This is a genomic window from Achromobacter sp. FW305-C-28 (genome assembly GCF_058783235.1).
This window is the reverse complement of sequence record NZ_JBYSYL010000004.1, coordinates 54978-233564: the sequence shown is the minus strand read 5'-3', so window position 1 is coordinate 233564 and position 178587 is coordinate 54978. Positions and strand designations below refer to the sequence as shown.

At 67.6% G+C, this 178587-nt stretch carries 159 protein-coding genes and 2 pseudogenes; 80 read left to right on the top strand and 81 right to left on the bottom strand.

Translation table 11 applies throughout. The annotated features are described in order from the left end of the window. Both AC3WMR_RS13140 and purN read right to left on the bottom strand, forming a co-directional pair. Window positions 1-532 (bottom strand): annotated as a pseudogene (locus AC3WMR_RS13140) (hypothetical protein); the annotation flags it as partial. An 86-nt stretch (window positions 533-618) separates the two neighbouring features. Further along, window positions 619-1284 (bottom strand): phosphoribosylglycinamide formyltransferase, encoded by a 666-nt coding sequence (gene purN, locus AC3WMR_RS13135; RefSeq protein ID WP_025135877.1) that lies wholly within the window; start codon window positions 1282-1284, stop codon window positions 619-621. Between the two features lie 63 nt (window positions 1285-1347). Here purN and AC3WMR_RS13130 point away from each other — a divergent pair, with 63 nt between their 5' ends. From AC3WMR_RS13130 to coaBC, 4 genes are all read left to right on the top strand, one after another. Then, window positions 1348-2313, top strand: coding sequence for a bifunctional riboflavin kinase/FAD synthetase (locus AC3WMR_RS13130; protein WP_492265368.1), 966 nt, complete (start codon window positions 1348-1350; stop codon window positions 2311-2313). Then, on the top strand, window positions 2303-5164 hold the full coding sequence (gene ileS, locus AC3WMR_RS13125) for an isoleucine--tRNA ligase (RefSeq protein WP_492265367.1): 2862 nt from the start codon (window positions 2303-2305) through the stop codon (window positions 5162-5164). Before AC3WMR_RS13130 ends, ileS begins: the two co-directional genes overlap by 11 nt. 2 nt (window positions 5165-5166) lie before the next feature. Further along, entirely contained in the window at window positions 5167-5697 is a 531-nt protein-coding gene (lspA, locus tag AC3WMR_RS13120) for a signal peptidase II (protein ID WP_492265366.1), read from the top strand. 183 nt (window positions 5698-5880) lie between these two features. Next, complete coding sequence (gene coaBC, locus AC3WMR_RS13115) at window positions 5881-7077, top strand: bifunctional phosphopantothenoylcysteine decarboxylase/phosphopantothenate--cysteine ligase CoaBC (RefSeq protein ID WP_492265365.1); 1197 nt, start codon at window positions 5881-5883, stop codon at window positions 7075-7077. Window positions 7078-7192: 115 nt separating this feature from the next. On the opposite strand, the gene AC3WMR_RS13110 is transcribed toward coaBC, so the two are convergent. From AC3WMR_RS13110 to AC3WMR_RS13095, 4 genes are all read right to left on the bottom strand, one after another. After that, entirely contained in the window at window positions 7193-8122 is a 930-nt protein-coding gene (locus AC3WMR_RS13110; RefSeq protein ID WP_492265364.1) for a DUF1177 domain-containing protein, read from the bottom strand. Then, a complete protein-coding gene (gene pepE, locus AC3WMR_RS13105) occupies window positions 8119-8823 on the bottom strand; it encodes a dipeptidase PepE (protein ID WP_492265363.1) in 705 nt (234 codons plus the stop codon). The genes AC3WMR_RS13110 and pepE overlap by 4 nt, the downstream gene beginning before the upstream one ends. Before the next feature lie 88 nt (window positions 8824-8911). Beyond that, entirely contained in the window at window positions 8912-9679 is a 768-nt protein-coding gene (locus tag AC3WMR_RS13100) for an IclR family transcriptional regulator (protein ID WP_492265362.1), read from the bottom strand. A gap of 127 nt (window positions 9680-9806) precedes the next feature. Continuing rightward, the gene (locus AC3WMR_RS13095; RefSeq protein WP_492265361.1) at window positions 9807-10847 is read right to left on the bottom strand and encodes a metal-dependent hydrolase; all 1041 of its coding nucleotides are present in this window, start codon (window positions 10845-10847) and stop codon (window positions 9807-9809) included. Between the two features lie 106 nt (window positions 10848-10953). Between AC3WMR_RS13095 and AC3WMR_RS13090 the strand changes: the two genes are divergently transcribed. From AC3WMR_RS13090 to AC3WMR_RS13080, 3 genes are all read left to right on the top strand, one after another. Beyond that, entirely contained in the window at window positions 10954-11592 is a 639-nt protein-coding gene (locus AC3WMR_RS13090) for a DedA family protein (RefSeq protein WP_025135868.1), read from the top strand. A gap of 39 nt (window positions 11593-11631) precedes the next feature. Next, window positions 11632-12177, top strand: a complete 546-nt coding sequence (locus AC3WMR_RS13085) for a hypothetical protein (RefSeq protein ID WP_492265360.1) — start codon at window positions 11632-11634, stop codon at window positions 12175-12177. 64 nt (window positions 12178-12241) lie between these two features. Further along, window positions 12242-12928, top strand: a complete 687-nt coding sequence (locus AC3WMR_RS13080; protein ID WP_492265359.1) for a dUTP diphosphatase — start codon at window positions 12242-12244, stop codon at window positions 12926-12928. Between the two features lie 118 nt (window positions 12929-13046). Here the strand turns inward: AC3WMR_RS13080 and AC3WMR_RS13075 are convergent, their stop codons facing one another. From AC3WMR_RS13075 to lhpI, 7 genes are all read right to left on the bottom strand, one after another. Further along, the gene (locus AC3WMR_RS13075; RefSeq protein ID WP_492265358.1) at window positions 13047-14159 is read right to left on the bottom strand and encodes an NADH:flavin oxidoreductase/NADH oxidase; all 1113 of its coding nucleotides are present in this window, start codon (window positions 14157-14159) and stop codon (window positions 13047-13049) included. A gap of 195 nt (window positions 14160-14354) precedes the next feature. Next, window positions 14355-15125, bottom strand: a complete 771-nt coding sequence (gene ehuA, locus AC3WMR_RS13070; protein WP_492265357.1) for an ectoine/hydroxyectoine ABC transporter ATP-binding protein EhuA — start codon at window positions 15123-15125, stop codon at window positions 14355-14357. Beyond that, a complete protein-coding gene (gene ehuD / locus AC3WMR_RS13065) occupies window positions 15122-15793 on the bottom strand; it encodes an ectoine/hydroxyectoine ABC transporter permease subunit EhuD (RefSeq protein WP_492265356.1) in 672 nt (223 codons plus the stop codon). Before ehuD ends, ehuA begins: the two co-directional genes overlap by 4 nt. Further along, window positions 15790-16443 (bottom strand): ectoine/hydroxyectoine ABC transporter permease subunit EhuC, encoded by a 654-nt coding sequence (gene ehuC, locus AC3WMR_RS13060; RefSeq protein ID WP_492265355.1) that lies wholly within the window; start codon window positions 16441-16443, stop codon window positions 15790-15792. The genes ehuD and ehuC overlap by 4 nt, the downstream gene beginning before the upstream one ends. 9 nt (window positions 16444-16452) lie before the next feature. After that, window positions 16453-17358, bottom strand: a complete 906-nt coding sequence (ehuB, locus tag AC3WMR_RS13055) for an ectoine/hydroxyectoine ABC transporter substrate-binding protein EhuB (RefSeq protein ID WP_492265354.1) — start codon at window positions 17356-17358, stop codon at window positions 16453-16455. 203 nt (window positions 17359-17561) lie between these two features. Then, window positions 17562-18716 carry an ABC transporter substrate-binding protein gene (locus tag AC3WMR_RS13050; protein ID WP_492265353.1) on the bottom strand — a complete coding sequence of 385 codons (1155 nt, stop codon included), beginning with the start codon at window positions 18714-18716 and terminating at the stop codon, window positions 17562-17564. 37 nt (window positions 18717-18753) lie between these two features. Beyond that, window positions 18754-19698: a bifunctional Delta(1)-pyrroline-2-carboxylate/Delta(1)-piperideine-2-carboxylate reductase gene (gene lhpI, locus AC3WMR_RS13045; RefSeq protein ID WP_492265352.1), complete on the bottom strand. Its 945-nt coding sequence runs from the start codon at window positions 19696-19698 to the stop codon at window positions 18754-18756. A gap of 249 nt (window positions 19699-19947) precedes the next feature. On the opposite strand from lhpI, the gene AC3WMR_RS13040 reads away from it, so the two are divergent. Continuing rightward, a complete protein-coding gene (locus AC3WMR_RS13040) occupies window positions 19948-20373 on the top strand; it encodes an OsmC family protein (protein WP_025135858.1) in 426 nt (141 codons plus the stop codon). 119 nt (window positions 20374-20492) lie between these two features. After that, window positions 20493-21782: an Nramp family divalent metal transporter gene (locus AC3WMR_RS13035; RefSeq protein ID WP_025135857.1), complete on the top strand. Its 1290-nt coding sequence runs from the start codon at window positions 20493-20495 to the stop codon at window positions 21780-21782. 76 nt (window positions 21783-21858) lie between these two features. Here AC3WMR_RS13035 and AC3WMR_RS13030 read toward each other — a convergent pair whose 3' ends face one another. Both AC3WMR_RS13030 and AC3WMR_RS13025 read right to left on the bottom strand, forming a co-directional pair. Further along, on the bottom strand, window positions 21859-22080 hold the full coding sequence (locus AC3WMR_RS13030; protein ID WP_175191927.1) for an XRE family transcriptional regulator: 222 nt from the start codon (window positions 22078-22080) through the stop codon (window positions 21859-21861). 183 nt (window positions 22081-22263) lie between these two features. Beyond that, entirely contained in the window at window positions 22264-22893 is a 630-nt protein-coding gene (locus AC3WMR_RS13025; protein ID WP_492265351.1) for a TetR/AcrR family transcriptional regulator, read from the bottom strand. A gap of 103 nt (window positions 22894-22996) precedes the next feature. Here AC3WMR_RS13025 and AC3WMR_RS13020 point away from each other — a divergent pair, with 103 nt between their 5' ends. Further along, on the top strand, window positions 22997-24280 hold the full coding sequence (locus tag AC3WMR_RS13020) for an MFS transporter (RefSeq protein ID WP_492265350.1): 1284 nt from the start codon (window positions 22997-22999) through the stop codon (window positions 24278-24280). A gap of 31 nt (window positions 24281-24311) precedes the next feature. Here the strand turns inward: AC3WMR_RS13020 and AC3WMR_RS13015 are convergent, their stop codons facing one another. The 13 genes from AC3WMR_RS13015 to clpS form a co-directional block, all read right to left on the bottom strand. Further along, window positions 24312-25049 carry an ABC transporter ATP-binding protein gene (locus AC3WMR_RS13015; RefSeq protein WP_492265349.1) on the bottom strand — a complete coding sequence of 246 codons (738 nt, stop codon included), beginning with the start codon at window positions 25047-25049 and terminating at the stop codon, window positions 24312-24314. Beyond that, window positions 25046-25846, bottom strand: coding sequence for an ABC transporter ATP-binding protein (locus AC3WMR_RS13010; RefSeq protein ID WP_175191923.1), 801 nt, complete (start codon window positions 25844-25846; stop codon window positions 25046-25048). The genes AC3WMR_RS13015 and AC3WMR_RS13010 overlap by 4 nt, the downstream gene beginning before the upstream one ends. Then, on the bottom strand, window positions 25843-26931 hold the full coding sequence (locus tag AC3WMR_RS13005; protein WP_025135851.1) for an ABC transporter permease subunit: 1089 nt from the start codon (window positions 26929-26931) through the stop codon (window positions 25843-25845). The genes AC3WMR_RS13010 and AC3WMR_RS13005 overlap by 4 nt, the downstream gene beginning before the upstream one ends. Further along, window positions 26928-27779 (bottom strand): branched-chain amino acid ABC transporter permease, encoded by an 852-nt coding sequence (locus AC3WMR_RS13000; protein WP_369797635.1) that lies wholly within the window; start codon window positions 27777-27779, stop codon window positions 26928-26930. Before AC3WMR_RS13000 ends, AC3WMR_RS13005 begins: the two co-directional genes overlap by 4 nt. A gap of 234 nt (window positions 27780-28013) precedes the next feature. Then, a complete protein-coding gene (locus AC3WMR_RS12995; protein ID WP_492265348.1) occupies window positions 28014-29159 on the bottom strand; it encodes a branched-chain amino acid ABC transporter substrate-binding protein in 1146 nt (381 codons plus the stop codon). A 188-nt stretch (window positions 29160-29347) separates the two neighbouring features. After that, window positions 29348-33169, bottom strand: a complete 3822-nt coding sequence (gene putA / locus AC3WMR_RS12990) for a trifunctional transcriptional regulator/proline dehydrogenase/L-glutamate gamma-semialdehyde dehydrogenase (protein ID WP_492265347.1) — start codon at window positions 33167-33169, stop codon at window positions 29348-29350. 184 nt (window positions 33170-33353) lie between these two features. Next, entirely contained in the window at window positions 33354-34094 is a 741-nt protein-coding gene (locus AC3WMR_RS12985) for a PqiC family protein (RefSeq protein WP_492265346.1), read from the bottom strand. A gap of 4 nt (window positions 34095-34098) precedes the next feature. After that, on the bottom strand, window positions 34099-35763 hold the full coding sequence (locus AC3WMR_RS12980; protein ID WP_492265345.1) for a PqiB family protein: 1665 nt from the start codon (window positions 35761-35763) through the stop codon (window positions 34099-34101). A 71-nt stretch (window positions 35764-35834) separates the two neighbouring features. Then, a complete protein-coding gene (locus tag AC3WMR_RS12975; RefSeq protein WP_492265344.1) occupies window positions 35835-37163 on the bottom strand; it encodes a paraquat-inducible protein A in 1329 nt (442 codons plus the stop codon). Window positions 37164-37167: 4 nt separating this feature from the next. Beyond that, the gene (gene clpA, locus AC3WMR_RS12970) at window positions 37168-39477 is read right to left on the bottom strand and encodes an ATP-dependent Clp protease ATP-binding subunit ClpA (protein WP_492265343.1); all 2310 of its coding nucleotides are present in this window, start codon (window positions 39475-39477) and stop codon (window positions 37168-37170) included. A gap of 55 nt (window positions 39478-39532) precedes the next feature. After that, window positions 39533-41755, bottom strand: coding sequence for a penicillin-binding protein 1C (gene pbpC, locus AC3WMR_RS12965; protein ID WP_492265342.1), 2223 nt, complete (start codon window positions 41753-41755; stop codon window positions 39533-39535). Next, window positions 41752-46908: an alpha-2-macroglobulin family protein gene (locus AC3WMR_RS12960; RefSeq protein ID WP_492265377.1), complete on the bottom strand. Its 5157-nt coding sequence runs from the start codon at window positions 46906-46908 to the stop codon at window positions 41752-41754. The genes pbpC and AC3WMR_RS12960 overlap by 4 nt, the downstream gene beginning before the upstream one ends. A 226-nt stretch (window positions 46909-47134) precedes the next feature. Further along, on the bottom strand, window positions 47135-47449 hold the full coding sequence (clpS, locus tag AC3WMR_RS12955; RefSeq protein ID WP_025135841.1) for an ATP-dependent Clp protease adapter ClpS: 315 nt from the start codon (window positions 47447-47449) through the stop codon (window positions 47135-47137). Between the two features lie 226 nt (window positions 47450-47675). Between clpS and AC3WMR_RS12950 the strand changes: the two genes are divergently transcribed. Both AC3WMR_RS12950 and AC3WMR_RS12945 read left to right on the top strand, forming a co-directional pair. Next, a complete protein-coding gene (locus tag AC3WMR_RS12950; RefSeq protein ID WP_006220277.1) occupies window positions 47676-47921 on the top strand; it encodes a cold-shock protein in 246 nt (81 codons plus the stop codon). Between the two features lie 102 nt (window positions 47922-48023). Then, on the top strand, window positions 48024-48542 hold the full coding sequence (locus AC3WMR_RS12945; protein ID WP_492265341.1) for a DUF192 domain-containing protein: 519 nt from the start codon (window positions 48024-48026) through the stop codon (window positions 48540-48542). A 136-nt stretch (window positions 48543-48678) separates the two neighbouring features. On the opposite strand, the gene pcaF is transcribed toward AC3WMR_RS12945, so the two are convergent. The 6 genes from pcaF to xseA all read right to left on the bottom strand — a co-directional run bounded on the left by pcaF (window position 48679) and on the right by xseA (window position 58905). Continuing rightward, window positions 48679-49884, bottom strand: coding sequence for a 3-oxoadipyl-CoA thiolase (pcaF, locus tag AC3WMR_RS12940; RefSeq protein ID WP_492265340.1), 1206 nt, complete (start codon window positions 49882-49884; stop codon window positions 48679-48681). Window positions 49885-50038: 154 nt separating this feature from the next. Continuing rightward, entirely contained in the window at window positions 50039-51445 is a 1407-nt protein-coding gene (locus AC3WMR_RS12935; protein WP_492265339.1) for a chloride channel protein, read from the bottom strand. A 78-nt stretch (window positions 51446-51523) separates the two neighbouring features. Further along, window positions 51524-53230 (bottom strand): methyl-accepting chemotaxis protein, encoded by a 1707-nt coding sequence (locus AC3WMR_RS12930; RefSeq protein WP_492265338.1) that lies wholly within the window; start codon window positions 53228-53230, stop codon window positions 51524-51526. Window positions 53231-53558: 328 nt separating this feature from the next. Then, a complete protein-coding gene (gene sodB / locus AC3WMR_RS12925; RefSeq protein WP_025135836.1) occupies window positions 53559-54137 on the bottom strand; it encodes a superoxide dismutase [Fe] in 579 nt (192 codons plus the stop codon). A gap of 130 nt (window positions 54138-54267) precedes the next feature. Beyond that, window positions 54268-57510: an ankyrin repeat domain-containing protein gene (locus tag AC3WMR_RS12920; RefSeq protein ID WP_492265337.1), complete on the bottom strand. Its 3243-nt coding sequence runs from the start codon at window positions 57508-57510 to the stop codon at window positions 54268-54270. Window positions 57511-57537: 27 nt separating this feature from the next. Beyond that, complete coding sequence (gene xseA / locus AC3WMR_RS12915; protein WP_492265336.1) at window positions 57538-58905, bottom strand: exodeoxyribonuclease VII large subunit; 1368 nt, start codon at window positions 58903-58905, stop codon at window positions 57538-57540. Between the two features lie 352 nt (window positions 58906-59257). Here xseA and AC3WMR_RS12910 point away from each other — a divergent pair, with 352 nt between their 5' ends. The 3 genes from AC3WMR_RS12910 to lpxK are packed head-to-tail and all read left to right on the top strand — an operon-like array spanning window position 59258 to window position 61328. Beyond that, the gene (locus AC3WMR_RS12910; protein ID WP_492265335.1) at window positions 59258-59881 is read left to right on the top strand and encodes a MotA/TolQ/ExbB proton channel family protein; all 624 of its coding nucleotides are present in this window, start codon (window positions 59258-59260) and stop codon (window positions 59879-59881) included. Continuing rightward, a complete protein-coding gene (locus tag AC3WMR_RS12905) occupies window positions 59878-60291 on the top strand; it encodes an ExbD/TolR family protein (RefSeq protein ID WP_492265334.1) in 414 nt (137 codons plus the stop codon). Before AC3WMR_RS12910 ends, AC3WMR_RS12905 begins: the two co-directional genes overlap by 4 nt. Next, a complete protein-coding gene (gene lpxK / locus AC3WMR_RS12900; protein ID WP_492265333.1) occupies window positions 60288-61328 on the top strand; it encodes a tetraacyldisaccharide 4'-kinase in 1041 nt (346 codons plus the stop codon). The genes AC3WMR_RS12905 and lpxK overlap by 4 nt, the downstream gene beginning before the upstream one ends. A 31-nt stretch (window positions 61329-61359) precedes the next feature. Here lpxK and AC3WMR_RS12895 read toward each other — a convergent pair whose 3' ends face one another. Further along, window positions 61360-63585 (bottom strand): IgaA/UmoB family intracellular growth attenuator, encoded by a 2226-nt coding sequence (locus tag AC3WMR_RS12895; protein ID WP_492265332.1) that lies wholly within the window; start codon window positions 63583-63585, stop codon window positions 61360-61362. A gap of 178 nt (window positions 63586-63763) precedes the next feature. On the opposite strand from AC3WMR_RS12895, the gene AC3WMR_RS12890 reads away from it, so the two are divergent. From AC3WMR_RS12890 to rpsT, 7 genes are all read left to right on the top strand, one after another. Next, window positions 63764-63946 (top strand): Trm112 family protein, encoded by a 183-nt coding sequence (locus tag AC3WMR_RS12890; protein WP_492265331.1) that lies wholly within the window; start codon window positions 63764-63766, stop codon window positions 63944-63946. Between the two features lie 11 nt (window positions 63947-63957). Next, window positions 63958-64722: a 3-deoxy-manno-octulosonate cytidylyltransferase gene (gene kdsB, locus AC3WMR_RS12885; RefSeq protein WP_492265330.1), complete on the top strand. Its 765-nt coding sequence runs from the start codon at window positions 63958-63960 to the stop codon at window positions 64720-64722. A 92-nt stretch (window positions 64723-64814) separates the two neighbouring features. Continuing rightward, entirely contained in the window at window positions 64815-65471 is a 657-nt protein-coding gene (gene adk / locus AC3WMR_RS12880; protein ID WP_025135828.1) for an adenylate kinase, read from the top strand. Between the two features lie 146 nt (window positions 65472-65617). Continuing rightward, window positions 65618-66376: a 3-hydroxyacyl-CoA dehydrogenase gene (locus tag AC3WMR_RS12875; protein ID WP_175191903.1), complete on the top strand. Its 759-nt coding sequence runs from the start codon at window positions 65618-65620 to the stop codon at window positions 66374-66376. 119 nt (window positions 66377-66495) lie between these two features. After that, window positions 66496-68055, top strand: coding sequence for a murein biosynthesis integral membrane protein MurJ (gene murJ, locus AC3WMR_RS12870; protein WP_492265329.1), 1560 nt, complete (start codon window positions 66496-66498; stop codon window positions 68053-68055). 194 nt (window positions 68056-68249) lie between these two features. Further along, window positions 68250-69236: a FecR domain-containing protein gene (locus AC3WMR_RS12865; RefSeq protein ID WP_492265328.1), complete on the top strand. Its 987-nt coding sequence runs from the start codon at window positions 68250-68252 to the stop codon at window positions 69234-69236. A gap of 335 nt (window positions 69237-69571) precedes the next feature. After that, window positions 69572-69835, top strand: a complete 264-nt coding sequence (rpsT, locus tag AC3WMR_RS12860; RefSeq protein ID WP_025135824.1) for a 30S ribosomal protein S20 — start codon at window positions 69572-69574, stop codon at window positions 69833-69835. Window positions 69836-69966: 131 nt separating this feature from the next. Here the strand turns inward: rpsT and AC3WMR_RS12855 are convergent, their stop codons facing one another. Then, on the bottom strand, window positions 69967-70881 hold the full coding sequence (locus tag AC3WMR_RS12855; RefSeq protein ID WP_492265327.1) for a LysR family transcriptional regulator: 915 nt from the start codon (window positions 70879-70881) through the stop codon (window positions 69967-69969). A gap of 115 nt (window positions 70882-70996) precedes the next feature. Here AC3WMR_RS12855 and lysA point away from each other — a divergent pair, with 115 nt between their 5' ends. Beyond that, a complete protein-coding gene (lysA, locus tag AC3WMR_RS12850; protein ID WP_492265326.1) occupies window positions 70997-72229 on the top strand; it encodes a diaminopimelate decarboxylase in 1233 nt (410 codons plus the stop codon). Window positions 72230-72305: 76 nt separating this feature from the next. Here the strand turns inward: lysA and garL are convergent, their stop codons facing one another. The 5 genes from garL to AC3WMR_RS12825 all read right to left on the bottom strand — a co-directional run bounded on the left by garL (window position 72306) and on the right by AC3WMR_RS12825 (window position 77279). Beyond that, window positions 72306-73082: a 2-dehydro-3-deoxyglucarate aldolase gene (gene garL / locus AC3WMR_RS12845; protein ID WP_492265376.1), complete on the bottom strand. Its 777-nt coding sequence runs from the start codon at window positions 73080-73082 to the stop codon at window positions 72306-72308. 97 nt (window positions 73083-73179) lie between these two features. Beyond that, entirely contained in the window at window positions 73180-74181 is a 1002-nt protein-coding gene (locus tag AC3WMR_RS12840; RefSeq protein WP_492265325.1) for a Bug family tripartite tricarboxylate transporter substrate binding protein, read from the bottom strand. Between the two features lie 124 nt (window positions 74182-74305). Further along, window positions 74306-75412, bottom strand: a complete 1107-nt coding sequence (locus AC3WMR_RS12835) for an Ldh family oxidoreductase (protein ID WP_492265324.1) — start codon at window positions 75410-75412, stop codon at window positions 74306-74308. A 48-nt stretch (window positions 75413-75460) separates the two neighbouring features. Continuing rightward, window positions 75461-76174 carry a FadR/GntR family transcriptional regulator gene (locus tag AC3WMR_RS12830; protein ID WP_175192221.1) on the bottom strand — a complete coding sequence of 238 codons (714 nt, stop codon included), beginning with the start codon at window positions 76172-76174 and terminating at the stop codon, window positions 75461-75463. A gap of 139 nt (window positions 76175-76313) precedes the next feature. After that, the gene (locus AC3WMR_RS12825; RefSeq protein WP_492265323.1) at window positions 76314-77279 is read right to left on the bottom strand and encodes a dihydrodipicolinate synthase family protein; all 966 of its coding nucleotides are present in this window, start codon (window positions 77277-77279) and stop codon (window positions 76314-76316) included. 152 nt (window positions 77280-77431) lie between these two features. Here AC3WMR_RS12825 and AC3WMR_RS12820 point away from each other — a divergent pair, with 152 nt between their 5' ends. The 3 genes from AC3WMR_RS12820 to AC3WMR_RS12810 all read left to right on the top strand — a co-directional run bounded on the left by AC3WMR_RS12820 (window position 77432) and on the right by AC3WMR_RS12810 (window position 80590). Beyond that, complete coding sequence (locus tag AC3WMR_RS12820; RefSeq protein ID WP_492265322.1) at window positions 77432-78433, top strand: tripartite tricarboxylate transporter substrate binding protein; 1002 nt, start codon at window positions 77432-77434, stop codon at window positions 78431-78433. Window positions 78434-78506: 73 nt separating this feature from the next. Continuing rightward, window positions 78507-79478, top strand: a complete 972-nt coding sequence (locus AC3WMR_RS12815) for a Bug family tripartite tricarboxylate transporter substrate binding protein (RefSeq protein WP_492265321.1) — start codon at window positions 78507-78509, stop codon at window positions 79476-79478. 155 nt (window positions 79479-79633) lie between these two features. Then, window positions 79634-80590: a 2-hydroxyacid dehydrogenase gene (locus tag AC3WMR_RS12810; RefSeq protein WP_492265320.1), complete on the top strand. Its 957-nt coding sequence runs from the start codon at window positions 79634-79636 to the stop codon at window positions 80588-80590. 287 nt (window positions 80591-80877) lie between these two features. Here AC3WMR_RS12810 and AC3WMR_RS12805 read toward each other — a convergent pair whose 3' ends face one another. The 3 genes from AC3WMR_RS12805 to radA all read right to left on the bottom strand — a co-directional run bounded on the left by AC3WMR_RS12805 (window position 80878) and on the right by radA (window position 83448). Next, entirely contained in the window at window positions 80878-81114 is a 237-nt protein-coding gene (locus AC3WMR_RS12805) for a hypothetical protein (RefSeq protein WP_492265319.1), read from the bottom strand. A gap of 180 nt (window positions 81115-81294) precedes the next feature. After that, entirely contained in the window at window positions 81295-82074 is a 780-nt protein-coding gene (locus AC3WMR_RS12800; RefSeq protein ID WP_492265318.1) for a sulfite exporter TauE/SafE family protein, read from the bottom strand. A gap of 12 nt (window positions 82075-82086) precedes the next feature. Continuing rightward, window positions 82087-83448, bottom strand: a complete 1362-nt coding sequence (gene radA / locus AC3WMR_RS12795) for a DNA repair protein RadA (RefSeq protein WP_175191892.1) — start codon at window positions 83446-83448, stop codon at window positions 82087-82089. A 301-nt stretch (window positions 83449-83749) separates the two neighbouring features. Here radA and AC3WMR_RS12790 point away from each other — a divergent pair, with 301 nt between their 5' ends. Next, window positions 83750-84412, top strand: coding sequence for a hypothetical protein (locus AC3WMR_RS12790; RefSeq protein ID WP_492265317.1), 663 nt, complete (start codon window positions 83750-83752; stop codon window positions 84410-84412). 102 nt (window positions 84413-84514) lie between these two features. Beyond that, window positions 84515-84964: a homoprotocatechuate degradation operon regulator HpaR gene (hpaR, locus tag AC3WMR_RS12785; protein WP_492265316.1), complete on the top strand. Its 450-nt coding sequence runs from the start codon at window positions 84515-84517 to the stop codon at window positions 84962-84964. A gap of 75 nt (window positions 84965-85039) precedes the next feature. Here hpaR and hpaD read toward each other — a convergent pair whose 3' ends face one another. Continuing rightward, window positions 85040-85891, bottom strand: a complete 852-nt coding sequence (gene hpaD, locus AC3WMR_RS12780) for a 3,4-dihydroxyphenylacetate 2,3-dioxygenase (protein WP_492265315.1) — start codon at window positions 85889-85891, stop codon at window positions 85040-85042. 32 nt (window positions 85892-85923) lie between these two features. Continuing rightward, entirely contained in the window at window positions 85924-87390 is a 1467-nt protein-coding gene (gene hpaE / locus AC3WMR_RS12775; RefSeq protein WP_492265314.1) for a 5-carboxymethyl-2-hydroxymuconate semialdehyde dehydrogenase, read from the bottom strand. A gap of 201 nt (window positions 87391-87591) precedes the next feature. Here hpaE and AC3WMR_RS12770 point away from each other — a divergent pair, with 201 nt between their 5' ends. Genes AC3WMR_RS12770 through hpaI form a run of 4 tightly spaced genes read left to right on the top strand, consistent with a single transcriptional unit; the run spans window position 87592 to window position 91035 of the window. Next, complete coding sequence (locus AC3WMR_RS12770; RefSeq protein WP_492265313.1) at window positions 87592-88623, top strand: fumarylacetoacetate hydrolase family protein; 1032 nt, start codon at window positions 87592-87594, stop codon at window positions 88621-88623. 18 nt (window positions 88624-88641) lie between these two features. Beyond that, complete coding sequence (locus tag AC3WMR_RS12765; RefSeq protein WP_492265312.1) at window positions 88642-89391, top strand: fumarylacetoacetate hydrolase family protein; 750 nt, start codon at window positions 88642-88644, stop codon at window positions 89389-89391. 25 nt (window positions 89392-89416) lie between these two features. Beyond that, on the top strand, window positions 89417-90220 hold the full coding sequence (gene hpaH, locus AC3WMR_RS12760; RefSeq protein WP_175191886.1) for a 2-oxo-hept-4-ene-1,7-dioate hydratase: 804 nt from the start codon (window positions 89417-89419) through the stop codon (window positions 90218-90220). A 14-nt stretch (window positions 90221-90234) separates the two neighbouring features. Next, window positions 90235-91035 (top strand): 4-hydroxy-2-oxoheptanedioate aldolase, encoded by an 801-nt coding sequence (gene hpaI, locus AC3WMR_RS12755; protein WP_492265311.1) that lies wholly within the window; start codon window positions 90235-90237, stop codon window positions 91033-91035. A 119-nt stretch (window positions 91036-91154) separates the two neighbouring features. On the opposite strand, the gene AC3WMR_RS12750 is transcribed toward hpaI, so the two are convergent. Continuing rightward, window positions 91155-91874 (bottom strand): SDR family oxidoreductase, encoded by a 720-nt coding sequence (locus tag AC3WMR_RS12750; protein WP_006396065.1) that lies wholly within the window; start codon window positions 91872-91874, stop codon window positions 91155-91157. Window positions 91875-92054: 180 nt separating this feature from the next. Then, complete coding sequence (alr, locus tag AC3WMR_RS12745) at window positions 92055-93182, bottom strand: alanine racemase (protein WP_492265310.1); 1128 nt, start codon at window positions 93180-93182, stop codon at window positions 92055-92057. 125 nt (window positions 93183-93307) lie between these two features. Between alr and hpnC the strand changes: the two genes are divergently transcribed. The 3 genes from hpnC to hpnE are packed head-to-tail and all read left to right on the top strand — an operon-like array spanning window position 93308 to window position 96343. Beyond that, window positions 93308-94138 (top strand): squalene synthase HpnC, encoded by an 831-nt coding sequence (gene hpnC / locus AC3WMR_RS12740; RefSeq protein WP_492265309.1) that lies wholly within the window; start codon window positions 93308-93310, stop codon window positions 94136-94138. A gap of 19 nt (window positions 94139-94157) precedes the next feature. Continuing rightward, on the top strand, window positions 94158-95021 hold the full coding sequence (gene hpnD / locus AC3WMR_RS12735; RefSeq protein ID WP_492265308.1) for a presqualene diphosphate synthase HpnD: 864 nt from the start codon (window positions 94158-94160) through the stop codon (window positions 95019-95021). Continuing rightward, window positions 95018-96343: a hydroxysqualene dehydroxylase HpnE gene (gene hpnE, locus AC3WMR_RS12730; protein ID WP_175191881.1), complete on the top strand. Its 1326-nt coding sequence runs from the start codon at window positions 95018-95020 to the stop codon at window positions 96341-96343. The genes hpnD and hpnE overlap by 4 nt, the downstream gene beginning before the upstream one ends. A 48-nt stretch (window positions 96344-96391) precedes the next feature. Here the strand turns inward: hpnE and crcB are convergent, their stop codons facing one another. Next, window positions 96392-96784, bottom strand: a complete 393-nt coding sequence (gene crcB / locus AC3WMR_RS12725; protein ID WP_492265307.1) for a fluoride efflux transporter CrcB — start codon at window positions 96782-96784, stop codon at window positions 96392-96394. A 158-nt stretch (window positions 96785-96942) separates the two neighbouring features. On the opposite strand from crcB, the gene AC3WMR_RS12720 reads away from it, so the two are divergent. Genes AC3WMR_RS12720 through AC3WMR_RS12700 form a run of 5 tightly spaced genes read left to right on the top strand, consistent with a single transcriptional unit; the run spans window position 96943 to window position 101413 of the window. Then, complete coding sequence (locus AC3WMR_RS12720; RefSeq protein ID WP_492265306.1) at window positions 96943-97569, top strand: PepSY-associated TM helix domain-containing protein; 627 nt, start codon at window positions 96943-96945, stop codon at window positions 97567-97569. Window positions 97570-97596: 27 nt separating this feature from the next. Continuing rightward, complete coding sequence (locus tag AC3WMR_RS12715; protein ID WP_492265305.1) at window positions 97597-98112, top strand: DUF2271 domain-containing protein; 516 nt, start codon at window positions 97597-97599, stop codon at window positions 98110-98112. 32 nt (window positions 98113-98144) lie between these two features. Beyond that, window positions 98145-98945 (top strand): DUF4198 domain-containing protein, encoded by an 801-nt coding sequence (locus tag AC3WMR_RS12710; protein ID WP_492265304.1) that lies wholly within the window; start codon window positions 98145-98147, stop codon window positions 98943-98945. 14 nt (window positions 98946-98959) lie between these two features. After that, window positions 98960-99982, top strand: coding sequence for an FAD:protein FMN transferase (locus tag AC3WMR_RS12705; RefSeq protein WP_492265303.1), 1023 nt, complete (start codon window positions 98960-98962; stop codon window positions 99980-99982). Between the two features lie 3 nt (window positions 99983-99985). After that, the gene (locus AC3WMR_RS12700) at window positions 99986-101413 is read left to right on the top strand and encodes a sulfite reductase subunit alpha (RefSeq protein WP_492265302.1); all 1428 of its coding nucleotides are present in this window, start codon (window positions 99986-99988) and stop codon (window positions 101411-101413) included. A gap of 85 nt (window positions 101414-101498) precedes the next feature. Here the strand turns inward: AC3WMR_RS12700 and AC3WMR_RS12695 are convergent, their stop codons facing one another. Then, window positions 101499-102458 (bottom strand): tripartite tricarboxylate transporter substrate binding protein BugE, encoded by a 960-nt coding sequence (locus tag AC3WMR_RS12695; RefSeq protein WP_492265301.1) that lies wholly within the window; start codon window positions 102456-102458, stop codon window positions 101499-101501. A 34-nt stretch (window positions 102459-102492) separates the two neighbouring features. Next, a complete protein-coding gene (locus tag AC3WMR_RS12690; RefSeq protein WP_492265300.1) occupies window positions 102493-103956 on the bottom strand; it encodes an N-acyl-D-glutamate deacylase in 1464 nt (487 codons plus the stop codon). 161 nt (window positions 103957-104117) lie between these two features. On the opposite strand from AC3WMR_RS12690, the gene AC3WMR_RS12685 reads away from it, so the two are divergent. After that, window positions 104118-105086, top strand: coding sequence for a LysR family transcriptional regulator (locus AC3WMR_RS12685; protein ID WP_492265299.1), 969 nt, complete (start codon window positions 104118-104120; stop codon window positions 105084-105086). A gap of 48 nt (window positions 105087-105134) precedes the next feature. Here AC3WMR_RS12685 and AC3WMR_RS12680 read toward each other — a convergent pair whose 3' ends face one another. The 3 genes from AC3WMR_RS12680 to AC3WMR_RS12670 all read right to left on the bottom strand — a co-directional run bounded on the left by AC3WMR_RS12680 (window position 105135) and on the right by AC3WMR_RS12670 (window position 107699). Next, window positions 105135-105578: an SRPBCC family protein gene (locus AC3WMR_RS12680; RefSeq protein ID WP_175191872.1), complete on the bottom strand. Its 444-nt coding sequence runs from the start codon at window positions 105576-105578 to the stop codon at window positions 105135-105137. Window positions 105579-105645: 67 nt separating this feature from the next. After that, on the bottom strand, window positions 105646-106476 hold the full coding sequence (locus AC3WMR_RS12675) for a phosphoenolpyruvate hydrolase family protein (RefSeq protein WP_492265298.1): 831 nt from the start codon (window positions 106474-106476) through the stop codon (window positions 105646-105648). 11 nt (window positions 106477-106487) lie between these two features. Beyond that, on the bottom strand, window positions 106488-107699 hold the full coding sequence (locus AC3WMR_RS12670; protein ID WP_492265297.1) for a Tm-1-like ATP-binding domain-containing protein: 1212 nt from the start codon (window positions 107697-107699) through the stop codon (window positions 106488-106490). A gap of 153 nt (window positions 107700-107852) precedes the next feature. Here AC3WMR_RS12670 and AC3WMR_RS12665 point away from each other — a divergent pair, with 153 nt between their 5' ends. Then, window positions 107853-108530 (top strand): TetR/AcrR family transcriptional regulator, encoded by a 678-nt coding sequence (locus AC3WMR_RS12665; RefSeq protein ID WP_492265375.1) that lies wholly within the window; start codon window positions 107853-107855, stop codon window positions 108528-108530. Between the two features lie 166 nt (window positions 108531-108696). Beyond that, complete coding sequence (locus AC3WMR_RS12660) at window positions 108697-110349, top strand: S-layer protein (protein ID WP_492265296.1); 1653 nt, start codon at window positions 108697-108699, stop codon at window positions 110347-110349. Between the two features lie 88 nt (window positions 110350-110437). On the opposite strand, the gene AC3WMR_RS12655 is transcribed toward AC3WMR_RS12660, so the two are convergent. Genes AC3WMR_RS12655 through AC3WMR_RS12640 form a run of 4 tightly spaced genes read right to left on the bottom strand, consistent with a single transcriptional unit; the run spans window position 110438 to window position 114615 of the window. Next, a complete protein-coding gene (locus tag AC3WMR_RS12655; protein WP_492265295.1) occupies window positions 110438-111772 on the bottom strand; it encodes an aspartate aminotransferase family protein in 1335 nt (444 codons plus the stop codon). A 13-nt stretch (window positions 111773-111785) separates the two neighbouring features. Continuing rightward, window positions 111786-112853 carry a phosphotransferase gene (locus AC3WMR_RS12650; protein WP_492265294.1) on the bottom strand — a complete coding sequence of 356 codons (1068 nt, stop codon included), beginning with the start codon at window positions 112851-112853 and terminating at the stop codon, window positions 111786-111788. 11 nt (window positions 112854-112864) lie between these two features. After that, a complete protein-coding gene (locus tag AC3WMR_RS12645; protein WP_492265293.1) occupies window positions 112865-113893 on the bottom strand; it encodes a histone deacetylase family protein in 1029 nt (342 codons plus the stop codon). Further along, window positions 113890-114615 carry a GntR family transcriptional regulator gene (locus tag AC3WMR_RS12640; protein ID WP_492265292.1) on the bottom strand — a complete coding sequence of 242 codons (726 nt, stop codon included), beginning with the start codon at window positions 114613-114615 and terminating at the stop codon, window positions 113890-113892. Before AC3WMR_RS12640 ends, AC3WMR_RS12645 begins: the two co-directional genes overlap by 4 nt. A 163-nt stretch (window positions 114616-114778) precedes the next feature. On the opposite strand from AC3WMR_RS12640, the gene AC3WMR_RS12635 reads away from it, so the two are divergent. The 8 genes from AC3WMR_RS12635 (at window position 114779) to AC3WMR_RS12600 (ending at window position 123459) form a co-directional block, all read left to right on the top strand. After that, the gene (locus AC3WMR_RS12635; protein WP_492265291.1) at window positions 114779-115546 is read left to right on the top strand and encodes a class II aldolase/adducin family protein; all 768 of its coding nucleotides are present in this window, start codon (window positions 114779-114781) and stop codon (window positions 115544-115546) included. A 48-nt stretch (window positions 115547-115594) separates the two neighbouring features. Then, the gene (locus AC3WMR_RS12630) at window positions 115595-117160 is read left to right on the top strand and encodes an ABC transporter substrate-binding protein (RefSeq protein ID WP_175218899.1); all 1566 of its coding nucleotides are present in this window, start codon (window positions 115595-115597) and stop codon (window positions 117158-117160) included. Window positions 117161-117195: 35 nt separating this feature from the next. After that, on the top strand, window positions 117196-118170 hold the full coding sequence (locus tag AC3WMR_RS12625; protein WP_175218898.1) for an ABC transporter permease: 975 nt from the start codon (window positions 117196-117198) through the stop codon (window positions 118168-118170). Beyond that, window positions 118167-119012 carry an ABC transporter permease gene (locus AC3WMR_RS12620; protein ID WP_175191861.1) on the top strand — a complete coding sequence of 282 codons (846 nt, stop codon included), beginning with the start codon at window positions 118167-118169 and terminating at the stop codon, window positions 119010-119012. The genes AC3WMR_RS12625 and AC3WMR_RS12620 overlap by 4 nt, the downstream gene beginning before the upstream one ends. Beyond that, window positions 119009-120706: an ABC transporter ATP-binding protein gene (locus AC3WMR_RS12615; RefSeq protein ID WP_492265290.1), complete on the top strand. Its 1698-nt coding sequence runs from the start codon at window positions 119009-119011 to the stop codon at window positions 120704-120706. Before AC3WMR_RS12620 ends, AC3WMR_RS12615 begins: the two co-directional genes overlap by 4 nt. Continuing rightward, window positions 120703-121692, top strand: a complete 990-nt coding sequence (locus tag AC3WMR_RS12610) for a 2-hydroxyacid dehydrogenase (RefSeq protein WP_492265289.1) — start codon at window positions 120703-120705, stop codon at window positions 121690-121692. Before AC3WMR_RS12615 ends, AC3WMR_RS12610 begins: the two co-directional genes overlap by 4 nt. 136 nt (window positions 121693-121828) lie before the next feature. Then, window positions 121829-123019 (top strand): NAD(P)/FAD-dependent oxidoreductase, encoded by a 1191-nt coding sequence (locus tag AC3WMR_RS12605; RefSeq protein WP_492265288.1) that lies wholly within the window; start codon window positions 121829-121831, stop codon window positions 123017-123019. Further along, window positions 123016-123459 (top strand): DUF1641 domain-containing protein, encoded by a 444-nt coding sequence (locus AC3WMR_RS12600; RefSeq protein WP_492265287.1) that lies wholly within the window; start codon window positions 123016-123018, stop codon window positions 123457-123459. Before AC3WMR_RS12605 ends, AC3WMR_RS12600 begins: the two co-directional genes overlap by 4 nt. 100 nt (window positions 123460-123559) lie before the next feature. Here AC3WMR_RS12600 and clpB read toward each other — a convergent pair whose 3' ends face one another. Then, window positions 123560-126166, bottom strand: coding sequence for an ATP-dependent chaperone ClpB (gene clpB / locus AC3WMR_RS12595; protein ID WP_492265286.1), 2607 nt, complete (start codon window positions 126164-126166; stop codon window positions 123560-123562). 140 nt (window positions 126167-126306) lie between these two features. Here clpB and AC3WMR_RS12590 point away from each other — a divergent pair, with 140 nt between their 5' ends. From AC3WMR_RS12590 to AC3WMR_RS12555, 8 genes are all read left to right on the top strand, one after another. After that, the gene (locus AC3WMR_RS12590) at window positions 126307-126741 is read left to right on the top strand and encodes a gamma-glutamylcyclotransferase family protein (protein ID WP_492265285.1); all 435 of its coding nucleotides are present in this window, start codon (window positions 126307-126309) and stop codon (window positions 126739-126741) included. A 165-nt stretch (window positions 126742-126906) separates the two neighbouring features. After that, window positions 126907-127635, top strand: a complete 729-nt coding sequence (locus tag AC3WMR_RS12585) for a helix-turn-helix domain-containing protein (protein ID WP_025135762.1) — start codon at window positions 126907-126909, stop codon at window positions 127633-127635. Between the two features lie 17 nt (window positions 127636-127652). Further along, entirely contained in the window at window positions 127653-128843 is a 1191-nt protein-coding gene (locus tag AC3WMR_RS12580; RefSeq protein WP_492265284.1) for a hypothetical protein, read from the top strand. Between the two features lie 161 nt (window positions 128844-129004). Beyond that, complete coding sequence (locus AC3WMR_RS12575) at window positions 129005-130306, top strand: MFS transporter (protein ID WP_492265283.1); 1302 nt, start codon at window positions 129005-129007, stop codon at window positions 130304-130306. A 187-nt stretch (window positions 130307-130493) separates the two neighbouring features. Further along, on the top strand, window positions 130494-131024 hold the full coding sequence (locus tag AC3WMR_RS12570; RefSeq protein ID WP_492265282.1) for a sigma-70 family RNA polymerase sigma factor: 531 nt from the start codon (window positions 130494-130496) through the stop codon (window positions 131022-131024). Further along, window positions 131021-132019 (top strand): FecR domain-containing protein, encoded by a 999-nt coding sequence (locus AC3WMR_RS12565; RefSeq protein ID WP_492265281.1) that lies wholly within the window; start codon window positions 131021-131023, stop codon window positions 132017-132019. Before AC3WMR_RS12570 ends, AC3WMR_RS12565 begins: the two co-directional genes overlap by 4 nt. Before the next feature lie 151 nt (window positions 132020-132170). Further along, window positions 132171-134684 carry a TonB-dependent siderophore receptor gene (locus tag AC3WMR_RS12560; protein ID WP_492265280.1) on the top strand — a complete coding sequence of 838 codons (2514 nt, stop codon included), beginning with the start codon at window positions 132171-132173 and terminating at the stop codon, window positions 134682-134684. A gap of 6 nt (window positions 134685-134690) precedes the next feature. Continuing rightward, window positions 134691-135926, top strand: coding sequence for a PepSY-associated TM helix domain-containing protein (locus tag AC3WMR_RS12555; protein ID WP_492265279.1), 1236 nt, complete (start codon window positions 134691-134693; stop codon window positions 135924-135926). Here the strand turns inward: AC3WMR_RS12555 and AC3WMR_RS12550 are convergent. From AC3WMR_RS12550 to AC3WMR_RS12540, 3 genes are all read right to left on the bottom strand, one after another. After that, entirely contained in the window at window positions 135923-136258 is a 336-nt protein-coding gene (locus tag AC3WMR_RS12550; RefSeq protein WP_492265278.1) for a 2Fe-2S iron-sulfur cluster-binding protein, read from the bottom strand. The genes AC3WMR_RS12555 and AC3WMR_RS12550 overlap by 4 nt on opposite strands. Window positions 136259-136293: 35 nt before the next feature. Beyond that, window positions 136294-136881, bottom strand: a complete 588-nt coding sequence (locus tag AC3WMR_RS12545) for an NUDIX domain-containing protein (protein WP_492265374.1) — start codon at window positions 136879-136881, stop codon at window positions 136294-136296. 135 nt (window positions 136882-137016) lie between these two features. Beyond that, complete coding sequence (locus tag AC3WMR_RS12540; RefSeq protein WP_492265277.1) at window positions 137017-138036, bottom strand: zinc-dependent alcohol dehydrogenase family protein; 1020 nt, start codon at window positions 138034-138036, stop codon at window positions 137017-137019. Window positions 138037-138173: 137 nt separating this feature from the next. Here AC3WMR_RS12540 and AC3WMR_RS12535 point away from each other — a divergent pair, with 137 nt between their 5' ends. Beyond that, a complete protein-coding gene (locus tag AC3WMR_RS12535) occupies window positions 138174-139094 on the top strand; it encodes a LysR substrate-binding domain-containing protein (protein WP_492265276.1) in 921 nt (306 codons plus the stop codon). Between the two features lie 7 nt (window positions 139095-139101). Here the strand turns inward: AC3WMR_RS12535 and AC3WMR_RS12530 are convergent, their stop codons facing one another. Together AC3WMR_RS12530 and AC3WMR_RS12525 are read right to left on the bottom strand one after the other, a co-directional pair. Beyond that, the gene (locus AC3WMR_RS12530; RefSeq protein ID WP_492265275.1) at window positions 139102-140355 is read right to left on the bottom strand and encodes an Hsp70 family protein; all 1254 of its coding nucleotides are present in this window, start codon (window positions 140353-140355) and stop codon (window positions 139102-139104) included. Between the two features lie 154 nt (window positions 140356-140509). Continuing rightward, the gene (locus AC3WMR_RS12525) at window positions 140510-141478 is read right to left on the bottom strand and encodes a GlxA family transcriptional regulator (RefSeq protein WP_492265274.1); all 969 of its coding nucleotides are present in this window, start codon (window positions 141476-141478) and stop codon (window positions 140510-140512) included. A 235-nt stretch (window positions 141479-141713) separates the two neighbouring features. On the opposite strand from AC3WMR_RS12525, the gene AC3WMR_RS12520 reads away from it, so the two are divergent. Further along, window positions 141714-142940: an MFS transporter gene (locus tag AC3WMR_RS12520; protein WP_492265273.1), complete on the top strand. Its 1227-nt coding sequence runs from the start codon at window positions 141714-141716 to the stop codon at window positions 142938-142940. Between the two features lie 138 nt (window positions 142941-143078). Here AC3WMR_RS12520 and AC3WMR_RS12515 read toward each other — a convergent pair whose 3' ends face one another. The 7 genes and pseudogenes from AC3WMR_RS12515 to AC3WMR_RS12485 form a co-directional block, all read right to left on the bottom strand. Further along, window positions 143079-143411, bottom strand: a complete 333-nt coding sequence (locus AC3WMR_RS12515; protein WP_492265272.1) for a hypothetical protein — start codon at window positions 143409-143411, stop codon at window positions 143079-143081. A 268-nt stretch (window positions 143412-143679) separates the two neighbouring features. Next, window positions 143680-143895: pseudogene (locus AC3WMR_RS12510) on the bottom strand (DUF3820 family protein); the annotation flags it as partial. 6 nt (window positions 143896-143901) lie between these two features. Beyond that, window positions 143902-144453 carry a cysteine hydrolase family protein gene (locus tag AC3WMR_RS12505; protein WP_492265271.1) on the bottom strand — a complete coding sequence of 184 codons (552 nt, stop codon included), beginning with the start codon at window positions 144451-144453 and terminating at the stop codon, window positions 143902-143904. 31 nt (window positions 144454-144484) lie between these two features. After that, window positions 144485-145060 carry a GNAT family N-acetyltransferase gene (locus AC3WMR_RS12500; protein WP_492265270.1) on the bottom strand — a complete coding sequence of 192 codons (576 nt, stop codon included), beginning with the start codon at window positions 145058-145060 and terminating at the stop codon, window positions 144485-144487. 14 nt (window positions 145061-145074) lie between these two features. Next, window positions 145075-145722: a glutathione S-transferase family protein gene (locus tag AC3WMR_RS12495; RefSeq protein ID WP_492265269.1), complete on the bottom strand. Its 648-nt coding sequence runs from the start codon at window positions 145720-145722 to the stop codon at window positions 145075-145077. A gap of 102 nt (window positions 145723-145824) precedes the next feature. Next, entirely contained in the window at window positions 145825-146295 is a 471-nt protein-coding gene (locus AC3WMR_RS12490; protein WP_492265268.1) for an OsmC family protein, read from the bottom strand. 121 nt (window positions 146296-146416) lie between these two features. Then, window positions 146417-146812 carry a GFA family protein gene (locus AC3WMR_RS12485; RefSeq protein ID WP_492265267.1) on the bottom strand — a complete coding sequence of 132 codons (396 nt, stop codon included), beginning with the start codon at window positions 146810-146812 and terminating at the stop codon, window positions 146417-146419. A 293-nt stretch (window positions 146813-147105) separates the two neighbouring features. On the opposite strand from AC3WMR_RS12485, the gene AC3WMR_RS12480 reads away from it, so the two are divergent. Together AC3WMR_RS12480 and AC3WMR_RS12475 are read left to right on the top strand one after the other, a co-directional pair. After that, window positions 147106-147531 (top strand): copper resistance protein NlpE, encoded by a 426-nt coding sequence (locus tag AC3WMR_RS12480; protein WP_029953490.1) that lies wholly within the window; start codon window positions 147106-147108, stop codon window positions 147529-147531. Between the two features lie 130 nt (window positions 147532-147661). Beyond that, on the top strand, window positions 147662-148405 hold the full coding sequence (locus AC3WMR_RS12475; protein WP_025135740.1) for an ABC transporter substrate-binding protein: 744 nt from the start codon (window positions 147662-147664) through the stop codon (window positions 148403-148405). Window positions 148406-148434: 29 nt separating this feature from the next. Here the strand turns inward: AC3WMR_RS12475 and AC3WMR_RS12470 are convergent, their stop codons facing one another. The 4 genes from AC3WMR_RS12470 to AC3WMR_RS12455 all read right to left on the bottom strand — a co-directional run bounded on the left by AC3WMR_RS12470 (window position 148435) and on the right by AC3WMR_RS12455 (window position 152784). Continuing rightward, complete coding sequence (locus tag AC3WMR_RS12470; RefSeq protein WP_492265266.1) at window positions 148435-148767, bottom strand: FmdB family zinc ribbon protein; 333 nt, start codon at window positions 148765-148767, stop codon at window positions 148435-148437. A 23-nt stretch (window positions 148768-148790) separates the two neighbouring features. Next, window positions 148791-150020, bottom strand: coding sequence for a formamidase (gene fmdA / locus AC3WMR_RS12465; RefSeq protein ID WP_492265265.1), 1230 nt, complete (start codon window positions 150018-150020; stop codon window positions 148791-148793). A 262-nt stretch (window positions 150021-150282) separates the two neighbouring features. Beyond that, complete coding sequence (locus AC3WMR_RS12460) at window positions 150283-151590, bottom strand: MFS transporter (RefSeq protein WP_492265264.1); 1308 nt, start codon at window positions 151588-151590, stop codon at window positions 150283-150285. Window positions 151591-151818: 228 nt separating this feature from the next. Further along, entirely contained in the window at window positions 151819-152784 is a 966-nt protein-coding gene (locus AC3WMR_RS12455; RefSeq protein ID WP_492265263.1) for a nitrilase-related carbon-nitrogen hydrolase, read from the bottom strand. A 250-nt stretch (window positions 152785-153034) separates the two neighbouring features. On the opposite strand from AC3WMR_RS12455, the gene AC3WMR_RS12450 reads away from it, so the two are divergent. Beyond that, entirely contained in the window at window positions 153035-153436 is a 402-nt protein-coding gene (locus AC3WMR_RS12450; RefSeq protein WP_492265262.1) for a hypothetical protein, read from the top strand. 113 nt (window positions 153437-153549) lie between these two features. Here AC3WMR_RS12450 and AC3WMR_RS12445 read toward each other — a convergent pair whose 3' ends face one another. Next, window positions 153550-155031, bottom strand: a complete 1482-nt coding sequence (locus AC3WMR_RS12445) for an aminotransferase class V-fold PLP-dependent enzyme (RefSeq protein ID WP_492265261.1) — start codon at window positions 155029-155031, stop codon at window positions 153550-153552. Window positions 155032-155145: 114 nt separating this feature from the next. On the opposite strand from AC3WMR_RS12445, the gene AC3WMR_RS12440 reads away from it, so the two are divergent. The 8 genes from AC3WMR_RS12440 to AC3WMR_RS12405 all read left to right on the top strand — a co-directional run bounded on the left by AC3WMR_RS12440 (window position 155146) and on the right by AC3WMR_RS12405 (window position 163907). Further along, the gene (locus AC3WMR_RS12440) at window positions 155146-155643 is read left to right on the top strand and encodes an Lrp/AsnC family transcriptional regulator (protein WP_492265260.1); all 498 of its coding nucleotides are present in this window, start codon (window positions 155146-155148) and stop codon (window positions 155641-155643) included. Window positions 155644-155776: 133 nt separating this feature from the next. Continuing rightward, entirely contained in the window at window positions 155777-156289 is a 513-nt protein-coding gene (locus AC3WMR_RS12435) for a winged helix DNA-binding protein (RefSeq protein WP_025135732.1), read from the top strand. A 9-nt stretch (window positions 156290-156298) separates the two neighbouring features. After that, complete coding sequence (locus AC3WMR_RS12430; protein ID WP_492265259.1) at window positions 156299-158152, top strand: ABC transporter ATP-binding protein; 1854 nt, start codon at window positions 156299-156301, stop codon at window positions 158150-158152. A 52-nt stretch (window positions 158153-158204) separates the two neighbouring features. Beyond that, a complete protein-coding gene (locus tag AC3WMR_RS12425; protein WP_492265258.1) occupies window positions 158205-159737 on the top strand; it encodes an ABC transporter substrate-binding protein in 1533 nt (510 codons plus the stop codon). 73 nt (window positions 159738-159810) lie between these two features. Continuing rightward, window positions 159811-160734, top strand: coding sequence for an ABC transporter permease (locus AC3WMR_RS12420; RefSeq protein WP_025135729.1), 924 nt, complete (start codon window positions 159811-159813; stop codon window positions 160732-160734). Window positions 160735-160739: 5 nt separating this feature from the next. After that, window positions 160740-161606 (top strand): ABC transporter permease, encoded by an 867-nt coding sequence (locus tag AC3WMR_RS12415; RefSeq protein WP_492265257.1) that lies wholly within the window; start codon window positions 160740-160742, stop codon window positions 161604-161606. A gap of 115 nt (window positions 161607-161721) precedes the next feature. Then, entirely contained in the window at window positions 161722-163461 is a 1740-nt protein-coding gene (locus AC3WMR_RS12410) for a M14 family metallopeptidase (RefSeq protein WP_492265256.1), read from the top strand. 8 nt (window positions 163462-163469) lie between these two features. Further along, window positions 163470-163907 (top strand): acetyltransferase, encoded by a 438-nt coding sequence (locus AC3WMR_RS12405; protein ID WP_025135726.1) that lies wholly within the window; start codon window positions 163470-163472, stop codon window positions 163905-163907. 67 nt (window positions 163908-163974) lie between these two features. Here AC3WMR_RS12405 and AC3WMR_RS12400 read toward each other — a convergent pair whose 3' ends face one another. The 5 genes from AC3WMR_RS12400 to AC3WMR_RS12380 form a co-directional block, all read right to left on the bottom strand. Beyond that, window positions 163975-164160, bottom strand: a complete 186-nt coding sequence (locus tag AC3WMR_RS12400) for an oxidoreductase-like domain-containing protein (RefSeq protein WP_492265255.1) — start codon at window positions 164158-164160, stop codon at window positions 163975-163977. Between the two features lie 20 nt (window positions 164161-164180). Continuing rightward, a complete protein-coding gene (locus AC3WMR_RS12395; protein WP_492265254.1) occupies window positions 164181-164780 on the bottom strand; it encodes a GNAT family N-acetyltransferase in 600 nt (199 codons plus the stop codon). A gap of 116 nt (window positions 164781-164896) precedes the next feature. Beyond that, window positions 164897-166507, bottom strand: a complete 1611-nt coding sequence (locus AC3WMR_RS12390; RefSeq protein ID WP_492265253.1) for a lytic murein transglycosylase — start codon at window positions 166505-166507, stop codon at window positions 164897-164899. A 118-nt stretch (window positions 166508-166625) separates the two neighbouring features. Continuing rightward, window positions 166626-167939 carry an MATE family efflux transporter gene (locus AC3WMR_RS12385; protein WP_492265252.1) on the bottom strand — a complete coding sequence of 438 codons (1314 nt, stop codon included), beginning with the start codon at window positions 167937-167939 and terminating at the stop codon, window positions 166626-166628. Between the two features lie 97 nt (window positions 167940-168036). Beyond that, the gene (locus AC3WMR_RS12380) at window positions 168037-168732 is read right to left on the bottom strand and encodes a hypothetical protein (protein WP_492265251.1); all 696 of its coding nucleotides are present in this window, start codon (window positions 168730-168732) and stop codon (window positions 168037-168039) included. An 85-nt stretch (window positions 168733-168817) separates the two neighbouring features. On the opposite strand from AC3WMR_RS12380, the gene AC3WMR_RS12375 reads away from it, so the two are divergent. From AC3WMR_RS12375 to AC3WMR_RS12340, 8 genes are all read left to right on the top strand, one after another. Next, window positions 168818-169765, top strand: coding sequence for a LysR family transcriptional regulator (locus AC3WMR_RS12375; RefSeq protein WP_492265250.1), 948 nt, complete (start codon window positions 168818-168820; stop codon window positions 169763-169765). Window positions 169766-169777: 12 nt separating this feature from the next. Then, entirely contained in the window at window positions 169778-170728 is a 951-nt protein-coding gene (locus tag AC3WMR_RS12370; RefSeq protein WP_025135719.1) for an adenosine deaminase, read from the top strand. A gap of 172 nt (window positions 170729-170900) precedes the next feature. Further along, the gene (locus AC3WMR_RS12365; RefSeq protein WP_492265249.1) at window positions 170901-172172 is read left to right on the top strand and encodes a carboxylesterase family protein; all 1272 of its coding nucleotides are present in this window, start codon (window positions 170901-170903) and stop codon (window positions 172170-172172) included. Between the two features lie 66 nt (window positions 172173-172238). Further along, window positions 172239-173189 (top strand): Bug family tripartite tricarboxylate transporter substrate binding protein, encoded by a 951-nt coding sequence (locus AC3WMR_RS12360; protein WP_492265248.1) that lies wholly within the window; start codon window positions 172239-172241, stop codon window positions 173187-173189. A gap of 125 nt (window positions 173190-173314) precedes the next feature. Continuing rightward, window positions 173315-174808 carry an MFS transporter gene (locus tag AC3WMR_RS12355; RefSeq protein WP_492265247.1) on the top strand — a complete coding sequence of 498 codons (1494 nt, stop codon included), beginning with the start codon at window positions 173315-173317 and terminating at the stop codon, window positions 174806-174808. A gap of 177 nt (window positions 174809-174985) precedes the next feature. Continuing rightward, on the top strand, window positions 174986-176374 hold the full coding sequence (locus AC3WMR_RS12350) for an amidohydrolase (protein WP_492265246.1): 1389 nt from the start codon (window positions 174986-174988) through the stop codon (window positions 176372-176374). 179 nt (window positions 176375-176553) lie between these two features. Next, window positions 176554-177531: a Bug family tripartite tricarboxylate transporter substrate binding protein gene (locus tag AC3WMR_RS12345; RefSeq protein ID WP_492265245.1), complete on the top strand. Its 978-nt coding sequence runs from the start codon at window positions 176554-176556 to the stop codon at window positions 177529-177531. After that, window positions 177528-178445, top strand: coding sequence for a BMP family ABC transporter substrate-binding protein (locus AC3WMR_RS12340; protein WP_492265244.1), 918 nt, complete (start codon window positions 177528-177530; stop codon window positions 178443-178445). The genes AC3WMR_RS12345 and AC3WMR_RS12340 overlap by 4 nt, the downstream gene beginning before the upstream one ends. Window positions 178446-178587 lie beyond the last annotated feature (142 nt).

The window sequence follows — 178587 nt, the reverse complement described above, 5'->3', positions numbered from 1 at the left end:
CCGGACGGCCCTGGCCTTCGCGGCGGTCCGAACCGAAGGAACCGCGTTCACCGCCACGGCTGTCGCCACGCGGGCCGCCGTAGGACGGGCGGGAATCCGGACGACCCTGGCCTTCGCGGCGGTCCGAACCGAAGGAACCACGTTCGCCGCCACGGCTGTCGCCACGCGGGGCGTCATAAGATGGGCGCGGCGTCGGACGCCCCTGCCCTTCCCGGCGTTCGGAACCGAAGGAACCCCGTTGGCCGCCCCGGTTGTCGCCACGCGGGGCGTCATAGGAGGGACGAGGGGCCGGACGACTTTGGCCTTCGCGACGCTCGGCGCCGGAACTGCCGCGTTCTTCGCGGCGCTCGGAACCGAACGAGCCGCGATCTTCGCGCCCGCCGGCGCGTTCGTCACGCGGCGCGCGTTCGCGCGGGGCGGCGTCGCGGGACTCGCCCTTGGGACGCGAGAAGAAAGACCGACCGTCGCGGCCTTCGGCGGCTGCCCTCGGGGCGCCGGCCGGACGGGAACGCGGAGATTGGGGTTTGCTCATGGTGTATTCCAGTGGGGCGCAGGGATTGCGCCCGATAAATGCGATTCAGGGCCGCCGGGCGGCCCGCGGTGCGTAAGGGTCGCGGCTCAGGCCGCCGCAGACCAGGTGAACAGGCGGTCGGGATCGCCCTGCACGTCCACCCGGTGGTCGGTTGTCAGGGTAACCCGGCCTTCGGCCAGCCAGCGCACGGCGGCGGGAAAAGCCTGATGTTCTACCTCGAGCACGCGGTTGGCCAGCAATTCCGGGGTGTCGCCGGCCAGGACCGGCACACAGCCCTGGGCGATGATCGGGCCGTGATCCAGCACGGGGGTGACGAAATGCACGGTACAGCCGTGCACCCGCACGCCGGTAGCCAGGGCCTGGGCGTGGGTATGCAACCCGGGGAATGCCGGCAGCAGCGACGGGTGGATGTTGACGAGCCGGCCGGCAAAGCGATTGACGAAACCGGGCGTCAGGACCCGCATGAAGCCGGCCAGGATGACGAAATCGGGTTCGTGCAGGTCGATTTCAGCGGCCAGGGCGGCGTCGAACGCTTCGCGGCTGGCGTAGTCCTTGTGATACAGGGCGGCCGTGGCAATGCCCTGCTCGGCGGCCCATTCCAGGCCGCCGGCATCCGGCCGGCTGGCGATGACGGCCGCGATGCGGGCGGGCCAGCCCTGCTCGCGGCAGGCCTGGACCAGCGCCTGCATATTGCTGCCGCGCCCTGAGATCAGGATGACGATGCGGCGCTGTGTAGTAGATGTTTCCGGCAAGATGACCAATCCAAATTGGGGATGTCGAACAATCCCGTAATCCAAAATTGTAAACTCTCGTTCGTGAAACCACCGCTGCGTATCTACCGATCCCTTCCTCCGCCCGCTCAGCGCGCCCCTTGCGCGCTGACCATCGGCAATTTCGACGGCGTCCACCGTGGCCATCAGGCCATGCTGGCGCGCGTCTGCCAGGTGGCCCGCGAGCGTGCGCTGACCCCGGCCGTCATGACGTTCGAGCCGCATCCCCGCGAGTACTTCGCCACGCTGAACCACCGCCCGGAACTGGCGCCCACGCGCATTTCCGGCCTGCGTGACAAGCTGGCGGCGCTGGCGCGCTACGGCGTTTCCCAGGTCGTGGTCGAACGCTTCAATGCCCGCCTCGCCGAAATGTCGGCCAATGCGTTCATCGAGAACCTGCTGGTGGGGGGGCTGAATGCCAAGTGGCTGCTGGTGGGCGAAGACTTCCGTTTCGGCCACAAGCGCAGCGGCGACATCGACCTGCTGCGCGAAGCCGGCCTGCGCCATGGCTTCGAGGTCCAGACCCTGGCCGACGTGACCGACCGCCATGGTCACCGCATTTCCAGTTCGGAAGTGCGCACCGCGCTGGCCGTCGGCGACCTGGACCGGGCCCGCCACCTGCTGGGCCATCCTTACCATATCAGCGGCCACGTGATCCACGGCCAGAAGCTGGGCCGCACCCTGGGCTTTCCGACCATGAACCTGAGGGTGGCCGAGCGCTGCGCGGCCCGTTCCGGCATCTACGTGGTGCAGGTATACGGCCTGGGCGACCGCGCCCTGCCGGCCGTGGCCAGCCTGGGCGTGCGCCCCACGGTCGAAGACCGCGGCCGCGTGCTGCTTGAGTCACACCTGCTCGACGAGACCGTCAACGCATACGGTAAACTCGTGCGTATCGAATTCCTGCACAAGTTGCGGGACGAAGAAAAATTTCCTGACCTCCCTTCCCTGACTGCCGCCATCGCCGAAGACGCGCGAAACGCGCGCGCCTATTTTGCCGTTCATGGACTATAAAAAGACCCTCAACCTGCCCGATACCCCCTTCCCCATGCGGGGCGACCTCGCCAAACGCGAGCCCGCCTGGATTGCGCAGTGGGAGGAAAACCACGTCTACCAGGCGATCCGCGCCGCCAGCAAGGGGCGTCCGCGCTTCGTGCTGCACGACGGCCCGCCCTATGCGAACGGCGACATCCACATCGGCCATGCGGTCAACAAGATCCTGAAGGACATCATCGTCAAGAGCCGCAACATGGCCGGCTACGACGCGCACTACGTGCCGGGCTGGGATTGCCACGGCATGCCGATCGAAATCCAGATCGAGAAGAAATACGGCAAGCACCTGCCGGTGGCCGAAGTGCAGTCCAAGGCCCGCGCCTACGCGCTCGAGCAGATCGACCGCCAGCGCAAGGACTTCAAGCGCCTGGGCGTGCTGGGCGGCTGGGATCGTCCCTACATGACGATGAACTTCAGCAATGAAGCCGACGAAATCCGCGCGCTGGGCAGCATCCTGGACAAGGGTTACGTGTTCCGCGGCCTGAAGCCCGTGAACTGGTGTTTCGACTGTGGCTCGGCGCTGGCCGAAGCCGAAGTCGAATACGCCGACCGCGTCGACCCGGCGGTGGACGTGGCCTTCCCGTTCGCCGAACCGGCCAAGCTGGCCCAGGCTTTCGGCCTGGACGCTGTGGACGACGGCGCCATCGTCATCTGGACCACCACGCCCTGGACCATCCCGTCCAACCAGGCCCTGAACGTGCACCCGGAAATCGAATACGCGCTGGTGCGCGTGTCGCCCGTGCCCAAGTTCGGTCCGCTGCTGCTGGTGGCGCGCGAACGCGTCGAAGCCTGCCTGAAGTCGTGGGGCCTGGAAGGCGAAGTCATCGCCACCGCCCCGGGCGCTGCGCTGTCGGGCATCGAATTCCGCCATCCGCTGGCCCGATTCGAAGCCGCCTACGACCGCAAGTCGCCCGTCTACCTGGGCGACTACGTCACGGCCGACTCGGGCACCGGCGTGGTGCACTCGGCCCCCGCCTACGGTATCGAAGACTTCATCTCGTGCAAGGCGCACGGCATGAAAGACACCGACTTCATCAGCCCGGTCATGGGCGACGGCAAGTACGCCGAGAGCCTGGCGCTGTTCGGCGGCCTGTCCATCTGGGATGCCAACCCCAAGATCGTCGAGGCCCTGACCGAAGCCGGCGCGCTGATGCACGTGGAAAAGCACAAGCACAGCTACATGCACTGCTGGCGCCACAAGACGCCCATCATCTACCGCGCCACCAGCCAATGGTTCGCCGGCATGGACGTAGCCCCGAAAGACGGCGGCCCGACCCTGCGCGAATCGGCGCTGGCCGGTATCGACGCCACGGCCTTCTACCCGGCCTGGGGCCGCGCCCGCCTGCACGCCATGATCGCCAACCGTCCGGACTGGACCCTGTCGCGCCAGCGCCAGTGGGGCGTGCCGATGGCGTTCTTCGTGCACAAGGAAACCGGCGAGTTGCATCCGCGCACATCCGAGCTGCTTGAGCAGGTCGCGCAGCGCGTCGAGCAAGGCGGCATCGAGGCCTGGCAGGCGCTGGATCCGCGCGAACTGCTCGGCGACGAAGCCGACCAATACGAAAAGAACCGCGACACGCTGGACGTCTGGTTCGATTCCGGCAGCACCCACGCCACCGTGCTGGGCGGCAAGGACCACGCCTTCGCCGGCTCGCACGGCGCTGAACTCGCCTGGCCCGCCGACCTGTACCTGGAAGGCTCGGACCAGCATCGCGGCTGGTTCCATTCGTCCTTGCTGACCGGCTGCATGCTGTATGGCCAACCGCCCTACAAGGCCCTGCTCACGCACGGCTTCGTGGTGGACGGCCAGGGCCGCAAGATGAGCAAGTCGGTCGGCAACGTGATCGCCCCGCAAAAGGTGTCCGACTCGCTGGGCGCGGAAATCCTGCGCCTGTGGGTGGCTTCCACCGATTATTCGGGCGAACTGTCGATTTCCGACGAGATCCTCAAGCGCGTGGTCGAAGGCTACCGCCGCATCCGCAACACGCTGCGCTTCCTGCTGGCCAACCTGGCCGACTTCGACGCCGTGTCGCAAGCCGTGCCTTATGGCGACCTGTTCGAGATCGACCGCTACGCGCTGGCCATGACCGCGCAGATGCAGGCCGAAGTCCAGGCCAACTACGAACGCTACGACTTCCACCCGGCGGTGTCGCGCCTGCAGACGTTCTGCTCGGAAGACCTGGGCGCGTTCTACCTGGACATCCTGAAAGACCGCCTGTATACCTCGGCTGTTGGCAGCGTGGCCCGCCGTTCGGCCCAGACCGCCCTGCTGGACATCACCCAGACGCTGCTCAAGCTGATGGCCCCGATCCTGTCGTTCACGGCCGAAGAAGCCTGGAAGGAACTGGTGACCTCGGCTCTGAAGCACCAGGCCGACGCGGCCCGCGTGACCATCTTCACCGAGGTCTACCACGCGCTGCCGCCGTTCGCCGATGCCGATGCCCTGACCGCCAAGTGGACGCGCCTGCGCGCCATTCGCGCCGAGGTCCAGCGCAAGCTGGAAGAAGTGCGCACGGCCGGTGACATCGGTTCGTCGCTGCAGGCCGAAGTGGACCTGTACGCCAACGGCGAAGACCAGCAACTGCTGGCCAGCCTGGGCGACGACCTGCGCTTCGTGCTGATCGTCTCGCGCGCCACCGTGCACGCCGGCGAAGGCGAAACCCGCATCCAGGTCACGCCGTCGACGCACAAGAAGTGCGAACGCTGCTGGCACTGGCGCCTGGACGTGGGCCAGGATCCGGACCATCCCGAGATCTGCGGCCGCTGCGTGTCCAACCTGTTCGGCTCGGGCGAAGCCCGCGACAAGGCCTGAGCATGGCCGGCCCCGCCCCGCAAGGCGCCAACGCGTCCGCGGTCGCCAGCGCGCCCCCCGCCAAGGTGGGCCGCTGGCTGGCCATCGCCCTGGCGATCATCGTGCTGGACCAGCTGACCAAGGTGTACTTCAACACCTCGTACCAGTACGGCGAACGCCTGAACCTGCTGCCGTTCTTCGACTTCACGCTGCTGTACAACCGCGGCGCGGCGTTCAGCTTCCTGGCGTCCGAAGAGGGCTGGCAGCGCTGGTTGTTCACTGCGCTGGGCATCGTGGCCGCCGTGGTCATCACCGTGATCCTGCGCCGCACCCGCGGCCAGCCGCGGTTCTGCCTGGCCCTGACGCTGATCCTGGGTGGCGCCATCGGCAACGTGATCGACCGCGTGGTCTATGGCCACGTGGTGGACTTCCTGCTGTTTTATTGGCGCGACTGGTACTTCCCTGCCTTCAACCTGGCGGACGTGGGCATCAGCTGCGGTGCAGTACTGCTGGTGCTGGACGAACTGCTGCGGGCGCGCAAGCCGCGGGCCTGATTTTTCATCCTCGACCTGCCCGAAAAACCCGGCCCCTGGCCGGGTTTTTTTCTTTGGTCTTGTCTTGGGTTTTGTCCTGTTTGACGCCCCCTATCGGCATGGCGAACGGCGCAATACCGCAATGCAGAATAAAATCATTGTCCGTTCCTTGATTTGACGGCGCTTGCCCGCCGTCCGACCCTCATGCTCGACCTCGCCCGCAAACGCATCGTCCTCGGCCTGACCGGGGGCATCGCCTGCTACAAAATCGCCGAGCTGGTGCGGCGCATGACCGAACAAGGCGCCACCGTCGATGTGGTAATGACCGAAGCGGCCACGCACTTCATCACCCCCGTCACCATGCAGGCCCTGTCCGGCCGCCCGGTGTTCGTGGATGCATGGGACCCGCGCGTGCCCAACAACATGGCGCACATTGACCTGACGCGCGGCGCCGACGCCGTGCTGATCGCCCCCGCCAGCACCGACTTCATGGCCAAGCTGGCGCACGGCATGGCCGACGACCTGCTGTCCACCCTGTGCGTGGCGCGCGCCTGCCCCCTGCTGGTGGCCCCCGCCATGAACCGCGAAATGTGGGCCAACCCGGCCACCCAGCGCAACGTGGCGCAGCTGCGCGCCGACGGCATCAGCGTGCTGGGACCGTCCGCGGGCGAACAGGCCTGTGGCGAAACGGGCGACGGGCGCATGCTGGAAGCGCATGAAATCCTGACTGACCTGATCGCCTTCTTCCAGCCCAAGCTGCTGGCCGGCCGCCACGTGCTGCTGACCGCCGGCCCCACGTCCGAGCCCGTGGACCCGGTGCGCGTGCTGAGCAACCGCTCGTCGGGCAAGACCGGCTACGCGCTGGCCCGCGCCGCGCGCGAAGCTGGCGCCCGCGTCACCCTCATCACCGGCGCCACCGCCCTCGCCGTGCCGCGCGGCGTTACCGCGCTGTCGGTCACCACCGCTCGCCAGATGCACGATGCCGTGATGGCCAGCGCCACCGACGCCGACATCTTCATCGCGGTCGCCGCGGTGGCCGACTGGCGCGTGAAAAACGTCAGCGCGCAAAAGCTCAAGAAAACCAGCGAAGGCGGCGGCGCGCCGCTGATGGAATTCGAGCCCAACCCCGACATTCTGGCCGAAGTGGCCAAGCTGAAAGATGGCCCCTGGTGCGTCGGCTTTGCCGCCGAAACCGAAAAGCTGGCCGAACACGCCGAGGCCAAGCGCGCACGCAAGGGCATTCCGCTCTTGGTCGGCAACCTGGCGCACAAAGTCATGGACGCCGACACCACCGAGCTGGTGCTGTTCGACGCTCAGGGCGCACATCCGCTGCCGGCCGCCGACAAGCTCGATGCCGCCCGCCGCCTGATTGCCGAGATTGCCGCGCGACTGCCGACCTGAACGCTTGCCACCGCACGGCGGGCCGCATCAGTCCCGCCAAAAAAAACGCCAGACGGACGTCTGGCGTTTTTGCTGGGCGCGGCAGAGGTGCCATGCCTGTTGTGCGCCCCTGGGCTTATTGTGCAGCCTTGGGGTCGACGCCGGTGGTCTGCAACCGCGCCAGCGAGCCGTAGCGACTTTGCAGCGCGCTCCATTCGGCCGCGTCGACGAACGTCATGGCGCCCTGACCGAACAGCTTGGCGATTTCGATACAGAAGCGCATGGCGACATCGGCATCCACGGCGTTCGTCACGCCCGTGGCGCAGCCAGGCACGGCGGTCTGCGCCGTCAGCGCCACGCCAACGACGGGCGCGTCGGTGGCGATGGTGGGCTGCATCAGCGAATTGACGTGCGAGAGGCCGTTTTCATAGGGCGTGATGTCCTGTGTGGTGAGCGGCAGCGTCAGCGGCAGTTCACCGCTGACCCAGCCCATGACGTCCAGCATGGTTTCCGGAATGCGCAGCAGATAGCCCTGCTTGGCCACCGGCGTCAGCGCCACGCCACGTTGGTTCACCAGGCGGTTGCCGCGCGTGGTGTCGACCGAAAGAATGGCGTCCATGCGCGGGTCCACTTCATGGGACATCATTTCGCGCATGGGGAACGGCGACTTCATCATCGGCACCGGATGGTGCGGCCGGGTGCCGGCGCGCGGGCAGATGTGGGTACGGATGCGAACGGTGCCAGGCAGCACGTCGCCCTGGCGCGCCATGGCCATCAGCTTGAGCGCGGCGGCAATCGCGACCACGGCGCCGTCGCTGTCCGACACCAGGCCGGTGACGGCCGGGCGTGCGCCGATGCCGCCCAGGCGACCGATGATGCCCAACTGCGGGGCAGCGTCATCCGCGCCCGGGATGATGATGGACAGGAACTCGGTGGCCGCGCCGTCACGTTCAAGCCGGGTCACGTCGACCTGGCAATTGCCGGCCGCGCGCAGGTGCTGCGCCACCGCTTCGCCCGTGATGTGGGCCGAGGACAGCAGCTCGATGGTGTCGATGACTTGTTTCATGCGGGAATCTCCAGCGGACCGGGGCGGAACACGCGCGGTTCGGCCTGACCCAGGAACAGCGGCGCATCGTGCGGACCGATCAGCGCCACGGCCTGGCCACGCACGCGCAGCGCCGCGCCTTCCGGCAAGCCCAGCACCGGCATGGTGGGATTCAGCGTGCAGAATTCAGCCAGACGCTGCGCACGCGTTTCGCCGCGATGTCCAGGAGGGTGGGCGTTGGTGTAGTGCGGATTGATCTGGAACGACAGCAGGCCCAGCGCGTCGAAGCCTTCGGGGTCGGTGATGGGCATGTCGTTGGTGGTGCAGATGCTGGGGCACGCCATGTTCGAGCCTGCGCTCCAGCCCAGGTAGGCGGCGCCTTCGCGCACGCGGCGCGCCACCACGTCGAGCAGGCCCTGGCGGCGCAACTGGCCCAGCAGGTTGAAGGTGTTGCCGCCGCCCACGATGATGACCGCGGCCTCTTCCAGCGCGGCCAGGGGGTCGGCGGCGCGATGCAGTCCCTGGATGTCCAGGCCCGTATCGGCCAGCGCCGAGACCACCAGCGAGGTGTAGTCGTCCCAGTTGCGGGTCACGCCCGCGAACGGCACGAATACGGCCTTGGCGCCGGCCGGCAGCGCTTCGATCAGTTCACGGATGTCGGGCAATGCATGCACCAGATAGCCGGCGTCGCTGCTGGAATTGCTGAGAAGCAGAAGGTTCATGAGACGGGTTCCTTGGAATCGGTAAGTCGGATGCCACGCGGGCGCGGCCAGGATGCGGGAATGTCGGTCAAGGGAATCAGGCCAGGCATCAGCCCAGCCAATAGGGATCGTTCAATTCGCGGCCCAACGCCGCGACCTGCTGCGTCAGGGATTCGCGCAGGGCAGTCACCCGGGCGGCGTCGGCCTGGAACGACACGAACGACAGGCACAGGCCGCGCAGTTCGCCGGAGGCCGGATCACGCACGGCCGCGGCCACGGCCCCGATGCCCGGCATGGCCTGGTCGATGGCGACGCCGTAATGGTCGGCACGGACTTGCGCGACGCGTCGGGCCAGCTCGCCCACGGTAACCGGGCAATCCTTGCCCTCGACCGGCAGGGGCGAAGACGGGTCGGTGCCATACAGGGCATCGAACTCGGCCTGGGTCAGCCGCGACAGCAGCGCGCGGCCCATCGCCGTGCCGGACGCGGCGCGCCGCGACCCCGGCGGCGCCAGCACTTGCACCGGCTGCGAGCCGTTCAAGCGCTGCAGCACCACGGTTTCGCGCTGGTTCAAGGTGGACAGATAGGCGGTGAGGCCGCTGTCGTTGGATAGTCGGGCCAGCACTTTGCGACAGGCCTCGTCCAGCGGCGTGGCATGTTGGCCGGCGCGCACCGCTTGCGTCAGCATGACGCCCGGGCGATAGCGGCGCGTGGCGGCGTCCTGATCCAGCAGGCCGTAGTGCTGCATCTGGTTCAACAACCGGGAGGCAGAGCTTTTCGGCATGGACAAGCGCTGGGCCACGTCGGTAAAGCTCAATGGCGCCGCGCCTTCGGCATAGAGCGACAGGACGCGTTGGACGCCGTCTAGAATACTCATCAGTGTTCCACAAAACGGAACTACAGTTCCTTAATAGGGAACAAGCATAATCCAGCGCAACGCAAAACAAAAGCCCCTCGCCGGCGCGCCGGGGCTTTCGACGGGGGACCCGCGGGTACAGCAGACGCTAAGGCGCCGCCTTTTCCGCCCACTGTGCCAGCGGCAGCGGCGGCTGGGCGTGCAGGATGCGGGCCAGCACGAGTTTCAATTCGGCCCAACCGCCCCGCTCGCCCGGCCAACTGGACGGGGTGACCGCGCGCCAGGCGCCATCGGGGCCGCGCTCGGCCATCTTGAAGCGGAAGTTGTAGTGGCCCGCCATGCCCATGCGCAGGTCCGTCACCACCAGCGCATCGTCCATCACGTCGTAGCGCAGCCAGTCGTCGGTGAACCAGCGCAGCCGCTCGTGCAGCGGCACGCCGGCCAGCGCCTGGCCCACGTCCAGATTGAGCGGCTGGCGCAGGGATTCCGGCGGATCCCGATCAAACCAGCTGCTGACGGCCTCGTAGTAGTGGCCATCGGGCGTCTTGGCGATGACGCGCCACAGCAGCGTGTTCAGTGGCATGGGCATCGCCCGCAACTCGGTCACGGCGATGCCCTGCGCCTGCATCGCATCGCGCACCCGGTGTTCGGCGGCAATGCGGCCTGCCAAGCCGACACCCAGGTAGGCCGTGCTGAACACCAGCGCACCGGCCAGGAAGCGGCGCGCGTTGCGCGTCATGCCGACCGCTGCGGCGTATACCGCAGCCAGCAACAAGGGCACGGTGTAGACGGGGTCGATGATGAAGATCGCCGACCAGCTTTCGGGTATGGACGGTATCGGCCAGAACAACTGCGTGCCATAGACGGTGAAGGCGTCCAGAAGCGGATGCGTCACCAGCACCAGCCATAAAGTCAGGAACAGGCGCCCGCCGCTGTACTGCGCCTGGGGCCAATACTTGCGTATCAACCAAGTCAGCAGCGCCGCCAGCCCCGTCAGGACGAAGATCGAATGCGAGAAGCCGCGGTGGTAGGTCATCAGCGACACGGGGTCGGGATAGCGCATCAGCACATCCAGATCCGGCACGGTCGCCAGCGCGGCGCCATAGAACAGCGCCCGGCGCCCCTGCACGCGCCCCAGCAGCGCCCCCTGTATGCCCGCGCCCAGCACGGCCTGTGTAACCGAATCCATAGAACTCCGACGATAGCCTTCCGGTGGACCGCCATTTTCACCCGCCGTCCACAACGCAGGCGTTAAGATACCCGATTGCATTCAGCTAATTTTCAACTTCGACCCCATGGACCACTATATCGACAAGATCGGCCTGCTGATCGAAACCAACCAGGCCTGGGCCGGCCCGATCACCTTCCTGCTGACGCTGGGCGAATCGATGGTGCTGCTGGGCCTGTTCATCCCCGCCACCGCCCTGATGCTGCTGACCGGCGGCCTGATCGGCGCGGGCACGCTGGACCTCTGGAGCATCCTGGCCTGGGGCATCGCTGGCGCCATCGTGGGCGACGCCCTGTCGTACGCGCTGGGCCGCTGGGCCGGCCCGACCGTGCTGCGCCGCTGGCCGCTCAAGCAGCAGCGCACCGCCGTGGCCCGCGCCCGGCTGTTCTTCTACCGCTACGGTTTTGCCTCGGTGCTGATCGGCCGTTTCCTGGGTCCTATCCGCTCGACCATCCCGACGGTGGCCGGCGTGATGGGCATGGCCCACGGCCGCTTCCAGCTGGCCAACGTGGCATCGGCCGTGCTGTGGATGCCATTGATGCTGGCACCGGGCTACATCACGGCGCGCAGCCTGGGCGCGGCCGAAAATGCACAACAGATCGCCATGATGATCGGCGCGGGCTTCTCGGTACTGCTAGGATTCGGGCTTCTGGTCGCGATGATGCGCAAACGCCGGCAGCCGGCGCGCGCGCGCCGCGGCAACTAGGGCCCTGGCAATCGTCATCAGGCCCGCCCGGAGAAGAACATGGCAATAGATATGGAGCCGAAAAACGGCGACTTCGCGCGCTACGTCGAAAACCTGTCGCGCGCCGGCGGCGCCTCGCCTGGCCGCGTGCCCGACAAGGCTGAAACCCGCCGCCAGGCCAGCGCGCCAGTCGCCGTGCCTACGCCCCCGCCGGCCGGTTCCACCAAGGATTCGCTGTACGACCTGACTTGGGGCAAATCCGCGCCCCCGCCGCTGCAATCGCGCCGCGCCGAACCCGCGCCGCTGGTGGGCGTGCCCGGCCAGGAAGACGCCGCCGCAGTGTCCATGGCCAAGCGCGCGCGCCAGCGCAAGCTGGGCATCTTCCTGACCATCGCCGGGGCCATCGCCGGCTGGGCCGCGGTCAACATCGCGTTCAAGGCGCTGCGCTCGCCGCACTTCGACCTGGACGAGCTGATGCCGGCCGTGTTCCTGGCGTTCTTCGCGTTCATGCTTTTCAAGGCCGCCAGCGGCGCCCGCGATCCGCGCAAGCAGCCGCTGGGCAAGCTGCCGCCGCTCAAGACCACGTCGTACCGCAAGGACGGCTGAACGCTGGCGGCGCCTGGCATCCCACGCAATGGTGCTAACATTTCCGCCGCCGTCGAAAGACCCCATGAATACCGGAGTGAAAGTGAATAACGTTGTCGGATTGAACCAGGCCCAGGCGGCCACGATGCTGAAGCTGCAAGGCGACTTGAACAGCATGATCAATCCGGACTGGGTCAATGGCGGTGCCCGGTTCCTGCGCGCCGCCTTCGTCGAATCGGCCGAGGCGCTCGAGCACTACGGCTGGAAGTGGTGGAAGAAGCAGACCATCGACCTGCCCCAGGTGCAGATGGAACTGGTCGACATCCTGCATTTCTACCTGTCGCACACCATCGTGCAGTCCAAGGGCGACGTCAGCGCGGCCGCCGCCGCGCTGGTGGCCGACCTGGCCGGCCCGGCCTCGGTGACGCTGGATGGCAAGAGCTACGCGCTGGCCAGCCTGACGGTGCCGGAACTGCTGGAACTGATCGGCGGCCTGGCCGTCTGCGGCCGCGCCAGCTTCAAGCTGCTGGAACAGAGCATGACCGTCTGCGAAATGACCTGGAACGATGCCTACACCCAGTATGTGTCCAAGAACGTGCTGAACATCTTCCGCCAGCAACACGGCTACAAGGAAGGCACCTACATCAAGATCTGGAACGGCGAAGAAGACAACGTCGTGCTGGCCCGCCTGCTGTCGCAACACGATGCCTCGCAAGCCGGCTTTGCCGACCTGCTGCACCGCGATCTGGAAGCCGCCTACGCCAAGCTGTAAGGCTCGCGCGTCACCGCAAGGCCACAAGAAAAACGCCGCTTTGAAAAGCGGCGTTTTTCATGGCGCATCGGTCTGGGCGGGTGGCGGACTCGCGTACGTCGCCCGGCTGCTGCGGCGGCTAGCGCTGGCCGAAGCGCGTTTCGCCGAACAATTCCTTCTGCTCGCGCGGCTGCGACCGCCAGTACTGGCGCGGCGCGCTGACCTGGCCGCCCAGTTGCGCGGCCGCGTGCCACGGCCAGCGCGGGTCGTACAGCATGCCGCGGGCCAGGGCCACCATGTCGGCCTGGCCATTGGCCAGGATGTCCTCGGCTTGCTGCGCCTCGGTGATCAGGCCCACGGTGATGGTGGGCAGGCCGACCGCGCGCTTGATCGCGTCGGCGAACGGCACCTGGTAATTCGGACCCACCGGAATCTTCTGCTGCGACGACACGCCGCCGCTGGAGACGTCGATGAACTCGCCGCCCAGTTCCTTGATGCGCAGTGCAAAGGCCTGGGTCTGTTCCAGGTCCCAGCCGCCGTCGACCCAGTCGGTCGCCGACACGCGCACGCCCAGTGCCACCGACGCCGGGGTCACCTCACGCACCGCGCGGAAGACTTCCAGCGGAAAGCGCATGCGATTTTCCAGCGAGCCGCCGTATTCGTCGTCGCGCTGGTTGGCCAGGGGCGACAGGAACTGGTGCAGCAGGTAGCCGTGAGCGGCATGCAGCTCGATCGCATCGAAACCCAGGCGAATGGCGCGGCGGGCGCTGTCCACGAAGGCATCGCGCACCCGCGCCAGGCCGGCCGCGTCCAGCGCGCGCGGCGGCGGCTCGGACGCATTGTGGGCAATCGCCGATGGCGCCCAGCCCTGCCAGCCGCCCTGCTCGGGCGGCACCAGCTGGCCGCCTTCCCAGGGCGCATGGCTGGACGCCTTGCGGCCCGCATGGCCCAATTGAATGCCCAGCTTGATCGGCGAATAGCGCCGCACCGCCTGCACCACCCGGCCCAGCGCGGCCTCGGTCTCATCCGACCACAGCCCCAGGTCCCCCGGGGAAATACGGCCGTCGGCCTCGACCGCGGTCGCTTCGGTGAACAGCAGCGCCGCCCCCGACAGGGCCAGGTGGCCCAGGTGGATCATGTGCCAATCGGTGGCCCGGCCCTCGTCGGCCGAGTACTCGCACATGGGTGCGATGACGATGCGATTGACCAGGTCGACATTGCCGACTGACGTGGGACTGAACAGGTGACTCATGCAAGGAACTCCGGGCGAAGGACGCGGATGCACAGCATAGCGCCGCCCGGCGCGCGCGCCCGCAAATCCCAACGGCCGCAGCAGGGTTAAACGGCTGGGGGTGCTGACTGCGGGACACAGACGCATCAACGCCCTGGCTGCCCCGCGCGCTGGCGGACGAGGCAGGCGGCGCACGCCGCCTGCGGCCCGGCCGCGCTACTGGCCTTCGATGACGCTGTCCAGGAACTGGCGGGTGCGCGCCTCTTTGGGCGAGCTGAACAGTGTCTGCGACTCGGCGTCCTCGACGATGTTGCCCTCGTCGAAAAACAGGGTCCGGTCGGAGCTGCGCTCGGCGAATTTCATCTGGTGGGTGACGATGATCATCGTCATGCTGCGCCGGGCCGCCAGGTCGCGCAGGATCTGCAGGATGCCGCCCACCAGCTCCGGGTCCAGCGCCGACGTCACTTCGTCGAACAGCATGATCTCGGGGCACATGGCCAAGGCGCGGGCGATGCCGACACGCTGCTTCTGCCCACCCGACAACTGCGCCGGATAGACATCCAGCTTGTCGCCCAGCCCCACCATGTCCAGGTATTCCACGGCGCGCTCGCGGGCCTGGTCGCGCGACATGCCCAGCACGTGCACCGGCGCTTCCATGGTGTTGCCCAGCGCGGTCATGTGCGGGAACAGGTTGAAGTGCTGGAACACCATGCCGATCTTGCCGCGCACGCGCCGCAGATGTTCGGAATTGGGTCCGGCCGGACGGCCCTGCTCGTCGGTCCACATCGCCTGGCCATCGATCTCGATATCGCCGCTGCTGGGCCGATCCAGCGTCATCAGGACGCGCAGCAGGGTCGACTTGCCCGAACCGGACGGGCCGATCACCGCGACGGTCTGGCCGGCCGGGATCTCCAGGTTGATGCCGCGCAGCACCTCGAGTTCGCCGTAGCGCTTGTGCAGGTTCTTGATGGTGACGCTTGCGCTCATCGCTTTCCTCCGTATCGTTGCAGTCGGGCCTCCAGGCCACGCACGCCCCAGGCCGCGACCAGGCTGAGCACCAGGAACAGCACGCCGACCAGGGTCAGGGGCTCGGTGTAGCGGAAGGTGCTGGACCCGATCATCTTGCTTTGCTGCAGCAGTTCCACCACGGTGATGGCGGATAGCAGCGGCGTGTCCTTGAACATGGCCACCAGGTAATTGCCCAGCGCCGGCACCACCGGCGGAATCGCCTGCGGCAGCACCACGCCGACGGCGGTGCGCCAGGGCGACATGTTCAGGGCGCGGGCGGCTTCCAGCTGACCGCGCGGCACCGCCTCGATGCCGGCGCGGTAGACCTCGGCGCAATAGGTCGCGTAGTGCAGCCCCAGCGCCACGATCCCGGTCGCCAGCGGCGACATCTGCACCCCGGTCAACGGCATCACATAGAACAGGAAATACATCTGCACCAACAGCGGCGTGCTGCGCACGAACTCGATCACGAATGCCGTGGGCAGCGACACGATCGCCAGGCGCGAACGCCGCAGCAGGGCCAATGCCAGGCCCAGCGTCACGGCCACCAGCATGCCCAGCACGGTGGCCTGGATGGTGATGATCAACGCCGAGCCCAGGGTGGGCAGGATTTCCAGGGCGAAGGACCAGTCGAATATCGGTTTCATCGGACGCGGACCCTCCGTTCAAGCAGGCGCACGCCCGCGGTGATCAAGAGCGCCACCGCGAAGTACATCAGCAGCATCAGCGCAAAGATCTCGGTCGTGCGCAGGGTTTCGCTGCGCAGCAGCTGGCCGCGGAAGGTCAGGTCGGTGATGGTGATCAGCGACACCAGCGCGGTGTTCTTGAGCAGTTCGATCAGCAGGTTGCCGGCCGGCGGCAGCATGGCCGGAATGGCCTGCGGCACGACGATGCGGCGCATGATCTGGCCGCGCGTCAGGTTCAGCGCCACGCCCGCTTCGCGCTGGCCTGGCGGCACCGCGCGAATCGCACCGCGCACCACTTCCGCGCCGTAGGCGCCGGCGTTCAGGGCCAGCACCACGATGCCCACCAGCATGGCCGGCAGTTGCACGCCGAACAGCGGCAGCACGAAATAGAACCAGAACAGCTGCACCAGGGCCGACGTGCCGCGAAAGACCTCTACATAGATCGACGCCAGCCAGCGCACCGGCCGCAGGGTGGACAGGCGCCCGATGCCCGCGGCCAGCGCCAGGGGCACGGCCAGCACCACGGCGCCCGCCATGATTTCCAGCGTCACCGCCAGCCCTTCCAGCAACGGCGGCACCAGCTCGGCGATATGTTCGGATATGAGCTGCATCGGCGCCTCCTATTGGCCGGCGCAGAGCTTGGCGGCCGTGACGCCGTTGGGCAATTCCTGCGGCGTAAAGCCAAACGGCGCCACCAGTTGCTTGTGCTCTTCGGTGCCGATGAACTTGGCCAGCTCGGCGTTGAAGGCATCGGCAAAAGCCTTGTCGTCGGGGCGGAAGGCATAGGCGCCATAACCGCGCACGCCCTTGCCATCGATCACCGGGTCGGTGAACGGATCGGCCTTTTCCAGGCCGCTGCCGGCATCGGTCTTGCCCATCAGGTCGTTGATGGTCAGGGCGGTTGCCGCATAGGCATCCGCGCGGCCCGCCTGCACGCCGGACAGCGCGCTGACCGCATCGGGAAACACCACCATCTGGCCCGGCGGCACCTTGACCTTGGACGCATACTCGGACTCGATGGCGCCCACCACTACGCCCAGCTTGGCGTCGGGGTTCTTCACCACGTCTTCGTAGCTATGCAGGTTCTTGGGGTTGCCCTGCTTGACCAGGAAAGCCTGGCCCACGCCATAGGTCGGGTCGGAAAACGCCACCTGGCCGCAGCGTTCGGGCGTCACGTACATGCCCGCCGCGATGATGTCGAAACGCTTGGCCTGCAGGCCCGGGATCAGCGAACCAAACTCGGTCAGTACCCCCTCGACCTCGTTGATGCCCATGCGCTTGAGCACCACCCGCGCGATTTCCACGGATTCACCGGTGACCTTGGCCTCTTTGCTATCCATGAAGGCGAACGGCGCCTCGTTGGCATAGCCGATGCGGATCTTGCCGGCCGCCTTGGCAGCCTCCAGCGTGTTGGCCGCAGCAGGCGCGTTGCCGGCCGCGGCCTTGTCGCCGCCGGAATCGGAGCACGCGGCCAACAGGCCCAGGCTCAGGGCCAACAGCAGGCGGCGGGGGGTTCGCAGGGTCATGGTCTTTTTCTCCCGAATTTATTTCTAGGTACATGGCTTCGCTAAAAATGATACGACATTAAATCATTTCACCTCTAATGATATGGATGAAAAAAAGCAGGCCTAAGCCTGCTTTTCCCGTGTGCTGCCCTATGACAGGTTAGAACACGTTACGAAGGGTAGACGACTATGTCGTCCCTTATTTTTTTTGAGCCTTGCGGCCCCTATTGCGCGTACGAGAACTTGCCGTCGCGCACGACGCCCATGACGCGGGCACGCTCGTCAAAGCCCTGGTGGTTGTCTTTCGAGATATTGAGCACGCCATTGGGCACGACCAGATCACGGGTGTTTTCCAGGGCGTCGCGCAAGGCGGCGCGGAATTCCGGGGTGCCGGGCTTGGCGCCGGTCTTGAGGGCGCGCGCCACGGCGGAATCCAGCAGCATCCAGGCGCCATAGGCATCGCCGGCGAACTGGGTCAGCGTGTTGGCGCCGTACTGGCGTTCGTATTGGTCGGCAAAGGCCACGGCCACCTTCTTGACCGGGTTGGAATCCGGCAGCTCGCGCGCCACCACGCCCGGGCCAGTGGGGAACAGCGTGCCTTCGACGTCCTTGCCGCCGACCTGCAGGAATTCCAGCGTGCCGATGCCGTGGGTCTGGTAGATGGTGCCGGTGTAGCCGCGTTCAAGCAGCGTCTTCTGCGGCAGGGCCGACGGCGTGCCGGCGCCCGCGATCAGCACGGCATCGGGCTTGGCGGCGATGACCTTGAGCACCTGCCCCACCACCGACGCGTCGGTGCGCTGGAAGCGTTCTTGCGCCACGATCTTCAGGTCGGCGCCGGCGGCGGCCGAGAATTCCTTCCACCAGCTGTCGCCGTAGGAATCGGCAAAGCCGATGAAGGCCACGTTCTTTACGCCTTTCTTTTTCATGTCTTCGACCAGCACCGTCGCCATCAGCGAATCGTTCTGGGGCATCTTGAAGGCCCAGGCGCGCTTGGGGTCGGACATCGGCTCGACAATGACGCTGGATGCGGCCAGTGCGATCATCGGCGTGCGCGTTTCGGCCAGCACGTCCAGCGCGGCCAGGGCCGCGGCGGTGGTGTTGGGCCCGACGATGGCGTCGACCTTGTCTTCGGATGTGAGCTTGCGCAGGTTCTTGACGGCCCGGCTGACGTCGGTGCCGTCGTCCAGCACCACGTAGCGCGCCGGCTGGCCGCCCAACGTGGCCGGCCACAGGCGGATCGCGTTGTTGGTCTGGATGCCGATCGCCGCGGCCGGGCCGGTGGTGGACACGTCCACGCCGATCACGATGTCGGCGCGGGCGGACAGGGCGGGGACGACCAGCGCGACAGCGCAGGCGTAACGGAGAAAAGTGCGGGACATGACGGCAACTCGCGGAAAGGAAGAAATGCGGATGCCGCTATTTTGCCTGACCGGCGCGGGCCTCGTAGACCAGCGCGGCCAGCGTCAGGTCTTCAAGGGCGCTGCCCACGGCCTTGAACACGGTGATTTCGCGCGCATCGGTGCGGCCCGGGGCGCGGCCCTGCACCAGGTCGGTGAGCGTGCCGCGGATACCTTCACGCGCCAGCACGCCGGCCTGGAACGCAGCCAGCAGATCGCCGGCCTTGGTGGGGGCTTCGTCGGTATCCACGTAGACCGTCGTGCCGTCAAAGCAGGCGGTGTCGGTTTCGATCATGTCGGGCTTGAAGCTGCCGATCAGGTCAAGGTGGGTCCCCGGGCGCAGCCAGGCGCCGCGCACCAGCGGTTCGGTGGACAGCGTGGCGCAGCTGACGATATCGGATTGGCGCACGGCCTGTTCGAGGTCTGGCGTGCTGGTGGCATCGAAGCCCTGTTCGCGCAGCGCGGCCGCCAGCGCGTCGGCGCCGGCCGGGCGCAGGTTCCAGACCAGCACTTTGTCGATCGGGCGCACGGTGCGCATGGCTTGGGCCACCAGCCCGGCGATGCGGCCGGAGCCGACGATGGTGAGCACCCGCGCATCGGGGCGGGCCAGGTACGAGGCGCCCAGCGCGGCGGCGCCGGCGGTGCGGAACACCGTGACTTGGTCGCCGTCGACCTGCGCCAGCGGCACGCCGGTGCGCGCGCTGTACAGGTTGTAGGTAGCGTGCAGCCCAGGCAACGACTGGCGCGTGTTTTCGGGAAAGATGTTGATGACCTTGACGCCGAAATAGCCCTGTTCGTTCCAGGCCGGCATGATCAGCGTGGTGCCGTGCGCACCGCCCGATTCAATGGCATGCACATGGCGCGGCGGCACGTGGGCGCCTTGGCGAAAGGCCTCGCGCAAAGCCGGAATCGCCGCGTCGAACGACAATGCGCGGCGGGTTTGTTCGGTGTCGATCACTACCATCTGTATCCAAAGCCTGTTCGGGTTGAGCCAGGGCGAAGTGTGACGGCGCCATGCCTCGCTGGCAAGGCGTGGCGGCCGCAATCGTTACATCGGCTTGCCGTTGCGTGGGGCTGTTTTGGGCACCCGCGCCGCGCCGCCGCCGTATCATGACCCATGCCCTTTCGGCATTGTGCGGCGCCGCCCTACCGGCCCGCCTCCCCCACCGGACGCGTCCGCGACGGGCGCGTTCCCCTCTACAGGAGTCAACGCATGAAGAAAACCGCAACCGCCGCCTGGTCGGGCGATCTGAAGACGGGCAAGGGCACGATTTCCACGCAGAGCGGCGCGCTCAAGAGCCAGCCGTATGGCTTCAATACCCGCTTTGGCGACACCCCGGGCACCAATCCCGAAGAACTGCTGGGCGCCGCCCACGCCGGCTGCTTCACCATGGCACTGTCCAACATCCTGGGCGAAGCCGGCCTGGTCGCGCAAAGCCTGGACACCAAGGCCGAGGTCACGCTCGACAAGGCCGATGACGGCTTTGCCATCACCGCCGTGCACCTGACCGTCGAAGCCGTCATTCCCGGCGCGTCGGCCCAGGCGTTTGAAGACGCTGCCCGCAAGGCTGAAAAAGGCTGCCCCGTTTCCAAGGTGCTGAACGCCAAGATCACCATGGACGCCAAGCTCAAGTCCTGACCGGCCCGCCAGCCGGGATGGGGCGGCGCCATTGGGCTGCCCTATCCCGGGCTTGTTGAAAATCAATTTGACGGTCATGCCCGAGTTATGGAAAATGAGAACCATTCTCAGGAAACATCATGACCCGATTTATTTATGCGATCTCTGGCGGCAAGGCGGCGTACGCACAAGACGCCCAGGTGACGGCCAACCTGCGCCGGGTGGTCGGGTCGGGCATCCTGGTGGCCGTGGGCTACATCGACCCGGGCAACTGGGCCACCGACATCGCCGGCGGCAGCGGCTTCGGCTATGGCTTGCTGCTGGTCGTGATCGCGTCGGCCATCCTGGCGCTGGGGTTCCAGGTGCTGGTGTCGCGCCTGGCGCTGGCCACCGGCGAAGACCTGGCCACCCTCACCGCCCGCCATCTTTCGCCGCGCATGTCCAAGGCCGCCTGGCTGGCCGGCGAAGCCGCCATCCTGGCTACCGCGCTGGCCGAACTGATCGGCGGCGCCATCGCGCTGCGCCTGCTGTTCAACCTGCCGCTGATCGGCGGCGTGGCCGTCACGGGCGTGGGCACGTTTGCCGTGCTGGCCCTGACCCGCGGCAACGCCGACCGCCACGAACGCGTCATCGCCGTGCTGCTGTCGATCGTGGCGGCCTCGTTCGTGTTCCTGCTGTTCAAGGCCAATCCGGCCTGGACGGAAGTGGCGCACGGCATCACCCAGACAGGCCAGGCGCTGCGCAACCCGCAAGGCTTTCTGATCGCGCTGGGCATCCTGGGCGCGACCCTGATGCCGCACAACCTGTACCTCCATTCCGGCTCGCTGGCGCAACGCGCCCGGGCGCTGCCGGCCGACGCCCGCGACATGGCCATGCGGGTGGCGCGCAACGACACCGTGGTGTCGCTGGGCGTGGCCATGCTGATCAACTCGGCCATCATGATCGTCGCCGCCGCGTCCCTGTCGGGCTCGGGCATGATCGTTTCCAGCCTGGATGATGCCCACGCCGTCATCGGCCACACGCTGGGCATCGGCGCCGCCATCGTGTTCGCCGTGGCGCTGTACGCCGCCGGGCAAAGTTCGACCATCACCGGCGTGCTGGCCGGCCGCATCCTCTCGCAAGGCTTCCAGGTGCGCAGCAACTGGTCCGACCGCCGCCGCGCGCTGGCCACGCGGCTGATCGCCGGCGCCGCGGCCGTGGGCCTGCTGATCTTCACGGGCGGCCAGGACCCGGACGAACTGCTGGTGCTGAGCCAGGTCATCCTGAGCCTGGCCCTGCCCTTCGCCCTGGGCCCGCTGGTGCTGCTGGCCTGCCGCAAGAGCCTGATGGGCCGCCATGCGCTACGCGGCGCCTGGGCCTGGGCCGCCGTCATCGCCACCGTCGGCATCGTGCTGCTGGACGGCTACCTGCTGGTGGACATGGTCGTGTGATCGCACGCCGCCTTCGGCCCAGCCATAAAAAAACGCCAGCTTGCGCTGGCGTTTTTTTATGGGCCCTGCCGGAACCTTAGCGACGGGCGGAAACGACCGGGTGCTGGCGACGGCCGGCGTCCATGTCGTGCAGCACTTCGCCTACAGCGCCGCCCAGCCTGGCCAGGCGCAGCTTCAGCCGGCGCCAACCCATGCGGGAAAACGGGCCGGACAGGGTTTCCGCCTTGATGGCCTCGCGGATCAGGGACCGCTCCAGCGCATCCGACATGCGGGCATTTTTCAACGCGGTATCGCTCATGATTCTCTCCTTGAGAAAGCGCGATGGGGAACAACACGACTTCATGTTAGATCCGCGTTTGCTGCGTCGCAATATAATTTGCTTGACACTATTTCTGTCGTTGCGCAATGGGTACAAACACCACCATGATGGTGCACAGGCACCATATCTGGCACTATTTTTGTGCAGCGCAACAGATGCCCATCAGTCCTGACGGCAGCCCACATGGGCGGCGATCAGCTTGTCGGCCATGTCCGCGACGCGCCCGGCCGGGCCGCCCTCGCCAAACAACTGACTGGAAACAAAGGCGCCTTCGATCAGCAGCAGCAGCCCGTCGCCCAGCGCCTCGGGATCGGGCGCACCCATTTCCGCCGCCATCGCGGTCAAGCGGCGCCGCAGTTCCACCTTGTGCTCGACGGCGACCACGCGCGCCGGATGGCCGGCTTCGGGGTACTCGACCGCGGCGTTGGTCAGGCCGCAGCCGCGGTAGCCGTTCTGCACCGCCCGCACGCCCAGCCCCGACAGATACGCGCGCAATTGGGCCTGCGGATCCCCGGGATGCGCATCGCAAGCGGCGTTGAAACGCCCCCAGAACTCGGCGTCGTAGTCGCGCAAGTAAGCCGCGGCGAGCTCGTCCTTGGACGAGAAGCTGCGGTACAGGCTGGGCTTGGTGACACCGGCCTGGTTGACGATGGCATCCACGCCCACCGCCCGGATGCCGTCGCGATAGAACATCTCGCGTGCGGTCTTGCGGATGCGGTCGGCCGCAAGCAGCGGCTTTGCGGGGGAGGACGCGGCGGACGCCTTGCCCGTCGGCCCGGATTTGCTGGCCATGCGAATACTCCTTTCCTGTAAACAGGGGCCGCCAAAAAACACTTGACGATGTTACTGACCGGTACGTACTATTCGCAAACCTCAATACGTACCGGTCAGTAACATGAGTATAGCCCAACCCCCCATCCCCTTCCGCCGCGCCGGCCAAAAGTACGCTTTTGTCGTGGTCGCGGTAGTGTTCCTGGCCCTGCTCGTGTCGGCCGGCCTGCGGTCCTCACCCAGCGTCCTGCTGGTGCCGCTGGAAGAGCGCTTTGGCTGGAGCCGCAGCTCGACCTCGTTCGCGGCCGCCGTCGGCATTTTCCTGTATGGCCTGGTGGGCCCGTTCGCCGCGGCGGCGATGGAACGCTTCGGCCTGCGGCGCGTGCTGATCTTCTCGCTATCGCTGATGGCGGCGTCCAGCGCGGTCAGCGCCTACATGACGCAACCCTGGCACCTGCTGATGACCTGGGGCGTGTTCTCGGGCATCGGTTCGGGCGCAGTGGCCGTGGTCATGGGCGCCACCGTGGTCAATCGCTGGTTCACCAGGCATCGCGGCCTGATGATGGGCCTGCTCACCGCCAGCACCGCCACCGGCACGCTGATCTTCCTGCCCGTTCTGGCGGCGCTGGCCTCGTCCGGCGACTGGACCCGGGTGGTCTGGACGGTTGCCGCGGCGGCCGCCGCACTGGTGCCGCTGGCCTGGTGGCTGGTGCCCGACCGCCCTGCCAGCGTCGGCCTGGTGCCGTTCGGCAGCGACCCGCATGCTCCGCCTGCCCCCGCCGCGCCGCGCACCGGCATGGTGGCCGCCACGTTCGGCGCCCTGGCCCGGGCGTCCAAGACCCGCACGTTCTGGTTTTTGTTTGCCACGTTTTTCATCTGCGGCTTCACCACCAACGGCCTGGTCGGCACGCACCTGATCGCGCTTTGCGGTGACCATGGCATGCCCGAAGTGCAAGCCGCCGGCCTGCTGGCGATCATGGGCATCTTCGATCTCTTCGGCACCACCGCGTCGGGCTGGCTGACGGACCGCTACGATCCGCGCAAGCTGCTGTTCGTGTATTACGCGCTGCGCGGCCTGGCGCTGATCTACCTGCCGTATTCCGACTTCTCGTTCTACAGCCTGGCGATCTTCGCGGTGTTCTTCGGCCTGGACTGGATCGCCACCGTGCCGCCCACGCTGCGCCTGGCCACCGAAGCCTTCGGCGACCGCGAAGCCCCCATCGTGTTCGGCTGGATCGTCGCCGGCCACCAACTGGGCGCGGCCAGCGCGGCCTGGATGGCGGGGTTGGTGCGCGAATCGCAAGGCAGCTACCTGATGGCCTTCATTGCCGCCGGCGCAACCGGCCTGATCGCCGCCGTCATCGCCCTGCTGATCGGGCGTGAGCGGGTCGTGGCGCAACCGGCCTAAGGCATAAAAAAACCGGCTTGCGCCGGTTTTTTTACACCTCTTCGACTTCACCCAGATAGGCTGCACGCACCTTCGGGTCATGCAGCATTTCACGCGCCGGACCCGACAGCGTGATCTCGCCGGATTCCATCACGTAGCCGCGATGGCTGTTTTCCAGCGCCAGGCGGGCGTTCTGCTCGATCAAGAGGATCGTCACGCCTTCGCTGGCGATGGTGCGCACCACCTCGAAGACCTTCTCGACCATCAGCGGCGCCAGGCCCATGGACGGCTCGTCCAGCAGCAACAGCTTGGGGCGCGCGATCATCGCGCGGCCCATGGCTACCATCTGCTGCTCGCCGCCCGACAGCGTGCCGGCCGCCTGCTTGCGGCGTTCGGCCAGGCGCGGAAACAGCGTGAACACGCGGTCCGTATCCTGCCGCACCTGCGCCGCATCGCGGCGGATGTACGCGCCCATCGCCAGGTTTTCCTCGATGGTCAGCTGGCCGAAGATGCCGCGGCCTTCCGGCACCATCACCAGGCCCTGGCGCACCAGTTCGTGCGACTTCTGCCCGCCGATGGACTTGCCGCCGTAGAGCACTTCGCCGCCGGCCAGCGGCACCAGGCCGCAGATGGCGCGCAGGGTCGTGCTCTTGCCGGCGCCGTTGGCGCCGATCAGGCAGACCAGCTCGCCTTCGTCCACGCGCAGGTCGATGCCGCGCACCGCGCGGATGCCGCCATACGCGACCTGCAGGCCGCGCAGTTCCAGTAGGGGTTTGCTTGCCGTCGTCATGCCGGGCGCTCCTGATGAATCAGCGGATCCTGGGCGGCGCCCGCGCCCAGATACGCTTCGATGACCTTGGGGTCGCGCTGCACCTGGGCGGGTTTGCCCATGGCCAGCACCTTGCCGTATTCCAGCACCAGCACGCGATCGCACAGGCCCATGACCAATTTCATGTCGTGTTCGATCAGCAGCACCGTCACGCCGTCACCGCGGATCTTTTCGATCAGCTTGCGCAGCACCACGGTTTCCGATGCGTTCATGCCGGCGGCCGGCTCATCCAGCGCCAGCAGCTTCGGATCGGTCGCCAGCGCACGGGCGATTTCCAGGCGGCGCTGGTCGCCGTAAGGCAGCGAGCGCGCCACGTCGTTGGCGCGGTGGCCGATGCCCACGTAGTCCAGCAATTCCTGGGCGCGGGCCTCGATGGCGGCCTCTTCGGCGCGCGTGCCGCGAGTGCGGAATACGGCGCCCAGCACACCGGCGCGGGTACGCATGTGGCGGCCGATCATCACGTTCTCGATCGCGCTCAGGTTGGCGAACAGGCGGATGTTCTGGAAGGTGCGCGCCAAGCCTGCGTGTGCCACTTCGTGCGGCTTCTTACCCGACATCGACTGGCCGTTGAACGTGCACGAACCGTCTTCGGGGATGTACAGGCCGGTCAGCACGTTGAACAGCGTGGTCTTGCCCGCGCCGTTCGGGCCGATCAGGCCGTAGATCTCGCCCTGCTCGATATCGAAGCTGACGTCCGACAAGGCCTGCAGGCCGCCGAAACGCTTGCCCAGGCCCTGGGCTTGCAGCAGTTTGCTCATGCCGCACCTCCCTGGGTCTTGGTGGCCAGCTCGCGCTTGCGCACGGCCGACGGCCACAGGCCGGCGGGGCGGAACAGCATGACGCACACCATGGCCAGGCCGAACAGCAGCATGCGGATGCCTTCGGGGTCCAGCACCACGGCGCCGAACAGCATGTGCTGCACCGGCTCGACCACGGCCCGCAGAAACTCGGGCAACGCGGCCAGGATCAGGGCGCCCAGGATCACGCCGGGGATATGCCCCATGCCGCCCAGCACCACCATGCACAGGATGGAAATGGATTCCATCAGCGAGAAGCTCTCGGGGCTGACAAAGCCCTGCATCGACGCGAACAGCGCGCCCGCCACGCCGCCGAACGAAGCGCCCATGGCAAAGGCCAGCAGCTTGATGTTGCGGGTATTGATGCCCATGGCCTTGGCCGCGATCTCGTCTTCACGAATCGCTTCCCAGGCGCGGCCGATGCGCGAATTCTGCAGGCGCACACACACCAGGATGATGATGAGCGTCAGCGCCAGCAGCAGGTAGTAGTACTTCTCCGGCCCGGTCACACGAATCCCCAGCAGGCTTTCCGTGCGGCCGAACGCGAATTCGCCCACCTTGAACGTATCGATGCGGTTGATGCCCTGCGGCCCGTTGGTGATGTTGACCGGTGCGTTCAGGTTGTTCAGAAAGATACGGATGATCTCGCCAAACCCCAACGTCACGATGGCCAGGTAGTCGCCTCGCAATTTCAGCGTTGGCGCCCCCAGCAGCACCCCGAACAGGCATGCCACCGCCAGCGCGATCGGCAGGATCGCCCAGAACGGCAGGTGCAGCCCGAAGTGCGGCGAGGCCAGCAGCGCCCAGGTGTAGGCGCCCACCGCGTAGAACGCGATATAGCCCAGGTCGAGCAGGCCGGCAAAGCCCACCACGATGTTCAGGCCCAGCGACAGCATCACGTACAGCAACGCGAAGTTCAGGATGCGGACCCAGCTCTGGCCGGCCATGCCGATCACGAACGGCAGCACCGCCAGCACGATGCCGATCAGCGCGATGCCAATCAGGTTGCGGGTGGACAGCCCGCTGTGTTTCATGGCGCCGCTCATGCCCGGTCTCCCACGCGCTCGCCCAGCAGGCCGGACGGACGGAAGATCAGCACCAGCACCAGCACGAAGAACGCGAACACGTCCTGGTAGTGGCTGCCCAGGAAACCGCCGGTCAGGTCGCCGATGTAGCCTGCGCCCAGCGATTCGATGATGCCCAGCAACAGGCCCCCGGCCATCGCGCCGACCAGGTTACCGATGCCGCCCAGCACCGCGGCCGTGAAGGCCTTCAGGCCCAGCATGAAGCCCATGGTGTATTGCGACACGCCGTAGTAGGTGGCGACCATCATGCCGGCCACGGCGGCCAGCGCCGAACCGATCAGGAACGCCGCCGAAATGACGGTGTTGATGTTCACGCCCATCAGGCCGGCCACTTCGCGGTTCTGCGCGGTGGCGCGCATCGCGGTACCCAGGCGGGTCTTGTGCACCACCGCCAGCAGCCCGCCCATGATCAGCGCGGCGATCGCGACAATGGCGATCTGCAGCGTGCTCATGCGGGCGCCGAAGATCTCGAACACCTGCGGGGTCAACACCTGCGGAAAGTTCAGATAGTTGCGGCCCCAGCTCATCATCGCCACGTTCTGCAGGATGATCGACACGCCGATGGCGGTGATCAGTGCAGCCAGGCGAGGGGCGCGGCGCAGCGGCCGGTAGGCCACGCGCTCGGCCGTCCAGCCCACCGCCATGCACAGCGGCACGGACACGAGCAGGCCCAGGCCCAGCACCACGAACGCGGACGTGGACGGGTCGCCGCCCACCAGCGAGATGGCGATCGTCGTCGCGGCCATCGCGCCGATCATGACGACATCGCCATGCGCGAAATTGATCAGCCCGATGATGCCGTACACCATGGTGTAGCCAAGGGCGACCAGGGCGTACACGCTGCCGAGCGTGACGCCATTAATCAGTTGTTGAATGAAGATATCCATAGGGGCCGCAGAATAAGCCTGGAAAAATCGCGCGCATCTCGCGCGCGGCGCACCCGCGGGGCCGCCACCCTTGTGGCGCACCCCCGCGCCGGGCGGCGCGGGCGGGTGTCAATGGCCAGGGGCGGCGCAGCCGCGACCTGGCCGGATGCAGCAGCCTCAGTTGGCTTGGCTGACCATCGTCTCGACCATCTCCCACTTGCCGTTCTTGACTTCGTAGATGGTGACCGAGATTTCTTTCAGATCGCCGTTCTTGTCGTAGGCGATGTGTTCGCTGGTGGCGCCCTTGCGGTTCAGCTTGGCCAGTTCCGGCAGGTACTTCTCGGGCTTGGCCGTGCCAGCGGCTTCGATGGCGCTGATCATGTTCCAGGCGCCGTCATAAGCGTAGGGCGCGTACACGCCGGGGGCCTTCTTGAAGCGCTCTTGATAGCGCTTTTCGAAGTCCTTGCCGGCAGCCATCTTGTCCAGCGGCACGCCGGCCAGCGAGGCAAAGGTGCCATCGGCGGCGTCGCCGGCCAGCTTGATGAAGGTGTCGCTACGGGTCATTTCACCCGAAACCAGCGGCGACTTCAGGCCCAGCGTGGCCAGTTGGCGCTTCATGGGGCCGGACTGCGCATCCAGGCCGCCGTAGAAGATGGCGTCGGGCGCCGAGCCCTTGATGTTGGTCAGGATAGCCGTGAAGTCGTTGGCCTTGTCGGTCGTGTATTCGCGGCGAACCACCTGGCCGCCGGCGGCCTTGACGGCCTTCTCGACTTCGTCCGCCAGGCCTTGGCCGTAGGCGGTGCGGTCGTCGATGATCGCGACCTTCTTGGCCTTCAGGCTTTGCACCATGAACTTGCCGACCGCGGCGCCCTGCTGGGTGTCGCTGGTCATCATGCGGAACGTGGTTTCGTAGCCCTGCTTGGTGTATTCGGGCGAGGTGGCCATGGCGATCTGCGGCAGGCCGGCTTCATGGTAGACGCGCGACGCGGGGATCGTGGTGCCCGAATTGAAGTGACCCAGGATGCCGACGACGTTCTCGTCGACCAGTTGCTGCGCGACCTGTACGCCCACGCGGGGGTCGGCCTGGTCATCACGCGACACCAGGACGAACTTGGCCGGCTGGCCATCGACCTTGATGCCCTTCTTGTTGGCTTCTTCCAGCGCCAGATTCAGACCGTTCTGCATGTCTTCGCCGTAGTGCGACTGGGGACCGGTCAGCGGCGCGGCAAAGCCGAACTTGACGTCGGCGGCCTGGGCAGCGGCGGCCATGCTGGCGGCGGCGATGCCGGCGGCGACAAGCTTCAAAGTGGTGCGAAACTTCATGGGAATCCTCCGGTATGTCGGATGAGGCTTTGTTATTCCTGGGCTTTTGGGCCAGGCTTTTCTGTTTGAATCCAATTGCCGGGTTGCCGCAATCGAACTTCAGGTGCGACCGGATTTTGCTTCCAGTGCAACCTCGCTAGATATTGGAGATAACCCTTGGTTACCCAAGGGTTACCCCTCGGTCACGCTCAGCCGATGGTCATGAGGCTGGCGTTGCCGCCGGCCGCGGCCGTATTGACGCTGATGGATCGCTCGGTCAGGAGGCGTTCCGGCACATAAGCCGCGCCCGCCGCCAGCGCGTCAGACGTCAGTCCATGCACCGCCAGGATAGCGCCAGGACGCTGTGCAATGCGCTGATTCAGCGTGCGCAGTGCGTCGCCATCGCCCTCGAACAGCACCGCCTGGTAATCGGCCTGGTCGACTTCGGCATCGGCCAGAATGCCGGCCTGGCCCTGCTGCTCGGCATCCAGCCCGGCCAGCAGCGCCTGGGCTGCGGGCGTGTCCGCGAACCAGGCGTGGTTGCCGGTCAGGCGCGCCGCCGACCACTGCGCCCGCGCGCCAGCCTCGGTGGCCGCCACGCAGTACACGGCGCCACGCGGCTCGACCATATAGGTATTGGTCTCGCCTGTGGGGCCCGGCAGCGCAATGCGCTGCGGCAGCGGCGCGGCGGGGTCCAGCGCCGGCGGCAGGCCGTCGGGGCGCGTACCCAGCAGGCGGTACATATACAGCGGGCCGCCGGCCTTGGGGCCCGTGCCCGACAGGCATTCGCCGCCGAACGGCTGCACGCCCACCACGGCGCCCACGATGTTGCGGTTGACATAGACGTTGCCCGCATGGACCTGGCCGGTCACGTGGGCGATGGTTTCGTCGATGCGGGTGTGCACGCCGAAAGTCAGGCCGTAGCCGGTGCCATTGATGGCATCCAGCAAGGCGTCCAGTTCCTCGCGCTTGTAGCGCACCACGTGCAGCACCGGGCCGAACACTTCACGCGTCAATTCGCTGACCGCGTCGATTTCGATGATGGTGGGCGCCACGAAAGTACCCTGGCGGCATTCGCCGTTCAGCTCGCCCTGGTCGACCCGGTGGCCTGCCGTGCGCATCGCGTCGATGTGGCGCTGGATGCCGTTGCGGGCTTCGGTGTCGATCACAGGGCCCACGTCGACCGACAGGCGATCGGGGTTACCCACGCTCAGCTCGCGCATCGCGCCGCGCAGCATGGTCAGCACGTGATCGGCGTTGTCTTCCTGCACGCACAGCACGCGCAGCGCCGAGCAGCGCTGGCCGGCCGAATCAAAGGCCGAGCTCAGCACGTCGAAGACCACCTGCTCGGACAGCGCCGACGAGTCCACCACCATCGCGTTCTGGCCACCGGTTTCGGCGATCAGCGGAATGGTGTGGCCGTCGTCGTCCAGGCGGTCCGCCAGCGTGCGCGCGATGATGCGGGCCACGTCGGTGGACCCGGTGAACATCACGCCGCGGATGCCGGGGCTGGCCACCAGTTGCGCACCCACGGTTTCGCCGCGGCCAGGCAACAGCTGCACCGCGCCGGCCGGCACGCCGGCGGCGCGCAGGATCGCCACCGCCTGCGCCGCGATCAGCGGCGTCTGTTCGGCGGGCTTGGCCAGCACGGTATTGCCCGCCGCCAGGGCAGCGGCCACCTGGCCGGTGAAGATGGCCAGCGGGAAGTTCCACGGGCTGATGCACAGCACGGTGCCCAGCGGGCGGTGCGTGTCGTTGCCGAACTCGCGCTCGGCCTGGTCCGCGTAGTAACGCAGGAAGTCCACGGCTTCGCGCACTTCGGCGATGGCATTGGGCAGCGACTTGCCGGCTTCGCGCACGATCAGGCCCAGCAGGGTCTGCATCTGCTCTTCCAGCAGCTGGGCGGCGCGGCGCAGGCATTGCGCGCGCTCGGCCACAGGCGTCGATTGCCAGATGGGCGCCGTATTGGCGGCAGCGCGCAAGGCGGCCTCGGCCTCGTCGCCGTTGGCTTCGATCACGTGGCCCACGATGTCGCGCAGGTTGGCGGGGTTGCGCACTTCGATCGCGCGGGCCGCATCCCAGGCATCGGCGCCCTCGCCCAGCATCGGCGCGGCGCGCCAGGGCGTGGCGGCGCTGGTCAACAGCGCGGCCGACAGCGACCCCAGGCGATGTTCATTGCTCAGGTCCAGACCGGCCGAATTGGCGCGCGCCCCTTGCTGCGGATTGCCGTAAAGCTCGCGCGGCAGCGGAATTTTCTCGTGCGGCGCGCCCAGCGGCACGATGCGCGAGGCCGCGTCCACCGGATCAGCCACCAGCGTTTCGACGGGAATGGTGTCGTCGCCGATCAGGTTCACGAACGAGGTGTTGGCGCCGTTCTCGAGCAGGCGGCGCACCAGGTAGGCCAGCAGCGTTTCGTGCGTGCCGACCGGCGCGTAGATGCGGCACGGGCGGTTCAGTTTGCCTTGCGCCAACGGGCCCACCACTTCGTCGTACAGCGGCTCGCCCATGCCGTGCAGGCACTGGAATTCGTACTGGCCCGGGTAGTAGTTCTGGCCGGCCAGCTGGTAGATCGCCGCCAGCGTGTAGGCGTTGTGCGTGGCGAACTGCGGGTAAACGGCTTCCGGCGCGCCCAGCAATTTGCGAGCGCAGGCCAGGTAGGCCACGTCGGTGTAGACCTTGCGGGTGTAGACCGGATAGCCTTCCAGGCCATCGACCTGGGCGCGCTTGATCTCGCTGTCCCAGTAGGCGCCCTTGACCAGCCGCACCATCACGCGATGGCGGCTGCGGCGAGCCAGGTCGATGACGTAGTCGATCACGAACGGGGCGCGCTTCTGGTAGGCCTGGATGACGAAACCGATGCCGCTCCAGCCTTCCAGCTCAGGGGTGAAACACAGCGCTTCCAGCAGATCCAGCGAGATTTCCAGGCGGTCGGCTTCTTCGGCATCGATGTTCAGGCCGATGTCGTAGCTGCGCGCCAGGATCGTCAGCGCCTTCACGCGCGGCAGCAATTCGGCCATGACGCGTTCGCGCTGGGCACGTGAATAACGCGGGTGCAGCGCCGACAGCTTGATCGAGATGCCCGGGCCTTCATAGATGCCACGGCCGGCCGCCGCCTTGCCGATGGCATGGATGGCCTGCTCGTACGACGCGTAATAGCGATCCGCGTCTTCGGCCGTGGTAGCCGCTTCGCCCAGCATGTCGTACGAATAGCGGAAACCGCGGCTTTCCATCTTGCGGTTGTTGGCCAGCGCTTCGGAAATGGTCTGCCCCGACACGAACTGCTCGCCCATCATGCGCATGGCCATGTTCACGCCCTTGCGCACCAGCGGCTCGCCGCCCTTGCCGATCAGGCGCGTCAGCGCCTTGGACAACGACTGCTCGCTGCTCACGGCCACCAGCTTGCCGGTGATCATCAGGCCCCAGGTCGCGGCGTTGACGAACAGCGATTGCGAGCCGCCCATGTGCGACTTCCAGTCACCGCGGGCGACCTTGTCGCGAATCAGCGCATCGCGCGTGGCACGGTCGGGAATGCGCAGCAGCGCCTCGGCCAGGCACATCAGCGCCACGCCTTCCTGGCTGGACAGCGAGAATTCCTGGATCAGCCCCTCGACCCCGCCGCCGGTGCGCTTGCCGCGCAGCTTCTTGACCAGGTCGGTGGCCATCGCATGCACCTTTTCCAGGTTCGGCATGCGGGCCTGGCCCAGCAGCAGCGGCACGCATTCCGGCTCGGGACGGCGATAGGCCGCCGTGATGGCCGCGCGCAGCACCGATTGCGGCTGCACATCCTGGCCGAATTCGTAGAACGGCGGCGTGGCGGCGGCGGGGTGATCGCTACCCTCGTCATCGGCGCCCTCTTCCCCGCCCAGGTGGGACATTTCGGCGGGCAGATGGCCGCGCTCGATCTTGTCCAGGTAGGAGAGGATTGCCTGCTTGTGCAGCCAGTGCGGCGTGCAGTTGAGCTTTTGCGCGGCGGCCTTCAGGCGGTCGCGTAGCGCGTCATCGACTTTGACGCCGAGGGTGGTGCTGGCCATAAGAGATTGCTTCCTGTCGCATGGCAAAGGTCACACCGGGCCCACAGCGAGGCCCGGCATCGGTAGGACCGTATGCTAATCAGGTTGCAACCGGGTTTGTACTAAGGTTAACCCTAGGGTTAACCGATTGAGATCATGGCGGGTTTTTGACAGCGGCCCTGACCTTTTTTACAGATGAACTGGTTCAGTCCGGCAACGGCGAACAACCCAGCATCTGCACGACCCCGCCGCTGTCGGGCGTCTGGCCCCGAATGGCGGACGCCATGGCGCCTGCCAGCGCCACCACGGCACGCTGCTGCGCCGCGACCAACCCGGGCACGCCCGACGTCGGCGCCAGCTTCGACCCCGACCCGCCAGCGGCGGAATCGCCCGCCGCATCGGACACGTTCACCGTGACCACGCTGCGGCACAGCAGGCCGTTGCCCTTCAGGTTCACCGGTCGTACCCGCCAGGTGGCATCCAGTTGCGCCATGCGGTCCGCGACCAGGTCGAAACGTTGCACGTCGGTCTGTATGCGCCAGACCGGCGCGGTGGGACCGGGTTTGACCACCTGCACGTCCAGCGCGCCCAGGTCATGCTTGAGCGCATCCGACAGCGCGCCACGGATTTCATCGCCCAGGGGCGAACTCCAGCGTTCGGAATACAGGGCCGACACGCTGCCGTCGCCCGTGCGCACCATCAGTTGCGGCTGGTCGGCCTGGGCCGCCACGTTGACGCCCTGCACATCGATCAGGAAAGGCGCCGCCGCGCGCGGTACGGCGGGTGCGGGCGCCGATGGCCCCTGCAGCGTGTAGTAGTGCACCGGCGGCGACGAGGCGCAGCCGGCCAACCATGCAGCCAGCGCCAGCGCGGGAGCGGCGCGGGACAGTCGCCGGGCGGAATGGCCCAGGGCCGGGCGCAAGGATCGGGAGCGAAGGATAGGCATGGGTTCAGTTCCTGACCGGGCCAGCGCCGGGGATCGGGTCGTCGCCGCGACCGCGCAGCAACGATTCGGGGTTCGATTGCAGGAAGTCGGCCAACGCGCGCAGCGACCGGGCAGCGCGGCTCAGTTCCTGCATGGCCTTTTCGGCGTTGACCGGCAACGAGGCGTCCGACGCCAGCAGCGCGTTCAGGTTGGCCATCGATTCCTGGGCCTGTTTGAGCACGCCTTGCGCTTGCGGCGCCACCTGCTTGTCCAGGCGCGTCATCAGCTTGGACGTGCTGGCCAGCGTGGTGCGCAGGTCTTCGCCGATCTTGTCGAACGGAATCTTGTCGATCCGGGCGACGATGTTGCTGACCTGCTGCTGCAGTTGATCCAGGTTGCCCGGCACGGTCGGGATCAAGGCCGGGCTGGACATCTTGAAGTCCACCGGCTTGGCATTGGGGAAGTCGTCCAGCACCACATACAGCTGGCCGGTCAGTAGATTGGCGGTGCGCAGCTGGGCGCGCAGGCCATGCTTGATCATGATGCCCAAGAGGCGGCCGCCCGCCTCGTCACCGTCTTCGACGGCGCGGGCGCGCACTTCCTCGTAGACCCGGCCCAGGCGTTCCGGATACAGAGTGGCGTCCACCAGCGAATAGAAGCGCTTGCTGACGGGGTCGAAGTCCAGGTTGATCTGGGTGACATTGCCCAGCGTGATGCCCGAGAAATCGATCGATGCGCCCACGGACAAGCCGCGGATCGACTGGTCAAAGCGCATGCGGATCGGGAAGGCCTCGCCGTCCGGATTGGCCTTGGCGGCCGTTTCCGTGGCGTACAGCTCAAAACGCGCATCGGCCGGCGCCGGCGTCGCGGCATCACGCGCACTGTAGACCGGTTCGAACGCCACGCCACCCACTGCCATCGACACCAGCGACTGCGTGCGCACCTTCAGGCCGTCGGCATTGACGCTGAAGTCCACGCCACTGGCGTTCCAGAAACGCGTGCCATTGGTGACGAACTTGTCGTTGGGCGCATCCACGAAGACTTCGACGTTCACGGCGTCGCCCGTCTTGTCCAGCGCGTAGCCGATCACGCGGCCCACGTTGATACGGCGGAAATACACCGGCGAGCCGATATCCAGCGACCCCAGGTCCGACGCCTTGAGCTTGAAGCGCTTGCCGGCGCGGTCGTGCGTCACGGCCGGTGGGGTTTCCAGGCCCACGAAGTGCAGCTTGGTGGCCTTCTTGGCCGCGCCCTTGCTTTCCACGGCATCCACGCCGATGTAGGCGCCCGACAGCAACGTGCCCAGCCCCGACACGCCGCTGACATCCAGCCGCGGCCGCACCACCCAGAAATTGGTGCCCTCGCGCGCCAGGTCGGCCACATCCTTGGACAATTCGGCTTGCACCACCACCTTGCTGCGATCGCTATTGAAGCCGATGGACTTCACCGTGCCGACGTTCACGTCCTTGTAGCGCAGCTGCGTCTTGCCGACTTCCAGCCCTTCGGCGGTGTTGAATTCGATGGCAAGATCCGGCCCGGCCTGCATCCAGGTGCGCACCACCAGCGACAGGCCCATCAGCGCGGCAACCACGGGCACCAGCCAGATCCATGAGATCCGGCTCTTGCGCTTGCGCGAAATGGTCGGTGACGCAAACTTCTCTTCACCAGATCCAGGGGCTTGGTCGGACATCTGTTTTTTCCTTTTCTTCTTAATCGGTAAACGCGTTTCGGCCCCGCCCCGCAGGCGAGCCGTCCGACGCGTCAGCCCATTTCCGTGCCCGCGGCGGACGCCGGCTCTCGCCGCTTGCCTGTCACGGGCCGTTCCATGTCGAGCTCGCTTGCGTCTTCCAGATCCCAGCTGCGGCGCAGGTCAAAGCTCATGGCAGACAGCATGGTCAGGATCACGACCACGCCGAATGCCGCGGCGCCCGCGCCGGCACTGATTTCCATCAGCCCCTGGAAGTCGGCCAGGGCCGCCAGCAATATCACCACGAACACGTCCAGCATCGACCATTGACCAATGAACTCGACCATCTCATACAACCGCGTGCGCGGCCGCAGATTCGTCGTGCTGCGCCATTGTTCGGTCAACAATAGCAGGATCAGCGCCAGCAGTTTGGTCAGCGGCACCGCCACGCTCGCAATGAAGACGATCAGCGCGATGTCCCATGACCCCATATTCCACAATTCGACCACGCCGCCCAGGATGGTATGGGCGCTGTCGCCCAGTACCGAACTGACCTTCATGACGGGCAACACGTTGGCGGGAATATAGAACACCACGGCGGCCAGCAACAGCGCCCAGGTACGAGCCAGGTGGTCGGGCTTGCGGTAATGCACCACGGCGTGGCAGCGCACGCAGTGGTGTTCTTCTTCGGGGTCGCCGTTGCGCGGCAGCGCCTGCACCTGGCCACAGACGTGGCAACCGGTCAGCACCACGTCGGGCCCTGCTTCGGGCACATGCACCGGCACGACCCCGGCGGATTCCGCGTAGCGCCACAACACGTGCGGCGTCAGCCGGCCCAGCATGGTCAGCAGGATGGTCAGGATGCCGAAGGCCGCCAGGCCAATGCCCGGTGACACCGCCGCCATGCCGGCCAGCTTCACCACGGCCACCAGCACCCCCAGCAGAAACACCGGCACCATGCACCATGGCCGCAGCAAGCCCAACAGGCGCATCGCGCCTTGGAATCCCGCGGGTTCCGCACCACGCGACAACGGGCCCAGCACCCAAAGCAAGACGGTCAGCTGCAACAGCGGCAAGGCAAAGCCTGCCAGGCCGGTCATGATGGCTACGACATAGTGGCCCTGGCGCCAGGTGATGGAAATGGCATCGAGCAGGGATGCCTGCTGCACCATGCCCTGCACCGACATCGATGCGACCGGGTAGGCGTTGGCCACGCCGAAGATGATCAGGGCGGAAATGGCGAGCGCCAGCCAATTGGACAAAGTAAGCCCGCTGTAGCGCCACAAGGTGGCACCGCAGCGGGCGCAATTGGCGGTCTCGCCAGGTTCAAGCTGATGTCGGCGATAGATGCTTGCGCAGTGTTCGCACTCGATCAGCGGCTGGCGGTCCGCGTCGGGGATCATAGGCCTAATCGACGAGCTCGACTTCCTGCTTGTCAGGCGCGGCCGACGGCGGCTTGCCGTGGTCGTCGAAGTCCAGCGTGACCTTGTTGTCGTCGTCCAGGTCGACCGTGACCGTGCCGCCGTCGACCAGCTTGCCGAACAGCAGCTCGTCGGCCAGCGCGCGCCGGATGGTGTCCTGGATCAGGCGTTGCATCGGACGGGCGCCCATGAGCGGGTCGAAGCCTTCCTTGGCCAGGTGGTCGCGCAGGCGCGTGGTGAATACCGCTTCCACGCGGCGTTCATGCAACTGGTCTTCGAGCTGCATCAGGAACTTGTCGACCACGCGCAGGATGATCTCGCGATCCAGCGGCGCGAACGGGATGATCGCGTCCAGGCGGTTGCGGAATTCAGGCGTGAACATGCGGCGGATTTCCGCCATTTCGTCGCCCACCACCCGCGAGTTGGCAAAGCCGATGGATGGACGGTTCAAGGTTTCGGCGCCCGCGTTCGTCGTCATGATGACGATGACGTTGCGGAAATCCGCCTTGCGGCCGTTGTTGTCCGTCAGCGTGCCGTGGTCCATGACCTGCAGCAGGATATTGAAGACGTCCGGGTGGGCCTTTTCGATTTCATCGAGCAGCAGCACGCAGTGCGGCTGCTTGGTGATGGCTTCGGTGAGCAGGCCGCCCTGGTCGAACCCCACGTATCCGGGAGGCGCGCCGATCAGGCGCGACACCGCATGGCGTTCCATGTATTCGGACATGTCGAAGCGCAGCAGTTCGACGCCCAGCGTGAACGCCAGCTGGCGTGCGACTTCGGTCTTGCCCACCCCGGTCGGGCCGGAGAACAGGAAGGCGCCGATCGGCTTTTCCGGCTTGCCCAGGCCCGAGCGCGCCATCTTGATGGCGGCCGCCAACGCGTCGATGGCGTTGTCTTGCCCGAAGACCACGGTTTTGAGGTCGCGGTCCAGCGTGGCGAGCTTGCTGCGGTCGTCGTTGGAGACGGACTGCGGCGGAATGCGCGCGATCTTGGAAACGATGTTTTCGATGTCGACCTTGCCGATCACCTTCTTCTGGCGCGAACGCGGCAACAGGCGCTGCGCGGCACCGGCCTCATCGATCACGTCGATGGCCTTGTCGGGCAGGTGGCGGTCGTTGATGAAGCGCGCCGACAATTCCGCGGCGGCCGACAGCGCGGCGGCGGAATAGCGGACATTGTGGTGCTCTTCGAAGCGGCTCTTCAGGCCGCGCAGGATCTGCACGGTCTGTTCGACGCTGGGTTCCGGCACGTCGATCTTCTGGAAGCGGCGCGACAGTGCGTGGTCTTTTTCAAAGACGCCGCGGTATTCGGTGTAGGTGGTGGCGCCAATGCACTTGAGCTGGCCCGAGGACAGGGCCGGCTTGAGCAGGTTGGACGCGTCCAGCGTGCCGCCCGAGGCCGAACCGGCGCCGATCAGCGTGTGGATTTCGTCGATGAACAGGATCGCATCGGGGTTGCCGCGAATCTGCTTGAGCACGCCCTTCAGACGCTGTTCGAAATCGCCGCGGTACTTGGTGCCCGCCAGCAGCGCGCCCATGTCCAGCGCGAACACTTGTGCAGCTTGCAGGATCTCGGGAACTTCACCGCGCGTGATACGCCAGGCCAGGCCTTCGGCGATGGCGGTCTTGCCCACGCCGGCCTCGCCGACCAGCAGCGGGTTGTTCTTGCGGCGGCGGCACAGCACCTGGATCACGCGCTCGACTTCGTGCTCGCGTCCGATCAGGGGGTCGATGCGGCCAGCCAGCGCCGCAGCGTTCAGATCGGTCGCGTACTGGTCCAGCGGCGACTGGCGCGATTCGCCCTGCTCTTCACCATTGGTCTGCTGCTCTTTCTGCACGGCGGCGGACTCCACCTGTGGCTGTTTGGTAATGCCATGCGACAGAAAATTGACGACGTCCAGCCGCGTGACGCCCTGCTGTTGCAGGTAGTACACGGCGTGCGAATCCTTTTCGCCGAAAATGGCCACGAGCACATTCGCGCCGGTCACCGGCTTCTTGCCGGTGCCGCCCGCGGACACATGCATGATCGCGCGCTGGATCACGCGCTGGAAACCCAGCGTCGGTTGCGTGTCGACTTCTGCGCCGCTGGGAATCACCGGGGTGTTTTCCGAAACGAACTGGCGCAGGTTGCGGCGCAGGTCGTCAAGGTTGGCGGCGCAGGCGCGCAACACTTCGACTGCCGAAGCGTTGTCGAGCAACGCCAAGAGCAGATGCTCGACGGTAATAAATTCGTGCCGGGCCGAACGGGCCTCGACGAAAGCCATATGCAGGCTGACTTCAAGCTCTTGGGAAATCACGCTTCCTCCGTAACGCATCGAAGCGGTCAAATACACGATTCATATTCTATGCCGATCATGGCGTAACGCCAGCGATTTCAAAAACCACACTATCGTGGCGGCCTTGCGAGTCCATGACGGTAAGCGTATACCGGCCGTCTTGCGCCAGCACTAGATTAAACGAACGACCCGACACGCCATGGCCAACCACGCGACCGTCGAGCATCCACCATACTTCGCCTTCGGCGCCCTGCACATCCACATCCAGCGCCACCTGCTTGCTGCCCGGCACGGGCCGCAACACCGAGCCCGTCGCCACGCCTCCCAGGCGCAACGGCCCCTGCGAAGCGTCGGCGTAGCCGGCAAACGACGGCGGCACCGTTTCGTTCAGAGCCCAGGCGGCGCGCTGTTCCGGGCATGCGCCCGACGGCACGCTGCCCAGCTTGTAGCCCAGCGGCCAGCACGTCACGACGGGCTGCACCGTGTCGGGCCGGACGCGGACATGCTGCGCGCCTTCCGGTAGCGCCGCCACGATGTCCTGCAGTAGCGGCGCCGCCACATTCGCCCCAAAAAATCCGGGGTTCGGGGTGCCGTCCGGGCGGCCTACCCATACTCCGATTGTCCAGCTGTCGGTCACTCCGATCGCCCAGGCGTCCCGGAAACCGAAACTTGTCCCGGTTTTCCAGGCCAGTTGGCGAGCCGGGCTTCCCGACTGGTAGAACGGCCTGTCCGGGTGGCCGCCGCCTTCGAGAATGTCCCGGACAATCCAGGCGGCGCCAGCACTAATCATACGGGACTCGACCCGTGGCTGCTCCGGACGCAGCCGGGGCCGGCCGGAGATGCCGCCGCGGGCCAGGGCCCGGTAAGCACCCACCAGTTCTTCCAATGTGGTGCCACCCCCGCCCAAAATCAAGCTCAGATTGGGCTCCGCGCCGGCAGGCATTCGTAACCAGACGCCGCCTTTGAGCATAACCGACGCAAAACGGCTGGGTCCGACGCGATCCAGGAGGTCCACGGCGGGCACGTTCAGCGAGCGTTGCAGGGCCTGCGACACACTGATCGGGCCCGAGAACGCCGCCTGGAAATTGCCCGGGGCGTAGCCGCCAAACGACATCGGCGCATCGATCAGCAGGCTTTCCGAGTGGATCAGCCCGTCATCCAGCGCCTGGGCGTACAGGAAAGGCTTCAGAGTAGAACCCGGCGAGCGCACGCCACGCACCATATCCACGTGGGCGTATCGGGAATCATCGGAGAAATCGGCCGAACCGGCGTAGGCCTTGATTTCCAGGGAGTCGTTGTCCATCACCAACACGGCCATGGACACCTTGGGCGGCAGGTTGTCGACCCGGTCCAGCAGCATGCGCTCGACCGAGGCCTGCATGTCGGCGTCCAGGGTGGAAGTCAGCAGCGGCGGTCGGGTGCCGGGGCGGCGCGGCCCGCCGGTCTTGCGGCCCGCTTCCTGCAGCAGGCGCTGCGCGGCCAACGGTGCCAGCCAGCGGGCCCGCAGCGGCGGCGCCACGACGCGCTCGATCTTGGCGTCGGCCACTTCCGCAGACGTCCAGCGGCCCAGTTCCACCATGCGGTCCAGCACCTTGTCGCGCGCGGCCTGCGAGGCCTCGGGATGGCGGTCCGGCCGCAACCGCGACGGGGCCTGCGGCAAGGCGGTCAGCATGGCGGCCTCGGCCGGGCTGAGATCGCGCGCCGGCTTGCCCAGCCACAGGCGCGAGCCCATCTCCACCCCTTCCACGATGCCGCCCATGGGCGCGTGGGTCAGGTACAGCGACAGGATCTCCTCCTTGCTGTAGTGCATTTCCAGCTGCACGGCGCGCCAGGCCTGGCGCAGCTTGGCGGCCATCGACCGCGACGGCTTGCCGGCCAGTTGGGGGTCGATCAGCCGCGCCACTTGCATGGTCAGGGTCGAGCCGCCCGAGACGATACGGCGGTTGGTCGCCCATTGCCAGCCGGCGCGCGCCAGCGCCACGGGATTGACCCCGGGGTGCCAGTAGAACCAGCGGTCTTCGTACGTGAGTAGCGTATCCAGGTAGTAGGGAGACACCTGGTCCGGCTTGACCGGGTAACGCCAGATGCCGTCGCGGCTGGGATAGTTGCGCAGGGGCGTGCCGTCGGCGGCGACCACCACGGCCGCGCCGCCGGAATCGATGGGGGGCAAGGGATACAGGCGGTCGAACGCGAATAACAACGCGGCCAGCGCAAACAACACGCTGGCCGCGTAGATGCCGCGCCGCCGCCAGCGGCGGGCGCGCGAAGCGCCCGCCGACGGGGTGGCGGCGGCGGTCAAGGACGCTGCTTGGCGCCGCGATCGCGGATCTCGACCGTGCTCCATTGCTCGCCTACGCCACGGATCTCGGGCCGGTACATGTCTTCGGCCACCGTCGAGGGCACCGCATAGCGGCCCGGCGTGACGACCCGCACGAGGTAGAACACATCGACCTTGCCACGGCCCAGCGATACCGCCGCAACATAACGATCATCGCGGAATTCGCGGTGCTTGATGTTGGGGTCGGCCATCGCGTCGGCCACGCGGCGTCCGCCGATGCTCCAGTCCTGCATCTCGGGGCTTTGCGACAGGTTCAGGTTCTCGACTTCGAAGCCGGCGGGCACGCGGTCCACCAGCAGGCCGTCCGGAATGTTCTGGTTGGCGCTGGCCTGGACCCACACCACCAGCATGTCGCCGGTCTGCAACGTGCCGCCATCCCATGGCTTGCCGTCAGGACGGTACCAGCCACGCTTGAGCTGGATGACGTCGTTGCGCGGCGCGGGCACGGACATGGGGCTGCCCTGGATGTCGTACTCGATGAACAGCGACTGGCTGCCGGTGTTGACCAGCTGCGTGCCCGCCAGCTCGGCCGCGGTCAGCGACACGGTCTGGTCGGACTTGCCGCCGGTCAGCGGCTTGCGTGCGCCATTGACGGTCAGCGTGGCTTCCCAAGGCGTGCCCTTGTCGCCGCCCGCGGCGCGCGCGGCCAGCAGCAAGGCCATCTGCTCTTGCGTCGACAGGTACGAGCGGTTGCCCAGGCGCGCAGCCAGCTGCGACATCAGGTTCTCGACCCGATCGTGGCGCAATTGGTACTGGTTGGCCAGGGCATAGGACAGGGCGTAATCACGCACGGCGCTGCCGTAGTCGCCCATCCACTCGTCGTAGTAGGCGCTCTGGCTGCGGCGGGTGATGCCGTATTCGCGCGCCATGGCCTGATCCAGCGCGGTCTTCATGCGCCCTTCGTCGCCCATCAGCTTGAAGGCGGCAGCCAGCTGGATCAGGGGCAGCGGCGAACGCGCGCGTTCCTGGTAGTTGTCGAACAGCTGGCGCACCGTGGACAGCGGCGCCTTGTTGTCGCGCGCCAGCACCAGCACGGCGGTGGCCAGGCCGGCAAAGCGGCGATGGTCTTCGCGCAGCGTGTTGATGTCGCCACTATCCAGGCGGCCCGATTCGACGTTGCGCTTCAGGTTGGCCGACCAGGTGCCGAACGAACCGCTGCTCTGCTGCACTTGCTCGAGCAACCACTGGCGGGAACGGTCGAGCGAGGCCTCGGGCACCGCAAAGCCCTTGTCGCGGGCGTCCTGCAGGAAGCCCACGGCATAGGCCGTCAGCCACACATCGCGCGAGGACGAGCTGCTCCAGAGGTTGTACGAACCCACGGCGTTGCGCATGCCCGACAGGCGGCCGATGGCGCCGGCGACCTTGGCTTCACGCTCGGCCTGAGTGCGCGGCTTCAGGCCGAACTGCTTGGCCGTGTCTTCGTCCAGCATGACCCAAGGCAGTGTCGCGCTGATGGTCTGCTCGGTGCAACCGTAGGGGTAGTTGAGCAGGCCTTCGACCAGGCGATTGACGTTGAACGGCGGACGGTTCGATACCGTCAGGCTGACCGTGGTGGAGTCCGGATAGTAGGACGCGATCCACGAAGCCTGCGGCGCATTGGATTCGCCCGGGTTCAGGCGCAGGCGACGCACCTGCCGCTCGGCCGCGTAGGCCGGCTGCACCTGCAGCACCGACTCGCGCACGATGTGCACGGGCTTGCCGCCACCCTGCCCGTCCACGGTCAGGCGGATCAGGCCCAGCCCGTACGAGCCGGTGGTGGTGGCGTTAAAGCGCAGCGTGGTGCGTTGCTTGTCCTTGAGCGTCACGGTACGCGTGCCGTCGACGATGCCCAGCGGGTCCAGCGCTTCCAGCTTGACCGTCACCTTTTGATCGGCGCCGCTCAGGTTGGTAACGTCCAGCGCGATGGCGGCCTGGTCGCCCGGGGTGATGAAGCGCGGCGTGTTCAGTTCGGCCACGATCGGCGCCGCCACCACCATTTCGGTGTCGGTGCTGCCGAAATTGTCCGGCGTGAACGCGACGGCCATCAGGCGCAGCGTGCCGTTGAAGTCGGGCAGGTCCAGCGGGATGTCGGCTTCGCCCTTGTCGTTGAGCTTGACCGGACCCGAGAACAGGTCAACCAGCTTGACCTTCTTGGGCAGGCTCTTGCTGTCGCCGCGCATGGCGGCGTCACCGCCCCACTTCAGCTTGCCCTTGGTGCCGTCCATCTTCTCGATGAGCTTGCCGTACATGTCCAGCAATTCAGGCGCGTAGCGGTGCTTGCCGAAGAAGAAGTCCAGCGGATCGGGCGTGCGGTACTGGTTGATGTTGAGAATACCGACGTCGACGGCCGACAGCGTCACCATGGCCTGCTTGCCCTGGGCGCCGTCCACCTTCACACGGACCGTGGTTTTGGTTTCGGGTTCGGTCTTGGCAGCCGCCGTCAGCTTGACGTCCAGCTTGCGATCGGCGCTGGCGATCGGCAGGAACGCCAGGCCCAGCGCGCGCGCCGGGGTCACGCGGTCGCCTTCGCTGCCAGGACGGAACACCGCCGCGGCCACGTACAGGTCGTGACGCTTCCAGGTCTTGTCGATGGGGATTTCAACCTGCGTACCCGTCGCCTTCACGGCCACCCAGGTGGACCACAGCATGCGGTCGCCTTCAACGGTGACCAGCGCCTGGCCGTCATGCGGCGGCGTCAGCGTGACCTTGACGGTGTCGCCCGGCTTGGCCGGCACGCCTTCAAGTTTCATCTGGACGCGGTCGGGGCGGTTGCCCATGGCGTCGGCATCCTGCGCGTTCCAGCCCGCATAGAAGCGGTAGCGCAAGGTTTCGCCCGTTTCGGGGTCGGTGATTTCCAGACGATAACGGCCCCACTTGACCGGCACGGTCAGCTGGGTGCGGTCTTTCAGCGCGATCTCGCGCGAATCGACCAGTTCTTCGGTTTCGGTGTAGCCGCTGTTCCAGCCGCGCTGGTCATCGAAGCGCCAGTAGTACTGGCGTTCTTCGCGATACAGGCGCATCTGGGCCTGGGCCAGCGGCATGATCTTGCCTTGCGCATCCACGCGCAGCACTTCGAAGCCGGCGGGCGCGCCTTCGCGGGCCACGTCGCTGTCGAACTGCGGACGCACGGCGATCAGCTTGTCGGCGGGCCAGACGCTGCGTTCGATGGAACGCACCACCGGGCGGCCGCCCGATTCCAGCAGGCTGGCCGACACCCGCACCTTCATGGGCGAATGCGTGCCATCGGTGCGCGGCTCGACCTCGAGCTGGGCGGCGCCGGTGGAATCCAGCGCGGCTTCGGGCAGTTCCTCGAAGTGGCGGCGGGTATCGTCAGCCACGTCGCCGAAGATGAAGCCTGGCCATTGCTGCGGCAGGGCAAAGCGGTCGCGCTTGACCTGGAAGCTGGACAGCAGGCGGTTGCCGGCGGCGGGTGCGCCATACAGGTAGTCGCCCTGCACATCGACGGTCAGGGTGTCGTCGGGCGACAACACGTCCTGGTCGGACGTCAGCGCCATCTTCATGCGTTCGGGCAGGAATTCCTCGACCTGGAACTTCCACGAGGCATCGGCCACGCGCGAGGCGGGGTCGACGCGCAATTCCAGCATCCAGGCGCCGGTCTGGGCGTCGGGCGGCAGGTCAATGGCGCGCTCGACGTAGCCTTGCAGGTCCTTCGCGGGCTGCCAGAGCGTGGTCGACACCACGCGGCCGTCGGGGCGCTTGATCGTGGCGGTCAGGGGCGCGGCCGGCATGACGCGGCCGTCCAGGTCGCGCGGCAGCACCGACACGTGGAAGGTTTCGCCGGGCCGGTACAGATTGCGGCCGGCATAGACGAACAGGTTGTTAGGGCGGGAAATATGGCCGCCCGTGTCGAATTCAGACAGGTCCAGCGCCGGTTCGGCCAGGGCCAACACCGTCATTTCCTTGTCGCGCGAGGCACGGATGACGCGCGCATTGGTGAAGCTGCCTTCGAAACGCACGTGGCCCTGGGCGTCGGCCTGGGCCTTGGCCAGCGACTTGCCGGCGCCATCGACCAGTTCGAAGACTGCGCCAGAAATGGCCTGGCCGGTCTTCAGGGAAACCGAATAGGCCTCGATGCGGTCGGTATAGCGGCGGGCGTGCAGGCCGATGTCGCTGACGTAGAAATAGGTGACCTGGTATTCATAGCGGAAGCGGCCGGGCTGGCTCATCACCGCAATATAGATACCGGGTTCCTGCAATTCCTTGACGCCTTCGACGGGCAGGAAGGTAACGTGGCGGCGGTTGGGCTTGTCGTCCGTCAGGAAGCGTCCCTGGTAGACGCTGGTGGTCAGCGAATTCAGGCGATCCAGGTCCCAGTTGCTGACCGAGCCCTTCAGGCTGCGGTTGTCGGAATAGCGCCAGCCATCTTCTTCGTCGTAGCCGCCCACGCTGTCGTCGTCATCCGACGAGGCGTTGCTCGTGTTGCGGCCGATGCCCAGCACCGATTCGAACAGTTCCGGCACGCGCTCGGGCGCGACACGCAGGAACTGCACGTCGACCTCGGGCACGTTGACGGTGGCCACAGGCAGGCCGCCGTTCTGGCCGGCCGGCAGCACCACGCCGCGGCTGGCAAAATAAAACGAGGGCGGCATGGCTTCGGTGGTCACTTCGCAGTGCGAGGCCGTGGCCAGGGTGACCTTGTCGCCGGCGCCCGGCAGGCCCGCACGCACCGAGATGGCGTACGAGCGTTGCGGCTGGACGTAGGGGAAATAGACCATGCGGGGGTTGTCGCCCACCACCCAGTTACCCTGCACGACCTTGCCCTTGGGGGCCGAGTCGCCGGGCTTGACGGACGCGGGCTGGTCGCCGGGGCGAGAGGCCTGTTCGCTGTCCTGGTCGGGTTTGCCCGAGGCGGAGCCCGTGTCGATGACCTGCAGGAAGCTCTCGAGCTTGGCCTTGGAGTCGACCGGCTGGGTAAAGGTGATCGCCAGCGCCAACGAATCGTTGTATTGGCGCGGCTGGCAGTTCAGCGCGGCGAAGGGATCGGCGGCGCCGACCGTCGCGGACGCCGGCAAGGCGGCGGGCTTGGATTCGGTGGGAGCCGCGGTCGTTGCCGCAGGTGCGGACGTTGTCGCCGCAGGCGCCGTGGGCGCGGCGGACTGACCGCCCTTGCCCATCCACCAGCCCACGCCCAAGGCGCCGGCCAACACGATGACGCCGGCTACCGCCAGCCAGGTCTTGCTGTTCTTTCCACTCACGGCAAACCTCCCCGCCTACTCGAATGCGTCGCTCCTTTGCGGCGGAGCTGCCGACCTGCCCCGCGCGCTTCTCGGTGCGCGGGCCCTGCGGTACTACCCTGTGCAGCACAACGCCGCCTGTTGCGGCGGCGTTTTTTTCTATGTTCTAAACAGGTTCCATCACGCATTGCAGCGGATGCTGGCGCGCCCGCGCATACTGCGCCACCTGGGCGATGCGGGTCGCGGCAAGGTCGCGCGGATAGACTCCGCAGACCCCTCGGCCTTCGTGATGCACCTGCAACATGATCCGGGTGGCCTCTTCGTGGTTCTTGTTGAAGAACTTTTGCAGCACCTTGACGACAAATTCCATCGGCGTGTAGTCGTCATTCAGCAACAGGACCTGGTACATCGGAGGCGGCGCAACGCGTGCCGGCGCCTTCTCGACGGCCAAATCATGCTGGGTATCCAAGGTAGAACTCATAGGGCGGCTATTCTATTTAATCAGGGGACGGCTTGCATGTAACTTACGCAAAATTACACGTAGAAATGCGTAGTTTCCATACTTGACTCCGCAAAGAAAAGCGGCGCATTATCCACGCATTCTGGGGTTTTCAGTTCACCGAAAACCTGCCAGGAGGCCGGAGGGGGGACAGGGGTCTAGGCCGCGATGCCCTTCTGTCAACATACGATTCAATGAGGCAGTCCGCATGTCTGATACGACCGCAACCGCCGTCCAAGGGGACAATCCCAAATCGACGGGCACCGTCAAATGGTTCAACGATGCAAAGGGGTTTGGCTTCATTACGCCCGACGACGGCGGTGAAGATCTGTTCGCCCACTTTTCGTCCATCCAGATGAATGGTTTTAAAACCCTGAAAGAAGGCCAGAAAGTGGCATTCGAGATAATCCAGGGGCCCAAAGGCAAACAGGCGCTCAATATCACTGCTGCCTGAGTTAACCTTTTAAAGTGCAACGGTAAGGTTGCGCCATTATCAGGCGGGGCTTTCGGGCCCCGCCTTGTTATTTTCTAATTACTGCGATTACCGCATCTGGTCATGCTGAAGAATGCTGCTTTGTTTCACATCAGTCGTACGTTGTTCAAGACAGCGTTCATTAAAGCGGCATCGCGCAGCGCGTTTTGCGCGCTGCTGAGCGTTACCGCGCTGGCCCTGCCCGCGGCGGCTGGCGCCCAGGCCCCGGGCGGACCGCAAGCGCCCTTGCCCACCACGCAACTGGCTGCCGGCATCCATATTATCCGCGCAGAAGTCGCCAACACGGAAGCCACCCGCCGCGACGGCCTCATGTTCCGCAAGGAACTGCCCGGCAACGACGGCATGCTGTTCGTCTTCGAGCAGCCCGACGTGCAGTGCTTCTGGATGCGCAACACCATCCTGCCCTTGTCGATCGCTTTTATCGCCGACGACGGCACGATCGTCAACATTGAAGACATGGCGCCGCAGACCGACGACGCCCACTGCTCGAAGAAACCGGTGCGCTACGCGCTGGAAATGGCCCAAGGCTGGTTCGATGGGCACGGCATCAAGGCTGGCCGCAAGATCGACGGATTGCCCTGAGCGTCCGCGCGCATCGCGTGCCGAATCATAAAGCAAGGGAGCCCGAGGGCTCCCTTGTTGTTTGGCCGCCCGGCGGGCAAGCGGACCGGGCCGGCCTGGAACACGGTTGACTTTCGCGCCCCCGGCCGCCCTCGCGTCAGACGCGTTCGATGATGAGGGCGATGCCCTGGCCCACGCCGATGCACATGGTGCACAGCGCGTAGCGGCCGCCCGTGCGGTGCAGCTGGTTGATGGCGGTGGTGGCCAGGCGGGCGCCGCTGGCGCCCAGCGGGTGGCCCAGCGCGATGGCGCCGCCGTTGGGGTTGACGCGCGGATCGTTGTCGGCGATGCCCAGTTGGCGCAGCACGGCCAGGCCCTGGGCGGCAAACGCTTCGTTCAGCTCGATGACGTCCATTTGGTCCAGCGTGAGGCCGGTCTGGGCCAGCACCTTGCGGGTGGCGGGCGCCGGGCCGATGCCCATGATGCGCGGCGCGACGCCGGCGGTGGCCATGCCGACCACGCGGGCGCGCGGCGTCAGGCCGTGGCGGGCAGCGCCCTTTTCGTCGGCCAGCAGCAGCGCGGCGGCGCCATCGTTGACGCCCGAGGCGTTGCCGGCGGTGACGGTGCCGCCTTCGCGGACCACGCCCTTGAGCTTGGCCAGCGCTTCCAGGCTGGTTTCGCGCGGGTGCTCGTCCTTGGAGACGACGATCGGATCGCCCTTTTTCTGGGCAATGGAGACCGGCACGATTTCGGTGTCGAAGAAGCCTTCTTTCTGGGCGCGGGCCGTCTTTTGCTGGCTGGCCAGCGCGAACAGGTCCTGGTCTTCGCGGTTGATGTTGAAGTCGTCGGCGACGTTTTCAGCCGTTTCGGGCATGGAATCGACGCCGTACTGGGCCTTCATGAGCTTGTTGATGAAGCGCCAGCCGATGGTGGTGTCGTAGATGGCGGCGCTGCGCGAGTAGGCGCTGTCGGCCTTGCCCATGACGAAGGGCGCACGGCTCATGCTTTCGACGCCGCCGGCCAGCATCAGGCCGGCTTCGCCGGCGCGGATGGCGCGGGCAGCGCTACCGATGGCATCCAGGCCGGAACCGCACAGGCGGTTGACGGTGGCGCCGGGCACTTCGACCGGCAGGCCGGCCAGCAGCGTGGCCATGCGAGCGACGTTGCGGTTGTCTTCGCCGGCCTGGTTGGCGCAGCCGAGGATGGCGTCGTCGATTTCTTCCCAGCGCACGTTGGGATTGCGCGCCACGAGGGCCTTGATGGCTACGGCTGCGAGGTCGTCGGGACGCACCGAAGCCAGCGCGCCACCATAGCGGCCGAAGGGGGTGCGGATCGCGTCACAAATATAGGCATGCACGGTCATGGGAAGCTCGAAATGAAGTGAAGAAATCGAATGTCGTCGATCTTAACGCAGCGGTTTCGCGCCAAGTTGGTGCACCGTTGGGATGTCCGCAGCACGGACAGTGTCCAGCAGCTGTTCACTCTTGCACCATGATGAGGCCGACCTGGCGGCGGTGCTACGAGGACGCCGTGCCCGACTTGGCCGCGCGTGCGGCATCGACGATGGCTTGCCGCCGGAAGCGGCCCGCGGCCAGGTGGTAGAACGGTTGTGGGCAGAATTGGCGCGACACGCCCGAGGCCAGCAGCGATCCGACAAGCAGCCAGAACAGCATGGGCTGGCTGCCCGTCATTTCCATGACGACGACGCTGGCCGTGAGCGGCGCCTGCGTGGCCGCGGCCAGGAAGGCGGCCATGGAGATCAGCACCAGCACGCGCTGGTCCACGCCCTCGCCCGCCAGTTGCCAGATGTGGTGGCCGATGCCGGCGCCGGTGGTCAGCGCCGGGGTGAAGATGCCGCCCGGAATGCCGGCCCAGTAGGACGCCACGGTGGCCGCGAGCTTGGCCAGGCCGAACCCCGCGGGCAAGGCGTCGTGCGCCTGGCCCGACAGCAGATCGGCCGCCGCGCCGTAGCCCGTGCCGTAGACGCTGCCGGCGGTGGCCAGGCCGATCAATGCCAGCACCAGGCCCATGGCGAAGGCCGTCCAGATAGGATGCGCGCGGATCCAGCCGCGCCATTTGGCCGGGGCCATGCCGGCCGCGCCCTTGCCCAGCAGCCGCGCGAAGATGCCGCCAAGCGCGCCGTTGAGCAGCGCGCAGCCGATTACCCAGCCCAGCATGCCTTGCGTCAGCGGCGCGCCGCCGAACATGCCGAAATACGGGTTGTTGCCGGCCACCGCCACCACCAGGAAACCGGCTGCCAGCACGCCGATCAGCACCAGGCGTTGCCAGCGCAACACGGTGCCGCGCCCCAGTTCTTCGATGGCGAAGATGACGCCGGCCAGCGGCGCGTTGAAGGCCGCGGCCAGGCCGCCGGCCGCACCGGCCGCGATCAGCTCATTGGTGTGAAAACCCCGCAACTGCATACCGCGGCGTTTCCAGAAATTGCCCCAGGCCAGCATAACGGCGGCGCCCACCTGCACCGACGGGCCTTCGCGGCCAATCGACGCACCAGCCAGCATGCCGAAGAAGGCCAGGGGGATTTTCCACAGCGCCTGCGCCAGCGAGACCAGGCTGTGCTGGCTGGGGCCGGGCGGCAATGACAAGGCGCCAATGACTTGGGGAATGCCGCTGCCGACGGCATTGGGTGCGAACCGCAAGGTGGCCCACCGCAGGCCGGCCAAAGCGCACGGCAGCACCAGCAAGGCCAGCCAACCATGCGCCGCGGTCCATTCGCGATTCCATTCCAGCGCGCGGTCGGCCAGGTAGGCAAAACCCAGCGAAACCAGCGCCACCAGCGCCGCGCCCCCCAGCAGCAGGGCCATCTGCACGCTCTTGCGCGACAGGCGGTTGGCCTGGCGCACCTTGCGGCGCAGGAAGTGGCGGGAGCCGGTGGCGATACGGCGCAGGGGGGTGGGCAGGTTCATGGGCGCGGGGTGGCGGACGCTAGCAAAACGTGCCTAACCTTACCACCGCCGCCTGACTGGCAGCCCACAACACGCAGGCTAGAACGTGGACCAGTCGTCGTCCGAAGCGCGGGCCAGCGCCGGGCGCGCCGTGGCGGCCTGCGCCGCGGCAGGCTTGCGCGGCGCGACCGGAATCGCCCGCACCAGGCGTGCCTGGGCCGTGCCAGCCGAGCCGGCGTCGCCGCCGGCATCGACCTTGAAGCGGCGCACTTCCTGCGCCAGGCGACCGGCCTGCTCCTGCATGCTGGCCGCGGCCGCGGCGGCCTCTTCGACCAGCGCGGCGTTCTGCTGCGTGACGGTGTCCATCTGCGCCACGGCCTGGTTGACCTGGCCGATGCCGGAAGACTGCTCGGCCGACGCGCTGGATATCTCGCGCACCAGGATCGCCACCTGACGCACGCTGTCGACCACTTCGCGCATGGTGCGGCCGGCCTCGTCGACCTGGCGGGTACCGCCTTCGACGCGATTGACGGACTCGTCGATCAAGGCCTTGATTTCCTTGGCCGCCACGGCCGAGCGTTGCGCCAAGGTGCGCACTTCCCCGGCCACCACGGCAAAGCCGCGGCCCTGCTCGCCCGCACGCGCCGCTTCCACGGCGGCGTTGAGCGCCAGGATGTTGGTCTGGAACGCGATGCCATCGATCACGCCGGTGATGTCGGCGATGCGGCGCGAGCTGTCGGAAATGGCGCTCATGGTCTGCACCACGCCTTCGACCACTTCGCCGCCACGCACGGCCACGGTCGAGGCCTGCGTGACCAGGCGTTCGGCCTCGCTGGCGTTGTTGGCGTTCTGCTGCACGGTGCTGGTGAGCTCTTCCATGGACGCCGCGGTTTCTTCCAGCGACGAGGCCTGCTCTTCCGTGCGTTGCGACAGGTCGGAGTTGCCCTGCGCGATCTGCGAGGATGCGGACGCAATGCTTTCACAGCCGTCGCGTACGTCGCGCACGATGCGCGCCAGGCTTTCGTTCATGGCCTTGAGCGCGCCCATCAGGTCGCCGGTTTCGTCACGCGTGGCCACCTGGATGGCGGTGGTCAGGTCACCCGCGGCCACCTGACGCGCGGCCGTCACGGCCTGCTGCAAGGGGCGCACGATGCCGCGCGTCACCAGCCAGCCCAGCAGCATGCCGACCGCCACGCCGACCACGGCCAGCACGATCATGATGAAGCGCATGCTTTCGTACAGATCGGTGCCGGCCTGCACGGATTGCGCAGCGACCTTTTCCTTGCCCACGGCCAGGTCGGTCATCAGATCGTCCAGCTTCTGCGACGAGGCGATGACGCGCTTTTCGATGGCGTCGACCTTGGCGTCGGCCTGCGTCAATGAATGCGCTTGCGCGGCGGCGAAGAATTCGGCCGCCTCACGCTTCCAGACCTGCTCGGTTTCGGCGAACTGCGCCAACAGGCGCTTGCCCTCTTCCGCGTGGAAATTGGCAGCGGCCTTGTCGCGCAGCATGTCCATGGTCTTGACGGCATCGTCGAACTGCTTGCGCAGGGCCTGGCGTTCTTCCTGCGTCGACGCGGCCAGGTAGCCGTTGCGGGCACGGCCCGCGTAGATGAGGTTGATATTGGCTTCTTTGATGTCCGAGATGCCGCGCAGCTCGGTGTCATAGAGCCGGTCGTTCATTTCGTTGATGCGGGCCAGTCCCCACACGCCAAAGGCGCCGATGGCGCCGCCGATCACCGCGACCAGCAGGAACGCACCCGACAGGCGCGCGCCGATACGTAAACCCGAAAAATACCGCAACATGCTTCCCATCCCGTTCAATTGCCACGGTTTATGGCGGGCATGCCGCAGTCATTGGCCCCGTGGCTCAGTCGCAGACCGGGGGCAACGATAGCGTTTGCGATTTCCTGGGAGAACCCTGAAGAAACGGCTGTTTATTCTTCATTTCGCCGCAATGAACTCGACAATCGACACCCTGTGCAGCCCCTCCGCCCCGGGACGAGGCGTTGCTGAATTCTGGCTGAACAAAATGAAAGGCCTCTCGTGCAACGAGAGGCCTTTTTCAGTGCGATCCGATCGTCGCGCGACCGGCCCGGAGGGCGATCACGCAAGGATCGCGACGCGGCGCCGATCAGGCGAAGTTCTTGGCCGCGAATTCCCAGTTCACCAAGGCCCAGAAGTTTTCCAGGTACTTGGGACGGGCGTTGCGGTAGTCGATGTAGTAGGCGTGTTCCCAGACATCACAGGTGAGCAGCGGCTTGTCGGCCGTGGTCAGCGGGGTGGCGGCGTTGCTGGTGTTGACGATGTCGACGGAGCCGTCGGCCTTCTTGACCAGCCAGGTCCAGCCCGAACCGAAGTTGCCGGCAGCCGACTTGTTGAAGGCTTCCTTGAAGGCATCGAAGCTGCCCCACTTGGCATTGATGGCATCAGCCAGCTTGCCGGTGGGAGCGCCGCCAGCCTTGGGGGCCAGGCTGTTCCAGTAGAACGTGTGGTTCCAGATCTGTGCGGCGTTGTTGAAGATGCCACCCGAGGACTTCTTGACGATGTCTTCCAGCGACAGGTTCTCGAACTCGGTGCCCGGGATCAGGTTGTTCAGGTTCGTGACGTAGGTCTGGTGATGCTTGCCGTAGTGGAACTCCAGCGTCTCTTTCGAGATGTGCGGAGCCAGTGCGTCCAGTTCGTAAGGCAGGGGGGGAAGAGTATGTGCCATGTGTGGGTTCCTTCTGTTGAGTGCACGATCAAGCCGTTCAATTGTATCGGCAACTCTGCGAGGATACCGTGTTAACCCCGCGGTGGCGCGGGGTTAAGAGGTATGTGTTTATGACCGCGGCACGTAAACGCTACTCTTTCTCATATCGCAGTTCGCGACCGCCTTGCGAGGCCGTCAATGCGCCATCTTCACGTAATGCCAATGTCATGTGCAAGGGCGTGAGACTGGCGGCTTCGGGCACGTCCAGATCGACGCGCACAGACCGCGCCCGGGCATCCAACTTGCTGACGTCGACATCGTGCCAACGCGCGCCGGCAGGCAGCGGCACGTAGACCGCCAGGGCCTTGAGCTGGCCCGGGCCGATGGGTGCGCTGACGCCGTCAGCGCCTTCGGACTGCCTGGGTGTGCCGGCGAAATCACCGGTGGCCGACGACATGGCCACGTCGACCTTGACCGGCCGGCCCTGGTAGTAGACGCGCACGGTCATGCCATCGCCCTCGGCCGGCAGCGTGTCGGCGCGCACGCCGGCAATGGCGGAGAAAGGCTGGATCGGCGGCGTGTCCAGATGAATGGTCTTGCCGTCGCTGCGCCATTGGCCGCTGGCTTCGATATCGACCGCGCCGTAGCTCATCAGGTATTGGAAGCGGCCGTCTTCGGTCAGCAGCAATTCGCTGCCCACTTCGCGCATGCCGCGCAGATAGTAGTGGCCGGCGAGACGCGCCGCTGCCTTGGCGGCCGTCTTGTTCGCGGCCGACGCGGGCGGGCAGTCTTGCTTGACGACCACCCCGGCGTTTTGCAGCGCCACTGCGAAGGCCGGCGCGGATTGGCAGGCCAGCGTCTGCGAGAACGACTGCCCCTGCGGCGCGGCGGCGCCCTCGAAGCGCGCCTTGTAGCGCGCCAGCAGCGCCAGCAGCGCGGGCTGCCCGGTTTCCAGGGCGACCCACGCGGGGCTGCGGCCACGCATATCCGCTGCGTCCGCATTGGCACCCGCGGCGAGCAAGGCGTCGGCGAGGTCGGCGCGGCCGATCTGAATGGCCTCGACCAGCGGCGTCTCGCCGCGGTCCGTGGGCGCATCGAGCGACACGCCCGCGGCCTTCAGGCGCGACAGCACATCGACGACGGTATCGCGGCGCGCCACCGCCAGTTGCCGATCACGCAGCAAGGCAGACAGCAGCCGCTGCGGCAACGCCCCACCCTCTTGCACGCATTCGCCGTGCGCGCCGGTGAAGCCCGCCGCCTGCAATTGCGCGAAGTAGCCCGGCCGATCGAGCAGCGCGTATTCACCGCCGTCGGGCAGACAAGCGGCCGCAAGCGTTTGCCCGCTGCCCTCTGCCACCCGATTCACCAACTTGATATCGCCGGCCGCCAGCGCCGCGTTCAACAGCGCATAACGCGCCGGCGAGCGGGGCAGGCGCGGATCGTCGAGCTTGGCGCCCGCTTGCAGCAGGCGTTCAAGCACGACGCCATTGCGGCTGGCGATTGCCCAATACAAGGCGCTGCGCCCTTCCGGTGCCAAGCCCAGCGGGTCGGCGCCCTTGGCCAGCAGCGCATCGACCATGGCGGGCTGGTCCGAGGTGACGGCGACCATCAACGGCGGCACGCCCTGGCGGTCGAAAGCGTCGTCCTTGGCGGTGGCAGCAACGGCCGGCGGATTGACGGGCACGCCCGCGTCGATCAGATACGTCGCCATCGCGGTATCGCCAATTTCCAGCGCCTGGCGGATCGCTCCGGCGTCCAGCGATTTCGGGTCCAGGCCTGCATCGACCAACTGTCGCAACAGCGCAGCGCCCTGCTTGCCGGGCTGGCGCAAGGCCTGCGCGACGGGCGAGTGCGCAGGATCGGCGAGCAGCGCCTGCAAGGCTACGCGCGGCGTTGCGACCAGCAGGTCGCGCAGCAGCGCGGGATCGTCGGCTTCGATGGCGCGTTCGAGCGCGGTCTTGCGGTCGTAGCCCTGGCGCAGCAGCGCGGGGTTGGCCCCCGCCGCCAGCAGCGCCCGCGCGGCATCGGCCTGGCGCGCCTGCACGGCATCGGCCAGCGGCGTGTCGCCGTATTGTTCGGCAGGGTCGCCTTCCACCGGCGCGCCCAACGCCAGCAGACGCTTGAGGGTCGCCACATCGCCCTTGCGTGCGGCCAGGTTGAGAATCGGCCGAGTATCCGCCTCCATGCGAACGAACACCGCGGTGTCGTTGCCGATCTGCGGGCCACGCTGCCCAAACGGCATGCCGGTGCGCAGCAGCGGCGCGGCGATGTCGCCGTGCCCGGTGACCACCGCGGCCTGCGCCGCGTCCAGCCAGAGATCGATATCGCCCGTTTCGCCGTAGCCCGTGGCCGGCGTGGTGCGCGGCCCCAGTTCCATCAACGCGGACACGGCGCCCGCGTTGCCGGTATAGGCGGCCAGCGCCAGCGGGCTGATGCCATCGCCATAAGCCGGCGTCGTGCCAGTGGCGGCCAGGGCACGCACCACGTCGGCCCCTTCGGTCAGCTCCACCAACGCCGGCCAGGCCAGGTAATCGGCGGCAAAGCGCGGCTGGCCCTGCGCGTCCTTGAGCGCGCTGCGCGTGACGTCATCGGAGTGGTCATCGACATAGGCAAAGGGACGCGGGGCCCCGGCCTTGAGCAGCGCCAGCACCATGCGCGTGGTGTCCTGGCGATCGACCAGACGCGGCAGGTAGGTCATGCGCACCGCGAATTCGAAATCGCGGTTGAGCAGGAAGTCCAGCGGCGTGCGGTTGTCATCGCCGCGCTGATCCGCGCGGGCGCCGGCTGCCAGCAGCCTGTCCAGGATGTCGGGCGATCCGTACAGCAACGCCAGTTGCACCGGCGAGCGGCGTGATTCGTAGGTGATGTCGTTCAGGGGCGGCTGGGTGGCCAGCAAGGCCGCCAGCATGCGGGTGCGCACCGGCAAGGCGTCGCGATGGGCCTGGCGCAGTCGCGCCGCATCATCGGCTGGCATGTCCCAATACACGTGCTTGCTGCGCGGCCACGGCGGCGTGAGCAGCGCATGCAGCAGCGGCACACCTTCGCGAGCATAGTCGCCGGGCCGGGCCACTTTGGCCAGGGCCGCGGTGAAAGCGGCCTCGTCGCCCGCATCGACCGCGGCGAACATGGCGCGGGTGTCAGCGGTATCGGCCGCCTTGTACTCGCGGTAAGGCGAGTTGCAATCGCAGGCGTCCTTGCCGCCTTGCGCGGGGTTGGCAGCGGGCGCGCGGGCGTGGGTTTCGGTCTTGCTTGCCGCCTTGGTCTTGTCCGCCCCCCGGGCTTGCGCTGGCGGCGCGAACCCGGCAGCGCCCAGGGAAAGCGCAACGGCCAGGGCCGTCAGCGTGACCGCCTGGCGCGCGCCGCGCCGGCTCTTGCGTGGTGTCTCTTGCAGCATTGTTCCACCCCAGGACCTGCAGGAACTTCAGGAGGCCTCGCGCGTCTTGCGTACCTGCGTGACGTCGACCGTGGCCCCCCCCTGAGCGAAGCTGAGGTCCAGGCCCTGCCCCGGCGCCAGGTCGGCGGCATCGCGCACGATGCGGCCGTCGGCATCGCGGGCAATAGCATAACCGCGGGCCAGCGTGTTGCCGGGGTCCAGGGCGCGCAGTTGGGCGTTGGCTGACGCCAGACGGTTGCGTCGTTGCACCAGCAGGCGCGCATGCGCCTGGCCGAGTTGCCGCGTGACGGCCGCCAGGCGGTCGGCGGCGCGGCCGGTGTCGGGCACGCGGTGCGCCAGGCGCTGCGCCAGCAGATTGACGCGCGCATTGCGGCGCGCCTGCGGCCCCGCCCAGGCAGAGGCCAGGCGGAAGCCCAGGCTGTTCAAGCGTTCGCGCTGATGTTCCAGGCGCTGGGCCGGCGACACCAGTTGCGCGCTGGCGCGATCCAGGCGCTGGGCGGCGCGTTCCAGGCGGCGTTGCTGGCCGCGAGCCATGGCCTGGGCGCAAGCCATGACGCGGCCCAGTAGCTCCGAACGCGGCACGCAGGCCAGTTCAGCCGCCGCCGTGGGCGTGGGCGCACGCACGTCGGCCACGAAGTCGGCAATGGTGAAGTCGGTTTCGTGGCCCACGCCGCTGATGACCGTGATGGCGCTGGCTGCGATGTCGCGGGCCAGGCCCTCGTCGTTGAAGCTCCAGAGGTCTTCGATGCTGCCGCCGCCACGCACCAGCAGCAGCGTGTCGACTTCGGCCCGTTCGTTGGCCAGCCGCACCTGGGCGGCCAGCCGGCCGGCCGCGTCCGCGCCCTGCACTGGCGCCGGGTAAATGATGACGGGCACCTGCGGCGCGCGGCGGGCCAGCGCCGACAGCACGTCGCGCAAGGCGGCGGCGTGCAGCGAGGTCACCACGCCGATGGCGCGAGGCAGCGGCACCGGGTCGCGCTTCATGGCCGGGTCGAACAGCCCTTCGGAAGCCAGTTGTTCCTTCAGGCGCAGGAAGGCCTCGTACAGGTTGCCGATGCCTGCCCGGCGCATGGCATCGACCTGCAATTGATAGTCGCCCCGCGGCTCGTACAGCGACACCCTGGCCCTGATTTCGACCTGGTCGCCGGCCCGCGGCACGAAGCCGACCGCACTGGCGCGGCCGCGGAACATGACTGCCCGCACCGAGGCGCGGCTGTCCTTGAGCGTGAAGTACCAATGCCCGGAAGCCGCCTGCGTGAAGTTGGAAATCTCCCCGCGAACCCACAGCGCCGGGATGCTGCGCTCCAACAACTGCCCCACCGCTTGGTTCAGCTGGGCAACTGTCAGGATATCCCGCGCGAATACGTTGTTTGTGACTGTAAGTTCAATTGTCATAAGGCTTTCCGATGCGTACCTGTCCACAGGGCATACGTAGCGGGCCGCAATGATACCGCGTCCTGGCATTTTTGCCGCCGCTGGCCTGAAAGCCAGCAAATTCGGTGTAAATAGCTGTTTTTTATGGGTTTTTTATAAAACCAGCACTGCTCGAATTTGAAGCAAACAAGCGCAACCCCTGTGCCCACAAGCGTTCCGGCGAAGTTTTGCACAGAATTATCCACAATTTCTGTGGATAGATTTGGGGGTCACCCGCCCTTGCCACATCCCCGCCGCGCCGTTACAGTTTCGGCTTGATCAGATGCTGGATGAGGGCTTGCGCCCCACCCCGGCGCTCCTGGAGTTGACCGCTTTGCTTTCCATCTTGCGCGAGGCCGGCTGGCCGATCTGGCCCCTGCTGGCGACGTCCGTGCTGGGTCTTGCGCTGATATTCGAGCGCTTCCTGTCGCTGCGCCGCAGCCAGGTCCTGCCGCGCGGCCTGAATGAACAAGTGGCCGACATGCTGCGCAACCACCAGGATTCCCCGGAAGCGCTGAACCGGCTGGAACGCAATTCGCCGCTGGGCCGGGTGCTGGCCGAGGTCATGCGCCACCGCCACCTGCCGCGCGAGGAACTGCGCAGCGTGGTCGAAGACACCGGCCGCGCGGTCGCCCACGACCTCAGCCGCTACATCCCCGCCATCGGCACCATCGCCGTGGTGGCGCCGCTGATGGGCCTGTTCGGCACCGTGGTCGGCATGATCGAAATTTTCGGCTCGTACACGCCCGGCGGCGGCGACCCCGCCCAGCTGGCGCGCGGCATCTCCATCGCCCTGTACAACACCGGCTTCGGCATTCTCATCGCCATCCCCGCCATGATCGCCCACCGCTACCTGCGCAGCCGGGTCGACGGCTACCTGAATGCCATGGAACTGTCCGCCTCGCGGCTGGCGCGCGCCGTGGCGCCCGCGCCTGCCCCGCGCGAGGGGCGTTCATGAATTTCCGGGGCTCCCGGGGCGACCGCGACGAGCTGGACATCAACCTGATTCCGCTCATCGATGTCCTGCTGGTCATTCTCATCTTCCTGGCGGCGACCACCTCGTTCGCCCGCTTCACGCAGCTGAAAGTCACGCTGCCGCAGGCCTCGGCCGACCAGGAAACGCCGCCCGCGCTGGAAGTCGCCGTCAGCCAGGACGGCCGCTACGCGCTGAACGGCACGCTGATCGACGTCTCGACGCCGCCTGAAATCGCCGAGGTGCTGCGCCAGGCTGCTGCTGGCAAACCGGAAGCCTTGGTGGTCATCAACGCCGACGCGCAGGCCACCCACCAGTCCGTGATCAACGTCATGGAAGCCGCCCGGCTGGCCGGCATCGCCCGCGTCAACTTCGCCGCCCAGACTACCCGGTGAGCGCGCGCCCTTCCAAGGCCTCGCTGCTCGCCCGCCAATGGCAGCACGGCGGCTGGCTTTCCACCCTGCTCCTGCCGCTGTCCGCGCTGACCGCCCGCGTGGTGGCCAACAAGCGCGCGCGCTATCGCGACGGCCGTAAACAGGCCTACCGCGCGCCGGTGCCCGTGGTCGTGATCGGCAACATCTACGTAGGTGGCACCGGCAAGACGCCGATGGTCATTGCCACGGTGCAAGGCCTGCGCGCCCGCGGCTACACGCCGGGCGTGGTCAGCCGCGGCTATGGCGTCAAGGTCGGGCCGGATGCGCGCGTCGGGCAAGGCGAACTGGCCGCAGCCCAATTCGGCGACGAGCCGGCGCTGATCGCGCGCGCCACCGGCGCGCCGGTGGCCGTGCATCCGCGCCGTGCGCTGGCCGCCCAGGCGCTGCTGCGGGCCCATCCCGACATCGACGTCATCGTGTCCGACGATGGCCTGCAACACCTGGCCCTGGCGCGCGACATCGAAATCGTGGTGCAGGATGCACGCGGCGTGGGCAACGGCCGGCTGCTGCCCGCGGGACCGCTGCGCGAGCCGGCCAGCCGGCTGCGCGAGGTGGACGCGGTCATCACCAATATCGGGCTGCCCGATGGCCGCCCCGCGGCCTCGTCCGGCGAACGCCCCCGCCAGGTCGCCATGTGGCTGGAACCCGGCGACGCCCGCCAGATCGAAAGCGGCGCGACCCGCCCGCTGGCGGCGTTCGCCAGCCAGCCGAACGTCGCCGCCTCGGCAGGTATCGGCAATCCGGAACGTTTCTTTTCGACCTTGCGGGCGCAAGGCATCACGCTTGATGCCACCTTGCCGCTACCCGACCACCATGATTACGCGGAATCGCCGTTCAAGACCCTGACCGCGCAGACCGTGCTGGTGACCTCGAAAGACGCGATCAAGTGCGCCGCCTTGCACGACGCGCGCCTGTGGGAAGTGCCGGTGCAGGCCGGCTTTTCCGACCCGCAGTTGTTCGATTGGCTGGCGCAAGCGTTGCGCCAGCCTGCCCGCTAGCGCCTCGTCCACGCGGACCAGGCGCCCCCTTTCAGAAAAACGCCGGCTTGGCCGCGCTGCGGCGGCGGGCGTATTCATCCAGGTTGCGGCGACGCACGCCGGCGGCACGCCAGCGCGTCAGCGCCAGCGGCAGGTGCACGGCCACCAGCAAGACCGCCAGGACCAGCCACAGCAAGCGCGCCGCTGCCGGCCAGGGGTCGGCCAATGAACGCCAGGCATCGATGCCGATGACGGGCGCGCCCGAGCCCTCGCGGTCCACCGCCGTGACCAGACCGGAGATCTCGAACGGCATGGCGCCGTCGGCCGACAGCATGGCCACCTGGCGCTGCCATGCCTGCAGCACGTTCGGCGTCTGTCCGCCTTCCAGCGGCTGCGGCAATTGCGCGTAGGGGCCTGACCTGACCTGGAGCACGACGCCGCCGCGCTGGCGTTCCATCAGGCTGCGCGCCGACTGATCCACCGCGGCCTGCACGACGGGTTCCATGCTCGACTGGGCCAGATTGCGCATCCGCTCGGCATGGCGCATCAGGAACACGCCTTCATCGGTATTACCTTGGCGCTTGAAGGCGCCATCGCGCGCCAGCTTGAACAGTTCCAGCCAGTTGGCAGGTTCGTCGCGGGTCAGCATCAGCGTGTCGGCCATCTCGGCCTTCATGCGGTCGCAGTCGGCGATCGCCTGGCCGGTGGCGGCCTCGCAGGCCTGCTCGACGGTGAGCACCGTGTTGGTCAGCCGTGTGACCGTCAACGCCGACACGTTGCGCGCGTTGTAGGCGGCCAGCGGATTGCCCGCCATGCTGTTGTAGATCTGGCTGCGCACCAGCATGTCCATCATGGGATTGGGCCGCGTCTTGAGAAAGGCGCCTGAATAGAGTTGCAGCACTGCCGGGTCCAGGCGCAATTCGTCGGCCGACGCGGCATCGCCCTGCCAGCGCAGGCGTTCACAATCGAACTGCATGGCCTCGGACCGGTAATCGTCCGGCCGGAATTGGCATCGGCCTTGCCCGCGCAACGACACCATGTCACCGACGGCCGGCGGGTCCTGCGCCAACGCGGCGGCCGACGCGTAGGCGCGCGGCTCGGCACCGCGCAGCCACGCGGCGGTCTGGGCGATATCACCTTGCAGGCTGCCGCCTGGCGTGGACAGCAATAGGGCCAGCGCCGCGCCGCCCAGCAGGCCGACCAGCGCCAGCGTCACATGCCGGCCCCAGAACACCCGCGGATAAAGGCGCTGCTCTTCATCCACCGAATAATTGCTGCCCAGGCGCAGCACCGCGTAATCCTCGACCCGCAGATCCAGGTCCACCCGCCCGTCCTCGGGCAGTTCCAGATTGGCGCGCCAATGGTCCGGCAGCGTGACGGGCAGCTTGTCGCCCAGGAACAATTGGGTGGACACCGCCTGGGCGTTGGCCGGATTGGTCAGCACGATGGCATTGAGTTCGCCGCGCGCGCGGTTGACCTTCCGCGGCGTCCCAAGCGACGGGCGGCGCCAGGTCAGCCACAGCGCCAGCAACGCCGGCGCGGCCGCGGCAGCCAGCCACGGCACGCCGCCGCCCACGCCGGCAATACCGATGCAGACGAACGTGACGACCCACAACAGCGCCGGCCAGAAACCGATGCCGCGCGAGCGCCGCTGGGCGATCTCGGCCGGCGTCTCGTCGCGCTGGCTCAGGATCTCGACCCGCATCGCGTCCGCGAATTCGCGTTCGGCCTCGGCGTCCGGCCCCGCCGTCTCGGCATCGACCACGTCCTGCAAAGCGCCCAGTTTGCCGCCGGCCCATTGCTGGTTCTGCTTCTGCCGGCGCGCATCGCGTTCACGACCGCCGGCCAGATCGAATTCGCCGTTCAGGGCGACCACGATGGCGAATTTGTCCGTCATGGCGACTTCGGCCTGGTTGTCTTCGCGCAGAAAATCGCGTGCATCGTAGGGCAGCACCACGTCCACGCCCCCCAGCGTGTCGTGCAGGGTCGTCGCGCCGTGCGACGTGCCCAGGCCATGGCGCACGAAGGCGCCACGCAGGGGAAACACCCCATCGCCGAGCAGCTGGGCGGTTTTCTTGGGATTCGCCGGGTAAACCAGGAACGGCTGCAGCAGCGCCTGTTCCTCGGCGCCGAGACGGCGCAGGGGCTGCCCTTCTTGCTTGAGTTCGCGCAGTGCGCTCTTGTTGTCGCTACGGCGAACCATGTAGGTAATGCCGCTGATGACCGACCAGATCAGGATGATGAGGAACAATCCGATCCGAATGGTGTTGGAATCCATCGCTATCCTCTTTCTAGGAATCGCGGCGGATGATAGCCATGATCTGTCCCGAAATATGTAGCGCCCGCGTCAAAACATGACAATAATTAACAAGCTACGCAATCGCGCGCCTTTTTTGCTGCGCGCTCGACGCCTGATCCCGGCCGGGCGGCGCCCAAACTGTTTTAGAATCCCGGTCATGGAATCCCGCCTTCTCGACATCCTCGTCTGCCCCCTGTGCAAGGGCCGCCTCGAACACGACCGGACCCAGGCCGAACTGGTCTGCCGCGCCGATCGCCTGGCATTCCCGCTGCGCGACGGCATTCCCGTCATGCTTGAATCCGAAGCGCGCTCGCTGGACGACGCCGCCGCGTCTTCCTGACCCGCCCTGCCGTGAGCTTCATCGCCCTGATCCCGGCGCGGACCGCCTCGACCCGCCTGCCCGACAAACCGCTTGCCGACATCGCCGGCAAGCCGATGGTCGTACGCACGGCCGAGCGCGCGGCCCAGTCCGGCGCTTCGCGTGTCTACATCGCCACCGATGATGCACGCGTGCAGGCCGCGGCGCAGGCCCATGGCCTGCAAGCGCTGATGACCCGCGCCGACCACCCCACCGGCACCGACCGGCTGGCGGAAGCCGCCCTGCAGCTCGGCCTGCCTGACGATGCCGTGGTGGTCAACGTGCAGGGCGACGAACCGCTCATCGAACCCGAACTCATCGACGCCGTCGCGGCCCGCCTGATCGCCAGCCCCGAGGCCGACATCGCCACCTGCGCCTGCCCGCTGGCCGATGCCCAGGCGCTGTTCAACCCCAATGTCGTGAAACTGGTGTGCGCCGCCGATGGCCGCGCCCTGTATTTTTCGCGCGCGCCGATTCCCTGGGCCCGCGACGCGCTGGCCGGCGGCGAACGCGTGCTGGCCGACGGCCTGCCCGCCTGGCACCACATCGGCCTGTACGCCTACCGCGTGTCGTTCCTGCGCCGCTACCCGACCCTGCCGCAAGGCGCGCTGGAACGGTTCGAGTCGCTGGAGCAACTGCGCGCCATGGAACATGGCCACGTCATCGTCGTCCATCAGGCGTCGCACCCTCCGGCCGCAGGGGTAGATACCCCGGCCGATCTGGAACGCGTCCGATTGATCTATAGCAAACGGATATAAGGGTTATTTCGCATGGCGCAGCCCCGCAGAGGCTGCTGCGTTGCGGCATAATCGCTCGGACCACAAAAATTAAACCCCATTCAGGAGCACTCATGCGTCTCATCTTGCTCGGACCTCCCGGCGCCGGCAAAGGCACTCAGGCCGCTTTTCTCACCCAGCACTTCGGCATTCCCCAGATTTCCACCGGCGACATGCTGCGCGCAGCGGTCAAGGCCGGCACGCCCCTGGGCATTGAAGCCAAAAAGGTCATGGATGCCGGCGGCCTGGTCTCGGATGAGATCATCATCGGCCTCGTGCAAGACCGCCTGAAGCAGCCCGACTGCGCCAATGGCTATCTGTTCGACGGCTTCCCCCGCACCATCCCGCAAGCCGACGCGCTGAAAAGCGCCGGCGTCAAGCTGGACTACGTGGTGGAAATCGAAGTCCCCGAAGAAGACATCATCGAACGCATGAGCGGACGCCGCGTGCACCAGCCCAGCGGCCGCAGCTACCACGTGCGCTTCAATCCGCCCAAGGTCGAAGGCCGCGACGACGTCACCGGCGAAGACCTGATCCAGCGCGACGATGACCGCGAGGACACCGTGCGCAATCGCCTGAACGTCTACCGCCAGCAGACCCGTCCGCTGGTCGACTATTACTCGTCGTGGGCTGAGCAACAGCCCGCCGATGCCCCGAAGTATCGCAAGATCTCGGGCGTGGGCGCCGTCGACGAAATCAAGTCGCGCCTGTTCGAAGCCGTCAAGAGCTGAGCGGCGCTTTGATGGCACAGGGCCTTCGACGCCGGCCGGACGCAATGCGTCCCGGCGCGGTTCCGAAGGCCCTGTCGCATCCGGCGCCCGTCGCGCCTTTTCGCTCCCCCGTTTTCATCCCTTGAATTTGATCTGGTGGTAGAGACATGGAAATCGCAAACAAGGTATTCATCGTGACCGGCGGCGCATCCGGCCTGGGCGCCGGCACGGTGCGCATGCTGGTGGCCAACGGCGCCAAGGTCGTCATCGCCGACCTGCAGGACGGTCCGGGCGAAGAACTCGCCAAGGAACTGGGCCAGCGCTACGTGCATTGCGACGTCACGCAAGAGGCCGACGGCCAGCGCGCCGTCGCCGCGGCGAAAGAACTGGGCACCCTGTTCGGCCTGATCAACTGCGCCGGCGTGGCGCCCGCCGCCAAGATCGTCGGCAAGAACGGCGCGCACCCGCTGGACCTGTTCCAGAAGGTCGTGTCGATCAACCTGATCGGCAGCTTCAACATGATGCGCCTGGCCGCCGAGGCCATGAGCGCCAACACGCCCGAGCCCACCGGCGAGCGCGGCGTGATGATCAACACGGCGTCGGTCGCCGCTTTCGACGGCCAGATCGGCCAGGCAGCCTATGCCGCGTCCAAGGCTGGCGTGGCCGGCATGACCCTGCCGATCGCCCGCGACCTGGCCAAGACCGGCATCCGCTGCATGACCATCGCCCCGGGCATCTTCGGCACGCCGATGATCTTCGGCATGCCCCAGGAAGTGCAGGATTCCCTGGCCGCCAGCATCCCCTTCCCCGCCCGTTTGGGCCGCCCGGAAGACTATGCCAAACTGGTTCAGAGCATCATCACCAACGATATGTTGAATGGCGAAACCATTCGTCTAGACGGCGCCATCCGGATGCCGCCGAAATAGTGCCCCCACGCTTCGCCCTCTCCGAGGGCTCTCTGCCCCCCAAGGGGGCTTTTTTCCCTTGGGACGGCCCGGCGGGAAAAAGCCTTCTTATCGGGACGGCTTTTTTTGTAGTTGACGCCATGAGCCTGTTCCGTTCGGCGGCCACCGTCAGCAGCTTTACGCTGCTGTCGCGCATTTCCGGCCTGATCCGCGACATCCTGGTGGCCCGCGCCTTTGGCGCCGGGCCCATCACGGATGCCTTCTGGGTCGCTTTCCGCATACCCAACCTCTTGCGCCGGCTGTTCGCCGAAGGCGCGTTCGCCCAGGCGTTCGTGCCGATCCTGGGCCATGCCCGCAACAACCGATCCGAGGCCGAGGTCCGCACCCTGCTCGACCGGGTGGCGTTGCTGCTGACGGCCGCCCTGATGGCGATCACGCTGATCGGCATCGTCGCCGCGCCCTGGGTGGTATCCGCCATGGCCAGCGGCCTGCGCGGGGCCGCCCGCGATACGGAATTCGGCGCCGCCGTCTGGATGACGCGGATGATGTTTCCCTACATCTTCTGCATGTCGCTCATCGCCTTCGCCTCGGGCGTGCTGAACACCTGGCGCCGCTTTGCCGTGCCGGCCTTCACGCCCGTACTGCTGAACCTGTCCATGATCGCCGCTTGCATCTGGCTGGCGCCGCGCATGGACGTGCCGGTCTACGCGCTGGCCATCGGCGTGATGATCGGCGGCGTGGCGCAACTGGCCGTGCAATGGGTGGCGCTGGCGCGGCTGGGCATGACGCCGCGTTTTTCGCTGCGTTTTCGCCAGGCCTGGGCCGACCCCACCGTGCAACGCATCCTCAAGCAGATGGCGCCCGCCACGCTGGGGGTGTCCGTGGCGCAGATCTCACTGCTCATCAACACCAACATTGCCACCTGGCTGACGCCGGGCAGCGTGACCTGGCTGTCGTTCGCCGACCGCCTGATGGAATTCCCGACCGCGCTGCTGGGCGTCGCGCTGGGCACCGTGCTGCTGCCCAGCCTGTCGGCAGCCCACGCCCGCGACGACCACGGCGGCTACAGCGCGCTGCTGGACTGGGGCCTGCGGCTGGTGCTGCTGTTCGGCCTGCCCGCCGCGGTGGGCATGGCGCTGCTGTCCGACGGCCTGGTGGCCACCCTGTTCCACTACGGCGCCTTCTCCGCGCAGGACGTGCTGCAGACCCGCCTGGCCGTGATTTCCTATTCCGCCGGCCTGATCGGCCTGTTGGCGGTCAAGATCCTGGCGCCCGGCTTCTATGCCAAGCAGGACATCCGCACCCCCGTGAAGATCGCGATCGGCGTCTTGATCCTGACCCAGTTGATGAACGTGGCGCTGGTTCCGCTGATGGCCCATGCCGGCCTGGCGCTGGCCATCGGCCTGGGCGCCTGCCTGAACGCCCTGGCGCTCTTGATCGGCCTGCGCCGCCGCGGCGTGTACCAGCCTACCCCGGGCTGGGGCCGTTTCGCGTTGCGCCTGATTCCGGCCCTGGCAGCCCTGGCCGCCTTGCTCATCTACGCTGATGGCCGTATTGACTGGATCGGCCTGCAGGCCCATTCCGGCCAGCGCGCGCTGTGGCTGGGCGGCGTACTGATCGCCTGCAGCGTGGTCTACTTCGGCATGTTGTTACTGTTTGGGTTCCGTCCCCGAGACTTCGGACGGCGTCCGGCGAAGTGATTTCGGGCCGAACGGCCACATCATCCGCAAAAAGCCGGCTTCGCCGGCTTTTTTTACGGTCAGGCCGTCAAGAATTGACAAGGACCCGGTAATCTTTGGTAAAAAACCTTTATTATTTACAAATTGCCATCGAAAGGATTCCCGCCCGGCAACAAGGGCGAGGAGATGAAGTGAAGTACGCCCAAGGACACCCCATGGCGGACCAAGTGATCAATTGGTTGCTGCTGCTGCGCTCAGGAAAGGCGACAGCACAGGACTACAACGATTTCCTGGCGTGGCGAGCAGCCGACCCTCTCCATGAGAATGCCTGGCAACAATTGACGGGCACTCTGGCAGGGTCGACCTTTGGCCGGTTGGGCGATGCCTACCCGGCCGGCTATGCCACGACGGCGCCCCAGCCGCCGATTCCGTTTTCGCCCCCGCCCGCCGCCGCGGCTCCCGCCGACGTCGTCGTACCGCCACGCCGCCGATTTCTGGCCGGCTCGCTGGCGCTCGCCAGTGCGGGCGCCTGTGCCGCGTACGTGGGCAACGCCTTTTACCCGCTGAACAACGTCGCGGCCGACGCCGCCACAGCCACCGGCGAACGCCGCCGTTACATCCTGTCCGACGGCAGCCAGTTGCTGCTGGACGCGCGCAGCCGCGTCAACCTGGATTTCACGCCCGCCTATCGCCAGGTGCGTCTGCTGGACGGCGCGGTGACCGTTTCCGTGGCGCCCGATGCCCGCCGCCCCTTCCTGGTCCAGACCGCCGAAGGCACGGTGCGCGCGCTGGGCACCCGCTACATGGTGCGCCAGCAGGCCCAGCGCACGGTCGTGGTGGTGCATGAACACGAGGTGGTGGTGGAAACCATGGCCGGCGCCCACGGCATCGTGCGCGCCGGAACAGGCGCGCGCTTCGATGCGTCCCGCATTGATACCCCGCGCGCCGAACTGATGGCCGAGGCCGCCTGGGAAGCCGGTTGGGTCGACGCCCGCGGCCGCCCCCTGGCCGAGGTGATCGCCGCCCTGCGCCCCTACCGCAGCGGCACCCTGCGCGTGTCCATGGCTGCCGGCGGCCTGCCGGTGTCGGGCCACTTTCCGCTGGACGACACCGACGCCGCGCTGAGCGCATTGCAGGACATGATGCCCATCCATGTCCGCCGCTACACCCCCTGGTTCGTCTCGATCAACGTCGCAGCCTGACCACGCCCGCTGACGCGGCGCTGTAACGAAAGGCCGCTTCGTTGTATACTGAGCACCGTATTTTTATCCAGTAGGCGCAACAAGGCTTAACTCGGAAACTCGGGGCATAACTGCGGCACGGATTTTTCCCATTTGCATGGGTATCCAGCCAGCGGACCAGCCAGGGGTTTTCAACCCGGGTTCTTCAACCCGGGTTTCAGCCTCAGGGGTTCTCCCCGCAGCGCCCCCCGCCCGGTTGACGGGCGCTCCATCGGCAGACGTGACATTTAAAGCTTGCAATCCCTCGGGGACTTGCTAAAATGTTCGACTTTGCCGAATTCAACTTATATAGCAACATGGCCAATACCGCCCAAGCCCGCAAGCGCGCTCGCCAATCCGTTGAGCGCAACAAGCACAATTCCAGCCTGCGCTCGATGCTGCGCACCGCCATCAAGCGCGTTCGCCAATCCATCGCCGCCGGCGACAAGGCTGCGGCTGGCGACGTGTTCCAGAAGGCGTCGAGCGTGATCGATCGCGTGGCTGACAAGAACATCATCCACAAGAACAAGGCTGCTCGCCACAAGAGCCGCCTGGCTGCCGCCATCAAGGCGCTGGCCTAAGCCATTCTGCCGCCCTGCTTTGCGGGGCGTCATGAATACGGCAAATGAAGAAGGATGCCCCCGGGCATCCTTTTTTGTTGTCTGGACTGAACAAGACCCGATCGAACGGGCGCCCGTCTGCCGTGACCCGTTCAATCGCCTCGCGTCGCCAACCGGCCACGGATCTGCGCGGCCTCGTCGCGCAATGACGCAGTAAAGGCGTCCACCAGCGGATTCTTGGGGCGGTGTTCCGGAAACACCAGGTTCACCCGGAACGGAAACGAACGCTGCAACGGCCGGATATGCAGGCCGCGGCCGATGAAATCCAGCGCGGTCAGCGGATTGACGATGGCCAGGCCCAGGCCCTGGCGCACGAAGGTGCACACCGACACCGCCGTGGGCGTTTCGATGATGGCGCGGCGCAGGATGCCTTGCGCGGCGAAGGCCTCGTCGATCTGGATACGGTAAGGGTCGCTGGACGACAGGCTGATGAACGGTTCACCCGCGAAATCGGCCAGTTCCAGCGCCTGCCGCGCCAGCAGCGGATGGCCGTCGGGCAGCACGCAGACTTCGTCCACTTCGATCAGCAACTCCAGCCGTGTGCCGGCGGGCTCGAGTTCGTGCTCGGTCAGCCCCAGGTCGTAGCGCTGGGCGGTCAGCCATTCTTCTAGAAACGGGGATTCCTGCGCTTCCAGCGACAGGCTCACGCCCGGATGGCTGTCGCGAAAGCGCCGGAAGGCCCCGGGCAAGAGGGAATGCGAGAACGCCGGCAAGGCGATCACGGCCAGTTGGCCATCCTGGAAGGACCGCAGGCGCGCGGCCGCGGACGCCACGCGTTCCAGGCCGGCGTAGGACTGGCGGACTTCGTCGTAGAGCGCCAGCGCGGGCATCGTGGGGCGCAGCCGCCCCCGAATGCGTTCGAACAGCGCGAAGCCGATGCTTTGTTCCATGCGCGCCAGTTCGCGGCTGACGGTCGGCTGCGAGGTGAACAGCAGGTCGGCAGCCTTGGTGACGCTGCCGGCGATCATCAGGGCGCGGAAGACTTCGATATGGCGGTGGGTGAGCATGGCGAACCCATATCAGGAATGAATCGATCTTGAATATCTAAGCATTTTACTGGATGACCTGAATGGGGCATGATGCCCGCCTGATTCTCCCCCCGAATACAAGGTCTGCCCCAGAATGGCTTTCGATCCGCGCCAACTCACCGAACTTGCCGCCCAGTACAGCACCCCGCTGTGGGTCTACGATGCCGCCGTCATCCGCGAACGCATCGCCCAGCTGCGCCGCTTCGACGTCATCCGCTACGCCCAGAAGGCCTGCTCCAACCTGCACATCCTGCGCCTGATGCGCGCCGAGGGCGTGATGGTGGACGCGGTGTCGCTGGGCGAGATCGAACGCAGCCTGGCCGCCGGCTATCAGCCCGAAGGCGAGCCTGCCGGCGTGGTGTTCACGGCCGACCTGATCGACCACGCCACCCTGGCCACGGTCATCAAGCACGGCGTCACCGTCAATGCCGGTTCGCTCGACATGCTCGAGCGCGTGGGCCAGGCCGCGCCGGGCCATCGGGTCTGGCTGCGCATCAACCCGGGCTTCGGCCACGGTCACAGCAACAAGACCAATACCGGCGGCCCGCAAAGCAAGCACGGCATCTGGATCGACGACGTCGCACAAGCCGTCGCCATCGTGCGCCGCCATGGCCTGAAGCTGGTGGGCATCCACATGCACATCGGCTCGGGCGTGGACTACGGCCATCTGTCCAGCGTGTGCGATGCGATGGTGGACGTGGTGGCCTCGCTGGACCACGACATCGAAGCCATCTCGGCCGGCGGCGGCCTGTCGATTCCCTACCGCGATGGCGAGCCGCGCATCGACTGCGATCACTACTTCGATCAGTGGGATGCGGCGCGCAAGCGTATCGAGCAGCGCCTGGGCCATGAGGTTCGCCTGGAGATCGAGCCGGGCCGCTTCCTGGTGGCCGAAGCCGGCGTGCTGGTAGCCGAGGTGCACGCGATCAACCGCCGTCCCGGGCGCGACTTCGCACTGGTGGACGCCGGCTTCAACGACCTGATGCGCCCCGCCATGTACGGCAGCTACCACCGCATCTCGGTACATGCGCCGGACGGCAGCGCCCCACAGGGCGCGGCCGAGACGCGCATCGCCGTGGCCGGCCCGCTGTGCGAGTCGGGCGACGTGTTCACGCAGGATGCGGGCGGTGTTGTGTCGGACCAGGCCCTGCCGCAGCCGCGCATCGGCGACTTCATGGTGTTCCATAACGCCGGGGCCTACGGCTCGTCGATGTCTTCGAACTACAACAGCCGCCCGCTGGCAGCCGAAGTGCTGCTGGACAAGAACGAAGCACGCCTGATCCGCCGCCGCCAGACGGTGGCCGATCTGCTGGCCCTGGAAGACTGAAACCCGCGTCCGGGCCTTGCGCGCAAAGCCCGGCACTCGGAGCCATGCGGGGCGCCCAGGCGCCCCGCAGGCATTTTCAGGTGGGAAACGCTTCGCGCAACGCGAAGGTGGCCTGCTTGAAGACGCCCAGGTCGGTACCCACCGCGACGAAGTGCATGCCCATGTCCAGGTAGCGGCGCGCGTCGGCCTGCACCGGCGCCAGGATGCCCACGGCCTTGCCCTGCGCGCTGACGCGCTGGTACAGGTGGCGGATGGCGTCCTGCACTTCCGGGTGGCCGGGGTTGCCCAGATGGCCCAGCGCGGCGGCCAGGTCCGACGGGCCGATGAAGACGCCATCCACGCCTTCGACCGCGGCGATCTCGTCGACCGCCTCGATGCCCGCGCGGCTTTCAATCTGCAGCAGCACGCAGAGGTTGTCGTTGATGGTCTTGAGGTAGTCGGGCACGGTGCCATAGCGGTTGCTGCGCTGCATGCCCGCCACGCCGCGAATACCTTGCGGCGGATAGCGCGTGGCGGCCACGGCGCGGCGCGCGTCGTCTTCGGACTCGATGAAGGGAATCAGCAGGTTATAGAAGCCAATATCGAGCAAGCGCTTGATCTCGACCGGATCGTTCCAGGTGGGCCGGCCGATGGCGGCGCTGGCGCTGCCCTGCAATGCCTGCAGCTGCTGCAGGAACATCGGCACGGTGTTGGGCGAATGCTCGCCATCCAGCAACAGCCAATCGAAGTCGGCCAGGCCCGCCAGTTCAGCGGTGATGTGGCTGGACATGCACATCCAGAAGCCGATCAGGCGTTCGCGGGCCAGGATGCGTTGGCGGAAGCGGTTGGGCAAGGGTGACGTCATGATGCTCAGGGTTCCCATCGGATGAAACCCCGGCGCCTGCCGGCGCGCGGGGCGGGTTGCACGAGGCTGTGCAGTCTTGGTGCAGGCACGAAGACCGCATGCAGGCCTAGTCCATGCGGGCGCCGGAGGCCTTGGCCGCCGCGCCCCATTTGGTGATTTCGGATGCGACGAAGGCCGAGAAGGCCTTCGGGTCGTCGCCTACCACCACGAAGCCTACGCTTTCCAGCTTTTGCCGGATATCCGGTGAAGCCAGGGCCTTGACGGTGGCCTGGTTCAGGCGCTGGATCACGGCAGGCGGCGTCTTGGCCGGCGCCGACAGGCCGAACCACGATTCGGCCGCAAACCCCGGATAGCCCGATTCCGCCACGGTAGGCGTATCCGGATAGGCGGGGTTGCGCTGCGCGCTGGCCACCGCCAGGGCCCGCAGCTTGCCGGCCTTGACCTGCGGCAACAGGGAATCCTGGTTCAGGAACATCACCGACACGCGGCCGCCGATCATGTCGGTGATGGCCGCGGCGCCGCCTTTGTAGGGCACGTGCACGAGATCGATGTTGGCGGCCTGCTTGAGCATTTCCATGGCCAGGTGGCCCGACGAACCGCTGCCCGAACTGGCGTGGGTGTACTTGCCGGGGTTGGCGCGCACCAGCTTGATGAAGTCGGCGAAGGTGGTGGCGGGAAAATCCATGTTGGCTACCAGCACATTGGGGCCGGTGGCCAGCAGCGAGATGTGCGCGAAGTCGCTGTTGCGGTAAGGCATGCTCTGGTAGAGCGCGTAACTGATGGCGTTGGACCCCACGCCGGACAGCAACAGCGTATAGCCGTCGGGCTCGGCCTTGGCGACCACGTCGGAACCGATATTGCCGTTGGCGCCGCCCTTGTTTTCGACGATGACGCTCTGGCCCAGTTCCTTGGACAGCTCGGCGGCGAGCAGACGCCCGACGGCGTCGGTGCTGCCGCCTGCCGGGAACGGCACGATCAGCTTGACCGGCCGGGTCGGCCAATTGCCGGACTGCGCCCACGAGGCGGCCGGGCACAGCGCGACGATGGCGCTCGCCGCCAGCGCGGCCAGCCCCAGGCGCCGGCGACCCGGCGAGGTGTTCTCTTGCATGGTTTGTCTCCTTGTCGTTTTTTTTAATACATGCCGCCCGGTGTCCGGGTCGGTGGGGGGCTTCGCGCGCGGCGGCTGGCGCAACGTGCGAAGAAAAAACATCGCGGACCAGGCCGTGTCCGGCTCAGTCCAGCAAATAGGGTGCGCCCGCGCGCTGGCAGATATCGCGCAGGCGCATGGCCAGCGCGGCTGGAATGGGAATGCCGTGGACGCGGCGGCGTTCGCGCTCGGCGGTTTCGGGTTCGCCGGCCACCAGCACCGGCTCGTCGGGCTGCGCGGGCGGCGTGTCATGCAGGGTGTCGATCAGGTCGTCCATGTCGGACTCGAACGAACCGGCGGCACGGAAGGCGTCGGGGTTGAGCGCCAGGAAGAAATGGCCCACGTCGTCGGGTTCGCCCGGACGCCGCGTGACATTGCGGCGCGCGGCCAGGGCGCTGCCGCTCAGCGTGCCGCCCAGGATCTGCGCCATCATGGCCAGGCCGTAGCCCTTGTGGCTGCTCATGGCCGCCGTGCCGCCCAGCGGCGTCAAGCCGCCCTCGGGCCGCTTGAAGATGAACTGCATGGCGCTGTCGGCCGCGGTGACCGCCGCGCCCTGCCCGTCGACCGCCCAGCCCGGAGGCAGCGGCTTGCCCAGGAAGTCGTAGACCTTGACCTTGTTGGCCGCGACCGTGGTGGTGGCCATGTCGAGCACAAAGGGTTCGTTGCTGGCGGCGGGTGCGCCGAACGCAATGGGATTGGTGCCCAGCATGGGCATGGCGCCGCGCGTGGGCACCATGATGACGCCGTTGGCGCTGCTGGTCACCAGCCCCACCACGCCGCGTTCGACCGCGATGCGCGCGTATACCCCGGCCGCGCCGAAGTGGTGCGAGTTGCAGACCGACACGGCGCCCACACCGTGTTCCAGCGCCTTGTCCACGGCCAGGTTCATGGCCTGCGCCGACACCGGATAGCCCAGCCCGCCCATGCCGTCGAGCAGCGCGCTGGCGCCGCCGTCGCGCACCAGCCGTGGCCGCGCATCCAGCTTGAGCGAGCCGGCGCGCCATTTTTCTTCGTAGGCCGGCAGCATCGAAATGCCGTGCGAATCGATGCCGAGCAGGTCGGTCTCGGCCATCAGGCCGGCGGTGACAGCCGCCAGGTCGGGCGCCATGCCCCAGGCCTGCAAGACCACCAGAATCTGTTCCCGCACCTGCCCCGCCGATGCTGCCGTGATTGCCGAACCCTTGCCTTGCACGCGATGTCTCCTGTGATCAGTGGGTGAGCCGGTCCGGTGTGAAGCGGGTCAATCGCGTTCGCGGTCGACCAGCCGGTGACGGGCCTGGCCCAGATGGAATTGCATGGCGACCCGGGCACGCTCGCCGTCCTGGGCGCGGATGGCCTCGAGGATGGTGGCGTGTTCGTCCAGCACGCGCTGGGCGCGCTGGCGCGAGCCGGTGCGGGTCAGGTTGAGCGTGAGGCGCATGAAACCGTTGATGGATTCATGGATGCTTTCCAGCACGCCCAGATAGAAATCGTTGCCGGTGGCCTCGGTAATGCTGGCGTGAAACGCCAGGTCCATTTCGGCGGACACCTCGCCGCGCGCCAGGCTGTCGGCGAATGCGATGTGGGCGGCTTCGATCTTTTGCAGTTGTTCGTCGGTGCGGCGCAGCGCGGCCAGGCGGGCGGCGTCGCCTTCCAGGGCCACGCGCAATTCCTGGGCGCGCAGGTAGGCGCCCACGTTCTGCACGTCGCTGAAAGCGGTCAGGCGCGGCGCCGGCTGGTGGCTGACGAAGGTGCCCAGCCCCTGGTGCGCGGTGATGAGGCCGTCGGCGCGCAGGCGCAGCAGCGCTTCGCGCACCACCGGCCGCGACACGCCGAAGCGCTCGGTGATTTCGTTTTCGGAAGGCAGCTTGTCGCCCACATTGAGCTTGCCCGAGACGATCTGCTCGAAGATCTGCCCGTAGAGCTGATCGGCCAGGCGCACGCGGTGGCCGCGTTCGAGCACCAGCGCGCCCATGGCGTCCGGCTCGGCGGACGCCTGCGGCGCGGCGGCGGGTGATGCTTTCGGTCGGGCCACGAAACCTCCTGGGGGACTGGGCGCAATGACAAGAGCGCTCATCGTAACTTCAATGCCGCGCGCCCCGCCAATCACGCGCTTAGGCCGTGGCGGTTTTCCGGTCCGAGATTGCGCCGGCATCATCGGCCGATGCGCGGTCCCAGGCCGCCAAGGCCTGCGCCACCGGCGCCACGCGTTCGCGCTCGGCGCGGGAAATGCCGGTCAAGAGCGGCAGCATCGGACCCATGTCGGCCACGCCGGACAGCGTGACCGCATCGTGCAGCACGCGGATCGGGCTGATGCCGTCGCGGCAGTCTTCCAGGCCCAGGTAATGCTGGCGCACCGACTCGGCCTCGTCGTAGCGGCCGGCGGCAAGCAAGTGCAAGAGGCGCATCGAGCCGCGCGGCGCCACGCAGACCGAGCCCGACGTAAAGCTCTTCAAGCCGAAGTCGCGGTAATGGACGATGGCCGGACGCTCGCCGATGCCGCTGACCACGCGGTTCGAATCCACCGCCTGCAAGAGCGCGCTGAGGTAGGCGTCGCGCGCCGGGTCCTCGCGCACCACGGCATATTTGAAGGCCACGATGCGCCCTTCCTCGACCAGCCGCGCGGCGGTGGCCGGCGCCAGGTAGTCGGCCGACTTGATGTAGACCACGGCCGGCTTGGCCAGCGCATCCGTGAAGCGGCGCACGCCGTCGGCCAGCCCCGCGTCGGTATAGGGAAACGACATTGGCAGCAGCATGGCCGTGGGAAAGGCGCGACTGCGCAGGATCGCGGCCTGGTCCATCATCTTGCCGAAGTCGGGGCCGACGGACGGCAGGATCCAGGTGTCCGGGCCGGCCAGGGCGGCCAGCATGTCCACGATGCGCGCGTATTCGCCCACGCCCACGTTGTAGAAATTGGCGTTGCCGCCGTACATCACGTTGCGCACGCCGCCGGCCTCCAGGTGCCGCAGCAAGGCCTGGTTGGCGACCTCGTTCAAGGACAGGTCGGCATGGCGCGCCAGGGGCGGCACGGCAATGACGGAGCGCTGCAGATCCTGGACGGTGACCGGGGACGTTTTCATGGCGGGAAAGCTCCTGGTGGGTCCCGTCACCGGGCCCAGTTGTCAAATAAGTAAGGTGAAAAAAGTATACTTGGTTGACAAGTAAATGCTCAATACCTATATTCGTTTTACAAACGATGCGCGGCCACGCGCACACCAAGGAGACGAATTCCATGCATGCAGTCCCTGAGCGAGGCCGCCTGGCCCTTGCCGCCTGTCTGGCCGCGGCCGCCTTCCTGATGCCCGCCGCGTCGGCCCACGCGGAATACCCCGAACGCGACGTCAGAATCATCGTGCCCTTCCCCGCCGGCGGCACCGCCGACATCGCCGCACGCGTGGTGGCGGCGGAATTGGGCAAGTCCTGGGGCCGCGCGGTGGTGGTGGACAACAAGGCGGGCGCGGGCGGCAACGTCGGTTCCGGCGAGGCCGCCCGCGCCGCGCCCGACGGCTACACGCTGCTGATGGGCACCGTCAGCACGCACGCCATCAACCAGTCCGTCTACGCCAAGCTGCCCTACGACCCGGTCAAGGACTTCCAGCCCGTGACGCTGGTGATCCCCGTGCCGAACGTGCTGGAACTGAACCCCGGCTTCGCCGACAAGCACGGCATCCGCAGCGTGGCCGACCTGATCAAGTATCTGAAGGCCAACCCCGCCAGCGTCAACATGGCGTCCACCGGCAACGGGACGTCCACGCACCTGTCCGGCGAGCTGTTCCAGACCATGACGGGCACGCGCATGACGCACGTGCCGTACAAGGGCAGCAGCCCGGCGCTGACCGACGTGATGTCGGGTTCGGCCGACCTGATCTTCGACAACCTGCCGTCGTCCATGGGCTTCATCAAGGGCGGCAAGCTGCGCCCGCTGGCGGTCACCACTGCCACACGCTCGCCCGCGCTGCCCGATGTGCCGACGCTGGCCGAGGCCGGCGTGCCCGGTTATGAAGCGTCCAGCTGGTTCGGCCTGCTGGCCCCGGCGGGCACGCCGCCGCAGATCGTGGACAAGATCCAGCGCGATGTCGCCGCGGCCCTGCAGCTGGAGCCGGTGCGCGCCCAGTTGCAGGCCCAGGGCGCCACGCCGTCGGGCAACACACCCGCCCAATTCACCCAGTTCATGGCGCAAGAGACCGTCAAGTGGGCCGAGGTGGTGAAGAAATCAGGCGCCAAGGTCGACTGACCCGCGCCGGTCCGGACCCGGCCGCCACGCGTGGGCGCCGGGTTCTTCATCATCACGCGAACCAGGAGACAACATGAACAAACCCCTACGCGCGGTTGCGCTGGCCGCGGCCACGCTGCTTGCCGGACCGGCGGCGCTGGCTGCCGGCTACCCCACCAAGCCCGTCACGATGATCGTGCCTTTCGTGCCCGGCGGCTCGTCCGACATCACGGCGCGCAGCGTCACGCCCGGCCTGTCCAAGGCGCTGGGCCAGACCTTCGTGGTCGAGAACAAGCCGGGCGCCAACAGCGCCATCGGCGCGCAGGCGCTGGCCCGCGCCACGGCCGACGGCTACACCATGATGGTCGGCTCGATCGGCACCTTCGCCATCAACGAGGCGCTGTACAAGAACCTTTCCTACAACCCCAGCAAAGACTTCGACTACCTGACCCAGGCGGTGCGCAACCCCAACGTGCTGGTGGCGTCGGCCGACTTCCCGGCCAGCACGGTGGCCGAGCTGGTGGCCTACGCCAACAAGAATCCCGGCAAGCTGTCGTATGCCTCGTCGGGCACGGGTTCGTCGGACCACCTGTCGGCGGTGCTGTTTCGCCAGCGCACGCAGACCACTGGCGTGGACGTGCCCTACCGCGGCGGCGGCGCCGCCATCGCCGACCTGATCGGCGGCCAGGTGAATGTGTCGTTCCAGAACCTGGGTGCGGTGCAGAACCACATCAAGGCCGGCAAGCTCAAGGCGTTGGCCATCACCGGTGATGCGCGCACGCCGGACCTGCCCGATGTGCCGACGCTGGCCGAGGCCGGCATCAAGGACATGGTGGTGTATTCGTGGCAGGGCTTTGCCGTGCCCAAGGGCACGCCGCCGGCCGTGGTGCAGCAGCTGACCCAGGCGCTGCAGACGGCGCTGCGCGATCCGCAGACCGAGAAGACGCTGCAGGGCCTGGGCTTCGAGGTCGTGGCCAACACGCCGCAGCAGTTCACCGCCTTCCAGGAAGCCGAGGTCAAGCGCTGGAAGGACGTGATCCAGAAGGCCAATATCCAGCTGGAATGACGCGAAGCGCGGCCGACATGCGCCGTGCCGCAGGTCCGTCGGCGGGTCGGCGCAAGCCGCCGACCCCACTGCCCCGCCCGACCCGACCGCCTGTCAGCCGGATTCCAGGCCAGATCAAGTAGCATGAACGTTTTGCCACCCACCCGTACGACAACATGACCACCAAGCATCGCATCATCCAGGTCGGCTCCCTGGCCGGCTCGCCTTCCGCGAACCAGCGCCTTGCGCAGCGCTACGACGTCATCGAACTGTGGAAGCAGCCCGACCGCAAGGCCGTGCTGGCCGAGCTGGGCAAGGGCGTGACCGCCGTCGTCACGTCGGCCAACTTCGGCGCCAACGCCGAACTCATCAACGCGCTGCCCGACCTGAAGGCCATCTGCAGCTGGGGCGTGGGCTACGAAACCATCGACGTGGCCGCGGCGCACCAGCGCGGCGTGCAGGTCAGCAACACGCCGGACGTATTGACCGATTGCGTGGCGGACCTGGCCTGGGGCCTCTTGATCGCCGGTGCGCGCCGCATGGGCCAGGGCGAACGCTTCGTGCGCGCCGGCCAATGGGGCCAGGTGCACGGCAGCATTCCGCTGGGCCAGCGCGTCAGCGGCAAGAAGCTGGGCATTGTCGGCCTGGGCCGCATCGGCGAGGCCATTGCCCGCCGCGGCATCGGCTTCGATATGCAGGTGCGCTATCACAACCGCAGAAAGCGCGACGACATCGACTACGGCTACGAAGCCTCGCTGACCGACCTGGCGGCCTGGGCCGACTTCCTGATCGTGGCCACCGTGGGCGGCCCCAGCACGCGCCACCTGGTCAACCGCGAAGTGCTCGAAGCCCTGGGCCCCAAGGGCATCATCGTCAACATCGCGCGCGGCCCGGTCATCGACGAAGCGGCCCTGGTGGCCGCACTGGAAGCCGGCAAGCTCGGCTGCGCGGCGCTGGACGTGTTCGAGCACGAACCCAAGGTGCCCGACGCGCTGATCAAGAGCGACCAGGCCGTGCTGCTGCCGCACATCGGCAGCGCCACGCTGGAAACGCGCCAGTCGATGGAAGACCTGATGCTGGAAAACCTGCAGGCCTACTTCGATACCGGCCGCGTGATCACGCCGGTGGAATGATGCGGGTGGCGGGCGTCATCGCCTGCCCCCCATACCCGACAGGGCCCGCGCGCTGCGCGGCGCCCAAACGAAAAAGCCTCTCGGTGCCCATACCGAGAGGCTTTCGGCTTTCAGGCCCGGGGGCCATCCGCCGTTTGCAAAGGAACTTGGACCTTGCGGCCCGGTACTGCGGTACTGCGATTGAAGATTTACTGCGGTTAGAGATTTACTGCGGTTAGAGATTTACTGCGGTTGAAGATTTACTGCGAACTACGGTTACTGCGGTACTGCCTTACTGCGGTACTGCCTTACTTCGCAGGCGCCATGGCGCCCGATGCATCCGTTTTGGCAGCGCCCGATTTCGGGGCGGCCTGCTTGGCGGATGTTTTATCGGACTTGTGATGCTTGTGCTGCGCCTGGGTCTTGGTGTCGCCCGCCTTGGCCGTGGCATCGGCGCCCGCCGCGAACGCCGAAGGCGCGGCAGCGAGACCGAGGCACAAGGCCGAGGTGGACAAGAACGCAGCGATACGGGAGTGAGTCGTCATTACATGAACTCCTGATGGTATCGGCCCGAAGGCCTTTCCTACTCGGGGCGGCAACATCGCCGCATGACCCGTACTCCGTTGGAACCCGCACCGGGCCGAAGGTTCAGCGCGGAACAGGAAATTTTCCGGCGCTAACGCTTCGTCATGAGATGGTGACAAACGCGCAGTGCGCGCCCGACCTCAGCTTTCAAATGCCAGCAGCGCCACGGTGGCAAACAGCATGGCGGCAAAGCAGGCTCTCAGCTTGCGTTCAGGCAGCTTGTACGCCAGCCGCACCCCCACCGGCACGAACAAGAGGCTGCCGGCCGCCAGCGGCAGGCCCACCAGCCAGGCGGCCTGCCCGGCCCACGAATAGGTGACCAGCGCCACGGCCGACCCCGGGATCACCATGCACAGGGCCAGCGCCTGCGCGGTGGTCTGCGGCAGGCGGAAGACCGAGGTGATGATGGGCACGGCCAGCACCGCGCCGCCCACGCCGAAAAAGCCGCCCAGCGTGCCGCACAGCACGCCCAGCACGCTGGCGCGGCGCGGCGTGAACACGGGTGCGGCACGGCCCGCGGCGGGCTTGGGCGAACGCGCGGCCACGCCGGCCCGCCAGGTCTGCCAGGCGTAGAACAGCGCGATGAAAAAGAGAAACACCGCGAAGCTCAGGCGCAGCGTGCTGGAATCGATGCCCAGCGCCAGCCGGGCGCCGACCCAGGTGAACACCACCGCGCCCCCGGCCCCCGCCAGCGCCACGCGCCGGTCGATGCGGGTCTGCTGGTTGTATTTGCGCACCGCCATCATGATGGTGGGCAGCACCATGATCAGGGCGGTGCCCTGCGCCAGCTGTTGTGACATGCCCATCAACAGCACCAGCGCGGGAATGGCGATCATGCCCCCGCCAATGCCCAGCACGCCGCCCATGAAGCCGATAAGACACCCCGCGCCCAGGCACAGGGCGATAAGCCAGAAACTCACGTCACGCTCCTGTCAGCGCAGTTTTTCCAGCGCGGCATCCAGGCGGTCGACCGCCCAGATCTCAAGCCCTTCGATAGGCTGGCGCGGCGCATTGGCCTTGGGGATGAGGGCGATGGAAAAGCCCAGCTTGGCGGCTTCGCGCAGGCGTTCCTGGCCGCGCGGCGCGGGGCGAATCTCGCCGGCCAGGCCGACCTCGCCAAAGGCGATCAGGCCGCGCGGCAGGGGCCGGTCGCGCAGCGACGACATGATGGCCAGCAGCACCGGCAGGTCGGCGGCGGGTTCGGTGATGCGCACCCCGCCCACGGCATTGACGAAGACGTCCTGATCAAACGTCGAGACGCCCGCGTGGCGGTGCAGCACGGCCAGCAGCATCGCCAGGCGGTTGCCTTCCAGGCCGACGGTCAGGCGGCGCGGATTGGGCGCATGGGAACTGTCGACCAACGCCTGGATTTCGACCAGCAGCGGGCGCGTGCCCTCTTGCGTGGCCATGACGCAGGAACCCGGCACCTGCTGCTCGTGCTGCGACAGGAACAACGCCGAGGGGTTCGCCACCCCGCGCAGGCCGCGGTCGGTCATGGCGAAGACGCCCAATTCGTTGACCGCGCCGAAGCGGTTCTTGAAGGCGCGCACCAGGCGGAACGACGAATGCGTGTCGCCTTCGAAGTACAGCACGGTGTCGACGATGTGCTCGAGCACGCGCGGCCCGGCCAGGGCGCCGTCTTTGGTGACGTGGCCGATCATGACGATGGCGATGCCGGTCTGCTTGGCCAGCCGCGTGAGCTGGGCGGCGCATTCGCGCACCTGCGACACGGACCCGGGCGCGGCCGTGAGTTCGCCGCTGTAGAGCGTCTGGATCGAGTCGATCACGGCCACGGTGGGCTTTTGTTCGGACACGGCCGCCTGGATGGCTTCCAGGCGGATTTCCGCCAGCAGGTTGACATTGCCCGTCTGCAAGTCCAGCCGGCGCGCGCGCAGCGCCACCTGCTCGGCGGATTCTTCGCCGGTGACATACAGCACGTTGGTGGTTTCCGACAGCGAGGCCAGCGCCTGCAACAGCAGGGTGGACTTGCCGATGCCAGGGTCGCCGCCGATCAGCACCACGGCGCCGGCCACCAGGCCGCCGCCCAGCACGCGGTCGAATTCGTCCAGCCCGGTAGGCTGGCGGGGCGTTTCACGGGCCTCGATTTCGGACAGGCTGCGCACCGGGCTGCTGGAGGCCAGCGGCGCGTAGCGGTGCGCGGCGGCGGCGGGCGCCGACGATTCCACGGTTTCTTCGAGGGTGTTCCAGGCATTGCAGTGCGGACACTTGCCTTGCCACTTGGGGGTCGTGCCGCCGCAGTCGGCGCACACATAGACGGTTCGGGATTTGGCCATGGGCGAAAGTGTACCGGCAAGCCCCCGCCCCCGGCGCGCCGCGCGCACGCGTTTTTGCCCCGCTTTGCCCCGTACTGGTGCACCTGGCTGTCAGTTGGCTTGCACAATCGGGGACATCGTCACGTTACACCCTGCAAATACACGAAATTCACTGGCAGATTTCTTCAAATCGCGCATAATCAACATCTAAACCGGAACACGACCCACGCCTGGACGAGATCGCCGGACCACCGGTGCGGCACAAGCAAGGGTCAACCGCGGATATGCCCTGCCACCAGGCATATGCGCGAGGAGTACGCGCATGAGCATTACCTATCGCCCCCCCTTCGACGAAGACGACGAACTGGATTTGCGCGCCCTGTATCGCAAGCCCAGGGCAGGCGGCAGCCCCGAATTGGAAGCGGCCGTGCGCCGCACCTGGCACCCCGGCCATAGCTGGCATCCGGGCTGGGCTGCGGCCGCCTGCCTGGCCATCGTGGCCGGCGTGTTCGTCTGGACCGACATGCGCGAAAGCGCAGAAATGGCCGACATGAACGCCCAGTTGGCCGTGCCCCATGAAGTGGGCACCACCGCCGAGCGCGCCCCGGCCCCGCGCCCCGTCATGGCGTCGGAAACACCGGCACCGCAAGCCGCGCCCGCTGCGGTCCAGCGCGCCGCGCAAACGCCCGCCGCGCCGGTTGCCGCCGTGCCTGCCAGCAGCGTCCAGGCCAGCGCGCCCACACCCGCCGCCCCGGAAGCCACGGCGCAAACTGCCGCCGAGCAGCCCGCCGAGGCCGCCACGGCCGAGGTCGTCGCCTTCAGTGAAGAAGATATCGAAGCCCGCGTAGCGCACATCCGCAGCCTGATGCAGGACGACCAGCAGGACGAGGCCGTAGCCGCGCTGCGCGAACTGCAGCAAGGCGCCCCCGACCTGACGCTGCCCGACGACCTGCACGAATTGGCGCAGCAGAACCCCGCTTCCTGACCCCTTTTTTCCTCGTTCCGTTTCCCCCAGGCCCGCATTCCTTGCGGGCCTGGACGTTGATACCCTCAAGAAATCGAACGGCTTCTTGCTAACATGGCCGCCATGAGTCCGAGCTTCCACCACCGCAACCTTCCCCACCTGCTGCTTTACGCGCGCGAAACCCTGATGGCGCATTTCCGGCCGATATTGCACGCCGCGGGCGTGACGGAACAGCAATGGCGGGTGTTGCGCACGCTGAGCGAAGTCGGCTCGATGGAACCCAACCAGATTGCCCGCAGTTGCCAGATCCTGAGCCCCAGCCTGACCCGCATGCTGGCCGGCATGCAAGAGCAAGGCCTGATCAAGCGCGTGCGCTCCAACGCCGATCAGCGGCGCCAGGAAATCTCGCTGACGCCCAAGAGCAACAAGCTGATCGACCGCATGCGGCCGCAAGTGGATGCGAAGTACCAGGAAATCGAAGCGCGCATCGGCAAAGCGCTGCTGGACCGCCTGTACACCGACGTCGACGCGATGGTCGAGCTGATCAAGCGCGAGCCCGCCACGACGGAGTGACCCCCGCACGGCCCCGCGCCTGCCCGGCTATCCGTGCGGGCGCGCGGGACGACCCGGCGCCCGCCTGGCCCGGGTTCAGTCCGGCACGGGCAGGATCGCGTTGATCTGCCCGGTGCCCGAACTGGTGAAGTAGTCCGTCACGATCTCGGCGGGCCGGTCGTAGGCATCCCAACCCAGCAAGCCCAGCAGCATGGCGGTGTCGTGCATGCCGCCCTCGCCCACGCACAGCTCGGCGTATTCAGGCAGCATGGCGCAGAAGGTCTTCCAGTCGCCCTGGCGCCACAGGTCCACCACCCGCAGGTCGACTTGGCGGTAGAACTCGCGGCTGATCTGGTGCATGGCGGCTTCAGGGCTGTTGTTGTCGTTGAAACGGTGCGACAGCGACCCGCTGGCCAGCACCGCCACGCGGCCGTCGCCCTGCTCGATGGCCTGGCGCAGCGCCGCGCCGAAGCGGCGGCTGTCGTCCAGCGAGTGCCAGGCGCACCAGGCCGCCACCGAGACGACCTTGAAGCGGTCGTCGCCATTCATGTAGCGCATCGGCACCAGCGTGCCATATTCCAGTTCCAGGCTGGCTATCTCGTGGGCGCGCGTGGCTACGCCGGCCGCGCTGGCGCATTCGGCGATGCGCCGCCCCAGGGCCGGATCGCCGCGGTAGGCGTAGTCCATGTCCTTGATGAAATGCGGCAGCTCGTTGCTGGTGTAGCAACCGGCGAAACGCGCGTTGCAGTTGACGTGATAGCCGGCGTTGACCAGCCAGTGCACGTCCAGCACCACCAGCGTGTCCACGTCCAGGTCGCGGCAACGCTGGCCGATGACGCGGTGGCCCTGGATGGCGGCCTCGCGGCAGCCGTGATGCCGGCCGGGCATTTCGGAAAGGTACATGGACGGCACATGCGTTACCTTGGCCGCCAGCGCGAGCTTGCCCATGATGGTTGTCTCCGGATTTCTTATGGCGGGGCTCAGACGCCCCATTTGGGAATGTGGTGGCTGCCCATCGAGACGCAGACGTTCTTGATCTCGGCGAACACCTCGTAGCTGTATTCGCCGCCCTCGCGGCCGGTGCCCGACTCCTTGGTGCCGCCGAACGGCTGGCGCAGGTCGCGCACGTTCTGGCTGTTGATGAACACCATGCCGGCCTCGATGCCGCGCGCCAGGCGGTGGGCGCGGCCGATGTCGCTCGTCCAGATGTAGGACGCCAGGCCGTACTTGACGTCGTTGGCCAGCGCCAGGCCATGGGCCTCGTCCTTGAACGGGATCAGGCAGGCGACGGGGCCGAAGATCTCTTCCTGGGCGCAGCGCATGCGGTTGTCGACGTCGGCCAGCACCGTGGGGCGCACGAAATTGCCGCCTGCCAGGCGCGCGGGCAGGCCCGCCGGGGCGTCGGGGCCGCCAGCCAGGATGCGGGCGCCCTCTTGTTCGGCCAGGCGGATGTAGCCGGTGACTTTCTCCCAGTGCTGGCGCGTGATCATCGCCCCCACGTGGGTGGCTTCGTCAGTGGGGTCGCCCACGGCCAGGCGCTGGGCGCGCTCGGCGAAGCGGCGCACGAAGTCGGCGTAGATGGATTCCTGCACGAAGATGCGCGAACCCGCGGTGCAACGTTCACCGTTGAGCGAGAAGATGGTGAACAGGGCCGCGTCCAGCGCGCGCTCGACGTCGGCGTCGTCGAACACCAGCACGGGCGACTTGCCGCCCAGTTCCATCGAGAATTTCTTGATGCCGCCGGCACTGGACAGGATCTTCTTGCCGGTGACGGTGCCGCCAGTGAACGAAATGGCCCGCACGCCGGGGTGGCGCACCAGCGCGTCGCCGGCGGTCGCGCCATAGCCCTGCACCACGTTCAGCACGCCAGGCGGAATGCCGGCTTCCAGCGCCAACAGGCCCAGTTGGTCGGCGGTCAGGGGGGACAATTCCGACATCTTCAGCACCGCGGTATTGCCCAGCGCCAGGCAGGGCGCGGTCTTCCAGGTGGCGGTCATGAAGGGCACGTTCCAGGGCGACACCAACGCGCACACGCCCACCGGCTGGTAGAGCGTGTAGTTCAGCATCTGGTCGTCCACCGGATAGGTGTGGCCATTCATGCGGGTGCAGACTTCGGCAAAGAAAGTGAAGTTCTCGGACGCCCGCGGAATCAGCTGCTTGCGGGTCTGCGAGATGGGCAGGCCGGTGTCGCGGGTTTCCAGTTCGGCCAGGTGCGGCACGTTGCGGTCGATCAGTTCGCCCAGCCGGCGCATCAGCCGGGCGCGTTCCTTGGCGGGCGTGCCGGCCCATTTGGGAAAGGCCTCGGCGGCGGCCGCGACGGCGGCGTCGATTTCCGGCTGGCCGCCCGCGGCGACTTCGTCGATGGCCTCGCCCGTGGCCGGGTCATAGGTGATGAAGCGGTCGGCGCTGTCGACCTGCTTGCCGTTGATCCAGTGCTTGATGCTCACGCGTGTCTCCTTGTCGGCCTTTAAGGGTCGGATCTTCGGCCCGCCGAATATTTAGTTAACTCGTTAACTTTATGCCCGGGAAATTACCGCTGTCAACGGCGGGAAACCCGTGGCGGCCCGCATTGCCGCCCGCATGCTTTTTCACTATGATAATTAACATGCTAACAATACCTGCCGGAGGGGGCCTGCCCCACGCCTGCCATGCCACACATCTGGATTGAGTATTCCGCCAATCTCGACCTGGACACCCGCGCCTTGATGCGCGTGGTGCAGGACGCGGCCGTGGGCGACGGCAGCCTGTATCCGCTGGCGGGGGCCCGCAGCCGCGCGCTGCGGGTGGATGACTACCTGATCGTGGACGGCCACCCCGACAATGCCTTCGTGCACGTGCTGCTGCGCATCGGCCACGGCCGCAGCGCCGAACAGCAGGCGGCGCTGGGCGAACGCGTGTTCCAGGCGCTGGACCGCGCCCTGGCCGCGGAAATGGCGCGCCGGCCGCTGGGCATTTCGCTGCAGGTCGAAGAAGCCGACCCGGTGCTGAACTACAAGCGCAACAACTATCGCGAGTACCTGGCCGACCGCGCGGCGGCCAAACGCGCCGCCCTGCCGCGCACGGTGGTCGGTGTGGCGCTGAACAGCCGCCAGGCCCTGGCCGCGCTGGGCGAGGCCGTCAACGCGCCACCCTACAAGGCGCCGCCGCAGGCGCCGGTGCTGTACATCAAGCCCGCCAATACCTATGCCACCGACGGCGACGTGATCACGCTGCCGGCGGACGTGCCCGAAGTGTCGATCGGCGCGTGCCTGGGCATCGTCTTTGGCCGCCGCGCCGCCCGCGTGAGCCAGGCCCAGGCCCTGGATTACGTGGCCGGGTACCGGGTGGTGGCCGACCTGTCCGCGCCGCACGCCAGCTACTTCCGGCCCGCGCTCAAGCAGCAGTGCCGCGACGGCTTCTGCCCCATCGGCAGCGACCTGGCGCCGGCCGCCGCGGTGACGGACCCGGACGCGCTGCGGATCGAAGTGCACGTCGATGGCGAACTGGTGCAGCGCACGACCACGGCCGATCGGGTGCGACCGGTCGCCCGGCTGATTGCCGACGTGACCGCGTTCATGAGTTTCGAACCCGGCGACATCCTGCTCACCGGCATCGCCGCCGATGCGCCGCGCGCCCGCGCCGGGCAGCGCTACGACATCCGCATCGCCCAGGTGGGCACGCTGGGCAACGTCCTGGCCTGACGCATCACGGAACCCGCCATGAAACACGCACGCATCGCCTATGAAGGCGCCATCCATGCGGCCACCGAAGCCGGCCCCGGCCAGGTGCGCCTGGCCGACGGCCGCTGCCTGGCCGAGGACGCCGTCACCTGGTTGCCGCCCATCGACCCGCGCACCACCTTCACGCTGGCCATCAACTATGCCGACCACGCCAAGGAACTGGCGTTCAAGGCGCCAGACGAACCGCTGGGTTTTCTGAAGGCGGCCAACACGTTCGTCGGCCACCGCGCGCAAACGTTGCGCCCGGCCGACGTGGCCTTCATGCATTACGAGTGCGAACTGGCGGTGGTGATAGGCAAGACTGCCCGCAACGTCGCCCGCGAGCACGCGTACGACTACGTGGCGGGGTACACCGTGGCCAACGACTACGCGCTGCGCGACTACCTGGAAAATTGGTATCGCCCCAACCTGCGCGTGAAAAGTCGCGACACGTGCACGCCGCTGGGGCCCTGGCTGGTGGACCGCGACGACGTGCCCGACCCGATGAACCTGGACCTGCGCACCACCGTCAACGGCGTCGAAACCCAGCGCGGCAACACCCGCGACATGGTGTTCGACATCCCGGCCCTGATCGAATACTTCAGCAGCTTCATGACGCTATCGCCCGGCGACCTGATCCTGACGGGCACGCCCGACGGCATCGTCAACGTCAATCCCGGCGACGAGGTCGTGACCGAGATCGACGGCATCGGCCGGCTCGTGAACACGCTGGTTCCCTACTCCGCCTGACATTCCCCCACCCTGGACCTTCGCCATGCTCGACTCCGCCACCGTACACGCCATCGCCGCGCGCCTGCACGACGCCGAACGCACCCGCCAGCAGATCCGCCAGATCTCGCTGGAACACCCCGACATCACCATCGCCGACGCCTACGCCATCCAGCGGGCCTGGATGGACATCAAGCTGGGCGAAGGCCGCATCAAGCGCGGCCACAAGATCGGCCTGACCTCGCGCGCCATGCAGCAGGCCTCGCAGATCGACGAACCCGATTTCGGCATGCTGCTGGACGACATGTTCTTTGCCGACGGCAGCGACATTCCCGCCGGCCGCTTCATCCTGCCGCGCCTGGAAGTAGAACTGGCCTTCGTGCTGGGCAAGCCGCTGCGCGGCCCCGACGTCACCTTGTTCCAGGTGTACGACGCGGTGGACTACGTGATTCCGGCGCTGGAGATCATCGATGCGCGCTCGCACAGCATCGACCCCGACAGCAAGCGCCCGCGCAAGGTGTTTGACACTATCGCCGACAACGCCGCCAATGCCGGCGTGGTGATGGGCGGACGGCCCGTGAAGATGAACGAACTGGATCTACGCTGGGTCGGCGCGATCCTGTCGCGCAACGCGGTGATCGAGGAAACCGGCGTGGCGGCGGGCGTCTTGAATCACCCCGCCAATGGCGTAGTATGGCTGGCTAACAAGCTGGCCGCCCACGACGTGGCGCTGGAAGCAGGCGAGATCATCCTGTCGGGGTCGTTCACCCGCCCGGTGCTGGCCCGCCCCGGCGATACCTTCAATGTCGATTACGGCGTGCTGGGTTCCGTCAACTGCCACTTCATCTGATCCCTTTGCCGCCCATGGATATCCTGACCAACCACTTCAAGCGCGCCCTGCGCGCCGGCAAACCCCAGATCGGCCTGTGGGCCGGACTGGCCAGCGCCTACACGTCTGAAATCTGTGCCGGCGCCGGCTTTGACTGGCTGCTGATCGATGGCGAACACGCGCCCAACACGCTGCAGACCACGCTGGCACAGCTGCAATCGGTGGCGGCCTACCCGGTGGCGCCGGTGGTGCGCCCGGCCTGGAACGACCCGGTACAAATCAAGCAGATCCTGGACACCGGCGCACAGACGCTGCTGGTGCCCATGGTGCAGTCGGCCGAAGAAGCCGCGGCCGCCGTGGCCGCGGTGCGCTATCCGCCCGCCGGCATTCGCGGCGTGGGCAGCGCGCTGGCCCGGTCGTCGCGCTGGAACCGCATTCCCGACTACCTCGAACGCGCCAACGACGAGATGTGCGTGATCGTGCAGATCGAAACGCCGCGTGCCATCGACGCGCTGGACGAGATCCTGGCCATCGACGGCGTGGACGGCGCCTTCATCGGCCCGGCCGACCTGTCGGCCAGCATGGGCTACCTGGGCAAGCCCGAGCACCCCGAGGTCACCCAGGTCATCGAGGCGGCCATCGCCCGCATCGTCAAGTCGGGCAAGGCCGCCGGCATCCTGCATAGCGGCGTGCCGCAGGCACGCCACTACCTGTCGCTGGGCGCGACCTTCGTGGCGGTGGGCGTGGATGCCGTGCTGCTGGCCCGCGCCGCCGAAAAGCTGGCGGGCGAATTCAAGAATGTGAAGACGGTGGATGCGGCCAACGGGCCGTATTGAAGCGCCGGGGCCGGTGACGCCCCGGTCACGAAGACCCAATGAAAACCGGCCCGCTAGCAGCGGGCCGGTTTGTCTTGGTGGGCGCGGAGTCGATGCGATTCGCGCCCGCGGATGTCAGGTCAGGAACGGCCGCCCAGGCTGCCGCCGCCGTCCACGCCCAGCACCTGGCCGGTGATGAAGCCGGCGTCGTCCGACAGCAGGAAGGCGATGGCGGCGGCCACTTCGGCCGGCGTGCCCAGGCGCTTCATGGGCACCGAGGCCAAGGCGCGCTTTTCGCCTTCGCTGCCCGCGGGGCGGGTGGCGCGGAACATTTCGGTTTCGATCGGGCCCGGGGCCACCGCGTTGGCGGTGACGCCGTATTCGGCCAGTTCCAGCGCCCAGGTGCGGGTGCAGCCTACCAGCGCGCTCTTGGCGGCCGAGTAGGCAGTGCGTTCGAGGCCGCCATGGATGGCGCGGCTGCAGACGTTGACGATGCGGCCGGCGCGGCGCACTTTCATCGATTCGATGAAGGCCTGCGTGACCTGCACGGCCACGCGCACATTCAGGTCCAGCACGTTGTACAGGGTGGCCAGGTCGATTTCGCCCAGCGGCTGGGGCGAAGCGATGCCGACGTTGTTGACCACGGCGTCGACGGGGAATTTCTCGCGGATTTCGCGCAGCACTTCTTCGGTGCGGCCAGCGTCGGCCAGGTCACAGGCATAGAGATAGCCGGGGAAATCCACATCGCCGGTATTGCGCGCGATGCCGACCACATGACAACCCATGTCGGACAGCCGCTGAGTAAGCGCCCAGCCTATGCCTTTGGTGGCGCCCGTAATGAGCACGCATTTGTCCTTCATGGATCGAAACCTCGTTGATTGTTTACTGGGTCGAAAACGGGCGCCTGGGCGCCCGGTCTTTCAAGTAGACACCATCCGGCGTTGGCTGTCTTGTAAATTGCGTAGCAATTCTTGCACGCTGGACACCCCTGCGGGCGGGGCGCCAGGGCGGGCATCCCCCAAAAGGATCAGACGTCGGGATCAGACGTCGCGGGTGACCGGCACGCGGGGGGCCAGGGCGCAGAGCAGCTCGTAGCCGATGGTGCCGGCCGCCAGGGCGACTTCGTCCACCGAGGGGCCGTCTTCGCCCCACAGCGACACCGGGGTGCCGACGCCGGCGGCAGGAATCGGGTCCAGGTCGACAATGAGCATGTCCATCGAGACCCGGCCCACCAGGCGGGTACGGATGCCGGCCACGGCCACCGGGGTGCCAGTGGCCGCGTGGCGGGGGTAGCCGTCGGCGTAGCCGCAGGCCACGATGCCGACGCGCATGGGGCGGTCGGCCCGGAACAGCGCGCCGTAGCCGACCGAGTCGCCGGCCTTCAGCTCCTGCACGGCAATGATTTCCGAGTGCAGCGACATGGCGGGCTTCAGGCCGAACGAGGCCGCGTCGGCATCGGCGAACGGCGACGCGCCATACAGGCAGATGCCGGGACGGACCCAGTGGGCCTGGTTTTCCGAGGCCACGGCGATCTCGGCGAAACGCAGGGTGGCCGCCGAATTGCAGACGCTGACCGGCCCGGGCAGCTTATGCGTCACCGAATTGAAGACGGCCATTTGCTCGTTGACGCCCTGGGGGCCGTCGGCGCAGGCGAAGTGGGTCATCTTGCCGATCGAGCCGACCGTGCCCTGCTGCTGCAGCAACTGGGCGCGCTCGTGGGCGGCCAGGTAGGCGGCGGGCGAAAAGCCCAGCCGGTTCATGCCGCTGTTGAGCTTGAGCATGATGTCGACCCGGCGCGTCAGGCGCGCCCGCGCCAGCATGTCGAGCTGTTCGCGCTGGTGCACCGTGGTGCTCAGGTGGTAGCGGTCGACGATGTCGAGGTCGGACGGGTTGAAAAAGCCTTCGAGCAGCAGGATCGGGCCGCCCCAGCCGGATTCGCGGCAGCGCACGGCTTCGTCCAGGTCCAGCATGGCCAGGCCCTGCGCCTTGGAGAAGCCGGCGACGGCCTGCTCGATGCCGTGGCCGTAGGCGTTGGCCTTGATGACCGCCCAGATCGAGGGCGGCAGGCCGGATGCGGCGGCGGCGGTCTGGTCAAGGTGGCGGCGCACGGCGGCCAGGTTGTGCGCCAGGGCAGAGACGGAAACGGTGGCAGAGACTGGGCGGGGCATGGTATGAGATCCTGTGGCGCTTAAGTCTAACTGATCGGCGTGGCGGCGGCAGCAGGATCGCCTCGCCGCGCGTACTCTAAAATGATCTGGTTCCGGCCCGTCCCGGCCAGACCGCAGGACCCCATATGCCCATCGATCACTACGAGAATTTCCCCGTTGCCTCGCTGCTGCTGCCGCGCAGGCTGCGCGGCGCCGTGACCGATCTGTACCGATTTGCCCGCGCCGCCGACGACATTGCCGACGAAGGCAGCGCCGACGACGCCGAACGCCTGGCCCAGCTGGCCGCATTTCGCGCCGAACTGCACCGCATCGGCGCCGAGCCCGGCACGGTGCCCGCCCCCGGCGCGCCCGAACTGGCCAGCATCTTCGTGCCGCTGGCCGCCACGATCGCCCGGCACCAGTTGCCCATCACCCCTTTCTACGACCTGTTGTCCGCCTTCGAGCAGGACATCAGCGTCAAGCGCTACGACGACTACGCCACCCTGGCCGACTACTGCACCCGCTCGGCCAACCCGGTGGGCCGCCTGATGCTGCACCTGTTCGGCGCGGCCGATCCGCAGAACGTCGAACAGTCGGACGCCATCTGCACCGGCTTGCAGCAGGTGAACTTCTGGCAGGATGTGCGGGTCGATTGGCATAAGCACCGCGTCTACATTCCGCAGGAAGACCTGCGCCGCTTCGGCGTATCCGAAGAAGACCTGGCCGCGGCCCGCCTGACGCCCGCCTGGCGCGAGCTGATGGCGTTCGAGGTCGAACGCACACGCGCGCTGCTACACTTCGGCGCTCCGCTGGCGCGCCGCCTGCCGGGCCGCATCGGCCTGGAACTGCGCCTGGTGGTGCAAGGCGGCCTGCGCGTACTGGAGCGTATCGAGGCGGGCGGCTACGATGTATTCATGAATCGCCCCGAATTGGGCGCCAAAGACTGGGCCATCATGTTGTGGCGCTCTATCAAGTAAGTAACCGGCCCTGCCAACTATGACCCCTGACGAGTACTGCCAGGAGAAAGCCGCCAAAAGCGGTTCCAGCTTCTACTATTCCTTCCTGTTCCTGCCGCCCGAGCGGCGCCGCGCCATCACGGCGCTGTATGCGTACTGCCGCGAAGTCGACGACGTGGTGGACGAATGCACCGACCCGTCGCTGGCGCGCATCAAGCTGGCCTGGTGGCGCACGCAGGTCGACCAGATGTTCGACGGCAAGCCAGACCACCCCGTGACGCGCGCGCTGCAGCCGCACCTGCAAAGCTGTTCGATCACCCGCGAACGCCTGCTGGCCATCGTGGACGGCATGGAAATGGACCTCGACCAGACCCGCTACCTGGACTGGCCCGGCCTGCGCAAATACTGCTGGCACGCGGCCGGCGTGGTCGGCGAGCTGTCGGCCGGCGTGTTTGGCTATACCGATCCGGCCACGCTGGTCTACGCCGAAAAGCTGGGCCTGGCGTTCCAGATGACCAACATCATTCGTGACGTAGGCGACGACGCCCGCCGCGGCCGCATCTACATTCCGGTCAACGACATGCAGCAGTTCGAGGTCAAGGCCTCGGACATCCTGAATGGCGAGTATTCCGAGCGCTTCTCGGCCCTGATGAAGTTCCAGGCCGACCGCGCCCGCGAGCTGTACCGCGAAGCCATGCGCAGCCTGCCCGACACCGACCGGCGCGCGCAGCGCCCCGGCCTGATGATGGCGGCGATCTACCACGCGCTGCTCGACGAGATCGAGCGCGACAACTGGCAGGTGCTGCATCAGCGCATTTCGCTGACGCCCCTGCGCAAGCTCTGGCTGGCCTGGAAGACCTGGGTGGGCGGCGGACGTGGACTGGTCCGCCGGTTGGCGCGATGAAGGCCGCGGTCATCGGCGCCGGCTGGGCCGGGCTGGCCGCCAGCGTCGCCCTGCGCGAAGCCGGCGCCAAAGTCACGGTCTTTGAAGCCGGCCATACGCCCGGCGGACGCGCCCGGCGCGTCTTTCACGACGGTTTCGAATCCCCGCTGGACAACGGCCAGCACCTGCTGTCGGGCGCCTACAAGCACACACTGGCGCTGATGCGCCGGGTGGGCCGCAACCCCGACGCGCTGCTGATGCGCCGCCCCCTGCGGCTGGCCAGCCTGGATGGCCGCTTCCGCCTGTCGGCCCCGCGCCTGCCGGCGCCGCTGCACATGGCGGTGGCGATCCTGCGTGCCCGCGGCCTGTCATGGGGCGACCGCCTGGCCACGCTGCGCCTGATGCGCGGCCTGCGCACCATGTCCTGGACGCCGCCGCGCGACTGGACCGTGCAGCAGCTGCTGCACTATCACGCGCAGTCCGACACGCTGATCCGCCAGGTCTGGGAACCACTCTGCCTGGCCGCCCTGAATACCCCGGTCACCACGGCCAGCGCCGTGCTGTTCGCGCGCGTGCTGCGCGACAGCCTGGCCGGCCGCCGCGAAGACAGCGACCTGCTGCTGCCGTGCACCGACCTGTCGGCGCTGTGGCCCGATGCCGCCGCGCGCCAGGTCACCATGCGCTACGGCAGCACGGTGCGCCAATTGCAGCCGTCCGACAACGGTATCGACATCAACCAGGAACGCTTTGACGCGGCCGTGCTGGCCGTGCCACCGACCTTTGCCGCGCGCCTGCTCGACGGCCCGCTGCGGGCGGCGGGGGCAACCGGTTTGCTGGACGCGTTGCGGGCCTTCGATTACCTGCCGATCGCCACGCTCAACCTGCGTTTGGCAGAGCCCTGGCGCCTGCCCGAACCCATGATGATGCTGCGCGAGGATCGCGCCCGCGGCCACGTCGGCCAATGGCTGTTCGACCGCGCCCAGTTGGCGGGCGACGCGCAGGCCGGCGAGCTGGCGGTGGTGGCCAGCGCCGCCACCACGCTGACCGACCGCAACCGCCAGCAGGCCATCGAGGCGCTGATCGACCAGGTGGCCGAGCAGGCTGCCGGCTATCCGCAGCGGCTGCCGCCGATGCCGGAAGTGTCGTCCGCGGAACTGTTCATTGAAAAGCGCGCCACCTTTGCCGCGGTGCCCGGCCTGCATCGGCCGTTGAACACCACGCCGTGGCCCACGCTGGCGCTGGCCGGCGATTGGACCGACACGGGTTACCCCGGCGTGCTGGAAGGCGCGGTACGCAGCGGACTGGAAGCGGCGCGGGTGCTCAATCCGCGCGCCGGCGACTGAACCGGTTCGCACGCAGGCGGCGCGGCCACGCCGCCCGCCCCGCTTGCGTCAGCGCAACAGGTTGACCGTGGCCAGCCCCAACCCCGTCAACAGCAACGACCCGAGCAGGCTGAAACCGGCATAGCCCAGCGCGCCGGCATAGGCGCCGCGTTCGAGCATCGCGACCGTTTCGGCCGAGAAGGTCGAAAACGTGGTCAGGCCGCCCATGAAGCCGGTGATGGCGCCCAGCCGCACCCAGGCCGGCCATTCCGGATGGCCGGCCACCAGCGCCAGCACCAGCCCCACCAGGTACCCCCCGACCAGATTGACCGCCAGCGTGCCCCAGGGCCAGGACTCGGTGTTGAGCCACAGGCTGGCCAGCCAGCGGGCCCATGCGCCCAGCACGGCGCCCACGGCCACGGCCAGGAAGTTCAGGGGAATCAAGGTCTGGTAGACGGACATGGGTACAAGGGCACTGGGCGGACAGGGATGCCTATCTTATCGCCGCCACGGGAATGGGTCCGAAATCGATTGAAATCTATTCGCACGTTAATAATCTGTTCTATAAGAGTAATTCTCATTTGAATGATAGAATCCGGCCCTTGAATTTTGCCCACCCCATGGACAGTCACGCATCCCCCCGGCGCCGGGCCTACTGGCTCAAGACGCTGCACCAATGGCATTGGATCAGCTCGGCGCTGTGCCTGCTGGGCATGCTGCTGTTCGCCATCACCGGCCTGACGCTGAACAACGCCTCGCACATCGAATCGAAGGCGGTCGTGACCAGCCGCGAAGCCCGCCTGCCCGACGCCGTGCTGGCGCAACTGGCCGCCCCGGCCGGTCAAAAGAAAGCGCCCCTGCCCGCCCCGGTCGCCCAATGGCTGGACACGGCACTGGACGCGGGCGCCGCGGGCAAACCCGCCGAATGGTCGGCCGGCGAAGTCTACGTGTCGCTGCCGCGCGCCGGCGGCGATGCCTGGCTGTCGATCGACCGGGCCAGCGGCGACGTCGAATACGAACGCACCGACCGCGGCTGGATCGCCTACCTGAACGACCTGCACAAGGGCCGCAACACGGGGCTGGCCTGGAGCTGGTTCCTGGACATTTTCGCCATCGCCTGTCTGGTCTTTTCGCTGACCGGGCTGGTGCTGCTCAAGATGCACGCGGGCAATCGCGGCGCGACCTGGCCCATGGTCGGGCTGGGCGTCGTGATTCCGCTGGTGCTGGCGCTGCTCTTCATTCACTGATTCATCCGATCCGCCCTGGAGATTTCCATGCGCAAGTTGTTGCTGTCGGCCCTGTTGGCCGGCCTGATCGCCCGAACGGCCTACGCCGCCGACATCGGCCTGTCCATCGAAGTGCCACGCCTGGACGTGGCCGAATACCACCGCCCCTACGTCGCCATCTGGATCGAAAACGCCGACCAGAGCGTGGCGTCCGACCTGGCCGTCTGGTACGACGTGGCCAAGAAGAACAACGAAGGCACCGAATGGCTCAAGGACATGCGCCAGTGGTGGCGCCGCAGCGGCCGCAACCAGACCTTCCCCGTGGACGGCGTGAGCGGCGCGACCAAACCCGCCGGCAAGCACGCGCTGAGCTTTGATGCGGCCTCCAAGCCGTTGGCTGGACTGAAGCCGGGCCAATACGCCGTGGTGGTCGAGGCCGCCCGCGAAGTCGGCGGCCGCGAGTTGCTGCGCATTCCCTTCCAGTGGCCGCCGCAAAAAGCCGAGCAACTGACGGCCCGTGGCGAACATGAGCTGGGCGCCATCGCCCTGGACCTGAAACCTTGATCTGCCCCCCTCCCTGCACAAGGAACGCAACCATGAAATCCGTCGCCAAACTGGCCGCCGCCCTGGCGCTGTGCCTGCCCTTCGCCGCCCATGCCCATGACGTCTGGATGGTGCCGTCCTCGACCGTGCTGTCGGGCACCGACAGCTGGATCACCGTGGATGCCGCGGTGGGCAACGACAAGTTCTACTTCAACCACGCGCCGTTGCGCCTGGACGGCCTGGCCGTGGTGGCGCCGGACGGCTCGGCCGCCGAAGCCGAGAACCTGAACCGCGGCAAGCTGCGCAGCACGTTCGACCTGCAGCTCAAACAGGCCGGCACCTACCGCATCGCGGTGGTCAACGACGGCGTATTCGCCCGCTGGAAAGAAGACGGCAAGCCCAAGCGCTACTTCGGCAAGCCGGAAGGCCTGGCCCAGGCCGTGCCGGCCAACGCCGCCGACCTGGAAGTGACGCAAAGCCTGGGCCGCGTCGAAACCTTCGTCACCGCCGGCAAGCCGTCGGCGATCAAGCCGGTGGGCCGCGGCCTGGAACTGGCGCCCGCCACCCACCCCAACGACCTGTTCACCGGCGAATCGGCCAACTTCCAGCTGCTGCTGGACGGCAAACCCGCCGCCGACCTGGACGTGACCATCGTGCCCGGCGGCAGCCGCTACCGCGACAAGGTTGGCGAGATCGCCGTGAAGACCGACAAGGACGGCAAGTTCTCGGTCAAGTGGCCGCAGCCGGGCCTGTACTGGATCGAAGCGGGCACCGAAGACGCCAAGGTCAGCGTGCCGCAGGCCAAGAAGCGCCGCCTGTCGTACGCCGGCACGGTCGAAGTGCTGCAGCCCTGATCCCGGGCGCGGCAATGGCCTCTGTTCCGTCCTACGCGCCGCGCGGCGCGGCGCCGGCTGCCCTGCAGGTCCGCGTGAACCTGGGCGCCCTGCCCCGGCGCGCGGCCGCGTTGGCGGGCGCGACCATGGGCACCACCTGGTCGGCGCGGCTGGCGCTGCCCGCCGGCACCGCCGAGGCGATGGCACGGCAGGCCATCCAGGCCGCGCTGGACGAGGTGGTGGCGCAGATGAGCACCTGGGAAGCCGACGCCGACATCAGCCTGTACAACCGCGCCGGCCCGGGCTGGCGCGCGCTGCCCGCCGAGTTCTTCCATGTGCTGCACCATGCGCTGACGCTGGCCGAGGACTGCGACGGCGCCTATGACCCGACGGTAGGGCCGCTGGTCAACGCCTGGGGCTTCGGGCCATGGCAGCGCGCTTTCGAACCGCCCTCGCCCGCCGCCATCGACGCGGCCCGCCAGCGTTGCGGCTGGCAACGCGTGCGGCTGGATGCGTCCCGCCAGGCCGCCTGGCAGCCGGGCGGCGTGTATCTGGACCTGTCGTCGATTGCCAAGGGATATGGCGTGGATCGCGCCGCCCAGGCGCTGGATGCGCTGGGCGTCACCCGCTACCTGGTTGAAGTGGGCGGCGAACTGCGGGCGCGCGGCCAACGCCCCGACGGCGCGCCGTGGCGCGTGGCGGTGGAAGTGCCGGACGGCAGCGATAACCACGCATTGGCCTTGCCGCTGCAAGACCTGAGCATCGCCACGTCGGGCGACTACCGCCGCCATGCCGGCGACGGCGATGCCCGCTATGCCCACACGATCGATCCGCGCAGCGGCCAGCCGGTGCGCAATGGCGTGGCGTCCGTCACCGTGCTGCATGCCGGCTGCATGCAGGCCGACGCGCTGGCCACGGCGCTGACGGTGCTGGGCGAACACGAGGGCCTGGCCTATGCCGAACGCCACGGCCTGGCCGCCCTGTTCATCCTGCGCGAGGCCGCCGGCTATCGCGTCAGCGCCACCGCCGCCTTCCAGGCGCTGGCCGCACAACCCTGATCCATGACGCTACGCTGGATAACCGCCGCGTGCGTGGTGCTGGCCTGGCTGCTGCTGTGTGGCTGGGCCTGGCGCCGCGGCCAACGGCGGCAGGCCCAGGCCGCGGCCACGCTGCACGGACTGGATGCGCCGGCCCACCAGGACACCCTGCTGGTCGCCTACGCCAGCCAGACCGGCTATGCCGAGGCGCTGGCGGGCCAGACCGCCGACGCCTTGCGCAGCGGCGGCCTGGCCGTGCAGGCCGTGCCGCTGGGACAGTTGGATCTTGCCCGGTTGGCAAGCTACCGCCGCATCCTGTTCATTGCCAGCACCTACGGCGAAGGCGATCCACCGGACGCGGCGGCCGGGTTCGCGGAACACGCGATGCATGGCGCGCACGGCCACCATACGCGCCCTGACGCGGCGGCAATCCCTGAGTCTGCGCCGCCGCCCGCCGCCCCGCTGGCTGGCGTGCAATACGCCGTGCTGGCGCTGGGCGACAGCGACTACGCGCACTTCTGCGGCTTCGGCCATCGGCTGGATGATTGGCTGCACGACCAGGGCGCCACGCCGCTGTTCGATCTGGTCGAGGTCGACGATGGCGACCCGGCCGCGCTGCGCCATTGGCAGCATCACCTGGGCCTGTTGGCCGGCCGCAGCGACCTGCCCGATTGGCAGGCCCCGGCCTATCAATCGTGGCGCCTGGCGCACCGCGAGTGTCTCAACCCCGGCAGCCAGGGCGGCCCCTGCTATCTGCTGACGCTGACGCCGCCAGACGGCGAAGCGCCCGTCTGGCAGGCCGGCGATATCGCGGAAATCGGCCCGCGCCAGGAACGGGGCGGGCCGCTGCTGCCGCACCGTGAATACTCGATTGCGTCCTTGCCTGCCGATGGCGCGCTGCAATTGCTGGTGCGCCAGATGCGCGCCGCGGACGGCGGGCTGGGCCTGGGCAGCGGCTGGCTGACCCATATCGCGCAGCCGGGTGACGAGATTGCCCTGCGGGTGCGCAGCAATCGCAATTTCCATGCGCCGGATGATGATCGGCCGATGATCCTGATCGGCAACGGCACGGGCCTGGCGGGCCTGCGGGCGCTGATCAAGGCGCGCCGTGTCATCGGCCACACGCGCAATTGGCTGGTGTTCGGCGAACGCAGTGCGGCGCACGATGCCTTCTGCGGCGCCGAGATCGGCGCCTGGCGCCAGGACGGCACGCTGGCCCGCGTGGACGCGGTGTATTCGCGCGACCAGGCCGAACGCCGCTATGTGCAGCACTGCCTGCTGGAACAGGCCGTGCGCGTGGCGGCGTGGGTGGACGATGGCGCCGCGGTCTATGTCTGCGGCAGCCTGCAAGGCATGGCTGGCGGCGTCGATGCCGCCCTGCGCCAGATACTGGGCGACGACCGGGTGCAGGCCATGTTGCACGAGGGCCACTACCGGCGCGACGTGTACTAGATCGCCGGCATCAAGCGTCTTGCATCAAGCGCCAGCCGGCAAGCATCGCCCTGGCCGGCCTCGCCAGGGCAACACCCCAGCCCCGTTATTGCAGCTTGATCTGCGCCTTGTCGATCACCGCTTTCCAGCGGTCGCGCTCGGTGCGGATCTGCTCGGCGAATTCCGCGGGCGTGTTGCCCAGCGGGAATGCGCCCGTCTCTTCCATCTTGGCCGCCGTGGCGGGGTCGCGCACGGCCTGGGCAAAGGCCCGCGCCAGCTTGTCGCGCACCGCGTCGGGCAGGCCCGCCGGGGCCACCACGCCGTACCAGGCCGTGACGTCGTAGTCCTTGTAGCCCTGCTCGGCAAAGGTCGGCACGTCCGGCAGGCGCGGATTGCGGGCCGGGCCCGTGATGGCCAGCGCGCGCAGGTGCTGGCTCTTGATGTACGGCAGCGACGACGGGAAGTTGTCGAAGATGACCGGCACCACGCCGCCCACCGTGTCGGTCAGCGCGGGCGCGGAACCGCGGTACGAGATGCTGTTCATCTTGCCGCCGGTGATCTGCAGGAACCAGATCATGCCCAGGTCGTTGATGCCGCCCGCGCCGGCATTGGCGTAGCCGTCCTTGGACGGGTTGGCGCGCACGTGCGTGACGAACTCGGCCAGCGTCTTGGCCGGGTACTTCGGATTGACGCTGAGGATGTTGGGGCTGGTGACCAGGTTGCTGACCGGCGTGAAATCCTTCACCGGGTCATACGACAGGTTGGGAAACAGGTGCGGCGCGGTGCCGTGGGTGCTGACGGTGGCCAGGCCCACGGTGTAGCCGTCCGGCTTGGCGCGTGCGGTGGCGGCCATGCCGATGGTGCCGGACGCGCCGGTGCGGTTTTCCACCACGATCTGCTGGCCCAGGATTTCGCCAGCCTTGGCCGCGGCCAGGCGGCCGACGATATCGGTGGGGCCGCCGGCCGGGAACGGCACGATCAGCGTGATGGGACGATCGGGAAATTCAGCGTGGGCGGCCGGCAATACGGCGGCCAGCGCCAGGGCGACGCAGGTCTTGCGGATCATGAGGCTTGTCTCCTGTGAGGATGGGTTCTGCTTGTTATTGGGAAAAATCGGAGTCGGTCGCTACGGCTTCGCGGCGCAGTATCCGGCCGGGGCGCTGGGCGCCGGCCAGGGCCGGGAACACCGGGCAGCCATTGACCAGCACGTGCTCGATGCCGGTGGACGCCAGCGTGGGCGCGTCCCAAGTGGCGCGGTCCTCGACCGTATCGGCATCGAACACCACCACGTCGGCCCAGGCGCCCACCGCCAGGCGGCCACGGTTGGCAAGGCCGAACACGCGGGCCGGCAGCGCGGTCATCTTGGCCACGGCGGCCTCCAGCGTCAGCAGTTCGGCTTCGCGCACGTAGCGCCCCAGCACCCGCGTGAAGCTGCCCCACAGCCGCGGATGCGGATGGGCGTCGTTGGGCAGACCGTCGGACCCGACCATGCAGCGCTCGTGCTGGAAGATGCGGTGCACTTCGGCTTCGTCCATGGCGAAATAGATGGCGCCGGCCGGACACAGGCGGCGCGCGGCCTCGGCGCGGTCGCAGCCCCATTGCGCGGCAATGTCGGCCAGCATCCGGCCGCCGCATTCGGGATGCGGGGTCGACCAGGTGATGCGGATATCGTCGATGAGTTCGGCGCGTTCTGGAATCAGGATGGTCGAACTGCCGGGGTACGGGTAGATGTCCAGCGCCACGTCCACCCCGTCGGCGCGGGCGCGGTCGATGTTGGCCAGCGTGGCGCGGCTTTTGCCCCAGTTGTGCGGCATCATGCATTTGTGGTGCGACAGCACCGTGGCGCAGCCCGTGCGCCGGCCGATCGACAGCACCTCGTCGACCGCTTCCTCGACCGCATCGCCTTCGTTGCGGATATGGCTGGTGTGCAGCGCACCGCGCGCCGCCGCCACCTGCGCCAGGCCGTCCAGCTCGGCTTGCCCAGCAACCCCGCCCGGCTGATAGGCCAGGCCCGTGCTGAAGCCGACGGCGCCGGCGTCCAGCGCCTGGGCCAGCATCTGCTGCATGGCCTGCTGTTCGGCATCGGTGGGCTGCGCCGCCGGGTCGCGCATGACCGCCAGGCGCAGGTTGGCGTGGCCCACCAGCGCCGCGACGTTGATCATCGGCTGCTGCACCTGCAACGCGGCCAGGTACTCGGCCATATCGCCGAACAGCGGCGTTTCGCCCAGCAGCGCCAGCGCTGCCGCGGTGTTGCCGGGCAGCGGCGCGGGGGCGCCGCTGATGCCGCAGTTGCCCACCACCACCGACGTGATGCCCTGGCTGGTCTTCCATTCCAGGCCCGGCTTTTCGACGAACATCAGGTCGTCGTGGCCGTGGGTGTCGATGAAGCCTGGCGCCACGATCTTGCCGGCCGCATCGATGCGCCGCGCGGCGGGCGCGGCCGACAGGTCGCCGATGGCGGCGATGCGCTGCGCGTGGATGCCGATGTCGGCGCGCCTGCGCGGCCCGCCCAGCCCGTCGATCACCCAGCCGCCTTCGATCACCAGATCCAACGTGTCCTGCATGCCGCTCCGCCTTGATGCGGGCCGGGCTTGTTCGCCGGCCTCTCGTTACGCAGATCGCGGCACCTCGTCAATCAGGCCCCGACCTTGCTGAAGCCCCTAGTATCGTCGGCGCGATCAATCTGGAAAAATTGTTTTTATTGATCCATCTATCGCAATTTGAAATGCATCGCCTGCCCAAGCACGTCACCCTGAAACACCTGACCGCCTTCGTCGCGGTGGCGCAGGAATCCAGTTTCACGCATGCAGCCAAGCGGCTGTTCCAGACGCAGTCATCCGTCACCAGCCTGGTGCGGCAGCTGGAAGACGCGCTGGGCACGCAGCTGTTCGCCCGTACCAGCCGGCGCGTGCTGCTGACGGCGGCGGGCGAGGAATTCCTGCCGCGCGTCATGCGGCTGCTGGCCGACTTCGACGGCGCCATCGGCGACGTGGTGCGCTTTGGCGCCCTGGAACGCGGCCGCGTGGGCGTGGCGGCGGCGCCGTCGGCCATCACCCAGATCATCGCGCCGGCAGCGGCCACATTCTCGGCGCAATACCCCGCCATCCGGCTGTACCTCAGCGACGACAACTCGGGCCGCATCCAGCGCAAGGTGGCCACGCGCGAGGTCGATTTCGGCCTGACCAGCCGCTGGGCCGATGCACCGGGGCTGCATTTTGACGCCCTGCTCGAGGACCGTTTCGGCGTGCTGTACCGGCGCGACGACGCCGGCCTGCCCCCAGGGCGCGACGGCACGATGCGCTGGGCCGACCTGGCCGGCCGCAAGCTGGTGGGGGTGGTGGACGAGACCGGCATCATGGCGCTGCTGCGGGCCCGCGCGGACCTGCCGATCGAGGCCGCGGCGCCGTTCTACGAAGCGTCCAGCACGACGTCGCAGGCAGCGCTGGTGAAGGCGGGCATGGGGGTGGCGGTGCTGCCCGCGCTGGCGGCGCAGCGCGTGATGGAACCGGAACTGGCCTACGCACTGCTGGCGCGGCCGACGGTGGTGCGCACCCTGTGCATCATCCGCCACAAGGAATATCCGCTGAGCCCGGCGGCCCAGGCGTTGATCCTGGGTATCCGCACGTACCTGCGGACCGCGGCGCTGCCCGCAGGGTGCAAGCTGGCCGCGGGCGCGAGGCGCAAGCACGGCTAGCGCGGCCGCGGCGGTCAGCGGCCTGGCGATCGCCGCGCCCTGTGCCTGTCAGCCGCGCAGTTTCTCGTTCAGCGCCGCCAGCCCTGCCGCGAATACGCCCTGGCCAACAGCGGTCGCCACCGCCTGCAGGTCCGCGCCATCTTCCACGCGAAAATCCGCCCACCATTCCACCAGCGTCGCACCGCCTTCGGTCACCGGGCGCAACGTCACGCCGGCAATGTAATCGCGCATCGGCAGGTCGGTCTCGATAATGGAATAGCGCAGCGCGGTGCCGGGATCGTCCAGCATCAGCAGTTGCTCGCGCACGAAGCCGGACGGCTTGAGCGTCAGGTAGCGCACCGAGCCGATGGCATCGTGGCGCCCGTCCGCTTCCAGGCGGCTTTGGGCGATGCCCGGGTGCCAGCCGGCCAGGCCGTTGAAATCGCGAAACAGCGGCCAGACGGTGGCCAGCGGCGCCTGGATGATGGCGCTGGTGTAGACGGTATGCGGCATACGGACTCCTGGGCAATGACCGGACCGCGGCGAGGGGTGCGCGGGCCGGTGCGGATGAACGGAAACCTTAGAACGTCAGTTGCTTGAATGCTTGCGTGGCGGCGGTCAGGGCCTGCTCGGTAGGCAGGCGTTCCATCGAGCTCGCGCCATAGAAGCCATGGCAATGCTTGCAATGCTTCAGGATGTGGGCCGCGTCGGCCGGCGTGGCGATGGGGCCGCCGTGGCACAGCACGATCACGTCGGGGCGCACGGCCAGGGCCGCGGCCGCGATACGGTCAATGGCGGCCACGCAGTCGTCCAGCGTCAGCGCGGTTTCGGCGCCGATCGAGCCGCCGGTGGTCAGGCCCATGTGCGCCACGAGGATGTCGGCGCCGGCCTGCGTCATGGCCACCGCGTCATCTTCGTTGAACACGTACGGCGTGGTCAGCATGCCTTTTTCGTGGGCCAGGCGGATCATGTCCACTTCCAGCGCGTAGCCCATGCCGGTTTCTTCGAGGTTGGCGCGGAAGTTGCCGTCGATCAGGCCGACCGTGGGAAAGTTCTGAACGCCGGCAAAGCCCTGGCGCTGCAGGTCGTCCAGGAAGACCTCGAAATCGCAGAACGGGTCGGTGCCGTTGACGCCGGCAAGCACCGGCGTGCGCTTGACCACGGGCAGCACTTCGCGGCCCATGTCCACCACGATCTCATTGGCGTTGCCGTAGGCCAGCAGGCCGGCCAGCGAGCCGCGCCCGGCCATGCGGTAGCGGCCCGAGTTGTAGATCACGATCAGGTCGATGCCGCCGGCTTCCTCGCACTTGGCGGACAGGCCCGTGCCGGCGCCGCCGCCCACGATGGGGGTGCGGTCGCGCACCATGGCGCGGAACTTGTCCAGCAGGTCGTTACGGTTGAAACGCGGCATGGCGGGGGTCCTCAGTGTGTGGCAATTTCAAGGTAGTGATCGACCGCGGCCTGGGCGAACTGCGGGTCATTGATGTGGCAGGGCACGCGGATCAGGCGGCGGTTGGCGGTCTGCACCAGCCGGGCTTGCAGGGCCGCGAACAGCGCGGCATCGGCCTCGGGGTCCCAGAAGGCCTGGCCCGGCGCGTCCAGCGCCGACACGCCGCCTTCCGGAATCAGGAAGCGCACGGGGCCCTCGCACTGGTTCAGCTTGTCGGCGATCCATTCGCCCTGCCGCTGGTTTTCTTGCACGGTGGTGCGCATCAGCGTCACCTGCGGATTGTGGGGATAGAACGTGCGGCCCTGGTAATGCTGCGGCACGGTATCCATGGCGCCGAAATTGACCATGTCCAGCGCGCCGCAGGAACCGACATAGGGCGCTCTTGTGCGCGCCACCGCGCCGAAGCGGTCTTCGGTGCAGGCCAGCACGCCGCCGAACAGGAAGTCGCAGACCTCGGTGGTGGTCAGGTCCAGCACGCCGGCCAGAAGGTGGCTGTCGAGCAGCTTTTCCATCGACTGGCCGCCGGTGCCGGTGGCGTGGAACACCAGGCAGTCAAAGCGCGATTCGAGCAGCGGGGTCACCTGCTGCACGCAGGTCGTGGTGACGCCGAACATGGTGATGCCCACGGCGGGGCGGCTGTCGTCGTCGGCCGCGCTGGCGGCCTGGCGAAACGCGCCGCCGATGGCGCCTGCGGCATTGGCCAGCACGCGCCGGGAAATACGGTTCAGGCCCGCCACGTCGGTCACGGAATACATCATGGCGATGTCCGAAGGACCCACGTACGGCGCGACGTTGCCGGACGCCATGGTGGACACCATCAGCTTGGGCACGCCGATCGGCAGCGCACGCATGGCGGGGGTGATGAGCGCCGTGCCGCCCGACCCGCCCAGGCCCAGCATCGCGCCGATGTCGGGGCTGGCGGCGGCGTAGCGTTCGAACGCCAGCGCCATGGCGGCGATGGCCGTGCCGCGGTCGCCGGTGAAGACGGCCTGCTCGCCCTGCGGATGGCTGCGGGCGACCTCGCGCGCCTGCACGCGGGCGCCGCTGGCAGCCCCGGTGGTGGACACGTCCACGGTGACGACGTCCAGCCCTTCCCGCTTGAGCAGGTCGGCGACGTAGTCGGCCTCGTGACCCTTGGTGTCGTAGGTGGCGGCCACGAAGACCCGCCGATTCGCTTGTGTCATGACTCCTCCGCGGGCGGCTACACTCGGTGCGCGCCTCGATATGTCTGGGGCCGCCTGGGCCTGTAGAATCTAGAAATGAGACGAAAGAATCATACTGAGACACCTGTCTCACGTCAAACCATCGACCGCAAGACGCCCCCCGCCGTCGCCCGCCTGATCGGCCCTGCCAGCCGGCAGGCCGCCGCCAGCGGCGAACCGCCGCACGGGCCGCGCGCGCGCATGCGCAAGACCTTGCTGGATGCCGCCCAGCGGCTGATGGCGCAAGGCATCACGCCGTCGGTGGCCGAGCTGGCCGAACACGCGCAGGTGTCGCGCGCCACCGCCTACCGCTACTTTCCCAGCCAGAGCGCGCTGATCGCCGCCGTGGTGGACGAAAGCCTGGGGCCGATCCTGGCATGGGACTCGAAGGCACCGGATGCCGCCGCCCGGGTCGACGAGCTGCTGCGCTTTGCGTATCCGCGGCTGGAAGCACACGAGGCGCCGCTGCGCGCGGCCATCCTGGTGTCGCTGCAGCAGCATGCCGAAGCCAGCGCCGGCCGCGCCGGCAACGAACCACGGCTGGTGCGCGGGCACCGGGTCGACATCCTCAAGCGCGCCATCGCGCCGCTGGCCGGCACGCTGACACCCGCGCAGCAGGACCGCGTGGCGCAGGCGCTGTCGCTGGTCTACGGCACCGAGGTATTCCTGGTGCTCAAAGACATCTGGCGGCTGGACCTGCCCGACGTCACCGAGGTGGCGCGCTGGACCGCCAACGCCATCATCCAGCAGGCGCTGGCCGAGGCCGGCGAGACGCCGCAAGAGACGGCCGGCAAGGCGGCGCGCAAGCGCTAGCCACGGACGTGGCCGCGGCCGCGGCCAGACCCCGCGCCACGCGTCAAGCCAGGGCCACGACGGCCCTGCGCACCGCCCTCCTGTCATGTCCACGTCACCCGCAGACCGCATAGTGCGGGCCTTCGCGGCGCTGCGCCTTGCAGGCCGCCTGACGCTGGAGTTTGAAATGCGGTTCGAAGTATCCCGCCTGCGGCGGGCCATCATGCCCTTGTCGCTGGCTTGCGTAACCCTGCTGAGCGCCTGCGGCGGCAGCGATGACGATGACGAGAGCCCGGCGGCACCGCCGCCCGTGGTGACCAACCCCACGCCGCCGGCCCCGCCCCCCGTGCAGACGGGCGCCTGGAGCGCGGGCGACCTGCACGTGCACACGATCCAGTCCAACGACGCCCAGGTCACCCTGGAAAGCGTGCTGGACCAGGCGTTCGACCGCTACAAGCTGGACTGGGCCGCGCTGTCGAACCACCTGCGCATGTCCGATCGCGACAACACCGGCGCCGCCATTCCCGGCGGCCCCGTGCCGTTTTCCACCGGCATGGCGCAATACGAAGTGCCGTTCATCAAGCAGGCGCAGGCTGCCGGCCGCTACGCCGGCAAGATCATTTTCTCGTCGTTCGAATGGGACATGCCCACGCATGACCACGTTAACATCGGCATCGGCGTGAACGATCCGATGTCGGCCAAGTCGCTGCGCGCGGTGGCCGAGTACGAATACCTGTACACCAACAAGGCGGCCAACCTGTTTGACGCGCAACTGGTGGCCGACCTGGCCGGCCAGCCACGCGCCTTCACGACCCACGCCGATTCGCTGACCGCACTGCAATGGCTGCGCGACAGGCATCCGGACAGCTACCTGCTGCTGAACCACCCGTCGCGCTATGCCGGTAAATACACCATCGGCCAGCTGCGTGAAATGCATGACCTGGCGCCGACGATCTTCTTCGGCATCGAAGGCATGGTCGGCAACCAGATGGAACCGGACCGCGGCGGCTACGCCGAGGCCTACACGCCCGTGAACCTGCCCAACCGCACCTACGGCGGCGTGGACTACCTGGTGGCCAAGGTCGGCGGCACCTGGGACGCCCTGCTCGGCGAAGGCCGGCGCATCTGGAACGTGGCCGATTCCGACTTCCATTTCCGCACCGCGTCGGGCCAGTACAGCAGCGGCTACGCCCCCGGCGAATATGCCAAGACCTACGTCTGGAAGGACGGGAAAGACATGGCGGCCGTGGTGGCCGGCTTGAAGAGCGGCCGCATGTTCGGCGTGTTCGGCGACCTGATCGACGCGCTGGAGTTCCAGGCGCAGGGCGCGGCCGGCACGGCCCAGATGGGCGGCGAACTGCAGGCGGCCAAGGGCGAACAAGTGGACGTGACCATCCGCTTTCGCAGCCCGGACAGCAACCACTACGAGTACCCGATCGAAAGCGGCAACCCCACCTACGTCAAACCCACCGTGCACCACGTGGACCTGATCGTGGGCGACGTGGGCCCGCGCGCGGCGGCCGGCACGCCGGCGTATGACAACGCCACCAACCCCAGCACCCGCGTGCTGGCGCGCTACACCCGCGCCGACTGGACGGTGGACAAGGACGGCTACAACGTCATCAAGGTCAAGCTGACCGCCGACAAGAGCCAGTACCTGCGCCTGCGCGGCACCAACCTGGCGCCGGACGTGGCGGGCGAAACCGCCAATGGCGAACCGCTGCCCGACCTGAAGGTGGACCTGGCCGACAACGCCGCGCGCTTCAACGCGATCAACGCGCGCAGCTACAACGACCTGTGGTTCTATTCGAACCCGGTGTTTGTGACCGTGAAGCAGTAAGGCCAGGACGCGAGATACGACCCGCGTTTCGTCCATGAAAAAGGCCGCGAGCATGCAGATGCCCGCGGCCTTTTCCATGGCAACGGTGCTACAGCGCCGTCAACGTCTCGTCCAGCGCCGCCACCAGCCGGTCCGCATTCGCCGTGCTGAACGGCAGCGGCGGGCGGATCTTCAGCGTGTTGGCGTGTTCGCCCGCGCTGCCGGTCAACACCTGCCGTTCGCGCAGGCCGTTGACCACGCGCGCGGCCTCCTGCGTGGCGGGTTCGCGCGTGCGGCGGTCGCGCACCAGCTCGACGCCGATGAACAGGCCTGCACCGCGCACGTCGCCGATCAGGTCATGACGCGCGGCCAGCGCTTGCAGCCGCTCACGCAGGTATTGGCCGACGCGCTCGGCGTTCTGCATCAGCGCTTCGTCCTGCACCGTGCGCAGCACGGCCAGGCCAGCCGCCGCAGATACCGGATTGCCGCCAAAGGTATTGAAGTAGCGCCCGTTGCGGCCGAATGCCTCCAGCACCTGCGGGCGCGCGGCCACGCCGGCCACCGGATGGCCATTGCCCAGCGGCTTGCCCATGGTGACCAGGTCCGGTTCGACGCCGTGACGCATGAAGCCCCACATCGCCTGCCCGGTGCGGCCCATGCCGGCCTGCACTTCGTCGGCGATGAACAGGCCGCCGGCGTCGTGAATGGCATGCACGGCCTCGCGCAGAAACCCCTGCGGCGCGGCCTGCACGCCGTCGCTGGAGAAAATGGTGTCGACCAGCAGCGCGGCCGGGCGCAGGCCCTGGGCCGCCAGGTCCGCCACCGCCTCGCGCACGGCTTGCGCCAGCGCCGGGCCGACGGCATCCCGGCCCTGTCGGTAGGTATCCGGCGCCGCCACGGTCCGCACCGCAGGCCCTAGCGTGACATAGCGACCCAGCGACGGCGAGGCCTGTGCGATCGACAGGGTCACGCCGTGGTAAGCGAAGCGCGTGACGATCAGGCCGGTCGCACCGGTGTGCGCCTGCGCGATGCGCAGCGCCAGGTCGTTGGCTTCGCTGCCGGTGCAGGTGAACATCACCTGGCCCAGGCCAGGCGGAAACGTCGCCAGCAGTTGCTCGGCGTAATCCAGCACCGTCTCGTGCACGTACCGGGTGTGGGTGTTCAGCTCCGACGCCTGCCGCGCAATGGCCTGGACCACGGCCGGATGGCAGTGGCCCAGCGGCACGACGTTGTTGTAGGCGTCCAGGTACGGCTTGCCCTGGGCGTCGTACAGCCATACGCCTTCGCCACGCACCAGGTGCACGGGCGATTCATAGAACAGGCGGTAGGCCGGCCCCAGCAGTTGGTGACGCCGGGCGATCAGCGCCGCGGTATGCGCGGCGCCGTCGTTCGCGGGAATGTTGGACAAGGCGGCCGCGGGCGCGCCGGGTTGCGTCACAGTCATGGTCACCGCCCGCTTATTGAAGACCGCATGGTTGAAAACCGCATGCCGCGCGCAGCCGCTGGCGGGCGGCGTCGCGGGCGATGCCATCGCAGGCCTGCAAGCGCGCCCACGACACCGCGTTGTTGCGCAGGATGTAGTCGCTGTTCTCGGGATAGCGCGCGGCGCGCCAGCCGCCGATCGCCACCACCATTACCAGCCGCGCCACCATCAGGTCGAACAGCACGTCCAGCTCGGCCGGCGTCAGCGGGCTGACCGCGTGATAGGCCGCGGTGAAGGCCACGGCGGGCGCCAGGGCGTCCTCGCCCGGCTCCAGCTGGTAGGACGCCGCCACGGCCAGGTCGTTGACCAGCGGCGCCTGCACCATGTCGCCGAAATCCAGGATGCCGGCAATGCGGTCCGGGTTGGCGGGATCGACCAGCACGTTGTACAGATTCAGATCGTTGTGGATGGCCTGGGCGCGCAGCCCCGGCAGCGCCGGCTTGGCATGATTCACGAAGCGCGCCAGGCCGCGTTCGGCCAGCGCCCGGCGCGCGGGGTCGGTCACGTGCGCCAGCAGGGGCGCCACTTCATCCGTGCGCTGGATGTCCCACGGTAAATCCAGCTGCCCCGCGGGGTGCGTGAAGCCGCGCAGCGCCAGCCCCAGCCGCGCCAGCGTGCGCGCCAGGTTGTCGCGCTGCGCCGCCGAGCGCGGCGCGTCCGGCAGCGGCAGGCCCGGCAGGTAGGTGAACAGCCGCAGCACGCGCGGCGGCGCGTCGGGCGTTTGCAGCCAGACGCAAGGCTCGCCGTCATTGGCCAGCAGCACGCGCTGCACCGGCAGGCTGGGGTCGGCCTGTTCGATATGGCGCAAGGCGCGCGCCTGGAAGTCCGCCACGCGCGCATCTTCGGCCGGGTGCGAGAACTTCAGCACGTATTCCCGGCCATCGTCGGCACGCAGATGGAAATTGCGGTCGCGCTCGCCGGCCAGCCGGCGCACCTGGGCATCGATGCCGAAGTGACGCCGCGCCAGCTGCGCGGCCTGCGCCTCGCCGATGTCCGGCGAGGCCGCGGCCAGCACGTCCTGGGCGCAGTCCTGATCGATCATGGCGTTCTCCCTCAGGCGGCGGAATCGAAGCCGCGCAGCGCGCTGGCCAGATTGGGGCCGAGGTCGTCCGACAGGTAGCCGCCTTCCTGCACCAGCACGGTGGGCAGGCCCAGCCTGGCCACTTCAGCCAGGATGCGGCCGAAGCCCGCGGTGGTGACCGCCAGCCCCTTGTAGGGGTCGCGTTCGTGGGCGTCCAGCCCCAGCGCCACCACCAGCGCGCCGGGCGCAAACGCCTGGATATCCAGGAACACGCGGCGCAGCGCGGCCAGGTAGCCGTCATCGCCCGTGCCCACCGGCAGCGGCCGGTTGATGTTGTAGCCCAGCCCGTCGCCTTCGCCGGTTTCATGGGCGTGGCCGACGAAGAACGGGGTGGTGTTGTGCGCGTCGGCATGCATCGACACCGTCAGCACGTCGGCGCGGCGATAGAAGATGCCCTGGGTGCCGTTGCCGTGGTGCACGTCCAGGTCCAGGATGGCGACGCGGCGGTGCGAGGTACGCAGGTGCTGGGCCGCGATGGCGGCGTTGTTCAGGTAGCAAAAGCCGTTGGCGCGGTCGACATAGGCGTGGTGGCCGGGCGGGCGGCACAGCGCGTAGGCCGCGCGTTCACCGTCCAGCACCAGTTGGGCGGCGTGGGTGGCACAGTGCGCCGACCAGGTGGCCGCTTCCCAGGTGCCCGCGCCGATCGGGCACGCGGTGTCGCCCATGTGGTAGCCGGCCAGGCCGACGATGTGATCGGGATAGGTGCAGGGCTGGCCCGGAAACGGGTGCACGTTGGCCACCACTTCTTCCGAGGCGTCGGGCAATTCGCGCCAGCGCGCGTAGGCGGTTTCAAGAAAGCGCAGATACTGCGGCGTATGCACGGCGGCGCGGGGCGCCGCGCCGTGATCGTCCGGCGTGATGATGCGGTGGCCGTCGCGCTGCACCGCCGCCAGCAGGCGCGCACCGCGCTCGGGCTGTTCGTTGCTGCGCTTGACCTTGCCGCGCACGATGAAAAACTGCGGATCGTGAAGCTGGTGCTTATCGCTGTAGACGACTTTCATGGCTTGACGCTGCCCCTTGGTTTTTCGCCCGCCGCGCCATGCTGCGAGACGAACAGGTTGCGGACGTGCTCCCAGGCATCGTCCAGGTGAACCTTCATGCAGGCCTGGGCGGCCTGCACGTCTCGCCGCGCCAACGCGTCCAGGATCGGCTGGTGCGTGGAGGCAACCAGTTCCGGGTCTTGGTAGACGTTGTCGATCAGCGAAATGATCATGCGCATTTCGGTCTGGGTGCTGGAGAACAGGCGCAGCAGATACGCATTGCCCGACAGCTCGCAGATCAGGGTGTGAAAGCTCAGGTCCAGCTCGATGCGGCGATGCTGCGGCGCGTCGGCGGCCTCGGCAATCATCAGTTGCAGCAGTTGGGTCAGGCGCGCCAGGCCCGCGGCATCGGCGTGTTCGCAGGCGGCGGCCACCGCCGTCATTTCCAGGCTGAGGCGCACCTGGAACAGGTCGTCGATTTCGCGCACCGACATCTCGCGCACGAAGAAACCGCGGCGCGGCTTGGACACCAGGATGCCCTGGCGTTCCAGCCGGCGCGAAGCCTCGCGCACCGGTGCGCGGCTGATCGCCATCTGGCGGGCAATCTCGGCTTCGACCACGCGGCTGCCGGGCGGCAGGCGGCCTTGCACGATGGCCTGGGTGAGCCGGTCTTCGACCACGCCGACCAGGTCGGGAACATTGACGGATTCGAAAGCGGTAAGGGCGGCCGGGGTTTCAGGCATGGAGGGTCTCGTCTGGGATGTGAATGCGCTTGGCGCGTCAGCTATATAGCACCCCGATTTTGCGCAGCATATCAGTGTTACTGCTAACTGTCGACAGTTGACGATCGACGCATAATGCCCAGCATCCGGCGCGCCGTCGCCCCACCCCTCCAAGGACGCATCAATGGCCCACCCCCAGGATTCCGCCCCGCCCACCGGCGCAGCGGAACAACAGACCCGCCGCGACCTGGCGGCCTGCTATCGGCTCATCGCCCACTTCGGCATGGACGACAGCATCTACACGCACATCTCGGCGCGCGTGCCGGGCGAGGAAGGCGCCTTCCTGATCAACCCGTACGGCCATCTGTTTCGCGACATCACGCCCGAATCGCTGGTCAAGGTCGGTTTTGACGGCCGCCCGGTGGCACCCACGCCGTATGACGTCAATCCGGCCGGCTTCACCATCCACAGCGCCGTGCACATGGGCCGCCCGGACGCGGGCTGCGTGCTGCACACCCACACGGTGGCCGGCGTGGCCGTGTCGTCGCTGGCCTGCGGCCTGCAGCCGGTGAACCAATGGGCGCTGCAGTTCTACAACCGCGTGGCCTATCACGACTACGAAGGCATCGCGCTGGATCTGGACGAGCGCGAACGCCTGGTCGCCGACTTGGGTCCGCACAACGCGATGATCCTGCGCAACCACGGCCTGTTGACCACCGGCGCCACCGTGGCCCAGGCCTTCATCCTGATGCTCAACCTGGACCGCGCCTGCCGCGTGCAATTGGCGATCCAGTCCACCGGCCAGGCGACCTACCCGGTCAGCCCGCAGGTCAGCGAAAAGACCGCGCGCCAGTACGCCAGCGGCGACACCAACCGCCTGCCCGGCGCCCCCGATCCCAGCGAACGCGAATGGCGCGCGCTGTTGAAGCTTGTCGAACCCGCCGGCGCCTGACCGCGCCGCGCAGCCCGCCACCTTCGGCCCCGTCACCAGGAGAACCTCATGAACCGACGCGACTTTCTGATTTCAAGCGCTGCCGCGGCCGGCTGGTGGAGCGGCGCCGCCGCCCTGCCCGCCTGGGCCGCGGCCGCGCGCAACGGCGTGCTGAACATCGCCGTGCAGCCCGAGCCGCCCGGCCTGATGCTGGGCATCATCCAGAACGGCCCCACCCAGATGATCGGCGGGCAGATGTACGAAGGCCTGCTGCGCTACGACGACAAGCTGGAGCCGATGCCCGGCCTGGCCACGTCCTGGACGGTGAACGACACCGCCACCGTCTATACCTTCAAGCTCAAGGAAGGCGTGTTGTGGCACGACGGCAAGCCGTTCAATGCGCACGACGTCGTGTTCAGCGTCGACCAGTTCCTGCGCAAGACGCACGCGCGGCTGCGCGCCGGCCTGGCGTTCGTGGACAGCATCAAGGCGCTGGACGACCACACCGTGGAATTCCGCCTGCCGCGCCCGTTCGGCCCGTTCCTGGGCCTGTTCGAAGTGGGCACCATGCCGATGGTGCCGCGCCACATCTACGAAGGCACCGACTTCCTGAACAACCCGGCCAACAACACGCCCATCGGCACCGGCCCGTACAAGTTCAAGGAATGGCGTCGCGGCTCGTACATCCAGCTGGTGCGCAACGACCAGTACCACGAGGCCGGCCTGCCCAGCGTGGACACGCTGTATTTCCACGTGATTCCCGACGCGGCCTCGCGCTCGGCGGCCTTTGAATCCGGCAAGCTGGACGTCTTGCCCGGCGGCACCGTCGAATACTTCGACATCGCGCGCCTGAAGGCCCTGCCCAACGTCGAGATCACCACCAAGGGCTGGGAATTCTTCGGCCCGCATTCGTTCATGTGGCTGAACAACCGCCATCCGGTGCTGGCCGACGTGCGCGTGCGCCGCGCCATCATGTATGCGCTGGACCGCGAGGCCATGCGCAACGTCGCCTGGTATGGCTTTGGCAAGGTGGCCACCGGCCCGTTCAACAGCACCGTGCGCTATCACACCGACGAGGTCACCCGCTATCCGCGCGACGTGGCCCGCGCCAAGCAGCTGCTCAAGGAAGCCGGCTACAAGGGCCAGACGCTGCGCCTGTTGCCGCTGCCCTATGGCGAGACCTGGCAGCGCTTTGCCGAGATCGCGCGGCAGAACCTGGCCGAAGCCGGCATCAAGCTGGAAATGACCGCCACCGACGTCGCCGGCTGGAGCGAAAAGACCGCCAACTGGGACTACGACATCGCTTTCTGCTACCTCTACCAGTACGGCGACGCCGCGCTGGGCGTGGCCCGCAACTACCTCACGTCGACCATCGCCAAGGGCTCGCCCTGGAACAACGTCGAGGGCTACAGCAACCCCAAGGTCGACGACCTGTTCGAGCGCGGCTCGCGCGAAGCCGACCCCGAGGCGCGCAAGCGGCTCTACGAGGAGGCGCAACGCATCCTGGTGGACGACGTGCCGGTGGCCTGGCTGCTGGAACTGCAGTTCCCCACGCTGTACCGCAACAACATCAAGAACCTGATCAATTCTGGCATCGGCTTGAACGATAGCCTGGCGCGCGCCACGCTGGCCTGAACGGCGCGCAACCAAGCAGCAACAGGGGGAATGCCATGAAGAAACTCACGTACCTGATGCGCCGCATCGTGCAGGGCCTGCTGGTGCTGGCCCTGATCGCGGTCATCAATTTTCTGCTGATCCGCGCCGCGCCCGGCGACCCGGCGGCCGTCATGGCCGGCGAGGCCGGCGCGACCGACGAGGTCTTCATGGCCCAGCTGCGCGAACGCTTCGGGCTGGACAAGCCCTTGCCGCAGCAACTGGCCACCTACCTGGGCCACGCCGCCCGGCTGGATCTGGGCGACTCGTACCGGCAGCAGCGCCCGGTCATGAGCCTGATCGGCGAGCGGTTGCCGGCCACGCTGCTGCTGACGATGACCGCCTTCGTCGTGTCGTTGACACTGGGGGTGGCGCTGGGCGCCTGGACCAGTGCGCGCGCCGGGACCTGGCTCGACAGCCTGGTCAGCACCTTGTCGATGCTGTTCTATGCCACGCCGCTGTTCTGGCTGGCATTGATGGGGGTGCTGCTCTTTTCGGTCAAGCTGGAATGGCTGCCCGGCTTCGGCTTCGAGACCGTGGGCGCGGGGCATGCGGGGCTGGCTCGGGTGGCCGACATCGCCAGCCACCTGGTGCTGCCGGCGGCCACGCTGGCGCTCTTCTACATGGCCGTGTATGCCCGCATGACGCGCACGGCCATGCTGGAAGTGGCGCAGATGGACTTCGTCAAGACCGCCCGCGCCAAGGGGCTGTCGCCGCGCCGCATCCAGCGTCGCCACATCCTGCGCAACGCGCTGCTGCCCGTCATTACGCTGGCCGGCATCCAGGCCGGTTCCATGGTGGGCGGCACGGTGCTGATCGAAACCGTGTTCGCCTGGCCCGGCATCGGCCGGCTGATGTTCGATGCCCTGGTGCAGCGCGACTACAACCTGCTGCTGGGCACGTTCCTGGTCACCGCGGCGCTTGCCGTGGCGTTCAACATCATCACCGACCTGCTCTACACGCTGGCCGATCCGAGGATAGAACTGCAATGAACAACGGATTCTGGCGGCGCTTTCGCCGCAATAAAGGCGCCCTGGCCGGCCTGGCCGTGATGGCCGCGGTGCTGCTGCTGGCCCTGGCCGCGCCGCTGGTGGCCGCGCATGACCCCTGGGCCATGGTGCAGCGCCCCTTCCTGCCGCCGCTGGACATGGCCGGCCTGCCCTTCGGCACCGACACCATGGGCCGCGACATCGGTTCGGGCCTGGCCTACGGCGCGCGCATCTCGCTGCTGATCGGCCTGATCTCCACGCTGGCGGGCTTGCTCATCGGCGTGTCGGTGGGCGCGCTGGCCGGCTACTACGGCGGCTGGATCGACACTGGCCTGATGCGCTTCACCGAGCTGTTCCAGGCGATTCCCAGCTTTGCGCTGGCGATCGTGCTGGTGGCCATCTTCCAGCCGTCGGTCGGGTCCATCGTGACCGCCATCGCGCTGGTGTCCTGGCCGCCGGTGGCCCGGCTGGTGCGCGGTGAATTCCTCACGCTGCGCCACCGCGACTTCGTCCATGCCGCCCACCTGGCCGGCGAATCGAACCTGCGCATCATCATCACGCAGATCCTGCCCAACGCGGCCGCGCCCATCGTCGTGATGGGGTCGCTGATGGTGGCCACCGCCATCCTGCTGGAATCGAGCCTGAGCTTCATGGGCCTGGGCGATCCCAACGTGATGAGCTGGGGCTACATGATCGGCGCGGCCCGCACGGCGCTGCGCCAGGCCTGGTGGATCAGCCTGTTTCCCGGCGTGGCCATCCTGCTGACGGTGCTGGCGCTGAACCTGATCGGCGAAGGCCTGAGCGATGGCCTGAACACCCGGCTGGACCCAAGGAGCCGCGCATGAATCCCGTCGACATCCTGGCCGCGGACGAGCTGGCCGGCAGCGCCCTGGCGCCCGACCCGCTCGCCGCGGCCACCGATACCCTGCTCGACATCCGCGGCCTGTCCATCCGCCTGCCGGCCGGCGCCGACCGCCCGCTGGCGGTCAAGGAGGCCAGCCTGCGCATCGACCGCGGCGAAACGCTGTGCATCGTGGGCGAAAGCGGCTCGGGCAAGTCCATGATCGCCAACGCCGTCATGGGCCTGTTGCCCCAGCCGATGGTGGCCCCGGTGGCCGGCAGCATCGCCTTCCAGGGCCACGACCTGCTGACGCTGGCAGAACCGCAATGGCGCACGCTGCGCGGCAACCGCATCGGCATGATCTTCCAGGACCCGATGTCGGCGCTGAACCCGGTGATGCGCATCGGCGACCAGCTGGAAGAAGCGCTGGACGCCCACGTCAAGCTGTCGGCCGCCGACAAGCGCGCCCGCATCATCGGCGCCCTGCGCGACGTGCGCCTGCCGGACCCCGAGGGTATCGCCGCCAGCTACCCCGGCCGCCTGTCGGGCGGGCAGCGCCAGCGCGTGATGATCGCCTGCGCCCTGATGCTGGAACCGGCGCTGCTGATCGCCGACGAGCCCACCACCGCGCTGGACGTCACCACCCAGGCGCAGATCCTGGATCTGATCCGCGACCTGCAGGCGCGCCACGGCACCGCCGTGCTGTTCATCACGCACGACTTCGGCGTGGTGTCGCAGATCGCCGACCGGGTGGCCGTCATGCAGCTGGGCGAGATCGTCGAGGCCGGCACGGCCGCCGAGGTACTGGGCCACCCCCGCCACGACTACACCCGCAAACTGATCGCCGCCATCCCGCACGGCATGCCGGCAAGCGTGCGCAGCGCCGAGCCGCAGCCCGTGCTGCTGGACGTGCGCGACCTGACCAAGACCTACGTGTCCGGCGGCGGGCTGTTCCGCCGTGGGCGCGAGACCGCCGCCATGCGCGGCATCAGCTTCACGCTGCGGCGCGGCGAGGTGCTGGGCCTGGTGGGCGAATCCGGTTCCGGCAAGTCCACGCTGGGCCGCTGCATTGCCGGCCTGCTGGCGCAGGACAGCGGCCAGGTGCGCCTGAACGGCCAGCCACCCAACGCGCGTCCGGCCACCGGGCGGGTGCAGATGGTGTTCCAGGACCCGCAGGCTTCACTCAACCCGCGCCACACGGTCGGCCGCTCGATCATGGCCGGGCCGATCGCCCAGGGCATGGCGCCCGACAAGGCCCGCGTCCGCGCGGCCGAACTGCTGCAACTGGTGGGCCTGAACCCGGACGCCGCCGGCCGCTATCCGCACGAATTCTCGGGCGGCCAGCGCCAGCGCATCGGCATCGCCCGGGCGCTCGCGTCCGAACCTGACCTGATCGTGGCGGACGAGCCCGTGTCGGCGCTGGACGTCTCGGTACAGGCCCAGGTGCTGGACCTGTTCGCCAGCGTGCGCGAACGCTTCCACCTGAGCATGCTGTTCGTCACCCACGACTTGCGCGTTGCCGCGCAGATGTGTGACCGCATCGCCGTCATGCAGCAGGGCCGCATCATCGAATGCGGTCCGGCCGCCCAGGTCATCCGCGAGCCGCAAGAGGCCTATACCCGTGAACTGGTGCAGGCGGTGCCCGACTTCGCCAGCATCGTCTCCGGACGCGCACGGCGCGCGGCGGTGGCAGCATGAGCGCCGCCGCCCTCGCCCCCGCCGCCCCGGCCGTCGCCACGGACCGCCCGCCCTGCGTCGCCCTGTTGAGCCGCGTGCTGGACATGCGCTACCTGGTGCCCGCCTTCCAGGCCCTGCGGCCGGACATCGCCTGGCGCACCGCCGACGACCTGGGCGACCCGGCCGAGATCGACGCCGCGGTCTGTTGGCAGCCGCCGGCCGGTCTGCTGGGCACACTGCCCAACCTGCGCCTGATCCAATCGATCGGCGCGGGCGTGGACCACATCTACGCCGATCCCGCCCTGCCGCGCCACGTGCCGGTATGCCGCGTAGCCGAAGCCGGCATGACCGCCGGCATGAGCACCTATGTGGCGTGGGCAGTGATCAACCACCACCGCCACTTCCGCGACTACGTGCGCAATCGCGCGCAAGGCCTGTGGCGCGAAAGCCCCATCGTGCCGCCGTCGGAGCACCGCGTCGCCATCGCCGGGCTGGGCCGGCTGGGCCTGGCCGCAGCGCAGGCGCTGGCCACGCTGGGCTACCGCGTGTCCGGCTGGAGCCGTACCCCCAAGCCGGACCTGCCGACCGGCATCATCGGCCACCACGGCGCAGACGGCCTGCCCGCGTTGCTGGCCGAGGCCGACACGCTGGTGTGCCTGCTGCCGCTGACGGACGACACCCGCGGCTTCCTGGGCGCCGCCACCTTCGCGCAGTTGCCGCGCGGCGCCCACGTCATCAATGCGGGCCGCGGCGAACACCTGGACACCGCCGCCCTGTTGGCCGCGCTGGACAGCGGCCAACTGTCGTACGCCACGCTGGATGCCACCCCACAGGAACCGCTACCGCCCGACCACGCGCTGTGGCGCCATCCGGACGTGCTGGTCACGCCCCACATCGCCACCCGCACACCGGCCGCGGCAATCGCCCGGCAGACGCTCCAGAACCTGCAAACAGTGCTGGAAGGCCGCCGGCCAGATACGTGCGCGGACGCGGCGCTGGGATATTGAAACGACCCCGTGGCAACGCGACACGCGAGCCCCCTTTTATACGATATGGTTATTTGGTTGACCGACGACCCCACGCTTGCTACATATAGACGCGCAACTGCACTTGGTTCCTGATTATTCTCACCGGAGGATTTTTATGAGCAAGCGAATTGTTGTCGCAGGTGGCGGGGTCGGCGGCACCATGCTGGCCAACCAACTGGTTCACAAGCTGCATCCCGAAGTGTCGCGCGGCGAGGTCAGCATCACGCTCTTGTCCGACTCGCCGGACCACTACTACAAGCCCGCCTTTATGTATGTGGCGTTCAACCTGTTTTTCCAGGAAGAACTCAAGCGCCCCGAACGGTCCCTGCTGCGACCCGAAATTGAATTTCACGTGGACAAGGTCACGCGTTTCGATTTCAACGCGCAGCACCTGGTGACGCGCAGCGGCAAGCGCTATGGCTATGACTACCTGGTGATCGCCACCGGCTGCGTGCCCGCCCCCGAGCGCATCGAAGGCCTGCGCGAAGCCGGCGACCATTTCTATCAGTACGAACCGGCCCGGCAATTGGCCGACCGGCTGTCCCGCATCGAACGAGGGCGGGTATTCGTCAGCGTCACCTTTCCCAAGACGCCCAACGTGCCGCACCAATGCGGCATCGCCCCCATCGAAACCACGTTGATGCTGGATGACTATCTGCGCCGCCGCGGGGTGCGCGACCGGGTGGAGATCGTCTACACCTACCCCACCACCTCGCAGCTGCTGCGCAACTGCCTGTTCCTGCAGCAACCCACCTGCGAAGTGCTGCCGGCCATCTTCGAGCAGCGCGGCATCCAATTCCAGCGCGGCTTCACGCTGGCCAAGGTGGACCCCGAGCGGCGCATCGCCTATTCGGAGGAAGGCGCCGAGCAACCGTTCGACATCCTGATGGCCACGCCGCCGATCCGCGCGGTGGACGTGGTGCTGGAATCGGGCGCCTCGCAAGCGCCGGACAACGAAGGCTGGCTGCCCACCGATCACGAGACCTTGCAGGTGTACGGGCTGCAAAACGTGTACGTGATCGGCGACACGGTGGACCTGCCTGTCAGCAAGGCGGGCGGCTCGTGCCACAACCAGGCGCCGGTCATTGCCAACAATATCGCCGGCGAGATCCGACTGGGCCAGCCCGGCAGCGTCTACGAAGGCCGCGTGCAGGCGGTGGCACAGATGGGGCTGAATGCTGGCATGCCGCTCTGGTACGACTACACCCACGACGTGCGGCCCACGCCACCCACCAAGCTGGGCGGCCTGCTGCGGCATGGTTTCAACCGGGGCCTTTACTGGTCCGTCGCCAGGGGAATGCTATGAACCCGCGTGATGACAACACCCTGCCGGCGGCCGAACAGTGCGCCAGCGTGCTGGGGACCTCCGCAACGGCGGGTGGGGCGGCCGATGGCCTGACACTGCTGGCGGACAAGCTGCGGCCGCTGGTGGACAGCGGGCGGCTGGACAACCTGGTGGACCTGATGGCGCTGGCCTCCGATCTGGTGGACCTGCTCGATCCCCCCATGGTGGAAAAGCTGGGCACGCTGTCGGAACAGGCATCGGGCGCGGCCTGGACGCTGGCCAACACCTGGCGCGCGGCGCATGCCCAAGGGCTGCAAGAAGCGCACCCGCCGGGCTTGGCGGGCCTGTTCCAACTATCGCGCGACGAGGACACCCGGCGCGGGCTGGCCCTGATGCTGCGCTCGCTGCAGGGGCTGGGCCGTCAAATGCGCAACCAACGGGAGGATTACGCCGCCCCCTGAGCCCCCGATTCAGGCTGCGCGCACGGCGAGCGGTAACGGCCACGCGCAAAAAAAGGCCCGGCTTGCGCCGGGCCTTTTGCTTGCTGCTTGGGGAACCCGCTTACTGCAACGTGCGGGTGAACACGAACTTGCCGTCGGCCCAATCCACCGGCACCACATCGCGCGGGCCGAACTTGCCTTCCAGGATCAGCCGGGCGACCGGGTTCTCGATCTGCTGCTGGATGGCGCGCTTGAGCGGCCGCGCCCCGAACACCGGGTCGAACCCGCCGCGCGCCAGTTCCGCCAGCGCCGGTTCGGTCACTTCCAGGCGCATCTCCTGCTTTTCCAGGCGCTCGGCCAGGCGGCGCAGCTGGATGCGGGCGATGGACTCGATGTGCTGCGCTTCCAGGCCGTGGAACACCACGACTTCGTCGATGCGGTTCAGGAACTCGGGCCGCAGCGTCTGCTTGAGCTCGTCCCAGACCACTTCCTTGACCACGTCGTACGGCTTGCCGGCCAGGCTCTGGATGTGATGCGAGCCCAAATTGGACGTCATCACGATGACCGTGTTGCGGAAGTCCACCGTGCGGCCCTGGCCGTCGGTCAGGCGACCGTCATCCAGCACTTGCAAGAGCACGTTGAAGACGTCCGGGTGGGCCTTTTCGACTTCATCGAGCAGCACCACGCTGTACGGCTTGCGACGCACGGCTTCGGTCAGGTAGCCGCCTTCTTCGTAGCCCACGTATCCGGGCGGCGCGCCGATCAGCCGCGCCACCGAGTGCTTTTCCATGAATTCGCTCATGTCGATGCGGATCATGTGCTCTTCGGAATCGAACAGGAACTCGGCCAGCGCCCGCGTCAGTTCGGTCTTGCCCACGCCGGTGGGGCCCAGGAACAGGAACGAACCATAAGGCCGCGACGGGTCCGCCAGGCCGGCGCGCGAACGCCGGATGGCGTCGGACACCAGGCGCACGGCCTCGTCCTGGCCGACCACGCGCTTGTGCAGGTAGTCTTCCATGTGCAGCAGCTTTTCGCGTTCGCCCTGCATCATCTTGGACACCGGGATGCCGGTGGCGCGTGACACGACCTCGGCGATTTCCTCGGCCCCGACACGGGTGCGCAAGAGCCGCGGCCGGCCTTCGCCGCCTTCGGCTTCTTCGGCGGCCTGGGCCGCGCCCACTTCAGCGGCCTTCAGGCGCGCTTCCAGGTCGGGCAGCTTGCCGTATTGCAGTTCGGCCAGCTTGTCGAACTGGCCCTTGCGCTGCAGTTCGGCCATTTCGGCGCGCACGCTGTCGATTTCTTCCTTGATGGCCTGGGTGCCTTGCACGGCGGCCTTTTCGGCCTTCCAGATTTCCTCGAAGTCGTTGTATTCGCGTTGCAGCTTTTCCAGTTCTTCTTCGATGACGCCCAGGCGGCGCTTGGACGCGTCGTCGGTTTCCTTCTTGACGGCTTCGCGCTCGATCTTGAGCTGGATGATGCGGCGATCGAGCTTGTCCATCACTTCCGGCTTGGAATCGATTTCCATGCGGATGCGCGCGCCGGCTTCATCGATCAGGTCGATGGCCTTGTCGGGCAGGAAGCGGTCGGTGATGTAGCGGTGCGAGAGTTCGGCCGCGGCCACGATGGCCGGGTCGGTGATCTCGACGCCGTGGTGGATCTCGTAGCGCTCTTGCAGGCCGCGCAGGATGGCGATGGTGGACTCGACATCGGGCTCGTCGACCAGCACCTTCTGGAAGCGGCGTTCCAGCGCGGCATCCTTTTCGATGTACTTGCGGTATTCGTCCAGCGTGGTGGCGCCGATGCAGTGCAGTTCGCCGCGCGCCAGCGCCGGCTTGAGCATGTTGCCCGCGTCCATCGCGCCTTCGGCCTTGCCGGCGCCGACCATGGTGTGCAGTTCGTCGATGAAGACGATGTTGCTGCCGTCGTCCAGCGACAGCTCTTTGAGCACGGCCTTCAGGCGTTCTTCGAATTCGCCGCGGAACTTGGCGCCGGCCAGCAGCGCGGCCAGGTCGAGCGACAGCACGCGCTTGCCGCGCAGGGTCTCGGGCACTTCGTCGTTGACGATGCGCTGCGCCAGGCCTTCGACGATGGCGGTCTTGCCTACGCCAGGTTCGCCGATCAGGACCGGGTTGTTCTTGGTGCGGCGTTGCAGGATCTGGATGGTGCGGCGGATTTCATCGTCGCGGCCGATGACCGGGTCGAGCTTGCCCTGGCGGGCGCGCTCGGTCAGGTCCATCGTGTACTTGGACAGGGCCTCGCGATTGGATTCGCCTTCGGCGCCGGACACGTTCTCGCCGCCGCGCACGGCGTCGATGGCGGCTTCCAGGGCCTTTTTCTGCAGGCCGGCTTCACGCAGGATGCGGCCCGCTTCGCCCTTGTCGTCGGCCAGTGCCAGCAGGAACAGTTCGCTGGCGATGTAGGTGTCGCCGCGGCGCGCGGCTTCCTTGTCGGTGCGGGTCAGCACGCCTTGCAGGTCGCGGCCCACCTGGACGTTGTCTTCGCCCTGCACTTGCGGCAGCGACTTGAACGCGCTGTCCAGCGCCGGTTGCAGGCGGTTGACGGCCACGCCGGCGCGCGCCAGCAGGCTGCCCGCGCCGCTGTCGGGGTCGGACAGCAGCGCCGACAGCACGTGGACGGGCTCGATATAGGGGTGGTCGTTGCGGGCGGCCAGACTCTGGGCGTCGGCCAAGGCTTGCTGAAACTTGGTAGTCAGTTTGTCGAATCGCATAATGGTCGTAGTGGCTTGTTGAGGAGCCTGACCGATACATGCCGGCGGGCTCGATGACCTGAATATGCGGCCGGATGCGAAAATTTCAACACCTGGCCGGGCCTCGTGGACGGTATCCGCGTACAGCAACAATCTGAACTATGAGCATATACGTTTTTGTCTACGGCACGCTACGCGCGGGCGAAATCAATGATCTGGCGCAAGCGGCCGCCACGCGCGGCCTGGCGCCCGCCCGGCACGTGGGCGCGGCCACCGTGCCGGGCGCGCTGGTGGACTTCGGCGACTGGCCCGGGCTGGTCCCCGTGGCCGACGGGCGCCGGGTGCTGGGCGACATCTACGAGGTCACGCCCGCGCTCGTCGCCCTGATGGACGAGATCGAGGAATACGTGCCCGGCCAGCCCTGCTGCTTCGTGCGCCGCACGGTGCTGGCCCAGCCCCTGGCCCCGGCCGGGGCCGCCCCCGTGGCCTGCGAGTACTACCCCATCGACCCGGCGCTGCGCGGCGCGGCAACGGACGTGGCGGGCGACGACTGGGTGGCCTACCGGCTTGCCCGGCGTCGTGGCTCGGCGACGTAGGACACGGCACAAACAGCACAAACGGCGCCAAAAAAACGGCACGCGGACGGCTTTCGTCCATCCCGTAAGACACCCGTAGTAACAACGGACTACAATAGATACCTGTCTCACGCTTTACGCCCGCCCCGGCTACCCGCCAGGCCCGGGCACTATAGAGGTCATCGTATGCAAAAACGGGTTCCCGTTGCCCCTGATGCCGCCCACTGTTCCACGTGTATGCTGGGCCACGTGTGTGTCCCGGTCGGCATGGCCGCCGCCGAAGTAGAAAAGCTGGACGAACTGGTGAAAGAGCGCGTGCGCCTTGAAAAGGGCAAGACGCTGTATTCGCTGGACAATCCTCTTGACGCCGTCTACGGCGTACGCTTTGGCAGCCTGAAAACGCAGCTTGAAGACGCCACCGGCCAGATCCAGATCACCGGTTTCCACCTGCCGGGCGAAATCGTCGGCATGGACGGAATGCTGGAAGGCAAGCACGTGTCGGCCGCCGTCGCGCTGGAAGACTCCGAAGTCTGCGTGATCCGCCTGAACGAAGTCGACCGCGTGGCCACGCACCTCCCGTCGCTGCAGCAGCAGTTCCGCCGCCTCATGAGCCGCGAGATCACCCGTTCGCACCAGATGCTGGCCTCGCTGGGCTCGATGCGTTCGGAACAGCGCCTGGCCGCCTTCCTGCTGAACCTGTCGCAGCGCTACGCCTCGCTGGGCTATTCGTCCACCGAGTTCGTGCTGCGCATGAGTCGCGAGGAAATCGGCAATTTCCTGGGCCTGACGCTGGAAACCGTCAGCCGGCTGTTCTCGCGCTTTGCCCGCGACGGCCTGATCCGCATCAACCAGCGCGAAGTCCGCATCCTGGACCTGCCCGCGCTCAAGCAGCTGCTGGGTCACGAAGGCTGCTGACCCTGCCTGCCCGCGCCATGCGCCGCGCGCCTGCCGCCCTGCCCTCGCCGCCGTATGCACGGCGCGCGTCTGGCGCCTGGGCCGTGGCGGCGCTGGCCCTGGCGCTGCTGGCGCCTGCGGCCATACGCGCCCAGACGCCGCTGCCCGACCCCTACGATTACGACGAACCCACGCCCGCGCCCAAGCGGGTGGTGGTGCCGCGCTGGCAGACGCTTGAGCTGGGCAAGCCCGGGCGCCGCTACAAGATACCGGTTTATGCTAACCGCAACCTGGCGCGCGACGACCTGCGCGATATCAAGCAAATCGTCATCGTCTTCCATGACATCAAGCGCGACGCCGACCGCTATTACGAAACCGCCGCCACGCTGCTGACCGCCAACCCGGCCCGCGCCAACGACACCCTGATCCTGGCGCCGCGCTTTGTCGGCGTGATCGATTCGGGCTTTGCCGGCATGGCGGCCTGGCGCAAGTCCGGCTGGGAAGACGGCGACGACAGCGTGCAGGCCGCGGGCCGGCCGGCGCCCGTCAGTTCGTTCCAGGTGATTGACGACCTGCTGCGCAGCCTGGACGATCGCAAGCGCCTGCCCACGCTGGCCGGCATCGTGCTGGCCGGGCATTCCGGCGGCGCCCAGCTGGTGCAGCGCTACGCCGTGCTGAACCAGATCGACGGCCCGCTGCGCCGGGACGGCGTGGCGCTGCGCTACGTGGTGGCCAACCCGTCGTCCTACCTGTACCTGACCAACGAGCGCCCGCGCCCGGACGGCAAGGGCTACGCGCCCTACGAACGCGGCATCTGCCCGACCTACAACCAATACAAGTACGGCACGGACAAGCTGCCCGCTTACGCCCACGATGCCGCCGACGACAAGCTGTTCGTGCGCTATGCCTCGCGCGACGTGACCTATCTGCTGGGCGGCGCCGACAACAACCCTGAACACCGACTGCTGGACAAGACCTGCGGCGCCGAGGCCCAGGGCGCCACCCGGCTGGCGCGCGGCACGGCCTATCTGCAATACGAGCGCATCGTGGCCAACCGCGGCGCCAAGCCCGTGACGCTGCATCGCGCCGGTTTCGAAGTGGCCGGCGTGGGGCACGAGAACAGGGGCATGTTCAGCTCGGTCTGCGGCGTGCGCGCGCTGCTGGGCGAAAACGCCATCGCGCCGCCCGGCGCGGCGGCCTGCTCGGTGATTGCGCCGCCGGGCAAGTGATGCTCCGGCGTCTGCTTTCGCCCCCCTGGGGCGCCGGGCGGAACTCACCTTCCCGCGCCCAAATTCTGACAAAAACCTGAACAAATTCAATGAGATACGGGGTGCATTTTTGCGCCCGCTGGCGCAAGATAAGGGGGTACGGACTTCCCTGGAAGACAGCGATGACCCAATCGTATCTGGACATGCCCGACGCCAAACGCCGTATCAAGGCCATCTTCGTCGGCTCCATGGGCAACCTGGTGGAGTGGTATGACTTCTACGCCTATACCGCCTTCGCCCTGTACTTCGCCCCCGCCTTTTTCCCCTCGCACGATCCCGTCGTCCAGCAACTGAATGCGGCCACGCTGTTCGCGGCCGGCTTCATCGTGCGGCCGCTGGGCGGCTGGCTGTTCGGCCACCTGGCCGACCGGCACGGGCGCAGGCTGTCGCTGATGGTATCCGTGGGCATGATGTGCGTGGGTTCGCTCATCATCGCGGTGACGCCCACCTATGCGTCCATCGGCCTGGCCGCGCCGGCGCTGCTGGCCCTGGCGCGGGTGATCGAAGGCTTGAGCCTGGGCGGCGAATACGGCGCCAGCGCCACCTACCTGACCGAGATCGCCGACCCCGACCACCGCGGCTTCTATTCCAGCTTCCAGTACGTCACGCTGATCGGCGGGCAGTTGTGCGCCATCCTGGTCCTGCTGCTATTGCAGAACGTGTTCCTGACGCATGAGCAACTGGTGCAATGGGGCTGGCGCATTCCGTTCGTGATCGGCGCGATGCTGGCCGTCATCACTGCGCTGATGCGGCGCGACATGCCGGAAACCGATTCGTACAAGGAAGCCAGCAAGCGCAAGCCGCAGACCAGTTCGCTGCGCGGCCTGCTGCGTTATCCGCGCGAAGTCGCCATCGTGGTGGGCCTGACGGCCGGCGGCACGGCGGCGTTCTATACCTTCACCACGTACATGCAGACTTTCGTGCGGCAGACCTCCGGGTTCTCGGACATCGTCACCACCTACGTCATCGCGGCCTCGCTGATCTTCGCGCTGATCCTGCAGCCACTGTATGGCGCGCTGTCGGACAAGATCGGCCGCAAGCCGCTGCTGGTGTTCTTCGGCATCGCGGGGGCGGCGCTGACGGTACCTATCCTGATGACGCTGTCGCACACGACTTCGCCGTTCATCGCCTTCCTGCTGATCTGCGCAGCCTGGGTGTTCACGGCCGGCTATACCTCGATCAACGCCGTGGTGAAGGCCGAGCTGTTCCCGACCAACATCCGCGCCACCGGCGTGGCGGTGCCCTACGCGATCACCGTGTCCATCTTCGGCGGCACGGCGCCGGCCATCGCGCTGTGGTTCAAGCAGCAGGGCCATGAACAATGGTTCTATTACTACCTGGCGGGCGTGATCTTCATCTCGCTGCTGGTGTATGCGACCATGCGCGACACCAAGCACCAGTCGGCCATGCACAAGCACGATTGAGGCGATGCTGCGTCCCCCAAAAGAGCGCCGACACGTCGACGCTCTTTTTACGTCAGCCAAGGGGCGGCGGGCGTGCAAAGACACAACAGGCGCCACGGCGCGATTGATCTCTCAGTAAAAATAATTACAATTCTCGTTTTCAAAATATCCTTGCCTGGCCGACCCCTCGGCCGCTGTGCCGCCCATCGTGAGCCCTCCGGAGTCCGCCTCCAATCCCACCGTCGAAACCCTGTACACCAGCCACCATGCCTGGCTGCAGGGATGGCTGCGCCGCCGGTTGGGCAATGCCTGCGACGCCGCCGACCTGGCGCATGACGCCTTCGTGCGCCTGCTCACCAGGCCACGCCGCTTCGACACCGCGCCCCAGGCCCGGGTGTACCTGCGCACCATGGCCAACGGCCTGTGCGTGGACCTGTGGCGCCGCCGGGAAATCGAGCAGGCCTGGCTGGACACGCTGGCCGCACAGCCTGAAGCCGTGGCGCCGTCGGCCGAACACCAGGCCATGGTGATGCAGGCGCTGCACGAGGTCGACGCCATGCTGCGCAGCCTGCCGCCCAAGGCGGCCACGGCGTTCGTGCTGGCCGTGGCCTGCGAGATGACGGACCAGGAAGTGGCGGACGAACTGCAGGTGTCCAGCCGCATGATCCGCAAGTACGTGGCGCAGGCCATGCTGCATTGCCTGCGGCTGGAAGCGCGTCTGGCCGCGAGCGAGGCATGAATCCCCAGCCGCAGGCCGCCGCGCCGGGGCTGTATGCCGTCACCGACGAATCCCTGGAGCAGGCCGCAGAGTGGTATGCACTGCTGCGATCCGGGCAGGCGGGCCAGGAAGACCACGGCCGCTGGCAGGCCTGGCTGGCGGCGGATGCGCGCCATCGCGAGGCCTGGTCCTATGTGGAACGCATCAGCCAGCGCTTTGACCCGATCCAGCGCAGCCCCGCCAGGCGTCCCGCCACGGACGCCTACCGCCTGGCCCGCAGCCGCCTGACCCGCCGCCGCGCCCTGCTGGGGCTGGCGGGCGCGGGCGTGCTGGCCTGGGGCTCGCTGCGCTATGGCTCGACGTCGACGCTGGCGCTGGCCTGGATGGCCGACCACCGCACCCGCACCGGCGAAATCCGCGAGCTGGCCCTGGCCGACGGCACCCGCGTCTGGCTCAATACCGCCAGCGCCTTCGACGACGACTATGACAACCAGGTGCGGCGCCTGGTGCTGCGGTCGGGTGAAATACTGATCCAGACCGCGCCCGATCCCGCCCGCCCCTTCCTGGTGACCACGCCGCAGGGCGAACTGCGGGCGCTGGGCACGCGCTTCACCGTTCGCAGCGGCGACGGCGATGCGCTGGTGGCCGTCTATGAAGGCGCGGTGGAAATCCGCACGGCGCGCAACGGCCAGACCCGCGTGATCCCGGCGGGTCAACAGGCGCGTTATTCCGCCACGACGATCGATGGCGCAGCGCCGGCCGACCCCGCCCGCGAAGCGTGGTCGCGCGGCATCCTGATCGCGCAGGACATTCCGCTATCCGACGTGCTGCGGGAACTGGCCCGCTACCAGACCGGTCATCTGGGCGCGAGCGCCGAGGTGGCCGACATCCGCGTGCTCGGCAGCTACCCCTTGGCCGAGCCGGAGCGCGCGCTGGCGATGCTGGAAGCGGCGCTGCCGATCCGGGTGCAGCGCAGCCTGCCGTGGTGGACGACGGTGCGGGCGAAGCCACGCTAGCGCCCGCACCGCCCCCGCCCCATCGGCCCATTTCCTCTTTTTTCAAAAAAAGGTTCCGACTTTTGCCCTCTCGTTCGATCAAGCAGGAGTAAGCGATCCGTGGCCCTGCCGCGGCTCGCCCTGCCTGCCACCTGTTCGAGAGAAAGATTCCATGTCCCGCAAGTCCCCTCCTCGCCCCGCCCGCGGCCGCCGTCCGCTATCGCTGTTGCAGGGCCTGGCCGCCGGCGCGCTGCTGGCCGTTGCCGGGACGCCCGGCGCGCAGGCGCAAGACGCCGCGCCCGCCGCCCAGACCGCCGCCGACGCGCTGCGGCGCTACGACATTCCCGCCGGCCCGCTCAGCGCCACGCTGACGCGCTTTTTGGGGGAATCGGGTCTGCTGCTGGCCGGCCCGACGGAACTGGCGCAGGGCAAGACCAGCCCCGGCGTACGAGGCGACTACACGGCGGCCGGCGCGTTGCGCGCGCTGCTGTCGGGCACCGGCCTGCAGGCGCGCCCGGACGCGGGCGGCGGCTACACCCTGGAACGCGCGCCGCAAGCGGCGGCCGGCGGGGTGTCGACCTTGCCGTCGATCACGGTGACCGGCAACGGCGAATCGCCGGTCGGCCCGGTCGCTGGCTATATCGCCACCCGCACCATGACGGCCGGCAAGGACGACACCGCGCTGTCGGAAACGCCGCAGTCCGTCACGGTGGTCACGCGCGACCAGATGAACGACCAGGGCGCGCAGACGATCACCGACGCGCTGCACTACGTGGCGGGCGTGAACACGTCGGCCTATGGCGAAGACCCGCGCTACGACTGGATCACGGTGCGCGGCTTCAACCAATCGGTGTTCGGCATGTACCGCGACGGCTTGCGCGCCTCGGGCAGCAAGATCGGCATGCGCATCGATTCGTACGGCCTGGAGCGGCTGGAAGTGCTCAAGGGGCCCAGCTCGGTGCTGTATGGCCAGAATTCGCCGGGCGGCCTGATCAACGCCGTGACCAAGCGGCCCACCGACGACCCGCTGCACGAGGTGACCCTGGGCGTGGGCAGCCACGACCGCAAACAGGCGCAATTCGATCTGGGCGGCCCGGTCGCAAGCGACGGCACGGTGCTTTACCGGCTGACCGGCAACGTGCGCGACAGCGACACGCAGATGCGCTATGCGCCCGATGACCACCGCTACATCGCACCCGCGCTGACCTGGAAACCCAACGCCGACACCACGCTGACGGTGCTGGCCAACTACCAGAAAGACCGCGCGGCGTGGGGCCTGTGGTACCCGCGCACGGGCACGCTGTTCTCAAGCCCGTGGGGCCCGATCAGTTCCAGCTTCTATCCGGGCGAGCCGGATTTCAACCGTTTCGACCGGACCCAGAAGTCGATGGGTACGCTGCTGGAATACAAGCTCGGCGGCGACGCCGTGTTCCGCCAGGGGCTGCGGGTCGAATCGATGGACTACGACGCCAAGTACGTGCGCGGCCGCGCGCTCTTGAACGACGACTACGACCTGGATGAAACCGGCCACCTGTTGTATCGCGACGCCAACCGCAACCAGCTGCGTTCCAAGGTCTACACCATGGACAACCAGCTGGCCTGGACCGCCCGCACCGGCCCGGTGACGCACCGCCTGCTGGTGGGGCTGGACGCCAGCCTGACCCGCTACAACGACCGCCAATGGTCGGGCAAGGCGCCGGTGCTGGACATCCTGGACCCGCAATACGGCCAGGCCATCCCCGACCCGACCACGCCCTGGGCGCGCGACGTCACCGCGCGCCAGACCGGCGTGTATTTCCAGGACCGCCTGTCGCTGGGCGAGCACTGGATCGTGCGCGGCGGCGTGCGCCACGACCGTGCGCGCACCGAGACCCGCGATCCGCTGGGGACGCTGGACCTGAACCAGCGGGACAACGCGACCACGTACCAGGCCGGCGCGCTCTACCGCGCCGACAATGGCCTGTCGCCGTTCGTGAACTACGCCGAATCGTTCCAGCCCACGGCCCAGGCCAGCAAGGACGGCTCGCCCTACCAGCCCACGCGCGGGCGCAGCATGGAAGCCGGCCTGCGCTACGAGCCCGCCGGACGCCACCTGATGCTGACGGCCTCGGTCTACGACATCCGCCAGAACAACGTGCTGACGCAAGACCCGAACGACCCGGCCAATTCGATCCAGGCCGGACAGGTGCGTTCGCGCGGGGTGGAACTGGAGGGCACTTGGGAACCCACGCCGCAGTGGTCGGTGCTGGCCAGCTACACCTTCCTGGATGCCAAGGTCACGCGCAGCAACACGCCGGGCCAGGAAGGCACGCGGCCGCAGGATTCCTGGGGCACGACCTCGCCGCGCCACATGGCCTCGCTGTGGGTGAACTACCGCCTGGCCTCGACCGCGCTGCGCGGCGTGTCCGTCGGCGGCGGCGTGCGCTACCTGGGCAGCACGCTTGACTACGGCCCCACCGCCGCGGACCCCGACAACGCCTACGCCACCTCGGTCAAGACGCCCGCCTACACGGTCTACGACATGGTGCTGGGCTATGAGCCCAACGCGCACTGGCGCATGCAGTTCAAGGTCGCCAACCTGTTCGACAAGCTCTACGTGGCCAACCCGTGCGGCGGCTCGCCCCTGAACGCGTGCTACTACGGCCCGCGCCGCACGCTGCTGCTCAGCACCACGTACCGCTGGTAGACGGCGATGGCCTCGTTGCTGCGCCTGCTGCATCGCTGGGCAGGCCTGTTCCTGGCACTGTTCCTGTTCGTGTCCGGCCTGACCGGCGCCATCATCTCGTGGGACCACGAGCTGGACGAATGGCTGAACCCGCAACTGTTCGATGCCCCCGCGCCCGCGGGCGCCACGCTGCGTCCGGCGCTGGACCTGGCGGCCGGCCTGGAGGCGGCCGATCCGCGCCTGCGCGTGGCCTATCTGCCGCTGACCATCGAACCCGGCCATGCGCTGGGCATGTCGGTGGTGCCGCGCATCGACCCGGCCACCGGTCGGCCCTACCCGCTGGCGTTCAACCAGATCACGCTCGACCCCGCCACCGGCGCGGTGCGGGGTACGCGCTACTGGGGCGAGGTGTCGCTGGCGCGCGAAAACCTGATGCCGTTCCTGTACAAGCTGCACTACACCCTGCATCTGCCGGACGTGGGCGGTTTTGAACTGGGCACCTGGTTCATGGGCATCGTCGCGATCGTCTGGGCGCTGGACTGTCTGATCGCGCTGGCCATTTCGTTTCCCAGCCGCAAGGCCTGGCGCAAGTCGCTGTCATTCCGGCTGCGCCAGGGCCGGCCCAAGCTGGTCTTCGACCTGCACCGCGCGGGCGGGGTGTGGGTGTGGGGCCTGTTGCTGATGGTGGCGGTGACCTCGGTGTCGATGAACCTGGGGCGCGAAGTGGTGCGGCCGCTGGTGGCGTTCCTGTCGCCGCTCACGCCCGACATCTTCGCGCTGCGGCGGCCGGCGGCGCTTGCGCAATTCGTCGAACCGGGCATCACCCGCGCCCGCGCCTTGCAGCTCGGCCAGGCCGAGGCCCGCGAGCGCGGCTGGACATTGCCGGCGGGCGCGTTGTTCTACAGCGCCCCCTACCGCCTGTACGGCGTCCATTTCTTCGAGCCCGGCGACGACACGCCATCGGGCCTGGGGCGCCCGTGGATCTACCTGGACAGTCAGTCGGGCGAGGTGATCGGCGACCGCATTCCGGGCCGCGGCAGCGCGGGCGACGTCTTCCTGCAGGCGCAACTGCCCCTGCATACCGGCCGCATCATCGGCCTGCCGGGCCGCGTGCTGATGTCGGCGCTGGGACTGGTGGTGGCGATGCTGAGCGTGACCGGCGTGCTGCTCTGGGCCCGCAAGCGGCGCGCCCGGCGGCAAGGGCGCGAGCGCTTGCACCCAAGCCCCCAGGCCCGCATCACGCGATCAGGCGTCTTGCCCTAGCGCCGCGCCCCGGTCAGGGGCCGCGGCGGCGCAGGCGTAGCGGCTTCGATGCGTTCAGCCTGCAAGGACTGGATCTCGAGCGGCGAGCAGGCGTGGGCCACGCAGGGCAGGATCCAGCCTTCTTCCTTTTCATCGCGCGACAGGCCGGGCCATTCGATGCGGTAGGCGATGTCGCCTTCCAGCAGCAGGCACATGCAGGCGCGGCAGGTGCCGTTGCGGCACGAGCTGGGCAGCTTGATGCCGGCGGCCTGCGCGGCGGCCAGCACGGGCGTGTCGGCGTCGGCCTCGAAACGCAGGCCGGACGGTTGCAGCAGCACGGGAAAGGCGGGCATGGGAAGCACCGGGGCCGGGCAACAGCCGAGCCGCGTCAGGCCGGGTGGTCCTGCCAGTCCAGCTGCCAGGCGCCGGACAGCACGTTCTGCAGCCACAGCACGCAGGTCAGGGTCTTGGCGTCGGTGACCTGGCCCTGGGCGCAGGCGGCGATCAGGTCGGCCGGCTGGGCGCTGAAGACGTCCAGGAATTCGTCCGGGTCCAGCTGCTGCGGGCCGGCGCGCAAGCCGCGCGCGAAGTAGATGTGGATGATCTCGGTGGAATAGGCGATGGCCAGGTGCAAGGCGCCGGCCCGGGCCCATTGCGTGGCGGTGTAGCCGGTTTCCTCGAGCAGTTCACGCTTGCCGCAGACCAGCGGGTCTTCGCCCGGGTCCAGCTTGCCGGCGGGAAATTCCGTCATGACCTGGCCGACCGGGTAGCGGAACTGGCGCTCGAGCAGCACGCGGCCGTCGTCCAGCAGCGGAATCACCACCACCGCGCCGGGATGCACCACGTATTCACGCGTGGACGTATGGCCGTTGGGCAGGCGGACGGTGTCGTTGCGGATCTTGAGGAAGCGGCCCTCGTAGGGCGCTTCGCTGGCAACGCGTTCTTCGAACAGGTGCGAATCGGGCTTGTGGATCATGGCGGGACGGGTCGGCAAACGAGCGCCGGGCGCAACAGGCGGCCCGGCGGGCAAGCTTGCAGCTTACCATCGCGCTGGCGGCCCCCGACGCGGCGGCGCAGCCTGCGCGTCAACGGCGCCGCCCCTGCTCACCGGTCAGGCGTCGACGCGGATCACGATCTTGCCGAAGTGGCGGCCCGAGGCCAGGTGCTCGAACGCGGCGGGCGCTTCATCGAAGCCGTAGACGCGGTCGATCACCGGCGCGATGCGTGCCGTGTGCACCAGGCGCGTCACATCTTCGAGCATCTTGCGGCTGCCCACGAATATGCCTTGCAGGCGCTTGCTGCCGGCGATCAGCGCCAGCGGCGACACCGGCGTGGCCGCAAAGCCGCTGACCCCGCCGATGATGCCGATGGTGCCGCCCATGCGCGCCGCCGCCACCGAACGCACCAATGTGCCTTCACCGCCTACTTCCAGCACCACGTGCGCGCCTTCGCCGTGCGTCAGGCGCAGCACTTCGTCCTGCCATTCCGGGGTATCGCGATAGTTGATCAGGCCGTCGGCGCCCAGTTCGCGGGCACGCGCCAGCTTGTCGGCGCTGGACGACGTAATGATGGCGCGCAGGCCCGCGGCCTTGGCCAGTTGCAACCCCCAGATCGAGACGCCGCCGGTACCCAGCAGCAAGGCGGTCTGGCCGGCGCGGGCCTGGCCGGCCACGAACAGGGTGTTCCAGGCCGTGACGGCGGCGCACGGCAGCGTGGCGGCCTGCTCGTCGGACAGCGAATCCGGAATCGCCACCAGGCCGTGCTCGGCATAGATCGCTTCCGTGGCCAGCACGCCGTCGGTGGCGGCGCCCGGCGCCAGCGCGGTGTTGGCGGGCGTGGGGTCGCCGTCGATCCAATTGGGCATGAAGGCGCCCATCACCCGGTCGCCCGCCTTGAAGCGCGTGACACCCGCGCCCACGGCCACGACTTCGCCGGCCGCGTCGGATGCGGGAATCACGGGGGCGCCCGACGTCTTCAGGTAGTCGCCGCGCGCGACCATCAGGTCGCGAAAGTTCAGGGAAACGGCCTTGATGCGCACGCGCACGTCGAACGGGCCGGGTTCGCGCGGGGTCAGCGCCACGCGCTTGAGCGAGCCGATGCCCTGCCCGCCGGATACCTGGTATGCCTGCATGATGATGTCCTTGATGAATCGGGTTCTGGATGCCGGCCATGACGGCGCGGCGCGGTAGGGTTACGATATCCGGGAACCAAACTATCCAGTGGCGGCATTTATTCCACTGACTGATTCCACCAAGGAACCAATTCAAGATGGCCACACCCGCAACCCACGACCGGCTGGGCGGCATCGAGGTTTTCGTGCAGGCGGCCGAAGCCGGCAGTTTCGCCCTGGCCGCCGACCGCCTGAACCTGACCCGCTCGGCGGTGGGCAAATCCATTGCCCGGCTGGAAGCCCGGCTGGGCGCGCGGCTGTTTCACCGCACCACCCGCCAGCAAAGCCTGACCGACGCCGGCCAGGCCTACTACGACCGCTGCGTGCGCGCGCTGGCCGAGCTGCATGACGCCGAGGCCGAGCTGGACAGCGGCCGGCGTTCACCGCAAGGGCGCCTGCGGGTGAGCGCGCCGCTGGTGTTCGGCCGCCATTGCGTGGCGCCGGTGCTGCGCGAACTAGCCTTGCAGTATCCGCAATTGCAGATCGACATTTCCTTCAACGACCGCGTGGTGGACCTGATCGAGGAAGGCTACGACCTGGGCATCCGCATCGGCCCCCTGCCCGACAGTTCCAGCCTGGCCGCGCGCCGCCTGGGCTTGCAGACCATGGGCATCGGCGCATCGCCCGCCTACATCGCCGCGCACGGTCGCCCCGTCACGCTGGACGAGATGCGCCAGCACGTGGGCGTGGTCTATGCCCACGGCGGCGTCGAGAAAGGCTGGTCGGTCATGGGGCCGGACGGCCAGGTGAGCCAGCTGCATGTGCCGCCGCGGCTGCGGCTGGACGACCTGCAGGCCATCGCCGACGCCGCCATCGCGGGGGCGGGGCTGGCGTGGCTGCCGTGCTGGATGCTGACGCACTATGTGCGTTCAGGCGAGCTGGAAGTGCTGATGCACGGCGACAAGATGGCCGCGCACGATGTGCACGCCGTCTGGCCACAGGCGCGCTACCTGCCGTCGCGCACACGCGTCGCGATCGACGCGCTGGCCGAGCGCGTGCCGGCGATGCTGGCGAAGTAAGCGGCGGTCAGTCGAACTTGCGGCGAGCGTCCAGCGCCAGGCCGGCACCGATGCTGCCGAACAGGTCGCCTTCGACGCTGCGCGCGCCCGGCACCAGGGCCGACACGCTTTCGCGCAGGCGCGGCACGCGGCTGGAGCCGCCGGTGAAGAACACCGTATCCACTTCCGTCGTGGCCACGCCCGCATCGCGCAACAACACACCCACGGTCTGCTCGACCTTTTCGATCAGGCGTGCCACGCTGACATCGAACGACGGACGCGTGACGTCCACCCCCAGGTCGGGAGCGATGCGCGACAGGTCGATGCGCGCGGCCGGCGTTTCCGACAGCGCGATCTTGGCCTCTTCCACTTGCACCGCCACCCAGTGGCCGGCGCGCTGCTTGATCAGGTTCAGCAGCAGGTCGATCTTTTCGCGGTCGCCGGCTTCAGCGCGGATGTAGGCGAAATGCTCGGCCGCCTTGCGCGTGTAGGCCTGGTTGATGGTGTGCCAGCAGGCCAGGTTGCCGTACTGCGTGGACGGCACGTCCTTGCCGCTGCGCAGCTGGCTGCCCAGGCCCAACAGCGGCATGACGTGCGCCAGGCTCAGCTGCTTGTCGAAGTCGACCCCGCCGATGTGCACGCCGCCGTACGCCAGGATGTCTTCGCGGCGGTCGGCCTTGCCGGCGCGGTCGGGCCCCAGGCGGATCAGTGAAAAGTCCGAGGTACCGCCGCCGATGTCGATGACCAGCACCAGTTCTTCGCGGTCGATCTGCGATTCGTAGTCGAATGCGGCGGCCAGCGGTTCGAACTGGAATTCGATGTCGGTAAAGCCGACGCTGCGCGCGATTTCACCCAGCGTGTCCTGCGCGGTCTGGTCGGCGGCCGTGTTGTCGTCCACGAAGAACACCGGCCGGCCCAGCACGGCGCGCGTGAATTCGCGCCCGGCAGCGGTTTCGGCCCGATGCTTGAGTTCGGCGATGAATCGGGTGAGCAGCACGCGGAATGGAATCGAACGGCCCTGCACTTCGGTCGAGCCATCGATGAGCGAGCTGCCCAGCAGGCTTTTCATCGAGCGCATCAAGCGCCCGTCGTAGCCCGCCAGGTAGTCGGAGATGGCGGCGCGGCCGTAGCTGACCTCGGCATCTTCGTCGTGGAAGAAAATGGCCGAGGGCAAGGTGGTCTTGCCGTCTTCAAGGGCGAGAAGCGCGCGCTGGTCGGGGCGGCTCCAGCCGACGGTGGAGTTCGAGGTGCCGAAGTCGACGCCGCATGCGGTGGAAATCATGGAAATTCGGGGGCTGAAAGCAAAACGGCGGACAAGTGTAGCCGCAACCGCCCGAAACGCCATTTCACCCCGGGCGGCGCAGCGCCGTCGCCACGAAAACCAGGGTCACGGCCGCCCCCAGCAAGCCGCCGCCGGCGGACTTCACAGGTGATACTCAGGCGGCAACCGCCTGGCTTCTGGCCGCCCGCCGCAGCGCCTGCGGCGGTTGACCGTAGACCCGCAGGAATGCCCGCCGCATGCGCTCGGTGTCGGTGAAGCCGACCCGCCGCGCGATGCTCTCGATGCTGCTATCACCCGCCGCGATCAGGCCGCGCGCGGCTTCGGCCCGAATGCGTTCGACCGCCTTGGCCGGCGTTTCGCCTGTTTCGGCCTTGAAGCTGCGCAGGAACTGCCGCGGGCTGACGCAGGCCACTTCGGCCAGTTGATCCACCGACAGCGCCGTGCCCAGATGACCGCGAATATGTTCCAGCACCGCACGCATGCGATCGCTCTCGGGCGCCAGGTCCTGCAACGCCGAGAACTGCGATTGGCCGCCCGAACGCCGGTGGTACACCACCATCTCGCGCGCCGTGGCCGCGGCCACCTCGGCCCCCAGGTCGGCCTCGACCATTGCCAGCGCCAGGTCGATGCCGGCGGTGATGCCGGCCGACGTCCAGGTATCGCCATCGCGCACGTGGATCTTGTCGGCGTCGACCCGGATGCCCGGATGGTTGCGCGCCAGCGCGGCCGCGCGGCGCCAGTGGGTGGTGGCGCGCAGGCCGTCCAGCAAGCCGGCACCCGCCAGCACGAAGGCGCCGGTGCAGACGCTGGCCAGGCGCCGGCCCGCCTGCCGCTGGGCGTGCAGCGTGCGCCGCATGCCCGGCGTGACCGCGAATTCGCGCGCGCCCTCGCCGCCCGCCACGATCAGCGTGTCGGCCCGCAAGCCGCGCCGGGGGCGGGTCTGGATCTCGATGCCGCTGGTGCTGCGCACCAGGCCACCTTGTTCCGATACCGTCAGCACCGTATAGGCCGGCCCGCCCGCATTGCGTGCCAAGGCGCCCGCGGTCTGGAACACGGTGGCAGGGCCGGACATGTCCAGCAGCTGGAAGTCGGGCACGAGCAGGAAAGCGACGACATGGGGCATGGCAAGCGCCTGTAGCAATTGAAATGACCTGGCAGGGATTCCGGCGCGCATCGGTCTGCAAGGCGTGTCATTCAGGCCTGGCGAACACGATGGCGTTTTTTGTGGGAATTATGTCATTTACGCCAAAGTCTGCGTCATTACAGTAGGCGCTGTCAAACCCGAGCCTCGTACTTCGTGCCCCGATCCCCCGCGCCGCCCCTGGCCGGGGTCCGCCTCTTTCCTGCCCGCCGCCCCTATGCGCCCGTCACCCCGCTCTACCCCCGGCCAACGCAACGCCCGCCTGCTGGCCGTCTGCCAGGGCCTGTTCATTGCCGCCATTTCCATCGATCTGACCCTGACGGCCCTGACCGGCCACATGCTGGCGCCCAACAAGGCGCTGTCCACCCTGCCCTTCGCGTTGATCACCGTGGCGGGCGCCGTCGTCACCTGGTTTGCCTCGCTGCTGATGCAGCGCATCGGCCGCCGCAACGGCTTCACGCTAGGTGCCCTGGCCGGGGCGGCGGGCGGCGGCATCTCGGTCTGGGCGGTGTTTCATTCGGACTTCTGGGCCTTCTGCGCCGGCACCGCGCTGGTCGGCGTGTTCCAGGCGTTTGCCCAGTACTACCGGCTGGCCGCCGCCGACGCGGTCGAACCGGCCGCCAAGACCCGCGCGATCTCGGTGGTGATGGCCGGCGGCGTCATCGCCGCCATTGCCGGCCCCGCGCTGGCCAACGCAAGCCGCGACCTGTTCGCCCCTGTCACCTTTGCCGGGGCCTACCTGATGGTGGCGCTGCTGGCGCTGCTGTCCGCCGCGCTGCTGTGGGTGTTCTACCGCGACATCGACGCGCCGGTCCACCCGGGCGACACCCAGGCCGGCCTGCCGGCACGGCCGCTGCGCGAGGTCGCACGCCAGCCGATATTCGTGGCGGCGCTGGCGAACAATGTGGTGGGGTCCGTGTCGATGATGTTCATCATGACGGCCGCGCCGCTGGCCGCCGTGGCCTGCAGCCACACCATCAGCGATGGCGCGGGCATCATGCAATGGCACCTGGTGGGCATGTACGCGCCCGCCTTGTTCGCCGGTGCGCTGATCCAGCGCTTCGGCCTGGCCCGCATCCTGTGGGCGGGCATGCTGCTCAATGTGGCCAGCGCGTTGATTGCGATGGGATCGCCGTCATTGCCGGCGTTCTACGCGGCCCTGTTCTGCCTGGGCGTGGGTTGGAATTTCATGTTCGTGGGCGGCACCACGCTGCTGGCGCAGTCATACCGGCCGGCCGAACGTGCCCGCGCCCAGGGCGCCGCCGAGATGGCGCGTTATGCGGCCACCGCCCTGGCGACCCTGGCCGCCGGACCGGCGCTGGACACCTTCGGGTGGGAGGCGCTGAATGCCGCCATGCTGCCGGTGGTGCTGGCCGCGGGCCTGATGACCTGGTACTGGGCGCGCGGCGTAGCGCGCCAGGCCGCGATGGCCGGCCAGACGTAGGCGGCGATCGTCGGTCAAGCACAGGCAGCCGAATCAGGGTGGCCGCCTGTGCGTTCCTACACGGCTTGGGGCTGAGGCTTTCCGCCGTTGCCGCCATGGTCGCGATTGCCGCAATTGCCGCTATTGCCGCTATTGCCGCTATTGCGGCTGACGCCGCTGCTCCAGCTGTTGCAGGCATTGCGCCACGCCGGCCTGCATCTGCGCATTGGACACGGCGGCGCGGTCCGAGACCTCGCGGCAGCGCACGTATTCCGCCTGGCTTTCGGCAGAATCGCGAATCACGACAGGGGCCGAATTCGGGTCGGGCGTGACGGTCATGCGCAAGGTGGACGGCGGCGACAGGCTGCCATCCTTGGAGCGCTGGCTGGGATATTGGTATTCCTGGGTGACCGGCGCCGCGCTCTGCGCGTGGGCCGCGCCTGCCACGCAGGCCAAAGCCAGCAAGACGGCGGACAGTGGATTTTTTTTCATGGCGACCTCTCTTCAAAGAATGTGCGCCAGCCGACCAGGATCAACTGCCCCGTCCGGTGACGCGCCGGTCTATGGTAGCCCCGGGCGCGCCACGTGAGCGTGCCAAGACGCTACGCCCGACGCGGGATTTGTTTCTTGCGGTTTCCCGGCAGCGGCCACTACGCCCGGATCAGGGCTTGGCCGCCCGCTTGAGGGGCGCCGCCGCACCCGACGCGCTGGCGGCGGAGGGCTTGGCCGGCAAATCCCCGGGCGGCTGGCCCGGCCAGGCGCGCGGCGCGGTCCGTAAAGGATCCAGTAAGGAAGACAGGCCGTTATGGTCCAGTTCAAGCATCAGCGCCAGCAAGCGGCCAAGCTCGCCTTTCGGAAAGCCCTTGCGCGCAAACCACGCCAGGTAGGGCCCCGGCAGGTCGGCGATCAGGTGCCCCTGGTATTTGCCAAACGGCATGGTGCGTGTCACCAGCAACGACAACAGTTCAGGATCCATGGGATATCAAGCCGCGGCCGTGCCGCCAAAGACGATGTCGGCGGCGGGGATGGCCGCGATCTTGACGCCAAAACTGGCAATGGACGACAGCGTGGCGTTGTGGTGCGCCCGGATCTGGGCGCCAGGCGCATGCGGCTTGTCTTGCGTGGTGTGGGCATCGGCCGCCAGCGTCACCGGAAAGCCCAGCGCCGCGGCGCGGCGCACGGTGGTATCGACGCAGAATTCGCTGGCATAGCCGCACACCACCAACCGCGTGACGCCGGCTTCTGCCAACACGTCGGCCAGATCGGTGCGCAGGAAGGAATCGGGCGTGGTCTTGCGCACCCGGATGTCACCCACGGCCGGTTGCAGCCGCGCATCCAGCTGCCAGGCCGGCAGGCCGTAATCCATCGGGCTGCCGGGGGCCTCATGCTGCACGTAGATGACCGGCACGCCGCAAGCGCGGGCACGATCGGTCAGCGTATTGATGCGCGCCAGGACGGCGTCGGCGTCCGCGGGGGCGGGCGTGGTCTCGAACAGGGCGCGTTGCACATCGATCACGATCAGGGCGGACGTCATGCTTTCCTCGTAGGGTCCGTATTGAAATTTCCTAGCCGCATTCCGCGCCCACGATGGGGGGCGGCCAGATGCGGGCGTAGATCCAGAAATGGCGCGATTCGCCGCGCACCACGCGATAGTGGTGCAACAGCCCTTCGCGCTGAAAGCGGCAGCGCTCCAGCACGCCGGCCGAGGCCGTGTTGGTATCCAGCACCGTGGCCTGCACCCGGGCCAGGCCCAGCGTCTGCAAGGCCCAGTCGGTGACAACCGTGCAGGCCTGCGTGGCAATGCCCTGGCGCCAATGCGTCGGCGCCAGATCGTAGGCGATTTCGGCGCGGCGGGCCGCCAACGCGATCTCGTTCAAGCCGATGGTGCCGATCAGCCGGTCGTCGGCCCCGGCAATGGCCAGGCGCACGCTGTGCGTGGCGGCCGGGTCGGCATAGCCGCGGATCAGGCGGACCAATGTTTCCGGGCCGTCGAGCTGCCAACTGGTGTGGCGCGTGACGGCATCGTCATTCAGGTAAGCGTACCAATCGGCGGCGTCCGCGTCATGCAGCGGACGCAGGCGCAGGCCGGCGATGCCCAGGTCAGGGGCATGGTGCGGCCAGTCGGTAATGGGGAAAGACATGCGAGCAGCTTAAATCAAAAATCCAGCCGCCCCTTCAATTCACCAAACGGCACCATGACATGTTCGCGATAGGCCGGGCGCGCCTGCAGGCGCTCGTACCAGGCGCGCACATTGGGAAGCGGCGCGTGGTCGATGTCCAGTTCGTAGTAACGGTACAGGGACGTGGCTGCCGGGATGTCGGCCAGCGTCAGCGCGTCGCCATCCAGATAGGGCTGCGTGGCCAGCACCGCGTCCAGCTGGCCCAGGCAGACATGGGTGGCCGCCACGCTGCGCGCGATGGCCGCCGTGTCGCGCGCGGCTTCGGGGGTGCGGTAATAGCCCCAGAACACGCCCGACAGGAACGCCGGCTGCAACGCCGTCTGCGCCCAATCCATCCAGCCGTCGGCCCGAACGCGCCGCGCCGGGTCCGACGGCCAGAACGCGGCGGCGCCATGGCGCGCGGCCAGATAGCGCAGGATGGCATGGGATTCCCACACCACCGTGTCGCCGTCGCGCAGCAGCGGCACCTTGCCGTGCGGGTTCAGGCTGCGGAACTGCGGCGTATCCAGCAGGCCGAATTGCCCGCCGGCCGGCACGTGTTCGTAGGACAGGCCCAGTTCACCCGCCAGCCAGAGCACTTTCTGCACATTGAATGAACTGCGCCGGCCCCAGATGGTCAGCATGTTGGCGTCCTTGAAATGGATGGAAAATGCGGGTGAGCAATGCGTGTCCGGTTCGGGTCGCCATGCACGGACCGGGCTCAAGCCACGACACGCGGGTCGGCTTCAGGCCACGACGATGCGCGGCTCGCAGTGCACCGGGAATTTCACGGAGTTCGCGATGTAGCAGAAGTGGTGCGCGCGGGCGTGCAGGGCTTCGGCCAGGCCGGCATCGCCGCCTGCCTGGATGGTGACCTCGGGCCGCAGCGTCACCGATGCGAACGCGCCGCCGTGGTCGGGATCTTCACGCATCACGCCCTGCGCATCGTCGCGATAGGCGGTGACCACGATGCCCTCGACCGCGCACAGATGCAGATACCAGAGCTTGTGGCAGGCCGACAGCGACGCCACCAGCAGGTCTTCGGGATTCCAGCGCGCCGCGTCGCCGCGAAACGCGGGATCCGCCGAGCCGGCGATGTCGGCCTTGCCGGGCGCCTGGATGACATGGTCGCGGGAATAGGCCGTATAACTGGCGGTGCCCTTGCCGGTGTTGCCGGTCCAGGTCACATTGATGTCGTAGCGGTGTTCGCCTTTCATGGCAGGAATTCCTGAGGGTGCGGTGCGGGTACGAAGACGGATAGCGTAGCCCAAGCACGCGACGCCAGTGAAGGTCAATGTGGGACAAATGGGGCGCACATTTCGGACCCACGTGCATGCATCATGCAGGCGGCGCATCCGGGTATGCCGCCACGTCGGGCCCATCGACCAGCCACGGCACATCGTGCGACACATGGATATGCGCGGCCGGCCGCGCGCCCGGATCGTCGTCCAGCGTGGCCACCCGCAAGATGACCTGCGGCCGGTCAACCCAGTGCGCCATCAGATGTGCACCACACGCCGTGCAGAAATGGCGGATCTTGCCGGGCGACGACTCATACGCCCCCAGCGTGGCCTGGCCCCGCGTCCAGCGAAAGTCTTCGCGCGCCACGCGCGCGGTCGACGCGAACGCGGCCCCGTGCGATTTTCGGCACGTGGCGCAATGGCAATGGAAGATCGGCCCCGACAGGCGCTCTGCTTCGTAGGCCACGGCGCCGCACAGGCAGCTTCCCTTCATGACGAGTCTCCTTGTTGGCCGCGGCAGGCGGCCGGCTCAAGATACCAGCGTAGCCTGGTCGAACCGCGTGCAGCGCGCCGATACGGCCCTGCTGAGGGGCAACCACGGCCAAGATCCGGCGCGCTCGCTTGCCGCCATCGTCCCGTTCGGCGCGCAGCCGCGCAGTCGTCGATTCCGCAGTTCGCAACACCTTCCCGCATAGCGGGACAGCATCCGCATGACCTTTACAACCCGTTTCAGCAAGGACAAGCTTGCGTCCGTATCGTGGACGCTCTGCTACACAGGAGCTCGCCATGATGAAAACCACCCTGACCTGCACCCTGACAGTCGCCCTGCTTGCCGGCTGCGCCCCTTCAAAACCCATCACCGCCCGTTCCGTGCCCGTGGACAACCATACGGCCCGCAACGCGCTGGACTGGCCCGGCAGCTACGAAGGCACCTTGCCCTGCGCCGATTGCCCCGGCATCCAGACCCGCCTGACGCTGATGAAAGACGGCCGCTACGAGCGCACCACCCAGTACCTGGACCGCCAGCCGCAGCCCGAAGCGGTCGCCGGCACCTTCAGTTGGGAGTCCGACGGCAGCACCATCCGGCTGGACGCCTCCGGCGACAGCCAGCGTTATTTCGTCGCCGAAAACCAGGTGACCCTGCTGTATCGCGACGGCACCCGCCCCACCGGTCCGCTGGCGCCGCATTACGTGCTGCGGCGCGCCCAGTAGTCCACGGCATCGCTGGCGGCGTCGCGCAAGCCGCCGTCTTCCGGCTATTCTTCCAGGCTGAACATGCCCCGCCGCCCGGCCCGTGCCGGGCGGCGCGCACCGAACGGTGCGCACCCAAGGAAGGAACGCCATGAAAACCGATCACGAATTGCTCGACGCCTTCGCCCCGACGGGGACGCTGCGCGCCTCCATCAACCTGGGCAACCCCATCCTGGCCAACACGCATCCGGGCACCGGCGCCCCGGGCGGCGTGTCGGTGGACCTGGCCACGGAACTGGCGCGCCGGCTGGACGTGAAACTTGAGCTGGTGGTGTTCAAGTCGGCCGGCGAATCGGTCAACGCGGTGGCCGCCGAACAAGCCGACGTGGGCTTTTTCGCGATCGACCCGCTTCGCGGCGAACAGATCGCCTTCACCGCCCCCTACGTGGTCATCGAAGGCGCCTATCTGGTGCGCCAGGATTCATCCATCACCCGCCAGGAAGAAGTGGACTGCACCGGCCAGCGCGTCGTCGTCGGCAAAGGCAGCGCCTACGACCTGTACCTGACCCGCGAACTCAAGCACGCCGAGATCTTCCGCGCGCCCACCTCGCCTGCCGTGGTCGACACCTTCATCCAGGAAAACCTGGAAGTCGCGGCCGGCGTGAAGCAGCAGCTGGAAGCCGACGCCAAGCGCCTGGGCGGCCTGCGCCTTCTGGACGGTCATTTCATGCTGATCCGCCAGGCCATGGGCGTGCCCAAGAGCCGTGGCGCCAAGGCCAGCGCCTACCTGTCGGCGTTTGTCGAAGCCATGAAGAAAACGGGCTTCGTCGCCGACGCCCTGGCGCGTCACAACATCCAGGGCGCGGCGGTGGCGCCGCTGGAAAACCAGGGGTAGCCCTCCGGCGGGCGCGGCCTTCCCGGGGGTCAGTGGCTGATCATCCAGGGCCGCGAGCCGGCAAAGGATTTCGCCCCGTCGGCCGTGGTGCGCGTCTTGCCGCGGTTGCGCCCACCCGAGCAACAACCGCAGTTCATGCCGTGGCCTGAGCGCGTACTGCGCGGCTCGTTGGCGCTGCGCTCGTTGGCGGCATGGGCGCGGTTCACCGCGGACGACAACGCCGAGATCGCCGGCGCCCCGCCGACAATGCGGCCAGACAGTGCACCGCAATCCGGACACGCGGCGGGATCGCGCCATTGCGCCAACGGCCGCAGCGCCGCGAAGTCGCCGCAATCCGCGCAGGAATAGTCATACATGGGCATGGCAGGCTCCTTGTGCGCCGGGGTCAGCGATCGCGCGACAAGGGCATGTCGATGCCGCCCTTGATGTGCTTGACCGGTCCGGATGCCGACGGCTGGATGTCGAAATCGAAGATTTCGGTGGGCAGCCACAGCGTGGCGCACGAGTTGGGAATATCCACCACCCCGCTGATATGCCCCTGCACCGGCGCGCAACCCAGAAGGGAATAGGCCTGCGCCCCGGAATAGCCGAACTTCTTCAGGTATTCGATGGCGTTCAGGCAGGCCTGCCGGTACGCCACGTTGACGTCCAGGTAGTGCTGCTGGCCGCCCTCGTCCACCGAAATACCTTCGAAGATCAGGTAGTCCTTGTAGGCCGGCGTGATCGGGCTGGGCTTGAAGATGGGATTCTTGATGGCGTATTTTTCCATGCCGCCCTTGATGAGCGTGACGCGCATGTGCACCCAGCCCGCCATTTCGATGGCGCCGCAAAAGGTGATTTCGCCATCGCCCTGCGAAAAATGCAGGTCGCCCACCGACAGGCCACCGCCCTTGACGTACACGGGGAAGAACACCCGCGCACCGCGTGACAGGTCCTTGATGTCGCAGTTGCCGCCGTGTTCGCGCGGCGGCACGGTGCGCGCGCCTTCGCCCGCCGCCCGGTCGCGGTCGGCCCCTTGCAGGGCGCCCATGTGCGCCGTCTTGGGCGCGGGCGGGTTGGCCAGCGGCGGCACGCGGTTGGGGTTCGTGTCGATCAGTGCCTGCTCACGCTGGTTCCAGGTGTCCAGCAGCTTCTGGTCGGGCAGGCAACCGATCAGGCCGGGGTGGATCAGCCCGGCGAAATTCACGCCCGGGATATGCCGCGACGACGTGAACATGCCGTGAAAGTCCCAGATGGATTTCTGCGCATGCGGAAAATGGTCGGTCAGGAAGCCGCCGCCGTTGGTGCGGCTGAAAAATCCATTGAAGCCCCACAGGCTGTCGGGCTTGGCGCCGATGTCCAGCAGGTCCACCACCAGCAGGTCGCCGGGTTCGGCGCCCTCTACGCCCACCGGGCCCGACAGGAAGTGCACGGTGGACAGATCCACGTCGCGCACGTCGTCGGCGCTGTCGTCGTTCTTGATCGCGCCGCCGGTCCAGTCGTAGGTCTCCAGGATGAAGTCATCACCGGGCTTGACCCACACCGCCATCGGAATGTCCGGATGCCAGCGGTTGTGGATCTGCTTGTTTTCGTAGGGGGATTGGGCCAGGTCGACCCGGATGAGCGTATCGGTCATTCTCTTTCATCTCCAACGTAGTGTTTTGGCAAAACAAAAGTGTTGATAAAACAGAACTTCAATCGCGGACGGGCGGGCGGCGCGGCTTGAACTGGACGCTTGAATTGGCCACTTGGAACCGTTCGTGCAAGCCCGCGATTCGTCTTGCACGGTAGGCCAGTTTCGGGCGTCCGTAAACTGGGTTTATACGCAGTGCCCCATCCCGCTCCATCGCGCCGCCCTATTGCGCCGCCCTATTCTCCCTGCCCTACCGCCCCTGCCCTCAGCCCTGCGAGATATCCTTGTCGCGGGTTTCCGGCAGCAGTGCCCACAACACGACGCCGGACAGCGCCGCCACCCCGCATAGATAGGCGGCCGGCAAGGTCGGGTTGCCCGAATACTGGATCAGTGCGGCAGCGATGAACGGCGCCGGGCCGGCCAGCACTGCCACGGCGACGTTCTGCCCGATGGCGGCCCCGGTGGACCGGATCGAGGCCGGGTACATCTCGACCAGCAGCACGACGTCCATCACGCCGGCCATGGCGACCGGTACCGCCAAGAGGCACAGCGCCGCCAGCACCGCCGCGGGATGGCCGGTATTCATGAGCAGGAAGATCGGATACCCCAGCACCGTCAAGCTGACTGCGGAGGCCAGCACGACGGGGCGCCGGCCGAAGCGGTCGCTGAACCGGCCGATGGCCGTGTGCAGCAACGTGTAGAACACCAATGCCGCACTGCACAGCCATAGCGCGGTGGATTTGGGCAGGCCCACGGTCTGCGTCAGATGCGTATTGGCGTAGGTGATGAAGTAATACAACGACACCCCGAACAACGCCGCGTAGGCGAACGTGACGACGAAGGCGCGCCATTTCTCTGCGGCGGGAACGGCCTGGATTTCATTGTTTTCACGGCGCTTCTGCACGGCCTCGTAGACGGGCGTGTCGCCCAGCCGTCGGCGGATGTAAAGCGCCACGACGGTCATGAGGATGGACGCCACGAACGGCATGCGCCAGCCCCAGCTGGCGGCGTCCTGCTCGGACAGGACCGACGAAATGACCGCCGCCACGAAGGTGCCGCCCAGGAACGCGGCGGCGGCCGTCTTGGTGAGCAATGCGGCCGCCTTGCCACGGCCGCCATGCGGCGCGCTTTCCACGATGTAGATGCAGGCAGCCGACCATTCGCCGCCCACCATCATGCCCTGCACGAAACGCAGCAGGATCAGCAGCACGGGCGCGGCCATGCCCAGGGTGTCGTAGCCGGGCAACAGGCCGATCAGCGTGGTGGCCACGCCCATGCCGAATACGGTGATCATCAGCACCGCGCGCCGGCCCAGGCGGTCCCCCAAGGGGCCCAGCACCAGCGCCCCCAGCGGCCGTGACAGAAAGCCCACGGCAAACACGGCCAGCGACGACAGCAGGGATATGCCGGGCGCCGACGACGGGAAGAAGGTGCGCCCGATCAGCACGACGAAATAGCCATAGATGGCGAAATCGAACCATTCCATGAAGTTGCCGATGCCGACGGCGATGGCGCGCCGTCGCAGTTCGGACGCGTGAAGGGGAGCGGTCGCTTGCGGCTGGCGTTCAGGCATGGTGTTCCAGGAAAAGGCGAAGGTTGAGTGCGGCAAGCCGGTGCGGCAGACGGGTGTGACAGCCCTGGCGCAGGGGCAATACCGTGCGGGCGCCACGAGGGGGGCAGGCTGGGCTTGGGCAGCGCCAAGCCAGGGCAGCACCATCAGGTGCGGCACTGCTAGGGCGGCATAACCAGGACAGCACTACCAGAGAAGCCCTACCAGGGCAGCGCCGCTAAGGCAGCACCACTAGGGCAGCGCCAAGTCGGCGGGCGGTTCTCCGGGCGCGTCGCGCGTGGTCTTGACGGGCGGCTTGGCGCGTTCGTCCACGTGCAGGCTGAAGATATCGGGCCGGCTGTAATGGCCGGCCACATCGAACACGAACTTGCCGCGCACGATTTCATCGGGATCGAGGTCGGCCGACAAAATGCATTCCTGGTCGTAGACCGGGCCGGCCAACACATCGCCGCCGGGGCTGACGATGACGCTGCCACCCCGCATCAGAACCGTGTCTGGCGCGTTGCCTTGCACGGCGTCGTAGTCGTCGGGGAAGGCAGCGCGGGTGAGGTACTGGCAGGCGGACAGGACGAAGCAGCGGCCTTCCAGCGCGACATGGCGCGCGGTGGACGTCCAGTATTCGCGGTCGTCGGCGGTGGGCATGCAGTAGATCTGCACGCCCTTGGCGTACATGGCCATGCGCATCAGGGGCATGTAGTTTTCCCAGCAGATCACCGCCCCCAGCTTGCCCAGGGGCGTATCGAAGACGGGCAAGGTCGCGCCGTCGCCAAAGCCCCACACCAGGCGTTCCATGAAGGTCGGCATGACCTTGCGATGCTTGCCGAGCAGTTCGCCTTGCGGCGAGAAGAACAGGACCGTGCAGTACAGCGTGCCGCCGTCGCGTTCGATGACGCCGATGACCAGGTGCACCTGGTGCCGCGCCGCCACGTCGGCCAGGCAGGCCGTATGCGGGCCGGGGACCACGATGGCACCATCAAAGTAGCGCTGGAAGTCGCGATAGCCCTGGGCGCTACGGCCGCCGACCGAAGCGCCGAACGTGGCGCCCTTGGGATAGCCGCCGACGAAGGCTTCGGGAAACACGACCAGACGGGCGCCGGTGGCGGCGGCGTCGGCAGTCAGGCGGGCCACCTTGGCAAGCGTGGCGGGGGTGTCGAACGGCACGGAGCCGGCTTGGACGATGGCAGCGCGGAAGGTCATGACGGGGGCCTTGGAAAGACGGACCAGCCGATTCTGGCCAAGGCGGGAGCACACCGATATACGGGGTTCCACGTCCGGGTCAACCGCAGGTTTTGTTCAAGCCATTGATTTGCAGGAAGATTTGAAAAACCTGCATCCAGGCATTGCAGAATGGGCCGCCAGTAGGCATTGCTTATCGGACGTATCCGAGCCGGCAGTTATGATGCCGCCATCGCATTTCGCGGCCTCGCCGCAACGGAAGCCCACGTCCATGTCCTTGCCCAGCGCCCCCAGCCCCCTGCCCCGCACGTCCCATGCTGCGTCCTTGCTCGCCGCATTGCTGTTTGCCGTGGCGCTGCCCGCGTCGGCGCAGACCGACGCGCAATGCGTGGCGCAATTCGACGCCAGCGTCGCCCGCTACAACGAGGCTGTCACGGTACAGACCAAGCGCGAAGTGACCAATCTGCACCAGTTGAATTCACTGCTGTGCCAGGGCCGCCTGGACCTGCTGGACATGGAATTCGCGCTGGTGGACGACTACGAGCAATGCGCGCGCAACGGCGGCGCGTTTCCGGACAAGACCGTGCAGGCCATGACGACGCTGCCGGACAATCTGGCCGCGAAGAAGACCGCATGGATCGACACCTGCGGTCCCTACATGAAGCAGCCGTGACGACAAGCGCGTGACCCCGCCAAGCCTGCTCCCGCGCGGCGGCCCGCCGCCCAAATGAAAACGTCGGCCGCATTCACGGCCGACGTTCAGGGCAACCCCGGCAGGCAGGCCGCTCAGCCGACGGCTTCTGCCTCGGCGACACGCGGAAAGAAGATCGCCCGGCTGGGATCGAAGTCGTAATCGGCTTCGAAGTCGGTGGCGTCGGCCGCCAGCGCCAGCACCGAATCCAGGATGAAATCGGCCTTGGCATCGGCCAGCAGCACGCTGAAATTCAGGCGGATGAAGCCGGGCTTTTCGATTTCACGCCCCGCCAGAATCGCCTGACGCATCTGCGCGGATTCGGCCGCGTCGATGTTCAGCAACTGATGCACGTACGGCCCGGCGCAGGCGCAGCCGCCGCGGGCCTGGATGCCGAAACGGTCGCTCAGCATGCGGGTCACCAGTTGCTGGTGCACGAAGCCGCCGCGGCCGTTGCGCACGCGAAAGGAAAAGATCGGCAGGCGCGGCGCGGTCAGCGACCCCAGCAATTCCAGCTGGGGCGCGCCCTGCCAGCGGGCCAGCGCGCGCTGCACCAGGTCGGCGTTGCGGCGCTGCATGAAGTCGGCGCCCAGCGCGTCTTTCACCAACAACACCAGCGCGGCGCGGATGTCACCCACCACATTGGGCGTGCCGGCTTCTTCGCGGGCCTCGAGGCTGGCGCTGTAGTCGTGGCCGGCCGGCGAGACGAACTTGACGGTGCCGCCGCCCGGGAACGTGGGCGTATCCGGCACCACGGCGTCGCGGCGCACGATCAGGATGCCGGACGCGCCCGGGCCGCCGATGAATTTGTGCGGCGAGAACACGATGGCGTCGATCAGGGCGTCGGCCGCGGGCGACATGCGGATGTCCAGGTAAGGCGCGCCGCCGGCATAGTCCCAGACCATTTTCGCGCCCGTCTGCTTGACGCGGCGGGTGACCGCAGCGACGTCGGCCACGATGCCGGTCACGTTGGACGCGGCGGACAGCGCGCAGACGACCAGCGTGCCGGCCGGGGCCTGCAAGGCGGCGTCCAGTTCGGCCAGGTCGGGGCCGCCCAGCGGGCTTTCGGCCACCGAAATGAGTTCGGCGCCACATTCGCGCCACGGCAGGATATTGGAATGGTGTTCGTAGGGGCCGATGACGACGCGGACCTTGCGGCCGGCCGCCACCGCGGCGGACACGCCCAAGAGGTGCACCAGGCGGTTGATGCCCAGGGTAGCGCCCGAGCCCGAGAAGATCACGGCGTGTTCGTCATCGGCGCCACAACAGCGGCCGACCACGGCCCGGGCTTCGCGGCGCAGGCGGGTGATGAAGCCGCCGCAGTACGAGGCCTCGGTGTGCGAGTTGGCGTAGTAAGGCAGCACGTGCTCGAGCACGAAGCGTTCGACCTGCATGAGCGCGCGGCCCGACGCGACGTAGTCGGCATAGACCAGCGGCTTGGCGCCGTAGGGGCCGTCGATGACGGCGTCCTTGCCGATCAGCCCGTCGGCGAGGGCGGCGGCGATGTCGGCGGAGGCAAGGGATTCTTGAAACTGGCGCAACGGCCCTGTGGTGGCCGGGGTCGCTTGGGTAGACATGATGATGAGACGAGGACAGGGATTTATCTCGGAATATCATACGGTGGAAATAAATTTGAAACCTCACCTAAATTTTGGCGAAAATAATCAAAAACCGTTCATATGATCGAATTCATGGAAAAAATAGACAAATTTGATCTAAGTATCATCGCCAGCCTGCAACGCGAGGGTTCGCTGTCGCAGCGCGAGCTGGCCGATCGGGTCGGTTTGTCGCAGAACGCCTGCTGGCGCCGGCTGCAGCGCCTGAACGCCAGCGGCATCATTCGCGGCACCCGCGCCCAGGTCAACCTGGTCGCGCTGGGGCTGGACCTGACCGTATTCGTGATGATCCGCACCAGCCACCACGCCAAGGACTGGGCCGACGGCTTTCGGCGCCACGTGGAACGCCTGCCCGAGGTGACCGAGTTCTACCGCATCGGGGGCGACTGGGATTACCTGATCAAGGTCACCTGCCGCGGCATCGCGGGCTACGACCGCTTCTACCAGAAGCTGATCACCGATTTCGAGCTGTCGACGGTGACGGGCTTCTTCAGCATGGAAGCCATCATCGAGAACCGGCCGCCCGACCTGACGCAACTGGCGGGCACCGTCGAAGACGGCACGCCCGGCTAGCGGCCCCAATAACTGCCAGTCATGAGGCCCCGGGGCGGCATATATCCACGGGTTATCCCCGATGCCCGCATATCGACAAATCGTCAATAATTCGCCAACGTTTTGTTGTCGATCCGTCCCCAACTTGCCGCCCATGTCTGTTTCCGTCCGGGACGCCATTGTTTCCTCCTCCCATCTCGCCTCGTCCGCCCCGGAGCTGTCCGAGGTGGAGTTCGGCCTGATCATCGCGTCGCATGCCTTCAACCGCTGGATGGTGCGCTGCATGGCCTGTGCCGGGCTGCCGGAACTGACCTCGCTGGACATCCTGGTGCTGAACCACGTGTTCCATCGCGGTCGCGGCAAGAAGCTGGCCGACATCTGCTTCACGCTCAATGTCGAAGACACCCACCTGGTGAACTACTCGCTCAAGAAGCTCGAGCGCCTGGGCGTGGTGCAAAGCGCCAAGACCGGCAAGGAAGTGGTCTACACCACCACCGACGCCGGCGCGGCCGCCATCCAGCGCTACGCCGAAGTGCGCGAGCAATGCCTGGTCAAGCCGTTCATCGATTCGCCCGCCGCGGACGACGCCAGCCGCCAGCTGGCCAATACCCTGCGCGCCCTGTCGGGCCTGTACGACCAGGCTGCCCGCGCCGCCACCTCGCTGTGAGAATTTACGTTGTCTAGCACCCTTGCCTCTTTCCGCCAGCCGCTCCTGTCCGTGCGCGGCGTGTCGGTCGATTTCAACACCGCGAACGGCGTGTTCCGCGCCGTCGAGGACCTGGACTTCGACGTGCGGCCGGGCAAGACGCTGGCCATCGTCGGCGAGTCCGGCTCGGGCAAGTCGGTCACGTCCATGGCCATCATGCGGCTGACGGACTACAACAACGGCCGCATCACCACCGGCAAGATCCTGTTCCAGAACAGCGCCGGCCAGGAAGTCGACCTGACCGCCGCGTCGGACGAGCAGATGCGCGCGATCCGCGGCAACGACATCGCGATGATCTTCCAGGAACCGATGACCTCGCTGAACCCGGTGTTCACGATCGGCGACCAGATCATTGAAGCGATCATGCTGCACCAGCAGCTGTCGCGTTCGGCCGCGCGCAAATCGGCGCGCGCCCTGCTGGAAAAAGTGCGCCTGCCCGACGCCGAGCAATTGCTGGACCGCTACCCGCACCAGTTGTCGGGCGGCATGCGCCAGCGTGTGATGATCGCCATGGCGCTGTCGTGCCAGCCACGGCTGCTGATCGCCGACGAACCGACCACCGCGCTGGACGTCACCATCCAGGCGCAGATCCTGAACACCGTGCGCGAACTGCAACGCGACCTGGGCACGGCCGTCATCTTCATCACGCACGACATGGGCGTGGTGGCCGAGATGGCCGACGACGTGGTGGTGATGCTGCGCGGCAAGAAGGTCGAACAAGGCACCGTGGAAGAGATCTTCCGCGCGCCCAAGCACCCTTACACCCGCGCGCTGCTGGCGGCGGTGCCGCGCCTGGGCAGCCTGACCGGCCGCGACCTGCCGCTGCGCACGCCGCAGACGGTGCTGGAAGGCGACACGCTGCGCGAAGTAGGCGAGACCCGCGAGCAGGACACCGCCCGCTACGACGAGCCGGTGCTGCGCGTGGAAAAGCTGACCACCCGCTTCGATGTCGGCCACAACCTGTTTGGCCGCGTCACGCACCGCGTGCACGCGGTGGAAGAAGTGAGCTTTGACGTCTACCCCGGCGAAACGCTGGCGCTGGTGGGCGAATCGGGCAGCGGCAAGTCCACCATCGGCAAGACGCTGCAGCAACTGGTGGCGCCGACCTCCGGCGCGGTGCGCTACAACGGCCAGGACATCTTTTCGATGGACAGCGCCGGCCGCCAGCGCCTGCGCCAGGAAATCCAATACATCTTCCAGGATCCGTACGCCTCGCTGGACCCGCGCAAGACGGTGGCGTTCAGCATCGCCGAACCGATCCGCACCCACGGCCTGCTGACGGGCGAAGACGCCATCGCGCGCCGCGTGGGCGAACTGCTCGAGCAGGTGGGCCTGAAGCCCGAACACGCCCGCCGCTATCCGCATGAGTTCTCGGGCGGCCAGCGCCAGCGCGTGTGCATCGCGCGCGCCCTGGCCAGCAACCCCAAGCTGATCATCGCCGACGAATCGGTGTCGGCGCTGGACGTATCGATCCAGGCGCAGATCCTGAACCTGCTGATGGACCTGCAGAAAGACCGCGGCCTGTCGTACCTGTTCATCACCCACGACATGGCGGTGGTGGAAAAGGTCAGCCACCGCGTGGCGGTTCTGTACCTGGGCCAGATCGTCGAGCTGGGCACCCGCCGCCAGATCTTCGAATCGCCGCAGCATGCCTACACCCGCAAGCTGCTGGCCGCCGTGCCCGTGGCCGAGCCGGGCCGTCACATCGATACCTCGTTGATCGAAGGCGAGATCCCCAGCCCGGTGCGGCGCGTGGGCGACGAACCCGCGATCATTCCCCTGGTTGAATTCGCGCCCGGCCACCGTGTGGCCCGCGCCGCTTGACCTTCCCCTTTTTCACGTCGGCCCGCCCGATTTCCCGTCCCTGGAGTTGAACATGCTCTCCCTACGCAAAACCTTCACCGCCACCGCCCTGGCCCTGGCGCTGGGCGGCGCGCTGCCCGCGGTCCTGTCGACCGCGCAAGCCGCCGGCACGCTCAACGTGGCCATCAACCAGGACCCGGGCAGCTGGGACCCGATCGACACTTTCGTGACCTTCTGGGGTTCGGTCGGCAGCAACCTGTACGACGGCCTGACGATGCGCGGCGCCGACCTGAAGCTGCAACCGGGCCTGGCCACCAAGTGGGAATACCTGGACGACAACAAGCGCCTGCGCTTTACCCTGCGCCAGGGCGTGAAGTTCCACAACGGCGAACCCTTCAACGCCGAAGCCGTGAAGTTCACCTTTGAACGCCTGCTGGGCGCCGAAGGCGCCAAGGGCCCGCAAAAGTCCAACTACGACTCGATCGGCGAGGTCAAGGTGGTGGACGAATACACCGTCGACTTCATCTTGAAGCAGCCGGACCCGGTACTGCTGACCAAGCTGGCCGGCTACGGCGCCATGATCGTGCCGCCCAAGTACATCCAGGAAAAGGGCGAAGACAACTTCAACACCCACCCGGTCGGCACGGGCCCGTTCAAGTTCGAAAGCTACCAGCCCAAGGTCAACGTGACCCTGGCGCGCAACGACGACTACTGGGGCGGCAAGCCCAAGCTGGACAAGGTGGTGTACCGCTTCATCGGCGAACCGGGCACCCAGGTGGCCGAGCTGCAGGCCGGCCGCATCGACGTCGCCACGCTGATCCCGCTGGGCCTGATCGAGACCGTGAAAAAGTCGGGCAACGCCGACGTCATTTCCACCGGCGGCCCCGTGGCCTTCGCACTGCGCTACAACACCAAGACCGGCATCACGCAGAACCGCGACGTGCGCCGCGCGCTGATCATGGCCGTGGACCGCGACGCCATCGTCAAGCAGCTGCTGCTGGGCCAGGCCAAGACCATCGCCAGCTTCCAGGGCCCGCAGTCGTTCGGCTACAACCCCGACCAGAAGCCCCTGCCGTTCAACCCTGCCGAGGCCAAGAAGCTGCTGGCCGGCGCGGGCATCAAGGCCGGCGCCACCGTGCAGATCGACGTGCGCGGCAGCGATTCGAACTTCCGCGAAGTGGCCCAGGCGGTGTCGGGCTACCTGCAGGCGGTGGGCGTGCGCGCCACCATCAAGCCGTACGAAACCGGCGTGCTGCTCAACGACATCATCCCCGGCGGCAAGACCGGCGAGATGTGGCAGAACCAGTGGGGCGGCTGGACGTACGACTACGACAACACGGCCTACCTGATGTATCACTCGGGCCAGAAGTGGAACCCGTACGACAACGACGCCAAGCTGAACGCCATGCTGGAAGCCCAGCGCACCGTCTATGACGTGAAGAAGCGCGAAGCCATGCTGCAGGAAATCGCCGGCTACGTGGCCGACCAGGCGCTGGAACTGCCGCTGTACAGCCTGAACACGATCGTGGGCGTGAACAAGCGCGTGAAGAACCTGGAAGTCCCGGGCGACATCCGCTTCCGCTTCGTCGAAACGTCGGTGGACTAACCCCCCGAGGCGCCTTGCGCCCTGATGCATTAACTCTACTGACCCACCCCGGTGAAAATCGGGGTGGCGCCTCATGACCGGATTTCTGATTAAACGCGTGTTGCAGGCGGTCTTCGTGATCGTGGCCGTGACGCTGCTTGTTTCCTACGCCGTACGCCTGACCGGCGACCCCGCGCTGATGCTCAGCCAGGGCTCGGGCAGCGTGACCGAGCAGGACCTGGCCAACATCCGCCAGGCGCTGGGCCTGAACCGGCCGTTCCACGTGCAATACCTGAGCTACATGCAAGGCCTGCTGCACGGCGACTTCGGCCGCAGCTTCATGGGCGGCACGCCGGTCGCCAAGCTCATCGGCGACGCCCTGCCCGCCACGCTGATGCTGGCCTTCACGTCGCTGATCGCGTCGATCCTGATTTCGTTGCCGCTGGGCATCCAGGCCGCCATCAAGCGCGGCAAGGCCACCGATCAGACCATCCGCATCCTGTCGCTGGTGGGTCTGTCGTTTCCCAATTTCTGGCTGGCGCTGATGCTGGTGCTGCTGCTGTCGATCACCTTCCCGCTGCTGCCGCCGTCCGGCTGGAGCGGTCCGGCCAGCCTGGTGCTGCCGTCGCTGACGATGGCCATCATCCTGTCGGCGACCAATATCCGGCTGGTGCGCACCACCATGCTGGAAACGCTGTCCGCGCAGTACATCATGGTGGCGCGCAGCAAGGGCCTGAAGGAACGCGTGGTGCTGTACAAGCACGCGCTGCGCAACTGCGCGATTCCGCTCATCACCTACCTCGGCCTGCAGTTCGGCGGCCTGATCGGCGGCATCGTCGTCATCGAGATGGTGTTCAACTGGCCCGGCCTGGGCACGCTGGCGTTCGACGCCATTTCCGGCCGCGACTACCCGGTGCTGCAAGGCACGGTCACCGTGCTGGCCGCCGTCATCGTCCTGGTCAACCTGATCGTCGACATCGCCTACGGCATCGTCGATCCCCGAATCCGCACGCGCTAAGCCCTATGCAGACCCCCACTCCCACCGCCGCGCCCGCGGCCCCCAAGCCGCGCAGCCGCTACCGTTCGTTGGAATTCGTGCTGGGCGCCGTGCTGACCGGCCTCATGGTTCTTCTGGTGCTGACCTCGGGCTGGCTGTTTCCCGACGGCGGCGAAGCCATGGACCTGGCCGCCCGCCTGACCGCGCCGTTCACGACCGCGGCCCACCCCTTCGGCACCGACCCGCTGGGCCGCGACGTGCTGGCCCGCGTGATCGTGGGCGGCAAGATCTCGCTGATGGTCGGTTTCATTTCGGTGCTGGGCGGCGCGCTGCTGGGCATCGTCATGGGCCTGATCGCCGGCTACTACCGCGGCTTCTGGGACATGATCGTGATGCGCTTTGCCGACGTGCAGCTGGCGCTGCCGTTCATCCTGGTGGCGATCACCTTCATCGCGATCCTGGGCGGCGGGCTGTTCAACGTCATTTTCTTCATGATCATTTCGCAGTGGGTGCAGTATGCGCGCCTGGTCCGGGCACAGGTGCTGGCGCTGCGCGAACGCGAGTTCGTGCTGGCCGCGCGCGCCTTCGGGGTGCGCGACCTGGCCATGATCCGCCATCACATCGTGCCCAACCTGCTGGGCCCGCTGGTGATCCTGATGACGCTGAACGTCGCCAACAACATCCTGCTTGAAAGCAGCCTGACCTTCCTGGGGCTGGGCGTGGACCCGATGATTCCGAGCTGGGGCGGTATGCTGGCCGATGGCCGCACCTACATGCAGACGGCCTGGTGGGTCAGCGTGTTTCCGGGGCTGGCGATCATGCTGACGGTACTGGGCCTGAATTTGCTAGGCGACTGGCTGCGCGACCGCCTGGATCCCACCGGAAAAGTGTGAGCCCCCACGCCGCACCCGCTGCGCGGGCTTGCTGGCCCCCGAGGGGGCGGCCCCGCCTTGGGGCGGCCCGGCGGCGGGGCGGGCCGCCAATGAGAGCACTTGAGGACTTGTGACAATGGTTTTGCTGGAAAAGACATTCGACCGCACGCTTGACGCGTGGATCCACGCCTACAAGGCGCCGGCCTGGCGTGGAGCGGCGGTCGAGGGGTGGTTGTTCGAGGGCGTCGACGCGCGGCGCGAGGCCGAGGCCCGGCTGGCGCAGGCGGGCGTCACGGCGCGTTTTCGCAGCGCCTACAAGCCGCTGCTGCATTACTTCCTGGAAGAAGTCGAGCGCGACGGCCTGGTGTCCGTCGACCTGCGCTACCCGCTGCACGAACACGCCCAGGCCAAGCGCTTCACGCTGGAAGCCTATCCGCTGGTCGCCCTGCTGCCCGGCGTGCGCGTCGCGATGCGCGCGGGCGCAGCCGACCTGCACTACGACGTCACCCTGGCCTATGCCGACGGCCGCCGCGTAGAGACGCGCGTATTCGCCCCCAACCAGCTTGGCCAGGCCCAGGACGGCACGCCCGAACTGTCGCCCACCGGCTGGCTGCGCGTCTGCGACGCCGACGGCGCCGTGCAGACCGACGGCCCGCAGGCCACCGAATACCAGCAAGCGTTCCGCAGCATCGTCGATACCGTGCGCCAGCATGCCTGGGGCGCCCACGAACCGTACTTCGACCGCCTGGAAATCCGCGTCGATCTGCCGGGCATGGACTTCGCCCTGCCGGTGGACGAAGAAATCGTCAGCACCTTCGAGGCGCTGCACGAAGACCTGTATTTCTCGTTGCTGGAACACTTCCAGCAGCATTCCGGCCGCCCGTCCGGCGACCGCGGCCTGCAGCCCGGCCAGATCATTCCCGATGTCCGCCGCCACGATGGCGCGGCGCGCGTGATGATGACGCTGGAACCCTTTGCGCCGCCCGCGCCGGTGACGCCCGCGCCGCTTGCCACGCCGCTGGCCCAGCAACGCGAACCGCTGCCCGCCGCGCAGATTGCCGGCTGTGTGGCCGCGCTGGCCGGCGACGAATTCCAGGCCGTGTCGCGCCAGGGCCGTCCGGTGCTGGGCACCTACCTGCGTGGCCCGGGTCCTGCGGTGTTCATTTCGGGCGCACAGCACGCCAACGAAACGTCCGGCGTGGTCGGCGCGCTGCGCGCAGCTGAAGCCCTCAAGGCGCGCGGCGACGCGCACTTCGCGCTGATCGCCTCGGAAAACCCCGACGGCTATGCGCTGTTCAACCGCCTGCGCGAACAGCATCCTCGCCACATGCTGCATGCCTCGCGCTACAGCGCGCTAGGCGACGACATCGCTTACCGCGAACACGCGCCGTTCTTCGAGCGCGACGGCCGCCACCAGGCGCACGCCATCAGCGGCGCGCAACTGCACATCAACCTGCACGGCTACCCGGCACACGAGTGGACCCGTCCCCTGTCGGGCTACCTGCCACGTCATTTCGAGCTGTGGACCGTGCCCAAGGGCTTTTTCCTGGTGCTGCGCCACCACCCGGGCTGGCACGAACGCGCCCGCCGCCTGATCGAAGGCGTGACGGCGCGCCTGGCCCGCAACGTGCCGGGCCTGGTGGAATTCAACGCCCGCCAACTTGAACTATTCCACGCCCACGCACTCGAAACCGGATTCGATGTGCTGAACGGCATCCCCGTACAGGTCACGGAGACCGACCGGGAAGCGCTGCCGATGGCGTTGATTTCCGAGTTTCCGGATGAAACCGTGTACGGGGACCGTTTCGTTTTCGCGCATACTGTGCAAATGGAAACCGTCTTGGCGGCCACTGACATCTACCGATCGGGCTTGTAGCGCTTGACATGAACATCCGAGAACGCAACCACGGCGACGATCTTGCCCTGGTGGACATCTGGCTTCGTTCGGTGCGGGCCACCCACACGTTCCTGACCGAAAAGGAAATCCAGGCCATGTACCCGCAGGTGCTCAACACCTACCTGCCGTCGGTACGCGTCTGGGTCTGTGAAGACGATACCGGCGAAGTCGCCGGCTTCATGGGCCTGAACGGCAACAAGGTGGAAATGCTGTTCGTCGACGCCAACAAGCGCGGCAAAGGGGCGGGCCGCCGCCTGCTGAACTTTGCGCTGTCGCTGCACGGCAGCCTGCAGGTGGACGTCAATGAACAGAACCCCCAGGCCCACGGCTTCTACAAGCACTATGGGTTCCAGGACGTGGGCCGATCGGAAACCGACGCGGCCGGCCGGCCGCGGCCGATCATCCACATGAAGCTGGCGGGCTGAACCGCCCAGTGGCTACGCTTGCGTAGCCCCCCCAGCGGGGTAATCCCCTCTTCCCGGCTTTACCTTGCTAGGCTTGGCCGTGGCGCGCGCGCCAGGCCTTGAGCGCGTCGCGGTACGCGTCCATCGCTTCGTTATAGGTGTCGTACACACAGGGAATGCAGCCGCTGTTGCAGCATTCTTCGGGTGCGGGCGCTTCGGGGAGAACGGGCGGGGGATCGTCGTCGATTGCGGGCGGGATGTCGCGGGTAGTCATGGCGGGCTTCAAAACGGCATTCATGACGCCATGTTAGCGCCGCCGGGCCCGGCACCGGTGGCTGTGCCGTCCGCTTGCCCGGCCGCCATCGCCTGCCATTGCTCGCGCCGGATTTCGTAGCGCAGCTTGCGGGCATCGCCCTCACCGGCGGTGTCGATCCAGCGCAGACCGCATTTTTCCATCACCCGCAGCGACGCCGCATTGGCCACGACCGCCACGGCGCTCAGCGCCTGCACCGGCAAGCGCTCGAAGCCCAGCGCCAGCAACGCCCGTGTGATTTCCGAAGCATAGCCCCGGCCCCAACAGGCAGTCTGGAAGGCGTAGGCAATTTCTACGTGTTCCACGTCGCCCGCCAGCGCCAGCTTGAGCCCGGCGCGGCCCGCCAGCGCGCCGCTGTCGCGCTCGGTCAGCACGTACATGCCATAGCCCCGCTCGGCCCAATGCAGCAGGTTGTGCTGCACATAGCGCCGCGTGGACGTGGCATCGCGGGTGCCGCCCATTGTGGCCATCAGGGCGGCGTCCGCGTGCATAGCGGTGATGAAAGGCAGGTGGGTCTGCGACATGCGCTCGGCGCGCAAGCGGGGAGTGACGAACGATTCGGGCAGCAAGGAGGACGGCATGGAAGCGAACGGCGGGGCAAGGGGGACGATGCCCTGCATCATACCCAGCGCGCTGCCGCACGGCCATGGCTGAGGTGGCTTACACCGTGACGTGCACGCGGTGTAAGCCCCTTGCTTCAGGCGCCCGGCTTGGCCTTGACGTCGCCCGACGTCTTGAGCGCGTCGTAGATGCGCTTGCCGACCCGGCCGTCCTGCGGCAGGTTGCGCTTTTCCTGTTCGGCGCGGACCGCATCGCGGGTCTTGGCGCCGGGGATGCCATCGGCGATGCCGATGTCGTAGCCCAGGCTGATGAGCATTTCCTGCACCGACTTGATCTGAGCGCGCGACAGACCCGGGTCGTCGGTGGGCCAGGCGGTGGCCAGCGCCGGGCCGCCTTGCAGGCGATTCAGCAGCAGCGACACCGCCAGCCCGTAACGGCGCGACTGGTTGTAATGCAGGATCGCGTCGAAATTGACCGTGGCCAGGAAGATCGGGCCGGTGGCGCCGGTGGGCGCGAACAGATAGGCCTGTTCGTCGTTGCCCGAGGCCAGCTTCAGTGCCGAGCCATTGCCCTGTTTGAGGCCTGCCTGGGCCCACTGCGCGATGCTGCGGCGGTCTTGCGAGCCGACGTATTCGGCGTCCGGCGCGGGCGGGATGGCGGCGGCCACGTCGGCCGGCACGCGCACTTCGACCACGGCGGGCAGGCCGTGGGTCCATTTGGCGCGGCGCTTGCGCAGGTGGTTGGCGGTGGACGCCAGGGCATCGGGCAGCGAATTGTAGAGATCGATCTTGCCGTCGCCGTCGCCATCGGCGGCCAGTTCGTAGAACGAGGTCGGGATGAACTGCGTCATGCCGAAGGCGCCGCTCCAGGAACCCACGAAGCTGTCGGGCTGTACCACGCCATCGCGCAGCAGGCGCACCGAGGCGTAGGCGTTCTTTTCCCACAGGGTCTTGTTTTCGGTGCAGGCCCGGGTGAGCCAGGCGTTGAGCACGTCGGTCTTGCCGACCTGGCGGCCGTAGTTGGTCTCGATGCCGAAGATGGCGACCAGCGTGGCCGGATCTACCTGGTATTGCTGGCTGATGGCGTCCAGCTGCTTGCCATACTTGGCCAGCACGCCGCGGCCGTCGTTGACGCGTTCATCGTCGACCGTCTTGGCGATGTAGTCCCACCAGGATTCGCGGCCTTCGGGCTGGCCCTGGGCGGACGCGACGGTGGTGGGCAGCAGCTTGGCGTTGGCCGTGTACTTGTCCCAGTCGGCCACCGTCAGCCCGTTGGCCGTGGCGCCCTTGCGCAGCTTGGCGATGCAGGCCTTGGTGTCGAGTTCGGTCGGGATGATGACCTTGGGCGACGTGGCGGATGCGGCAGGCGCGGGTGCCGGGGCAGGCGCGGCGGCGGGCGCCGGGGTGGCCGTGGCCGCAGGTGCGGCGTGTGCCGGCGCCGCGGCGGGAGCCGCCGCAGGCGCGGGGGCCGCATCGGGCACGCGGGTGCGCGACGGCAAGCCCGGCAAGGACGAATCGGGGTCGGCGGCAGGCGCCGGTGCGGCGGCGGGGGGGGTTGCCGGGTCGTCGAAGCTGCGCTTGGGCGTGAGCACCGGCGCGGGCGCCGGCTGGCTGGCGGAACTGCGCGAGCCCGTGGCCGACGACGGCCCCTCGGCCTGGGCGATGCCCGTGGCGGCGGCGCAGAATGCGGCGGCCAGGACCACGCGGGCAAAGGGATCAATTCGGGCGCGAAGGGAATGCTGACGCATGGCAATCCTGAAAAATCGGAGTCAGCCCGGATCGTACCCCGACCGGCCGCCGAAATCGAACCCAGTGGCACCGATTTATCCATCGGTAACGACCGTCCCGCCAGCCCGAAAGAGATCGTTACCGCATGCCCGCCGGCGGGCGGCGCAGCACGCGCACGCACAGCGCCATCGCCAGCAGCGAGAACAGCGCAAAGCCCAGGGTCTGACCCAGCAGCACGCCTTCGGGTCCGCCATAGTGCGCCCCCAGCCAGACGAACGGCAACGTGCCCACGGTGGCGCGCAGCCAGCCGATGGCGGTGGCATAGGTGGCATGGCCAAGATTATTGAAGACGGCAATGGACACGAAAAAGAGACTATTGACCGCCCAGGCGAAGCTGCCGTAGCGGCAGAAGAACAGCACCAGCTCGCGGCCTTCGCCGGACACCTGGAACAGGTCTGCGATCCACGGCCCAAGAAGGGCCAGCAGCACGGCGGCGCCAAAACCGTACATCAGCGCCATGGCGGCGGTCAGGCGCACGGTGCGGCGCACCCGGTCCCACTGCCCCGCCCCCAGGTTCTGCCCCAGGATCGGCCCGATGGCGCCGGGCAGCACGAAGAACATCGAATATGACAGTTGCAGCACCCGGTCCACCACGGTGGCGCCGGCCATGACGCTGGAGCCGAAGCCGGCATAGGTGGACGCGGTGAAGATGACGGCGGCAGGCGTGGCCAGCGCGCTCAGGCCGGCGGGCAAGGCAATGCGGCCCACGGCGGCCAGGTCGGCGCCCAGGCGTGCCCGCTCGGGGCGCGCCACCAGCCGGTGCTTGCCGAAGACCAGCCAGCCGCCCAGCGCCAGCGTCGCCACGCGCCCGACGCCGCCGGCCCAGGCCACCCCGACCATGCCGCCGTCCAGCACGAAGATCACCAGCGGATCCAGCACCGCCACGGTGGCCGTGCCGGCCAGCAGCACCCACATGGATTGCCGGCCATGGCCGGCGGCGCGCAGCAGATTGGAGAGCATCATGCCCAGGCCCATCACGGTGGCGAACGGCGCGGTGATGGCCACGTAGGACAGCAACCGCGCCCGCACCTCGGGCGCCAGCCCGATGGCCTGCGTGAACGGGCCGATGGCCGCCAGGTACAGCGCCGCGGACACGGCCATGGCCACTGCCATCAGCACCAGCGAGGCCGCCGCCATGCGGCGCGCTTGCCGCGGATCGCCCGCCCCCAGCGCGCGCGACACCCGCGCCACGCCGCCCACCGTCACGCCCATGGCGACCGAGATGACGGTGAACAGCGTCATCGACCCGAAGCCCACCGCGGCCAGTACCGCCTCGTCACGCAGCGTGCCCAGATAGAGCAGGGTCAGGAATTCCACGCCGAAGACGGCCAGCATGCTGGTCCAGCCGGTCAGCACCATTTCGAGCACGTGGCCGCGCAGCGGTCCGGACACGAAACGCGCGGGCACCGCTGCGGCGCAAGAGGCCGCCGCGCTCGTCAAGCCGCGTCCCTCGCGGTTCGATCCGCTCGCCGTCGGGCGCTCATGCGCCTCATGGACGCGCAGCCGCCGGCGCGAACCAGTATTGCGCCTGGTCGCTGTCGGACGAATACCACGGCAACAGGCCGATGCTGTGGGACTCGCGCTGCACGCTGACCAGCAGCCCACCCTGTTGCGGCCGCAGCAGTGCGACGTAGCGATACACGCCCATGGATTCGTATTGATGCCAGTCGCGCCGCGCCGTGACCCAAAAGCGGCCCTGGGTGCAGCCGGTATAGCGGCTGGCGCCGAACAGGGGCGGGTCGGCGGGATTGACAGGATCCGGGTCGGCGGCCCCGTCGCGTTGCCGCAGCAGCGTTTCATTGCCCCCGCCCCGACCGTCGTCTGCCAGGATGCGCCAGCCCTCGGGCACGCGCTTGAACGTGACGCGGGCCGCGGCCGTGGGCTGCCATTGGCGTTCGGCGGTGTCTTGCAGACCCGGCAGCGCCAGCGCGTTGGCCAGAAAGCGCTGCAGGTCGGACAGACCGGCCACCGAGGCCTTGCCGCCGCGCAGTTCGCCAGCCGCGAGATACGTGCCGGACAGGTCCGGGCACTGGGCCGGGTCCGACGGCAGCACCAGCGGCGCGCCCTGCTTGAAATCCGGCCAGGTCACGCGTACGTCGTCCACGGTGGAGACGCCGCAGGCCGACAGGCTGGCCAGCGCCGCGGCCGCCAACGCCATCTTCATTACCATCGTGTTGTGTCCCATGGCCACGCACTATACCGAAACCCCGCGTTGCCAAGGCCGTGGCGGGCGGGAATAATCGGCGGATTGCCCCTCACCCGCCGCCCCCATGACGCCCTTCAAAGGAAAACTCCGCACCCGGCACCTGGAAATCGTGCTGACGGTGGCCGAGCTGGGCAACCTGTCCAAGGCGGCCACGCAACTGCACAGCACGCAGTCGGGCCTGTCGCGGGCCATCGCCGAAATCGAGGAGCTGGTGGGTGCGCGGCTGTTCGAGCGCACGGCCCGCGGCACCAGTTGCACGCCGCTGGGCGAGGCCATGTGCCGGCATGCCCGCCAATTGTTGACGGGCTTTCGCAAGGCCGAGATCGACCTGGCCGCGCTATCCCGCGGCGACGAAGGCAGCCTGACCGTAGGCTGTTTTTCCATGTTCGCGGGCTGGCCCGTGGCCCAGGCGGCGACGCGCTTTCGCCAGGCCTATCCGCGCATCACGCTCACGCTTGAGATCGGCACGCACGAGCGCCTGATCGAAGACCTGGACGCGGGCGCGCTGGACGTGCTGATCAGCCGTTTTTCGTCCACGGTCAATCCGCAGGTCTATCGGTCGGCCACCTTGCTGGAAGACGCCGTGGTGCTGGCCTGCGGGCCGAACCATCCGCTGGCGGGCCGGCCCGATGCCGACCTGGCCGAATGCGTGGCCTATCCGTGGATCACCGCCCTGCCCGGCAGCCGCATCCGCGGCGAGCTGGAAATGCTGCTGCACCAGGCGGGCCTGCCGATTCCGGATATGATCGGCGCCCTGTCGCTGGAATTCGGCCGCGAAATGCTGCTGGAAGGCCATTATCTGTGGATGCTGCCGGGCAGCGTCGCGGCGGTGCGCGAGGCGCGCGGCGAAGTCGTGGTGCTGGCGGCCCGCCCCGCCCTGCGCAAATCGCCGCTGGCCGCCATCTGGCGCCGCGACCGGCCCAGCACCCGCCAGGCCCGCGCATTCGCGGACACGCTGGCCCAGGCCGTTATGGCTCAAGCCCCCCATCCAGCGCCTGTTAACACTGATTAGGAGCATCCATCCATGTACGACTGGCTCAATGCCCTGCCCAAGGCGGAACTGCACCTGCACCTGGAAGGCTCGCTGGAACCCGAGCTGCTGTTCCGGCTGGCCCGCCGTAACGGCGTGGCGCTGCCGTGGCCCGATATCGATGCGCTGCGCGGCGCCTACAACTACGGCAACCTGCAGGAATTCCTGGACCTGTACTACCTGGGCGCCGACGTGCTGCGCACCGAACAGGACTTCTACGACCTGACCTGGGACTACCTGGTCAAGTGCCACGAGCAGAACGTGGTGCACACCGAACCCTTCTTCGATCCGCAGACCCACACCGACCGCGGCGTGCCGTTCGCCGCCGTGCTGGGCGGCATCAGCCAGGCGCTGGAAGACGGCCGCAAGAAGCTGGGCATCAGCAGCGGCCTGATCCTCAGCTTTCTGCGCCACCTGCCCGAAGAACAGGCCATGCGCACGCTGGAACAAGCGCTGCCCTACCGCGACGCCTTCATCGCAGTGGGCCTGGACAGCAGCGAAAAAGGCTTTCCGCCGCGGCTGTTCCAGCGCGTCTTCGACCGCGCCCGCGCCGAAGGGCTGCCGGCCGTGGCGCACGCGGGCGAAGAAGGCCCGCCGGAATACATCTGGGAAGCGCTGGACCTGCTGAAGGTGCTGCGCATCGACCACGGCGTGCGCGCCGCGGAAGATCCGCGCCTGATGGCCCGATTGATCGACGAGCAGATTCCGCTGACCGTGTGTCCGCTGTCCAACACCCGCCTGCGCGTGTTCGAGCACATGTCGCAGCACAACATCCTGTCGCTGCTGGACGCGGGGGTGAAGGTCACCGTCAATTCCGACGACCCGGCCTATTTCGGCGGCTACGTCACCGAGAACTTCTACGCGCTGTACGAGCACCTGGGCATGAGCCAGGCCCAGGCGCAGGCCCTGGCTGACAACAGCATGGATGCGCGCATCCTGAAGTAAGCGGCTTCGGCATAAACGGCTTCGGCCCCAGCCGTCGCCGGGCCATGCGCAACCCGCATGGCCCGGATCGAAACCAGCATGTCCTGGCCGCCCCGTTCGTCCCTACCATAGTCCGAAGACGGCAATGCCTTCAGGCGTTGCCGCCATGCTGACAACGACAAGGGGCAACACCATGACCGAATCCGTCCAGGCCCGGCTGCGCGCCGGCCTGCTGACCGGCCTGCGCAACGAGAACGGCATCTGCCGTTTCAGCGCCATTCCGTATGCCGCGCCGCCCGTGGGCGCGCTGCGCTTCGCACCGCCCGAACCCGCCCGCTGGGAAGGCCCGCGGGATGCCACCCGCCCCGGCCCCGTGCCGCCGCAGTTGCCCTCGCGCCTGCGCGGCGCCATGGGCGACTTTGACGCGCTGCAATCGGAAGACTGCCTGCACCTGACCGTCTGGACGCCGGCCGCCGATGCGCAGCGCCGGCCCGTGGTGGTATGGCTGCATGGCGGCGCCTGGCAAAGCGGCGCGGGCGCGCTGGACTGGTACGACGGCGCGCGCCTGACTGCGCGGGGCGGCGTGGTGGTCGTGGCGGTGAACTACCGGCTGGCCGCGCTGGGCTGGCTGCACGTGCCGGGGCAGACCGCCAACGTGGGGCTGCTGGACCAGGAAGCCGCCATCGACTGGGTGATGGACAACATCGACGCCCTGGGCGGCGACCCCGAACGCGTCACGCTGATGGGCCAGTCGGCCGGCGCCTCGTCGATCTGCGCCATGCTGGCGCGCCGGCCGCGCTTTGCCCGGGCGATCCTGCAGAGCGCTGCGCTGGGGCGCGGCTTTCGCAGTTCGACGCAGGCCGCCGCGTTGGGCAAGGTTTTCCTGGAAGCGGCTGGCGCCGCCACGCTGCAAGCAGCCCGCGCCCTGCCCGTCGAACGCCTGCTCGCCGCCCAGCAGGCGCCGCAAGTCGTCGCGGCGCTACAGGCCGAGGGCGGCCGCCGCAGCCTGTTCGGCCCGGTGCTGGATGGCCAGGTGCTGCCGGCCGACATCGCCCCGGCCTTGCAACGTGCCGCCGGCCGCGCCGACGTGCTGGTGGCCTATACCCGCGATGAGATGGCCGCGTTTCCCGGCTACGGCACCGGCCCGGACAGCCAGGCCGCCAGCGAAGCCGTGTTCGGCGCGCCATCGCGGCAGTGGGCCGCAGATGCCGCCGCGCAGGGCCGCCAAGCCTGGCTGGCGCGATTTGACGTGGCGCCCACCGAGGCTCTTCGCGCCTGCCACTGCATCGAACTGCCGTTCGTGTTCGGCACCCTGGACGCGTTCGCCAGCGCGCCCATGCTGCACGGCCTGCCGTCCGCGCAGGCGGCCCGGCTGACCGAAACGACGCAGCGCGCCTGGCTCGCCTTCATCCGCGGCGACGCCCCCGACTGGCCGCCCGCGCCGCACCTGCACGCGCTGGACTGAGGCGAATGCCGGCCCGCCACGCGTGGCCACAGCACTGCCGACAAAACACACACAAGGGGAATATCCATGTTCAAGTCTCTCGCGATCTCGCTTGCCCTGCTGCTGCCCGCCGCCGCCAGCGCGGCCTATCCCGACAAGCCGGTCAAGATCATCGTGTCCAACCCGCCGGGCGGTCCGGTGGACGTCATGCTGCGCGTGCTGGCCAGCAAGCTGTCGCAGGCCTGGGGCCAGGCGGTCGTGGTGGAAAACAAACCCGGCGCGTCCGGCATCATCAGCACCGGCGCGCTGGTCAAGTCCGCCCCGGACGGCTATACGCTGGGCATGGTGGTGGCCTCGTCCGTGACCATCGTGCCCTTCGCGGTGGACAGCCTGCCGTTCGATCCGCAAAAGGATCTGCAACCGGTGGCGCTGGTGGCGCGCACGCCGTTCCTGTTCATCGTGCCTGCCGACAGCCCGATCAAGACCTGGCAGGACTTCGTGCGAGAAAGCCGCGCGCGCAACCTGTCGGTGGGTTCGTTCTCGATCGGCACCGCGTTTCACCTGGTGTGGGAGCAGACCGCGCGGCGCGCCGGCATCAAGGCGCTGTATATCCCGTCGTCGTCGTCCGGCAAGACACAGAACGACCTGATCGGCGGCCAGCTCGACGTGGGGCTGGATGCGCCGTCCAGTTCCAAGGGACTGATCGACAGCGGCCGCCTGCGTGCGCTGGCCATCACCAGCCCCGAGCGATTCGCCGGCCTGCCGGACACACCGACGCTGCGCGAATCCGGCATGACGGACTACGCGCCGCAACCGTGGATCGGCCTGATGGCGCCGGCCGGCGTGCCGGCCGACCGGGTGGCGCTGATCCAGAAGACGGTATCGGACATCCTGAAGGAACCCGCGATGAAGGCGCAGATGCAGACGCTGGGCATGATTCCCATCGGCGGCACCGCGCAGGAACTGGCGGACACCATCGCCGCCGACCGGGCCGAGATGGGGCCGCTGATCAAGGAACTGGGGATCAAGCTGAATTGATGACGCCTGCCTGCCCACGCCGTCACGGATGGGCAGGTTGTTCTTCTGGAACCCTGCTTTCTTTCATTGACCGACGGTCAGTCACTAAATAGAATACGGTCTTCCCCCTTTCCTGGTCGATCCGTATGACCCCTAGCCGCCGCCGCGCCCTGGTGCTTGCCGTCAACCTGGGCAGCTTCATCACCATCCTGGACATCAGCATCGTCAACGTGGCACTGCCCACCATGCAGGCCGCGTTGCGTATCGACATGGCCGGCTTGCAGTGGGTGGTCGATGCGTACGCACTGTTCCTGTCCGCCTTCATGCTGTCGGCGGGGCCGCTGGGCGACCGCTACGGCCGCAAGCGCTCGTGGCTGGCAGGCGTGCTGCTGTTCACCGTGGGCTCGGCGCTGTGCGGCGTGGCCGAGAGCCTGCCGATGCTGCTGATCGGACGCGCCGTGCAGGGGGTGGCCGGCGCCTTGCTGATTCCCGGTGCGCTGTCGCTGTTGACGCAGGCCTTTCCCGAGCCGCGCGAACGGGCCCAGGCCATCGGCGTCTGGGCCTCGTGCAATGCCATCTCGCTGATCGTGGGGCCGATGCTGGGCGGCGTGCTGGTGGCGCATTTCAGCTGGCAGAGCATCTTTCTCATCAACCTGCCGGTGGGCGCGCTGGCCATCGGGCTGGGCCTGTGGGGCATCCAGGAAAGCGCACACCCCGAACACGCCGCGTTCGACCCCGCCGGCCAGGCGCTGAGCGTGATCTGGCTGGGCGCCCTGACCTACGGCCTGATCGCCGCGGGCGAGCATGGCTGGCAAGCGCCGGACGCCGTGGTCGCGCTGGCCATTGCCGGCGTCAGCCTGGTCGCCTTCCTGTGGGTCGAACAGAAAGTTGCGCGGCCGCTGCTGCCGCTGGGCCTGTTTCGCGACGCGGGGTTCGCGGTCACCAACTTCGCGTCTTTCGTGTTGGGCTTTGGCGGCTACAGCAGCCTGTTCTTTTTCTCGCTGTACCTGCAGCACGTGCAGGGTCTGTCACCGCTGGCCAGCGGCTGGCAGCTGGCGCCGCAGTTCGTGGCGTCGGGCCTGGTGTCGACCGTGTTCGGCCGACTGAATGCGCGCTTCGGCCTGCCGCGCCTGATGATCGCCGGCTACGGCCTGATCGGCGCGGCCATGCTGGGCATGATGAGCCTGGATGCGCACACCCCCTATGCGCTGACCGGCACGCTGATGGTGGTGCTGGGACTGGGGATGGGGTTGACGGTGCCCTCGACCAGCATGGCCGTCATGGCGACGGTGCCGCGCGAACGCTCGGGCATGGCGTCGGCCACCATGAACGCATTGCGCCAGACGGGCATGACCATCGGCATCGCGCTGCTGGGCGCGCTGATGAGCGGACGCGCGGTCGACAACCTGGCCACGGCGCTGGCGCGCCTGGGCCAGCCGGACGCGCAGGCCGTGGCGCGCACCGCCGTCACGCAGCATGTGCTGCCCGCGCAGCCGGACGGCGTGGCGGCATTGTTTGCCGACGCCCTGGCCAGCGGCTTTCATGCCGCGATGGCGGGCGCCGGTGCGATGTCGGTGCTGGCGGCGTTGCTGCTGCTGATCGTCACGCGCGGCGCGCGGCCGGTGCTGCACGCGGCGTAAATGCGCGCGACGCACCGCGGTTTTCTCGCGCATCGGCGCGGCATTCCAGCCCTCGGAATTCCAGCGCCCGGAATCAAACCACGCCATTTTTAAGCATCGGTAAAAATCGCATCAAGGGGTTGTCGCTCGGGTAAGATTTCCGCCCAATAACAGGTTAACAACCAAGAGGAGACAACCATGAAGCAACGCAATATCGCGTGGCGCCTGGCGCCGTTGGCGCTGGCCGCGCACCTGGCCATGAGCGGACTGGCCACCGCGCAAAGCGCGCCCGGCACGCAAGGTCCGCTGCAGCCCGCGCCCGACGCGGCGCTGGCCGCGCAGATCGACCAGCGCGCCAAGGCCATCGAAGACAAGCTCATCGCGTGGCGCCGCGACATCCACCAGCATCCCGAACTGGGCAACCAGGAAAACCGCACGTCCAAGCTGGTGGCCGACCACTTGCGTGCGCTGGGCATGGAGGTCAAGACCGGCGTGGCGGGCACGGGCGTGGTCGCGGTACTGAAGGGCGGCAAGCCCGGTCCGGTGGTGGCGCTGCGCGCCGACATGGACGCGCTGCCGGTGAAGGAACAGGTCGACGTGCCGTTTGCCTCGAAGGCCAAGGGCACCTACCTGGGCAAGGAAGTGGACGTGATGCACGCCTGCGGCCACGATGCCCACACCGCCATTCTGATGGCCACGGCCGAAGTGCTGGCCGGCATGAAGGACCAGTTGCCCGGCAGCGTCAAATTCATCTTCCAGCCCGCCGAGGAAAGCCCGGCCGATTTCGAGCCGGACGGCAAGAAGATCTGGGGCGCCAAGATGATGGTGCAGGAAGGCGTGCTGGAAAATCCCAAGGTCGACGCGATCTTCGGCCTGCACGTGTCCAGCAGCTACCCGGTGGGCAAGCTGTCGTGGCGCAGCGGCCCGGCAATGGCGGCGGCCGACCAGTTCTGGATCGACGTCACGGGCAAGCAGACCCATGGCGCGCGCCCCTGGTCGGGCATTGACCCCATCGTGGTCAGCTCGCAGATCATCCTGGGCCTGCAGACCATTCCCAGCCGCCAGATCAACAGCATGCTGGAACCGGCGGTGATCACCGTGGGCGCCATCCATGGCGGCAACCGCATGAACATCGTGCCGGACAGCGTCGCCATGACGGGCACCATCCGGACGTACGACGAAGGCATGAAGAAGGACATCCACCAGCGCATCGAACGCACGGCCACGATGATCGCGCAGAGCGCGGGCGCCAAGGCCGATGTGCGGGTGGTCGAGCTGTACAACGCCACCGTCAACAACCCCGGCCTGACCGAGGAAATGGGCCCCACCCTGCGGCGCGTGGCCGGTGAAGGCAACTACGGCCTGCAGCCCAAGTCGACCGCGTCGGAAGACTTTTCCTTCTACCAGGAGAAGGTGCCGGGCATGTTCTTCTACCTGGGCGTGACGCCCAAGGGCACCGATCCGGAAACCGCCGCGCCCAACCACTCGCCGCGTTTCTACGTGGATGAATCGGGCCTGATCAACGGCGTGCGCGCCTTGTCGAACCTGACCGTGGACTACATGGCCCGCGCCAGGAAGGGCAGCTAGCCTCGCAGCCGGCCAGGGCCTGCCCGCGCGGCAGGCCCTCGGACGCACGTGCAAGGCGTGCGTTGCCGACGCACCCGCTGCCTTGCGCGGCGGGCATAAGCAAACCGCCATAAAGTCTTTGTGGGACGCCGCGCGGTTTCCTACAGTACGGCCCTTTGCCGCCAAAGAGCCGTACCGCCATGCCGATTTCCCGACGCCGACTTCTGCTTGCCAGCGCGCTGGCGCTGCCGCTTGCGCGGCCCCGTCCGGCGCGCGCCGCCGCGTGGCCCGAACGCCCCATCCGGCTGGTGGTGACTTTTCCGCCGGGCGGCGCCAGCGACATCGCCGCGCGCATCATCGCGCCGAGCCTGGCGGACCTGCTGGGCCAGGCCATCGTGATCGAGAACCGGCCCGGCGCCGGGTCCACCCTGGGCGCGGCGCAAGTGGCGCAGGCCCCGGCCGATGGCTACACGCTGCTGATGGCGAACTCGGCGCCGCTGTCGATCTCGCCCGCGCTGATGCCGCAACACAGCTACGACCCGCTGACCAGCTTTCGCCATGTCGCGTACATCGGCGCCGTGCCGACCGCCTTTGTCGTGCACCCATCCGTGCCCGTCGAGACCTTCGCGCAGCTGACCGACTGGATCAAGGCGCAGCCCGAACCCGTGCAATACGGCAGCGGCGGCCTGGCCTCGGTCGGCCAGATCGTGGGCGAACTGTATGCGCGCCAGACCGGCGCGCCGCTGCAGCACATTCCGTACAAGGGATCAGGCGCGATGCGCAATGACCTGCTGGGCGGCCAGATCCGCTTCGCGGTCGATGCGCTGCCGCAGAACCTGCCGTTCCTGCGTACCGGGCAGTTGCGCCTCTTGGCCGTCACGACGCAGCAGCGCGTGCCGCAAGCGCCGGCGATTCCGGCGGTGGGCGAACTGGGCTACCCCGGCCTGGTGGCCGAGAACTTCATCGGTCTTTCGGGGCCGGCCGGCTTGCCGGATGCCATCAGCCAGCGCCTGCACGCCGCGTTGACGCAGGTGCTGCAAACGCCCGACCTGCGCGCCAAACTGGAAGGCCAGGGTTTCGTGCTGGCCGACAAATCACCCAGCGAATTCACCGACTTCGTGCGCCGCCAGGCCGATGCCTGGGGGCCGGTGGTGCGTGCTACCGGAGCCAGCCTGTGAGCGCCCGCCGCGTGCTGGTGCTGTTCGGCCACCCGGGCCGTGGCGGCTTCAACGAAGCCGCGGTCGAAGGGGCCGCGCGCGCCGCCCGGGCGGGCCATGCGCTACAGATTGAATGGATCGCCGACAACGATCCGGACCGGCGCACCGAGCGCCTGGCGGACCTGTGCGCGGCCGGGCCCGACCTGGTCATCGTGCACGGCGGCCAGGGCGACGTTCCGGTGGCGCGCATCGCACCGCGCTTTGCGCGCACGCAGTTCGCCATCACCCAGGGCAGCCATCACGCCGCCAACGTGGCTTCGTACGACATCCTGCAGGAACACACCGCCTTCCTGGCCGGCGTGCTGGCGGGGCTGCGCGGCGGCGCGGCGCACTTGTCGGGCGAGCGCGTGCGGCCCGGCCTGAAGGGTCGCGCGGCCTATGCCGACGGCGTGCGCCGGGTGCGGGGCCAGGACCCGCTGACGGGCTTTTGCGGCGACCAGCACGACCCCGTGCTGGCCGGTGCCTGGACTGATGGCCTGGCCGCGCGCGGCGCCCGGGTCGTGTTCGCGATGATGGACGGCGGCCGTGGCGGCATCACCGAGTCATGCCGCCGCCACGGGCTGCGCCAGATCGGCAACGTGCTCGATTGGGTGGCGCGCGATCCGGCCGTATTCCTGGCATCGGCGCTGGCCGATTCCGGCCTGTGCGTGGAACGCGCCGCGGCCGACCATGCGGCCGGGGCGCTGCGGGTGGGCGAGATCACGCATTTCGGTCTGCAAGCCGAGGCCTCGCTGCGCCTGGTGCTGGGCGCGGACGTCAGCGCCGAGGAGCGCCGCATTCTGGATGACTGGTCGGCCCGCTTGGTGCGTGGCGACGTGCAGGTGGCCGGTGACTACACCGGGCAGGAATTTGCGCTGGAAGACTCGGGCGCTTAAGGGCGTCGGATCGCTATCGTGGTTCGGTTGCCACGGCTCGCCGCGCCGGTCGCGCCCCCTGTGAGCGACGCCCCGTTCAGTCGTCCGACCATTCCCACCCATCATTGACGCCTGCCCGCCCCCTCGCTACAGTGACCGCCGA

Excerpts from the sequence above, each read along its gene's own strand:
- AC3WMR_RS12655 (WP_492265295.1), bottom strand. The coding sequence starts at position 111,772 with ATGACTGTGACGCAACCCGGCGCGCCCGCGGCCGCCTTGTCCAACATT.
- AC3WMR_RS12380 (WP_492265251.1), bottom strand. The coding sequence starts at position 168,732 with ATGGGACACAACACGATGGTAATGAAGATGGCGTTGGCGGCCGCGGCG.
- fmdA (WP_492265265.1), bottom strand. The coding sequence starts at position 150,020 with ATGACCGATACGCTCATCCGGGTCGACCTGGCCCAATCCCCCTACGAA.
- AC3WMR_RS12960 (WP_492265377.1), bottom strand. The coding sequence starts at position 46,908 with ATGGGCAAGGGCGGTCAGTCCGCCGCGCCCACGGCGCCTGCGGCGACA.
- AC3WMR_RS12580 (WP_492265284.1), top strand. The coding sequence starts at position 127,653 with ATGCGCCGCGCGCCTGCCGCCCTGCCCTCGCCGCCGTATGCACGGCGC.
- AC3WMR_RS12505 (WP_492265271.1), bottom strand. The coding sequence starts at position 144,453 with ATGACGTCCGCCCTGATCGTGATCGATGTGCAACGCGCCCTGTTCGAG.
- AC3WMR_RS12475 (WP_025135740.1), top strand. The coding sequence starts at position 147,662 with ATGAAAACCGATCACGAATTGCTCGACGCCTTCGCCCCGACGGGGACG.
- AC3WMR_RS12890 (WP_492265331.1), top strand. The coding sequence starts at position 63,764 with ATGGAATCCCGCCTTCTCGACATCCTCGTCTGCCCCCTGTGCAAGGGC.
- AC3WMR_RS12450 (WP_492265262.1), top strand. The coding sequence starts at position 153,035 with ATGTCCTTGCCCAGCGCCCCCAGCCCCCTGCCCCGCACGTCCCATGCT.
- ehuB (WP_492265354.1), bottom strand. The coding sequence starts at position 17,358 with ATGACCCTGCGAACCCCCCGCCGCCTGCTGTTGGCCCTGAGCCTGGGC.
- adk (WP_025135828.1), top strand. The coding sequence starts at position 64,815 with ATGCGTCTCATCTTGCTCGGACCTCCCGGCGCCGGCAAAGGCACTCAG.
- AC3WMR_RS12660 (WP_492265296.1), top strand. The coding sequence starts at position 108,697 with ATGCGGTTCGAAGTATCCCGCCTGCGGCGGGCCATCATGCCCTTGTCG.
- AC3WMR_RS12710 (WP_492265304.1), top strand. The coding sequence starts at position 98,145 with ATGAAATCCGTCGCCAAACTGGCCGCCGCCCTGGCGCTGTGCCTGCCC.
- AC3WMR_RS12355 (WP_492265247.1), top strand. The coding sequence starts at position 173,315 with ATGACCCCTAGCCGCCGCCGCGCCCTGGTGCTTGCCGTCAACCTGGGC.
- rpsT (WP_025135824.1), top strand. The coding sequence starts at position 69,572 with ATGGCCAATACCGCCCAAGCCCGCAAGCGCGCTCGCCAATCCGTTGAG.
- murJ (WP_492265329.1), top strand. The coding sequence starts at position 66,496 with ATGAGCCTGTTCCGTTCGGCGGCCACCGTCAGCAGCTTTACGCTGCTG.
- AC3WMR_RS12810 (WP_492265320.1), top strand. The coding sequence starts at position 79,634 with ATGACCACCAAGCATCGCATCATCCAGGTCGGCTCCCTGGCCGGCTCG.
- AC3WMR_RS12485 (WP_492265267.1), bottom strand. The coding sequence starts at position 146,812 with ATGAAGGGAAGCTGCCTGTGCGGCGCCGTGGCCTACGAAGCAGAGCGC.
- pcaF (WP_492265340.1), bottom strand. The coding sequence starts at position 49,884 with ATGACCGTGCATGCCTATATTTGTGACGCGATCCGCACCCCCTTCGGC.
- AC3WMR_RS12555 (WP_492265279.1), top strand. The coding sequence starts at position 134,691 with ATGGCCTCGTTGCTGCGCCTGCTGCATCGCTGGGCAGGCCTGTTCCTG.
- AC3WMR_RS12610 (WP_492265289.1), top strand. The coding sequence starts at position 120,703 with ATGAGCGCCGCCGCCCTCGCCCCCGCCGCCCCGGCCGTCGCCACGGAC.
- AC3WMR_RS12645 (WP_492265293.1), bottom strand. The coding sequence starts at position 113,893 with ATGAAAGTCGTCTACAGCGATAAGCACCAGCTTCACGATCCGCAGTTT.
- hpnE (WP_175191881.1), top strand. The coding sequence starts at position 95,018 with ATGAAGGCCGCGGTCATCGGCGCCGGCTGGGCCGGGCTGGCCGCCAGC.
- lysA (WP_492265326.1), top strand. The coding sequence starts at position 70,997 with ATGGCTTTCGATCCGCGCCAACTCACCGAACTTGCCGCCCAGTACAGC.
- AC3WMR_RS12905 (WP_492265334.1), top strand. The coding sequence starts at position 59,878 with ATGAATTTCCGGGGCTCCCGGGGCGACCGCGACGAGCTGGACATCAAC.
- AC3WMR_RS12715 (WP_492265305.1), top strand. The coding sequence starts at position 97,597 with ATGCGCAAGTTGTTGCTGTCGGCCCTGTTGGCCGGCCTGATCGCCCGA.
- AC3WMR_RS12855 (WP_492265327.1), bottom strand. The coding sequence starts at position 70,881 with ATGCTCACCCACCGCCATATCGAAGTCTTCCGCGCCCTGATGATCGCC.
- AC3WMR_RS12600 (WP_492265287.1), top strand. The coding sequence starts at position 123,016 with ATGAACCCGCGTGATGACAACACCCTGCCGGCGGCCGAACAGTGCGCC.
- AC3WMR_RS12515 (WP_492265272.1), bottom strand. The coding sequence starts at position 143,411 with ATGAAAAAAAATCCACTGTCCGCCGTCTTGCTGGCTTTGGCCTGCGTG.
- AC3WMR_RS12410 (WP_492265256.1), top strand. The coding sequence starts at position 161,722 with ATGGTTTTGCTGGAAAAGACATTCGACCGCACGCTTGACGCGTGGATC.
- lhpI (WP_492265352.1), bottom strand. The coding sequence starts at position 19,698 with ATGGTAGTGATCGACACCGAACAAACCCGCCGCGCATTGTCGTTCGAC.
- crcB (WP_492265307.1), bottom strand. The coding sequence starts at position 96,784 with ATGTCCGTCTACCAGACCTTGATTCCCCTGAACTTCCTGGCCGTGGCC.
- clpS (WP_025135841.1), bottom strand. The coding sequence starts at position 47,449 with ATGAGTTCTACCTTGGATACCCAGCATGATTTGGCCGTCGAGAAGGCG.
- AC3WMR_RS13030 (WP_175191927.1), bottom strand. The coding sequence starts at position 22,080 with ATGAGCGATACCGCGTTGAAAAATGCCCGCATGTCGGATGCGCTGGAG.
- AC3WMR_RS13025 (WP_492265351.1), bottom strand. The coding sequence starts at position 22,893 with ATGGCCAGCAAATCCGGGCCGACGGGCAAGGCGTCCGCCGCGTCCTCC.
- AC3WMR_RS12435 (WP_025135732.1), top strand. The coding sequence starts at position 155,777 with ATGTCTGTTTCCGTCCGGGACGCCATTGTTTCCTCCTCCCATCTCGCC.
- alr (WP_492265310.1), bottom strand. The coding sequence starts at position 93,182 with ATGCCCCGCCCAGTCTCTGCCACCGTTTCCGTCTCTGCCCTGGCGCAC.
- AC3WMR_RS12470 (WP_492265266.1), bottom strand. The coding sequence starts at position 148,767 with ATGCCCATGTATGACTATTCCTGCGCGGATTGCGGCGACTTCGCGGCG.
- coaBC (WP_492265365.1), top strand. The coding sequence starts at position 5,881 with ATGCTCGACCTCGCCCGCAAACGCATCGTCCTCGGCCTGACCGGGGGC.
- AC3WMR_RS12405 (WP_025135726.1), top strand. The coding sequence starts at position 163,470 with ATGAACATCCGAGAACGCAACCACGGCGACGATCTTGCCCTGGTGGAC.
- AC3WMR_RS12565 (WP_492265281.1), top strand. The coding sequence starts at position 131,021 with ATGAATCCCCAGCCGCAGGCCGCCGCGCCGGGGCTGTATGCCGTCACC.
- AC3WMR_RS12705 (WP_492265303.1), top strand. The coding sequence starts at position 98,960 with ATGGCCTCTGTTCCGTCCTACGCGCCGCGCGGCGCGGCGCCGGCTGCC.
- AC3WMR_RS12930 (WP_492265338.1), bottom strand. The coding sequence starts at position 53,230 with ATGTTGCGGTATTTTTCGGGTTTACGTATCGGCGCGCGCCTGTCGGGT.
- AC3WMR_RS12605 (WP_492265288.1), top strand. The coding sequence starts at position 121,829 with ATGAGCAAGCGAATTGTTGTCGCAGGTGGCGGGGTCGGCGGCACCATG.
- AC3WMR_RS12620 (WP_175191861.1), top strand. The coding sequence starts at position 118,167 with ATGAACAACGGATTCTGGCGGCGCTTTCGCCGCAATAAAGGCGCCCTG.
- AC3WMR_RS13075 (WP_492265358.1), bottom strand. The coding sequence starts at position 14,159 with ATGAGTCACCTGTTCAGTCCCACGTCAGTCGGCAATGTCGACCTGGTC.
- AC3WMR_RS12445 (WP_492265261.1), bottom strand. The coding sequence starts at position 155,031 with ATGTCTACCCAAGCGACCCCGGCCACCACAGGGCCGTTGCGCCAGTTT.
- AC3WMR_RS13000 (WP_369797635.1), bottom strand. The coding sequence starts at position 27,779 with ATGGTGTACGGCATCATCGGGCTGATCAATTTCGCGCATGGCGATGTC.
- AC3WMR_RS12790 (WP_492265317.1), top strand. The coding sequence starts at position 83,750 with ATGAGCATTACCTATCGCCCCCCCTTCGACGAAGACGACGAACTGGAT.
- AC3WMR_RS12720 (WP_492265306.1), top strand. The coding sequence starts at position 96,943 with ATGGACAGTCACGCATCCCCCCGGCGCCGGGCCTACTGGCTCAAGACG.
- AC3WMR_RS12995 (WP_492265348.1), bottom strand. The coding sequence starts at position 29,159 with ATGAAGTTTCGCACCACTTTGAAGCTTGTCGCCGCCGGCATCGCCGCC.
- putA (WP_492265347.1), bottom strand. The coding sequence starts at position 33,169 with ATGGCCAGCACCACCCTCGGCGTCAAAGTCGATGACGCGCTACGCGAC.
- hpaD (WP_492265315.1), bottom strand. The coding sequence starts at position 85,891 with ATGGGCAAGCTCGCGCTGGCGGCCAAGGTAACGCATGTGCCGTCCATG.
- clpB (WP_492265286.1), bottom strand. The coding sequence starts at position 126,166 with ATGCGATTCGACAAACTGACTACCAAGTTTCAGCAAGCCTTGGCCGAC.
- AC3WMR_RS12685 (WP_492265299.1), top strand. The coding sequence starts at position 104,118 with ATGCATCGCCTGCCCAAGCACGTCACCCTGAAACACCTGACCGCCTTC.
- hpaH (WP_175191886.1), top strand. The coding sequence starts at position 89,417 with ATGCTCGACTCCGCCACCGTACACGCCATCGCCGCGCGCCTGCACGAC.
- sodB (WP_025135836.1), bottom strand. The coding sequence starts at position 54,137 with ATGGCACATACTCTTCCCCCCCTGCCTTACGAACTGGACGCACTGGCT.
- AC3WMR_RS12875 (WP_175191903.1), top strand. The coding sequence starts at position 65,618 with ATGGAAATCGCAAACAAGGTATTCATCGTGACCGGCGGCGCATCCGGC.
- AC3WMR_RS12455 (WP_492265263.1), bottom strand. The coding sequence starts at position 152,784 with ATGACCTTCCGCGCTGCCATCGTCCAAGCCGGCTCCGTGCCGTTCGAC.
- AC3WMR_RS12695 (WP_492265301.1), bottom strand. The coding sequence starts at position 102,458 with ATGATCCGCAAGACCTGCGTCGCCCTGGCGCTGGCCGCCGTATTGCCG.
- AC3WMR_RS12420 (WP_025135729.1), top strand. The coding sequence starts at position 159,811 with ATGACCGGATTTCTGATTAAACGCGTGTTGCAGGCGGTCTTCGTGATC.
- AC3WMR_RS12550 (WP_492265278.1), bottom strand. The coding sequence starts at position 136,258 with ATGCCCGCCTTTCCCGTGCTGCTGCAACCGTCCGGCCTGCGTTTCGAG.
- AC3WMR_RS12820 (WP_492265322.1), top strand. The coding sequence starts at position 77,432 with ATGCATGCAGTCCCTGAGCGAGGCCGCCTGGCCCTTGCCGCCTGTCTG.
- AC3WMR_RS12345 (WP_492265245.1), top strand. The coding sequence starts at position 176,554 with ATGCCGATTTCCCGACGCCGACTTCTGCTTGCCAGCGCGCTGGCGCTG.
- AC3WMR_RS13050 (WP_492265353.1), bottom strand. The coding sequence starts at position 18,716 with ATGTCCCGCACTTTTCTCCGTTACGCCTGCGCTGTCGCGCTGGTCGTC.
- AC3WMR_RS12975 (WP_492265344.1), bottom strand. The coding sequence starts at position 37,163 with ATGATCCCCGACGCGGACCGCCAGCCGCTGATCGAGTGCGAACACTGC.
- AC3WMR_RS12640 (WP_492265292.1), bottom strand. The coding sequence starts at position 114,615 with ATGCCTGAAACCCCGGCCGCCCTTACCGCTTTCGAATCCGTCAATGTT.
- AC3WMR_RS13020 (WP_492265350.1), top strand. The coding sequence starts at position 22,997 with ATGAGTATAGCCCAACCCCCCATCCCCTTCCGCCGCGCCGGCCAAAAG.
- AC3WMR_RS12350 (WP_492265246.1), top strand. The coding sequence starts at position 174,986 with ATGAAGCAACGCAATATCGCGTGGCGCCTGGCGCCGTTGGCGCTGGCC.
- xseA (WP_492265336.1), bottom strand. The coding sequence starts at position 58,905 with ATGACAATTGAACTTACAGTCACAAACAACGTATTCGCGCGGGATATC.
- hpnD (WP_492265308.1), top strand. The coding sequence starts at position 94,158 with ATGACCCCTGACGAGTACTGCCAGGAGAAAGCCGCCAAAAGCGGTTCC.
- AC3WMR_RS13095 (WP_492265361.1), bottom strand. The coding sequence starts at position 10,847 with ATGGATTCGGTTACACAGGCCGTGCTGGGCGCGGGCATACAGGGGGCG.
- AC3WMR_RS13010 (WP_175191923.1), bottom strand. The coding sequence starts at position 25,846 with ATGAGCAAACTGCTGCAAGCCCAGGGCCTGGGCAAGCGTTTCGGCGGC.
- AC3WMR_RS12520 (WP_492265273.1), top strand. The coding sequence starts at position 141,714 with ATGCGCCCGTCACCCCGCTCTACCCCCGGCCAACGCAACGCCCGCCTG.
- AC3WMR_RS12360 (WP_492265248.1), top strand. The coding sequence starts at position 172,239 with ATGTTCAAGTCTCTCGCGATCTCGCTTGCCCTGCTGCTGCCCGCCGCC.
- AC3WMR_RS12680 (WP_175191872.1), bottom strand. The coding sequence starts at position 105,578 with ATGCCGCATACCGTCTACACCAGCGCCATCATCCAGGCGCCGCTGGCC.
- AC3WMR_RS12985 (WP_492265346.1), bottom strand. The coding sequence starts at position 34,094 with ATGCCTATCCTTCGCTCCCGATCCTTGCGCCCGGCCCTGGGCCATTCC.
- AC3WMR_RS12370 (WP_025135719.1), top strand. The coding sequence starts at position 169,778 with ATGTACGACTGGCTCAATGCCCTGCCCAAGGCGGAACTGCACCTGCAC.
- AC3WMR_RS13035 (WP_025135857.1), top strand. The coding sequence starts at position 20,493 with ATGACCCGATTTATTTATGCGATCTCTGGCGGCAAGGCGGCGTACGCA.
- AC3WMR_RS12375 (WP_492265250.1), top strand. The coding sequence starts at position 168,818 with ATGACGCCCTTCAAAGGAAAACTCCGCACCCGGCACCTGGAAATCGTG.
- AC3WMR_RS12895 (WP_492265332.1), bottom strand. The coding sequence starts at position 63,585 with ATGGATTCCAACACCATTCGGATCGGATTGTTCCTCATCATCCTGATC.
- AC3WMR_RS12770 (WP_492265313.1), top strand. The coding sequence starts at position 87,592 with ATGCCACACATCTGGATTGAGTATTCCGCCAATCTCGACCTGGACACC.
- AC3WMR_RS12480 (WP_029953490.1), top strand. The coding sequence starts at position 147,106 with ATGATGAAAACCACCCTGACCTGCACCCTGACAGTCGCCCTGCTTGCC.
- AC3WMR_RS12590 (WP_492265285.1), top strand. The coding sequence starts at position 126,307 with ATGAGCATATACGTTTTTGTCTACGGCACGCTACGCGCGGGCGAAATC.
- AC3WMR_RS12635 (WP_492265291.1), top strand. The coding sequence starts at position 114,779 with ATGGCCCACCCCCAGGATTCCGCCCCGCCCACCGGCGCAGCGGAACAA.
- AC3WMR_RS12980 (WP_492265345.1), bottom strand. The coding sequence starts at position 35,763 with ATGTCCGACCAAGCCCCTGGATCTGGTGAAGAGAAGTTTGCGTCACCG.
- AC3WMR_RS13090 (WP_025135868.1), top strand. The coding sequence starts at position 10,954 with ATGGACCACTATATCGACAAGATCGGCCTGCTGATCGAAACCAACCAG.
- AC3WMR_RS12700 (WP_492265302.1), top strand. The coding sequence starts at position 99,986 with ATGACGCTACGCTGGATAACCGCCGCGTGCGTGGTGCTGGCCTGGCTG.
- AC3WMR_RS12865 (WP_492265328.1), top strand. The coding sequence starts at position 68,250 with ATGGCGGACCAAGTGATCAATTGGTTGCTGCTGCTGCGCTCAGGAAAG.
- AC3WMR_RS12690 (WP_492265300.1), bottom strand. The coding sequence starts at position 103,956 with ATGCAGGACACGTTGGATCTGGTGATCGAAGGCGGCTGGGTGATCGAC.
- AC3WMR_RS12630 (WP_175218899.1), top strand. The coding sequence starts at position 115,595 with ATGAACCGACGCGACTTTCTGATTTCAAGCGCTGCCGCGGCCGGCTGG.
- AC3WMR_RS12670 (WP_492265297.1), bottom strand. The coding sequence starts at position 107,699 with ATGACACAAGCGAATCGGCGGGTCTTCGTGGCCGCCACCTACGACACC.
- AC3WMR_RS13085 (WP_492265360.1), top strand. The coding sequence starts at position 11,632 with ATGGCAATAGATATGGAGCCGAAAAACGGCGACTTCGCGCGCTACGTC.
- ehuD (WP_492265356.1), bottom strand. The coding sequence starts at position 15,793 with ATGAAACCGATATTCGACTGGTCCTTCGCCCTGGAAATCCTGCCCACC.
- AC3WMR_RS12365 (WP_492265249.1), top strand. The coding sequence starts at position 170,901 with ATGACCGAATCCGTCCAGGCCCGGCTGCGCGCCGGCCTGCTGACCGGC.
- AC3WMR_RS12585 (WP_025135762.1), top strand. The coding sequence starts at position 126,907 with ATGCAAAAACGGGTTCCCGTTGCCCCTGATGCCGCCCACTGTTCCACG.
- AC3WMR_RS12625 (WP_175218898.1), top strand. The coding sequence starts at position 117,196 with ATGAAGAAACTCACGTACCTGATGCGCCGCATCGTGCAGGGCCTGCTG.
- lspA (WP_492265366.1), top strand. The coding sequence starts at position 5,167 with ATGGCCGGCCCCGCCCCGCAAGGCGCCAACGCGTCCGCGGTCGCCAGC.
- AC3WMR_RS12830 (WP_175192221.1), bottom strand. The coding sequence starts at position 76,174 with ATGGGCGCGCTGGTGCTCGAACGCGGCCACCGCGTGCGCCTGGCCGAT.
- AC3WMR_RS12400 (WP_492265255.1), bottom strand. The coding sequence starts at position 164,160 with ATGACTACCCGCGACATCCCGCCCGCAATCGACGACGATCCCCCGCCC.
- AC3WMR_RS12815 (WP_492265321.1), top strand. The coding sequence starts at position 78,507 with ATGAACAAACCCCTACGCGCGGTTGCGCTGGCCGCGGCCACGCTGCTT.
- AC3WMR_RS12840 (WP_492265325.1), bottom strand. The coding sequence starts at position 74,181 with ATGCAAGAGAACACCTCGCCGGGTCGCCGGCGCCTGGGGCTGGCCGCG.
- AC3WMR_RS12650 (WP_492265294.1), bottom strand. The coding sequence starts at position 112,853 with ATGATCGATCAGGACTGCGCCCAGGACGTGCTGGCCGCGGCCTCGCCG.
- hpnC (WP_492265309.1), top strand. The coding sequence starts at position 93,308 with ATGCCCATCGATCACTACGAGAATTTCCCCGTTGCCTCGCTGCTGCTG.
- AC3WMR_RS12535 (WP_492265276.1), top strand. The coding sequence starts at position 138,174 with ATGGCCACACCCGCAACCCACGACCGGCTGGGCGGCATCGAGGTTTTC.
- AC3WMR_RS12575 (WP_492265283.1), top strand. The coding sequence starts at position 129,005 with ATGACCCAATCGTATCTGGACATGCCCGACGCCAAACGCCGTATCAAG.
- ileS (WP_492265367.1), top strand. The coding sequence starts at position 2,303 with ATGGACTATAAAAAGACCCTCAACCTGCCCGATACCCCCTTCCCCATG.
- AC3WMR_RS13005 (WP_025135851.1), bottom strand. The coding sequence starts at position 26,931 with ATGAGCGGCGCCATGAAACACAGCGGGCTGTCCACCCGCAACCTGATT.
- ehuC (WP_492265355.1), bottom strand. The coding sequence starts at position 16,443 with ATGCAGCTCATATCCGAACATATCGCCGAGCTGGTGCCGCCGTTGCTG.
- AC3WMR_RS12500 (WP_492265270.1), bottom strand. The coding sequence starts at position 145,060 with ATGTCTTTCCCCATTACCGACTGGCCGCACCATGCCCCTGACCTGGGC.
- AC3WMR_RS12560 (WP_492265280.1), top strand. The coding sequence starts at position 132,171 with ATGTCCCGCAAGTCCCCTCCTCGCCCCGCCCGCGGCCGCCGTCCGCTA.
- hpaI (WP_492265311.1), top strand. The coding sequence starts at position 90,235 with ATGGATATCCTGACCAACCACTTCAAGCGCGCCCTGCGCGCCGGCAAA.
- AC3WMR_RS12395 (WP_492265254.1), bottom strand. The coding sequence starts at position 164,780 with ATGCCGTCCTCCTTGCTGCCCGAATCGTTCGTCACTCCCCGCTTGCGC.
- AC3WMR_RS13100 (WP_492265362.1), bottom strand. The coding sequence starts at position 9,679 with ATGAGTATTCTAGACGGCGTCCAACGCGTCCTGTCGCTCTATGCCGAA.
- AC3WMR_RS12545 (WP_492265374.1), bottom strand. The coding sequence starts at position 136,881 with ATGATCCACAAGCCCGATTCGCACCTGTTCGAAGAACGCGTTGCCAGC.
- ehuA (WP_492265357.1), bottom strand. The coding sequence starts at position 15,125 with ATGAGCGCAAGCGTCACCATCAAGAACCTGCACAAGCGCTACGGCGAA.
- AC3WMR_RS12945 (WP_492265341.1), top strand. The coding sequence starts at position 48,024 with ATGCTGAAGAATGCTGCTTTGTTTCACATCAGTCGTACGTTGTTCAAG.
- AC3WMR_RS12765 (WP_492265312.1), top strand. The coding sequence starts at position 88,642 with ATGAAACACGCACGCATCGCCTATGAAGGCGCCATCCATGCGGCCACC.
- AC3WMR_RS12495 (WP_492265269.1), bottom strand. The coding sequence starts at position 145,722 with ATGCTGACCATCTGGGGCCGGCGCAGTTCATTCAATGTGCAGAAAGTG.
- AC3WMR_RS12540 (WP_492265277.1), bottom strand. The coding sequence starts at position 138,036 with ATGCAGGCATACCAGGTATCCGGCGGGCAGGGCATCGGCTCGCTCAAG.
- AC3WMR_RS12490 (WP_492265268.1), bottom strand. The coding sequence starts at position 146,295 with ATGAAAGGCGAACACCGCTACGACATCAATGTGACCTGGACCGGCAAC.
- AC3WMR_RS12920 (WP_492265337.1), bottom strand. The coding sequence starts at position 57,510 with ATGCTGCAAGAGACACCACGCAAGAGCCGGCGCGGCGCGCGCCAGGCG.
- AC3WMR_RS12825 (WP_492265323.1), bottom strand. The coding sequence starts at position 77,279 with ATGAAAACGTCCCCGGTCACCGTCCAGGATCTGCAGCGCTCCGTCATT.
- AC3WMR_RS12750 (WP_006396065.1), bottom strand. The coding sequence starts at position 91,874 with ATGAAGGACAAATGCGTGCTCATTACGGGCGCCACCAAAGGCATAGGC.
- AC3WMR_RS12525 (WP_492265274.1), bottom strand. The coding sequence starts at position 141,478 with ATGCCCCATGTCGTCGCTTTCCTGCTCGTGCCCGACTTCCAGCTGCTG.
- AC3WMR_RS12425 (WP_492265258.1), top strand. The coding sequence starts at position 158,205 with ATGCTCTCCCTACGCAAAACCTTCACCGCCACCGCCCTGGCCCTGGCG.
- AC3WMR_RS12805 (WP_492265319.1), bottom strand. The coding sequence starts at position 81,114 with ATGACGACTCACTCCCGTATCGCTGCGTTCTTGTCCACCTCGGCCTTG.
- AC3WMR_RS13110 (WP_492265364.1), bottom strand. The coding sequence starts at position 8,122 with ATGAAACAAGTCATCGACACCATCGAGCTGCTGTCCTCGGCCCACATC.
- AC3WMR_RS12390 (WP_492265253.1), bottom strand. The coding sequence starts at position 166,507 with ATGCGTCAGCATTCCCTTCGCGCCCGAATTGATCCCTTTGCCCGCGTG.
- pepE (WP_492265363.1), bottom strand. The coding sequence starts at position 8,823 with ATGAACCTTCTGCTTCTCAGCAATTCCAGCAGCGACGCCGGCTATCTG.
- AC3WMR_RS12530 (WP_492265275.1), bottom strand. The coding sequence starts at position 140,355 with ATGATTTCCACCGCATGCGGCGTCGACTTCGGCACCTCGAACTCCACC.
- AC3WMR_RS12675 (WP_492265298.1), bottom strand. The coding sequence starts at position 106,476 with ATGCCGCGTTTCAACCGTAACGACCTGCTGGACAAGTTCCGCGCCATG.
- AC3WMR_RS12950 (WP_006220277.1), top strand. The coding sequence starts at position 47,676 with ATGTCTGATACGACCGCAACCGCCGTCCAAGGGGACAATCCCAAATCG.
- AC3WMR_RS13040 (WP_025135858.1), top strand. The coding sequence starts at position 19,948 with ATGAAGAAAACCGCAACCGCCGCCTGGTCGGGCGATCTGAAGACGGGC.
- AC3WMR_RS12415 (WP_492265257.1), top strand. The coding sequence starts at position 160,740 with ATGCAGACCCCCACTCCCACCGCCGCGCCCGCGGCCCCCAAGCCGCGC.
- AC3WMR_RS13015 (WP_492265349.1), bottom strand. The coding sequence starts at position 25,049 with ATGACGACGGCAAGCAAACCCCTACTGGAACTGCGCGGCCTGCAGGTC.
- AC3WMR_RS12615 (WP_492265290.1), top strand. The coding sequence starts at position 119,009 with ATGAATCCCGTCGACATCCTGGCCGCGGACGAGCTGGCCGGCAGCGCC.
- hpaR (WP_492265316.1), top strand. The coding sequence starts at position 84,515 with ATGAGTCCGAGCTTCCACCACCGCAACCTTCCCCACCTGCTGCTTTAC.
- AC3WMR_RS12440 (WP_492265260.1), top strand. The coding sequence starts at position 155,146 with ATGGAAAAAATAGACAAATTTGATCTAAGTATCATCGCCAGCCTGCAA.
- radA (WP_175191892.1), bottom strand. The coding sequence starts at position 83,448 with ATGGCCAAATCCCGAACCGTCTATGTGTGCGCCGACTGCGGCGGCACG.
- AC3WMR_RS12460 (WP_492265264.1), bottom strand. The coding sequence starts at position 151,590 with ATGCCTGAACGCCAGCCGCAAGCGACCGCTCCCCTTCACGCGTCCGAA.
- AC3WMR_RS13080 (WP_492265359.1), top strand. The coding sequence starts at position 12,242 with ATGAATACCGGAGTGAAAGTGAATAACGTTGTCGGATTGAACCAGGCC.
- AC3WMR_RS12935 (WP_492265339.1), bottom strand. The coding sequence starts at position 51,445 with ATGAACCTGCCCACCCCCCTGCGCCGTATCGCCACCGGCTCCCGCCAC.